The following is a 230,686-nucleotide window of genomic DNA, read 5'->3' as shown; positions in this document are numbered from 1 at the left end:
GTTCATGTCCGGAAGCCCAAGTGCCGGTATGAAAAAGACAGGGCTGCATTACTTTTCTTTAAATTACAGGCGCAGTCACGGCGTCCTGGCATTCGGCCGCCACAAAGGCAGATATTTATCCCAGGCTACGGAAGAATTCATACGGATCGCACGGGAGAACATATAGACACTATTTAACTGTGGATTGACAAAAGGGCTGAAATCCTTTATTATTAAATAGTAACAGTTACTAATATAATTATTATTTTAGAAAAGGAGCGGCCATGAAAACATTAAAGTATAGCCGTCAACGGGAATCCATTAAAGCCTGTCTAATGTCAAGGCACGACCATCCCACTGCCGATGCCCTATACACATTGATTCGCGAAGAATATCCCAATATCAGCCTTGGTACTGTATACCGCAACTTAAACCTTCTGGTTGAGCTGGGGGAAATCCAAAAGCTGACTTGCGGAGATGGTGCGGACCGCTTTGATGCGGACACATCGCCCCATTATCATTTCGTATGTAAAAAATGCGGAAAGGTCAGTGACCTGCCGCTGGACCCCATGGAGAATATCAACCATCTGGCTCAGGAGCATGCGAACGGAATGGTGGAGAGTCATACGATTTTTTTCTATGGAACCTGCCGGGATTGTATTGAAAATAATTATCGATAACACTTGACATAAGGATAAAGTTATGGTAAATTAATATCAGTAATCATTACTATTATTGATTGCCATAAAATAATAATAAAAAACAGAAAATAAAAAGGAGACATGAGATCATGAAGAAATGGGTTTGTACTGTATGCGGTTATGTTCACGAAGGGGAGACAGCTCCGGAATTCTGTCCAGTATGCAAGGCTGGTTCTGAAAAGTTCAAGTTACAGGATGAAGATATGTCCTGGGCCTGCGAGCATGAAATCGGTGTTGCACAGGGTTCTCCGGAAGACATCATGATGGATTTAAGAGCTAACTTCGAAGGCGAATGCACGGAAGTTGGTATGTATCTTGCAATGTCAAGAGCTGCTCACAGAGAGGGCTATCCTGAGATCGGCTTATACTATGAGAAAGCTGCTTTCGAGGAGGCTGAACATGCTTCTAAATTTGCAGAATTATTAGGCGAGTGCGTAACCTCCAGCACAAAGAAGAACCTGGAATTAAGGGTTGCTGCTGAGAATGGTGCAACTGCCGGCAAATTTGATCTTGCAAAACGTGCAAAAGCATTAAACTTAGATGCAATCCATGACACTGTTCATGAAATGGCAAAGGATGAGGCTCGTCACGGCAAAGCATTCAAGGGCTTATTAGAAAGATACTTCGGTTAATACATCTTCAGGGAGCGGCAGATCAGACTACCGCTCCCCTGTTTGCAAAGTAAAAATCATTTAAAATTCAAAATCAGGAGGGTTTATACGATGTCCAAATACGCAGGAACAAAAACAGAACAGAACTTAAAAGACGCTTTTGCAGGTGAGTCCATGGCAAGAAACAAATATACATATTACGCTTCTGCTGCCAAAAAGGCCGGCTATGAGCAAATGGCTTCCCTGTACTTAGAAACTGCAGACCAGGAAAAAGAGCATGCTAAGATGTGGTTCAAGGAATTGCATGGCATTGGTACCTTGGAAGAAAACTTAGCAGATGCCGCTGCAGGTGAAAATTACGAGTGGACCGATATGTATAAGAAAATGGCTGAGGACGCCAGGGCGGAAGGCTTTAAAGAACTGGCACTGAAATTTGAATTTGTAGGAAAAGTAGAAGCTGCTCATGAAAAACGTTACTTAAAGCTCCTTGACAGCTTAAAGAACGATAAGACCTTTAAGGGAGATGCTCCTCTTGGCTGGAAGTGCCGCAACTGCGGTTACATCCATGAAGGACCGGATGCTCCGGAAGTCTGTCCAACCTGTGCTCATCCAAAGGCTTATTTTGAAAGAAAAGCAGAAAATTATTAATTATTAATGCAGTCTGTTACGGCTGCCGCATAATGATTTTGAACTTGCAAAACAGGAGAATGCACCTTGAAGCGGCTTATCAAAGCCCATCAAGGTGCATTTCTTTATGACTGGAACCGGTTCATTTATTTCTCTTAAAAATGAGATAATATGACTTCAAAGGCGATCCTGTAGCCGTACTTTAAGCTTTCTGTTTCAATCCACTCCTGTCTCGTATGAGCCAAACCTCCCCTTACAGCTCCAAAACATACGCTTGGGATTCCCATGGATAAGGGTATATTGCAGTCTGTAGAGCCGGGTCCTCTCTTCGGCCTGTTCCCCGTGTGTTTATAAATGACCTCAGAAACATGTTCAGCCTTTTCACATGTACAGCCTTTTCACCTCCTTTATTTCCCAAAAACCTGCTCCTGCAAAATACCTTGGATTTTATTGATGCTCATGCTATACTTTTATAGTAGAAAATGAATGACCGGTTTGAGGACAAAGATATGATTAAAATCGCTATTGTAGAAGATGAAATGGAATATGTGGAAACACTGAAAAGCTACCTTGCCCGGTATGAAAAAGACCATTCCGTCAGTTTTGAGATTCAGGCCTTTACCGACGGCCTTGATATTGTATCGGACTATACTGCCAGCTATGATATCATATTGCTGGACATTCAGATGAAATATTTAAACGGCATGAAAACGGCGCAAAAGATCAGAGAGCTGGATGAGGATGTGATATTCATTTTTATTACCTCCTCCTCCCAGTTTGCTGTAGAGGGATACACGGTAGACGCCCTGGGCTATATATTAAAGCCAGTGCCCTATCTTTCCTTTTCACAAATACTAAATAAAGCTGTGGGCAGAATCTTAAAACGGCAGGCAATACACTATATCAATATTGACATGCCCGAAGGTACCATGCGGCTGAGCACTGACGCTGTCTATTACATCGAAAGTCAGCTGCACCATGTCCTCATCCATACGGACAGAGGAAATTTTGTGGCTTCCGGCCCCATGAAACGGTTGGAAGAGACTTTAAAGACCTTTGGATTTGCCAAGTGCCACAATGCCTATCTGGTTAATTTAAAACACGTGACCGGCTGCCTGCCTGGCGATGTGCTGCTGTTTTCAGGCGAACAGCTTCCCGTTAGCCGGAGCCGGAAAAAATCATTTATGGAATGCCTGGCCGAATATATGGGAGGTTAAACCGATGAACTTTGGCGAAATCATGAATACGCCCCGCCCCTTTACCGCTCTGGCCGAATGGTGTGCCTGCATCAGCTACATCCTCATGCTCCGAAGAAGGCTTAAGGGACCGGGACTTGCCGCTTCTTTCGCGGGCATGCTTGGCTTGTTTTTTCTTCTCCACTTAATCGCCGGCATTCTTCCGCTGTACCTATGGTTTCCAGGGATGATCACCGCCATCCTGCTGATGTATTTCTCTATCTATGCCTCCTGCCGGATCTCCCCTTATGACGCAGGATTCCTTTGTGTCCGCGCCTTTGTTCTGGCGGAATTTACTGCCTCTTTCCAGTGGCAGCTGTATGTATGGTGGGCGCTCAGCTCCGGACGGGTGAGCAGGACCCTTTCCGTTTTGATCATGGTGATTTCCTATGGATGCATTTATACGGGATATTATTTTCTGGAAAAAGAACACATTCCAAAGGATGAGGGAATGGAAGTGGAGCGGAAGGAACTTCTTGGCGCTGTTTTTATTGCACTGGGCGCCTTTCTGATCAGCAATATCAGCTTTGTCATGCCCAATACCCCCTTTTCCAGTGCCACCAGTTCTCTGCTCTATGTAAGAACCCTGGTGGATTTCGGAGGGCTCCTGATGCTTTTCGCCCAGCAGAACAGGAGAAAAGAACTGCAGGTCCGCAGCGAAAACCATGCAATGAACAGGGTCTTACAGCGCCAGTACGACCAGTACCGCATGGCCATTGACAACATGGAACTGTTAAGACGGGAATTCCATGATTTAAAGCATTACATGATCGCCATACGGGCGGAAAAAGATCCGGAAAAGCGGGAACAATACCTATCGGAAATGGAGAAAGCCATTCTCACCCAAGAAGCTATGGCCAATACGGGGAACCAGGTATTAGATGTGGTACTGACCACCAAAAGTGCCTACTGCGCCCAGAATAAGATCACCTTAACCTGCATGGCCGATGGAAAACTGATTTCCTTTCTCCATGTAAAAGACATCTGTTCCATCTTTGGAAATGCTCTGGATAATGCCATCGAATGTGTTTCCCAGTTTGAAGATCCGGAAAAAAGACTGATCAATCTCTCCATATTCAAACGAAACCACTTTTTAATGATCCAATGTGAAAATTATCTGGAAAACCAGCTGTCCATGGAGACCGGCTGCCTTCCTCCCACCACAAAAAGTAATAAGCTGTATCATGGGTACGGTTTAAAGAGCATTCAGGCCGCATCGGAAAAATACGGCGGTTCAATGACCATTTCTTCCAGTGATAACTGGTTCCGCCTTCAGATTCTCATACCGATCCAGAAGGAAACACTGGCCGCCAATGAAAGGGCGTAAAACGGTCCTAAACATAAAAAATCAGGCAATCCATAGAAACTTTGTTCCTTTGGATTGCCTGATTTTTTATTGCCTTTAAATTTTTCTATTGCTTTCGCCTATTTTTCATCGCTCTTAAAAATGACCTTAAAAATGGGGAAGAACACCCAGAAGGAAATCGCAGAATTGATCAGCATGGTAATTACATCTGCAATGGTCTCTCCCCCTCCTCCCAGGTTTAAACTGTTCATGAACAGATGATAGACCGGGGCCTTATAAAGGCCCTGAAGAGCGGCTGCACCAATGGTGATGATGATATAGGCAATCACGTACCACATCGCAGCCTTCGCTGCGCTGTTATTGGCTTTAAAGGTAACATTCCTTTGAAGAAAAAAGTTGATGACCTGGGCGATTCCCATGGTAATTTCCACTGCCAGAAAATACGCAAGCCCTCCGCCTCCGCCGGCGGAAAGCGCGCCCGCTCCATAATTGAATATGTAATAGGGCGTGCCATCCAGATTGGAGCTCACATGCCATATCTGGAAATTCGTATCCACCAGGGAAGTCATTCCGAAAATGTTCCGGAAAACCGGCATCAAAATCATCTGCAATACCGTAACTCCGTTGGACACCAGGAAAAACAGTAAAAATTGTGCTAAGGTCGGATGGTTACCTGCAAAGGTTTTCCATCCGGCATTTATTCGTGACAGCATGTGCTCCCTCCCTTCTATTTTCCGGAGAGCTTTTTTTCATAAGCTCTGTTTGCTATTGCATTGGCAAAAAAACCGCCGATGATCCGTTTCATCCCACGAAAGAAATGGCCGTTCACTGCCAAAACCATCCCCTCCGCCATTTCCATACTGACTGCTCCGCCGGTCATCTTAGCGATCCCACGGAACGGCATGTTATAAATGAATAAGAGATTCAGATCCGGCTTTCCCTTTTCTTCGCTCTTGTTTTTTAAGCCTGTAAGAATCCGCCAGACCAGTCTGGCCAACGGACTTTTGGCATAATACATCTGGCAGAGCGCATCATTTAAATTCAAATCTCCAGACCATTTTCCCTCAGGAATTGGATGCCCTAAAAGAGTCTCAAATTCTTTCTCAGACACCTGTCTGATCCTTCCGGTATAGTAAGATTCAAGGGTTTCCGCCTTATAAGGCCAATCTTTCGTGGTTCCTTCCCGGGTCACGGTCTGAAGCAGCCTGATATCCGCTACATTTGCACCGATGAAGATGGAATAAACGCCGCCCTCCACCTCAAAGCGGTTTGTCAGCCTGTTCCAGTACCGGAATGTCTTATCATCAAAGGGGATGGTGATTTCTTTACTTTCCCCTGCCTTTAAGAATACTTTTTTAAAGCCCTTCAGCTCTTTTTCAGGACGGAATATCCTGCCCTTAGGTCCTCCCACATAAAGCTGGACAACTTCCTTTCCATCAACCGCTCCTGTGTTCGTCAGGGTAAAACGGACTTCATTTTCCAAGACCTCTAGGCTGTTATAAGAAAATGTGGTATAGGACAGCCCATAGCCAAAGGGATACTGCACCTTAACCCTCCCGGTATCATAATATCGGTAACCTACATAAATTCCCTCCCTGTACTGGGAGCAGCGCTCTGCTCCAGGAAAGTACCGGTAAGCCGGAGTGTCCTCATACCGCAGCGGATAAGTCTCGCTCAGCCGGCCGGAAGGGTTCACTTCTCCGGTTATTACCCGAAGCATGGCGGACGGACCGGCTTCACCGCCTAAATAACCGTGGAGGAGGGATTTACAGCATTCATGCCACGGCATTTCTATGGCTGAACCCGCACTTAAGATTCCTACTATATTGGGGTTTGCCTCTGCCAGCGCAGTGAGCAGATTGATCTGGTTCCGGGGGATTCCCATATGGCTCCGGTCCATCCCCTCTGATTCACTGATTTCATCCAGACCAAAGCAGTAAAGCACCACATCGGCTTGGGCGGCAAGCTTTAAGGCCTCCTCTCTTAAGGTGAAATCATCCTTCCCACCACGGGAATAGCCTCTGGCACAACCGGCCACACTTAAAGGATAAGTCCTTATTATTCCATCCATATTTTCCACGCGGATAGGGTTGACCAGGGAAGATCCCGCCCCCTGATAGCGTGGGGCGAAGGCAAAGTCACCGATCAGCGCCACCTTGCAGCCAGGATTTAACGGAAGAAGTCCATCCTCATTCTTTAACAGCACGATGCTCTCCTCTTCCGCCTTTTCCGCCAGCTTGTGATGACCTTCCTGATCAAAGGATTCCCGCTTGTTTTCCCGGTTCCCGGTAAGGGCAAACACCGCCTCCAGCAAATCGTCGACGCAGGAATCCAGCGCTTCCATGGAAAGGCTGCCGTTCTCCACTGCAGCGATCAGCTCTCTGGCAGAATGAAGGCCTGGGGAAGGCATTTCAAGGTTAGATCCTGCCGCCACCCCCTTCACATGGTCATTGGAACCGCCCCAGTCGGTGATAACGATGCCGTCAAATCCCCATTCCCCCCGAAGGATATCCCTTAGAAGGTGCTCATTTTCATTGGCATAGACACCGTTGACCTCATTGTAACTGGTCATAATGGATCTTGCTCCGCCCTCTTTCACCGCAATTTCAAAGCCTTCCAGATAAATTTCTCTTAAGGTCCTTTCATCCACCACGGAATTCATGGCCATGCGGCGCAGTTCCTGGCTGTTGACTGCAAAATGCTTGGGACATGCATACACTCCCTGGCTCTGAATGCCTTTTATGTAGGCTGCCGCCAGTTTCCCGGACAAATAAGGATCTTCGGAGAAATATTCAAAATTCCTTCCGCAAAGGGGGCTTCTCTTTATATTAAGACCAGGCCCCAATAGGACGTTCACGTCCAGGGCCGAGGCTTCCTCTCCCAGAGCTTCCCCGATCTCCCTGCAAAGGTCCATATCCCAGCTGTTGGAGATGGACGCTGCCGTAGGAAAACAGGTGGACGGAAGGGAAGCGTTTAATCCCAGATGATCCCCTTCCCTTGCCTGCTTCCGGATTCCATGAGGGCCATCAGCGCAGAATATGGAAGGGATCCCCAGCCGGTCAATGTTCCGGGACTGCCATACATTCTTACCGCTTAAAATGGCTGCCTTTTCTTCTATTGTCATCTTTTCAATGATATCAGTATGTTTCATGTCATTTTCCTCCGGACCTTAGATGAATGTTCTCCCCCTCTGCAACTGCTGCCTATGATTCCCGTTTCTTTTTATAGACATTGATGATTCTTACCTCCAAAGCCATAAATCCTGCTGCCAGAATCACATCGGCCACAATGGCTGCGATCTGCCATGGAAGCAGTCCGCCCTTTGCGTTATTTCCTTCGTAGGCACGGCTGTTTACCACCGTGTACATAATGTTTTTACTTGCCTTACGCATGGCCAGAAGGCTTGTAGCGCTGGAAGTGTCCTTTACATGGTTGGTTTCGGTATCATAGGCTACCAGCATGGCATCGTTACCGTTTCGGATCTCCTGATCTGCATTCTGGTACCCGTATCCTCCGAAATAGTCTGTGAGCACAAAGCCGTTGAAGCCCCATTCATCCCGAAGCACCTTGTTAAGCAGTGCATCGGAAGCCCCTGCATATTCGGTTCCAATGTAGTTAAATGCGGACATTACTGCCTTTGCTCCACCTTCTTTTACTGCAATTTCAAATGGTCTTAAATAAATTTCACGGATGGCCTGTTCACCGGTCCAGGTACAGAGCATGTTAGTCCGGTTGGTTTCCTGGTCATTAAGGGCAAAATGTTTCATATAGGCATACACTCCATGGCGTTCTGCACCCATGATGGCACTGGCCGCCATTTTGCCTGCCAGGATTCCGTCTTCGGAATAATACTCAAAGTTTCTGCCTGCAAAGGCGGAGCGGTGAGTGTTCATAGCCGGTGCATACCAGCCGGACACCTTCATCTCGTCTGCCATCTTACCGATGCTTTCCCCGAATTCCTCTGCAATATCACGGTTCCAGGTACTTGCGACCAACACTGCGGAAGGAAAGCCGATAGAGCCGGTTCCTGTAAAGTTGTTGTTAATGGAAGCCGGTCCGTCACAATCCACGGTGCCTACCTTATCCACACTCTTAGCTGCAGACGTCTGATAACCTCCAATGGCGACCATGGTATCCATTTCTCCCACGGTCAGCTGGTCAAGAAGCTTCTCCCACTGCGGATCGTCATAATCCAGCCCCCGCATGGAGGCAAGGCTCAGTCCATTCTTTGCGCCGGTCACCGGCTTCATATCCTCAGCGCTGTTATGAGCTGCCGCATCGTAATTGCTGTTGTTCATAAAAGTATCCTTATATTTGTCCGGCATAGTCAGGGTTGCAGGCTTTGCCGTAGCCTCTTTATAATTTGCAAATCCGTCTGCACGGGATAAATAAGTCGGTTCTCCCTTGGCATCGGCAAACCTATTTTCCGCAGCCGCCTTATCAGAAGAACGGGGATTGGTTTCATTATATACGGTTTTCGAAGCTGCAGAGTAAATCTGTTCTTTGATTACATTGTGGGAATCGGACCGGATAGAAATTTTATAATCCCCTGCTTCCAGTACATAAACTCCCTTCCCGGCTGCATCGTAGGATGCCATGTCTTCCGCCTGGAAAGAGACTGCAATGGTCTGGGACTGTCCCGGCTCCAGGAGATCTGTCTTATCAAATGCAATCAGGTTTGCAGAAGCCTTTTCAATTCCTCCGTTGGTATAGGGCGGATTGTAATAAACCTCCACTACATCCTTTCCTGCTTTGTCTCCGGTATTGGTAACGGTCACATCAAAAGAGATCGAGCCGTCTGCTTCTGTAAGGTTCCCCATCTCCTGTGAGAAAGAGGTATAGGACATGCCGTATCCAAAGGGATAAAGCACTGTTTTACTGTAATCTATCAGTCCCTCTTCTGCAGCAGTTTCATAGAAACGGTAACCAACATAAATGCCTTCAACGTAATTGATAAAGCTGGGATAGGTGGCCTCTCCCTTAAATGCCTTACCCGCGAATTCGTTCATGTTATCGTAAATAAAGCTTCCGAAGTTATTATAGTGAGGGGTTGCAGTTAAGTCCGCCGCAAAGGTGTCACTTGTTTTTCCTGAGGGGTTGACCGAACCGCTTACGATTTCACCCAGCGCCTCAAAGCCGGACTGGCCGGTTCCCGGGCACCAGATGGCACTCCTTATCTGGCTGTAATCATTGACAAAGCCAAGCTCCATGGCGTTTGCGCCATTGTAAACTAAAACGACATTATCGAAATTGGAACACACCAGATCAACCATGTCCTTTTCCGTACTGCTTAATTGCAGATAATGCTCGCCAGCCTCAAAATCTTTATATTCCGTCGAATTATCCGTATAGGTAACTGCGCTGACATCCGTAGGAAGATCGGCTCCTTCCCCTCCTACACGGGTAATTACGATCAGTGCCGTATCGGAAAATGCCTTTGCATCTGCCATCAGTTCACTGGTGTAGGATTCCTTGACAGGCTCCGGAAGTGTCCAGTCCTGTTCCCACATCCCCACATTGGGACGGTCGCCCCGGTATGCGGCATAGAAATCAGTAAGCCCGGTATTCAGTTTAAATCCTGCGTCTTCAAGCCCCTGAAGCAGAGATACTGTTTCATATGCGTCAGAGAGAGAGCCTGAACCGGTACCGCCATAGCATGGATTTGTGGAAGCCCAGCCAAATACGTTTAAATTGGAATCAGCCTTTAAGGGAAGTAAGTTCGCCTCATTTTTTAAAAGAACGATCCCCTCTTCCGCAATTCTGGTACAAAGCTCTGTTGCTTTGTCTGAGGTTTCTTTTGAAATCGTTCCGCTGCCGGTTGCAAGGGATATCAGGCTGGACATAGGCCCCCAGCATATCATATTTACTACGATAACCACTGAAAGCACAATGGCCATAAGTCCCTGACGCCGGATTAAATACCTGGTTGCAGCTTTCTTGTTCCTGCATACCACCATTACCGCCACTGCGGCTACAACAACAATGGCCAATCCAATGAGGTACGGCACACAAAGGTTGACGATCTTTAATACATCATCCATGTTGATTTGTAACATTTTTTTCATCCTCCTCCATAAAAATCACCACAAGCCGTGTGGTATGTACTTCACTTTAGCATATTATGGATTCTCAGGGCGGCTTTTTGCATAACCGGTAGTATTTTCTGCATAAATAGCAGTCGGCATGTCCTGTCCGGCTGTGAATATTCCGCCGGCTTTATGGGGGAGTGAAAGAGATAGTTGCAAAAAGAAAATATTTAGTATATGCAGAATCCGGAAAAAAATCTTATTTTCAGATTTTCTTCCGGATTTTTGTAAGAGAAGTATGGTAAGACGACAAGCGATTTTAATCCTTGAGCCAATTTTAGCCTTTTCCTTTGAAGGAAACTGCTTTACCGCCCCGCTTCTGTAAAAATATCAGGACAAGGATTAAGGTAGATAACTTATATTTCAAAATCTCTCATCCGCAAATTAACCTGATTCAATCGTTTTTCAATGTCACGTCCGTTAAACTTTTTCAAAAAAAGTTCGGATTGAATAGCGCCGTCTTTCATAAATAACACCCGGTCAGCTCTGGAAGCTACTTTTGCGTCATGGGTCACAAGAAAAACAGCCGTGCCATTTTTGTTGATATTTGAAAACAGCTCCATAATTTCTTCCGATGATTTTGAGTTAAGTGCGCCGGTAGGTTCGTCAGCAAATAAAATTTCCGGCTCGTTCATAAGGGCACGGCAGATACAGGCGCGTTGGAGCTGCCCGCCGGAAACCTCGGTAATGTCTCTTTCTTCCAGCCCGGTTATGCCGGTTTTTTCTAACAATGTCTTCGCTTTTTTTATAATGCCGGCGGTATTTTTTCTGTTTTCCAGTAAGCTGGAAAGAATGATATTATCCAAAATATTCAGATTTTTCAGCATGGCAGGCTGCTGGAATACAAATCCCATCTTTGTTCTGCGAATATCTGCCAGTGCGTTTTCATTTAGCCGGCTCAGTTCCTTACCGTCAAATTGGATCGAACCGCTGTTGATGGTATCTGTACCGCTTAACACAAAGAGCAGCGTAGACTTTCCGCAGCCGGACGGCCCCATCACTGCAACGAACTCTCCGGTTAATAGTTCTATATTCACTCCATTGAGTGCATTGGGCCCTTCCCGTCCTATGCTATAGGTTTTTATAATATTTTTTCCGCTTAGAATTTTCTTCATAGGCTACTCCTTTATATATTCCGATATCTTCAGGCCGGAAATATCCGAAATGCCAAACCGTGTTGCCAGATAGACACAAACCGCCATTAAAGCGGGAGAAAACAGGTAGGCAAACAACGGGTTTATATCAAAGCGGAACGTGGATGCGCCGAAAGATGAAATCAAGCCCACACCCACCAGTTCCCCCAAGGTGTTTGCCAAGACAGTGCCTATTAAAATGCCTGCTGCCAGCACAGCGGCAGACCTCACCATATATTGCCTGCCAATATCTTCTTTTTTGAAGCCGAGGGATTTTAAAACGGCAATAGGATATCTATCCTTTATCACCAGCATTTTAATAAAAAGAAGTGTGACCAGCACAGTGAGCATGGCGGCAGCGGCGATGGCGGCGTAAGAAGCCTTTTTAACAGCGGCAGTAATCCCGCCAAAGGTCTGGCCGATATATTCATCTATATCTGATACCTTGGCATAGGAAAACTGTTCCTTGTATCCGGTTATCTTTTCATCTGTGACAGCATCAGCCTGTAATTTAACCGGAATAATACTCCATAGGATACTGTCCTGACTGGTTTTAAAAACAGCCTTTGCCGTCTTGCCGCCATTGGTGATATCAGAATATATCCCGCTTATGGCAAGCTGCTTTTCCTGACCGTCAATAGTGAGCATGATAATATCATTAAGCCCTTTCTCAAGATCGCCCGCAACTAATGATGAAATAGCAATTTCCGATTCACTCTGTGGGGCTCTGCCGGCCGAATACTCAATAGGGAACACTGATTGGTCGCCAAGTTCAACCTTGAGCTTTTCAGTGATACTGTCCTCCATTTGCATATCAAACATATAACTGGTCAGCACCGTGTATTTTTTAATATCTGTGTCCCGCGCCATCACGGCGGCTATCTCCGCTGTTTTTCCCGCAATATCGTCCGTCTGCTGGATATCGATTCGCATATCACATTCGCCAATGCCCATATAGGTCATAAAGTTTCTTTGGGAAATGGTATTATAAATATTCTGAGGCACAATCATCAGAAACGAGGAAATAACAAGCACCAAAAACATGGTGCTGTAAAGTTTTTTTCGGGAAAGCACATCCTTTATGCCAAGAAAAATATTCGGTGAGAATCCCCTGCTGCCGGATAGCCGAAAGCTTTTCGCAGCTTTGACGCCACTCTGGGGTGCTCCAAAGCGTATGGCCTCTGCCGCTGATACTTTTTTGAAGCGGCACAAAACGCCGTTCACATAAAGCACCACCACGAAAAAGATAATCCCTGCGCCTATCATTCCAAATGCCGTGCCGAGGCCGGAACTGCTGCTCTCGCCCATATACAGGCGAATATTCTCCATCAAAGGCTCTTTTGCGAACAGGGACAAGATGAATCCAGCTATGCAGGCAAATCCAGCGAGAGCGCCATACTTCGCCAGATAGAGCTTTTTGATGATTCCAACCCGCAGGCCGATGGCTTTTAATACGCCAATTTCCCGGTAATCCTCTTCTATCTTAGCAATCAGGGTAAAACGTATGCACAGGAAATTAATCACGATCACAAGGACGCTGATAAGGATAAGCATCGCTATCATCATGCCGTCATCAAGGGCATTTACCAGCTTAAACAGGGAATGGGTGATGGCGGGAGGCCCGTTTGCCGGAAGTCCTGCGGCTATATAGCCGGATTCAAAAGCGGAAACAGAGGAACTGTCGCTAAAGCGGAACTCTATTAAATATTCCAGCTTTCCAAATTCCCTGACTTTTTCAAAATCTTCTTCATTAATAAGAAACCGCTTGGAGGAAATCATGGAAGCGTTCATTTGAGAATCCCGCAGGAATCCGGCTATCGTAAAGGAAACGCCATGAATGGATATGCTGTCGCCAATACTTGCCAGCCTCTGCTTCATGTAGTAAATGGGAACATAGATTTCTCCTTTGGCCGGGTAAATAATATTGCCATCCAGGCCCAGCAAAAAATCAAAGCGTTTGCTCTGCACCGAAAGGCCGTTATCCTGCACGGAACCGGCGAGGGAGTTTTCACCAATGACAATCTCTGCGCCCTCAATGTTGAGAAAGGAAAGCACCTGAAAATCTTCTACATTATTATCCGTATCTGCAAAAGCAGAAAGCCGTTTCATATCAATATCACCGGAGTGCATCTGCATAAAGTGCGGCGTTTGAGCTTTTAACATCATACTGTTAATTGCAGAGAACAAATTCACCGATAATATCGCGGCAAGGGAGGTAAGCATTGCCGCCAGAAGAATAAATGCGGTAATGGTGATTGTAATCAGTTTGCTTTTCTTTACATCGTTTATTATTATTTTTCTGTACACAGTTCACCTCCCCGCTCCAGCCCCCTGACGGACTTAATATTGTATAAAAGAATGGCCGTTACAGATAACAACAGACCTGCTATCATAATCAATAATCCAACGCCTCTGCCGCTTCCCACGCCGATTACCTTTCCCATGCTATTTGCCAGCGCGCCATCCTCTACCAGCAAAGGGATAAATACGTAGTCGGCAAGCGGACCTAAAATGCTGTAAGCAATCACATAGCCAAGCTGGGAGATAATACCGATCAGTCCCCAAACCCTGCCTTGAACATCGTTGCTGATATTGGTACGGATCAGATAATCAATGCTTGTGTTGGCAAATGGAAGCATTGAAAAAAAGAGAAAACCAAAAATGCAGATTAAAATAATGTTTTCTCTAAACCCGTAGCCTGCCATAAAGATACCCGCCAAAAAGAGGGAGGCGAAAAGCATTTGTGTAAAGCCCTTTTTTATAGGAACCGTGCCAAGAATAAGGCTGCTTACCAGCATACCCATGGCGGAAATCGTAGTGGAAACACCCAGCACCGAACTGTCGGTAAATCCAAGTATCATTGGCGTATAAAGAGACTGGATGCAGCCTAAAAAGAAAGAGATGCCGATTCCTGATAAAACCAGTGTGAAAACGCCACGGTTTTGGGTGAGCGCAGTCAGTCCGGTTCTAAACTCATGGAAGAAAGATTCTTTATATTCGGCAGCTTTAGCAACAAGCCCCTTTCGTACCACAAACGTCACCATCACGGTCAGAAAGATTGTGCATATGTCTATCACAAGCAGCAGCTTTATATCTGAAACCTGTAGAAGAAACCCCGCAACGAGTGGCGAGATCAAAAACTTTGCGGAACCGGATAGTTGTACCAGTCCGCTTGCTTTTGAGTATTCTTCTTCCGTTAGCAGGTCAGTAATTGTAGCTTTGAACGCCGGTTCTATGAGTGAAGAAAAAACCGAACTGATGGTAACGCCTATTCCGATCTGCCAAAGCAGCGCTGAGCCGTTCAGCATACAAATCAGGATATAGATAAGCCCCAAAGCGGAAAGCCCGTCGCCGAGTATCATTAAAAGCCTGCGGTCATATTTATCCGCAAGCACCCCCGCAAACGGAGTGAGCAGGAGTCCCGGTAAAAAAGCCAACAAGATAATCAGTGTACTGGAGGACGCAAGCCCTGTCTGCTCAAATACATATACACCAAGCCCGAAAGATGTAATACCGCTGCCTATGGCGGCAACAAAGCTGCCGAAGCACAGCATGACAAATTTTATAAATGGTTTTCCCATATTCTTATTCATAGGCGATTACTCCATCCATTTGAAATAGTTCTATCACCCTGTCAAATCCTCCCGGCTCTGCACCAAACAATCTTTCCAGATTAAATATAAACGCCTTAACCCTCCCCAAAAGTTCTTCACCTGTAAGTTTCTCTGTGTAATCATCAAAAACCGCATTGACATGAGCCACAATCATTTCCAAACTCTCATAGGGATAAGGGGTGTTGAATAAGCCCTCACTGATACCGTCCTCAATAATTTCCATAAGAATAGGCGGGATGCCTTCCATCATTGCCTGATGGGTTTTCTGGTGCATCAAAGCATTCTGCGGCTTGTGCATCTGCCGGGTGAGTTCCGATTTGCCATCTTTATCACCATTCATAGCCATAAAAGTTCTGAGCAGCCGTTCCAGCACAGGAGTACTTTTATCCGCAGCAATCTGTTTGGCCGCAGTCAAAAGCTCCGTGTTGCGCCGCTGGATAAGGGCATCCAAAATATCTTCCTTTGATTTGAAATGATAGTATATCGTCCCCCGCGCTATTCCGGCCTTCTCTATAATGGCGCTGATGGTCGTTCCATCAAAGCCATCACTGTTAAAAAGGTCTGCGGCGGCATCTAATATTTCATTCTTACGCACATCAGAGTCTTTAATAATTCTCATAACATCGCTCCTCTATAATTAACTAGACTGACGTTCAGTCTAGTTAATTATAGAATACGCCATCGCGTGTGTCAATATGAAACTTTAATATTTTGCGATACATAGCCCCATGGCATCTAAACAATTTGCGGTTTGCAGACCTACATTTTTTAGCACAGAAGGTATCCTATCTATAGAGATTCCCTCAGCAGGAGGTTCAATCTTACTGTGGCATAAAAAATGCTGCCCAATGAATGAGCAGCATTCCTATATTATCTTACACAACCTTATTCTTAATGGCCCCGATCCCCTCGATCAGGCATTCCACTTCATCTCCTGCCGCTAAAAACTTCGGCGGTTCAAACCCCATTCCAACCCCCTTAGGTGTTCCGGTGGAAATGATGGTTCCTGCCCGAAGGGTCATCCCCTTAGACAATTCGCTGACAATATGGTCTATATTAAATATCATAAGACGGGTATTGCTGTCTTGTCTCAGCTCTCCATTAACCTTTGACTGAATGTCAAGCTCCGGCGGATAAGAAATGGAGCCTGTTGTCAGAATACAGGGGCCCATAGGGGTGAACCCGTCAAGACTTTTTCCAAAATACCACTGCTTATGGGCATTCTGCACGTTGCGGGCGCTGACGTCATTAATGATGGTATATCCGAAAATATAATCCTTTACCTGTTCCGGAGCCACATTCTTTGCATCCTTTCCAATGATAACCCCTAATTCTGCCTCATAATCCAGGCTGTCCACCATATCGCTGTGGCTTAAGATCTCCCCGTATGGATTCACCGCCTCATTCACTCTCTTGGAAAAATAAACGGCATTGGGACGCGTTCCGTCAAAATCTTCTTTTTTAAAGCGGGCAGACTCCTCGGCATGTTCCATGTAATTAAGCCCCAGACAGATGATGTCCTGCTCCGGTGTCCGGATGGGCGCCAAAAGCATGACCTCTTTCATCATAGCAGCTCCAACGATGTTGCTCTTGTAAGGATCCAGACCGGAGGCATGTTCCAGTAAGTCTAGCTCAGACTGGGTGAGACCCTTAATGACCTCCAGCATCTCCTTATACTCCATACCAAATGCCCTGAGAGGAAAGATCCACATCTCGTCCTTACTCACTACCCCGATATCTTTTCTCCGGTCAACCTCGTATGTAACTAATTTCATAACATCCTCCTTTTACATGAACCATAACTCTTCCTTTGTGGTGGAAATTGCATCCGCACCTGCGGAAAAAGCCGCCATAATATCTTTTTTGTCTGATATCAGCCCGCCTGCAATAATAGGAATATCCGTATAGGCCCGGATCTCTTTGAGTACCTTGGGCATGACCCCGGGCATAATTTCAACCAGATCCGGATGAAAAGTGTCAATCTGCTTTTTTGTCGTACTCATGGCAAGGGAATCTATGATAAAGGTTCTCTGTACCCCAACCAAGCCCAACTCAACCGCCCGTTTTACAAGAAGAGGCTTTGTGCTGATAATCCCATCTGCATAAGTATTCTGCTTAATAAAATCTACAGCGATCTCCCTGGAGCTTAAGCCCTGTGCCAGATCCGCATGAACGATGGCATGTTTCCCATGCTCCTTTATCTGCTTCACAATGCTGCTGATATTGCAGATATTTCCATACAGAATAAATACCACCTGGCATTCCGAATCAAAGCATCTCTTTAATCCACCATCATCCTTAACCGCCGCAATCACCGGAGATGCCTCCAGTAGTTCTATCGCTTTCATCAATATTCCTCCACACCCACAAAATATGGATCTCGTTCTACTTTATCAATCCTTTCCCCCACCGTCAAGGCAATTTTTACCCTTTATTGCTTTTTCAAGGAAAGAAAAGAATATTTTAACGTTTTTTCATACAAGTTAGCAGGAGCTGCGGTCTCTGGAAACCAGACGCCTCACCCCTGCTACTATTATCTAGAGTTCTTTGCTCTGGACCCACCGCTTGCAGACCTCCGGAAAGTTGCTGATGACCCCGTCACAACCCCATTCAAAGACCTGCTCCAGCAAGGACATGTCGTTGACCGTCCAGACATTCACCTGGATTCCGTATTTCTTACAGTTTTCCACAGCCTCTTTTGTTAATCCATTTACCCCCGGGTGGTAGCATTCGAAATGATATCGGTCACAATAGTATCCTGCATTTCCCAGTCCCGGATGGTCAAGTAAAGCGCCGCACCGGATCCCGGGAGCCAGTTCCTTCAAGCAGATTATGGAAGTATGGTTAAAGGAAGAAAAGATAACCTTTTCTTCAAGCCCGTATTTGCGCACCAGATCCAGGGTTTTCTCTTCAAGACCCTCATAATAATATACGCCTGTCTTGATTTCGATATTTGTGATAAGCTCCTGATCCTTCACCCATCTGCAGTATTCTTCAAAGGTCGGAACAGGCTCGAATCCATGGATTCCTCCACAGACAGCATCCGCATTGAATTGTTTCAGTTCTTCATAAGTGAAATCCTTCACAAAGCCGGTACCATCTGTGGTCCGGTCAACGCTCTCGTCATGGATCACCACCACCGTTCCATCCTTTGTAAGCTGTACATCCAGTTCGATCCCGTCACAGCCTGTCTCTGCTGCCTTCCGAAACGCCAGCATGGTATTTTCCGGATATCTTCCACTGTAACCCCTGTGTGCAAATACCTTCATATCAACCCCTCTTTCCTTATATTTCTGCAAGCAATGAGCCAGGCACAGGAATGTTTGCATTCCTGCATCCGGCGAATGCTGCAAGGCATTTTACTCTTTCTCTAACATCTTTTACCAGTATATCATTTCCAGTATAAATTTTCCACAGATTCCATTGTTTTTATGCAAAACAGCCTCGTGAATCCGCAGGCTGCCAAAATGGATCAGGGCAGCTTACGGCAAATACGAGGCCATTTTCAGGAAATTACATTATACTTTTTCAACGTTCCTTGTAGCAACGATGGAGACGCCGGTTCCTGCACAGTCAGGAATGATCACATCTCCAATGGAAACAGGTGCGGAAACCTCCATCTTCCGGATTTCCTCCATGCAGGCAAAAATCTTATCCTTAGGAATGTCCTCCTTTGTCTTTACCGGTACCATTTCCAGATCACCGCCCATGACGCGGACCGAGGAAGTCACCACTCTGGTAGGGCTTAAAACCTCTTTTTTTCCGTATTCTTCCCCACGGCTGCAGGAATTCCCTGTCACTTCCACCTGGTCCCCTTCCATGCGTACCGTCAAAGGGCAGCCCAAAGGACAGCGGATACAGATCATTTCTCTTACCTCCATATCATTCCACCTCCGTACAGACAACGATTCTCTTAAGCTCCGGATATTCCTTAAAGCTGTCTTTCCTTAATACAACCTGCTCCATCTCACCCGGAGCCAGAACCTTTTTCTTTTTATGGGAGACCCTTGTATCATCATAATAAACACTGATAAAGCGGTCCTTGTATACGTCAGCCACGCGGAAACGGACCGTGACCTTATCCTCCATGTTCTCCACGTCAATCATCTGAGGCACCGTATAGCGGACTCCGTTCTCAGCTGCCAGCTCCAGGTTGTGAGCAGCCTTTTTTTCTCCATCCGCTTTTACGTAAGCGGCAGCGCTCGTTCCGGCCAAAGCGGCTTCCTCCGATACATAATCAACCAGATCATGAACATGAAGCACATTCCCACAGGCAAAGATACCTTCCGAGCTGGTTTCCAGCTGGTCGCCTACTACAGGACCAAACGTCACCTGGCTCATCCGGACACCGGCTCCCCTTGAAAGTTCATTTTCCGGAATCAGACCTACGGAAAGAAGGAGAGTATCGCAGCTATAATATTCCTCTGTTCCTGGAATAGGCTTCCGGTTTTCATCGACCTGGGCAAGGGTAACGCCTGTGACCCTATCCTTGCCCTCAATGTTTATTACCGTATGGCTGAGCTTTAAGGGAATTCCATAGTCGTCCAGACACTGGACTATATTTCTCTTTAAGCCGCCGGAATATGGCATAAGCTCTGCCACCACCTTTACCTTCGCGCCCTCCAGGGTCATACGTCTGGCCATGATGAGTCCGATATCTCCGGAACCTAAAATCACCACCTCTTTCCCCACGCTGAAGCCTTCGATATTCATTAATCTCTGGGCAGTGCCTGCGGAATAGATTCCTGCCGGACGGTAGCCCGGTATGTTAAGGGCTCCTCTGGGGCGCTCCCTGCATCCCATTGCCAGGATTATGGCTTTGGCTTTTATAGTTGACAGTCCATCTTCCCTGTTGATGACTGTCACTTCTTTGTCCTTGCTGATATCAAGGACCATGGTATTTAATTTATAGGGTATGTTTTCCGTCTCTGCCATCTCAATATAACGGGCTGCATATTCCGGGCCAGTTAATTCTTCTTTAAAGGTATGCAGGCCAAAGCCATTATGAATGCACTGGTTTAAGATGCCGCCAAGACAGGCTTCTCTTTCCAGGATCAATATATCCGTAATGCCCGCCTTTTTTGCCGCTACCGCCGCTGCAAGACCTGCCGGACCGCCTCCGATTATCACTATATCATGCTCTGTCATGTTGCTGTCCTCCTTATTTATGACCGGTCACTATATTGGAGCCGGGCCTGTTTTTGCAGATATCCTCCATCTTCCTGTCTGTTTCCCTTGCCAGGATTTCCATGGTCTTAGGGGCACAGAAGCCTGACTGGCACCGTCCCATGCCGGCACGGACACGGCGTTTGATCCCGTCTAAGGAAACTGCTCCCAGGGTCCGGGTAATGGCATCCACAATCTCTCCCTCACTGACCCCTTCGCAACGGCAGATAATGGTGCCGTACTGGGCATTCTTCTTAATAAGCGCCGCCCGTTCTTCAAAAGACAGCTTCTGCGGATCCAGGATTCCCCTCCGGGTGGCCTTATAATTCTCCTTCCGGGAAGCCTTTGCCTTTTCTGCAACCAGACCGGCTATATAAACGCCGATGGCAGGAGCGCTTGTAAGCCCCGGTGATTCTATGCCTGCCGCATCAAAGAAGCCGGCGGCATCAGTAACCTCACCCAGGATAAAGTCATCCCCATCCTCATGGGCACGAAGGCCGGAAAAGGAGGTGATGATCTGGCGGAACGGTATGTTCTTTACTCCCCAGGCGGCTTTCTCTATAATATCCGACAGCTCCTTTGCGGTTGTGCTGACGCCTTCTTTATCCTCCACATCGGCTGCCGTGGGCCCGATCAGTAAGTTGCCGTGAACCGTAGGGGTTACCAGCACACCCTTTCCCATCTTGCCCGGAAGCTGGAAGATGGTATGGGACACATGGGTTCCTGCCTCCTTATCCAGCAGGCAGTAATCCCCTTTTCTTGCTGTGATGTGTATCTTCTCTCCGCTTACCATGTTATGGAATACGTCGGAATAAACACCGGCAGCGTTGATCACATAAGTGGCATGGATGATCCCCTCTCCGGTTTTTAAGTCATAGCCTTTTTCCGTCTTTTCAATAACTTTTACTTCAGTATTAAATAAAAAATCCACGCCGTTGTCACAGGCGTTCTCCGCCAATGCTATCGTTAAACCAAAGGGGCATACGATCCCCCCTGTAGGCGCATAAAGGGCTGCCACAACCGTCTCTGTCACATTGGGTTCCATGGCTCTCACCTCATTGCCGGAAAGGATGGATAAACCGGGGACTCCGTTTTTTATGCCTTTCTCATAAAGCTCCTTAAGAGCGGGTATATCTTCCTCAGAAAAACAAAGCACCAGAGAGCCATTCCGGGTCATTGGGAAATCAAGCTCCTCTGAAAGCTCTCCCATCATCCGGTTGCCCTCTACATTGAATCTCGCCTTTAAGGAACCGGGCACCGCATCATATCCTCCGTGTACAATGGCGCTGTTGGCCTTTGACGTGCCGGAACAGACATCCTCCTCTCGCTCAATGACACAGATGCTAAGGTCATAGCGCGCCAGTTCTCTCGCAATTGCACAGCCGATTACGCCGCCGCCAATGATCGCTGCATCGTAATTCATTTCCATCATGTTCTTCTCCTCCATATCCGTAATGGTCACCCTTTTAAGTGAAAATCATATAAAAAAGAGTAAGGAAAATAAACGGATTCCTCCGTTCTATTCCCTTACTCTTTCATCTCAAAGGTTTTTTATTTTATTATCTTAATGCTAGCATAATCCTGACCGGATTGTCAAGATTTTTCTGCCTGGGCCTCCCCTTCTCTTATTCGCTGACTGCCATGACTGTATTCTCCTCTGCCAGCTTGGAAAGAAGGGCTCCCTTGTCAAAGCCCGGCGGATAAATGACTTCAAATACCAGTTTGATCTCATCCTTTTTATTCTTGTTGATTTTCACAGAAGCGATCTCGACCTTTTCTCTCTCCAGAAACTCTTCCATGTTTTTTACTGCTCCGGATTTTTGCGCTATGGTCATCCGTAAGCAGCCGCAGGAAGCCACCTGGGCAAAATAGCTGATCCGGTGGGTCAGAGTCTGCATGACAATAATGAGTACCGCAGACAATATGCCCACAATGTACTGGCCCGCCCCAAGAGCCAGCCCTACCCCGGCGGTAGCCCATATTCCGGCTGCCGTCGTTAAGCCATTTACCAGATTGTTCCGTACAAATATAACCCCTGCACCTAAAAATCCCACTCCGCTGACCACCTGGGCCGCGAGCCTTGCCCCATCGCTGTTGGGAATGTCAGGAAACCCATATTTGGAAACCACCATCATGAGAGCTGAACCGATTGCCACAATAGCGTGGGTCCGGATTCCAGCCGATTTGTTCCTGTTTTTTCTCTCATTACCGATCAAAAACCCCAAAAGGCCAGCCATTATAATGCGCAGCATATACTCCAGCTGGATCATGACGTATGATAAGGTAATTCCCCCAAACAATAAATATGTACCCTCCAAGTCCTACCCCTCCACGTTCTACTCCTCTTCTTGTGACCAGTAGAGCGCGCATTTTACCGCTCTCTTCCAGCCTTTTACCAGCTTAGTCCTGCTTTTCTCCTCCATCTGACTGTCAAAGGCCCTGGATACCTTCCAGTTTGCCTTGATTTCTTCACGGCTCTTCCAATAGCCAACCGCAAGCCCGGCCAGGTACGCGGCTCCAAGAGCAGTCGTCTCAATGCACTCCGGCCTTACAATCTCTGTGTTTAAAAGATCCGACTGAAACTGCATAAGAAAATTGTTGGCGCAGGCGCCCCCGTCCACCTTTAGCTGCTTTAAATGGATATCCGAATCCTGTTCCATTGCTTCAATGAGATCATAGACCTGATAGGCCATGGATTCCACCGTAGCCCGGATAAACTGCTCCTTGCTGGTCCCTCTGGTCACTCCCACAATGGTCCCTCTTGCGTACTGGTCCCAATAAGGTGCCCCAAGCCCTGCGAAAGCCGGTACCATGAAAACGCCCCCTGTATCCTCCACTGCCCTGCAGTATTCCTCTGTCTGGGAGGCAGAACGGACCATCCGCATCTCATCCCTTAACCACTGCACGGCAGCACCTGCCACGAACACGCTTCCTTCCAGGGCATACTGGATACCCCCCTGGTCGCTGGCAGCTATGGTGGTCAAAAGCCCATGCCCGGACTTCACCGCCTTTTCTCCTGTATTCATCAGGAGGAAGCAGCCGGTTCCATAGGTGTTCTTCACTTCCCCTGCTTCAAAGCAGCACTGGCCGAACAATGCGGCCTGCTGGTCGCCTGCCGCTCCGGCAATGGGGATCTTTCCTCCCATGACATCCGAAGAGGTGTAGCCGTACACACAGCTTGAAGGCTTCACCTCTGGCAGCATGCATCTGGGAATGTGGAAATAATTAAGAATCTCTTCATCCCAGCACTTCCTGTGTATATCAAAAAGCATGGTTCTGGATGCATTGGTATAATCCGTTACATGGATGCAGCCCTTGGTCAGGTTCCAGATCAGCCAGGTATCCACGGTTCCAAACAGCAGTTCCCCACGTTCAGCCCGTTCTCTCGCCCCCTCTACATGATCCAGGATCCACTCGATCTTGCTTCCTGAAAAATATGCGTCAGGAATCAGTCCGGTCCTTTCAATGATAAGCTCCTCCAGGCCGTCATGCTTCAGCTTCTCGATCCTGTCCGCGGTCCTTCGGCACTGCCATACAATCGCATGATAGACCGGTTCCCCTGTCTCCTTATCCCAGACCACCGTAGTCTCCCTCTGGTTCGTGATCCCGATTGCAGCAATATCGCTGTAATGGGCCCCAATCTTTCCCATGGCCTCCATGGTCACGGAGAGCTGTGAAGACCAGATCTCCATGGGGTCATGCTCCACCCAGCCCGGCTCCGGAAAAATCTGTGTAAACTCTTTTTGTGCTGCACTGCAGATGTTCCCCTGCTCATCGAACAGAATACATCTGGAACTTGTCGTGCCCTGATCTAAGGCAATGACATATCTTCCCATAGTACCTTCCCCTTCCAGTAATCGCCCCCGATTTTATTCCTTGTTAATTTTTTCTCAAGGAATAAAGAAAGAGCCTTGGAAATGAACGGTTACCCGCACTCATCACCTGGCTCTGTCATCTCTTAGGCTATCTATTTATGTATACTTAATACTACCATGGAGCAAAAATTATGTCAAGATTTCAGGCTATTATTTTCTCAATGAAGGCTCTCTCTTATGGTCTTAAATGCCTGGATCACAAGCGTAGGAATAAATGCAAATATAAAAATGGTAATAAACTGCCTTGCGTTTAAATCTGCCACATAAAAAAAGGTATGAAGTCTTGGTATAAACAGCACGGCTGCCAAAAGAACGGCTCCTGCCTCAAAGGCCATAATGCTCCACAAATTGCTTTTAAGCCCGATCTTCAGTATGGAATGACCGCTTCTGCAGTTAAAGCCGTGGAACAGCCTTGCCAGGGTCAGGGTGGAAAATGCCATGGTGCTGGCGGCCGCCTCGCTTCCGGTTACCATGCCAGTGTGGTAGGAGGTCATGGTACAGGCCGCTATGAGGGCCCCCTGTAGCAGAACCTGAAGGACAAAACGTTTTGTTAAGATTCCTTCTTTGGGATTCCTGGGCTTTTGGGCCAAAAGATCTGCCTCCGCCTTTTCCATGCCAATGGCAATGGCTGGAAGAGAGTCTGTCAGAAGATTGATAAACAGTAAGTGAACCGGCGCAAAGGGAGGCGGAAGCGCCCGGAAGGATGTATACAATACACATAGTATCCCGGCCATATTTCCTGATAAAAGAAATTTAATGGCATTCCGGATGTTCCGGTAAACATTACGGCCATTGGCAACCGCCTTAATAATGGTTGCAAAGTTATCATCCGTTAGGATCATGGCAGAGGCATCCTTTGACACTTCTGTCCCCATTTTTCCCATGGCAACCCCGATGTCGGCCTGTTTTAAGGCCGGAGCGTCATTGACCCCGTCTCCTGTCATAGCTACGATGTGGCCTTTTTTCTGCCAGGAGCGGACGATCCGTATTTTATGCTCCGGCGAAACCCTGGAATAGACGCTGATGTGCTCCAGCTTTCGGCTCAATTCCTCCTCCGGCATATCATCAAGCTCCGGTCCGCTGATTGCCATATCTTCGTCTCCCAGAATGCCTATTTTCTCCGCTATGGCAGATGCAGTGATCTTATGGTCTCCTGTAATCATAACCGTACGGATGCCTGCTCTTTTGGCGTTTAACACCGCATTCCTTGTTTCCGGACGGGGCGGATCCATCATCGCGACCATTCCAAGAAAGGTATAGCCGGCCTCTGATTTTTCCGTCAGCCTTTCATCTTCATTCATTTCCCGGCAGGCAAAGGTCAAAACCCTGAGCCCCTGTTTGGAAAATTCTATATTCTGCTCCATTAGGTTCTGCCGGTCCCCCTCCCTCATGAGGCGGATCCCTTCCCCAGTCCATATATGGCTGATCCTGGGAAGCAGCACATCCACCGCTCCCTTTGTGAACAGGACCCTTTTTCCTTCGATCCTGTGCATGGTGCTCATAAGCTTTCTCCGGGAATCAAAGGGGATCTCCCCTGCTCTGGGGTAATAGGATTTCATGGCTTCCTCGTTCATTCCCGCCCTTTCGGCCATCTGTACCAGTGCGGCTTCCGTCGGGTCCCCCAACAGCTTTCCTTCTATGTAAGCGGAATCATTATTTAAAACAGCATCATACAACAGATATTTATGTACTGGAACCTCTTTGCTTAAGAGCTCCGGAGGATAAAGACGGCTGTTTACGTAGATTTGCTGTACGGTCATGCGGTTTTGGGTCAGGGTTCCCGTCTTATCGGAGCAGATGACCGAAACACAGCCAAGGCTTTCCACTGCCTTTAAATCCTTTATGATGGCATTCTCTCCTGCCATTTTCTGTGTGCCCATTGCCTGAACGATGGTGACAATGGAACTTAACGCTTCCGGAATCGCTGCAACCGCCAGGGCTACGGCAAACATCAGGGAATCCAGGACCGGCATCCTCCGGTAGATGCTTAAGCCGAAGATCACCGCACAGATAAACAGGATACCTGCCGCCAGCCTGCTTCCGAACTGGTCTAAGCTTACCTGAAGAGGTGTCTTTTTTTCTCCGGTGTCATTCATGAGGGAAGCGATCCTGCCGATTTCCGTATCCATTCCGGTACCTGTGATCAGTACCTTTGCCCTGCCTGCTGCCACCAGGGAACCGGAAAACACCATATTCGTCTGCTCAGCCAAAGGTACCTTTTTTTCCCGGATCCTTCCCGTCCGTTTCTCCACATTAATGGATTCTCCGGTCAGGGAGCTTTCATTGACCAAAAGGGAATAATTTTCCAGGATCCGGCCGTCTGCCGCTACCATATCCCCTGCTTCCAAGAGCAGGATGTCCCCAGGAACGATCTCCCTGGATAGAATTTCCTGCTTTTTCCCCTCTCTTATCACCTTTGCTACCGGTGACGACAGGGCCATAAGACTGTCTAAGGACTTTTCTGCCTTCTGGTGTTCTACGGTCCCCAGCACCGCATTCAGCAGAAGCACTGCAAAAATCACTCCTGTGCTTTCCACGTCACCGGATATCATAGAAATTACTGCTGCTATAATCAGGATGATGACCAACAGGTCTTTAAACTGGTCCAGAAATACCTGGAAAGCGCTTTTGCGTTCCGCTTTCTTTAGTGTATTTGGACCATATAACTGCCTGCGCTTCAGGACCTCCCTGGAATCCAGGCCGTTCCTGCCTGCGCCGAGCTTAGCAAGGGCCTCATCCTCTGATAAACGAAACCATTCTTCCATTCTGACGCTCCTTCCTGTTTCTCATACTATGGTATGAGACAGGTAGTGAATTTCATGAATGATTTTAGCTTGCTATCGACATGAGCCGGACAGCAAGGTATAACAGGCGGCTTAATATGGGTTTTATCTCGGTGGATATCCATTGTATAATGGAAAGAGATCAACGGTCAATCTACCTGCTCCACCTCCAGTTCAATCAGTTTATGTTCAAGTACATCCACCAACCCCTTATCAGTCAACCCAAGATCCGGAACCGTCGGAAGGGAAATAAAACTCAGGGACATGAACGGAGCCTCCATCTCACAGCCCAGTATTTTTGCATCCCCATTAAGAATATCCAGCTGCGCCATCACTTCTTCAGCTGTTTTTTCACTCATCAGGCCTCCAATCGGCAGCTCCATGCTGTTTAATATCCCACCGTCACAGGCTACTGCCAACCCTCCATTCAGTCTGGCGACTTCATTCACTGCCGCCGCCATATCTTCATCATTCGTCCCTACTGCCACGATATTATGGTGGTCATGGGACATGGAATATGCCAGCGCCCCTTTCTTCAGTTGGAATCCACGGACAAATCCAACGCCAACGTTGCCATTTTTTCCATACCTCTCCACGACTGCAAGTTTAAGAATATCCTGTTCCACATCCGTTATAATAACACCATTCTTTACCTTCATCTCTTTTATGATACGATGGTTAATTATCTGCCTTGGAATCATATCAATTACATGAATATCCGTTGTTCCATCTGTATTCTTTGATGCTGCCCGGAAAGAATCTGAAGTAATCTTATTTTTCAGGATTACTGTATTTTTAATCCATTGGGGATAATTACTCACCCTGCATTCTTCCAGAAGTTCACCGTCTGCCGCAACAACTTTTCCCTCAAATATCACCATGGTAGGCTTTACAATGCGCCAGTCTTCCACAAGCAGGATGTCCGCCAACCGTCCGGGAGTTATGCTTCCGATTTCATCTTCCATGCGAAAATGCTTTGCCGTGTTCACCGTTGCTATCTGAATCGCTTTTATCGGGTCCAGTCCCAGTTCCACAGCTCTTGACACATTATAGTTAATATGTCCTTCCACCTGTATCTCCCGGGCATGCTTATCATCGGTGCAGAACATGATATTTGAAGTATCCAGCTGGTTGTCCACAATTCCCTTTACCAGTTCGTCCACGTTACGCTCACTGCTTCCTTCCCGGATAAACACCTTCATTCCCACTTTCAGGCGTTCCAGCATTTCATTAGTATTTACACATTCATGGTCGTCGGAAATTCCTGAAGAAGCATATACATTCAGTTCCTGCCCCAGACGTCCTATGGCATGTCCGTTTACCAGTTTCCTCCGTGAAAGCGTATCCGCTATCTTATGGAGATATTCATCCTTTACAAAGAGAATCTTTGATGGGTCCAGTTCACCCAGGCTGACGCTTTCATCCCAATCCATGATATCTGCCACTTCCTTGGCCCCCAGAACTGCTCCCGTCGTCTCAAGTCCAGGTGCAGTCGGAACCCGGGAAGAGACCTCAATCAGCATTCTGTAAGGAAGACGGTTCATAGACTGGAGCATTGCCCTTAGCCCCTGCTCTCCTGCCACATTTGCAATTTCCATCAAATCTGCACACAGTGTGGTCGTTCCCTGGGGAACCACTACGGAAGCCAGCGCTTCCGGAGAAAGCATAGTGGATTCAAAGTGCATATGGGCGTCAATCAGCCCCGGCAGCGCATACTGCCCTTTACAATCCAGTACACGTTCCGCTTCCAGGACTGCGTCAGGGTCGATGGACACAATTCTCTTGTTTTTAATATATATATTGGTGGGATACACTTCACCGGAAAATACATTTACTAGTTTTACACGTTCCAGCTTTAAATCACAGGGATGCTTCCCCAGACCTGTCTCAATTGTATTCTTTATTTCCTCAAATGTTCTCATATTTATTTCTCTCCTATAAAATAATCTCCAGTATCAGATATGCAATAAAGATAACCGTTAACACCCACACAGTCTTTGTCATTTCCTTTGCCTTGCCCGAAGCAACCTGTCCGATGGTATATCCAATTAATCCAAACAGGATTCCATATGCAATATTATAGGAAAATGGCATGAGGGCCACTGTGAGAAATACCGGAAGCGCGATGGAAACATCATCAAGCGGCAGCTTTCTTAATGGTTCTATCATAAAGATCCCTACCATAACCAGGGCCGGTGCAGTAGCAATCGATGGAATCATAAGAAACAACGGTGATAAAAACAGTGTGAACAAGAACAGTACTCCCGTCACACAGGCAGTAAGACCGGTTCTTCCGCCTTCGTTAATCCCGGTTGCACTTTCTGCTCCATAAATCGTCACCGTATTCGTTCCCAGCAGTGCTCCAACAGCCGCTCCGCCGGCACTTACAAACAACGCCTTACCGGCGCACGGAATATTCCCCTTCTCATCCATCAGGCCAGCCTTCGATGAAACACCCAAAAGAACACCGATACTGTCAAACAGATCCACAAACAGGAAACTGACAATAGCGAAAATTACTCCCAGCACCATTTCCGGTGTTCCTGAAAACAGCCCCTTTAACGTCAGCTTACCAAACGTAGGCGCCATGGCAGCCACCGGATTATCAAAAGAAATGATGCGGTCCGGAATCACTGTATATGCTATTCCTGTCATTGGATCTTTTACCAAAATACCAAGCGCAGTCACAACCAGAATCCCAATCAGAATCGCGCCTCTGACCTTCTTGATCACCAGGACTGCCGTAAGGAAAACCCCAAAGAGTGCAAGCAGGGCTCCTGGATTGGCTAAATCCCCCAGCGTCAGCAGTGTATCCGGAGAAGATGTAACGATTCCCGCTTGCATGAGCCCCGTAAATGCAATAAAGAATCCAATCCCCGAACCCACGGAATGTTTGATGCAGTCCGGCATGGCATCCACAATTTTCTGCTGTACCTTAAATATGCTTAACAACATAAACGTAATTCCGGATATCGCCACACAAGCTAAGGCATTCTGCCATGGAAGCCCAAGTGTGTTGCACACATAATATGTAAAATAAGCATTCAGTCCCATGGCAGGTGCAAGGGCAAATGGCAGATTCGCCCAGATTCCAATCCAGATACAGGCAATGGCCGATGCCACAGCCGTTGCCCAGAAGACTGCTTTTGTGTCCATTCCTGCCGCCGATAAGATTCCCGGATTTACTGCCACAATGTAGACACAGGTTAAAAATGTTGTGGTCCCCGCCAATATCTCTGTTTTAATATTCGTCCCTCTCTCAGAAAGATGAAAAAACTGATTCAGTTTGTCTCTCATAATAGTATATTCCCCTTATTTGTTATTATGATAATATGGTATTACCTTATTGTTCTTTAAAAAATAAAGCACTTTACAGCACTCTATTCTTTTACTAAATCTAATCTTCATATACATTCTTTACTCTTAGAAGGCTGAATTTTATGTACTTTGTATCATAAAATTCAGTATCATAAATAACCGGTCTATTATCTTGATTGTAATTTATCCCATGAAATACTAAAACACTGTCGCACTCCATCTTCCGCCCACAAACGGTTTCTTGCTCCATCTCCCTGCGGTTCATGGTTTCTATCCGGATTTTATCTCTGACAATAAAGCATCCGCCAAACTTTCTTAAGATATCAAAGGTGGACTTCCCTTCCACAGCCTCTCGTTTCAAATCATCTCCTGCCAAACTACATGCAAAACGGTCGATGCTGATTATGGCTGGATGTCCATCTGCCAAATAAATCTTTTCAACTTCAAAGATTTCTTCCCCTTCTTCCAGTTGAAGAATCCTTATAACCTCATCGTCAGCTTTCAACTTCCTGACATCCGCAACTTCGAAGGAGGCCTTATAACCACAGGATTCAATCAGCCTTGAAAATTCTTCTCCCGGCATAAGATTCACTTGAATATTTAAAGCTTCCGGATTAACAAATGTTCCTCTTCCATGAATTCTTAGGACTATCCCCTCCTTCTCCAGTTCATCCAATGCCCGGCGCACTGTTACCCTGCTGACTCCAAGATTCGAAGACAGTTCATTCTCTGGCGGCAGCTTCGTATTTCCCCCCAAATCCAGACTTCGAATATATTTATAAAGATAATTCTTAACTGAGCTGCTTAAATTGGGTTTTAACATTGGGTGAAGTTCCATATTCTCTCTCGCTTTCATAAGGTATTACCATATTATCATTTTATCAGCACGAAGAATTTCTGTCAATACAGAAAATAATCCAGATAAATCCAGACATTTTTTGTCTATTTACCACAACATTCGATAAGAAAACAAACATCATTTGCCATTGGCAAATTCAGTTTTGGAGATGAGCCGTTTATATTTGTTTCCTATTGCAGGGGACCGTTTTTTTTATTATAATTTGATCATGGGATGAGCAACCCGCAAACCGTAAGCAACCATGATAAGAAAGGACATGATAAATATGGAAAAAATAACAAGTTTTACCATCGACCATTTGAAACTTCTTCCAGGCATCTATGTCTCCCGCAGGGATCAGGCCGGGGACTCTGTCATTACTACCTTTGATATCCGCATGACCCGCCCTAACTTTGAGCCAGTTATGAATACGGCGGAAATCCACACCATTGAGCATCTGGGAGCCACTTTCCTGCGCAACCACGAATTCTTTTCTTCCCGTATTTTGTACTTTGGACCCATGGGCTGCCGCACCGGCTTTTACCTTCTGCTGTCCGGTGATTACAAGTCCGGGGACATTGTCCCATTGATCACGGAAATGTATGAATTTATCCGGGATTTTGAAGGCGAGGTGCCAGGCGCGGCAGCAAGAGACTGCGGCAATTACCTGGACATGAATCTTGGCATGGCAAAATACCTGGCCGGAAAATTCCTTGATTCTGTACTATATGGAATCGATGACGACCAGCTTATTTATCCTGAGGACTAAAAGCCAGGTTATGAAACTGATTATTTGTTAAAAGCCGGCAAAGAGGACATATCATGGCCCTCTCTGCCGGCTCTTTTCTTTTACCCTTCATCCAATTCCTCCACCATCCGGTATCCAACGCCCATTTCCGTAAGAATATACTGGGGAGCTCCGGGATTTGCCTCTATCTTTCTCCTTATATTCGCCATGTTGACACGAAGGGTATGGCTTTCATCGGTATATACCCCCCATATTTCCCGTATGATAAAATCATGGGTAAGCACCTTGCCCGCATTTTTAGACAGTAAAACCAACAGCTTATATTCAATCGGAGTTAAATGGATTCTTTCTCCGGCTTTGTATACGACCCGTTTGTTATAATCGATTTCCAGCTTCCCGATGGTGACCTTTTCTTCTCCCAGGGTTTCCGCTGCGGCTGATTGAGGGCTGTGCCGCATTGCCGTCCGTATCCGGGCAAGAAGTTCCGAGGTCCCGAATGGCTTTACGATGTAATCATCAGCTCCAAAATCAAGGGCAGCCACCTTTTCACGCTCATGCCCGCGGGCGGAGACCACGATCACAGGGGTCTTCGACCATTGACGTATATTCTTAAGTATCTCTAATCCGTCAATGTCCGGCAGACCCAAGTCCAGAAGAATGATATCGGGAACATGAGAGGTAAACATGGAAAGCCCTTCCTTCCCTGTTTTGGCCTTAACCACCTGATAACCGTTTGAGGTCAGAATGGCAGATATAAAATTGCATATCGCATCTTCATCTTCAATGATCAGCACCGTTGGTTTTATATCCATATTTATTCACTTCCTTTCAAAGGCAGAGTGAAGCGGAATACCGTTCCTCCATCCTTTCTGTTTTCAGCCTCTAAGTTTCCCTGATGAGCATTGACAATGGTTTTGCAGATGGACAGGCCGATCCCCATTCCTCTGGAGGAATCGGCACTCCTGCTTTCGCAGGGCTTATAGCCTGAAAACAGATAGGGAAGATCCTCATTGGGAATCCCTCTCCCCCTGTCCAGCACCTCAAACCTGGCCCATGTTCCATCTCTCTCCAAACGGACCTCAATGGAGGAATCGTCTGAAGAATATTTTATGGCATTCTCAAGAAGATTGATCAGCACCTGTACGATTAAGGTTCCATCCATTGGGACCTCTAAGAATTCCTCCGGAACTTGAACAAAGATTTTGCTCTGGGGGAATCTTCTCTTAATACGGCTGACGGCCTCCCCGACAACCTCCTCCGCTGCCTCCGGGCTTTTCTTAAGATTGGAGGCAGACTCATTGATCCGCGTCACGGAAAGCAGATTTTCCACCATGCGTATGAGCCACTGTGATTCCTCCTGTATGTTGGCGACCAGGCTGTTCCGTGTATTTTCATCAAGCATTTCCCCATTTTCACGGATCACAGAGCTAGCTCCCAGGATGCCCGCAAGAGGCGTGCGCAGATCATGGGAGATTGCCCGCAAAAGGGTGCTCCGCATCTTTTCCTTTTCCGATTCCACCATAATGTTCCGCTGCTCATCGGAAAGATGCTGCCGCTCCAGGGCCATTGCCACCTGGGAAGCGATCATGCGCAAAAACAGACGGGCATTATGGTCAAGATTTTCTTTTCCGCAGGAAATTCCCCAGACGGCAATAACCTTTCCCTGAGAGATCACAGGCATATAAAATGCCGCCGCTCCCATCAGAGTATCGGTCCCCGCTCCCGCCCGTTTCTGGTTTAAGAACACCCAGTGGGCAACCGCCTTTTCATCGGCGGAGTTTAAGACAGAGGAACCGATGTCATCGTCCGCCTGCCCCACTTCACCATCCTCCCCATGTTCCGGGTCAGTGGTGAAAAAGATTATGGACCGTCCAAACAGCTTCACCACGTAGTCATTTGTAAGGGCTACGATCCGGTCAAGGCCCCTTGTGGCAAGGAGCTTTTTATTGATTTCATACAGGATCTCCGTACGGTGTTCCCTCTTTACGGCCAGCCTCGCTTCCGCCTTCATGCGCACGGTCAAAGCGCTGGTAATCAAAGCTACCAGAAGCATGATGGCAAAAGTAAGTGGGTAGCCGGCTTGAATTGCGTTTAAGGTGAAATAAGGCTCTGTAAAGAAGAAATTAAAGGTCAATACGCCGACTGCGGAAGCAAAGATCCCGTATCCATACCCTTCCGTCATACGGGAAACCAGCAAGACGGAGAAAATATAAACCATAATAATATTCTGGTCCATGACGTCAAACTGGTGAAGCCAAAGGGACAGCAGGGTGGCAGCCGCCAATATAGAAAGAGTCTTTACGGTATCCCCCCAGGTAAAGCGGAAATTCTCATGCCTCACATTCCTCGGCTTCCTATAGCTGCGCCTGGTAATGATTCCTGGTATGATGTGAATTTCTATGTTAGGCAAAAGAGAGATGAGCTTGTCTTCAAAAGCCATGTCAAACAGATTTTTAAGGGTTTTCTTATTTCTGCTTTTACCCACTACGATATTGGTGATACCGGAAAGCTTGGCATATTCCGATACGGTAACGGCAATATCATGTCCGGTCAGGTTGACGATCTCTGCCCCCAGCTTATCTGCCAGATCCAGATTCGCCCGGATCGTTTTCTGCTGTTCAGCGGTAAAACCTTCACTATCTATATCTTCCACGTATAATGCGACCCAGCTTGCGTGAAACGCCTCCGCCGCCCGCGCTGTCCACCGGATGCATTTTGCCGATGAGGGTGACGGGCCGATGCAGACAAGCAGCTTGGTATTGGCCATTTTATCAGATAAGCTCCGCTCGCTCTGATTCTCTGAGCTGATCTTATCCGCAGCGCTGCGCAGGGCGATCTCCCGCAAAAGCCGTAAGTTCTCCTGTGTGAAAAAATTCTGCATGGCCGTTTCCGCCCGGTCAGAACGGTATATCTTTCCTACTTCAAGGCGTCGCAGCAGTTCATCCGGTTCAATATCCACCAGTTCAATTTTCTCAGCCCGGTCAAAGATATAATCCGGCACAGTTTCCCGGACCCTTACCTTAGTGATGTTGTCGATAACGTCATTTAAGCTCTCCATGTGCTGGACATTGACTGTTGTATAAACATCAATCCCGGCTTCCAGAAGCTCTTCAATGTCCTGATATCGTTTTTTGTTCCTCCCGCCCTCTGCATTAGTATGGGCCAGCTCATCCACAAGAATTAATTCCGGCTTAAACTCCAGGGCCTTATCCAAGTCGAATTCCTTTAGCTCCATATTGCGGTATGATACGTCTTTAGGCGGAAGCACCGTCAGACCATGCAGCTTCTGCATGGTCTCAGGACGGGTATGAGGTTCGATATAGCCGACTAAAACGTCTATCCCGCTTTTCGCGCGTTCCTGGGCGTCGTCAAGCATTGCATAAGTTTTTCCCACGCCGGCGGCATATCCAAAATATATTTTCAGCCTGCCCGGCCTTTGATCCCGCTGGGTCTGAATATCCTCTAAAATCAAATCAGGGTCAGGTCTGTGATCAAATGATTCCATCTATATTCCACCACCTTACTATATAGATATCATACCACTTTTTTTGCCTGCAGCAAACCATCAAGAGTCAAATTCACCTCTAAAACATTGACGGCCGGTTCGCCGATAAACCCAAGAAAGCGTTCCTTCGTACAGGTCTTTATAATGCTTCTCACTTCTTCCTCTGTCATGTCCCTTGCTGCCGCGATTCTTGCCACCTGGTATTCCGCCGCCTCAGGAGAAATATGAGGGTCAACGCCGCTTCCTGAGGCCGTAACCAGATCCATGGGAATATCCGCCTGATTGTCTGGATCAAGGGAATGCCACCAGCTTATGCGGTCCAGAACAAGCTTTTGCTGCTCTTCGCTGACAGGGGAGAGGTTTGATACGCCTGAGGGCCTTCCAATCAGGTACCCGGGCTTTGTAAATTCCTGAGCCAGCCACTGGGACCCGTATTCCTTTTGTGTTCCGTCCTTTTGAGCCACAACTATCATGCTGCCGCCCGCCTGGTCCGGAAACAAAAGCTGGGCGGCGCCCGTGACAGCAGCCGTATAAACGGCGCCGCACAATACGGTCATTATGCCAAAACATACGACGGCGGCTCTAAATAATTTCATGGTTTTCATTGTATCCATTCACCTCACGTAAGACCGCATGCGGTCAGAATCATATCAATCAGCTTAATTGCGAGAAAAGGCGCACAGATCCCGCCAAGACCATAGACCAGTAAGTTCCTTGCTAACAGCTTTTCAGCAGGCAGCTCCCGGTATTTTACCCCTTTAAGTGCCAGGGGAATCAGTGCGATAATAATCAGCGCGTTATAAATGATCGCTGAAAGCATGGCACTTGTGGCACTGGTCAGCCTCATGAAATTCAAGGCTTCAAGCTGGGGATAGATGCCGAAAAACAATACGGGAATGATGGCAAAATACTTTGCCACATCGTTTGCCACACTAAAGGTCGTCAAGGAACCTCTTGTCATTAAAAGCTGCTTGCCGATCCGCACAATATCGATGAGCTTGGTGGGACTGGAGTCTAAATCCACCATGTTTCCTGCCTCTTTGGCAGCCTGTGTGCCTGAATTCATGGCCACCGCAACATCTGCCTGGGCCAGGGCAGGAGCATCGTTTGTACCGTCTCCTGTCATGGCGACCAGATGACCTTTGGCCTGGTAATCACGGATGAGGGCCAGCTTTGCTTCCGGCGTGGCTTCCGCAAGGAAATCATCAACGCCCGCTTCTGCAGCGATAGCAGCAGCTGTCATAGGATTGTCGCCGGTGATCATAATGGTTTTGATGCCCATTTTACGCAGATCTTCAAAGCGTTCCTTTACGCCGTTTTTCACAATGTCCTTTAAATAGACCACACCCATTACCTGGTTGTTCTTTGCCACCACAAGGGGGGTGCCTCCTGCCTCAGCCACGCGTCTTACCAGGTTCTCACATTCCTCCGGGTATTTGCCGCTCTTTTCCATCACATATGCTTTGATGGTATCGGCAGCACCCTTCCGGATCTCATTCCCCTGATAGTCGATGCCGCTCATCCTAGTCTTTGCCGTAAATTCCACAAAACTTGCCCCCAGGGTCGAAAGCTCCCTGCCCCGTATCTCAAACCGTTCCTTTGCCAGTACCACAATGCTTCTTCCTTCCGCTGTCTGGTCAGCAAGAGAGGACAACTGCGCCGCATCGGCAAGCTCCTGCTCTGTGACCCCAGCCACCGGCATAAATTCGCTGGCCTGACGGTTTCCCAGGGTAATGGTCCCGGTCTTATCAAGCAGCAGCACATCCACATCACCGGCAGCTTCAATGGCCCGCCCGCTCATTGCCAGAACATTGGCCTGATTTAAGCGGCTCATGCCCGCTATGCCGATAGAAGAAAGAAGCGCGCCAATGGTAGTAGGGGCAAGGCATACCAGAAGGGCAATGACATTGGTGATGGAAATGGCGGAACCAGAGCCCGCCTGAAGGCTTGCAAAGCCGGTAAAGGGCCGCAGGGCTGCCGTAACCACAAGAAAGATGATGGTAAGGGTTATAAGCAAAATCTGCAAAGCCACTTCATTGGGCGTTTTCTTTCTGGCTGCGCCTTCCACCATGGATATCATTTTATCAAGGAAGCTTTCTCCTGCTTCCGCTGTTACTTCAATGATCAGCCAGTCAGACACCAGGGTGGTTCCTCCTGTGACAGCGCTTCGGTCGCCGCCTGATTCCCGGATGACCGGAGCTGATTCCCCGGTAATGGCGCTTTCGTCCACAGAGGCTGCCCCATCGATCACTTCCCCATCCATCGGAATCTGCTCCCCTGCCCTGACATATACGACATCACCCTTTTTCAGGGTATTGGAAAGGACCTCAGTATAATCGTCAATATTAGAAGGGGATTTCAGTTTTCTTGCCTTAACGTCCTTTTTGGCACTGCGCAGACTGTCTGCCTGTGCCCGTCCACGACCCTCTGCAATGGCTTCTGCAAAGTTGGCAAACAGAACAGTAAACCATAAAATCAGGGATATGGTTAAGGTATAACCCGAATTTTCATCCTTAAGACCTGCAAAGGAAAGAAAATACAAAACACCGGTCAGGACCGCTCCTATATAAACTACCAGCATGACAGGATTTTTCACCTGCACCCTGGGAGACAGCTTGATAAAGGACTGCCTCAGCGCATCATAAAAGATGCTTTTGTCAACACTCTTTTTTTCCATTTTAATCACCTTCTATCACTTCATTGTAAAGAAATCGGCAATCGGACCAAGTGCCAGCGCCGGTAAAAAGCTCAGCGCGCCTATGATGAGGATAACTCCGATCAAAAGTCCAACAAATATTCCATTGCTGGTGGATAATGTGCCCTCGCTGACGGCAACAGCCTTTTTCTTTGCCATATTGCCGGCAAGGAAAATGACGGCTGTCATGGGAATGAACCGGACCATCAGCATAATGATCCCACCTAAGATATTTGTAAACGGGGTGTTCCCATAAAATCCTCCAAAGGAACTGCCGTTGTTATTAGCCATGGAAGAAAAGGCATATAAAATCTCCGAAAATCCATGGGCTCCTGAATTGGTCAGCCATGACCGGGCACCAGGCATGGAGACGGCGGCAGAAGTTCCTATAAGCGTTAGAAGCGGGGGGACGAGAACGATTAAACAAACCATTTTCATATCAAAAGGCTCTACCTTTTTCCCCAGATACTCCGGAGTCCGGCCAACCATTAAGCCTGCTATAAATACTGTAAGGAGCACAAATGCAAGCATTCCATAAAGTCCGCTTCCCACGCCGCCGAATACAATTTCTCCAAGCTGCATGAGGAACATGGAAACCATTCCCCCAAAGGGAGTAAGGCTGTCGTGCATGGCGTTCACAGAACCGTTGGACGCCGCCGTGGTCACCACTGCCCATAATGAGGAAGCACCGACGCCGTGAACCACTTCCTTGCCCTCCATGCTGCCGGAGGCTGCTGCGTGTTCAAACACAGGCGCCGCAAACTGTTCGCTTATGGTTGCTGCAGCAAGAGCGGCTATAAAGAAAATCATCATGGCAATGTAGATTGACCGCCCCTGCCTGCTGTCTTTTACTGCCCTTCCAAAGCTTACGCAAAGAGCCGCAGGAATCAGCAGAATGGACAAGGCCTGTATAAAGTTGGAGAAGGCAGTTGGATTCTCAAGAGGAAACGCAGAGTTCATCCCAAAGAAGCCGCCCCCGTTTGTTCCAAGCTGCTTGATCGCAATCTGGCTTGCCGCAGGGCCTAAGGGAATTGTCTGTAAGGCCCCATTTTCCAGCATGGCAACTTCTTTATAGGAACCAAATGTCTGTACAACCCCTTGTGAAACAAGCAGCAAAGCCACGAGAAAGGAAATCGGGATCAGGATGTAAAGCGTGGACTTAACCAGGTCCGCCCAAAAATTCCCAATTGTTTTTTTCTGTTTCAGGACAAAGCCTCTGATCAGTGCAAAGAGGACGGCGATTCCCGTTGCGGCTGACACGAAGTTCTGGACCGCAAGACCCGAAAACTGGGTGAAATAGGACAGGGTGGATTCGCCTGAATATGATTGCCAGTTGGTATTGGAAATAAAGCTGGCAGTAGTGTTAAAAGCCAAATGCCAGCTGGTTCCTTTCATCCCCTCCGGATTAAATGGCAAAAATCCCTGAAGCATCAATAATCCGAAAAGAAAAACAAAGCCTGCTCCGCTGAATAAGAAAACAGAGATCGCATACTTTCCTGCATTCATCTCTTCCTCGGCGGAAATGCCCATCAGCTTATAAATCCCTTTCTCCACAGGAGCAAGGACCGTAGTCAGAAAAACCCTTTGCCCAGACATAACCTTGTATATATAAATACCCAATGGAATGGACAATCCAACTAAAACAGCAATATAAAATATGTCTTGCATAACAATATGGCTCATAACTGGTCACCTCGAAATAAAATATAAAATAAATAAATTAATAACAAAACACCGATAATGCTTACCAGCATCAAAACAGCTCCCATGATATCATCTCCTGATCCTTTTATTTTTCTTCTCCCTATGCTCACAATCATATCAGAGAAATAATCAAGACGGTGTCAAAATGAAAAGGCACCATGTCAAGAAGTTGTCAAGATAATGTCTTCTATGCATCCTTCCCTGAAAAACCGCAAAATAAAACACACCAGGGCCCTCCCTCCATGGTGTGTTTTATTATCATTGATTATAAAAACCGAGTATACGTTTTGCCAGACTTTCTGAATCCAGTTCATGCTCTCTTAGCAGTTCCCTTGCAGAGCCGGATCTTCCATAGACGTCATTAATGCCTATCTTTAAAACAGGGACCGGATAATTTTCAGACAGAGCATCACACACTGCATTTCCTAACCCACCGATAATGGAATGCTCCTCCACGACTGCAATCTTCCCGGTCTTTTTTGCTGACTGAATCACTAAATCCTTATCCAAAGGCTTAATGGTATGGATATTTATTATTTGTGCATGAAGCCCTTTTTCCGCCAATATTTTCTCTGCTTCCAGCACTTCATTTACCAGGATCCCATTTGCAATGACAGTAATATCCCCGCCCTCTTTTAAAACGACCCCTTTCCCAATCTCAAAATGATAGTTCTCCCTCAGATTAATGAACGGAACAGGGACTCTTCCAAATCTTAAATAAACAGGCCCCCTATGTTCGTATGAAGCTTTTACCGCCGCTTTTGTTTCCATGTCATCAGAAGGGCATATGACAACCATTCCCGGTATGGTCCTCATGAGAGCAAAATCCTCATTGCATTGATGAGTGGCTCCATCCTCTCCAACTGAGATCCCGCCGTGAGTGGCCCCAATTTTAACATTTAATCCGGGGTATCCGATGGAATTACGTATCTGATCAAAAGCACGGCCCGCCGTAAACATGGCAAAGGAACTGGCAAAGGGAACTTTACCTGTTAAAGACAATCCTGCTGCAACTCCCATCATATTACACTCCGCAATCCCGCAGTCAATATGCCTGTCAGGAAATGCTTTTCTAAAAAAGGCGGTTTTTGTTGCCGAAGCCAAATCTGCGTCCAATACATATAGATCTTCATGGGCATTGCCTAATTCTACTAATGCTTCACCATAGCTGTCCCTGGTTGCTTTCTTTATGATCCCTGACATAATAACATCCTTTCCCTTTCCAATTCATCCATGGCAAGCTGATACTGTTCCTCACTAAGTACGCCGCTATGCCAGGACAGATTATTTTCCATAAATGAAATGCCTTTTCCCTTTATTGTTTTTGTAATGATAACCGTTGGTTTCCCTTTTGTCTGCTTTGCCGCTAAAAATGCCTTTTCCAGTTCCTCAAAGTTATGGCCGTTGACAATCATGGCTTGAAACCCAAACGCTTCGAACTTCTTATCAATGGGATAAGGAGAACAGATTTCTTCCACGGTTCCGTCGATCTGGAGATTGTTATTATCCACAATCACTACCAGATTGTCTAATTTCCTGTGGGCTGCAAACATAGCAGCTTCCCATACCTGCCCTTCCTGTATCTCCCCGTCACCTGCCAGAGTATAGACACGGTAGTTTTCAGAAGAAAGCTTCCCTGACAAAGCCATCCCAGCAGCAACTGAAATACCCTGTCCCAAGGAACCACTGGACATATCCACACCAGGTGTCTTCTTCATATCCGGATGCCCCTGCAACCTGGAACCTATTTTCCGAAAAGTCGATAGTTCATCCACAGGGAAAAATCCCCGCCGGGCCAGAACTGCATAATATCCCGGCGTTATATGACCCTTGGATAAGACAAACCGGTCACGGTCTGCTTTTCCTGCATTTTTTTCATCTATGTTCAACTCTTTGAAAAATAAATATGTCAGTATATCTGCTGCGGACAAAGACCCGCCCGGATGTCCGCAGCCCGCATGGTATACGGCATCAATGATTCCTTTTCGAATATCATTGGCTATTAATTTCAACTCCATATACTCCATTCCAATCCCTCTTTCTACAATATCTTACAGCCAATTTATGTCTTCCGGTGAAAGAAGAGCTGCAATGCCTGAATATACCACCAAGCATTACAGCCTTCTATATGTATTTATTATTTTGTTTCTTTTTTGCCGGATTTTCCAACTGAGACAGCTATCATGACTGCCAGTACCCCAAATACAAATATGGTAGCTGCTATAGGCCCTAATTGCCCGGCTTTTCCGATTAAGAATCCGGAAGCTATAAAATCCAGATCAGAGAAGGTTGTTCCCTGGTAGCCCAAATCTCCTAAAAGAGGCATTAACAAAAGCGGTGCAAAGGTCAGCATTAAACCATTGATAAAAGATCCGAATACAGCTCCTTTTACCCCTCCGTTGGCATTGCCGAAGACTCCCGCCGTGGCGCCGCAGAAGAAATGAGGCACAACTCCCGGCAATATGATGATTCCGCCGGTGAGAATAAGAATCACCATACCTACGATCCCGCCTACAAAGCTGGAAAAGAAGCCAATTAATACGGCATTTGGTGCAAAGGTATACACAATCGGGCAGTCCAGCGCCGGTTTTGCATTGGGAATCAGCCTTTCCGAAATACCCTTGAAAGCCGGCACAATTTCTGCAAGGATCAGACGCACTCCCTGTAAAATAATAAATACCCCTGCCGCAAACTGAATTCCTTTTGTAATGGAAAACATAATATAATTTGTTCCGTCTGACCAGTTGTTTTTTACATAGTCCGGTCCGCAAAAAAGTGCAAGAATCAGATAAAAAATAACCATGGTCAGGGAAATGGAAACGGAACTGTCTCTTAAAAATGCAAGTGATTTGGGGAATTCTATCTCTTCCGTTGACCTTGAATTTTTTCCTACTAATTTACCTATCATTGCAGAAGACCAATATCCGATTGTGCTGAAATGACCGAAAGCCACATCATCGGATTTTGTTATCTTTTTCATTGTCGGCTGTGCCAGGGCAGGGAATAACACCATAACAATTCCAAGTGCGACCGCCCCCACCACGACTGTCATAGCCGTAGACATGCCGATGGTAATTAAGATAACACCAATCATACAAGCCATGTAAAGAGTATGATGTCCAGTGAGAAAAACATATTTAAACCTGGTAATACGGGCAATTATAATATTTGCGAACATACCGAAAAACATGATCAGTGCAGTAACCTGGCCATACTCTTTTAATGCTACCGCAATAATGGCCTCGTTATTTGGCACAACTCCTGCCGTATGAAATGCCTCCTGAAACATTCCTCCTAAAGGAGCCAAAGATGCAACGATCACATCTGCTCCTGCCGATAACACAATAAAACCAAGAAATGACTTTATCGTACCTCTGATAGTATCTGCTGCAGGTTTCTTTTGCAGCAATAAACCGATAAATGCAATTAATGCCACTAATACTGCCGGGGTTGAAAGAATTTCCTGTATTATTTTTAATGCAGCCATTGTCTTCTCCTCTCTTTGCACAATCAGATTACATTCAGTTTCTTTAAGGCCTCTTCCAATTTTTCCTTTAGTTCTTTTTTATCCAGCAGGTTATCCAGTTCCACGACTCCTTTCAGATGAGTCATTGCCATTGCGATATCTCTTCCCGCAATAAAGACATCTGCTGCTCCCGGCGTCGCTCCCCCTAAATCACTGTGATCCACCTCAATACCTGCTGCACCAATCTCCTTTAGCACATTCTTTATATTCATCTCCATCATAAAACTGCTTCCAAGCCCTGAACCGCAAACCGCCAATATCTTCATATGATTTCCTCCTCGCCTTTTTATTCTTCTTCCATATCAAGCAATTTGATGACATCCTCCGCTGAGCTGCAAGCTACTAATTGTTCCCTGGTTTCTTCATTCGTTAAAATATTAGATAGTTGGGCAAGCGCTCTTAAATGAGTGTGATTATCAATGGCCGCCAGGGTAATGAATACCTTGACCGGCTTTTGGGGATTATCCAGCACGCAGACTTCTTCATCCAGCTTTAAAAAACTCATTCCAAGCATATGGACCCCTGTATTATTCTGTGCATGGGGAATTGCCACATAGGGACATATAACGATATAAGGACCAAACCCCTTTACATTGTCTATCATTGCATTGATATAATCTTCTGTTATGGAACCATTCTCCAATAAAGGCTTAGCTCCCAGACAGATTGCTTCCTCCCAACTGTTTGCACTGGAAGCAAATTGTATGGTTTCCTTCGTAAGAAGATCTTTTATCACAGGTAATCCTCCTTTCCCGATGCTTTCTTTTTTATATTGCTTCTGCAAGAGGTTTTTTAAGCCGCCGCTTAATCCCTTCCAATCGTGAATCACTGCGTATTTCTCTACGATTTCCAAAATTGAATGAACTGTTAAATTGGCTTCTGACTTGATTCCAAATACCGAAGAATATACCGCTTCACTGATTATAAACTTTTCTTCTACCGTTAAAATGGGAGAGGATATGAACAAATACTTCTCCGGAGGCACATCAATCCCCTCTGTCGTGGAAAAAACCATATCATAAGTTTCCGGCGGAATTCCTTTGAATTCTTGTGCATTATAAGTATCCGCAAAATGTATTTCAGGAAAAATTTTAATTAATTGGTTTTTCATCATAACAGAACTGGCAAGTCCGTTCTGGCATACGATAACCGCTCTTTTCCTGATCTTATCCTGATCCGGCAAATCCATTACCGTCATAAAATGTAAGGCAATATAGGCAATCTCATCATCTGGTATAAAGCAGTCCAAATAGTCCCCAAAGGGCTCCAGCACTAATCTGCATATGTCAAATACCTCTCCGAACTCTTTTTTTACCTGCATCAATGCCGGATTCACTACCGGTATCCCATATTTCAGCCGGAAATAGGCCAAACGTAAATGCACAAGCATATTTTCTGATATGCCCGCTTTCTTCTTCACCACTGTTCCGGTAATAACTTCAAAACGGTTGATCAGGCTTTGGGACATCTCCTGTAAAAACATGGTCTCCTGATCGTAAAGCTGGAAATACATTTTATCGCCCAAAGTCATGCTTAATAAAAGTACAAATAAATAATCAATCTCTTCTTTTGGCAAATGAAACATCCGTGACTCATAAAAGGTGGTTACAGCTGCATAAAAAGGGAGGTGGTTCCACATAGGTTCATGGATCAGAGGGGGTGAGTATGTAATGGACTGACAGTGATAGGTCAGTAAACTAATAAAATAAATCACCTGGATTAAATATTCCTTCATAATCGGCAGGCTGAATTCCTTAATAAACGACTCGATCTTGTCTTTTGTCTCTTCATATATAACTTCAAAGGAATTATCCGAAACTGCCAGTGAAATTAATTTTTTACATAGAAAATTGTCCTTTAAGTTAATAATTGCAAGCAATACCAGAGAACGGATTTTAATAGGCTCACCTTCAAAGTAATAACCCAATTTTCTGGAGTATTTTAATTCCACCTTATACTGCCGGCCTATCGTTGAAATTTTCCTTAAATCACTTAAGATTGTATTCTTGCTTGATTGCAGGTTGATTATAAAATGATTCAGACCCAAAGGTTCCCTTGTACAAAAAATCTGAATGCAGATAATCCAGATTTTATTTTCCCCATTGACAATGATTTTCTGATGGGGCAGGTTTAGCCTCATTACTTTGCTGATCGTTTCTTTATTGATCAGAAATCTTCCTCTTGATAATCTGATTAATTCAATCCCGTTATCTTTCAGCAGCTCATTGATCTTACTCACATCATATTCAATCTGCCTTTTGGAACATCCTAATAAATCCATGGCTTTGTTAACAGAAAAATTTCTGTCACTCAGCAAATACTGCAATAAATTGAACGCGCGCTTTTCAATAACTTGCATTGCCCCACCTCTTTTATGCAATATATCACTGACTTTCTTTAATTATTATAATTAAGCATTATTTTCTATATTAATTGATACCTAAATTTGTCTTTTAAAAACCAACAAAAATGTGCTCATATAAAACACAAAAAAATGAGGGCGATCGATGGATCGCCCTCAAGAACATCATAACCGTAAATAAACTTTTCAAATACCACGGATCATTTCTTTCCCATAAACACCACAATGGACCTAGGCGGAACCAGAAATCGTTTCCCTTCTGCCGCAGGCTCTTTTCCTTCCGGATACATGCCGTTTCCTTCCCCTTTATCCGTATGAAAAACCACATGCCACTGTTCCTTCTTAGGTAAATTGGGGAGATCAAATTCATGAGGCTCCCAGTGCATGTTATAAGCCACATAAAAGTTGTTATCGACCGTACCATCCGGTTTTCTTCCATATTCCCCACAGTAAAAGATCCCAAGCTGGCGCCGGAAATTATCAAATTCCGGGCACCATGCCTTTACTCCATGATAGGAAACATCCGGAAATCCGCATGCCAGATAATCCATGATCCTTGGCTCCTTCGGCATATGGAACACTGGATGAGCCTTTCGAAAGGCGATCACTGCCTTTACAAACTCCAGGATATCCTGATTGGTCTTAACCAGATTCCAGTTCAGCCATGACACCTCATTATCCTGGCAATATGCATTATTATTGCCTGACTGGGAATTGCCGAATTCATCTCCAGCCATAATAAGGGGCGTTCCCTGGCTCAAAAGCAAAAGAAGGAATGCATTGCGAAGCTGCTTTTTTCGAAGTTCCATCACCTTTTTCCGCTTTGTGGGTCCTTCGACTCCGCAGTTCCAGGAATAATTATAGGGACTGCCGTCAAGGTTTTTCTCCCCGTTTTCCTCATTGTGTTTGGTATCGTAAGACACCATATCCATCATGGGAAATCCATTGGTATTGGCCATATAATTGATGACACCGTACCCTGCCGGATTTCGCCTGGTGCGGGAAGCAAGGTTTTTCATCTGTTCCTCGTCTCCCTTTAATACCCGGCGCATATCCACCAGAAAACCGTCATTATACTCACTTAAGTGCTTAATCTTTCCTTCAAATGCCGGATCCCAGGAAACCGCAAACAGCTTGATCCGGCTTAAAAAGGGATCCCGGCCAAGAAGGTCCAGGGGCAGGGTTCCCACCAGATGGATTCCGTCCACATGGAATTCATCCGCCCAGAACCGGACCGCATCAAGTACAAGAGAAGGCGGTTCCTTTCCGGTAAAGAAAAGCTCCACGATCAATTCCAGACCTTCCTTATGAAGAACCTTTATAAGACTTTTAAGCTCCAGAGCCGGATCCTTTTCAGAGGCGTAGGAAGCCTTTGGAGCAAAGTAATAGCCTGACGTATATCCCCAATAATTCAATTTTCCAACAGGTTTATCCACACCAAAAGGGTCTCCGTACCCACGTTCCTGCATGATGACCTCAGAAAATTCATTTACCGGCATCAGCTCCACCGCAGTAATGCCCAATTCTTTCAAGTAAGGGATTTTCTCCCGTATGGCATCAAAGGTCCCTTTATTCTTTACTTTGGAGGAGGCATGCTTTGTAAACCCCCGGTTATGGAGCCGGTATATGATACTGTCCTCATATGGAACCTGAGGAAGCTTGTCCTCTTCCCAGTCAAAATCAGCAAACTCAATGGGAGTTCTTAAAAGGCTTGAAGCGTGTTCAAGATCCCCCCATACCTCCCGTCCGGTAAAACGCTTTCCATAAGGATCAGAAAACAGCTTACCATCGATTTCAAAGCAGTATTCCAGATTTTCAAAATCCTCTCCAAGAATGGTCATGCTCCATACATCACCTTTTCTAGACTCTGCAGGAAAGGAAAGGGTGTGAACCGGCGTTTCTTCTCCGGCCTTAAAGATAAGGACCCTGCATTCCTCTCCTTCCGCAGCCACACACAGGCGTATTCCACCGGATACCTTTGAAAGCCCCATAGAATCGGTTCCCATCTCATGCTTTGCAATCTTGTACTGTCCCATACCGCTTATCTCCTCCGTCTCTTGGTCCGATCCCGGAATAGTTCCTGCTGACTTTTACCGTGCTTCCTATTGGTTCTCAATCTGTTCTGCCAGGTCGTTTAGATACATCCAACGCTCCATTTTCTCTTCCAGCAGCCTTTCCTGTTCTGTCTTTTCCTCCATCAGCGCATTCAGTCTGCTGTAATCGCGGGCAGCTTCTCCCATCTGACTGTCCAGGGCTTCGATCTTTCCCTCCAGGGCCGCTATATCCTCCTCTATGGTATCCCATTCCTTCTGTTCTTTAAAGGAAAATTTAAGCTTCCGCTCTCCCTTTGGCTTTTCCTTGCTCTTTTTTTCCGTGGCTTCCGAATTTTTTGCAGCTTCCTCATCCTGACCTGGAATACCTTCCGGATATTTCTCCTGAAATGCCGCCTGATAATCGGTAAAGCCTCCCTCATACTGGCTCACCCGGCCCTGGCCTTCAAAGGCAAAGATGCGGTGGACCACCCGGTCCAGAAAATAGCGGTCATGGGAAACCGCGACCACGATCCCCTGAAAGCTGTCAAGATAATCCTCTAAGATCGTTAGCGTCTGGATATCCAGATCATTGGTCGGCTCGTCAAGTAAAAGAACATTCGGCGCTTCCATCAGGATCCGGAGTAGATAAAGCCTTCTTTTCTCCCCGCCGGACAGCTTACTGACAGTGGTATACTGGACGCTTGAGGGAAACAGAAAGCGTTCCAGCATCTGAGAGGCGCTGATGCTTCCATCCTTTGTCTTAACATACTCCGCAACGTTCCGGATGTAGTCAATGACTTTTACGCTGCCATCCATGTCTTCGCTTTCCTGTGAAAAATAACCCATTTTCACGGTCTGTCCTATGGTGACAGTTCCGGCGTCAGGATCCAGCCACCCTGAAATGATCTTCATCAAGGTGGATTTACCGCTTCCGTTAGCCCCAATAATGCCGATTCGGTCATTTTTCAAGAAAACATAAGTGAAGTCCTTCATCAGCACCTTTTCTCCAAAGGCTTTGGTGATTTCATTAAGCTCTACCGTGGTACGCCCCAGGCGGCTTGAAACGGAATCCAGTTCCACCGTCTGATCGATCTTAAGCCCCTCCTGGTCACGAAGGTTCTCATAACGCTGGATATGGGCCTTCTGCTTGGTAGAACGCGCTCTGGCTCCCCGCTGCATCCATTCCAGCTCCACTTTAAGGATGGACTGGCGTTTACGCTCTGTGGCCGCCTCCATGTCCATACGCTCTGCCTTCAGCTTTAAATAGCCTTCATAATTCTCCTGATAGTTGTAAAGCTTTCCCTTATCCAGTTCTACAATCCGGTTGGTAACGCTGTCTAAAAAATACCGGTCATGGGTCACCATCAAAAGCGCCCCTCTAAAGCGCTTTAAATAATCCTCCAGCCAGTCCGCCATACTGCTGTCTAAATGGTTGGTCGGCTCGTCAAGGACCAGTAAGTCGGTATTCCCAAGAAGAACACTGACTAATGCCACCCTTTTTCTCTGTCCTCCTGACAGGATCTCCACCTTTGTATCAAATTCCGAAAATCCCAGCCTGGTCAGCATGGACTTTGCCTGGCTTTCTAAATCCCAGACATGCTCATGCCCTTCATTGTCCCGGACAATGCTCTCTAAAATGGTATCGCCTTCATGAAAAATTGGATTCTGGGACAGAAAACGGATATCTAAATTCCGCCCCTTTCCCACGGTCCCCTGATCCGGCTCCTCAAGCCCTGCCACGATCCGGAGCAATGTGGATTTCCCGGTTCCATTAATGCCGATCAACCCGATCTTTTCTCCTTCATTGATGCTGAAGCTGGTATCATCAAAAAGCAGACGTTCCGTATATGATTTTGTTAAATGTTCAATGGTCAGTAAATTCATTCCTTATCGTTCTCTCCTGTCTGGTACTCTCTAACGGATCACAAGCTCCACAGGGCAGTGGTCGGAGCCTAAGACCTCGGTATGGATGGCTGCGCTTATAAGCCTGTCCTCTAAGCTTTCAGAAACACAGAAATAGTCAATGCGCCAGCCTGCATTTTTCTGTCTGGCACTAAACCGGTAAGACCACCAGGAGTACACGCCTTCCAGCTCTGGATAGAAATAACGGTATGTGTCAATAAAACCATTTTTCAAAAGGAGAGTAAACTTCTCCCTTTCGTCATCGGTAAAGCCTGCATTTTTCCGGTTGGTTTTAGGATTCTTTAAATCGATTTCCTTATGGGCCACATTTAAATCTCCGCAGAAAATCACCGGCTTATTCTCCTCCAGCTTTTTTAAATAGGCAAAGAAAGCCTCCTCCCAGGTCATCCGGTAAGGAAGACGAGCCAGCTCATTCTGGGAATTAGGGGTATAGCAGGTAACCACATAGTATTCCGGATATTCAGCTGCGATCACCCGGCCTTCCCTGTCATGTTCCTCTACGCCGATTCCATAAGTCACTGACAAAGGTATCTCCTTCGTAAATATGGCAGTCCCTGAATAGCCTTTCTTTTCCGCATAATTCCAGTACTGATGGTATCCGGGAAGCTCAAGTTCGATCTGTCCCTCCTGAAGCTTGCTTTCCTGGATACAGAATACATCCGCATCTACTTCGTTAAAATAATCCAAAAAGCCCTTGTCCACGCAGGCGCGAAGGCCGTTTACATTCCAAGAAATCATTTTTTTCATTGTTTTTCACCTCTGATAAAAGATAGAAATAGTATATCATTTTCCCGTGGAATAAGAAAGGGAAGAATTTTAATTCCCGGCCTTTGGCAATTACCGTTGACGAATCCACTTCTTTTGAGATATTCTAATAATAATGGAAGGGAAGGCGTTTCCAATACTTGAATGACCTGGAGATGGCAGCCTGGGAGTTGTGATGAATCACTTAAGTATCAGAAGTTCCATAGTATTAGTTTGACAGAATAAAAAATCATTGGGCTAAGGAGAAATATATGGAATATTGTTTAGGGATAGATATAGGCGGAACATTTATTAAATATGCATTAGCAGATGAAACGTACAATATTGTTGACCGATGGAAAGCTAAAACCAAACGTTTTGACAGCATACATGGATTTTACGATTACATATGTTCTAATATCAAAGACCTCAGCTCAATAAAGCACATAGGAGTAAGCGCTCCAGGGCTTATTGATGAATATTCCAATGTGAAATCTTATGCAGCGGCAAATGTATGCATCATGAAGGAAAGCAATGTTAATTTTGAAATAGGAAAAAGGACAAATAGAAAGGTAGCAACGATCAACGACGCCAAAGCCGCCGGCCTTTGTGAGTTGAAAATGGGAAATGCAAAAGGGAGCAGCTCTTCTGCATTTTTAATAATCGGAACAGGCACCGGTGGATGCTTATGTGATGAGAAAGGTGTTATTTATGGTAAGGATGGCTATGCCGGAGAATTTCACCACTTGCCATTCATGAATTTTAAGACTGGAACCCTTGACAGACAAGGGGATTATTCCGCAATGACAGCTCTAATTAAAATATATAATAGTAAGTCAGCTTCAGAAGATAAGGCTATCTATGGAAACGAAGTATGTGATAAATATTTAAATGGGGACAGAATCGCTACAGAAGCAGTTGATGAATGGATAAATAATATATCCATTCAATTGCTGACCATAACTGTATTTTATAATCCGGAAATCATATGTATCGGTGGAGGAATATCGGAAGAAGCCTGGTTTATTGAAGCTGTCAGAGAAAAGTTTCAGAGCGCATGCAAGAGCTTTTTTAAAGGCGAAGAATTTATAACGACTAAAATTGATAAATGCAGTTATAACAATGATTCAAATCTATTAGGCGCAATTATTAATGTAAATGAAATGCTTAAATAACATTGCAATCAGGAAATTTCAATGCAGAGAGGGTGTCTCAAAGGAGTTTTTCCTCTAAGACACCCTCAATCAGGTTCTTATCCTATCTTATTATTTCCCCTGCCACTTTTTCCGTTCCACGAACTGTCCCATAAAAAAGGCCAGAACGCCTACCCCGATACCGGTCTGGATACAAAAGAGCAGGCTTTCCACTTCTCCTGGAAGCTCCCCGTCGATGAAGGTTTCCATTACCGGTGTAAACCATGGCTCATATTCCGTTCCCTGGATTTCCGATATCATCTGGCTTCCTGCATCATCAGAACCGCCGAATTCGGCTCCCTTTAAGGCAAAGAGGGGAACCGCTGCAATCAGGAAAGCTAAAATCAGGAGAGTTGCTACGATCTTTTTGTTTTTACTGGTCATATTACTGAACCTCCTTTGAAAATCCAATTGCCTTCAGCTCCGGAAGGGCATAAGTTTCAAGGGTGATGATGATCACTGTGGTGAGGATTCCCTCAATAATTGCAAGGGGAAGCTGAGTTGGAGCGAATACTCCTAAAAACTTAACGGCAGAAGCAAATACGCCGCCTGTTTCCGACGGATAGGCCAGCGCAAGCTGAATGCTGGTCACACAATATGTAAACAGGTCACCGATCATCGCTGCCAGGAAAATGCTGACCAGTTTGTTTACCTTCAGCATTTTTAATAATTTATAAATTCCAAAAGACACGAACGGTCCTGCAATTGCCATGGAAAAGGTATTGGCACCCAGCGTAGTAAGGCCTCCGTGAGCCAGTAATATGGCCTGAAAAACCAGCACGATCATTCCCAGGATGCTGACCGCAGACGGCCCGAACAAGATGGCTCCAAGGCCGGTTCCGGTCATATGGGAACAGCTTCCTGTTACGGACGGAATCTTTAAGGATGATATGACAAAAATAAAGGCTCCCGACATGGCCAGTATGGTGATGGTTTTCCTGTTCTCTTTAAGCCTCTTGCTGATGGAGAAAAATCCTGCTGCCAGAAACGGCACGCAAACGGCCCCCCAGGCGATACAGTATCCCACTGGAAGATACCCCTCCATAATGTGCATTCCATAAGCACTTGGAACAATTCCAAAGGCCAAGGCAAATGCGATGACTAGTTTCATGACTCTTTTTTCTTTCTTACTCATTTTCATTCTCCTTCCAATAAAATAAGCACCAAAATCCGATGATTCCCACACATCAGACAGGCGCCCACGGGTTAAATCTTTGTACAACAAAAAGACTTCCCGGCATCCGGTCATCGCTCGTAACCGGATGCGTCGCAGGCATAATTTACTTAATGAAGGCGTAGCCTGAATTTAGTAAATTAGCCGTTCGATGAACCAAAGGCGAATCGAACTTCCTTATGAAAGGCAGGTCTTCTGACTCGTGTCTCATCACAGCAGCTCTTCTTCCCGGTTTCCCAGTGATTTATTGAGCCCTGCTCCCCACTTACAGCGGCGGGACCGTAAGGGATTTGCACCCTTTTCCCTATTATCCTGCGGAGAATTTTCACAGGCACCTTTCACATAATACGATAGTATTGTAGCTGTTTATTACCTTTCTGTCAATTTCTTTGTGTTTGCAAGAGCATTTCCAGCTCTCCGGCATCTCTGGGAGCGCTCCCGCATGCTGCTATAATGCAGTGCCTCACCAGGCTGTTATAAACCTCCAAAAGAATCGGCCTTTTTAAATTGGCCTGATTTAATACTTCCTCATCCTCAAACACTTCTCTTACCGGCCCATCCGCAATGATGCGCCCTCCGGCGAAAATCACCGCCCGGTCTGCAAAACGGTATGCAAAATCCACATCATGGGTGGAAATCAGAAGAGTTTTCCCCATTTTATTCATCTTATCCAGAACACCTTCCAGCATTTCCACATTGACCGGATCCAGGGATGCCGTAGGTTCGTCAAATATGACCACCTCAGATTCCATGGCAATGATATCCGCTATGCTGACCCGCTTCTTCTCTCCTCCGCTTAAATAATGAGGAGGCCGGTCCCTCATCGAACTTAAATTCATGTATTCCAGGGCATCTTCCACCCGTTTCTTCACTTCCTCTCTTGGAAGCTTTAAATTCATAGGGCCAAATGACACCTCTGCAAACACCGTAGAAGCGATGATCTGGTTGTCCGCATCCTGAAAGACGATACCTACATTTTTTCTCAGCTCATTTAAATCCTTTTTTCCCATTTCTTTCCCACGGTAAAGAATCCTTCCGGAATCCGGACGGTATACCCCGTTTAAATTGAGAAAGCAGGTGGACTTTCCCGCACCGTTAGAACCGAGAACAACGATTTTCTCTCCCTTTCTCACAGTGATATTAATTTCCTCTAACACCTGCTTTCCCTGCCCATAAGAATAGCAAAGGTTTTCCGCCTGCAAAAGAATTTCCTCCATCTTCCCTCACCTCCTTCGTCTATTGTCTCCGCCACATAGTTAAACCATCAGACGCACCCATAACAGGACCAGAAAATAACCGGCCGCGGTCCAAAGCTGCCAGCCTTTTACCTCCTTTTCCTCCTCCAGAAACAAAAGCTCTCCGTCGTAGCAGCGGGCTGTCAGTGCATCATAATAGGTATTGGCCTTTTTTAAGGAAACAACAAACAGATTTCCAGCCGTACTTCCAAAGGATCGGCAGGAAGTCTTGAAATCGCAGTAACCAAGCCTTGATTCAGCTGCCTGCTTCATGTAACACTGGGTATCCATCATCACGAAGATAAACCGGTAAATCATGTTCATAAGCTCCAAAATCATCTTTGGAACATGAAGCCTTCGGAATACACAAATGATCTCACTTGCAGGAGTGGAAAGCACCAGCATATACATGGCGCTTAAAGCTGCCACAGCCTTTAAGATCAGTCCCAGGGCCAGCTCTGGCCCGCCTTCCGTCAGATATAAGTAGACTCCATGAACAGCAACAAGCACCCGTCCATGAGGCACCGGCGATATGTCGATGACAATGGCCGCTGTCCCCAAAAGGAGAAATGCAAGAGGGATCTTAAGCAGGGCAATATAGTTTTTCCAGGGAACCCCGCCTGCCAGAATGGTGATTGCAGCCATTGCAAAAAGCACCATTACCGACACCGTCCTGTCATTCGCCCCGATACAAAAGAACAGGGAAGCTACTGCTGTCACCGCCTTAAACTGGGGATTCCAGCCTCTCATATGGGAAGCATAGGCATAATAATCTATGGTATCAATGATTCTCACCTCCTTTCCAAGTCTGATTATACGTCATGAAGAAAAAATGCGCAATAATTCCCGAAAAACCCGCAGACACTGATACTTTCCATACCAGGCAAAAAAAAGACGCCAAAGTTCCGGCCTGGTATTTCTTTTGCCAAAACTGAGGCGTCTGCCTAAATATTTTATTCGTTCTCTTCGACCTGTTCTTCTGTCAAGGTAAATACCTGTCTCTTACGAGCCATTTCATCACTTGCCAGATACTCATCATAGGTGGTAATCTTATCAATCAGCTGTCCATTTACGATCTCAATGATACGGTTAGCTGTTGTTTCAACAATCTGATGGTCACGGGAAGAGAAAATCAGGACTCCCTGGAATTTTACCAGACCATTGTTAAGCGCTGTAATAGACTCCATATCCAGATGGTCCGTAGGCTCGTCAAGCATCAGCACATTGGCTCCGGAAATCATCAGCTTGGAAAGCATGCAGCGCACCTTTTCTCCACCGGACAATACCCGTACCTTTTTTACTCCATCCTCTCCGGCAAACAACATACGGCCAAGGAATCCGCGCACATAGGTGGCTTCCTTTTCCGGAGAATACTGGGTCAGCCAGTCAACGATGGTGTCATTGTTATCAAACTCCGCTGTGTTGTCCTTCGGAAAATAGCACTGGCTGGTGGTAAGGCCCCATTTGTAATCGCCCTCATCAGGCTCCATTTCCCCGGCAAGAATCTTGAACAGAATGGTCTTTGCCATCTCATTGGGTCCCACCAGGGCCACTTTATCCTCACGTGTTAAGGTAAAGGATATATTGTCTAAAATCTTTACTCCGTCAATGGTTTTTGATAAATTATTAACACTTAAAACCTCATTACCGATCTCTCGGGCCGGACGGAAATCAATGTATGGATATTTCCGGCTGGACGGTTTGATGTCATCCAGTTCAATCTTCTCCAGTGCCCGCTTTCTGGAAGTCGCCTGCTTGGATTTGGAAGCATTGGCGGAGAAACGCTGGATAAATTCCTGGAGTTCCTTCATCTTTTCTTCCTTTTTCCGGTTGGCTTCCTTCATCTGCTTTACCATCAGCTGGCTGGACTCATACCAGAAATCATAGTTACCTGCATAAAGCTGGATTTTTCCGTAGTCTATGTCTGCAATATGGGTGCAGACCTTATTTAAGAAGTAACGGTCATGGGAAACCACGATAACCGTATTTTCAAAGTTAATGAGGAATTCCTCAAGCCATGCGATGGCATCCAAATCCAGGTGGTTGGTAGGCTCATCAAGAAGCAGGATGTCCGGGTTCCCGAACAGAGCCTGGGCAAGAAGCACCTTAACCTTTTCCGAACCGTTTAGTTCGCTCATATATTTGTAGTGAAGATCTGTCTCGATTCCAAGGCCGTTTAAGAGGTTTGCCGCATCGGATTCCGCCTCCCAGCCGTTCATGGCAGCGAATTCTCCTTCCAGATCTGCTGCCTTGATGCCGTCTTCATCGGTAAAATCTTCTTTCATGTAGATGGCATCTTTTTCTTTCATAATCTCATAAAGTCTGACATTTCCCATGATAACGGTATCAAGCACCTGGACGCCATCGTATTTAAAGTGGTCCTGTTTTAAAAAGGAAAGTCTCTGTCCCGGTGTTATGACGATATCACCGTTTGTAGGCTCCAATTCACTGGAAAGTATCTTAAGGAAGGTAGATTTTCCAGCGCCGTTGGCGCCGATCATCCCGTAGCAGTTGCCTTCGGTAAACTTAATGTTTACCTCTTCAAACAATGCTTTTTTCCCGAGTCTTAATGTTACGTTATGTGCACTGATCATCTTAAATTCCCTTTCTGCAATCTGGTTATCGTTCGCTATTCCCTCCGGCCGCTTGACCATCCTGTTTCCAGTCCGCCTCCAGATAGCCAAAATCATCAAAATAGGGGTCCATTGGCCCCTTCTTCTGTCATCTCTATTATTGTACATGAAAATCCCGAATTTGCAAGCTCTTTCTGCACTTTACTTGCCTTACTTCAGTAAATTATGCCTGCATATTCGGGATTTTAATCAATTTTACTTTGCGGCTTCCACCCTTAAGGGGAAGTTGGATTTGCTTCCTGCGTCGTAGGTCACGGTCACATAGGTCACCTTTACCATGGCTCCGCTTCCGTTGCTGTCATCAGTGGCGGTTCCAAGCACATCGGTGTCCAGTCCCTCGCAGTTGTCCTTTATAAACCCAATCTCTTCACCGGATTCCGTTTTAATGGTAAAAGTGCTCATGGCCTGGTCTATAACACTTCCGGCCACCTCCTGCACCTTCATGTTCTGCTGCCCGTCCAACACCAGGACAGGCTTGGCATTTGAGGCATCGGAACCGGAAATTTCTCCTTTATAGATAACGGAAACTTCCACCTCTGGCTCCAGCGCATAGGAGGTCTCCACCACAGCGCCGATTAAGTCAAAATTTATTTCCTTGCCGCCGCTCTCCACGGTCATGCCTTCCAAGTTGTCTCCAACCTTTTTGACCTTGCCGATCAGAATCTTAAATTCCTCCCCATTGCCAGGCGCTTCCTGGCTTACCTCCTCTGTATTCTCAGAGCTTGGGGCAGTACTTTCCGCTACCGTATTTGATACGCTTTCCGTATTCTTTGCTGATTTTCCACAGGCCGTAAATAAAACTGCCGCACATACAGCCAACGCCATAATCCATGTCTTTTTCATAAGCATCCTCTTCTTTCTTTCCAAAATCACCTATGATTTCACATTTAGTATACCATCCGATTGTGAAAAATCTTTATCTTTTTTCTTAATTAATTATATAAATTGCCTATTATTGGTAATTTCCCGCATGAATACAAGGTTTTTTAGGCCTCCCACATCCCTAACCATCACTAACCATCACTAACCAAAAGCAGTCAAAACTAAGTATCATGCAGTCAGAAAATGATATAATTCTATAATAGACAGGCCCGGAGTACACACCGGATACCCGCCTATCCTACTCATAATCATACGGATTTCTATAATTCCCTTTCGTCTTCCTTTGGACAATGGCCAAAGCTTCCTCTCTGTTCAAGTACAACCGTCTTTCCCGCAACCGTATCCCTTTGCCTTCTCCTTACTTCACGATATACATGCCTCCATGCAGGAGTGTACAACACCCTCTATGACATGAATGTTACTCTCTATAAAATAGCAGATATCTCCGGGTCAAAACCTGTGCTTCACCTCTCATTGGATATACCTGCATTATACTATCTTTTGATGCAAAGTAAACAAATCAGATATTTTTATATATAAAATTAATTACGCTTAAGCAAAAAAGATCGACGAAAATTGCAAAAATATCTTTTAAATGGAATTTTATTGTATACTATCAATATAAAATAGTTTTAGGAAAAGGGGGTGATTCCAATGGAGAATATGCATCGTTACTGGTTAATAATGTACTGCAGAGAGGAGAAATATAATGAAAAACTATTTATGTAAAGTCATTCATATTTTCAAAAAAGGTATGTCTTTGTTTTTAATTGTCTCGTTATTGGTACAAGCAGGTTGTTTTACCACATTCGCTCAATCAGTAGACTTAACAGAAAAAATAACATATTCAATGGAAGGAACTGATGTAATCGAAAATATGGAGTTTATAGACACAGATGGAGCACGAGTAGTTATGAATCGAGTAATCCATATCAACGGAACAGCTGTGCTTACTATTACTAAAAATGGTAAGTCAACAGTTGAACATTTAAAAAATCATGATTATAATATGTTTTATGCTCTTGTAAATTCGAGTAGTGAAAATGTTGATAAAATTACACATAATAATGAATTGTTAAGAGGCGGAGATATTATCGGTTCACAGTACAAACATGTATATATTTCATCAAATAGTTACACATTTACAAATTCTGCTATTGAACAGATAGCAGTAAGTGGCGTCAGTACCGCTGCCGGTATATTAATGGGCGCTTTAGGACTGCCAGGAGCAACCGCTTTAGCAATTGCCGGTTTCGTATATACCGTTATCACTGCGCTAGCACCTTACAAAGTGGAAATCAATCAAACATTATATGAAGTACTTTTCTCATATGACAATGCGTATTATACACACTGCTATCATGAAATAATTAAATCATATGATACAGGTAATCATCTGATTGATACAAGAACAGAATACCATCAGTCCATTGGTGGATAATCATTAAATCATAGAAATGAGGTTTTTAGTATGAATAAAAAAGATACATTAATCCTAAAGGGTATTCTTCCACCATTCCTCTTTGAATTATTCATATTTCAGAGTTTTCGGTTTGCAGATTGGAGAAGTGAATTAAACTCAATAATTCAGCTTCGGATATTTTGGGGTTCATTGGCAATTGCAATCTTTTTTATTTTATATTACGTTTCTATATTTATTTGGGTAAAAAGATTCTATAATGAAGAGGATAAAAACAAGCAGCTTCTAAGAATCAGTTTATTTACTATATTAGGTTTTTTGACTTTTGCTATCAACTATTATTTATAATAAGATTTGTTATAGGGCTGTCGCATAAATGATGTACAGCCCTTTTCTTGTCTAAAACTCTCTCAGTCCCTGGGCACCCTGTCGATCAGATACATACAAAGCACATTCCAGTTCATGCCCAGCTCTTGGTTCAAAGTAATAATCCTGTCCATCAATCATCTGCCAATCAGTGACTTCGTATCCGTCCGGGTTGAAATAATGGCCGTTTATGATCTGCCAGCAGGATTTATAGTACGTAGTCTTTTTTATTATCCTTATAACCTCTCCCTTTTTGAAGACATCTGTCAGATTCGCTGATGGGTGTTTTCTTTTGCACATTGAAGTGATTTGATAAAGAGAGAGGGAGTTTCCGTTGAAAGTATGGCTGCATGTTCATCTTTACTGCTCAATTTATCACCTCTGATCAATAATGCTTTACTTTAAAGTTTTAAAGTATTATAATTTAATCAACTCTTCTTAGGGCGCTGCTTTCCCCAAAATCCGCGGTGCTCTTTTTTTATTTTGATCTTCAAAGTACTTTATTTCTTACGCCCAATGCTGTATAATTAAATTACCTCGTTTCAAAAGTCCAAGTATTTAAATTCCCCTGCTTGGACTTTCTTTATGTTAATTTATATTCTGAACATCGACCTCCTTTTTATCTTCCGGTTTCATGACCAACCTTCTTTCTCAAAAAAAGTAATAATTTTTTCAATTTTAGCCTATATTGAAAAGGTACCTTCCCTTTATATACGCCCAGGCCCCTCTCCATATCAGCCTGGGCGAATGTGTAAATATCAATTCATTTTTTTTACTTTCATAATGCCATCAATCACCAACCCTTTACATTTTGGACATTTCCTTTCAATTTCGTTCTTTGGTATCACGACATGAACGCCACATCTCACGCAAATTCTTTCCATGTTTTTATTCTCCATCAAATATCGTTTTATGTATTAGTTTATTCCATTTTGAGTATTAAAAAACTACCAACCTAATACTGATAGTTAATAATTTTCTTTGCGTATTCAATTCTGTTGGCTTCGCATTATGCTTATTATCTACACTTTGCTCAAAGTCCTTCTCTGATTGATTCCTGAGGAGTTACTTAATTTGGCTGTTTCTTATTCTAACTGTTATATCTTTTGAAATTCCAGACATGCTATTTAGATATAGCTTGCACTTTTTGTCAAGACTGATAAAAAGCATACTAAATTTAAGATAATACCATCCAAATTACTAACTATCAATATTAAGTTTTCATTGTTCCATAATACGTTAAATATTCGTTTCCTTGCTGAACTATATATGATTTTTCAGATTTATTTCTGTAAAGTATGATATTCTATTTAAGAACTGGCATCATATGTTCATACTTCGGCCGATAAAATCTTACCCAGGTTTTGTCGGCCACTCTCTATTTTTGCTTGTATTCTGGAAAATCTCAGTTTACTTGGGTAAATTACTGCATAAAAAAATCCCATGAGCGTTCCTTTCTGCTCTCTTCGTTTTCCTCAATAACAATAACGCTGAGTAATTCTCTTGGGCTTTCATTAGGCCACAATGTTGAATTGAAGTTGTTTATTAGATTTTCAGCATATACCTTTTCCGATACTGAGTTGTCGATTTCATATGTTTCTTCAATAACGTGCCCGCTCTGAATAATCTTGGTCTGCATCTTAATTTTTTCATATTTACCCTTTCTCCAGGTACTACGGGAAACTTCTAATATTGTTCGCTTTTAATTAGCATTTTTGTTCTTTTTAAGAAACACATTCTTTTCGACATTTCTCGCAAATTGTATATGTTATCATAAATAAAAAACGGAGGATATATTATGTTTAAAAAAATCAAAAGTTTCTTCTTACTGTCTCTGGCCACTATTATGATGCTTTCGTGTACTACTGTAGCATTTGCACAATCAGATCTGATGCCAGGATATAATAATAAGTATGGCAACGAAAGCTATATGTATTTTCCTGATTCTCTTTATGTAAAAGCTGGAAGTAAAGTAGTATTAAAAAGTACACTAACCACCAACGGTAGTTTTTATCAAAAAGGTCTAAAACTTAGTGGCTTTACTGTTGGCCTAGATACTGATAAAATACCTTCTGCTCGTTTCAATCTTGAAGTATTTGCTAAATCTAAAAAAAATGAAACGTTTTCCAGAACTATTAAATTTGACACTCCCGTTGACTCAGCCGCTATTAATACTCTTCCAAACTTTTATGATGACAGCTATGTTACAATTACATTAGTTGCAAGAGACGATTTATATGTTTCAAATTATTGGTTTATCAGTAATTTAAATTAATTCTTAATCTTATGCCAAGTAAATTTACTTGGCATTCTTTTTTGTAAAGAGGTATAGATAATTGCTAATTTTCAATCATGTAAAATCTTCGTTTAATGTGATTGTGATTGTGAATACTGCTTTGATGAATGTTCTTGCGAGATAACACATGAAAAGCCAACCAGAACCGTACTAAGATGCGGATGCCCCGGATTTGTTGCATTTCCCAATTTATCCGCAGTGGGCACAACCGAAACAATTACCACATTAAGTATTGACACATCTGAATTCGAACATCCCTGCGTCCAGCTTTCATTTACTGCCAATATAGGCACAGCCGTAATAGATGGCTTTCGCTTTCAAATCTTTAAACAGTGTCCAGATCAGGCCGCACCTACTCCAGTCAGTGGAATATATGATTATACAGAGCTGTTGCTACAACGGAAACTGATACCATTTATTTTACTGTATGCGATCACGATTTCTGTATGAATGAATGCTGCACTTATCTTGTCATAGTTACTGTTATAGTAACTACTGCTCTAGTATCATATATCAGTAATGCCACGCTCAGCGCTATTATTACTGACAATAGTTGCAGCTGCTCAACTTGCCGCTGAAGAATTTAATAATGTTCCCATACAATAATAATTATGGCGGGCTCATAACACACCAGAGACCCACCTATATTATCCTCATAAAAGCCCCGGGTTCCCTGAGCGAGGAATGAAGCTGTTTTGCTTTTATACCATGTGAAAAGTCATAAAGTAAAAGAAAACACCCATCGACCAAATTTCGACAGGCGCTTAGCATATATCGACCAACAAATTTCGATAAATATTTTTATAAAAAATCGGCTTTCTAGCTGTTATACCCAGCAACAGACCCTTTCAATAAACGGTGTTCCTTATACATAAGCGCAATTTATACATCTGTCTGTCAAAAATGACATGTATCTTAAATTTGTACATATATTATAAAAAATAAACAAAATCCTTTAGAGGCCACAAATGCCCATAAGTAATTTAGGTACAATCATGCAAATTGGACGAATATTGCAGGTTCACAATGCAGTGGTTGATGAAGTTTTTCTCAGTAATAGTACTACCGGATATCTGTACATTATCTACGCCAATCCTGATCCAAATGAAACCATATCCGAATCCTTAAGACTTAATGTAGACATTAACACAGTCATTCTAAATTCATTCGGCAATCACATGTTCTTATCCGACATCGAAAAAGGCATGGTGGTAGATTCCTTATTTTCACAAATTGATGAAACGCTCATTCCGCCGCAGTCTGAAGCATATTTAATCGTTGCAAGAAAATACAACCAACCGCCACTGAACTTTATTATAGATCGAATTGCAAGGGTAGATATCGATAACTCTCTTCTCTATATTGGCGACCCTAATAATACAGATAATCAAATAAAATTTAATATCAGCAATTTAACTACTATTCGCGATAAAGATAGCAACCCGGTTCCTCTTCATTCACTTCACCCTGGTTTATTAGTAGACGTAATCGTAGCTTATGCCAATTTTCAAACTGAGATCCCGCGTGAAGCTGAGGCTCTCCATGTCCAAATATTATAAATATTACTTAATGTCCAGCAGGTCTCAATCAGCCTGCTGGTTTTCTGTTTTATCCATCTCTTCCCGGCATTTTCATAAGAAGTCCAGTATTTAGGTAAAAGATCAAGCAGCATTTATTCTCTTAGTATTTTCTGCATTGTTTTACCTTTAGCTAACTCATCAATTAGTTTATCTAAATAGCGGATTTGTTGCATTAATTCATCTTCTATTTCTTCTACCCGATATCCACATATTACTCCTTTGATGAGTGAAGAATTCGGATTAATATGAGGTGCTTGTTTAAAGAACGTCTCCAGATTCACTTCATTCGTTATTTGTTGTTGTAATGAATGTTCATCATAACCGGTAAGCCAAAAAATGATTTCATTTACTTCTTCCTTTGTTCTTCCTTTTTTCTCTGCTTTTTGTATATAGAGCGGATAAATACTTGAAAAAGGCATTGTAAAAACTCGCGGTTTCTCCATTTTGAAGTTCTCCTTTGCTTTTCATAAAAACAATTGCATATTATATAAATAATCTTCACTATTAGAGTACCATCAAGCTTACCAACTATTCAATATTAAGTTTTCAATTTACCACTTTCTTTCACAAACTCTTCACAGATCTATCATATTCCCGTCACAATTCCCAGGTATATTAATAAATGTAAAGAGGCCAATAACCCTTTTAAATAAAACTTTTTTTCATACAGCCGGCAGGATTCCCCGATCTTGCCGGCTCCTCCCTTTTATGGGGACTCTTTCTGTAACTCTTTCAAATATTCTACCAAGGCGGACCGATTTGTGTTGCATGCATTCTCTTTAAGCGGTTTAATTACGCAATTAGAATACGAACTATTTTCAACAGAAGATCAACATATGCAGCGGATAATTGTGGAGCCGAAAGATGCCGTAAGATGCGAAGACGTACAAGCCGCAATAAAACACAGTAATAAATGGCGCTTCTGCTGTAGGTTATTAACAAACAGCAAAAAACAGACCCTTGAAACATGCATAAGCAAAGTTTTCCAAGGGTTTGGTAAAAATCTTTATATTTTTATATATCAAATTTCTATAGAATTTGTAGAGAGTATCTTTTCGATCAACCTTCCCCATACCTACCAAGAAAGCTCTGGGTCCGCACATTGCTGGAGGAAAATACTTCTTCCGGCGTTCCCTCCTCTACGATCACTCCGTCAGCCATAAAGATGATCCTGTCAGAAATATCCCTGGCAAAAGCCATTTCATGGGTCACAATGACCATGGTAATGTGCATGTCGGCAAGGGATTTAATGACCTTTAGTACCTCTCCCGTAAGCTCCGGATCCAGGGCAGAAGTCGGTTCATCAAAAAACAGGATTCTGGGATTTAAGGCAAGAGCCCTTGCTATGGCCACCCGCTGGCACTGTCCTCCGGAAAGCTGGCAGGGATATGCTTCTGCCTTATCCTCCAGCCCCATCTTCTTAAGAAGCTCCTTTGCCTCGGAAAAAACCTCTTCCTTATCCCGTTTCTGCACGTGGATCGGTGCATCGGTAATATTTTTTATAACCGTCATATGGGGAAATAAATGAAAGTTCTGGAACACCAGGCCGTAATTCTTCTGTATTTCCTTTCGTTTTTCCCCTTTGGCATAAACAGCCATTCCATCGGGCCCATTCCATGCGGCCTTTTCTCCCAGATAGTTAAGTTCTCCCCCATCCATCTGTTCCAGCATAGTAGCGCACCGGAGCAGGGTGGATTTTCCCGAACCGGATGGACCGATGATGGATACGATCTCGCCTTCCTCTACCGACAGGGAAATATCCCGAAGTACGCCCTGGCCATCAAACGCTTTTTTCACATGGTTCATTTCCAGTAAATACATCTTTTCTTCCTCCTATTGATAATAGTTCATCCGCTTTTCTATGTATTCCATCCCTACTGCAACAATAAGGTTAAAAATATAATAGAACAAGCCTGCCGCTACAAAGGGAATAAGGCTGGTCTGGGAAGAGGCCAGGGCCTTGGCAACTGCGAACATCTCTAAAACGCTGATGGTAAAAGCCAGGGAGGTGTCTTTAACCAGGGTAATGACCTCATTGGTCACAGATGGTAGAATCCGCTTCACCACCTGGGGAAATATGATGCGGAAAAAGGTCTGGGTTTTCGTATAGCCTAGAAGCTTTGCAGCCTCATACTGTCCCACCGGCATGGACTGGATCCCGCTCCGGTATATTTCCGCAAAATACGCTGCATAGTTGATGACAAAGCCGATGAATGCGGCCCAGAGGCGGTACCCATTCCCCACCTTCATGCCAAATAAATAGTAGGGGCCGAAATACACCACCATAAGCTGCAGCATCAATGGAGTTCCCCTCATGACTGAAATATAGAATTTAACAATGGCCTGTATGACAGTGTTTTTCGACATCCTTCCAAAGGATACCAACAGTCCCAGGGGCAGAGAAAAGACCAGCGTCACCACAAATATCTGGATGCTGACCCACATTCCCCCTGCCAATTGTGAAAATATCTTCGTTAAAGCCATGATTTCTCCTCCATGTTTTCAAAAATGAGGTCCGGCCCATGAATGCGGGACCGGAACCCATTTTACCTTTATTTATTAACCGTGGTTACATCCTTACCGAACCATTTCTCCGAGATCTTTTTAAGGGTCCCGTCAGCCGCCATAGCGTCTAACTGTTCCTGAACCTGATCCCTTAAAGTGTCATTGCCTTTCTTAAAGCCTACACCATATTCTTCAGCAGCAAGGGCTTCATCCAATATAATAAAATCCGCTTTCCTCTGCTCGATCTGATACCCAGCCACTATCACATCCATTGCAATGGCATCCACCGCTCCCATCTCCAGGTCCATAAACGCGGTGTTGTAATCCGGCGTTGTCTGAAGGGTTCCAAAGGTCCCGGAGAGCTTCTCATCCGCCTGCAGCGCCTTTTCTGCGGAGGAATCCGCCTGAACCTCAACGATCTTTCCTGATAGATCTGCCAACGTCTTGATGCCGGAATCCTTTCCTACCACAAACACCTGGCTGTTTTCCATATAGGGTTTTGTCCAGGTATAGCCTTCCTCACGACCTGTAATGGTAAAGCCATTCCAGATGCAGTCAATATTTCCGGATTCCAGCTCCATGTCCTTGGCATCCCATGCAATGGGCTGGGGAACAAATTTCCTGCCAAGGCGGTTTGCCACCTCCTGCGCCAGCTCTAAATCAAAGCCGGTATATTCTCCGTTATCTCCAACAAAGCCCATGGGCGGAAAATCCTGGTCAAATCCTACGATTAATGCATTGGCAGCCGATTCTGTTTCCTTTCCGGTCTCTTTTGCTGTTGATGCAGCGGTATCGGAAGCCGCAGAAGCCGTAACTCCGCTCTTTTGCCCGGAACAGCCGCCAAGCAGGACTGCTGCTCCTAACACTGCTGCTATTATAATTTCTTTTTTCATAATTGCATCCTCCTCTTATTTCATGTGTTACCATGGTAGCATACTAAAGTATTTCTGTAAAGAAGAAATTTGCAGTTAAAAAAATCAAAATTAAAGAAAGAACAAAAATAAAACCAGGAGGATAATTGCGGCAACAGCTCCCGCCAGGAAAACAGGGCTTGCCGTACTTTCCCTTCCTCTGGGAGACTGCTCCGGTTCCGCAAGCATTCCCCAAGGGCTAAGCTCCATGATTCCTAAGGGAATCCCGCCTAAATCCTCTCTTCCCATAAAAGACAAAAATTCTTTCCAATCCCGTTCTACAATCCGTTTTCCCTCTTTCCAGTCCTCCCTTGAATCCTTTTTCTCCTTTGTAAAAAAAGATCCGGAATCTTCCCTGTCTTCCAGGTATTCTTTTTTCTTTAAGAACTGCTGATAGGCATGTCTTATCCCCTTGTTTACAGTCTCCCGCAGATCCCTGGTGGTCTGATAGAGGTTCATCATATAATAATAAATCTTGTAAGCAGCCCTGGGCTGGAAGGGGGTATTTCTGCCCCCATACCTTTTCATGGCGCCCTCAGACTGCTTAAAGGCCTCCTGTATGTAGAAATCGATCATCCGGTCAACCGCCTCCCTAAGGTCAGAAGTCAGTCCTTTATTGATCCCGGAATAAGCTCCAAAGGTTTGGGATTTAATTGCCATTAATGCGGCCAGAAACCCGTAAAGCTCCTCACTTCCTCCGGAGAGCCCGGAGGCCCTTAATAAATTGCCCCTGTGGTTCATATACCCGGCAAAATCCTCGGCCGATTCAAGATCAGCAGGAGAATAAACCGTATTCTTTCCCATGGAGGAAATGGAGGCCTGGACGCCATGGGCCGTCTTACTCCCTGGGTATCCGTTTCCTTCCAGAACAGACAGGGGGATCTCTCTTCGCATCCGCCAGGTAAACCGGGGATCATTCTTTATCCGTCCCTCTCCGGCTGGCTGATAGATCATTCCCTGTTCTGCTTCATTTCCAGATTCATTTACAAGAGTTCTAATGCTGCCCTGGTTTAATTTAACCGTATCTCTGGCATTTTCCGTCTGATCCTTAAAAACCCTTTCCAGCTCCGCACTGCTTAAAGTATATCCTGTAATGCTGCGGTAAAGGGCAGCCTTTAAGGCAGCCATGGAGCTTTTGGATCCAAAACTTCCAAAGAGGGATTCCAGTTCCCCCATGCGCCCCACCAGCACTTTTATTAGAATATCCGATAAAGCGGCTTCCAGCAAGGCAAGCTGATCCTCCTGCACTCTTGCTGTGGTATTCTCAAGGATTGCCTGCAGCAGCTCCTTATAAATCGCTGCAAGTCCTTCCAGTTCCTCAGGGAAAGGCTTTATGACAGACGGACCCCACGCCAGGATGTCCTCCCATGCCAGTTCGGCTTCTTCTTTTCCCCACATTTTATCAAGATCAGAAAGCTCGTCAGGGCTTAGCTTATAATAGGCGCTTTCATCTGACAGGGCGGCAGTATCCCGGGCCGGTCTGGTTTCCCTCCTGTCCTCACCGCCTTCCTCGCTCCTTTTCTCACGGTTCTCCTCGACGCTTCGGCTCAGCTCTTCCATGAACCGTTCGCCGGCCTCGATCCTTCCCTTTATGTCCGCTTCCACCACAGCACGCTGAATGTCCGCGGCCGCAGGCTCGCTTTTGGGAGCTGCGGCAGACGACGGATCCTGTACCTTTATCTCCATGTTTTCGCCCCCTCTTAGCTCCTTTCACAAAAGGTCTTATTGATAGGTAAAAATCAGTCTTTTTCATCCTGGAAAACGATCCTGCCTCCGCAGATGGTATATTTCACCTTTCCGAATAATTTTTCTCCTGTAAATGGAGAATTGGAAGACTTAGAAGCATATTCTCCTACTGTCCATTCCTCATTGGGGTCAAAAATCACCAGATCCGCATCGCTTCCATCCTTTATGCATCCAAAATCCAGCCGGTACAGCTTCGAAGGATTTAAGCTCATCTTTTCCATCAGCTTCATCATAGTTAAATGTCCGGGCCGGACTAAATTTGTCACTCCCAGTCCCAGTGCGGTTTCAAGTCCGATGATCCCGCTTGGAGCCTCGGTCAGCTGCTTTGACTTTTCCTCGGTACTGTGAGGAGCGTGGTCCGTTGCAATGATATCAATGCTTCCGTCCTTTAATCCCTGGATAATGGCCTTGCGGTCCTCTTCCGTACGAAGGGGTGGATTCATTTTCGCCATGGTTCCATGCTTTAATACCGCTTCCTCTGTCAGGGTGAAATGATGGGGGGTTACCTCCGCATGCACATGGGCACCCAGCTCCTTTGCAAGCTTCACCATCTTAACTGAGGCGGCGGAGCTGATATGCTGGATATCCACCGCCGCACCGGTATGGAGGGCAATCATGCAGTCCCTGGCAACAAGGCAGTCCTCCGCCAATGCCGGGGAACCAAAGATTCCAAGCTGATCGGATACTTTCCCATGGTTGATCCCATTGTTTATGATAAAAGCAGGGTCCTCCTCATGAAAGCTCAATGGAACATTCAGCTTTGCCGCCCGCTCCATGGCCTCCTTTACCAGCTTCTCGTCAAGGAGAGGAATCCCGTCATCGGTAAATCCCACCGCTCCATTGGCCTTTAATTCCTCCATATCCGTCAGTTCTCTTCCACGAAGACCCCTGGATACGGCTGCTGCCTGCAGCACATGAATGCCTGTCTTTTTCCCTTCCCGCATCACATATTGAAGGGTTTCCACGTTGTCCACGGGAGGCTTCGTATTTGCCATACAGACTACTGCGGTAAATCCACCTTTTGCCGCCGCTCTGGCTCCGGTCTGGATATCCTCCTTATAAGTAAGACCAGGATCCCTGAAATGGACATGGACATCAACAAACCCCGGGGCAACGATAAAACCGGAAGCGTCGATTACTACATCCTCCTTTGAAACGGGAAGGGCATCCAGCTTAAGCCGTTCTCCCATACCGGCAATCTTCCCATCTGCAATGCAGATATCCATATTTCCTTCTACCTGGTTCCCAGGGTCCACTACATGAGCATTTTTAATCCATATCATCTTCTATTCCTACCTTTCTCTCTTATCTATCGTCCGCTTCCTCCTGTTTCTTTGCAGCAAATTTAAAAAATTTCTGGGGCAGCTCAAAAACAAATACAATTCCAAGTACAATGGCAACCGCTACCTTACACGCAAGAAAACCGGTCCGGACCGCCAGTGCAAGTTCATCGGTCACAATATAATAAGCCGTCCAGTATATTCCCGCCCCAGGTACCAGGGGAAATATACCGGATATTAAAAATATAGTGACAGGGCAACGTAACCTTACGGCAAAAGTCCTGGAAAGAAAAATCACCACAATGGTGGCCGCCAAAGCGGCGGTTGGAGCCGTCAGGCCATTCATAAGTCCCCCATAGACCAGCCAGCCAGCTCCGCCAATCAACCCGCAATAAGGATAAAACCTGGCGGGAACCCCAAACAAAAGTGAAAAGGCAACCGTTCCCACTACCGCCGCGGCTGCTTGCATAACCACGCTCATAGAAGCACACCTCCCGTCAGCCGGTGGAACAGGCTGAAGACCAGTCCAACACCCATGGCGATACTGAAAAATACCAGCAGTGCATCAAGCATCCGGACAGAGCCGGAGATATAATCCCCGTCAGCAATATCCCGGATGGCATTGGTAAAGGCAACCCCCGGAATCAAAGGCATGATAGAACCGATGATCATGAAATTCAAATTCTCCCCAAAATGAAGCAAATAAAGAACCGTACACAAAAAAGTGACCAGGGCTCCTCCTCCGATGTTTCCTACGATCCTGGAGAGATGGGGAGCGCTTAGAAAGATCACATATACATATAGGAGAATCCCGGCGCCAAAGGCCGATATGCTGTCTCTTAAGGTTCCTCCAAACAGAAAGCAAAAACAGGCGCTTCCAAGGCCGGAAGCGAGGATCTGCATGGTTTTTGGTTTTCCCTGCATAGCACGGATCTGATCCAGCCGGTGTTTCACATCACCAGGGCTTAAGATACCTATCTCAATTTCCCTGGAAAGCTGGTTTACTGCCGCTACCCGGTCCAAATGGGTCCCGCTCACAGGAATATGCTGGACCTTTGCAAATATTTCTTCTATCTCACTTCCTGAGGTCATAAAAATCCCATTGCTGAGAACAAAGAAATTCCCGGACCGGATTCCATAGTGGCAGCAGATGCGTTCCATGGTCTCCTCCACCCGGAAGATCTCCGCCCCATTTTCCAATAGAATATGGCCTGCCTGCATGGCGGCCTCTAATACCTCTCTCTGCTCCTCAGGGGCCAGCTCTCCTGGCTGTTCCTTTTCGTTTTCCATAAAAGCCTGTCTCCTACCCTATTTCAAAGCATTCCCCGTCTTCGCGGATCACCATAATCCGGTCCCGGTAAGGGGTTGAAATATCCATGTCCTTTAACCTGCCGATCACAGAAAAATCCCCCCAGAAGTGCATGGGAAATGCATGGCTTACCCGGGTTTTTCCCATAAATTCGTCAAAGCCCAGAGAAAAGGCCTTCTCCTGCCTGGGATCCAGCGGAAGAAAAGCAGCATCTATGTGCATGCCTGACAGCTTGTCCACTTCTTCGGAATACTGCTTTGCCATTTGGTCATTCCAGCTTTCCGGTTCCCCTTCCCATCTCCAGTTGTTTAAATCTCCGGCATGGTAAATGACCTTTCCTTCCGCTTTTACAAGGAATGCAACACCTTCATCGGTGGAGCGGAGAGTGAGAACCTCTGCATCCGCCTTTTGTTCCTCCGGGACGGGGCCTGTGAGATTCCCTTCTGAAATGGAAAAACCGTTCCTTTCCCCTGGCTTCATAAAGACCACCTCATCGAGAAGCTCTTTGGGCAGCCGTCCTTTTGGGATATCATCCGATAGGATATACCTGGTTTTCTCATGCTCCTTTATAAGCTCCAGGATTTTTTCAGAATAATGATCCCCGTGACGGTGGCTTACAAATACCAGCAGAGGTTTCTTATCATTAATCTTTGGCAGAGTACCCTCTGTGTAATCAAACAGCAGGGTTACTGTCTCAAGCTCCGCCAGAAATGCGCTATGATGGATATAGGTGATTTTCATTGGAAAAGGCCTCCTTTTTTATGGCTATTGGGAAAATTATATCACAACAGCTATCACTCTGCATAGCAGGTGAACGCAAAAAAAGCGGGGACAATTGTCCCCGCTCCGTAAATTTGGCATTTCTGACCTAACCGGTAATCCTGCCTATTAGTTTGCAGCTTTTGTAGATTCTACTTCTGCCTTTGCAGATTCTGTTTCTACTTCATCTGCTGCTGCATCTTCGTTGCTCTCTTCTTCAGAAGACTCTTCTAAAGTAACTTCTTCTGTATCGGACTCTTCTACAACTTCTTTAGACTCGTTATCTGTTGTAACTTCTTCTGTTGTAGCCTCTGTTGTAACAGTAGCCTCTGTTGCTGCTGTTGTCTCAGCAGACTTAGTGCTTCCACATGCAGAGATAGATGCCATTGTTAATACGGCTACGCCTGTAAGTACCAGTTTTTTTGCTGTTAATTTCATAATTATTCTCCTCCTTGCGACTACATAGGTATTATTGTTTCATGTTCTGTCGCGGTTTCATGTTGTCATATGACCCTGAAACTGAGTCCAAGTTTAACACCTTAGGAAAATAAAGTCAATGATTCCAAAACGCTTTTTCCCCCAGGCAAAAACAGGCAAAATCTAAAAATTAATCACAACTGCCGCCGGATGGTCTCATGATAAATTATGAAATTGTACTCTTGTATTTTTATTATTTCACTGGTTTCAATTTTGTCCACTCTGAAAAAATCACAATAATTATCCTTAAATCAATAAATACTTTGTTTAATTTTACTAACCGTTTCCCGGCAAAATTGGAAACTCAGGTGGTCAGATCAAAGCTTTCTCCTATCATCCGCCTGATGTCTTCCTCCGGTACGGATCCGTCAAGAAGGACTGTGTTCCAATATTTTTTATTTAAATGGTATCCTGGAAGCACGCCGGAAAATGCATTTCTCCAAAATTCCACCCACTCCGGATCACATTTTAAATTAATACAGGCAAGCCCATCCCGTTCATAGATCCAGGCAAACACCTTTTTGTTTTTGCTGTGCCGGATAACTGCCCACTGGTGGTCACGAAAGGGATAATCTTCGTAAACATCAGGATAGCTTAAGCAGTAAGTAATCAGTTCCACTTTGGTTTTCATCATAATCTCCCCCTTCCTTCCCCTTGTCCATTGCAGGCAGGACTAATACCTGCTATACTTTTATAATAAGAAAACGGATAAAATACAGACAAAACAGGAGGAATTAATATGTTAAAAGAACTGGTTTCAAAATGCCGTACCTGCCGCCGGTTTTATGAGGATGAAGCGGTTTCCACGAATGACTTAAGGGAGCTGGTGGATTTAGCAAGGCTCACCGCCTCAACAGCCAATTCCCAGGCGCTTAAGTTCCGGCTGTGCAACACTCCGGAAGAAAATACCAAGGTGTTCCATACCCTGAGCTGGGCCGGAGCTCTGCCGGACTGGGACGGCCCTGAAAAGGGGGAACGCCCATCTGCCTACATCATCATTCTGTGCGACTTATCCCTTGGGAAAAATAAGCTGTATGATGATGGGATTACAGCTCAGACCATCATGCTGGGAGCAGTTGAAAAGGGGTATGGCGGATGTATATTGGGGAGTGTGCAAAGAAGCGATCTGGCAGAAGCTCTTTCCATTGATTCTTCCCGGTACTCCATAGACTTAGTCCTTGCCCTTGGGAAACCCAAAGAAAAGGCTGTCATTGTCCCGGTGAAAGAAGACGGAGATATCCGTTATTACCGGGATGAAAATCAGGTACATTATGTTCCAAAAAGAGCCCTTGATGATATCATCATTTAAGCTGAAACAGGAACAGCCCACTCTCTTTCCTCTCTTTAAACTCTTTAGCTAGAGCTTCAGAGAGCATGGAAACTTTTAACTGATCTGAACTTCAGGCTCCTACCGGACAGACGGTGATGCAGCGCATGCAGGAAATGCATGTATCTTCGTCGGTTTGGGACGGAGCCTCGTCACATCCACCTCTTCTGCCTTGGATCCTAGTGCTTCAGCCAGCAGTTCAGAAATCTTTTTGGTTCCACCTCCCTTTCCTCCTTTTTAAAACCTCTGTCCGCATTTAGGGCAGTACTCAAAATCCTCTGTGGTTTCATAGCCGCAGTGGGAACATTGCTTCCGGTTCCAGTCTGAGGTCCTGTGCCCGGACTGTACCAGGGTTAGATCCTGCTCATTAATGTCCACGGTTTCCCCATGTTTAAGTTGTTTCCCCTTTTCCGGGTCCAGTTCGTAAATGGTATTGCAACAGGACATTTGGACGTAATAACGTCTGTCCCATTTTATGATGGGAATGAAAAATATACTGAAATAGCTGTAAGTCATAAATACCTGGTATCTGCCGTAGCCTCCGCACAGACCGCAGATCAATGTCTTGGTGTAATCGAGTACTTTCTTCCCCTGGCTCATACCGCATATAAAGAACATATTATCCTCCTGTAGTTAAATATTGGTTATACCTGTTCACACTATAATCTGAAAGCAGGGTGGCAACGCCGCCACGTAACGCAATGATTGGTTTTATCTGTATGCCATGATACATTACAGTTAGAAAAGGAACAACTGCCCGCAAGGCGGCTGACTGTTATATGTGCAGAAAAACCACCCTATCAACTGCATAGCATCAGGATGGTTTCTATGTACAGCTGCTTACTAAATCAAAAAAAGAATGTAAGCAATAACAAAAGAAGGAGACCAAAGGTCAATAATTTTAACTTTTTTAGCATCACCCTCATCCTTTAAGAATAGAGGCTAATGCACCCCGCAACATGATGTTCCATGATAATATTGTATCACAATTCCAAATGGCTTACAACTCATATATAGCCCATATACTGGTCCCTAAAATGAGCGAAGGCATTGCAGCACGGAATTGATTCACTCATGCTGCAATGCCTTTGTTTAAATCATCTGCTATCCTCTGCGCCTGCTTCTGAACGGCCAAAAAAGGTAAGCAGGTACAACCCGCAAATTCCTACCAGAGCATACACGATTCTTGTAATCCATGTCATGCTGCCGAAAATAAACGACACCAGGTTGAAGTTAAAGAAACCTACCAGCCCCCAGTTTACCGCGCCGATAATGGCTATGGTAAGAGCTGTGTAACTTAATGCTTTATTTCCCATGGTACTACCTCCTTTACTTTCTTTATTATGGAGAAGCTTTCTGGTTTTTATACATTAATTTCCCAAACTATCGATCCTGGCCTTTATTTCATTCTCCCGGTCCTTGAATAAAAGCCGCTCATTATATTGATAATACCGTTCACAATCGTATTCTTTCAAAAATTTAATGCTGTAATATCCGGTATTTAATTCCGTTATAAATACCACCATTTCCTGGCTGTCTCCAAAAGCGGCTTCCATGAAATCAAAGACATGCTCAAGGGCCTTTCCTCCCTCTGCCAAAAGCGTCTCATACCTGGTGTTTTCTTCCTCAAACATCTCCCGTAACCGGCTCCAGGCTGCCTCATTCTCTCCAGTCTCTTCCATTCGGAGGGTTTCTTCATACTTAAGAAGAAGGGCCTCCACATCCCGACGCAAATAATCTTCTCTTCTGTTTAAAAGTCCGGCCTTCCTACTTCTGTCCCAATCTCCATTCCACTGGTCCCTTAAAGCGGCAAGTTGATCTGCCATGGAAGTATCCGGATCGCCGCCTGCTTCCGGGCTTATTTTTTTCAATTCTTCCATTAAGAGGCCGGTTCTGTCTCCCTGATCGGACACAGAGCGGAAGCTCTGACCCAATCTGGACAACAGAAGGCCAATAACATTCAGCTTTTCATCAAAAGGCGCCCGTTTCAACCTGTTGCACAGACTCTCCCTAATGATACCGGACAAGATCTCATCAATCTGGTAGTCATCCCTGTACTTATAGTATAGCTCCAGGTAGTTGGTGAAATCCTTGGCAATCTTAGGAAACTGGATATACTCACCCACCACATCCCGGTCTACCTTTTTGCCCAAACGCTCATAAATTTCAATAAATTTTGATAAGTCTTCCCACCCCCTGGGAGTGGCGAAAAATTTTCCATCAACAGTCGTTTCGATCCGGCAGAAGTATTCGGTTCTGGTATTCAGATAGGAAATGACCGCCAGATGCAGGGCCTGCTCATAAGCATAGGCCTTCCATACCTCAAAATCAGGCTCCACATAGATAAGCTTAATACGGTCTAAGGTCACCACATCAAAATCCCGGACCGACTTGTTATATTCCGGTGGATTTCCAGCCGTCACGATGACCCAGCCTTCGGGAATCCTGTGGTTTCCGAAGGTTTTATACTGGAGAAACTGGAGCATGGTCGGCGCAAGGGTTTCGGACACGCAGTTGATCTCATCAATAAAAAGGATCCCTTCCTTAAGGCCGGTGCTCTCGATCTTATCGTAAATGGAGGCCACGATCTCGCTCATGGTATATTCTGTTACACGGTAGGCATTTCCTCCATATACCTTTTCGTTTATAAAGGGAAGTCCCACTGCACTCTGGCGGGTATGGTGGGTGATGGTATAAGCCACCAGTCCGATCCCGCACTCTCTGGCTACCTGTCCCATGATCTGGGTCTTTCCCACGCCCGGAGGTCCCATGAGTAACACCGGTCTTTGCTGGACCGCGGGTATCTCATAAGCGCCGTATGCATCCTTTAGCAGATAGGCTTCTATGGTATTCTTAATTTCTTCTTTCGCTCGTTTAATATTCATGTTAAAATCTCCTGTCATGTAACTTCCAGATCCTCTTCAGTCAGGATCACCTTCATAGCCCAGCCCGGTACCGAAATGTCCTCATACTGGTCCTTCATAAAGACAAAGGCCGTATCATAGGGCGGCATTTTCACCGGATATATTCCTTTTCCGTCTGTAAAATACAAAAGACCCCGGAGCTTCCTAAAAGCCCCTTTGCTTAAAAGACCGTTCACATATTCGAAAGCCGGCCGGAAATCCGTTCCGCCAAATCCGGATAATGAGAAATGCTCCATATAATCTTCCATCTCTTCCCTGCTTGTGATGGTCACATCAGAGCGGATTTCCTCGTCACACTGGATGATATGGATATTGATCTTTCGAAAATAGCTTTCCGATTCCCCAAGGACGCCATAGGTTTCCTGAAGAAAATGCCGCACCAGATCCCCGGATACGGACATGGATGTATCGATCACGATCACGAAGTCCTCAATTTTATAAACTTCCTTTGTTTCCAGGGGTTCAATAAGGGGCATATTCCGATAAAGAGACATGCCGTAAGTATAAAATACGGGATCAAAGGAATCCGGGTCGATCTCGGCCTCCTCCCTTAACACCGTAAACTTTCTTAAAAACTGCTTGTAATCATATTTTTCCCGGTTTTCTATCCTCACCTGTTCCAGAAGGTTTCTTGACGAATCCTCATTCTTCTCTCCAAAGGACTCCATTTCCGTCTGCATCGTTTCCCGGATGTTCTGCCATTTATTCTGCCGCTCCATCTGAAACCCCGGAGGAGCCTCATCTTCCCAGCGTTCATGGTTGTCCACATAAAATTCTGCCGCCATTCGTCCATATTGCTCCGCGGTCAGATTCATATCCTGAAGCTCTTTATAAATACCTTCAGCCGTAAATACCTTTCTCTTTTCTGCCAGCCTGCCATATACCTCCCTGCGGTAAGGAGTCTGATGCCGGTAAACGGGTTTTACATAAAATCCATCCAATATGGATTCAATGGTGATATCACAGGCCAGGTCCCAGTATTCCTTTTCCCGTTCCCCTTTTCCATTCAAATGGCAGAAAAGGCAGTGGAAAAGCATATGCAGATAGGCCCTGTTCACCAGGGCCCGGCTTCTCTTATATATGGAAAACAAATGCTCCGGCTGATAATAGATCACGAACCCATCTGTCCCAACGCCCTGTCCGGTCCAGTCAGCCTCATACCCAAAGCTGCTTAAGGCCACATCCAGATACCGGAAGCTTAAATAAAGCTCGTTGCGGGCATTGGTAAGGATCTCATGGCCCAGCTCCACCTCTGCCAGCTCATCAAGCTGCCTTTGCCTCACCGGATCAATCATGTTTCCACCCTCTTTCTGTTTTAATTATGTCAGGGAGAATTTCCGTTTCCCTGCAGTAAAGCGCTGGCGGCGGAAATTCATAAGGACACTTAAAAGCTCGGGCTTGTCTGCACTTCCCGCCATATCCACCATTCCGTCAAAATCCTCCTGATTATGGCCGTACTGCACGGCAAGCCAGAGAAAAAGGGCCGGGTCCTTTTCCTCAATCGCCAGTCTCGACGCTCCCATAAAATGCTCCATTAAGTAAGCCTCGTATACCTTCCTGTCCTTTTCAAGCAGTTCCAAAGGAGTATAAAGTCTCCCCAGAACCAGGGCTGCGGTCACCCGCTCCGGTTCCTGCACCAGGATGTGAGGAAACAGCGCGTCGTATTTATGAAACTGAAACTCCGTCTTGTCAAAGCAGTAACGGTACATATGCCCGCAGCCATGCATTTCCCTGAGGATGATTCTGGCTGGCGTATGTTCCACAGACTCCTCAAACATTTCTGGAAATACCAGTCTTGCATTTCCTTTAATGCTATAATAGTTTACATAAAGCTCCTGCCGCAATTCTGCCAGCAGTTCCTTCATGCAGGAGCGTTCTCCGTCGATCAAATGAATATCCAAAAACCGGATCCCCATGCAGCCAGTAAAAAGTCCTGAGCCCACATCAGAGATGGAGCTGAAGCATTCCACCTTTCTTAACTCATAACAGTTATAGAATGCATAATTTCCTATCTTCTTAATCGTACCCGGCAAATATATATCTTTCAGCCCTTCACAGCTTATCTCCGGTGGAATATCCTTTTCTTCTATTTCAATTGGGCTGCCCTCTTCATCGCACAGAAGTATCTCTTTTCCTGCCAATGAAAGCATCTCTTTTTTCCCCCAGCCATCAGAGAATGCATAGGCAGCCAGCTCCGTCACCGGCAGATCCCCGATTTTCTCAGGAATCCGTATGGAACCGTCATATCCCCGGCACCCCAAAATCCGTACATGGTTATCTGTAATCTGATATAAAAACATCCTGAAATCCTCTCCATTAACCGTTTAACATATCAATATAACAGAAGAATGAAAGAAATGCAACGGATTTTGTTTGCAAGCTTTTGTAAACCTCCATAAATCCGTACTTTACCGCTTAAAATCAAGGTTAATGAGACTTTTAACCTCATCAACTACTACCGCTTAAAAACAGTCAAAACCAGGTGTCAACTCGTAAAAATTTCAGATTTACTTTTTAAAAAATTTATACTTTTATTACCTTCATTTTATAATACTTTGTTATCATACTTGTAATAATGGAGGCTAACATATGAAAACTAAATTAACAAATTCGATAGTTAAGGGACACGAAGGCTACGGATCTGGCTCAGGCATTACCGAACTCTATGAATATGAGTGCCCATGCGGAAAAGGCAAAATCTTAGAAGAACACGATAATATTCCTGGTTTCGAAGAGCATGTTGTTAATATTTATTGTAACGATTGCCGCAACAAGTATGAACTTAACACAGACCTTGGTGTCCGCAGTTGGAATTTGAGTGAAAAAGGTTACACTTTTAGATAAATTTTTATTCCTTGACCGAAGCTCAATCTTCGTTCAATATCAGTTTGAATCTACTAATCTCAAGATACAATAACCATCTTTTAGCCCATACCGAGGGCAGTTCTTTAGCACATATTTAACAGACTTCCTTATCACCTGCTATTAACACTGCCTTTCTGCACTTTGCAGTCTTTTGATGATTTTCTCAATCCATTACTCCTCTTTTCATATAAAAACAAATTATCCCACTCTGGATTAGCTATTGGTATGAGCTTAGGCTTGATATATGGATTACTATTTGATAATCTTGCCCTTGGCCTATCATTGGGCTTGTTGTTTGGCTATGCGGGTGATCAGAAGATACTGAAAAAGAAATAAATTCAAATTTTCCCACTTAAAGCGTTTCATCTCACTGTTTCTTTTCTTCCAAAGGCTTAAAGGGCAGTAAAAAACTACCATCTTAATATTGATTGTTGGCAGTTTCATAATTCATTATTTAATTTTTCCACTTACAACGGCATCTGCCTTTTCATAATCCACCTTTCTGACAAAGATAATATATTGATATTCCAACTTCAAATTTTCCCCAAACGTCCCTGTTCTTGCTCTGGAACCTGCATCAAATGGCGATGGACTTTTTCTATTGATCACATTGATAGAATAAGGAATTTTAAATTGGCTCAATAAATCACGAACATCTGCCTGCTTTTTCATGTCGTAAGTACTAATCAACTCTTTACGATTGAATATAGTAATCATCTTATTCCTTCTTTCACTTTTAATACCATATTACTTTTAATGCCATATTACTTTTAATACCATATTACTCTCAAGACTGCTAACTATCAACATTAAGTTTTCAATGAACAATAATTCATTATAACTCTTCCTGATGATATTACCGCGCACACGTTCAGACACACTTATGCCAGCGGTCTAAACAAGGCAGGAGTAGATATTGAGCGAGCACAATACCTTTTAGGGCATGATGATATCTAAGCTGCATTAGATACTTACACCCATTTCGGATATACAGATATAACAATTGATAAGTTGGAAGCTTATAATGATGCAGTCAAAATGCAGCCAGAAAGCAAAGTAATACCCATGAAACACGTATAAACAATGGGTTTCATGGGTATTATCGACATTAGCAAAAGTGCAGCTTACTTTTTTCCGGAAACAGGTAAAATCAGTCTCCAATCTTTTTAATAATAAACATCTGCTCCAGTAACAGCCAGTTTGCCCTGAAAAACTGCATGAGCTGCCAATACCCGGCCCCGGTCAGGTCGAACTCCTTGATTAAGTCAAACTTGGCCTTATAGCTTCTTACATCCTCAAACCAAACCTCATGCTGGATTCCATACTGCCAATAGCGGAAATACGGGGACATGGCAACCTCGTCAAACTGGATCTCCACGCCATGATCAATGGCAATCTGAATCGCTTCTAGGTTATTTATGGTCCTTGCCCTTGTCACCCCTCTCTCAAAAGGCAGCGGCCAGTCATATCCGTAATTGGGGATTCCCAGGCTGATTTTCTCCGTGGGGATCGCTGTCACTGCGTATTCCACCACTCTTCTTACCATGTTGATGGGGGCAACGGCCATTGGGGGACCGAATGTATAACCCCACTCATAAGTCATCAGAAAAACCCGGTTAGCCGCTTCGCCCAAAAGCGCGTAATCAACCCCCTCATACAAAAGTCCTGCCTGTGTGGCCGATGTCTTGGGGGCTAAAGCAACCGTGACTTGATAGCCGAACTGGTTCATGATCAGTGTGGTTCGCCTCACAAGGTCCGCATAGGCCTCGCGGTCAGCCGCCATGATGTATTCAAAATCAAAATCCAGGCCTCCAAAACCCTTTTCTATCATCGTTAGGCCCAGATTCCAGATCAGCCGCTGCTGCACCTCCATATTATGTACAGCTGTAGAGACCAGATTGTTGTTAAAATGCCCGTCAGGACCAAGAGGAGTAAGGGTCAAAATCGGGCGCACTCCAAGCTGCCAGGCTCTTTCAATCATCCAGTCATCCGAACTTATGGGCGGAACCAGATCTCCCTCCATGGTAAATCCATAAGAAAAAACATAAAGATCGGTCAGAAATGGAAGAGTGTTTTCCAGATTATCCGGACTGATGATCGGATATGCATAACCGAACACATAAAGAGGAATCCTTTCTTCCGAAGGGCTTTCATCCCGAATATAAAGTGCCTGGCCTACAGCCAGGCGGTATGGATAACCAATTTGGTTATCAAATATGAGGCTTTGTACCGGAATGCCCTGGGATTCGGCAATGGTGTCCACGCTGTCTCCCCGCTTTACCACATATATTTTCATAGCAGCATCCTTTTACCAGAATTGGTAAAGCATATGATGAAAAAATCCGAAACATGACAGAAACAGACATCATTTCAGGTTTCTTTAGAAAAATGTAATGTGCTTTTTTTATTAGGAAATGAGCAAATGCTTTAAAACCGGGATTTTCCGCTTAAAATCGAGATTCTTGGGACTTTTTATATTACCTGCTACAACCACCTAAATGCAGTCAAAACCGGGTGTCCTGCAGTCAAAATGCAGTCAGAAAATGATATAATTCTATGAATGGGCGGGCCCGAAATTTCGGATACCCGCAGCAATTTGTTGATGAAAGTATTCTGTACTTGTAATATTTTAACAGTAGGTATAATATAATAAAAAAGGCAATCGCCACAGGGTGGTTGGCTAATTAGAAAAGCAAAAACCTTCCCAACCGGCCAAAGTACAGGGAAGGCTTTTTGTATTTAGCGACACGTCAATAAGACGAATGTCAGCAGTGCCAGAAAGAACATGCCAAAAGACATTAAGTCCTTAAAGTCAAAATACTTCATGAGCAACACCTCCACTCTATGTAGAATCGAGGCCTACCATCCTATACACGATTGCCAGCAGTTAGTACCTGCCAGTATAATTATATGTTCCAACTTAAGGGTATACTATTAATAATATCTTACGAATTCCTTTGGGACCCTATTCCGCCAATCCCGGATACTGCAACGCTCCATCCTGATCCGGAGTGAGCGTCACCGGCTCCGTGGTCATTTTGCCTTCACCGTCCAGACAGTAAACCTTTCCGGATTCCGCGATCAGTGTACCTTTGAGCATAACACCATCTGCGTTGAGGTAATACCAGCCGCCCTTATACTTATACCATGTGTTTGTGATCATTATTCCGGTGCCAATAAACCAGTACCACTTGCCCTGATACTGAAACCAATCATTCCGAATCGGCAGGCTGGTATCTCCATTGTAATATCGCCAGCCCCCGTCCTCCTGTTTCCACCCGGATTTCTTTTCCTGTGTAGCCGCAAGGGCCGCCTTAAAGCCGTACCAGGTATGCTTGGTGTGGTTTAATACATAAGGATTTGGACAGATTTTCCCCGTTACATCATGATGACGGATCACCCAGTCCGCATGTATATTATATTTCGCCATCAGCTCCTTGGTCAGCTCTATAGCCTTCTGTACAGTAGCCTCCTCAAAATACCAGTCCCGGCTTGTGTCTGCCAGATTTCCGCTGCTATTTCTTACACACATTTCAATTCCCAGGCTATTTGCATTCCGACATAAGCCGCAACGTTAACATTAGTTAACATTCTACTTGCGGCTGCTTTGGCCGTTTCATCTTTCTTGACATTGATATGCTACCTTGTAAGCCCTAGTGGCGTTAAGATCAATCAGGTACTCATCTGCAAATACTTTCTGTTTGGCCGTTAATGCCATTCACTCTCACTCCTTTCGTCGTTTTGGGTATAGAAAAAGAGACAGCTAAAGCTATCTCTCAATATAATCAAATCTATCCTTTAATTTTTCATAATTCCATATGCATTAAAATTATAAGTTACCCCATCTATCCGGCGTTCTCCTGTTACCATGACTCCTGTATCATTAGTATAGTACCAGTTGTTTCCTACTTGAATCCAACCAATTTTCATATATCCGTTTTCATCAAAAAAATAACGTTTTCCGTCAATTCTAACCCAGCCATTTTTATAATAACTTCCATTTTCCAACTGATACCATTTTCCAATATCATTACTCATCCAGCTTCCCGGCTTTGCTTTTGGATAAGTGTCTTCATAGTAACAATCCGTATTCTCATCATATTCTATAGATGGCTGATTATCTAAATAATTCTGTTCTGCCAGATCTGCATTAATATTTTGTATATCTTCTTCTGTCAATGGTCCAACTTGAGATTCTGGATTATAACGATTTGCAAATGATGTTATGGTAAAACTAGTTGATAGTATCGTTGTCATATAAAATATTCTTTTTATTTGTTTCATACAATCCCCTCCATATTTAACACAAATATTTTAATCATTAATCTACCTTACCTAAGCCTTCTATTGCATTATACACTACCTCATAAAGCCAGGTAATTGTTCTTTACTGGAATATAATATATTGAGTCACACCAAGTATCAATTTAGCTGCATACTATTTCCACTATTAATTCTTTATCTGTTTTTCCCATTGTTATTACTCCTCCCATTTTCTTCCATCATACCACCAGTTCTGATAAAAGAAAAGCCTCCATCTTCCGACAAGTGCTCATGCCAAGCCTCACCACCTCACTTGTGTTTGTTTTTATGTATTAAAAAAGAGACGGGAATAACCGTCTCTCAATCGCATTTATAATAAAAACATCTTTACATTAAATCTTTTAGCAGCAGCACAAACATTATCGTATACCATTATTTGATTCTCTTCTTGTTTCGTAGTATCACCTCCATTTTTAGTTCTGAAAAAATCGCCAAAATATATTGACTTACTTCTGAAAATATTCTATAATTAGGCTGTTAATCAAAATTACTAAAAATTTCCAGACATTTTTCATCGCTATTATTATGCGATTATTTCAGGATGTCAAGGATTTTTTTTGCGGTTTTTAAAGGAGCGCAAAATGGACTTAAAAGAGCGTATCAAAGAATTATGCAAGAAAAATAATATTTCAATGAACCAGCTTGAACAAGAACTTGACTTTGGCAAGGGATATATCAGCAAACTTGGAAAAAGCACGCCTAATGCTACGAAAATACAACAATTAGCTAACCGTTTAGGGGTCACAGTAGATTATCTTATGAATGGAACCGTAGATAGAGATAATAAAGAGCATTACTATGCTAACGAAGAAACCCGTGAAATAGCCCAGGAAATTTTTGAGAATCCTGATCTGCGGTCATTATTCCATGCAGCAAGAGACTTGTCACCCGAAAGACTAAAAGCACACATAGACTTTATGCAGTCTCTGAAACAGCAGGAAGAAAAACATAATGATGAAGGGTGTTGATGTGAATGAACAATCCTTTGCTTACTGAAGCGATAGGGGTATATTTTTTAGATATGAATAGTGGAGTTGAAGAACAAGTGATCTCTAATTGTGATGGTAGCTTTACTATTGTATTAAATTCAAGACTGAACCAGGAGCGGCAAATGCTCGCATACCAGCACGCTCTCTTACATATCGCTAACGATGACTTTAATAAGAAAGACGCTAATTCTGTAGAATTGGCTATGTAACAAGCTTTGTCTAGATATTAAAGAATTAAAATAGCCTATGGCGTTTTAATAAATCAAACTATAGAAAAGGGGAAAAGAGTATGGGAAAAGAAAAACCAACAACAAAAATTTGCAAACACTGCAAGACAGAAATTCCTTATGGAGCTAAAGTCTGCCCGCAATGCCGAAAAAATCAGAAAGGAAAAGGTTGCTTAATTACTGTTGCAGCAGTTATTGTAATTGGCATAATCGGTGCAGCTGCAGGAGGCGGTTCTGGTAATAAGACCATGGAAGTCGCAACAGAAACCACAACAACGAAAACTACAAACGGAATTGCCGAAACAACCGCGGCAGTAGCAAGCATAGAAAATACGTCCATACCTACCGAATACAAATCCGCACTTAAAAAAGCTAAGACTTACGGCGATGCTATGCACATGTCTAAAGCTGGAATTTATAATCAATTAGTATCAGAATACGGTGAAAGATTTTCTCCAGAAGCCGCTCAGTACGCAATTGATAGCGTTGAAATGGATTGGAACGTAAACGCACTGAATAAAGCAAAATCATACAGCGATACAATGCACATGTCGAAAGCGGGAATATACGATCAATTGATATCAGAACACGGAGAAGGGTTTACACCGGAAGAGGCACAATATGCTATTGATCACGTTGAAGCTGATTGGAATGCAAATGCATTAGAAAAGGCCAAGGACTACCAGGGAAGTATGAGTATGTCACCTGCAGCCATTCATGACCAGCTCACTTCTGTGCATGGAGAAAAATTCACACAAGAAGAAGCGGACTACGCTATCGCAAATCTCAATTAATTAGTACACACTAAATAATATAGCAAAAACCGCCCAGCACTCGCAATGCTGAACGGTTTTACATAGATTTTCTCTTACCGGTCATTCCGGAAAGATATTCTCTACCTCATCAGTAGAATTATATCATTTTCGAAACGTCCTGGCAAGGGGCGTATTTTTGTACCAAAAAACAAGTTGTGGCATCACAACTCACGAAAGGAGATGATATTATGGCTTGAGTACACAAAGACAATGGCGGGAAAACGGTATATCCCTATACCGAGCCTTCTACTTCCTGTCTTACTTGAGTATACGTCTAGGCAATCCGGGATTCTATTCAAGTCAAAAACTGGCGGCTATATCGGCCTAGGCTCCTTTAATGGACGATGGAATCAAATCCTTCAGAAACTGCAAGCCGTATCAAAAACACCGTTGCCAAGTGATATCACCGCGCACATCTTCCGGCATACCTACGCAAGCGATCTTTACAAAGCTGGAGTGGATATTAAGCAGGCACAATATCTCTTAGGACACGATGATATAAAAACCACCCTGGACACTTACACTCATTTTGGATACACGGATGTAAAAGTGGATAAACTGGAGTCATACTATAATACAGTCAAAATGCAGTCATATGAAAAGATAGCAGCCTTTAAACACGCATAAATAAAGGGATTCCGAGGTTCATAAAAATGTAATGTGCTTTTTTACAGCCTTCGTTGTATAATATTGAAAAAGGAGGTTTTCGTATGCAAAATATTTTAGTATGTGATGATGACAAACAAATCGTAGAAGCAATTGATATATATTTAACAGGAGAAGGGTTTCATGTGATTAAGGCCTATGACGGCTACGATGCCCTAAAGCTTTTGGAAGAACATGAAATAGATTTAATGATTCTGGATGTGATGATGCCGGGTCTTGACGGGATCCGGACTACTTTAAAGGTCCGTGAGACAAGCAGTATCCCCATCATCATCCTTTCCGCCAAATCCGAAGACACGGATAAGATCCTGGGACTAAACATCGGGGCAGACGATTATATCACCAAGCCATTTAATCCGCTGGAACTGGTTGCAAGGGTAAAATCACAGATGCGCCGCTATACCCAGCTTGGCAATATGAACCAGCAGCCGGCCGGACAGGTGTATAAATGCGGAGGTCTGGCCATTAATGACGACAATAAGGAGGTTTTTGTAGAAGGGGAACTGATTAAACTGACCCCCATTGAATACAACATCCTTCTGCTTCTGGTTAAGAATGAGGGAAAGGTATTTTCCATTGACGAGATCTACGAGCAGATCTGGAATGAAGAAGCCATCGGCGCCGATAACACCGTGGCTGTACACATCCGGCACATCCGGGAAAAGATCGAAATTAACCCAAGAGAACCACGCTATTTAAAAGTGGTATGGGGCGTTGGCTATAAGATTGAGAAACAATAGGAGCGTTTATGAAAAAAAGAAAAGATTTTGCTGCCCTAATGCACATGCTCTTCTCCCTTCTTGTCGTCGTCGGCGTTTCCATCATGTACAGCAATTCCCACTACGGAGAGGGAATCCGCTGGATCAACCATGAAACCTATGAGGACACGCCCGAATTCACCCGTCAGATTAAATCTGATATCGATGATATTTTTAATTATGTAAAATATAAGGAAGTATTTGAGACCAACGGAAAGCTTGACTATTCAAAGCCCATTGTCCGGGTCTTGGAAGGACCGGGAACTACAAAGGAATACACGGTGGATGAGATGATACGAAGGGCTAAATCCCTGGGCTATTATCTGAATGAGCAGTTTAAGGTAAGCGGAGGGCAGCCGTCTGCGGAAGACACTGATTCGTATGTACGGGTGGATTACAGGGCCTATGAACCGGATTTTAAGATAACGGAGCCTGGAGAAGCATTTCTCACCATGGACCAGCTGGCCTATGAGGTGCTGACCCACCTGGGCAACTACTATTCTTTTTATTACCGTTATATCCAGAACCCCAGTAATTTAAAGTTTGAAATTCTCTATCAGAATACTGAGGAGGATTATAAGCTATACAGCAACGTTTCCGGCAAAACCATCAATGACTTTAAGACCATGGGAAGATACCTTTACGTAACAGGAGAGGCACTTTACGTGGATTCCAACTTAACCACAGTTCCCAAGAATGTTTCTTCCCTGCTGGAAAAGATGAATCCTTATAACAACGGCAATTATCATATGACAGTAGCCGTGGATACTTCTTACCCCTATAGGGATGCTTACGCCCTGGCTTCCGCTTCTTATGATCGCATGCGCCTGTTATTTATCACCGGAATGATCAGCCTGTGTCTGGGAATTCTGGGCTGCATGGCTACCCTGTACGCTCTGGTAAGCCTGACCGGCCTGCCTGACAAGGAACAAGGCCGCGGCCCTCTGAGACGGGTCGACCGGCTCCCTGCAGAAAGCTGTCTGCTCCTGTATTTCGGGGCTTCCATCCTTGCCCTGTTACTTGCTAACAAGCTGGCATATAAGATTATCCACCTCTTCTTTGCCGTTGACCAATGGGATTACGCAGAGCTGGCCCTTCGGGTCCTCATTTATTACGCAGCAGGACTGTCCGCTGCTTTAAGCCTTTTAAAACGGTATAAAGCAGGTAATCTCTGGTCCGGAAGCCTTATTTACCGGGGACTTAAAAACTTGTCCCTGTATTTTAAAAACCACCGCTTTACCACACGGATCATGCTTTCATATGCACTGTTCCTGGTCTTTAACATTGCCATGACAATGGCCTTTGCCTTCCTTTTATTTACCTATAAAAGCTTAGAGTCCCGGATCCTTATGGGGGTGGTTGCTTTGCTGCTTTTCAGCCTGGATTTCTGGATCTTCCATCAGATGTACAAAAATGCATGGGAAACGGATCAGATCAATGAGGCCCTTTTTAATATTTCCAGAGGGGACACCACTTATAAGATCGATACCCTGACATTTAACGGAAAAGAACGGGAACTGGCTGAAAACATCAATCACATCAGCACCGGACTGGAAACCGCACTCCAGGAAAAGGTACGGAGCGAGCGCTTAAAGGCGGACTTAATCACCAATGTGTCCCACGATATTAAGACTCCTCTTACATCCATCATAAACTATGTGGATCTTATAAAAAGGGAAAAGATTCAGGATCCAAAGATTCAGGGATACTTAGAAGTTCTGGAACAGAAGTCCCAGCGGTTAAAGACTTTGACAGAAGATCTGGTGGAAGCCTCAAAGGCAAGCTCCGGAAATTTAAAGCTGGAGATTACCAGCATTGATTTTGTAGAGCTCATCCACCAGACCAACGGAGAATTTGAAGAAAAATTTGCCCTCCGCAACCTGGAGCTGGTTTCCACCCTTCCGGATGAGTCCATCCTGATCGAGGCGGACGGCCGGTATCTGTGGCGGGTGCTTGAGAATCTTTATAACAATGCGTTCAAGTATGCCATGGAACACAGCCGGGTATACGTAGATATTACCGTAGAAGAGAACATGGCGGTTTTCACCATGAAGAATATATCCCAAAGCCCGTTAAACATCAACGCGAACGAGCTGACCGAGCGCTTTGTCAGGGGGGATGTTGCCCGGACCACGGAAGGAAGCGGATTGGGGATCTCCATCGCTAAAAGCCTGGCCGAACTTCAGGACGGGGAATTAAGGCTTTACATTGACGGAGATCTATTTAAAGCAGGTTTGGCCTTCCCTATCAAGAAATAAGCCGTATCCTCTCCCACTTTCCCGTTAAATACCGGATGAATGATATAATATAATTGGCTGTCCAGCCCATTGGAACCGCAAACCAAACGGCCTGGACGCCAATAATGGGAGCGAACACAGCCGCTACCGACACCCGGATCGCCAGATTTACCAGATTGGCGACAGTAAATACCATCACATCTCCTGCACCGCGCAAAAGCCCGTCTGTGGTCGCCTTGAAGCCAATGCAGATATAGAAGAATGAAATGAACCGGATATAATCCATGCCTGTCTGAAATGCAGTCTCTGCACTGCCTTCATTTAAAAAGCTTCGTATAAACCAATCTCCCCAAGTCTCCATGATAACACATATGATAACTGCAAAAATCCCTACCATAAGATAGCAGTAACGGTAGCCTGTTTTTACCCGTTCTGTCTTTCCTGCACCTATGTTCTGTGCGGTGTAGGTGGACATGGCATTACCCAGGGCAAGCATGGGAACAATACAGATGGATTCAATCCTGGTTCCTGCCGCAAAGCCCGCCATGACCGCAGAACCAAATACATTGACAACGGACTGGACGAGAAGCATTCCGATATGGACAATGGACTGCTGAAGGGTGGAGGGAATGGCGACCTGCATCATACGGAGCATCATATTCCAGTCATAAAGCCGAAACGGCTCTGTTGTCTCATACCCTTTTAACCGCTTCATCAAAACGAGAAAGGACATGACCGCTGAAAGCCCCTGGGCTATCAAAGTGGCGATCGCCACACCGGCTACCCCCATGAAAAACTGGGTCACGAACAGAAGATCCAGCACTACGTTTAATAGAGAGGAAAAGACCAGCAGATATAAGGGAGTCTTTGAATCTCCCAGGGCCTGAAAAACAGAAGCCTGCACATTATACATGAATAAGAAGGGCAATCCTATAAAATAAATGCCCAGATACACCGAGGCATCATAAAATACATTCTCCGGGGTGTTCATGAAGCTTAAAATCCGGTGATTAAAAAGAAGCCCCAGACCGCCCAGTATCACTCCTATGGACAAAAAATTGATAAGAGTGGTGGATATGGCGGTTTTCATGTTTCCGGTCTGTTTTGCCCCTAAAAACTGGGACACTACCACGGAACTGCCGATACCGCCTCCTACTGCGATGGCAATAAACACGTTTGTGATGGAATAGGAGGCACCTACCGATGCCAGAGCCTCTTCCCCCACAAACCGTCCGACCACCACAGAGTCTATGATGTTATAAAACTGCTGAAATAAATTTCCAAGAATCATGGGAAGGGCAAAGAGCAAAAGGGCCCTTCCCGGTGAATCAGTTACCATATTAATTGCTTTTTTCTGTGTTTTCATACTCATTATTCTGAACCATTCCTATCCAAATATACGCCAGCCGCAGATAAAGTTGTTCTTCCACCAGGAGCTTAAAGAACGTTCTACTACACGTCCGTTACTGGAAGAAGCATCGATGACACTTCCGCCTCCGGCTACGATTCCCACGTGGCCGCTTACTACAATGATATCGCCTGCCTTCAGGTTTCCAAAGCTGGTGATCTTCGTATATTTTCCTACATTTCTCCAACCGGAAGAGGTTAGATAGCTCTGTCTGACGCCGGCCTGGTTGAGAGACCAGTAAACAAATCCTGAGCAGTCGAAGGACTCCGACCCCTTGGCTCCCCAAACATAGGGGCGGCCCAGCTTGGATCTGGCAATGGAAAGCAGACCGCTTACCCCAGAACCTCCCTTAACGGTACTGCCCTTGGAGGAACCGCCTGATGATCCGGAAGAGCCTGCGGATTTTATGCCGCTTCCTGTAAGCTTACTCATGGTAAGCTGTCCCACTGAACCATCCGCTTTCAGTCCATTGTTGTTCTGGAATGCCTTAACCGCCGTTTCCGTCAACTCACCGTAATATCCTGTCACATTGGCGGAAGCCAGGTACCCGTATTTTTGTAACAGCTGCTGGATCCTGGTAACTGATTCTCCCTGCTCGCCAAGGGTCAAACCATTTGGCTGCGCCTCTGCACTCATTAAAGTGATCCGGGTAGAAGGTCCTAAATACCCATCCACAACTAAGTCATTCCGGGACTGGAACTGCTTCACCGCTATCACCGTATCATTTCCATAAGCTCCATCCGGAGTAGTTGTTAAATACCCCAGCTCCTTTAGACGCTGCTGGCTGGTTAATACCACATCACTTTTTTCTCCATAAGCCAGGAAGTTGGGCCTGATCTCCTCACTGTAGAGCAGATTTATAGTCTGACGTCCTACTTTTCCGTCTATGTTTAGGCCGTTTACCTCCTGAAGCTTCATGACCGCAGCTTCCGTTTCATCCCCAAAAGAGCCAGATACCTGGCTCGCATTGGCAAGGTACCCTAATTCATAAAGGCGGTTCTGGATCCGTGATATATCTTCACCCTCCACACCTTTTGACACGGCGTAATATTTAGCGTCCGGCGACATGATGGCAGTCAGCGTCTCAGGCCCTACAATTCCATCCTGAGCCAGGCTGTTCTGACGCTGGAAGGTCTTAACAGCCGCCTCAGTCACGTTTCCAAAGTACTGGGTGGGCTCGTCGTTATCCATAAAGCCCAAATTCATCAGACGCTCCTGAAGGCTGGCCACCACCGGATGCTCCACCCCGTTCCGCAAATAATCAGGGATAGGACTTTCCTTTTGTTCCGGTACCTTAAGAAGCCTTGGCATCAGAACGCCCCCAGGGGTAAGCGCATCAATAGGCTGCAGTTCTTCTTTTACTTCTGACGATATGGCAATGGATGGCGTGGCATCCTTTCCAAGTCCCGTGGCTGTTTCTGTTTTATTGCATCCTGCTAACAAAGAAGCCGCTGTTGCTGCCAGAAACAAAGAATAGGCAGTACGCCTTTTCCATCTTATTTTTATATTCATAAACCAGATTCCTTTCCTATTCGTTGCCCATGCTCTTTGGGTATAAAACGATACCCGAAGGGTGTTTTCTATTTGTTTCCCATGCTCTTTTGCGTAAAGAATACCCGAAGGGTATTTATATGTAAAATCAGGTCTATTTTAGCATAAATCTGTCGGAAATGGAAAGGGAATTTATCTCATTGCGTCCAAACAGAGGTTATGATATAGTTAAAGCAGTGAAAATACAGTCAGAACCGCTGACTTTAAACAGTAAAGGAGGGCCTATTATGACACCTGTTTTGTGGGCTGCCGGCGGCACCGGGTTTACATTTCTTATGACTACTCTGGGGGCTTCGGTCGTATTCTTTTTCCGGAAGGATGTAAACCAGTCTGTCCAGAGAATCTTCCTCGGCTTTGCTGCCGGTGTAATGATTGCGGCTTCCGTATGGTCGCTTCTCATTCCGGCCATCGAAGAAGCCGAAGCAAGCGGGACTCCGGGCTGGATACCCGCTGCCGGAGGATTTGTCCTGGGAGTACTATTTCTTATATTGTTGGATACCCTTCTTCCTCACCTTCATCCCGACATGAATGGCCGCGGAGCCAATGAGGCGGAAGGACTCTCTTCCACCTGGAAACGGACTACCCTGTTAGTTATGGCTGTAACGCTCCATAACATTCCGGAAGGTATGGCCGTTGGACTGGCTTTTGCCCTGGCTGCCCAGCACGGAAGCGATCCGTCTCTTTATACCGCTGCCATGGCCCTTGCTATCGGCATCGGCATTCAGAACTTCCCGGAAGGCGCTGCCATTTCCCTGCCCTTAAGGCAGGAAGGTCTTTCTACCGGAAAAGCATTTTTACGTGGCAGCATGTCCGGGATCGTCGAGCCTATATTCGGGATCCTTACCGTAATCGTGGCAGGCAGCATCCAACCGCTCATGCCATGGCTTCTGTCCTTTGCGGCCGGCGCCATGATGTACGTAGTGGTGGAAGAGCTGATTCCTGAGGCTCATTTAGGAGAACATTCCAATGTGGGAACTCTTGGCGTTATGTTCGGATTTTTGATTATGATGATTTTAGACGTGGCATTGGGTTAAGAAAAAAGGATATCCGGAGGCAGATTTCTTCCCCCGGATATCCTTCTTTTTTTCTATCATCATTTCCTGTCAAAGCTCATGTTTGTGTTTTGTACGCAGCCTGACCAGAGATCTGGCTAAAGAAGCCTCAAAATGAGAATGCTCCTGAAGGCTTTTACTCTGTCTTAACTGCTCGGCTGCTCTTTCCCTGGCTTCCTCTGCTCGTCGCTCGTCGATATCCTCCGGATGCTCGGCAGTGTCAACAAGAAGTGTCACACGGTTGTTGACGATCTGGATGAAGCCATTTCCAACAGCAGCATGAACCCATTGGCCATTTTCATCCAACAGACGCATTTCCCCTATGGATACCGCTATGACCATGTCCTCATGATGGGGAAGAATTGCCTTCTCTCCGTCTGTAAGAGGAATGATAAGCGTCTGGCAAGCACCTCTGTAAAACACCTTATCACTGGCAAGAACCTGAAGGAAAAATGTTTTTTTACTCACAGGCAGCACCTCCAAGCTAAGCCTCTAATGTCCTGGCCTTTTCAATTACCTCATCAATGGTTCCCACATTAAAGAATGCAGTTTCCGGATACTGATCCATATCTCCGCTTACAATTGCCTTAAAGCCCCGGACTGTTTCCTTAAGGGGAACGTATTTACCTGCAACACCGGTAAAGTTTTCAGCTACCGAGAATGGCTGGGATAAGAATTTCTGGATCTTTCTTGCACGGTAAACCGTAGTCTTATCGTCATCTCCCAGCTCTTCCATACCTAAGATAGCGATAATATCCTGAAGCTCTTTATATTTCTGAAGTAATTCCTGTACCTTACGGGCTACCTCATAATGCTCTTCCCCTACCACATCTGGTTCCAGGATCCGGGAATTTGACGCAAGAGGATCAACCGCCGGATAAATACCCTGTTCTACGATCTTTCTGGATAAAACAGTGGTGGCATCCAAGTGGGCAAAGGTAGTTGCAGGAGCCGGATCCGTCAAGTCATCAGCCGGTACATAAACCGCCTGTACAGAAGTAACGGAACCATTTTTCGTGGAAGTGATTCTCTCCTGAAGCTCGCCCATTTCCGTAGCCAGGGTAGGCTGGTAACCTACCGCAGAGGGCATACGTCCAAGAAGTGCGGAAACCTCAGAACCCGCCTGGGTGAATCGGAAAATATTATCAATAAATAAAAGTACATTCTTATGCTCTTCGTCACGGAAATATTCCGCCATGGTAAGTCCTGTTTCAGCCACACGCATACGTGCACCCGGCGGCTCATTCATCTGACCGAATACCAGGGCAGTTTTTGATATAACGCCGGACTCTCCCATTTCGGTCCAAAGGTCATTTCCCTCACGGGAACGCTCTCCAACACCGGTAAAAATAGAATATCCGCCATGCTCCGTGGCAATGTTATGGATCAGCTCCTGGATCAGAACCGTCTTACCAACACCGGCGCCGCCGAACAGACCGATCTTTCCGCCTTTTGCATAGGGAGCCAGAAGATCAATGACTTTGATTCCCGTTTCCAGAATCTCTGCCACAGGGCTTTGCTCCTCAAAGGCCGGCGGATCTCTGTGAATGACCCACTCCGGACCGCCATCTAAGGTACCGCCGTTATCAATGGTCTCTCCAAGCACGTTAAAAAGGCGTCCCAAAGTCTGCTCGCCTACCGGAACCTTAATACCTTCTCCAGTAGCGGTTACCTCCATGCCTTTATACAGCCCTTCGCTGGAAGCCAGCATGATGCAGCGGACTGTGCTGTTTCCCATATGCTGTGCGACTTCCATTACGCAGCGTTTCCCTTCATTATTCACCTCAAGGGCGTCCTTAATGCGGGGAAGGTCACTGCTCTCAAAAAACTCAACATCTACTACAGGTCCAAGGACCTGAACGATCTTTCCTATATTCATATTCTGTTACTCACAGTCGTGAGGACTCCTCCTCTCTAAAGTTAACCGAAACATCCGATGATACTATGCTTTCTTCCTTTTTTTCTTTTGGGCCTTTGCACCGCTGATTACCTCGGTGATTTCCTGGGTAATGGCCGCCTGGCGGACTCTGTTATAGGTAATCGCCAGTTCGTCAAGCATCTCCTGAGCACTCTTTGTTGCGGCCTGCATCGCCATCATCCTGGAATTCTGCTCGCTGGAATAAGATTCCACCAAACCTCCGTAGATAAAGCCTGCAATGTAATTGGGCACGATGGCATCGATCACTGCCTGTGGAGATGGCTTCATGGTGATCTCTTCCAAATGCACATTAATTGGTACGCTCTGGCTTAACCGGTGCTTAGGAATGGGAAGAAGCTGTTCGATCTCAGCCTCCATTTTCATGGCATTCACCATTCTGGTGTAGATCATATATACCTCATCCAGCTTTCCTGACAGGAAGTAATCCACGATCTTTTCCTCAATGATTCTGGCCCGGCTCATATTTGGCTTTTGAACGGTATACCGGAAATCCTGTTCCACCGATATTCCCTTTTTCGTAAAATACTGCTGCCCAAGATCACCTACTACGAACAACATGGGATTTCCGCCCTTGTCAATCTGCTCCTGAGCCAGTTTAAAAATGTTATGATTATAAGAACCAGCCAGCCCCTTGTCAGCCGTTACCACAATGTATCCGATCTTACGGTCTTCTTTCTTAATATGCGGCCTGGTATCCAGATACGGGTCGTCAATTTCGGGCGTATGCCTTATGATTCTGTCAATGGTCCTTTGCAGCGCATAAAAGTAAGGCTCCGTATCAGTCAGGGCTTTCCTTGCCCTTTTCAGCTTTGACGAGGAAATGGTATACATCGCATTGGTTATCTTCATGGTACTTTTGATGCTGTTCATCCTGCTTTGTATCTCTCTCGCATTTGCCATATCCTACACCCGTTTCTGTTTAAATTCGGCTGTCACATCAATAATCTTCTGCTTCAGCTCGTCAGACAGCGCCCTGCTCTCTTCAATTTCCTTTCCGATTTCCGGATAGCGCTCATCAAAGAATGCCAGCAATTCTCTCTGAAATTCTTTTATCTTTGTAACTTCCACATCCAAAAGCAGACGGTTATTAGCTACAATCAGGCTGATCACCTGGGCATGAAGGCTCAAAGGATGGCATAAAGGCTGTTTTAACAGCTCCGTAAGCCCCTTACCATATTGGATCTGCTCCTTGGTAGCCGGATCCAGATCCGAGCTGAACTGGGTAAACACCTCCATCTCCCGGCACTGTGCCAGGTCGATACGGATGCTTCCCGCAGCCTTTTTCATAGCCTTGGCCTGAGCCGCTCCACCTACTCGGGATACGGAAAGGCCTACGTTGACTGCCGGTCTCATACCGGAGAAGAAGAGGTCACTTTCTAAGAATATCTGACCGTCTGTAATGGAAATGACATTGGTCGGAATGTAAGCCGATACATCACCGGCCTGGGTTTCGATGATGGGCAGTGCGGTAATGGAACCGCCTCCTGCTTCCTCATTCAACCGGCTGGAACGCTCCAAAAGCCTGGAGTGAAGATAAAATACGTCGCCTGGGTAAGCCTCACGACCAGGAGAACGCTCCAAAAGCAGAGACAGGGAACGATATGCCACCGCATGCTTTGACAGATCATCATAAACGATCAGCACATCTTTTCCCTGGTACATAAAATACTCTGCAAGAGAAGTACCGGAATAAGGTGCGATATACTGTAAGGGTGCCGGTTCGCTGGCCGAAGAAGATACCACAATGGTATATTCCATAGCGCCGTAATGTGACAGGGTATTCACCAGCTTTGCAACGGTAGATGCTTTCTGTCCAACCGCTACATAAACGCAGATCACGCCTTTTCCCTTCTGGTTTAAGATAGCATCAATGGCGATGGAAGTCTTACCGGTCTGACGGTCGCCGATGATCAGCTCTCTTTGTCCCCGTCCGATGGGGAACATGGAGTCAATGGCAAGAATACCTGTTTCCATTGGAACAGACACGCTCTTACGGTCAATAATGCCTGGTGCTTCATGTTCAATGGGACGGTAATCGTCAGAGATGATCTCTCCCTTCCCGTCAATGGGAGCACCAAGAGCATTGACCACTCTTCCCACAAACTTCTCGCCTACCGGAATTCCGGCACGCTTTTTCGTTCTTGTTACCTTGGAACCTTCCCTAACGTCCCGGTCGGAACCGAACAGGATGCATCCGATATCTTCTTTTCTGATGTCCTGTACCATTCCCTTGATTCCACTATCAAAAATAACGATTTCGCCGTACATCGCACGGTCAATTCCATAAACCGTTGCAATGCCGTCGCCGACGCTTATAACAGTTCCAACTTCCTGGTCCCTGGCATGAGCGTCATAATCTTCAATCTCACTTCTCAATATAGAAATTATTTCATCTGAATTGATGGAAGCCACGTTTTTCACCTCCGCATTATTTTTTGTTCCAATTCTCTAAGGCGTCCCTTTAAGCTCCAGTCAGTCTCCACATCTCCTACGCGGATGACGAATCCACCGATCAAACCGGGGTCCTGAGTCAGGCGAAGCCTTACATCACGTTTTTCATATTTTTTACACAGCATTGCTTTGATCTCACGAAGCTGTTCTTCCTCCGGTTCTGTCACGTAGAAAAGGGAAGCCTCCAGGATTCCTTCCTGTCTGCAAACACAGGCACGCCATGCATTAAAAATATCATCTGCAAGATCTACATCCCGGCGATCTACCAAAACCTTTAAAAAGGTTCTGATCTCAGCAGGAAATACGCGGTCAATAATCCGGTGCTTGCTGCTCCTTGCAACCACAGGGCTGTTAAGAGCGCGCTTAAGCTCCGGCACAGTCTTTAGTGCCAGAGCCGTTTCCTCAATGGCTGTTTCTGGAACAGAGAGCTCATAAAGCACCTGCCCGTAATTAATTGCTGCCTGCATCATGAAAATCACCTGCTTCTGCTATAAATGAATCGTAAAGCGCCTGATTTGCCCTGGCGCTCACCTCCTGATTAACCACCTTGGCCGCTGCTGCGATAACTATGCCCGCAAGCTGCGCCTTGGCCTCACGCAAAGCCTTTTCCTGATCAGCCTCAGCTTGTTTCCTGGCTTCGACCATCAGACGGCCTGCATCTTCCTCCGCATCCTTTAAGATCCGGTCATACTGGGCCTTTGCCTGGTTTCTCGCTTCTTCAATAAGCTTTGATCCCTCATCCGAGGAGGCAGCCAGCTTTTCTTCATACTGCTTTTTAAGATCCGCTGCTAAAACCTCCTTATTCCTGGCATCTGAAATACTCTGCTCAATCATTCCCCGCCGCTTATTCATCACATTCATAACCGGCCCTATGAGGAAATGCCTAAGCAAAAGATACAGGACGATGAGATTCACGATAGTCCATACAAAGTTCATATCCAGTCTAAGCATCTGTACCGCCTGCCTTTCTTTTCAATTTTTCCATTTTAATCCTGACCTTGTTAATTATTTAAGGAATAAAATGATGAGAAGGGCTATAACGAAACCATAGATGGCAGTTGCCTCTGCAAGCGCACAGCCTAACAGCAGGGCCTTGCTGATCTTGCTTTCCGCCTCCGGCTGTCTTGCAATGGAATCCACTGCTTTAGAGGTTGCTATTCCAATACCGATTCCTGCTCCAATACCTGTGAATACTGCGATTCCTGCTCCAATTGCTATTAACATAATAATCTCTCCTTTTAATATACTATTGTTTACTCTACCGATTCCTTAATGAAAAGGGCAGTCAAAAATACAAATACATACGCCTGAATCAATCCGTCAAAAATATCAAAATAAAAACTGAACGGAATTGGTACAAGGAGTGCTGCAAACTGCTTAAGCAATTCCATAACTACAAATGACGCCAGGATATTACCAAAAAGCCGCATACACAAAGAAAGCGGTTTAATAAATAATTCCAGGATGTTAATAGGGGCTATGATAGGTGACGGCTCTGCAAAGCCTTTTATAAAACCTTTTACCCCTTTTTTGTGAAGGCCTGAATATTCTATCAGAAGTATGCTCATGACAGCAAGCGCTGCAGTGGTATTTAAATCCTTGGTAGGCGGCTTGAAACCTGCCAGACCAATCAAATTAGCCACTCCGAGATAAATACCCACTGATATGAGATAAGGAATATATCTCTTCCCTTCTTCCCCCACTAAGTCTTCAAAGAAATTGTAAATTCCGCCGATTGTCATTTCAAGCGCCAGCTGCTTCTTTCCAGGATTCTCAACCTTAAGATTTCTCACCAGAATGATGGAAAGGAGTGTCAGTGCAGCCATGATAATCCATGTCACCACTACTGATTCAGCAATGGGAATGCCTCCGAATATCGGAATGGTAAAAACCGTTTCGCAGTTCAGTTCCTCTAATAACTTCTCTGCCAAATCCTCCGTAATGCTCACTTCCTTTCTTAAACTGTCTTCCCCTTTATATATTATACCAGATTTACAGATTGTACTCTTAAATATACAATATTGCAGAGGTCTACCGTGTATCATACTTTCATCTGCGATAATTGTCAACTTTTTGCAAATTTCATAACATCTTATTAATGCAGTTAATTGTTTGAACATTTGAGACAATTTTTCGCCTGAAATTCTAAAATTATTATTAATTTTTTAACCCAAAATATGTTCTAATCCTAAAGATTTTAATTTATAGCGAATTTTTCTAGGTTTTATGTCTAAATTTTTTCTAATAATTTGTGTAATTTGACTATGTTTTTTTTGCATTTTTTCAATTCACCGTCATTAGTACCTAACACAATTATAATTAGATAAGAATAGCTAGGGAAAAAAGATATGCTCCCGGCCATTCTTTCCTGTAAAGCTATCAAATCCCACAAATAACCTGCGAATTTTTTTTCCTGCTTTTCATGGCTTTCTTCCTATTAAAATAGAAATAATTCTGGTATAATAAGGGAAATGTTAACACAAACGTTTCAAAGGAGGTATTTTTATGGGAGAAATGATTTCTTCATTTGACGGAACCAAGCTGTTTTTAAACAGGGAGGTTCCAGAGGGCGTCCGGGGGGCAGCTGTTATTGTGCATGGATTATGTGAGCATCAGGGAAGGTATGATTATGTTGCTGAGCTGTTTCACAAAGCCGGAATCGCAACCTACCGCTTTGATCATAGGGGACACGGACGTTCTGAGGGGGAGCGGACCCACTATGAAGACTTCCATGAGCTGCTTGACGATACCAATGTGGTGGTGGACATGGCAATCATGGAAAATCCGGATATCCCGGTGTTTTTAATCGGTCACAGCATGGGGGGCTTCACCGTTTCCTTATACGGCGCAAAATACCCGGACAAGAAGCTTCGCGGCATCATTACCAGCGGAGCATTGACAAAGGATAATATGGGGCTCATAAGCAGTGTTCCGAAAGGCCTGGATCCCCACACAAAGCTTCCCAACGAACTGGGGGCAGGCGTGTGCTCCGTAGCCGAGGTCGTTGAATGGTACGGCAAGGATCCCCATAATTCAAAAACTTTTACTACCGGCTTATGCTACGCCCTCTGCCAGGGAATTGCCTGGTTTGAAGAGGCAGTGGGAGCATTTAAGTACCCCATCCTCATGCTTCATGGAGAAAAGGATGGGTTGGTAAGCGTTCAGGACACCTATCAGTTTTTTGCATCTGCCCCGTCAAAAGATAAGCAGATGAAGATCTACGGAGGATTGTTCCACGAGATCTTTAATGAATACTGCAGGAATGAGGTCATCAATGATGTGATTCACTGGATTGAGGCGAGGATTTCCCTTTAAGAAACGTATACCATCATTTTTACATAGGCGATTGCAAAAAGCAGCGTTTTTCCTATTCGGATAAACGCTGCTTTTTCTTATATCTATCGCTTACAGGTTGTCTACCAGTGAAGTACCGTGCCACCAACCTTCTGCTTTTCTGTATCAAACACAATCACCGTTCCAAGTCCCCTCACTCCCCCTGCTGTAAGCAGGTCACAGGAATCCCCGATATCACGGTGTGCCAAAATAACCACATAGTTCTTTCCCTTCCAGCCAATAGATACTGCCTCCGCATCAGAAGGATCTAAGGGAACCGCTGGGTCCGCGCCGAATACGGGGAGAAGAGAAAGCTCCGGGGATTTGTATTCCTTCTTCTTCCCTCCTGAGACAACAGAAATGACGGAAGAAAAGCCGTCTGCTTCTTTACCGGCCAAAAGCTGCTTTCCAGTCTCCATCTGGTTATAATTTCTGGAAATCCGGCCATCTGACAACTTCATCTCACATCCTTCTGTCAGAACCGTCAGTTCACCGTCTGAACCGCTCCCATTATAGCGAACAGTGCGTCCGGAGCGGGAAACCTTTCCCTGGTTGTTAAAATGGAAAAGCTGCTGGTATGTGTGCTTTTCTCTGGAGAAGAACTCATCAGCGATCAGATAAAGGTCCGTATCAATTGCCAGCACTTTTCTGGTGATCCACACGTTTCCCTCTTCTCCGTTTAAATATCCACCGTGGCTTCCCTGGATATAGCGGTATCCGTCCTTTTTCTTATAGCCGCCAAAATACGCTGCGGACATCTTATCCACGCCCCATGCATCCCGGCACTTTAAATAGTCACGGCCGTCTACCAGGGGAACATTGTGGCCAAGGGCGCTTTTAAACCAGGTTCTTGCTTCACCGGGCACATAATGGTAACGCCCTGTATCCATGAGGATATCCTCCCCGTTGATCACAAGATCCACGTGCAGTTTATCAGAATGGCCATGGCCTCCCCCCAGGAATCCACAGCGGAAGTGGAAATAATCCGCGTTTTCATCCCAGCCGGACCGGACAAAAAGATTTCCGGTTCTTTCCATAACTCTGTCTAAGAAATCCGGTTCTTTTGCATCAAGTTTCCCGTAGCCCTCAATCCCTTCTTTTAAGAAGTCCCAGGCTCCGTCATAATCCATTTTGTCATAAGCACAGAATTTCAGTACCGGGTCTGCAAACAACCAGGCACTTTGAGCCAATAAATCCCTGAGATCGGTTTCATCACTGTCTCCCTGCATGGGCTGGCAATGGTTCGGCTTTTTCCATGCAATATTTGCATAGGCCATTTGCCGGACTTTTTCCGTCTTTTTCTTTGAAAGCTTAATGCCGTATCGCCTTGCCAGCCGCATCACTTCCAGATAACAGTGGAACACCTCATTATGATACATGGGGGATTGCTCCCAGTGTACTCCATCATCAGCGATCTGCACATCCATCTCTTCACTGAGGCGCGTAAGCGCCGCATCTAAGTATTCCTTTGTCCGGTCGCAGATAGGAAGTGCAAGCGCAATCTCCATTAGGCCACGGTTCTCAATGACTCCCCAGTTGCTCTTGATCTGGAAATGTTTGTAGGTTGTCATCAGGTATTCCGCGTGTACAGTGAGACAATCCATATATGCCTTTACAAGTCCGTCATCCACAGAAGGGCTGCCCTTAAAATAGCCCATGGCCTTTACCCAGGTTTCAGCCCGTATCCCGGCCTCAATGCTCCTCCATGTGGTTTGCTTGGTTTCTTCAGTCAGAGGGTTATTCTTTATCCAGGAATCCAAAAGCTCTGCAAAAGCCTTTGCATATTTTTCATCACCGGTTATGGCATATGCCTGTCCCAGGCATATGAAGAATTGGTGGCGGTTGAACTGAAAAATAAATTCCGGGTCATCTCCCGGCATGTAGTGCCAATCCACTTCCTGGTCAAAATGCACCGGTACATAGGTTCGTTCCATATCCCACCGCAGATCAAACAAAAATATATGCTCCACTGCATCATCTGCAATGCGGAGGATATGGCTCACTTCCTCCGGCCAGTTCCTTTGACAGTAATCTGTGACCCACGCCTTATCCTCGCAGGTAATATAATTGTTCCTGTTTTCAAAATACTGTTCCTTTGACATCTCGTTCCCCCTCTTCCGTAATAGATTATTTTGTTTGTTACTATTATTATAAAGGAAGAACCGTATAAATGAAATAAACGATTTTCAGATTCATATTCTTTTTTTAGATTTACAAATTATAGATTTGAAAAAAGGGTTCCTAAAACTCATATCCTGATACTACTTATGATGTACAGACTTTGAGCCTCACCTTCTATAAAAATACGCATTGATGAGGATTAAAAACCCTTTTCAATGCGTATTTGTAATTTTATAACAATCTTTTTCATGGAGTCCAGATAATATTCCAGGGAATAATGGACGTATTGAACGCTCATCACCCCGATTTGATCCATGGTAATCTTCGATATTTCCGTCTGCCTCCCGTTATTAATAGTCAAACTGGCGGTAGTAACGGCGGATCACCATGGGATGACGGAACTCCTCCTCCATATGGGCATCCACACGGTTGTTTACCGCATGCATCACCAGGTGTGAAACAGAGCCTCTGAATTCCCGGCTGATTCCCTTTAGTTCATAATCCTTCGTATCTATGACAGTGTAGTTCTTGCAGACCTTGGGCAGGAAACCTTTCACGCGCTCTGCCAGGGGACGCTGCTCGTCCTCTCCGATGAACAAAGTGACAGGAGTCTCCGCGTCTATAACTTCCAGCATACCATGGAAAAATTCAGCGCTGGTAATGGATTTGGTGCGGATCCACAGCTGCTCCTCCCAGTAGCACATCGCATAGGAGTAAGTGGCTCCCCACTGGTTACCGCCGCCCACAAAATAGTGGGGCATATCCGGGCGTGCCTTGAAATACTCATATTTATCTCTGGCGAATCCGGCCGCCCACTGGTCTGCTTCCTTCTCAACCTCCACCAGGGCCCGGGCCAGATGGGCCTCCATCTCTGCGTTGTACTGGTCGTACTCAGGGAACTCCCCGTTGTTGAACATCAAACGGTTGGCTACCATATAGAACTTCAGCTGCTCATTCATAGGGTAGGAAATGCACCAGTCGCATAGCTTCACCATGGGGGCATCCGGCTTGTCAACGAAACCAAACACCTTGGCACCGGCTTCCCGTACCTTCTCAATGGCCTTTACCATCTCCTCGGTGCTTCCCGTCACAGATGAGAAGATTACGATGGATTCCTTGGTGAAACGCTTGTTGCCGGTGGTAATGAACTCCGCGCCGTTCTCCACATATATCGGAATGGAACTTCTTCCCCTCATATAGACCTCCGCCTGCATGCCGGAAGCCCAGGTTCCACCGATTCCGATGAAATAAATTCCGTCAAAACCTCTCTGCTGGATTTCGTCCACAACTTTCTCAATCTCCGGCCGCAGCGCCAGAACGCCATTTACACTGTCAATCTGCTTCTGTTCGTCAAATTTTAACATAATTGCTCCTTCCTTCTACTTATGGAAATGCACATTGAAGTTGCACTTGTCTCCACGGGTATAAGATTTCGAATATTCTATTACACGGTCATCCTCGTCATAGGTGGTGCAGGAGAACAGGAATACCGTCTGGTCTTTGTTTATATTAATCAGCCTGGCATCGGACTGGGTCAGCTGAACCAGATCCAGGGTCTGCCATGCCCTCATAGGGTTAATCCCATAGAATTTATAGATTTCAAACATGCTGAACACTGTCAGGTCGATCCCTTCCATCTTGGGTACCAGATTATAGGGAATATAGATTTCCTGAATGGCAATAGGGTCTTCATCTGCATAGTCCAGACGCTTGATATAATACAGCATATCTTCTTCGTTGATTCCAAAGATTGCCGCGTATTTCTCTCCGGCCTTCCGCTGGCCTTTCAGCAGGATCTTGCGCTTATTCTGCACATGCTTTTCATCCATGGTCTGGGTAAATCCTCCCAGCACCTCTAGGTCCCTCTCGATCTGGGCCACAACGTACACGCCCTTGCCCTGGATACGCTTTAACAGACCCTCATTCACCAGCGCGTCAATGGCGCTGCGGACGGTCAGACGGTTGATTCCGTAGGTACCTGCCAGAACATTTTCCGATGGGATGGCCGTACCTGGAGCATACTCACCATCCTCGATTTTAGAACGTACTACTTCCCGAAGCTGAAGATAAATAGGTGAATTGTAAGCTACCTCTGCTGTTTTAGCCAACTTTTTTCCTCCTCGTTATGAGCACTTAGCGGTCGTCCTTTTACCGCTTATGTGCGATATTACCAGGCGCCGTTGTACTCCAATGTCACACTGGAATTGGCAGCACCCAATCTCATGCACTCTTTCAATTCTCTGCCTTCCAGAATACCCTTTAAGAATCCTGCGATAAAGCTGTCCCCGGCACCCATGGTATCCACCACGTTACAGTGCACAATTCCAAATGTGGTAAACCCGGTTCCGTCATAGGCAACGCTGCCCTTTTCGCCCATTGTGGCGATCACCAGCCCAGGGCCTTTTTCCTTAAGCTCCTTCATGGTCTCCCTAAGTTCCCCGGTATCTCCATCGTCGGTGGCAAAAAACAGGTAATCCACAGAGGGAATCGCCGCGACAGCCGCCGGATCCCCCGGCCTTGTGGCTGCATCGAACGCAATCCTGATTCCTCGCGCCTTTAGCTGCGCCAGATCGTTGTGTATGTTCCCCCATAGTCCTGTCACGATCATATCATGTTCACAAATAAAATCCTTTTCCTCATCGGTCAGCTTGAAGCCGGCCAGCACGCCCTCCTCGTAATCTCCGAAAATGCGCTCACCGCCCATCAGCTCCACATGGGTGATGGCCGTGTTCCCCTCCATGAAACGGATATGGGATACATCCACACCTTTTTCTGCGATCTTCTCCTTCATCAGCGCACCGTACTTATCTGTGCCCACCACACCGGTATAGGAAGCCTGGCCTCCCAACCGCACAAAATATACAGCCACGTTTACAGGATTGCCGCCCGGGTAAGCGTTCCCGGTATTGTCATAGACATCCATACAGTTATCGCCAACTGCAGCAAGTTTCATATTTTATTCCTCCATTTGCCAGAAAGGAACTCACCTTCTCGTAAGCTCGCTTGCAAAGCAAACGTATTCTGATCGGGTGATCTCCTTAAAATATTCAAACACCACGTCCTGCTGGTCCATCGTCACACCTGACTGATAAATCACAGGAGCACCTTCTTCGATCTCCAGATAACCCGCTTCCTCCTCATCGCAGTAGGCGATGCTCAGCTTCTCCATACCGCCAGAAACCTCCACACCATACTGTTCCTTCAAAACAGCATAGAGAGAAACCTTGTCCAAATCGATCTGTTCCAGCCCGGCAAAACGCTGGGCGTCCAGATAGATGGTGGAAATCAGCACCGGTATCCCATCCATATAGCGCAGGCGCACAAGCCGCATCAGCTTGTGCCCCAGCGGCAGTTTCATTTTGCGTCCTATATTCTTGGGAGTCTCACAGAAATCCACGAGGAGCACCTTTGTATCGACCTCCCGCCCCGCAATCTGTGCTGTCTGGTAAAACCCATAGACATCCTGAAGGTTGCGGACCAATTTTTCCCTGGCCACATAGGTTCCCGAACCATTCTTGTTATAGATTTTGCCTTCCAGAATCAGCTGTTTGATCGCACTTCTGAGGGTGGACCGGTTAAAATCCCACATCTCGCACAAGCTCCGCTCGGAAGGAAGCTTTTCATCCGGTTTTAAATGATTTTTTATAATATAATTTTCAATTTTTTCCATTGCCTCATCACGGGGCTTTTGGCGATCTAAACTCATGGCAGACATTCCTTTTATTTTCATACTTAAAACACAAATATTGTTTCATTATCTTCAATCTTAGAACATCTGCCTCAAAGTGTCAATCTCTCTAGTTGGAGAAATCCGCTATTTCCTGGCTGCTGCCTTCTTATTCCGGCTCTCCCAGAAGTAATATACCGGAAGTCCTGTAGCCACGGCAATCAGTGCACAGGCAATACCTGCTATAGGTGCCCAGATAAAGGTTGACCAGATCAGGGTTCCTGTGATCAGCATAGCCACACCCACCATCAGAGGCCTTGCAGGCATCCTGTATGCAGGTTTGTAGTGTGCCTTGTTTCTCAGCACAATGATAGTGCCAAAGGTAAGGAAGTTCTTTAGCAGAGCTACCAGAGTGAAGTAACCAAGCAGGTCAGAAAGCGAGGTGGCGAAAATCAAGACAATCGCAACTGCACACTGAACCAGTATGGAGAAGTAAGGGGTCTCATACTTGGGATGAACCTTGCCAAAATCCTTGAAAAACAAGCCATCCTTTGCCATGGCGTACTCAATACGCGGCTGGAACATGATACAGCTGGACAGAGATCCGATTACCACGATCACTGCCATCACCGCCACGACGGTTCCCGCATATCCGCCGATAACCGGGATCTTGGAAGCCAGCAGTGCGATAGGAGCCTCGGAGGCAGCCAGCTCATCAACAGACAGCAGACCGGAAGCAATCAGGGTCAAGCCAACATACAGGGCAAGTACGATAAATGCAGTGAGGATCAGTCCTCTGGGCAGATTCTTCTTGGGTTCTTTGATCTCGCCGGACATATAACAAGCCGCCGCCATACCATCAAAGGACCAAGTTGTGGCGGAGATACCGGCCAGAAGAGCGGTAAAACCGGTTGCGGTCACTCCTGCCAGCGGCACGGAAGACAGGAATAAGTCTCCTTTAATGAAGAAGATACCGATGCCGACAATCAACACAAAGGGAATAACCTTCAAAGCAGTGATGATGGTCTGGAATTTACCGCCGCCTTCCACTGAGCGCAGATGCAACATCATGAAAATCAACACGAAACCAACCGCCACCAGGCGGAGAATCAAACCGTGCACCGGAATGAAGAACGCCAGGTAGTTAGCAATGGCCAGGGCCATGATGGAGATGGATGGCGGGTCGGTAGCCCAGAAGCTGATCCAGCCACAGAGGAATGCCAGAGGACGTGATCCCGCTTCCTTAAAGTAAACATACTGTCCGCCATCCTCAGGGAAGGCGCTGGCCAGCTCCGCATAGCAGAAGTTGGCCGGGATCTGCAACATTCCGCCAATCAGGAAAGACAGTACCAAAAACAGACTGCTTCCCGCGGCTCCCGCCACCTCACCCAGTGATGAGAAGATTCCGGATCCTACTGTTGTGCCGACTCCGAGAGCGATTACGGCGCCAAGACCAAGCTTCCGCTTTAATTCGTTGGCACTTTGTTCCGGTGTTTTAACGTTTGACATACTCTTTCTCCTTTTTATTTGTATTTTTTAATAAGCTCCCCATAACCGTATATGACTACACGTCCCCGCGGACGTGCATCTGTTGCTTGAAACCGTTACTCGCCCATCACCTGGATGAGTATCGTTCTCTGGGCCGGTCCGTCAAATTCACAAAAGTAAACCTCCTGAGCCCCGCCCTTTTGGATGCAGCCTCCGCTTACCAGCAGATGGCAGTGGTTTCCTGTGAGAAGTGATTTTAAGTGACCTGTGGGATTGCCGGCCGTAGAACCGTAGTCGCGGAGCATTCTGGCGTGGGCGTATGGCCAGTCCTCAGGGGCCATCCTGGCCAGGAACTCCGATATATCACTTTCCAGGCATTCCAGGGACTCATTCACCGTAATTCCGGTGGTTGTGTGTCTGCTGATTACGTTGACAATTCCGTTCTGAATTCCGCTTTCCTTCACGGCCTTTTCGATTTCACCGGTGATCCGGATCATCTGGTTGTATTCCGTTGTCAGGAGTGTAATTGAACTCGTGTTTACCAATGGTGTACCTCCTTACCTTTCCCCGGTAACACCGCCGGTGAAAGTATCTTCTAGTCCGCCCAGGAATTCGATGGCATTGCCGCCTTTGATCAGTTCCAGGGTACTCTCTCTGAAGCCCAGACGCGAAATTGCGTCCGCCATGCGGATCTGCTCGAAACGCGGATTGTTGCTTCCGAACATTACCTGATGCCTCAGACTGCGGTCAATCCAAGTGACGGGAATGTCATGGTTAAATACCCTCTTGTAAAACTCCAAAGCATTGTCAAAATACAGAATTCCTGTATCCGCATAAACATTAGGATATTTCAGCATCAGCATGGCTGTCTCCTGCACCCAGGGCCAGCCGAAGTGGGCCAGGCAGATCTTAAGGCCTGGCCTGGCGGCTGCCAGCTCCTCGAACTCAATGGGCCTGGAGAATTTCGCCAGGGTATTGGGTTCCCAGGACAGTCCGCTGTGAAAGATTATAGGCCTGTGATACTTCTCGCAGATGTCATAAATCGGATTTATCCGCTCATCCGACGGATAAAAATGCTGCCTGGATGGATGAAGCTTCAATCCCCTGAGTTTTAAATCTCCAAACGCGTGCTCCAGCTTATCCGCTGCTCCTTCAGCCAGAGGATCCACCCCTGCGAAACCAATAAAGCGGTCCGGCGCTAAATCCACCAGCCTTTTGATCTCCTCATTTGTTACCAGCGGCCTGCCATACTCTGTAGAGTAGTCCTCCGGCAGCAGGCACAGACGGTCAAGTCCCGCGCAGCGCATCTGGTTGAATATGTGCTGCAGAGGCGCCGTCCCGTTTAAGTGGATGTCCAGGGCGTCATGCCTTAACTCCTCCACCTTGGCGTCCTCATTGATCGGTTCATAAAACGCCGGATGTACATGAATGTCAATAAACATGATAAGTCTCCCTTCCCGTCCGTCTGTCAGAAGCCAGCTTTCTTCATATAGGCGCGGGCGTTATCGATGGCTCTCCTGGCATACAGCCTGGGTTCGTTGATATATCCTGTCACCAGCTCCAATGTGGCTGTCTTCTCATATCCGGCATCCTTCAGCTCCTTAAACAGCTCCGGAAGCGGTATGGAGCCCTCGCCAGGAACAATGTGGCTGTCTGTCCCCTGATCCCCGTCAATAATGTGCATGTGATACATTTTTTCGCCCAGCTTATCAATGTAAGCCATGATGCTTTCATGCTGGACAAAAGGCGGCACCACATCGCACATGCCCACAATATAGGGGGAATCGATGCGTTTAAACAGTTCGATCAGGTCATTTGCGCTCTTGAACGCGTTGCTTTCATAGGGCGTCAGTGTCTCCACCACCAACTTTACACCAGCCTTCTCAGCGTGGCCGGTCAGTTCTCTCAAGGTGTCCACCATGCGGGACCAGATCTCCTCATAGGTTGCCAGGTATCCGGCATGGGCCGGGGACACCAGCATATAGTCAGAGCCCATCTCCTTTGCCATATCCAGACACAGCTTTAAGTAATCCACCGCATCTCTCCGCTGCAGCTCGCTTCCAATCATAAAATTGTAAGGATAGGCGTTGTGCTCTGGCGTGAATCCCAAAACCGGCATCTGATATTTGTCGATCAGGCGCTTCACGTCCTCGATTTCCCCTGCCTTTAAATCCGGTGCAAAGGCGTGAGGCCTGCCACCCCACAGCTCAATAAAATCATAGCCGAAACGCTTTGCGTCCTGAAAGCAGTGTTCCAGCGGATTGCGCTGGTAGCCAGAAGTAAACATTCCAAGTTTCATAATTAATTACCTCCTTTGTTCGTGTTCTTTAATGATCGCTGCAATTACTTCTCCCAAGGATTGAAGGTGCTGACTACTTTGGCAGCTATCTTCGCGCCTGTGTCCAGGCACGTCTCAATATCCGACCCATTCAGAACAGCATAGAGGAATCCAGCGATAAAGCTGTCACCCGCTCCCACAGTATTCACCACCTGTGCAGGATAAATGCCTCCCTCATAAAACCGGTTGCCGTCATAGGCCAGGCTTCCCTTATCGCCAAAAGTGGCCACCGCAACCTTCATGCCTCTGTTCGCCTTATCCTTTAAGTAGGATTCAATAAATGCATCCCGCTCCTTGTGGTAGGAATAAAATCCATAGTCCACATATGGCAGGGTTTTCTCAACCAGTTCATGGTCCAACCGGTCTGCATAGTCAAAGCTGATCTGCGCGCCGGAAAGCTGACGGATCTTCGGCAGGGCATCCTCCGCCTTTCCCCACAGCGCGGTATGCACCAGGTCATGGGCTGCGGCAAAGCGGATATCCTCATCGTCAAACACAATATGTTCTAGCACCCCCTCCACATAATCACCATGCACACGGTCCAGCCCGTCCATGTCCATGTAAGTGATGGCAGTCGGCCCGTCTCCCACTTTGAAGTGACTCAAATCCAGCCCTTCTCTGGACAGTGTCTTCACCATCCATTTTCCGTTTTCATCGGAACCGGTTGTACTGATAATGGATACAGGAATTCCAAGTTTCTGAATATTGACTCCCGTGTCCACCACATTGCCGGTAGGGTATTTCTTTTTAATCCGCTCATACACGTCAATGCAGTTGTCTCCGATAGCAGCAACCTTCATTTTTCTCTCCTCCGAGCTATATATGTTCATTGTTTTTTTATACCACTTGAAGTATAGCAGATCCATATATTAGTGTCAATTTATTATTTTTCACATAATTAAGTCCATATTTTAGTGCATATTATACATAAATCGTTTGAGTTTAAGTCAATTATTTTAAATATTCCATTTGATAATCAGATGAGTACAAAGCATTTCTATATCAAAAAGGCCATCACTCGCCGGCTGCTGTTGTGTACAGCCCGGCGGGCAATGGCTTCTCTGCCTCCAACCCAATCTTATTAATTAGTCTTAACGCACAGGCCTTCCGCCCGTTCCAACACCAACTGATTACTGGCTACCCGGATCGCACCGGTATGCTTTTGCCACTTCCATAAATTCCTTCACGCGGACTGCATCCACGCGTGCGAAGAAATCCCCGTTTTCCTTAAACGTAGTCCCCACCACCGCAGCATCCGCTGTAGCCAGCTTCTGTTCTATGGTATCCCTGCGGCACCCTGTATTGCACAGAACCACCACCTCCGGAGCTGCCGCCTTCACCTGTGCGATCAACTCATTGTCCACATCCTGCCCGGCGGCTGAGGCGGAGATGCATAACCCGTCCGGATTAGCCTTGAAAATCGTGGACTTGGCTATATCCTTCAGAGGTCTGGTATCCAGATTTCGGTCAGATTCAGGGTTGATGAAATAGAGCATCTTAAGCTTTTCAAGAGGCAGGGCAGCCCTGCGCCTTAAGAGCTTTGAAAAGTCATTATTGTACAACCCACCGTCTCCCACATAGACGCCGCAGAAGGTTCCCCTCACAAAATCAGCACCCACGGCAGCGGCCAGCTCCAGTGTAGCCAGACCGTCTGAGATGCAATCCACTCCAAAAGGCACTCTGATCTCGCTCATCAGCTCTCCGATAACCCGCGCCATGCTGGCAGGCGTAACGAAACTCATATTCCGTTCATAGGGAAGGCTGAATTCGTTGGAAAATAAAATCCCGTCCACACCGCCTTCCTGCAGTGCCTTAAGATCCGCCCTGGCGTGTGCCACAGTTGTCTTCATATCATTATCCGGAGAATACATGGGATCTCCCGGTAGGGCATCCAGATGCAGCATGGCGATAATCGGTTTTCTCGTGTGAAACATTTCTTCAGTCCAAAGCATATGTGTTATTTCCTCCAATTTTAATATATATGTTCTCTATATTTTAATACCACTTTTACCATATCAAACGAAACGCCCAATGTCAACATCATTCCTATTTTTTCACCCACTTAATTTTATAAATTGTGCAATATGTACATTTTAAAACATATTTTTTTACTTTTATTACAAACATTCTCTTAAAACTCTTTTTTTGATTGAATCCATTTTCCTGCTGTGTTATGATGGCCCCAGATTTGGTATGAAATTATAGGCAACTTATCAATGTTACTATCTTTATCAAAGGAGGCTGTATTATGCAGAAAGCTGACATTCTATTACGTTCCAATGCTGTCTTCTCAGGCCTTGCTTCCGTTTCTGAAGCAGGCTTCGTCGCCATATCAGGAAACCGCATCCTGGCCGCAGGTCCCTCGGACGGAGCTGAGTACACCGGACCGGATACCCAGGTGCTGGATTTGGGAGAGCGGCTCATCTGCCCGGGCTTTACAGACGTGCACTGTTTTTTCAACGGATATCTGCTGACCATCGCGGGGACCGATTTAAGTGCATGCCAAAACGCGGACCAGTCGGTGGCAGATGCTAAGGCTTATCAGAAAACCCTGGTCCCCGGCGCAACAGTGCTTGCAAGAGGAGTGCACCCCGGCTTCACGGAGCTGAACAGTGACCGACTGGACCAGGAGTTCGGGGACGTGCCTGTCATTCTTTTTATGGAGGGAGGAGAAAGCTGCTATATGAACAGCGCTGCCCGCAGGGAATACCATTTCACCCCGGACACCTGCTGGTCAGAGAGCTACTGGCGCCTTCTGAAGTACATTCTGGGACAGAAGGAATTTTCCGTACCGGAATTCAGGAAATATCTGTCCATGATGAATTCAAGGGGAATTACTTCTATCAAGGAAATGGGCTTTGACGACTTCTACGGTTTTACAAAAGAACTTAAGAAATTAGAACAAGAGAATGCCCTGACAGCCAGAGTGCATTTCATGAGCCAGCCTGTAGGCTTTCCCATGAATTTAGAATACGGAAAGGAGATGCGTGATTCCTTCCACGGCAGTTTCGTACATTTCTCAGGCTATAACCAGATGACTGACGGATCCATCAGCCAGCTGGAAGGTGAAATGAAGTCTCCCTACCTCTGCGCGGATACCTGCTGCGTCAAAGATATTGACTGGGAAGGATTAAGAAAGGATACCCTGGCAGCCGACAGGGAGAATTTCCGCTTTTCTCTCCATGCACAGGGTGATGGAGCCATCTGCAGGACCATGGATATCTTTGACCAGTGCCAAAGAGGACCAGACGGCAGGATAAAAAACCGTCATGCAATCACAGATCTGGAGTGCTCGGATCCTGTTGATCTGGAGCGCATGGGAGCTCTCGGCATAGTTGCGGAGATTTATCCCCAGATCATGTCTATCGCAGACCAGAACGGCAAGCTGGCAATGATTCAGGAGAAAATCGGCCTGGAACGTGGCAAAAACTACTGGAACCGCCGGAAAATGGCCGACAGCGGTGTGACGATTTCCTGCGGCACGGACCTGCCGCTGCTCTACGACGATATTCCTGAGTCCATCTACCACACGGTAGGCGCCATGTTCCCTGAAGGAGGTGCGCCCTTCAACGAGGAGAACGCCCTAACCGTATCTGAGTTATTAAAAGCCTGGACCTATGGCGGGCAGTACAACCTGGGCTGCGAATCTCAGGTGGGCACCCTTAAAGCCGGCAATCTGGCTGACATCGCAGTGCTGGATGGGAATGTGTTTAAGACTCCCATGGACCAGGTGCGCGGCATCAAAGTGTGCCTGACACTGGTGGACGGCAAAATTGTCCATCGTACTATCTAAGGAAACCTATGAATTAAAAGGAGGCCGGAATTTGGGAATCACATTACGCCAGGTGGCTATCACTAAACCATGATTCCCGCCTGTTGCATCGTGTTTGTAATTGCAGCATTTTAAGCTTATACAAACAATTTACGGAATCGATTCCAAAAGCAAGCGTCCCACAGACCTGCGGGCACAGTTGAATAACACTTTCTTATGGAGGTAAACATGATCGGTAAAAAATATTTTATGGGTATTGACACGGGCACCAACTCCAGCAAAGGCGTACTGATCGACCAGAACTGCAACATCATTGCCACCGGAACTACTGAACACGCCATGACTAATCCCAAGCCCGGCCATTATGAGCATGATGCAGATATGGATTGGTGGGGGGATTTTTGTACCATCAGCCGGCAGTTGATCGCAGACAGCCAGGTGGACCCTGCAGACATTCTGGCTGTTGGGGCCAGCGCACTGGGCGCGGACTGCCTGCCTGTGGACGAACAGTGCCGCCCACTGCGAAAAGCTATCCTCTATGGCATCGACTCCAGGGCCACCAGGGAGATGGCACAACTGACAGAGCTTTACAGTGAAAAACAGATCAAGAAATGGTACGGACGGCCTCTCTGTTCCTCGGATGTGATGCCCAAGATTCTCTGGATCAAGAACAATGAGCCCTTGGTTTATGAGAAAACGCACAAATTCATCACAGCTTCCACCTTCATCACTGCCAGGCTGACCGGAAATTATGTGGTAGACCGGTTCCTGGGGCTGTCCAGCTTCAATCCTCTGTACGACCGGGACGGAACGCCCAACACCAGACTGTGCGCTCCCATCTGCCGCCCCGACCAGCTGGCAGAGATCAAAGAGTCTAACGAGATCGCAGGCAGAGTTACCGCCCGGGCAGCAGCAGAAACCGGCTTGAAAGAGGGTACTCCGGTCATCACGGGAACCGATGATTCCGGCGCGGAGGCCATCAGCATAGGAGTGGTAGCTCCCGGTAAGATGATGATTCAGTTCGGTTCTTCTATCTACATGATTCTGGGAACAAAGGAGCTAGTGGACGATGACCGCCTGTGGCGGGAAGAATTTATCGTTCCGGGCCTATGTGACATTTCCGCAGGGACTAACGCAGCCGGTTCCCTGACCAAATGGTACCGTGACACATTGTTCCTGGATGCCCTTGCAATCGAGCGGGATGGCGGCCTGGACGCCTATCAGACAATGATGGAAGGTGTTGATCAAATTGCACCGGGAAGCGACGGGCTGATCACACTGCCCTATTTCGCCGGTGAGCGGACTCCCATCAATGATCCCCTGGCCAGAGGCTGCCTGCTGGGACTGACCCTGGCCCACACCAGAGCCCATATGTACCGCAGCGCCCTGGAATCCGTGGCATTCTCCGTCAACCAGCAACTAAATCTTATGGAAGCCCACGACAACGTAATAATCGACCAGATATTCGCCGTGGGAGGCGGCGTGCAGAATCCATTATGGATGCAGATTGTGGCGGATGTGACTGGCAAGGAGATCAACACACCACTTGTGACCATCGGAGCCAGCTTTGGGGATGCCATGATGGCAGCCACTGCTGTAAAGTATCCCGGATTTGAGAATTTCGCTGCCCTGACCAAGTTTATCAAGCCCGGAAAAACCTACCGGCCCGACGTGAAAAATCATGAGACCTACAAGGTATACCAGGATATTTATGACAGGCTTTATCCAGCTACAGCTGAACTCATGCATGTGCTGGCGCAGCAGTAACGGCGGCGATAAAGCGTGTCTGAACGTTCATTGTGCCCGGCGGGTCGCTGTAAGGCGCTCCGCCAGACACAGTATTTTTTCAATACACTTTGCAGGACTCAGCCTTCTGCTTTTGGATCTCCGAGGGTTCAAAGAAACCGATCACGGACCAAAACAAAAAAGCGGACACCATCCAGGCATCCGCTTCCCCATCTATTCAATTAAAACAATCAAAACCTTGTAAATATGCATAAATCAAGACAAAATAAAAGCCCCAACCCCGCAGCTCTCTGTCTGCAAAACCGGAACTTTTTAGTGCGCCTTCGGGGGCTCGAACCCCGGACAAATAGATTAAGAGTCTACTGCTCTACCAACTGAGCTAAAGGCGCTTGTCTTTTGTTATTCTTTCTCTGTGCTCTTGTCTCAAGCACGTGTGTAATTATATAACCGTATCCAACAAAAGTCAACACCTTTTTTACAAATAATTTACAACTTTTTCGAATTTATTTATTATTCTTATTTTTTTGTGCATTTCCGCCCAGCGTTTTGTTCACTTCTACAAAAGATTTGTTCCAAGTCAGCATTTTCTTATTTAATTCGGTCTTATCACTGGTAGCCTGAAGAAGCTTGCTTGTAACCTTGTCTTTCATTCCCATAACTGCTGCTCCCGCATCTGCTTTTTCTTTATTATATGCAAAACCGGCATCGCGGTTATTGAAACCAAATGCCGGTTTTAAAAAATATCACGTTCTTCCTGCGATCAATTTATAAATAGGGTTCCCCTTGGAGGAAAACTTCTCTTCATACTCTGTCATCACGTTTCCCTCTCCTATCTCACTGTGGTGTAGGTCATAGGTGAATTCCTTAACCTGCCATCCGGCTCCGGGGATCGCTTCCAGAGAATAATCAAACAGGCCCCTGTTATCGGTTTTAAATTCCACAGTTCCGTCAGGTTTTAAAATCTGATCATAAACCGCCATAAAATCCTCTGATGTGAGCCTGCGCTTTGCATGGCGGTCCTTTGGCCATGGATCGGAAAAGTTTAAGTAAACCTTCTGAACTTCTCCCGGTGCAAATATATCTGCCAGGTTTTTTGCATCTACGCACATAAAGAATATATTATCAAGTTCCATCTGAGACCTTTTCTGCAGACCTCTCAAAAGAACGCTGGGATACCTCTCAATACCAACATAATTGATTTCCGGATGAATAGCAGCCAGTTCCATGATAAAACGGCCTTTTCCCATGCCAACTTCTATCTCTATGGGATTTTCATTGCCAAACACTTCCTTCCAGCAGCCCCTTTTTTCGATAGGGTTCTGGACAACATGTGGACTGCCCGCGATTTCCTCTTCCGAGCCTGGTATATGACGTAACCTCATATTAAAATTCCTCCAAATAAATTCATTCATCTTAATGAAAACATGCATCGCCTGATCGATTGTATCATACATGGTGCAGGGAACGCAAGAGAAGGCGGGCCAGAAATACTAGCGCCCGCCTTCTCTTCTTACACTGCCATACTCGGATACTGCAGCGCTCCGTTTTCATCCGGGGTCAGCTTTACCGGTTCTGTTGCCATCCTGCCATCCTGATCCAGATAATACCATTTGCAATCAATATTCTGGAAGCCCTTGACCATGGCTCCGTCCGCTTCCAGATAGTACCAGTCACCCTTGTACTGGTACCAGGTGCTTGAAACCATAAGACCGGCTGCGTTGAACCAGTACCATTTTCCATCCGTATCCTGATACCAGGAATCTCTTACCGATTCTCCCGAATTTCCAAGGTAAAAGCGCCATCCGTCAGCTTCCCGCTTCCAGCCTGATAATTTGACAGCCTCCTCTTCTGTCTCACCATCGTCCTGAATGTATCTCCGGACACACACAAGACCTTCCCGCCAGCCCCCAGGAGCCCAGGAATTGTACCGGCTGGTGCAGTAGCCTTTGAGATCCTTAAAAGACGGCGTGCCGCTGCTATGACCGCATAAGATATTATTTCCATAGTACATTTCCACGTGGCCGATATTGAGTGGCCTCTCGGCATCCGTGCCGGCGAATTCCAGCATGTCGCCCTTTCGCAGTTTGGGGATATCCGGAATGCCATTTGTTATATCCGCATCTACCACGGTAAGGGTGCCTGACTGATATATTCCGGCCGTAGTCAGAATACCAAAGCCATAACCTGCCTCTTTATAGGAATAACAAATGGAACTACTGCAGTCGCTATAATATTTGTTATTAATATATTTTTTAAAACAGTAATCCCGTAAATCATGGCTATAAATGTTGCGGCCAATTATAGTTGCATACTTATCACATACCGCCTGTCTTTTTTCCTGAGATGTCATATACTCACCTTTCTTTTTTTCCTACAAGGCATGAAAGAATTACTGCCTTCAGCCTTAAGATTGTGAATCTACTGGATATGCAGCATATCCACATGATTCACTAGTATAAAAATATGAATAAAAATCCAGGATTGTCCCTGAGCGAAAAAAGACACGGCCCCTTTCACAATTTGTTCACATCTTCCACAACTTTTCTACACAACAGACCTTTATATTAATACTTGTTACTGGTAATATCCTTATAGATATACTTTTTTCATATAGCCGGCAGGATTCCTCCAATCTTGCCGGCTCCTCTCCTTTATGGGGATATTCTCCTTTTCTTCTCTGCTATCTCAGTTATTGGTTGCTACCCATAGCCCCCGATTCTTGCGGCCCTAAACCTTAGGCAGTATTAACCATATCCCAGGAAAAGAAAAAAGACAGCCAAAGCTATCTCTTTCTTATAATTTATAGAATATTTATCTTCCTTTACCCACGTACCGTCTTAATCTTTTCCCTTTAGATTCTTTGTCTCTTCCTTATAGTACTCATTTTCATAATAGGCCACACCACCATAACTGGCACTTGCTGATTTTACCGTCAAAAACTCACCTGACAACTCAAGCTCTATGGTAATCCGCTCATCCTCTGCTTCATCAGCAGCGTCAAATTTGGTATAATACGAGGCTTAATATAAATCTAACGCTTCATTATAAATACCAGTTTCTAGCAGTTCATGAATAATCCTCAACTTCATTCTTTAGCAAATGTTCTTATAAAGTACCTTTTGCTTCCTTCCAATCAACAAGTAGATTATAACGATCTGTCTGAAAGCGCAAAACGCAGTAGTTTGGATCTTCCGGTCCGTCGAAATTATCTTCAAGTCCCTTGTACCACATTTCTTTCTTTATATCCGGATCGGTTAATATCTCTATTGTACCCACCAGTGTGATATTGTGGTCTAATGCATCAAAACAAACACTCGCGAGATTACACTTTTTAATGCGATCGGCTTTATTGCTACTAAGTCCAGTACAGAATGTGATCCAGTTGATACTGTCTGCCTTTGAGGCGGATATTGTAGAGGCGGTTGGATAACCGTCTTTGTCAATCAACGCTAATACGCAATACCCCTCATTTCCTCCGCCGGTCTTTTTTGCAACAATTTCACCGGCTCTAGCAATAATTTCTTCATTCATTATATTTACCTCCTGCTTTTTTATTTGAAACAAATATACCACATGAATCATGACAGCAGTATGTCATATTCATGGGAAGGCGTAAACTTTAATCAGATTATTCATCATACCATATTCCTACTTTTTAATACCATATTGTTAAAAACTATCAACTATCATTATTCCTTTATCATTGTATTGTTTCTCCCTTTACAAACTGTTCACATCTTCCACATTCTTTCTACATAACTGCTCGGTATAATTATACTTGTAACAGATAATATCCTTTTAATAAGAACTTTTTTTCATACTCAGCCGGCAGGATTCCCCCAATCTTGCCGGCCCTCCCTTTTATAAGGACTTTTCATAAAGCACAGCCTCTCTCCCGAAGTAAGGGACCAGATAGCTGTGATGCTCTGGCATATTTTATAAGGTCCATAGTACGTTCCGCTTCCTGCTACAGGGATAATGTATTAATGAATTCCCTTTGTCATTTCCTCTCTCTTTCTGGTAATAAAAAAACTACCAATTATACTGATAGTTAGTAGTTTTTTGATATCCAAATTTACTGACTTTCCATTACGCTCAAAGAATTCGTTAATTAAGTGATTCATGCTATACGGTTATATACCAATATACACCGTATTTATCGACTACTTCAGCGCAGCAAATACTCCATGGAAGAGAACATACCCAGCTTCATTTGATCCGCTCCTCTCCTACAAACCTTATTGTATCAAAGCGATCATTCCGCTCAGTATAACTGCAATCGCAATTAATCCGGTTGTTATTCTTACACCTTTCTCTCCCCACTTAAAATTAATCCATTCATATACCAATTTTTTATTTCGGAATTTTGATATGAGATCCCACCTAAATACATCGAGATACAAAACAATGCATGCACAGATCAATATAACAAATCCAGTCAGGTCCATACTTTATCTCCTCCAATTCCTTTCAGTATACCCCCAAATTAATAAAAAGGAAACGCCCATCGACCCAAAACCGATAAGCGTTTCCAAAAAGGAGAATAAATATATTGAATGTTATATTGATAGTAGGTAGTTCAGCCTAAATTAGTAATTATTAAAAAAATAACCACCAAAATGGAAATCTCGAGTCGAAATCTTGTCTCCTGTCGAATTCTTCTCTTCTGTCAGATTCTTGTCTTCTGTCAAATTCCATTCTTCTATCGAATTCATCGCGCATATCTCTTCTATCGAAACCTCTTCCTCCTGAACCTCTTCCACCAAATCCCATTCTGGGGTCACCTTGAGAATAATCCATATAAATATTCCTATTTATAATTTTATATAATATATGCAAAGTTATATTGCTTTGACATTCAATATTGAGTTTTCCATGTACTAAAATCAGTCAGATACTAATTTAAGACATAAAATAGTGACTCATTCATATATATAACAGAGGTGGTGATATGAGTTATTGTTGCGATGTACTATTTATTTCTGCACTAGCTTGTCAAATAGCAGATTGTTTAGATGATGATGAATTATCAATATTAGCTGCAGACACGCTATTATTGAGTGATTCATTAAATGCAATTGCAGTTCGCCGGTCAATCTCTAATTCAAGTGCAAACGATAAAACTCCATCGAATACTACGTGCCCCGATCAAGTTAATGAAACATGCTTAAAATTCTAATTCACCGGATTCATCTGTTCCGCTGGCTCAAAGTTCATCCATAATGTTACCTCTCTTCTCCGAATGTTCTGTGCTCTGGCATGTCTCCGGTTATCCGCGGAGCGATTCATTTTTTGCGAATAATGACATCAATTCTACTTCCTACCTTCCCTCTTGATTATGGACCAAGCCCCTTTTTATTAATCTCAACAAATTAAGAGGGTCATAGGTCGATGTATTTTAAGTGGCACCTTAATTATTTTTCATACAGACGGCAGGATCCCCGCAATCTTACTGGCTCCTCCCCTTTTAAAGAACATTTATAACTTAATGAGCACAGCGAAGTTGCAAACAAATGATAGGATTCCGTATTAAAATAGCATCTCAGGCAACTTCAAAATACGGGGAAATCTTTATTTATAGGGATTCCCCGTATATTTTTTACTTTTCTCTTACAAATCAAAAAACGACAAAATAACAGGTGCACAATTTGCAATAATCTAGTATAATATCTGTATATTGGAATACAACCGTTTTGCAAAGGAGGAAATATATGGGAACTACAAACAACAGTTTCTTGCTAAGAATCCAGCAGGGTCAAAGGGAAACGGAAAAGCTCATGAGCCAGAAGCAGTATAACATGGCTATGATCAAAGCCCGGCAGACCTTGGAATATATGGTAAACTATCTCGGGGAAAGGGCACTGATTGTGGAAGGCGATCTGGCGGACAGCATAGACCAGCTATTTGAAGGGCGCTTTATATCTCAGGCTGCCAAAGACCACTATCACAGGATCCGCGTGCTGGGAAACAAAGCAGTCCACGAAGGAGATGACAGCCCCTACGATGCCAATGAAGCCTTCCAGCTTCTGTCCCAGGAAATCAATGCCTTTGCAAACTCTCATAATAGAGGAAGCCAGGGCGGAGCCCCTGTCAATAAACGTCCAACAGACGTTAGGACCATATCTTCCTCTCCCCGGAATAATCCCCCGCGAAGCAACGCTCCAAGAAATGAATCCCAGGGAACTGGAACTTTAAGAAGCAGCGGCGCAAGGACTGCGCCTTTAAGAACTCAGGAACATACCGGCGGTACCGGGCGCACTGGAACAAGACCGGATGGCGCAAAAACCGGGCAGAGGCCGGTCCAGAGAAATGTCTCCAGAAGCGGCCAAAGGCCCTCTTCACAAAGAAGAAGCAGACGGCGCTCCAAAAAGAAAAGCTTTGATGCCTATGGATTGCTGAAACCAGCGCTCATTTTCCTGGTTCTTCTTGTGCTTGTCCTGATCATCGTAAAGCTGATCCCCGGGAAAAATGAAAAAAAAGAACCGACAACACCCGCAACAACTGCTGAGGTCACTACCGAAGCCATGACAAGCGCAGAAATACCAACAGAGCCTTCGGAACCAGAAACAGAAGCGCCTAAGATTTATACCACCAAGAGCAAGCTTAATGTCCGCTCCGAACCTTCCACCGACGGTGCAAAGCTAGGAAACCTTGCTTCCGGTACAGTGGTGGAATATGTCAAGACCTATGACGACAAATGGACAGTCATTATGTTTGAAGGAACAGAGGCTTATATTGCCACCGAATTCCTGACCGTATCGGAAGACGGGACAGGAACGGGCGCAGGGGAATCTACCTCTGCCGCGGAGAATTCAACAGCTTCCACCCCGTAAAGAAAGTGTTAAAAAAAGCGAAGAATCCAGGGAATATACTTCCCTGATCTTCGCTTTTTTTATTGTCCATGCATAGCTACAGCCCCTTCGTCGTAATCTATATTTAAGTTAAAACTTTATTAATATTGGGGTTTTTTACTAACATCCTATGGTATTTTTTTTAAATTGTAGTATCATTATAAATCAAGCACTATATTTTTAAAGAATTATTACGATAAGGAGGGCACGGTATGGATACTGTGATCGAGAGAATATCTGAGATTGAATCGGCTGCTGCTTCCATTATGAATGATGCTAATGAGCGCAAAAAGGCATTTGCTAAAGATATGGAAGAACAGACCGCTGCATTTGATTTGCAACTGGAAGCGGAAACCAGTAAAAAGATTAAAGAGCTGCAGGCCGGCATGGAAATCAGTATGAACAACCGCTTAAAAAAACAGCGGAGCGATTCCGAAAAGGTTCTTGAAGCCGTGGAACAGCGTTATGAAGACCATCATACTCAATATGTGGAGGAACTATTCAATACTATGATAAAGGAGTGATCCTATGGAAGACTTATTATCCTACAGCGGCATTACAACCAAGGTAAGAGCCATGGAGAGCCATCTGATCACCGACAGCCAATTTCTTGAAATGGCAGCCCTTGAAACCGTTTCTGATGCAGAGGAATATTTAAGGCGTCTTCCGGCCTATGAAGGGCTGTTTGCAAACCTGGAAGGTGTAGTGCTTCACCGGGGAGCCATTGAACAGCGGCTGATCCTTTCTCTGTACCAGGATTATGCAAAGCTCTACCGATTCGCCAATTTAACCCAACGTAAGTTCCTGGACCTGTATTTTATGCACTTTGAAATCGATATCCTGAAGAAATGCTTCCGCAATGCCATGGGTAGGAACCGGTTGGATATCGATCTTTCTGTATTCCAGGACTTTTTTGAGAAGCATTCCCGGCTGGATTTAATTAAGCTGTCATCCTCCATGGACTTACACGAGTTTATAGCCAACTTAGAAGGTTCGGTCTATTATGACCTGCTGTCCCACTTAGACGACAGGGAACAGCCTACCTTGTTTGATTATGAGGTCCACTTAGATCTTCTTTACTTTAAGACCATTTGGAAGGTCATGGGTAAATATCTCACAAGGAAGGAACAGGACCTTCTCAAACACTGCTTTGGCAGTAAGCTGGATTTACTTAATGTCCAGTGGATTTACCGATCAAAAAGATATTATCATCTTCAGCCTGCCGATATTTATACCCTTCTAATCCCCTTCAATTACCATTTGAATAAGGAGCAGATTGGAAAATTGGCAGAGACAGCTACACTGGAAGAGTTCTATTCCATACTAAAGAACACCTTTTATGGACGGAAGTCAGATCTGGAAACCGCAGACATGCCGGACTTGGAACACTTAACACAGGAAGTACTGGATAAAATATACAATTCCTCCAGCCGGCAGAACCCGTATTCCATTGCCACACTGAATTCCTATCTTTATTTTAAGGAGGAAGAAATTCAAAAGATTATCACCCTCATAGAGAGCATCCGATACCGTTTAAGTCCGGATGAAATCATCTCCTATGTAGTAAAAAAGTAAAGGGGGTTGTTTTTTCGTGATAGAAAAAATGAAATTCTTAAGTATCACCGGACCTAAGGAAGATATTGACCGGGTCATTGACACTTATTTATCCAAATATGAAATTCATTTGGAAAATGCCCTGTCGGAATTAAAAACAGTGAAAGACTTAAGACCTTATATTGAAACAAATCCATACAAAGACGATTACCAGCGTGCCATGGAGCTGGCAGAATTACTCCCGCCGGCCGATCAGGCAGGCATCCTGAAAAAGATTCCAATCCGGAAGGCCGCCAGAATTGTCACAGAGATCGGGGAACAGGTAAAGGAGCTTACGGCAAAGGAAGAGGCACTTGTATCCGAACAAAATTCCTACCGCCAATCCCTGGAACGTATCCTTCCATTTACCGGACTTAACTATGACTTAAGCTCCATCCTTCAATTTAAGTACATTAAATTCCGTTTTGGGCGCATTTCTCATGAATATTTCAACAAATTTGTGAGTTATGTATATGATACCATTGATACTGTACTCTATAAATGCCGGGAGGATGACGAATATGTCTGGCTGGTTTATTTTGTACCAGAAACCATCTCAAACCAGATTGACGCTATTTATGCCTCCATGCGTTTTGAACGTTACTTTTTACCAGATGAGTACGAAGGTACGCCTTTAGATGCTATTCATTTACTGGAAGATAAGTTAAGCGCTTTCCAGTCTGATATCGACGGCATCCGAAACCAGATGTCCGGACTGCTGGCTTCAAGGCAGGAGGAGTTATTGGCGGCACTAAGCAGTCTGGAAACTTTTTCCACCAATTTTAACGTGAGAAAACTGGCCGCATGCACCAAGCAGAAAGTAAATACCTTTTACATCCTCTGCGGCTGGATGAGCAACCGGGATGCAGCTGCCTTTCAGAAAGAAATCTCTAACGATGAAAAAACTTTCTGTATCATAGAGGATGACCATAACAATATTATGAGCAAGCCCCCCACCAAGCTGCAAAACCCCAGGCTTTTTAAACCCTTTGAGATGTTCATTCACATGTACGGCCTGCCGGCATACAACGAGATCGATCCCACCATATTGATCGGCCTCACCTATTCCTTCCTGTTTGGTTTTATGTTCGGAGATGTGGGACAGGGAATATGCCTTCTGTTTGGAGGATTCCTCCTCTACCGGCTGAAAAAAATAAATCTGGCGGCCATTATATCCTGCTGCGGCTTTTTTTCAACCATATTCGGAATCCTGTTTGGCAGCGTTTTCGGATTTGAAAATATCATTCAGGCCGTCTGGCTCCGCCCCATGGAGCACATGACCAACCTGCCCTTTATCGGGAAACTGAATACCGTATTTATCGTTGCGGTTTCCATTGGTATGGGAATTATTCTGTTGACCATGGTTCTTAACATCATAAACAGCATCCGCTTTCATGATCCGGAAAAGACCCTTTTTGACACGAACGGTGCGGCAGGACTTGTCTTTTACGCAAGCCTTGTGCTCACCATCGTCCTTTACATGACAAATAACCCCATTCCGGCTGCCATACTTCTCGTCATCATGTTTGGCATCCCGCTGCTGGTCATGTTCTTTAAGGAGCCGCTCACTAATCTGGTGGAAAAGAAAGCGCAGATCATGCCAAAGGAAAAGGGCATGTTTGTGGTCCAGGGCTTCTTTGAACTGTTTGAAGTGCTTTTAAGCTACTTTTCCAACACCCTTTCCTTTGTCCGTGTAGGGGCCTTTGCTGTCAGCCATGCGGCCATGATGGAGGTGGTGCTCATGCTGTCCGGTGCGGAAGCAGGAGCCCCCAACTGGCTGGTTGTAATTCTTGGCAACTTATTCGTCTGCGGCATGGAAGGTCTGATCGTTGGGATCCAGGTACTGCGTTTGGAATATTACGAATTATTCAGCCGATTCTATCGGGGAACCGGCCGTGCATTTAAACCATACGGAAAGAAAATTTAAAAACCAAAACGGAGGTAATATTATGTCAACCTTAGTAAAAATAACATTAGCTATCGCATTAACCATAAGCATCGCCCTTCCTTTCGGAGCTTTTGCCATGGGCGCAAAAACAAAGGGCCGCTATAAAACCGCCCTTTGCATCAACACCCTTTTATTTTTTGGGACCCTTATCATTTCCAGTGTATTAATGTTTAACGGCCAGGCTGCCGCTGCGGAAAGCACAGCTGCAGGCGCAGGAAACATCGCAGGAATGGGATACTTGGCTGCAGCACTTTCCACAGGACTTGCCTGCATCGGCGGCGGCATTGCCGTATCCGCAGCTGCCAGCGCCGCTCTCGGCGCCATCAGCGAGGACGGTTCCATACTTGGTAAATCACTGATCTTCGTAGGGCTTGCCGAAGGCGTTTGTTTGTATGGTCTGATCATTTCTTTCATGATCTTAGGTAAGCTGTAATTCATGAAAATGTATTTGATCAGCGACAACGTGGATACCTGGACCGGCATGAAATTAGCCGGGGTAGAAGGCGCTGTCGTTCATGAAAAGGCAGAACTGAAACGTGAACTGGATAAAGTCCTGGCCGATAAGGAGATCGGGATCATTCTCCTGACGGAAAAATTCGGAAAAGAGTTTCCGGACATCATCAATGATGTAAAGCTGAACCGTAAGCTTCCATTGATTGTAGAAATCCCTGACCGCCATGGTACCGGCCGCAAGCCGAACTTTATCACGGATTATGTTAATGAAGCCATCGGATTAAAACTATAAGAAAGAGGTGGTCATCTTGACGACTGAGGAAAAATTACAGCATTTCCTGAATTTTTGCATGGAAGATGCCAGAACCCGCAGTGCAAAGATGCTTGATGAATATACAGCTGCCTTGGAGCAGACCTTTTCAGAGCATCAGGAGGATGCAAAGCGAAGGGCTGCACATCAGGTGGTTTTGGAAAGCGAACGGATCGAACGGGAAATCAACAAAAAGCTTTCCCTGGAACAGATCGGCATGAAGCGGGATTTTGGAAAAAAACAGGATGAGCTGAAAGATAAGCTGTTTTCGGAGCTTCGGGATAAACTGGCCACATTCATGGAGTCGACCGAATATACAAAGCTATTGGAAAAACAGATACAGGAAGCCAAAGCCCTGGCAGGAAAAGAATTCATCACCATTTATATCGATCCTGCAGATGAAGAAAAGATCAATGAACTGGCGATATCAGGCAGCTCTGACATCCAGGTGAGCGAATACTCCTTTCTGGGAGGAACCCGGGCTGTCATCCCTTCCAGGCATATTTTAATTGACAATTCATTTCAAACAAAGCTGGCAGAGGCAAAACGCGACTTCCGCTTTGATGTAAAGGATCTGATGGGAGGTACGGCTAATGACTAATACAGGCACCATTTCCGGAATTAACGGCCCTGTCATTTATTTAAAGGGTGATTCCGGATTCCGAATGAATGAAATGGTCTATGTGGGCAAAGACCACTTAGTCGGTGAGGTCATCGGCCTTACAGACCGCCGCACCATTGTCCAGGTATATGAGGAAACCAGCGGCTTAAAGCCGGGAGAAACAGTCACCTCCTCCGGCTTCCCCGTATCCGTCACACTGGCCCCAGGTATTTTAAATAATATCTTTGACGGAATCGAGCGCCCTTTAAGCGAGATAGCAAAGACCGGAGGCGCATACATTGACCGGGGCATTCATGTGGACTCCCTTGACGGCGGGAAGCTCTGGAAGACCCACATAACAGTAAAAAAGGGGGATCATCTGTTACCAGGAACCATCATTGCTGAGGTTCCTGAAACCCCGGCCATTGTCCATAAGGTTATGATACCCCCTGATATGGAAGGCTATGTCCTTGACGTGGTTGAGGATGGTTCCTATACCATTTCCGATCCCCTGCTGACCCTCCAGCTTTTAGACGGGTCCGAAAAGAAAGTTACCATGACCCAAAAGTGGCCTATCCGCATACCAAGGCCCATATTAAAGAGATATCCGGCCGGAAAGCCTCTTATCACAGGGCAGAGGATCATTGATACCCTATTTCCTCTTGCTAAGGGAGGCACCGCTTGTATCCCCGGCGGTTTTGGCACAGGAAAAACCATGACCCAGCACCAGATTGCCAAGTGGTCTGATGCGGATATTATCATTTATATCGGCTGCGGGGAACGTGGCAACGAGATGACCCAGGTGCTTGAGGAGTTCTCTGAGCTCGTTGACCCCCGGTCCGGAAATCCTCTGATGGACCGGACCACACTGATTGCCAATACTTCAAACATGCCCGTAGCCGCCCGTGAAGCCAGCCTCTACTCCGGTCTCACCCTGGCGGAATACTACCGGGATATGGGATACCATGTGGCGATCATGGCGGACTCCACCTCCCGCTGGGCCGAGGCCTTAAGAGAGTTGTCCGGGCGTCTGGAAGAGATGCCTGCAGAAGAAGGTTTCCCCGCTTATTTGGCCTCCCGCCTATCGGCTTTCTATGAAAGGGCTGGGATGATCCAGAACATGAACGGAACCGAAGGTTCCGTCACCATCATCGGTGCCGTATCCCCTCAGGGAGGCGACTTCTCCGAGCCGGTAACCCAGAACACCAAGCGTTTTGTCCGCTGCTTCTGGGGCCTGGACCGGAACCTGGCAAATGAACGCCATTTCCCGGCCATCCACTGGCTCAGCAGCTATTCTGAGTATCTGACCGATCTGGCTCCCTGGTACGTGGAAAATGTGGATAAGAAATTCGTGGACTACAGAAACCGCCTGGTATTTCTGCTGACCCAGGAAAGCAGCCTGATGGAGATCGTAAAACTGATCGGCGGAGACATGCTTCCCGATGACCAGAAGCTCATACTGGAAATTTCCAAGGTGATCAGGATCGGATTTTTACAGCAGAATGCATTCCATAAGGAAGATACCTGCGTCCCAATGGAAAAGCAGTTTAAGATGATGGATTTAATTCTTTATTTATACAAGAAATCCCGTTCCCTGGTTTCCATGGGAATGCCTATGTCCGTATTAAAAGAGGATCCGATCTTTGATAAGATCATTTCCATTAAATATGATGTACCTAATGACAGACTTGATATGTTTGATGACTACAAAAAGCAGGTAGACGCCTTCTATGATTCCGTCATCGAGCGCAACGCATAGGGAGGAGGCAGACTATGGCTATCGAATATTTAGGACTAAGTGCAATCAACGGTCCCCTGGTCGTTTTAGAAGGCGTCCAGAATGCTGCTTTCGACGAAATCGTGGAAATGACCGTAGAAAAAAAGACAAAGAAACTGGGGCGTATCATTGAGGTTTACGAGGATAAGGCGATCATCCAGGTATTTGAAGGAACCGATGGGTTAGCCTTAAGAAATGTCCACACCCGCCTCACTGGACACCCTATGGAGCTTGCCGTGTCCGAAGACATGCTGGGACGTACTTTTAACGGAATCGGTGAGCCCATAGACGGGCTTGGAGACATCAACTCCCAAATCCGTCTGGACATTAACGGAAAACCCTTAAATCCTGTTACCAGGGAATACCCAAGAGATTATATCCGCACGGGAATCTCAGCCATTGACGGGCTGATGACCCTGATCCGGGGCCAGAAACTTCCCATCTTCTCCGGAAATGGCCTTCCTCATGACGAACTGGCAGCCCAGATCGTACAGCAGGCCTCCTTAGGAGATGACGCCCTATCCAGTGAAAAGTTTGCCGTGGTATTTGCTGCCATGGGCGTGAAATACGATGTGGCCGACTTCTTCCGCCGTACCTTTGAGGAAAGCGGCGTTTCCGACCACGTGGCCATGTTCATCAACCTGGCAAACGATCCTGTGGTGGAACGTCTGATCACGCCAAAGGTGGCACTTACCCTGGCGGAATACCTGGCTTTTGAAAAGGGAATGCACATACTGGTCATCTTGACCGATATGACAGCCTATGCGGAGGCTCTCCGTGAGGTTTCCTCCTCAAAGGGCGAGATCCCTTCCAGAAAGGGCTATCCCGGATATTTATACAGTGAGCTGGCTTCCCTTTATGAGCGGGCCGGCATCGTAAAGGGCCGGCATGGTTCCGTGACCCAGATTCCCATACTGACCATGCCAAACGACGACATCACCCACCCCATTCCAGACCTTACGGGATATATCACGGAAGGGCAGATCGTCCTGGACCGCAGCTTGTACGGCCAGTCGGTTTATCCGCCTATTAACGTTCTTCCTTCCTTAAGCCGTCTGATGAAGGACGGTATTGGAGAAGGCTTTACAAGGGCCGACCATCAAGGTCTGGCAAACCAGCTATTCTCCTGTTATGCCAAGGTAGGAGACGCCAGAGCCCTGGCATCGGTCATCGGCGAAGATGAACTCTCCCCGATTGATAAAAAATATCTGGTGTTTGGCAAGGAATTTGAAAACCGGTTTGTTGGACAGGGAAATCATGCCAACCGGAACATCATCGAAACCCTGACCATCGGCTGGGAGCTTTTAGGGCTTCTTCCAAGGGCCGAACTGGACCGCGTCGACACCAAGGTCTTAGACCAGTATTACAAGCCAACCACCCTTGAAGGATCGGAAGAATAGGAGGGATATTCATGAATCCCAATACATTTCCCACCAAGGGGAATTTAATCCTTGCGAAAAGCTCTCTGGCTTTAGCCAGACAGGGCTATGAACTGATGGATAAAAAACGGAACATCCTCATCAAGGAACTGATGAGCCTGATTGATGAAGCAAAAGGCATTCAGTCGGAAATTGATGTCACCTTCACTTCCGCTTACAAGTCCCTGCAAAAGGCCAACATAGAGCTGGGAATCAACTATGTGCAGGATATTGCCATGGCAGTCCCTGTGGACAATTCGGTGCGAATCAAGACCAGGAGCATCATGGGAACAGAGATTCCCCTGGTCGAGCATGATGAAATGCCTTTAAACCTGACTTATGCCTATTACAGCACCAGGGAATCCTTAGACGAGGCCCGTTACCAGTTTGAAAAGGTAAAAAAACTGACGGTAAAGCTCTCCATGGTTGAAAACTCCGCCTACCGTCTGGCAAACAGTATTAAAAGGACCCAGAAACGGGCCAACGCCTTAAAGAATATTACGATTCCCAGGTATGAGACGCTGACTAAGAATATTACCAATTCACTGGAAGAAAAGGACAGGGAAGAGTTCACCAGGCTTAAGGTAATTAAAAGAAATAAAAATGGAATTTAGCGGCCTCTGAAATCAAAAGCCTAGGCCATAAGGATCGGAGACGGGAACAACAGCGGTTGGTTTCCCGTATCCGGTCTTTTATTTTTATATATTTTAAATAAAAACTATAAAAAATGAACCAAATGGTACTTAGGTGACTCTTATTATCAGATGCATCTAAAAAAGGAAAGGAAACAGGTTATGATAGAAGAAAAAGGGGCTTTGGTAGAAAGCATGATAAATGGCAGCGAAGCAGCATTTGACGAACTATACCGTTCCTATTCCGGAAAGCTATACCGTATGGCGTATTTTATTACTGGTAACCGAAGTGACAGTGAGGACATTTTACAGGAGACATTTGTTAAATGCTATCTTTACAAGTCAAAACTGAAACAAACGGAACGCTTTGAACCGTGGCTGTATCAGATTCTGGTCAGGACAGCCTGGCGGCTCGAACGAAAGAAAAAAGGAAGAGCTGAGATCTCCTATGAAGGTATTTTAGAAAACGAGGAGGAAAAAAAGAGTGCGGAGCACATCCGGGAAGATAAGAAAGCGGACGAACCACTGGAATCTGTTTTAGAGGCAGAGACAGCAAAAGAAATCCAGGCAGCACTCAGACATCTGGATATAAAATACCGTACCGTGATTCTTCTGTATTATTATAATGAATTGAGCACCAGAGAGATTGCCCATATTACAGGAGCCATGGAAGGGACGGTAAAATCCCGTCTGCATAAAGCAAGAAAACTGCTGAAGGATTTATTGAAAGCTGACGGCACTGAAAAAACAGAAATGGAAAGGGGTTTTTGCCATGGATAAGTTTGAGGATGACAGATTAAAACATATCATAAAGTCCGGGCTGGATCAGATAAAGCCGGATGCGCAGGCAGAGAATCGTTGTCTTGGAGAAATTCATAAAAAAATAGAAATGAGGAGTGGAATTATGAAATTTAGTAAAAAGAGAATGGTGGCCGCTTTGGCCGCAATGTGTGCAATAACGGTAATGGGAACTGTTACGGCAATAGCAGGCGGTAAAATTACAGGCCTGTTGAGTTCTACCTCCCGGGACGAAATGGTTCATTCAAAAGCTGAGCTGATCCAACTGGCTGAACGCCAGATGGGAACCGTTCCAAAGTTAGTGGATGCCTTTTCAAATGGACTTTCCTTTAACGAAGGCTCTATTACAAAGGTAGAAGGAAGGGATGAGAACCAGAATCCTTTGATTACCTACCCGGAGCTTAATGCCAGCTATGGGGAAAATTATCGTGCATCACTTAACATCCATGAGCATCAGGACATGATTCCTCAGGGATCTTCCGCTGTGAAAAAACAGGACGTTTATCAGGATATCACTTTAAAAGCCTGCGAAGATAATTATCTGTTTTTACCGCCAGATGCAAAACCATCTGCGGAAGATTCAAATCTTGAGGAAGAAGGCAAGCTGATGATCAGCTACGGAAGCGACAAAGAAGAGCGTAAGGTATACCGTTATGTAAGCTGGAGTGAGAATGGTATGGATTATTTGCTCAGCTCCTTTGATGATTTGAGCTGTGATGATTTAATTGGTATGGCGAAGGAAGTCATTGATGCAAAGTAAAGAGGCTGTGGATATAGAAGCAACAGATTAGGACGGCTGCTGATCTGAAACGCTTTATAAAATAAAGTACTTAGAGGCTTGAGACATGCCTCTAAGTACTTTATTTTTTATAAATGAACCCTTCAGGAGTACTTATTCCAGCCCTTTTAGGTACAATGCAATCCATCAAGACCCTCCTTTGGATTCATTATACACTGACATCTATGTTCCTAAATTTTTGCTGCATCATATAAAAATTTAACACCCGTATGAAAATAATGATAAAACCGGAATTCCGTCTCCAAAATATAAATTCCTTTAAACTTATCAAAAAAGGGCAGCACTGATCCCCAGGGTATCTCCCCCCAGGCAGGCGGCAGATGTAAATCTCCTATTCCCTTTGAAAAATTATCCATGTAATTTTTCATCTCGCCATGCTTTCCGAAATTATCATGTACATGAAGGTGCACGGCCAAAGGAGCCATCTTGCGGATATCTGACACATAATCCCGGTTATAGTTTATAGCCGACAGATAGGCATGGCCGAAATCTAACGTAATCCCGCAATTATTACAGCCTATTCTCTTGACATGCAATGCTAAATCTTCCGGATTTACTCCCAGCATCATACGAAATTTTTCAACATCTCCTGAGTAGTACGGGTTTTCTATCCCAATCCGGATATCTCCGGCATACTGTGCTATTTCTTTATAATAGGCAATGTCCATTAAAAGGCCGTCTTCATCCTCCACTGATATGGGACTGGCATGGGCGGTGATATTTTGGGCACCAATTTGTTTTGCAAAGTCAATGCATGACTTAAAAAACGCCAAACGTTCCATCTCTCCCATGGCATGAGGATGAAAGCTATAGGGCATATGAATGGAGTAAGTAAAATCATATTCCATTAAAATTTTCTTCACAGCCGAAACCCGTGGCTCCAAAAGTCTGCCATTTAAGAGTACATCCATAGAATGCATAATCAGTTCACAGCAATTCCCGCCCGATTTCCGGGCCAACTCCAGACAATACCGCAATTTACTGTCATCACCGTCTATCCAGTCAGCATTCAGGCCAATACCAATCTGCTTATTCACGTTCTCATCTCCTATATAAAATATATAAGCCTCAAGCAAGTTTTAAAGGGTTCAAGGGATATTCCAGCAACTACTATTACAAGGAATAAATCAATAAATTCTCCCCCATACGTTCTTATCACGATCATCGTTATTTAAAATAAGAATACTTTTGAATGCTTACCCATAGCTTTTCACCGGATTCAAATTCCTCATCCGCATTAATGGTCAATTCCAGACCCGGTTCCACCTCTGCCACACAGTTTACGCAGTTGCCCCGGTAAGCCGCACTTTTCACTGTAACCGGGAAGGCCCCTTCTTTTTGTGCGCGGCCAAGTTGTGCATGCTCCGGACGGAAGCAAAGCTTCACGCTTCCCACTCCCTGAATACCGGTGCTAAGCGGTATGGGCTTTCCTGAATGAGTGATGATACCCCCATCTGATATATTTCCCTCTATAAAATTACTGGTGCCCACAAACTGTGCTACAAACGGATTTGCCGGGTTTTTATAAATCTCCTGAGGCCTTCCGATTTGCTGTACAACTCCCTTTTCGAATACTGCAATCCTATCCGAAATCTCCAGCGCTTCCTCCTGGTCATGAGTCACATATACAACCGTGATGCCTACCTGTCGCTGTAAATCCTTTATGTCCTTACGCATTTTAATACGCAGCTTTACATCCAGATTGGAAAGTGGCTCATCCAGTAAAAGAGCTTTAGGCTGAATAACCAATGCCCGGACAATTGCCACTCGCTGCTGCTGCCCGCCTGAAAGCTGGCCGGGATGCCGTTTTTCCATCCCTTCCAGGCCGCCCACCGACAGGGCCCATCTCACACGTTCATCAATGACATTTTGCGGAAGTTTCCTCATCCGCAGTCCATAAGCAATGTTTTCATAAATAGTCATATGGGGCCAAAGCGCATAGTTTTGGAACACAAAGCCCACATTTCGTTCCCACGGATTTAAAGAGGAAATATCCTTTCCATCGAAAGAAATATGTCCGCCGGTTATCTCCTCAAAGCCTGCGATCAAACGCAGCAGAGTTGTTTTTCCACAGCCGGAAGACCCTAATAAAGTAAAAAATTCCCCCGGCTGAATATTAATATCAATTCCCTTTAATACTTCTACTTTACCAAATTTTTTTACGACATGATCAATTTTTATTGATGCCGGTTTCAGCGATATGTTATCGTTCATAATTCCACCCCTTAACCTTTCTCCTGAAACTTAACATTTTCCCGTCCCATTCTGCTTAAAAGATACATGGGCACAAATACGAAAATCATCAGCAGTACAGCCATAGAGGATGCAATGCCAAAATCGGTGTTGGCCGACATAGCCTTTTGAAAGATAACCACAACCATGTTTTCCCACGGCGGCCTGTACAGCATGATATTGGTACTGAACTCAGTCATGATCTGTGTGAAGGCCAGGGCACTGCCGCTTAAGACCCCGCCCATCATGAGTTTTAGTGTAACATCGATGAACACCCTGCCGGGCTTCGCCCCTACCATTAACGCCGCTTCCTCCAGAGAGGGATGCACCTGATACAGGGCAGCTTCTGCGTTTTTAACGGAAAACTGCAGCTTCCGGATAAAATAAGACAATACTAAAATCATCCATGTGCCGGTCAGTACAATAGGTGGTTTATTAAACACAACAATATAGCCGATGGCCATGGTCATCCCCGGCACCACATAAGGAATAATAACCGAAAAGTTCAAAAAAGTGGAAAACAGTTTATACCGCTTGCGTACAATGATAAATGCAATGCCCACACCTACCACAATGTTTAAAACAGTGGCCAGACCACACATGAAGAAGGTCATTAAGATCGGGCGGTAGTAATGGGAAAACAGATTATAATAGTTTTCCAATGTAAGCCTGATTATGGGCAGTCCATTTGCTGCAAAGTCAATAATAGGCTTTCCGTTCTTAAAACGGAACAGGGAATAGACCAGCAGCGTAATGTGCGGCATAAATGAAATTATAACGTAAAGAAATATAATAAAGGTAATTGCAAAACCAAGCAGCCTGCCCGGTGTTTTTTCAACATATCGTTTCGACGAAATAGAGGAATAAGCCTTTCCAGCCAGAATAATCCGTTGCAATGACAAAAATGCACCGGCAATAAACAACATAATGATACCTGCTGTAGCTGCTTTGGATAAGTTGCCTCCCATCTCGCTTACAAATTCATTGTAAATAATAACCGGCATAACCGGAAACTCACCACCCAGCATATAAGGCGCACCAAAGTCGGAGAAAGCACCAAGACCCGCCATCAGCAGCCCTGTAAGAATTCCCGGCAGAGCCAGGGGCAATTCAATTTTAAACAACGTGTTGGTTTTATTGCCGCCCAGACTTAAAGAAGCTTCCTTATGGGCAGGGTCCTGTGCGATAAAAGCTTCATAGCAGGTAAGGAATACCAGGGCGGAAAGGGGCCATATATTTACCCATACAATTCCGGGAATGCCCTTTAAGCTGAAAGGTACATCAATACCAGTTACCAGTTGAATCAGCCAGTTAAAAAACCCAAATCGTTTTAGTAAAATTACCCAGGCCTGTGCCCCTAAAAAGGGAGGGGCACAGGAAGCCATGGTAATCAATGTAATAATCAGGTTTTTATTCCTGATTTTATACCGCGCCATAAAGTACGCGATGGGAACGCCAATCAGAGCGGTGACAGGGGTGATAATTGCAGTCAGTATCAAACTGTTTTTAAAGGCGCTCTTCGTGGTTCGCTCGGTAAAGAATTTAACAAAGTTTATGAGGGATATACCGCCTTCTTTAGGCATCACAGCGGAAGCAAAGATCCAAAACATGGGAATAATAATTGCAACAATGCTGAGGATAACAAAAAGGGACGTAAGGTATATCCAAGGGTCTTTCAAACGTTTCATACAACCTGTCACCTCTTACTTTTTATTTTCTGGCAGCATCCAGTGCTTTTGTAAAGTTATCCAGTACTTCATCCTTGGAATTAAATTTCGATTCAATCAGCTTATAAGAGCTTAAATCACCTAAACCTTCCGGCGGAGCCATATCGGTACGTGCAGAACGTCTTTTTACAACATCCTGTAAAACTTTATGTACATCCCTGCTTAAAATAAAGTCCAGAAACAGCTTGGCATTATCCATGTTTTTGGCACCCTTGATGATCCCGGTCGCTTCCACGTTATATGTAACCCCATCTTCCGGATAAATGATCTTAACAGGCTCACCGCTCATTTCCCATTTGTAGCCTAAGTCCTCATTGATAAAGCCTACCGGATTCGTCGCATCCTTTACAGCAGCAAACATAGCATCGGAGCTGGGGTACACCTCCGTGTTTATAAGCAGCTGCTGCATATAATCCCAATCATATAAAGAAGCCATGCCTTTTACAAGAGACAAACCGGTACCTGATTTGGAGGGATCTGCCAAGGCGATCTTAGCCTTTTTCCACTTTGGATCTGTTAATTCCTTTAAGGTCTTCGGATAGTCGGCTTCTGATTTTATAAGCTTCGTATTTACCAGTATCGTCTGAGGCATAATTACGTAGGAATGCCATTTGTGGTCCGGGTCCCGGGTAATCATATCTGCATCTTCTTTGGAGTCATAGGCTTCGAATAAATCCGGATTGGACAGATACAAAAATGTATCACCACCCCAAAGAACATCACCGCCGGGATTATCCTTTTCCGCACTGATTCTGGCCAGCAATTCGCCGGTTCCGCTCTTTACCTCCTCAATTTCAATGTCAGGATACTTTTCCTTCCACAACGCATAAATCGGTTCTGTAATCTCCGGGCCACTGCCGGTGTAGATAACAACCTTTCCAGATGGACCTGCTGCCGGTTCCGGTGCCTTAGATGAGTCCGCTGTTGTTGTTTGATCGGCTGCAGCTGCTGTTGAAGCTGCTGTGGTGGCTGCAGTCTTCCCTGAACCACATCCGGTTAAAGTTGAGACCCCCATGATAGCTGCCAATGCATAACCCCAAATTCTTTTCATGATAATTTCCTCCTTTTAATAATTCCATTCTCCTAAATAAGTTTTATGTGCGCTTAATATATCTTCCACCAGCTCTTTAGCAAGTGGATAATCGCCGATTAAAGGATGTGCCATCAAAGCAGCCTGGGCAGTTTGAACTGACTTTGTGTTAATTGCTTCTACCGTCAGATTCTCATATGCCTTTACACTCTGAATCATCGCCTGGGCGGCCGGAGAAAGTTCCCCTCTTTCCTCCACCACGATGCCGTCTTTTGTAATCCTGCTAGTAATTTCCATAACATCACCGGCTTTCAGCCCAAAGTGCCCAACCGAATCCGGAATGGATAAAACCATCTCCCGCTCTTCTCCGGTAGCCATGGTCAAAAGATAATTCATCATAACCCCCGCATAGCCTTCCGCATTGGGTATCTGACCGTCAAAAGGCTTATGAACCAATGCCTGTTTGGTCTCATTAACCATATAGGTAGACTCCCTGTTGTACATAAACCGTAAATAAGTTTGCAGCATTTCCTCGATCTGAGTCTCCGGGGTCATCTGCGAAAGGGCTTTAAACATCTCAATATTGTTTTCCATTACGGCCCGTCCCCGTGCCTTTTGGCTGCCTTGGACGTTTTGGTTTGCTTTGTTCCGGTAAAAGAAATAGTACAGATATTCATTGGGCAGATGTCCCATGGTGCGGATCACATCTGGTTCAAACATGGAAAACTCTTTTACTTTCCTTAAAAATTCATCATCTTTTAATAACTCCGGCAATAACTCTTTCCCGTTATGTAAAACACTTGTTACAAAGGACAGATGGTTCAGTCCTGCAAACTGTACCCTCAATTCGCCGGCCGGAATCCCCAGTGCTTCCGCCATATTGATCTTTGTGCCGCTGGGCGCATCACAGATCCCCAGTACCCGGTCATAGCCGGCGTCTCGAAGGGCCTGGGTTACCAGACCGGAAGGGTTGGTGAAGTTAAATATCCATGCCTTTGGTGCCAGTTCCTTTATAATCCTGCAATATTCTTTCATCACAGGAATGGTCCTGAGAGCCATGGAAAATCCGCCGATTCCGGTGGTTTCCTGCCCCAGCACACCATGCTTCATGGCAATGTCTTCATCGATCACACGGCCTTCGTCATATCCCACACGGATGGTGGTCACTACATAATCCGCTCCGGAAACAGCTTCACGTATATCCAAAGTTGTACTTACTGCCAGCGCCGGATTTGCCTTTTGCGCCGCATACTTGGATAATGCTCCCATAATAGCCAGCTTTTTTTCATCCGTATCAAAAAGAACCAGCTCGGTAATGCCCATTAGATCCGCCTTTTGGGCCACGCCATTGGTAAAAAACACAGTTCTTACACCTGCTCCGCCCAGAATTACTAATTTCATTTTAACTCCTCCTTTAATTGTTTTAGATTTGGAACTTTTTCATATCCGCCATATCCCTGTACCGAGGAGGCTCCGCAAAAGTTGGCAGCCTTCAGGCATTCTTCAGGAGATAAACCGTTTAAGAATCCATACAAATACCCTGCATTAAATGAATCGCCGGCACCGGTGGTATCAAGAGAGATTACGCTGTAAGCTTTACCATGGATAACCTCGCCGCCTGTCAGCAGCCGGGATCCCCGGGCCCCCATCTTTATGGCGGCATGTGAGCAAAAACCGCTCAGTTTTTCAATCCCCGCATCGAAACCGGCCGCACGGGTGTATTCCATTAATTCCTTATCATTGATAAAGAAAACATCCAATTTCTTTGTTATTTCGAATATACATTCATCCCATCGTCCCGTATCATCCCAGCCTACATCCATGGAAACCGTAGCTCCAGCTCTATGTGCATCTTCAATAAATTGCAGATATTCTTCCAGGTCTATGCGTCCCCTGTAATTTGTCAGGTGGGTATGCCGCGTTTTTTCCAGCAGACCCTTAGGTATATCCTTTGGCATAACCTCATTTACACAGCCGTCATATGTGATAAACCGCCTGTCTTTGTCTACATCCAGCGCGATTGAAAGACCGGTGCTTTTTTCAGATAGCCTGGTTTCGAAATTTACCCCGTATTTCCGCATTTCCTGTAAGATAAATTCACCAAATAAATCATTATGTACCGCACCATAGATCATGGTCTTCATTCCAAGCTTGCTGAGCCCTATGGCTGTAATGGCCACGCCGCCGCCGCACTGCACATACATATTGTCCACCCGTATTTCCTCTCCCGGGCCCGGCAGCTCATCGTATGGCGGTACAATCAGATCAATATTAGGGGTACCTGCTATGAGGACATCTATTTCTTTCATGGTTTTTTGCTCCCTTGTAACAGTATATTTTTATATGTAAAGCTTTACACATCAGGCAAAAATTTCTCCTTTTAAGGAAAAATTTTTATGCAGCTATCCCTCTCAATAATCTTATGAGGTAGTATCAGGTTTGAATATTGCCGTTCATCCCTTTCAATTAAGTCAATTAGCGTGCTCACCGAAAAATATCCGATTTCTTCTATGGGCTGATGAACCGTAGAGATGGCCGGACGCATGCTGGCTGAAATTTCACTGTTATCAAAACCCAGTATAGAAAAATCCTCCGGAACACGGTATCCGAAATCAAATGCACAGTTCATGATGCCTACTGCCACATCATCGCTTCCCGCAAATATGGCGGTAGGCAGATCATCCTTACAGGTTTTAATCAGGTTTTTCATCATCTTATAGCCATGCTCTATCTTTAAGCCGGAAAGCCAGACATATTGCTCCTTCATGGGACAGCCTTTATCAGCCAGTGAGTCCCTTACCCCTTCATAGCGCTGGCTGCCTACCGTAAAATCGTGAAGTTCTGCACCGATATAAGCTATTTTTCTATGCCCAAGCCTGTGCAGATAAGCAACGGCATCATACGCCGCCTTATAATCATCAATATTAACACTGGCACATGAAATTCCATTGATATGGCAGCTGCAGGCAATCATGGGAATATCGGACATGGTGGCCAACTGGCTCAGCAATTCCTCATCCGTCTGTTCATTGGTCAGAATAATGCCGTCTACACACATGCGTTTAAATACGCTTAAATACTTTTTTTCTTTTTCTAAATCTTCTTCAATATTGCAAATCATAATACTATAGTTTTTTTCTGAGGCACAGTTTTCAATGCTTTTTAATATTTTTGAAAAGAAGCTGGTGCCAATATCAGAAACCACTACGCCGATGATGTTGGTTTTTTGCTTCAGCAAACTTTGGGCCAGATAATTAGGCTCATAGTTTAACCGTTTTGCGGCCTCCACCACTTTCTTATAGGCACTTTCACTTACATAGCCTTCATTATTTAACGCTCTTGAGACCGTTGCTATGGATACTCCCGCCTCTTTTGCAACTTCTTTAATACCAATACTCATTCTTTTATACCTCTGCCTTTTCCCCGAAATGAAAGCGAGGGGGGTATTTATGGTGAAAATATATATGTGAAAACCTTTACATATATTTTATAAAAAAAAGCTAAGTAAATTAGCACAATGAGATTGTAACATTTCTATGTTTTTTTGTCAATAATTAAATTCTATGCGTAACACAAAAAGTTTAATGGCTGCGCTTATAACCGAAAAGAATCGGAGGCGGGGACAACAGCTGCTGTGTTCCCATTTCCGATTCTTTCTTTCCATATTCCTTTAAAAAATTTCAATACCGGACGAACACTTCCCTCATCGTGCCAGCAAGGTAAACACCCTGGCTTCATTGTCCGCCTTGATCACCGGCATAGGCAGTCCCGCGTACATCAGTGCTGCCCCGGAAAGCTTTATGCCAAGCTCCTGAATTTCATACACAGTCTGCTCCTCAAGCCCCCGCAGCTTTAAGTAAATAATTCCCTTATTCGCTCCGGAAACCCGCTGCACATATCCTACGACAGCCTCCTTTTTATCTTGGGAGACAGACATAAACGCCCCATATTCCCGCTCACTTTCCGGGTTGGTCAGCCGGTAATAGTCTCCATGAGCGGACACAAGTCCATGTTCCTGATAATATTTTACCTGCCTGCGGACCGCTTCCTGTTCTTCCTCTGATATTTCATTTAAATCCAGCTCATACCCAAAGGTTCCGAAATAGGCAAGAGCCGCTCTTGTATCAATGGAAACCGTTCTTCCCGTCTGCTGGTTGGGACACTCCGAAACATGGGATCCCATGACAAAAGGCGGATAGATCATGGAAGTTCCGTACTGAATGTGAATCCTTTCTACCGCATCCGTATCATCGGAGCACCAGATCTGGGGCATGTAGTAAAGAACTCCCATATCAAACCTTCCTCCGCCTCCGCTGCAGCCTTCAAACCGCACGTTTGGAAAAGCCTTTGTCATCTTATCCATCAGCTTATAAAGTCCCAGCACATACCTGTGGCAAACCTCTCCCTGCCTGTGGGCCGGAAGAGCTCCTGAGAAACGGTCCGTCATACTCCGGTTCATATCCCACTTGATGTAATCAATCTGTGCATCCTTAAATTCCTCATAAAGCTGTTGAAAGATAGCCTCCACCACTTCATCCCTGCCAAAATCCAGGATCAGCTGATATCTCTGGCGGGTTGGTTTTCTTCCCGGAATCTTGATACACCAGTCAGGATGCTCTTCATAAAGCCTGGAATCCTCATTGACCATTTCCGGTTCGATCCAAATACCGAACTTTAACCCCATATTGTGAATTCTTGCAGAAAATCCAGGTATTCCGCTTGGCAGCTTACTTAAATTACACTGCCAGTCCCCAAGGCCCCTGTATTCATCGGTCCTTCTTCCAAACCAGCCATCATCCATGACAAACATCTCAACACCCAGCTCCTTTGCCTTTTCAGCAATGTTCACCAGCATTTCTTCATCAAAATCAATCATGGTTGCCTCCCAGTTGTTGACGAGAACCGGACACCTCTCATTGATAAACTGGCTGGGAATCAGGTGATGCTTCACTGCCCGGTGGAAATTATGGCTCATTTTGGATAGGCCCTGGGAGCTATAGGTCATGACTGCTTCCGGCGTTTCAAATACACTGCCTTTTGATAGCTCCCAGTAAAAAGTTTCCGGGTTGATGCCTGCCACCAGTCTTGTCTGTTTAAAATCGTTGACCTCTGTGGTGATTGCAAAGTTTCCGCTGTAAACCAGGGCAACTCCGTAGCAATCTCCCCCATCCTCTGTTGCGTCAGGGCTGCAGAGGATGGCCGAAGGGTTCTGATAATGGCTGGAGATACCTCTGGCGCTGTCCACTGTGATTTTCCCGTGTCTCACGGAAGTTCTCTCCGCACACCGCTCATGGCCCCAGCTTCCGTAGAAGCTGATCATATCCATCTGATCCGTAGGGAAAGAAATACAGGTGGAATGAGCTGTATTGGCAAACACGGTCTTTTCTCCTGCATTCTGAATCCTGGCGCATCTGGTGATGATGTCATACTCTTCCAGAACACCGTAAACAAGAGTCACCTCCACCTGGGTATAAGGATCCCCCATCAGAACCTCCAGAGTCTGCCAAGTGCCGCCATTATCCCGTAAAGATGGCATTTCATGTAAGCGGTATTTTCCGTCTGATACCTTATGTGACACATACCTTAAATCAATGCAGTTGGAGCCATCCCCATTAATCACGCTGACTGCAGAAACCCGGAAGTCCGAAACTCCAAACCCTGGATATTCCTGTTCCAGCACATCCAGGCAGATGGTTCTGTCCTTTTCCGACTCATAGGGATTGGCTTCAAACCCATGGCGGATTCTCACAGGAAGATAATCTGCTGCATCGGATATCTTTTTTCCATAGTACAGGTGTTCCAAAAATCCATACTCCGCCACCCGGAACTGGTAGCTTGTATTCTTCGTATTTAACAGGAACACCTTTTTGTCCTCAATATATTGTACACTCATAATGAACCTCAATCTTTCAAAAAATTTTAAAAAGAAAGCGGAAGTCTCATCCGATTCCCGCTTATCTTTTCTGAATCCTATTTAATTATTCGTCAATTACTTGATCGCGCTGTCCACCATGCCCTGGATAAAGTATTTCTGTAAAAACAGGAATACCACAACCATGGGAAGAATTCCAATAAAGGCCGCTGCCGCCGCTCCATTGACATTGGCCGAGTCTGCGGAAAAGAAGCCTGCAATGGCCAGTGTAATGGTCTTAATCCTGGGGGACTGGAGTAAGTATAAGGCAAACTGGTAATTATTCCAGCAGTTCACACCGGTAATGATGATAACAGAAGCTGTTACCGGCTTTAGCTGAGGCATAATGATCCTGAAAAATGTCTGGAACGGTCCGCAGCCGTCAATTGCCGCCGCTTCCTCAAGGGCAACCGGTATGCTGGCTATAAAGCTTGAAAACAAAAAGATGCTGGTGGGAAGCTGGAAGGTAATCAAAGTCACGATCATGCCCCAGTAGGAATTGATTCCCTGAATTTTTGCCATAAAGGAATATAAGGGAACCAGAATGCTTAAGGGCGGGATCATCATGACGCCCATAATGAACCCTTTCACCAGAATGTTAAGCCTGCTCTTATTTCTCGCGAGAGGATAAGCCGCCATGGCTCCGATGACCACAATAAACAGAATTGCCAGGCCGCTTATGATCACAGTATTTTTAAGGGCCAGAAGCATTCCTCCCCGCTCCAGTGCGGTGTAAATATTTTTTAAGTAAAGGTATCCCGGAAAGGCCCACCTGGAGGAATGGTCATAAGGGGATTTGAACGCAATGGCAACCACCATATAAATGGGCACAAAGTGGACTGCAATGATAATGAGAGCCAGGACATATTTCCAGGCATTGGAAAACCTTGATCCTTTCACTACACATCCACCTCCTTTTTGTCAAAATACCCCATGACCACATTACTGATGATCATAATCAGCAGGAATGAGAAAATTCCAATTGCAGAAGCATAACCTGCGGACTGGGCCGAAAAATACTGGTTTGTAACCAGAGTGGACAGGGAATGGGTGCTGAATCCAGGTCCGCCGCTTGTAAGCGCCATAACCAGATCAAAAAGCTTTAATCCTCCGATCAGGTTTAAGATGGTAGAGGAGGAAATGGCCGGCATCAGCAGCGGAATGGTAATGTGCTTAAACCGCTCCCAGAAGGTAGCTCCGTCAATCATGGCTGCTTCATAATACATAGTCGGCACATTCTGGAGTCCTGCCAGGTAAATGACCATGGCCACGCCCACAAACTGCAGGGAGTTTACCATAACAATGATCCGGATGGCGGTCCTTGAATGGACCAGTAAATCCACCGGCTCCATATGGAGGGCGGTCAAAATATCATTGACCGCGCCTCCGTCATACTGAAAGAAGAAATACATGATGTAACCCATAATCAGCGGAGCAATCATAACCGGCATGTAGATAATCGTTCTGACAATGGAACGTCCCTTAAACTTTGTATTTAAAAATAACGCGTAGCCAAGACCTAAGATGTTCTGGATCACGGTACTCATAACACCATAAATAAGGGTATTGACCAGTGCTGTCTTTACATTTGCATCCTGAAACAATCTGGTATAATTCTTAATCCCAACAAACTTCATAGTCTGGGAATATCCATTCCAGTTGGTAAAGGACAGCCGGATACCCTGGATAAATGGATAAATCACAAAAACAAGAAACAATATCACTGCCGGAATATAAAACAGATTGATTACTGATTTTTTCTGAATCTTCATGTTTACTCCTGTGCTTTCTTTTCCTCATAGCTTGTCTTCATCTGATCCACTGCAACGGTAAGGGAATCTGCCTGTCCTGAAACAATGGCTGCTCCTGTTACGCATAAATCGTTCCACATACCGCTTGGCAGATACTTTCTGTCAAAATACGGAATATTTAAAATGGAACTGTCATTTGCATATTTATCATAGTAAGGAGCCAGTCTTCCCGTATCACTTACCACATTGTCAAGTCCGGAAGGCATACCGCATTTGGTTGCAAGGTAAGAGCTGATGTCTTCACGGGCAAGGAATTCCATAAACTGTTTTACTTCCTCCGGATGCTTTGTGGTCTTTGACATGCCCACCGCAAAGTGCTCACCTGTCATCAGGGACTGTTTTAACCCTTCTTCTCTTGCAGGAAGAGGCATAAAGCCCATTTTAGTATCCGGGTTCTGAACGTATGTTTCTGTGATTCCGCTGGCTGCGGTAAACATGAAAGCTGCCTTATCGGCTGCAAGAGCCTTAATACCGGTCATGAAATCTGCTGTAACGGCATCTGTATTGAAATATCCCTTCTGTCTCCAGGAATCAATCTGATTTACAACCGTATTCCATTTGCTCCAGTCAAAGCTTCCATCTAAAAGGGCTGCCTGATTGGCCTCATCCTCATTTGTTATCAGGGTTGGAGCCACGAAATCCATCATATTTCCCATGGTGTAGCTGTCTTTCCCGCCAAGCTGGATGGGGGTCAGTCCTGCTGCCTTGATCTTCTCGCAGGCTGCCTCAAAATCAGCCCAGGTTTTGATGTCATCTACATTCACACCTGCTTCTTCCAGCACATTTTCGTTGTAGATCATTCCGGTTAAATCCATGTCAATAGGAAGGGTGTATAAGTTTCCTTCCCCATCTGTGATCTGTTCCTTAATGCTTGGGGATATATGAGACGCAAACTTAAAATCATTTAATGGAGATAAATATTCCGCATATCTTGCTACTGCCCAGCCATGGGTTGTCCACGCATCCGGAAGCTGATTGGAAGCCATTCTGGTCTTCAAAATATCGGAAAAATTGCTTCCCGGCATGACCGCTTCCACACCGATTCCTGTTTCCTCTGTAAACTGTTTGCAGACATCCTGAATGGCATCGCTGACAGACTCGCCGTTTAAGTTATATAAAAATTCAATGGTCACGCCTGTGGAGGCTGCTGCATTCCCTTTGGTTTCTGTCTCTTTTACCGCTTCTGTCGCTGTAGTTGTCTCCACAGGTTCCTGGGGTGCCTTGGAACAGCCTATAACGCTGATTGCAATGAGACCTGCCAGTGAGGCAAGTGCTAACTTCTTCATAATAATTCTCCCTTACATTTATATTAGTTTTTAGCCGGCTATTTTGTATCTTTAGTCTATCACAGTCCTCTGGGTTCCGTAAGATACCCAAATCTACACTTTCAGGCTCTTTTCTATCATTTTCCTTATTGGGGATTGAAAAACGTATATAATATGTATACAATATAGGCCCAGGAGGTGACCCCATATGAAAAAACGTCAAAGCTTTCAAAACCGGTTTTTGGCCCTGTTTCTCGTAAGTATTGTTTTGCCCATTATCATCATGGCCACCATACTTGCCTTTTACTTCCAAAAAAGGATTTACAGGGACAATGAAAAATACTTTTCAACCTCCCTTTACTCCATTTCAACCAATTTAAGCACCTATGTGTCTGACTTAAAAAGGCTGGCACTGACTCCTTATATTTACGATGATATTCTGAACTTTTTTGCAGCCGTTGAGAATGGGAAATACACAAAAAACGGTTCTTTGGACTACCGGATCGAGCTTCACCGGCAAAACTATACCACTTCCATACAGCGTATTTTAAACACCGCAAGGGAAGATATCCTGGCAGTCTCTTTCATGCCTGTAAACCCGGACAACCACATCATCGTTACTGCAACAAAAACCAGCGACCTCATCAACACCACAGACTACCCTTACCAGCGGGAGGCCTGGTATCAGCAGGCTTTGAATACAACTGATCCATATCACTTTATGGTTTCAGAGGCTCCCCCTTATATCCGTTCTGAGGCAACGGTCATCTCTGCCCTTCATACAGTCCGTAACGTGTATACCAAACGGAAGCTGGGCGTCATCCGGATCGATGCCTCCGACAAAATCATCAAGGATATTTTCAGCAGCGTAAACTTAAGTAAAAATTCAGGTTTTGTCATCGCGGGTCAGGATGGAACCCCTGTTTACCAGGTGGGAAAGGTGGAGGAAGACGTCCTTAAAAGGCTTTCTTCTACGAAAAATATTATACGTACGGACTCAGATACTTACCGCCTGTATAAAAGCGATATTTCAGGAATGCCCTGGCAGCTTATTTTTGTATCCTCCCAAAAGGATATTTTCAAGGAGGTATCCATTGTCTGGAGCCTGGCTGCTATTTTAAGCCTTTCCTCCATTCTGGCTGCATTCTCAATCTTCCGTTCCAATTCAAAGAAGACTGCACTTGCTTTAAATTCTATATTAAATACCATGAAAAAGGTGGCAAGGGGGGACTTGAAGGCTTCCGTTCCTGAAACAGACCTATTGCAGAACGACTCCTTTAACACAGAAGAATTGTCCCTGATTGCGGAGAATCTAAACGAGATGGTCCAAAAGCTGCAGCTTTATATTGACCAGTCCTATAAATATGAGATTGACCGGCAAGAGGCAGAATACCGTGCCCTTCAAAGCCAGATTAACCCCCATTTTCTCTACAATACCTTAAACTGCTTCCTGTCCATGAACCGGATCGGGATGAAAAAAGAGCTGGAGGACAGCATTATCCAGCTGACCAGAATATTCCGCTATACCTGCAGCAATGCAAAGCTGACTACCGTACAGGAAGAGTTTGAATTCTGCATCCAATACTGCAATCTCCTTAAAATACGCTATGATGAGCGCCTGACCTTTCTAAGCTCCATGGAGGAAGAGGCAAAGAATATTTCCATACCAAGACTTCTCATCCAGCCTCTTGTGGAGAATGCCCTTAAGCATGGAATGGAGGTTGACGGCACTTCCATCACCATCTCCATTTCCGCCTCCATTGTGGATCAAACCCTGATCCTGAAGGTAAAAAACAACGGAATTCCCATTGATATCCAGGAGGTATATTCCGATGGAAAGGTCGGCATAAGAAATGTGGAAAACCGTATAAAAATCTTTCATCCCCATGCTTCCCTTGAAATAAAACTGACTGGAGATATTACCTCCATGACAATTAAGATACCCTTAGAAGGAGGAACCTCTGCATGAAAATTCTTTTAGCTGATGATGAACGCCTTATCCGGCTTGGATTAAAAAGCATGATTGAGGAACTTTACCCCAATATGCACCAGTTTTTTGAAGTGGAGAACGGAGAAAAACTTTTAAAACAACTGGAAACGGAAATCCCGGACCTGATTTTTCTGGATATCCACATGCCGATGCTCACCGGTCTGCAGGCATTTTCCCAATTTCATATGCGTAAGATTCCGGTGGTCATGCTGACCGGATACGCGGAATTTTCCTATGCCCAGGAAGCCTTAAAGCTGGGTGCCCTTGACTATCTCTTAAAGCCGGCCAGCCTCGAGGAAGTCAAAGCTACCATGGAAAAAGCAGCTTCCCTGTCTGGAGAGCGGGAGCTTTTGCTGAAAAAGGATTATGAACTGGAGTTTGAAAAGATTCTTGACCTCCATACCTCCATCCGTTTTTTACAGAGTCCCAAATATGTTCTTCCCCCTTACACGGCTGTTCTTTTTTATGTTGATCATTATCATAAGGAAACATTTAAAAACGATTTAGATGAATTAAATGCCATGCTCTCTTCCACCTCCTCCCGCTACGGCGCCCGGTTTACATTCACCTTTTTGCCTACAGGTGAAATCTGTTATCTTACCAGTACCGTGATCCCTCCCGAGGAGTTCCAAGGGATACTGGTCCAGTTTCATCAGACCAGCGGATGTATAGCAACCGGATTCCATGTTTCTGCCGGAGATCTCCCGGAACTGTTTGCACAGTTTGAGTCCGTTCAAAGGGTGGAAAGCCTGCGCCTTTGCGTCCGCCTTGGATCGGTTATATCAGAGAAAGAGCGGCTGACGTACTCCCAGCTTCTTCCTTTTTCGGACTTGCTGGAAAAGCTTTTGATGGCAAATCAGGCAGATGATGTTATGGGCTTTCAAAATCTTCTTCATGCACTCTCCCAATTTCCCCATGAAAAAGAGATCTTTGAACTTTGTGATGATTCCTTAAACCGCATTCTAACAATGGAATCCGGAACAGCCGCCGGCATTCTCTCCGTTCCCCAGCTTGTGGAATTCTTAAAGCAGATGACTTCCCAGAACCAGAGCATCGATTTGATAGATAAAATCAACGCTTATATCGAGGAACATTATATGGACCAGATCGGAATCAATACCATTGCAGATATGATTGATATTTCACCGAATTACTTAAGCAAAATCTATAAGATGAAAACCGGAGTAAAATTTGTTGACCACTTAACCGGCGTCCGCATAAAAAAGGCAATGGAACTCATGTCAGAAGGACATACTGCCACGGTCCGGGACACTGCTGAGCGGGTGGGATATTTCAGCACCAGGTATTTTACCAAGGTTTTCTTAAAAAGTACGGGGATCTCACCTTCCGAATATATGAAGGGCCATTTGTTAAGCGAAGGGAAACCTACCCCTCTGTAAGAAGAAAAGACCGTTTTTTGTAATAAAGCTCTGATATAAATGCGGGCATAAAATACACAATCTAATATAAAAAATTTATTTTGACCGAATCGGTTTATGGTGTTATAATCATGTCATAAACCGATTCGGTCAATTATATTATCAGAAGGTGAAGACATGGAAAAATTTAAAGAACTTATAGAAGAAAAGCAGCTTCCCATCATTGAAGCGGCATTAAAATGTTTTGGAAAGCATGGATACAAAAAGGCCTCCATGAGCGACATCGCCCAAAACAGCGGAGTATCCAAACCAATGCTGTTCCATTATTTCGGAACGAAAAGGGATCTGTACCTGTACCTGTCGGAATATGTGAGAAGTGTTATGATTGAAGCTTATAAGCGCAATGAAATCAATGCATATGACGATTTATTTGAACGCATTATTGTGGCCTCCAGAATGAAAATGGGCATACTGGAAAAGCATCCTCATATATTGAAATTTATTATCAGTATGTTCGAGGAAACCGACGATGCGGTCACGGATATCACTAAAAAGATCATGCCCGAGGCCCAGCGTTTTTCCTATGACCTGGTGCTAAGAAAAGAAGATGTGGATAAATTTAAAGAAGGCGTGGAGATTGATGTGGTTATGCGCATGATGTTCCTCATGGCGGAAGGCTACGCTCATGAAATGACCGATGAGCGGTGCGATTTTGGCAAAATAACCGAAGAATTGGAAAAAACCATCCACATGTTGAAAAGCAATCTCTATAAGGAGGAATACCTGTGATGTATATACTGAAAATTCACAATAAAGAAGCCGCCTCCCTCCAAATATCAGGGGGCAAGGGCGCAAGCCTTGCAAGGCTGTCCCAGCGCTTTCCTGACAGCGTGCCAGGCGGCTTTATCATCACAACAGAATTTTTCAAAAAATATATCCTTCCTGCCGTAAAGGAAGCCGGAAGCGATGGGAAGTCCGCCGTCGCCGGACTGATTTTACCCTCCGAAGCGGCGGAGCTGATTCAATCCGCTTATGAGGATTTAGGAAGCCGGGTTTCCGTTGCCGTCCGCTCCTCCGCTACGGCGGAAGATTTACCTGACGCGTCCTTTGCAGGTCAGCAGGATACCTATTTAAACATTTCCGGATCTGAAGCGGTAATAAAAGCAGTGATCAGCTGCTTTGCGTCCTTATATAACCATCGGGCGATTTCTTACCGGGCCAAAAATAAGTTTGATGAAAACGAAATTCAAATGGCCGTAGTTGTACAAAAAATGGTGGATGCAAAGGCGGCCGGAGTCATGTTTACCGCCGATCCCATAACCTCCGACCGTTTTACAATAGCGATTGAAGCGGTGGAGGGCTTAGGAGAGGAACTGGTATCGGGACGCAAAACCCCTGTTACCTGGACGGTCAAAGATGGCATAAAGCAAAGAAGCGGCAAAAAGCCCTGTCTCACCAAAGAACAGGTAATTGCCCTTGCCGCCCTTGGGAAAAAGATCGAGAAGGAATTTGGCATCCCCCAGGATATTGAATGGTGTTTTGACGGTATGAAATTCTATATTGTCCAGTCCCGGGGGATTACCACCCTTTACCCTTATCCGTCTACCATGGACGGATTTAAGCGCTGTTTTATTTCCGTCGGCCATCTTCAGATGATGACAGACACCATGCTGCCCCTTGGAATGTCCCTTTGGGAATTGATGTCTAAAACCGTGAAGGTTACGGAAATCGGCGGGCGGCCCTATATGGAGATCACCCATAACTTAAACAGTCCCGTGGGAAGAGCTCTGGTGCGTCAAAAGCTGTCCAATTCAGATGAACTGATGAACAGCGCATTCAATAAAGTCCTGGCAAGAAAGGATTATATCAAATCCATTCCCAAAGGACAGAAAAGCGACTTCGCCATACCAAAGGATGTGGGAAAATGCATCACCGCCGGATTTAAGATCTACCGGAAAAACGATCCTACCATCATTGATGGCTACAACCGCCGTATGGAAGCAGCAATCCAAAAGACAAGAAAGGGACTTGCAAAACTGTCCGGTAAGGCGGTGATCGATTTTATTGTGAGCGACACTGATGACCTGATGAAAGGCCTGTTTGATCCGGAAGGCCTGGGGCCGCTCCTGGTGACATTCTTCCTCACAAAGCCTATTGATAAAGCAGGAAAGCTCCTCCTTGGACAGGACAATATAAGTGTTGAAGTGTCAAAATCCATAAAGGGCAACATTTCCTCGGAAATGGGATTTTACGTAAGCCGTATCGCAGATGCTGCCCGGGATTTCCCGGAGGTAGTCAAATACCTTGAAACAGCAGGGGATTCCTTTTGCATTGACGAATTAAGGAAACAGAAAGGCGGTGAAGAAGCTGCAAAAGCCTTTGAAGAATTTTTCCTGCGGTATGGAATGCGCTGCCCCGGGGAAATTGACATCGCAAAACCCCGGTTTGCCGAAGAGCCAGGAAAGATCCTCCCCACCGTGCTGGCAGATATAAAGCTTCCCAAGGACCACGCTGAGCAAAGGCTCCTTCAGGGAAAAAAAGAAAGCAATGATGCAGTAAAATCGATGGTCTCCGCCGCCAAAAAGAAATGGGGAGCCGGAAGAGCCAGGAAGCTGGCAAAACAGTTATCCTTTTACCGAAACTTTTTAGGGCTGCGGGAATCCCCAAAATATTACTGGATGAAACGGTATTGGGAATACAAACAGGCCATCCTTAAAGAATCCGAAAAGCTTGTCCGCCAAGGCAGGCTAAGAAGCGTGGAAGACGTTTTCTATCTTCGCCTTCCGGAACTTGCAAGCCTGTTTGCCGGAGAATATGAACCAGATTATAAAAAGATTGATGCTTTACGGGCGGATTATGAAAAGTACGCTTCTCTTACCCCACCCCGCCTCATGTTCTCCGACGGAGAAGTGGTGGAAGGAGAATATAACCGCCAGGTTCCGGAAGGGGCACTGCCCGGGCTTGCGGTTTCAGGCGGTGTGGCGGTGGGCCGGGCAAGGGTCGTCCTGGATATAAAAGAGGCATGGAAAATAGAAAAAGGCGATATCCTGGTGACAAGGTTTACAGACCCCAGCTGGACGCCGGCCTTTATCTCTGTGGGCGGACTTGTTACAGAAGTAGGCGGAATGGCAACCCACGGGGCTGTGATCACCCGGGAATACGGCCTGCCCGCTGTAGTCGGCGTGACCGATGCAACAAAACACATCAAGGACGGAGACCAGATCCGCGTAGACGGAAACTTGGGATATGTTGAGTTTTTGAAATAAGAAAGGAGGATCACCGGTGAATGCAATTCAGATTAATAACCTGTCCAAAAGCTATGGGGAGCACAGGGGCATTGAAAACATCAGCTTCTCCGTGGAGGAGGGCGAGATTTTTGGATTTATCGGACCCAACGGGGCAGGGAAATCCACTACCATCCGTACTCTTTTGGCATTGATCCGGCCCACCTCCGGCAGCGCAGAGATCTTTGGAAAGGACTGCATGAAACAGGCTGCAGAAATCGCAAAAGATGTGGGCTATCTGCCCGGAGAATCCGCCTATTACGATAACATGACGGTACGGGAGCTGGTGCAGTACGCGGCGGATTTGTACGGCGTAAAGGGAGATGACAAAATAAAAGAGCTTTCCAGGCGCTTAAGTCTTGACTTATCCCGTAAAATTTCCGACTTATCCCTGGGAAATAAAAAGAAAGCCGGAATCTTATGCGCCCTGCTGCACTCGCCCAAACTCATTATATTAGACGAACCAACCAGCGGTTTAGACCCGCTGATCCAGCAGGAGTTTTTCACTATATTAAAGGAGGAAAACAAACGGGGAGCAACAATCTTCTTTTCATCCCATGTCCTGTCAGAGGTACAGAAAATCTGCGACCGTGTGGGGATTTTAAAAGAGGGAAAAATGATCGGCGTGCAAAAAATCAGCGAGCTGCGGGCGGGCAGCCATAAAAAAATAAGCGTTACCGCTGAGGAAATACCGTCAGGGTATTTTGCTCTCGGAGGCGTTACCAGCTACCGGCAGGAAGGCAATACCGCCACTTTCCTGTTCATGGGGAGTATTGGGGAGGTTCTGGCTAAGCTGTCCGCTTTGCATGTCCGCGATCTTTTCATCGAGGAACCGGCACTGGAAGAAATCTTTATGCACTATTACAGGTGAGGTGAAGGGATGACTGTATTAAAGTATGAACTGAAGCAGTTAAAGAAAAATATCATTATATGGTCACTATCCATGGGCGGACTGATTTTCCTGATGCTGCCGGCTTACCTTGGCTTTATCTCAGGGTCTGATGCTTTGGTGACGGAGGCGATAAAAAACAACCCAATATTTGAGGCTCTGGGAGTCAGCGCCGCTTTTGTAATGACTCCCCTTGGCATGTTCAGCTTTTTAAACAGCTTTGCCATGACAGCGGCGGCAATCCACGGAATGAGCATTGCCTTTTCTTCTCATACAAAGGAATATGCGAACAAATCGGCGGAATTTTTGCTGACAAAGCCCCATTCCCGGAACAAAGTTTTCTGGAGCAAGGTTCTTGCCTGCATGACAGACAGCCTGATCGTAGGAGCCGCCTATATCGCAGGAGCCGGGTTGGCATTTCTGAACGTCAAGGGCGTCCGCATTGATTGGCTGGCGTTCCTGTTTATAGGGATATCCCTTGTGCTGGTTGATCTGATGTTTATGGTCTTCGGAACAGCCGCAGGAACATTCTTCCCAAATGTACGGACACCTGTGCTCATATCGTCCTGTGTTATGTTTGGCCTTTTTTGCATAAGCTCCGTGTCAAAGAAGATCAATCAGCCGTTACTGGGCTATTTCACTCCTTTTGCGTTTTTTGATCCCGTGAGTATCGCTGAAACCGGATTTTACCAGTGGAATTATGTGATGTGGTACTTGGCTCTTGGCGCAGGACTGCTGTTTGTAAGCTGCAGGACATTTCTTAAAAAAGACGTTATATTTGGAGGCTGACATGAAAACGATCTATTTAAAAGAATTGAAACTGACACGGAAAATGCTGATGATATGGCTTGTGTTAATCGTAATGCTTACAGGATTTGCAGCAATAGAATTTATCGTATTAAAAGATGCCATGGGGGAAATTGCTGCTCTGGCAGAAAACTTTCCCAAAATCATATTGATTTTATTTGGATTAAATGGGGTGAGAGTCGACACTCCTCTGGGTGCTTATCAGTGTATGGTGTTCTGGACCAACCTGCTTGCCTTTTTTTATGCGGGATTCTCAGGGGTATTTGCCGTTTCCAGAGAAGAGCGGTTCGGTACAAGCGAATTTTTATTCTCCAAACCCTATAAGCGTTCTTCAATTGTTTGGGCGAAAATAGGGGCAGCCGTAACAAACCTTTTGGTATTTTCCCTTACCGTTGGGATCATGTCATACTTGTGCATCATCCTCCCTCTGGGCGATTTAAGGATTACCGGCGCTCATATCATCACAACCCTTGGAATACTTCTTACCCAGATCGTGCTGTTTTCCATCGGGCTTTTCATCTCAGGCCTTACAAAAAGTTATAAAGCTGCAAGCCTTTATACATGTCTTACGGTAGCGGCGTTTTATGTGATCAGCTTTGCCCTTGATTATACTGGTACAATGGCTTTTTTAAAGGTACTGACACCGGTAGGCTATTTTAACGTGGTTTCGGTTTCGGAAAATGGATTAAGCTCTTTTTATATCCTGCTTTCCTTGTTCATTACTCTGGCCGGTTGTTTCATGGCAGTCAGGCTTTACGAAAGAAAAGATCTGCACGCTTCGTGAAAACGGCGGAATCATTAATAAAGGAACCGGGCTATTTAATAGCCCAGTTCCTCATTAACAAGGATCACTTTAATCCTGTCTTTTATAAATTGGCCTGCAATCAGAACAAAGTCATTGCAGATCCTCTCCCTGTGTCCGCAGTCAATGCAGCGGCCAAGGGTGGTGCAGGGAGTTGACTTGTTAAGCCGCTTTGCATCCAGGGGAGCCGCGATCTGCCTGGTTCTTTTTACGGCTGCCTCCACATCTTCCGTTATCTTGTTCGTCCCTGCAACAACGATGACTTGTTCCGGGCCGTACAGCATGGGAGCCACCCGGCTTCCATTGCCGTCAATATTAAAAATCTTCCCGTCCATGGTGATCGCGTTGGCTCCGGTGATAAACGTGTCTGCCGAAAAATTCTTAAGGTATATCTCCCTTTTTCCTTCCCTGGTAAGGGAGGGTTCATACTTATCCAGAAAATCCACATCCCTTTTCCTTAAATCCTCAAACACTCCCGTCTGTTCAAGGGTGACAGAATCTCCGCAGCCTACGGTCGTTCCATCTGCAATAAGCCTCCTTAAAAGCTCCAGAAGTTCATTTTTATCCTGAACCAGATAACCTGCCATGTTATTCCGCTTTAGTCGTTTTATCAATAAGGGAATGTCCTGTCCGTTTTTTTGTGAATAAAGATCCATTGATTTTTCCTCCAAAGTTAAACATAAGGATCCCAGACAAAATGATTGCACCGCCGGTGAGGGTCGCCTTGTCCGGAACTTCATTTATCATGAGAAAACCGAAAACACTTGTTAAAAAGGGAGTCACAAACATATAATTGCTGACTTGTGACGTCTGTTTTGCCTTCGCAAATGCCTTTGACCATGACACATAGGCAATGGCGCTGGAGCCTATTCCCAGGGTCACAACATAGAATATCTGGATTCCGGGGGCATGGACCGCCTCATTTACAGATGAAGGTAGAAATATGGCAAGAAACAGCGTACCAAAGAAAATACTAAAGGCGCAGGACTGCAGCGCCTGATAGGTTTTCGTCAATTTTCTCTGTAAAAGATTGTAAATGCTGACCAGCAAAGATGCAAGGAACAGCCAGATCAGGCCGGGATTAATGGAAAATACCCCATTCATCAGGGTCAGGACCAACACTCCGATGAACTGGATCCCAATGGCCACCCACTGGAATCCCAGCAGCCTTTCCCTGTAAAAAAACCGGGCCAGAAGCGCGGTAATAACCGGAACCGTGGCGAGCACAACGCTGCCGGTGGAAGCCGTTACCATATTCTGTCCTTTGTTAAAGGCTATCATGTAAAAGAAAAAACCGGCTGCCCCGGAAGCCATGAACCATAAAACATCCCTCTTCCCTGGCAGTTTCATCTTTGTAAAGAGGGCAACCGCAATCAAAGCGAAAGACGCCACCACATACCGAAGAAACCCCAGGGAAAACGGGGAAAAATATCCAAGAGCCAGTTTTGTGAACACATAGGCCAGTGACCAGAAAAATATGGTTGTGGCCGCATAAGGGTGGAAGCTATCTCTCCATTTCATATTTGTACCTGCCTTTTTGCCGTTCATTATGGTTGCCTTTTTACTTCCCTATAATTTACCACGGAAATGCCATAAAGAAAAGAAAGAAATGTAACAAAGGTTATGGAAACAGAAAGCAAAAATACAGCGTAATTGTGAAACCGGCAGATAAAAGGTTCCGGCATTCTAAAGAACCGGGGAAAGGATTGTTTCATACAAACAATCCTTTCCCCGGCTCTATGTACAGGTCATCTTCTTACAGCAGCAAGGAAAATGGGAATACCAGAATCAGGGCCGGAAGAATGCAGCCTGGCTTCCAGCATTTAAAGCCCCGCCAAGTACATGACAGGCATGTTAAGAGTTTTTATCCAGGCTCCAGCCAATAGCCCGCTTTCTTACCTGTAAAAATTCCCGGTACAGGCCGTTTTTCTCCACCAGCTCTTCATGCCTGCCCCGCTCAGCGATCTTTCCTCCACTCAGCACCAATATCTGGTCCGCATGGCGGACCGTGGTAAGGCGGTGGGCAATCATGATGACTGTTTTCCGTTTTGTCAGCTCCTCTATGGCAGTCTGAAGCTGCAGCTCATTCTCAGGGTCCACGCTTGAGGTGGCTTCATCCAGAATGATAATAGGTGAATCCTTTAAAATGGCCCTGGCAATGGATATCCTTTGCTTTTGCCCCCCGGAAAGGCTTCCTCCCCCTTCCCCTACCAGGGTATCATACCCCTGGGGAAACTCCGTAATGAAATCGTGACAGCAGGCTTTTTTTGCTGCCTCCATGATCTGTTCCATGGTGGCTCCCGGCCTCCCGAACCGGATGTTGTCTGCAATGGTTCCCCGGAATAGATAAACGTTCTGGAATACAATGCTTATGTTACTTAACAGGCTGTCTGAGGTGTAGTCCTTCACATTTCTGCCATTTAAAAGAACTTCTCCGGAATCCACATCCCAAAAGCGTGCAATCAGGCTGCACAAGGTGCTTTTTCCTCCTCCTGAAGGCCCTACGATAGCAGCCGTGGTCCTTTCCGGAATCCTTAAGTCAACATGATCCAATATTTTTCTTGTATCATAGGAAAAGCTTACATCCTTAAATTCAATATCAAAATGATCCGGCTGGATATCCGCACCGTTTTCATCTAAAACAGGAGCCTCATATACCGCCTGGATCCGGTTTAAATTGTCATCGATCAATTCCAGGAGCGAAGCGCTTCCTCCCACTCCCTCGATGTAAGAATACATGACAAAGCTGGAGATCACTATGGTCAGGGCGTTAGAAAGAGAAAGTTCCCCTCCGGCAAACAAGCAGCAAGCCGCCATCAGCACTCCGCATGCTGCAGCCTTGAAAATATAGCTGTAAAGGGCCGTAAGCCCGGTAAACAGACGCTCAAATCGAAGATTCTGGCGGCAGCTTTCCCCTATGGCTCCATCTACGGTGCGGTTGGAGGTCTCTCCCAGCCCATAAGCCTTTACAACAGAAATTCCCTGAATATACTCCAGCACCGCAGAAGCCAGAGAGGCCTGAACGTCTTGCTTCTCCGGGGCAATCTCCATGCTCTTTTTCTGTAGAAATCCGTTGACCCAAAGCCCCAGTAAAATGGCTGCAAATGAAATCAGTCCGATCTTCCAATGAAACATGGTAATCACCAGAGTGAGGATGACCGCATGGACAAGGCCAACGACGATGTTGGTGATCGCTGTGCCTGCCATGGCTTCAATTTCATTCATGGTGGTGGTCACTGATGAGGTGATCTCTCCCAGACTGTTGGTATTAAAGAATCCCATAGGCATGCGCTTTAACCGTTCTCCGATGGCGATCCGCTGGTCTGCGCACATGGAGAAACAGGCAGTACTGCTTTCCCTGTTGGCCAGGTAATGAAACAGTATCCGGCCTGCAACGCTGAAAAGCATAATTCCCAGAGTGATCAGGATCACCCTTATGGAAAGGGGGGCTCCGTCCGCCTTGCTTTCTGCAATGGCGGTCAGACTGTATAAGATCCCAGCCACAGGAAGGGCTTCAAAAACGGAATAAAAAATATGATACCAAACCGCACGGACCAGCTGGCCCTTATGCTTTCCCGAAAAACAAAGGATCTTTTTAAGTATTTTGATCATTGTTCCTTCCTCCTCTCTTCCGTATCAATATCTCTGGAGCCTATATGGGCACTCCACATACTGTGGTACATGGTACTGCCGGCAAGAAGCTCCTCATGAGTGCCCTGGCTATCGATCCGTCCGTCATTTACCACGATGATCCTGTCTGCGGAAGATATGGTGGAAAGCCTGTGGGCAATGACAATGAGGGTCTTTCCCCGGACCAGCCTGGAAACCGACTGCTGGATGACCGCTTCATTTTCTGAATCCGTATAGGCTGTCGCCTCATCAAGCAGGATCACCGGACTGTTTTTTAAAATGGCCCTTGCAATGGAAATGCGCTGGCGCTCCCCGCCGGAAAGCTGGCCCCCGCCTTCTCCCACCAGAGTATCGTATCCCTGTTCCAGGGACTGGATGAACTCATGACAGCTGGCCTTTTTAGCAGCTTCCACAATTTCCCCGTCCGATGCCCCGGGTTTTCCGATTCTTATATTATCCCGTATGGATAAGTGAAACAAAAAATTATCCTGTGACACATAGGAAATGATGCTGCTCACCTGCTGAAGAGGCAGGCGCCTTACATCCACTCCTCCCAGGGTGATCCGACCTCCGTTCACATCCCAGAATCCGGCGATCAGTTTTGCAATGGTTGATTTTCCCGAACCCGATGGCCCGACGATTGCAGTCATTTCCTTTGGCTTAGCTTCAAAGGAAATGCCATGAAGGATCTCCTGATCCTGATATCCAAAGGTAACATTTTCAAAAACAATGGGGTAATCCTTTAAATCCTGCCCCATAGACGGCCTTATCATCTCTTCTTCCTTCAAAATCTCCGCCACCTGGTTCATAATGGTTCCCATGGAAGCGATGTTATCTGTGTACTTCATGGCCTGGACCAGGGGACCTGCCAGGCCAAAAGAAAGGATGATACAGGTCAGCATGGCAGATAGCTCCAGGGTGCCCTGAGCGTAAAAATATAAGGCAGAGGGCAATACAAACAAAAGAGTGGAGGGAAGTATGGTCATCAAAGCCGTATACTCCGGCAGGGTAACCACAAAAAACTCCGTGATTGCCTGACAGCTGTTCTTTACCGCCCCTGCATAGCTTTCATAGGAAGAAGCAGACTGGTTGAATGCCTTAATGGCCTCGATCCCGTTTATATACTCCACCGCCTGGGAGCTCATTTCATTTCCTGCTTCCACATTTTTCTTATAATACTTTTTGTATTTTTTCATCAGAGGGATGTAAAACAGCAGTCCCAAAGGGATAGTGACAAGGGATAAAAGAGCAAGCCTCCAGTCTACGTAAAACAGATAGATTAACACAGCGGCAGGAACCAGGAGATTAGCCGTCATTTCCGGAATCAGATGGGCAAATGGTGCTTCCAGCTTTTCCACTGTATCCACCAGAACCGCTTTCAGCCCTCCGGATGGGCGTTCTGTCACATATCCAAGGGGAACCTTTGACAGCTTGGCTGTCAATGCCGTCCGGATGGATACGAGGATCCGGTAAGCCGCCTGGTGGGACAGCTCTGTGGAAATTGCTCCCAAGACCACCTTAGCCGTGTAGCCAAAAAGCGCGGTCAGAACCAGAAGGCCAAGACCCGGAACCGTATACTGGTTTTCAATCATTTTATAGGTTATTTTTGCTGCTGCAAAGTAGGGGATTATGCCTCCTGCAACGCTTAAGACAGCAAACAGCACGGAAGCAGCCAGTTTTCCTCTGCATCCGGCTGCAAATGGTAATATTTTCTTCATTTTTATGTCCATTCCTTTCGCCCAAAGCAAAAACATTTTGGAAATCTCCTGCTTTGAGTGATTTCTTTTTATTGTTGATCAAACGCTTTCCTCCATGCAGGCAAGCAGCCTGTCCTCGTTTCCATACACCGGGAAATCCAGGGAACAGCAGCCCTTTGAAAGCACCACTGCCCGACTGCAGGTGGAAACCGCGAATTCATAATCATGGGTTATAACAAACAGCGTCTTTTCAAGCCTTGACAGCTGCTTTAAATGGTCTGAAATGCGGCGCATATTATTACCGTCCAGTCCGCTGGTGGGCTCATCCAGGATCAGGATATCCGGGTTGATCACATCTCCCACCGCCATCGTAAGGCGTTGCTTTTGGCCGCCGGATAAGGTTGCCGGATGACGCTCCCTGTATTCCCACAGCCCATACCGCTTTAAAATCTTTTGGATCTCATGATCATCCCCATGTCTCTGGTTAAGCATTAATTCTTCCCGGACACTTTCTCCAAACAGCTGGCAGTCCGTATTCTGCATCACATAATAGGCCTTTTTTCTTCGTTTTCTCTTTTCAACCGTTTTCCCTTCATAAAGGATAGTCCCGGAGGATTCCTTTAACAGTCCACAGAGAATCTGCCCCAGGGTGCTTTTCCCCACACCGTTGTATCCGATGAGGGCAATGATTTCCCCGGGAAAAGCTTCAAGGGATAAATCGTTTAAAATCTGGTGTTTTCCATAAGAAAACTCCAGGTGCTTTATTTGTAAAATCGGTTTTTCCCTCGGTTCTTCAGGCTGCTTCTGAACCGTGCAGGCAGAAAGATTTCCGGTACGCACTCCCCATATCTCCCGAGATTCCCGGGTCATATTCTTTACTTCCAGGGGAGAAAACTCCCGGACGATCTGCCCGTCTTCCATGAACAGGAAGCGGTCCGCCACCCCGGTCAGATAATAAAGCCTGTGTTCCGCGGCAACTACCGTGTGCCCCATATCTTTTAGCTGTTTCATCAGATCCTTAAGTTTAAGGACCGATGCCATATCCAGATTTGCCGACGGTTCATCAAATACATAGATGTTCGGAGAGACCGCATAGGCGGAGGCAATGGCAATCTTCTGCTTTTCTCCGCTGGACATTGGATATATTTCACGGCCAAGTAAGTTTTCTCCTCTTATCTTAAAAACCGCCTCCTTGATCCTCTCTTCCATGACCGCACTGTCCATGCCATAATTTTCACAGCCAAAGGCCAGCTCATCCTCTGTTATGCCGGCAAAAAACTGGCTCCTTGGATCCTGAAAGACAGAACCCACCCTGCGGCCGATACACCAGAGAGGAAGGTCTCTTATATCCGTCCCGTGGATCTTCACTTCACCGGACAGCCAGCCTTCATAAAAACCAAGGGCAAGCCCGTTGATCAGTCTTGTTATGGTGGTTTTCCCGCATCCGCTTTTTCCGGTGATTACTACGAATTCACCGTCCTTTATGGCCATGCTTACATTCTCCAGGTCATTGTTTCCCTCCCCAATGTACCCATAAGAAACATCTGCAAATTCAATCATCATATCCCCCTTCTTTCTAACAGCAGCAGACTTACGGCGGTCAACACCCCAAGAGCGCTGAGAATCACATCACGCCTGGCAAATATCACCTCTCTCCGGCAGGTATGGATTCCCGGATTGGCAATTCCCCTTGCTTCTGCAGAAGCTGCTAGCTCATCGGATATGCGGGAAGCCCGCAGCATGACCGGAACGATGATATATTCCAGGGCCTTTAACGGATGCTTTAAAGACAAAAGTCCCCGCAGGTAAAGGGCCGCAAACACCCCTGCAAACTCCTCTTTTACCGTTGGGAGAAAACGAAGCATAAAGGTCACTGGCAGGGCAAACGTATCGGGTGCGTGGATCTTTTTAAAAACCGCTACAGCCTCACCGGGAGGCATTCCCATAAACGGACAGGCCGCCATAAGCATGAGCATAATCCGGGTAATGATGAACAAAAACATATCCGGTATGAAAACCGTAAATCCCTGCCCTGCCGAGAGATATTTCAGTCCTCCGGCAGCCAGTGCAACAGCACCCATCTTTAAGGCAGCCCTTCCAAAGCCCTGAACAATCAAATAAACCGCCAGCAGCCCCAAAAGCATATAAATAGTGATGTTGGCCGTAACAAAGGCTACAAGCACCATGGTGAGGATCAGTATGACAGCTTTAGAACGAAAGTCAAAGTACAGAGGGGCCATCATTTAAGCAGACCGCTCTTTCGGAAATGCTTGTTCATCAGCCGGTTGGCAAGGAGGCAGCCCGCACCTGCCATGACAATCGTTGCCCCACAGCTAAACAGCACCCATGGCGCTGAGGTATAATACCGTGTCTGTGTGGCGACCTGCTCCTGGCTCACCCCGCTGGCAAGATAGGCCTGCTTAAAGAACCAGATCTCCGCCATTCCATGGGTCGCCCGGACCAGTGAAGTGATGGACCAGCTTATGGAGATCCTGAAAATGCTTTTGTAACTGCCTTTCCCGGCCATGGAAAGCTCCGCCAGAAGTCCGCCGATAATAAACCACGGCCCTATAAAAGGCCCCATCATAAGAGTTACCAAAAGAGCGTGGATCAGGTTATAGATCAGAGCCACTCCCGGCCTCTGCACCTTTAAGCACATGTAAACGTAAAACGGTGCCAGTATAAAAGCCACGCACACGGCATTTAAAATCATGTTGAAGAATAACGATGCGCCGGTAATCATAGAAAAAGCAATAAATACCACCAGCATAATGGCACTGAAAATTCCGATGGTGGCGAAATCCTTTACCCGCAGGATGTGATTGACTTCCTGATTCTCTTTTGCGTTCATTGCAAAACCTCCATTTAATATGTATTTAAACGGCTTCTGTACTCATTTGGTTAGTTTTTGCTAACCAGAAAGCAGTAAGGCGCTTCGGTTCCATTATAAAAGAGTCTGATAAGGCGCTCTACCCAAATCAGGAGTTTTTTGGCTCAAAACGGGAGAAATGGAATATCAAAAGTATGCACTGCTTCAATGGCAGGCGTATATTTGTAATATAAGCGGAGAAATCACCGAACTGACCGAGGGATATTTTAATACCGCCTATGGATTTTCCTTTGACAGCGGGTGTGAATGCATACTAAAAAAACTCCCATAGATATTCCCGTCGTCAAAGCAATGGGAATAGCAAATTGACAGACGTTCCTATTATAGAAGTTTTTTCTTTTGACGTCTGAGGTACCATCTGCAGTTCGCCTTATTTATTATGGAATTATTGAAGGGGGAAAGCCTCTCCTCCTTTCTGAAACAGCTTCCTGAAGAAGGAGTGAGGCAGATAAAGACTGATATTGGAAGGCGGAATAAAAAGATCAACGGGAACATTGGCGGCCTTTGAAGAAGTCCGGGGATGGAAATATAAATCCTCTGTCAATCCCGGACATCCCGTAAATACTGCCCGGGATTTGACCCGTACCTTTTGCGGAAGGCCGCCGCAAAATGGCTCACATTTCCATAACCCGCACGTCCGGCTGCATCACTTACGGTCACATCTTCCATATCCAGTATGGTCTTTGCAAGCTCCAGCCTCTTCTGAATCACATAAGAATGCACGGAAACCCCATATACCACCTTAAATCCCTTTTTCAGTTTGTATTCATTCAGCCCTACACACCGCGACAGGAGGGATAAGGATACGTTACGCTCCGGCGCTTCATCAAGAAGCCTTTTTGCCTGGTAGATACAATTTAAATCTGCTTTTGAAAAATCCGGGATAAGAATGGCATTATCCTTCTGAAGCACTGTCTCGCTGAAATAAACGGCTATTAGTTCATAAACCTTACCTTCCATGTAGAGCTGTCGCAGATATCCTTTATAAGGGCAGTCCGACATCTGACGAATCATTGCCTGAACAGACGGGGTAAGACGATATTTTCCCGCGGAAAATTCCTTGAAAGAGGATCTTTCACCCGCCCTGGTATTGTCTATGTTTTCATAAATGTTATGAATATCCGCTAAGGGAACTTTGATTTCAAGTATATGCATATGGGTACCAGGAGAAAACACACTCCTCTTTCTGGTTTCAAAACTGGTACCAATATAGCTTTCCCCCGGACAAATATGAAAGACCTTCCCGCTTTCCGGCAGGTCCCAGCCTGCCTGTTCTCCAAGACAAAACAGAAGGTCCATATGAGGAGTCCCCGAATATCCCGTCATATCAACCGGCTTACTGAAGTTAATATCGTAATTAATGACCCGGATCCTTCTGCCGGAGCAAAAGCCCGTCAGCCTGCCGCTTCCTGCTTGTTCCGGTATCTCATATTCCATTTGGCTGCCGTTCAAATTATAAACCTTATTCCAGGCCTCACAAAGCCCGGATAAGGAACTGCCCGAACTGTTTAACCGGTATTCATATTCTTCTCTCATTTCATTCTGCCTCTTTTATCATGGAATGCTGCTTCATTTTGAGCAGGAAAACAGTTAGTTTAAGCTAACTTTAATCTTACCATTCCTTGACTTCCATGTCAATATCACATCGGATCTTCACGCCCTGACTGCCGGCTGCAAGAGCCGCCTATATACCAGCTAATAAAAAACAGGCCCTACAGTCCGGTTTAATGCCGCTGTAAGCCTGTTTCCATCTCCATTGCTTTATCTATCTTCCAGAGGCTTATAATCCTCTTCCTGCATCACACTGATATAGGCCGGACGGATGATCTTATCCATATTGATAAGCTCTTCGATCCGGTGGGCGCTCCATCCTACAATCCTTGCAATGGCAAAGATCGGGGTGAATAATTCATTGGGGATGTCCAGCATGCTGTAAACAAAACCGCTGTAAAAGTCCACGTTCGCGCTTACGCCTTTATAGATCTTTCTTTCATCTGAAATTACCTGAGGAGCCAGACGCTCGATCATGGAATAGAGGTTAAAATCATCCAGGCGCCCCTTTTCCTCTGATAATTGTTTAACAAAACCTTTGAATATTTCTGCACGGGGATCAGATTTGGAATAGACAGCATGTCCCATGCCATAAATAAGCCCTTTCCGGTCAAACGCTTCCCTATGAAGAAGCTTTCTCAAGTACTTTTCCACTTCCTCCTCATCCTTTAAGTCATGGACTTGTTTCCGCAAATCCTCCATCATTTCCACTACCTTAATGTTGGCGCCGCCATGCTTCGGCCCCTTTAAAGAGGCAAGTGCAGCCGCAACCACACTGTAAGTGTCCGTACCAGAGGAAGTGACTACATGGGTCGTAAAGGTGGAGTTGTTTCCTCCTCCATGCTCCATATGAAGGATCAGGGCCAGGTCAAGAACATGGGCTTCCACCTTGGAATACTTCATGTCCGGCCTTAAAAGCCTTAAGATATTTTCTGCCGTGGAAAGCTTCTCATCCGGCCTGTGGATATACATGCTGTCCCCTCTCTCATAATGGTTGAATGTATGATATCCATAAACTGCCAGCATCGGCATGACGCTGATTAACATCAGGCTCTGGCGCAGCACGTTGGGAACAGATATGTCACTGGCCTTTTCATCATAAGAAGCCAGGGTAAGAATGCTTCTGGCAAGGCAGGACATCATATCTTGGCTTGGAGCCTTCATGACCACATCCCTGACAAAATTGGTAGGCAGAGTCCGGCTGTAGCCCAGGGTCTTGGTAAAACGTTCCAACTGGCCTTTGTCCGGCAGATCTCCAAAAAGAAGGAGGTAGGCAATTTCTTCAAAACCAAAACGACCTTCTCTGACAACGCCGTTTACCAGGTCATGAATATTATATCCCCGGTAAAACAACTGGCCTTCACATGGGACCTTTTCTCCGTCAACGGTCTTGTTTGATAAAATCTTTGATACCTTGGTTAATCCTGCCACAACGCCGTCGCCGCTTTTATCTCTAAGCCCCCGCTTTACCTCAAATCTGTCGTAAGCTTCCAAGTCAATTTTTTCGTCATTCAAACAGATATCAGACCACTCTTCCACATTTTTCATAAATTCTTTCTGGTTCATCATGCACACCTCTTTCTGAAATCAGGTCGTCTAGTTCCACTGCATTCTTCCCATCGGGCTTTCTAAGCCAGCGTCATCCCCTTTCCTTTCCTGCATAATCTTTCAATCGTTTAATTTAGAACTTTTCAATATAATATATAATTTTATATAAAAAAGCAAGTAATATTTAAGCATTGCATTCAGCCCTGTGTTTAAGAAGGCGTGATATATTGACAAATGCGCCTCCAAATCTTATACTTGCCTTAATTTCTCATAGAGGAATGTACCGGAGGTTGTCCATGAAAATTGAATTTTCCCTGTTTTTCTTTATAGAAGTCGTCGGAACCATAGCCTTTGCCTCTTCCGGGGCCATGGTTGCCATTAAAAAACAGCTGGATCTGCTTGGAGTTATTGTTTTAGGTGTTACCACCGCCGTGGGAGGCGGTATGTTAAGGGATATTATCATAGGAAATGTACCTCCTGCCCTTTTTAAAGACCCAATCTATGTATTGCTGGCCTTTATAACGGTTATGCTTTTATTTATCATAGTAAGGCTGAACCAGAAAATCCTGGACGGACGATCCTTGGAAACCTATGAAAAGGTTATGAACATATTTGATGCCATCGGACTTGGAGCTTTTACTGTAGTCGGAATCGATACTGCAGTGCTTTCCGGCTATGGGGATTACCATTTCCTCATCATCTTTTTAGGCGTCATCACCGGAGTCGGCGGCGGCATTCTGCGTGACATTATGGCCGGACAAACTCCCTATGTCCTTAGAAAACATATTTATGCCTGTGCTTCCATAGCAGGCGCCATCCTTTATGCCTGGCTTATGAACTTCATGGATGGCAATATCGCCATGCTGACCGGCGCATGCTCCGTAGTTTTGATCCGCCTTATGGCAACCCGCTATTGCTGGAACCTGCCCACCGCAACCAAACATTAATTCCCTCAAGGAGGAATCCCATGAACCGTTTGCTTCAATATACTGCTGGAATTATATTTTCCCTTTGCCTTATGATCGTGCTTTTATTCACTTCTGTGGAGGCAGCCGTTTACTGGATTCCAGGATACTTTGAAAAAGAATATACCAAATATAATGTAGCCCAGACAGTCTCCATGACAACGGATGATCTCCTTGACGTTACCGGTGAGATGATGTCCTATCTGCGGGGGAAGAGGGATAATCTTCACGTAGAAACCACCATGGGAGGCGTAGAACGGGAGTTTTTTAATGCCCGCGAAATCGCCCATATGGAGGATGTCCGCGGTCTTTTTTTAGGTGCCCTATCCATTCGGAGAGGCTGTCTCATGGTCATGGCCTTATGCCTTGTTGTTCTTCTATTATTAAAGACTGATTTTAAGAGAACCTTTCCCAGGGCTGTGTGTGCGGGAACCGGAATCTTTTTTTTCCTGTCCGCTGTCATAGCGATTATTATTTCCACCGATTTTACCAGGTATTTCATTATGTTCCACCATATATTCTTTAAAAATGATCTATGGATGCTGGATCCTACCACCGATATGCTCATTAACATCGTTCCGGAAGGCTTCTTTCGGGACACGGTCTTTCTCATCGGTTTTATCTACCTTTTCTCCATCCTGCTTATTTTTGCAATCTGCCTTTTTCTTATGGGCAAGATTAAAAGAAAACATCTTGCAGCTTAAGTTTGTAAATCAACGGATATATAAGCATATCCAGTTGATTCATTGATATACAAATGCGGGAAAAATCGCAAATAAACTTTACTTGTTACAGCAAATAACCTATACTGTAGAATGAAGTATTGTCTGAAACCGAATGAAAGCTTATGGAGAGATTACTCAATATGACTCAATTTTCGAAAAAGATTTTTATATTTTTTCTATGCCTGCTATTTTTTGCCTCATCCTTTACCAAGACTTCGATGGGAGCTGCAGACTGGCCATCCGGTCCGTCGGTCCAGGCGCAGGGAGCCATTCTGATGGATGCAGACACCGGAACCGTTCTGTGGGGCCAGAACATACACAGCGAATATTTTCCGGCCAGCATTACAAAGGTCATGACTGCGCTTTTGGTCATTGAAAAATGCAGTCTTGATGAAACTGTAACGTTTTCCCATAATGCCGTATTTAATGTGGAATCCGGAAGCAGCAATGCCGGGATCAATGAGGGGGACAAGTTGTCTGTCAAGGACTGCCTCTATGCCCTGCTGCTTAAATCAGCCAATGAATCAGCCAACGCCCTTGCAGAGCATGTGGCGGGAAGTACCGAAGCATTTGCTGAAATGATGAACGTCCGCGCTAAGGAGCTTGGATGTACCAATACCCATTTTTCCAATCCCAGCGGCTTAAATAACCCGGATCATTATACTTCCCCGTACGACATGGCCCTCATTGCAAGAGCAGCCTTTAATAATCCTGTTTTTGAAGAAATCGACTCCACTACCTATTATAAGCTTCCGCCTAACTCCATCAATAAAGAAGGGCTTTCCATCTATCCCGGACATAAAATGATGCGAAAAAGCACACCTTTCTACTATCCGGGCATCATCGGCGGCAAAACAGGCTATACCACGCTGGCCGGCAATACCCTGATAACCTGTGCGGAAAAAAACGGAATGAAGCTGATTACCATAATCTTAAAGGGATCTACTCCACAGTATTGGGCGGACACTAAAAATCTTCTGAATTTTGGTTTTGAAAATTTTGTTTCCTTAAAAGCTGCAGATTACGAAAAAACCTACAGCTCCGTTACCAGCGACTTAAATTTCAGCGGGTTGTCCATCACCAGGCCGGAAGCTCTGATTTTAGATCCTGACAGCCGGATCATCCTGCCTAAAACGGCAAATTTTTCAGATGCAAAGGCGGAGCTCAGCTATGATATATCATCGGGCGACCCTCAAAATGCCATCGCAAAAATAAACTACCGTTATAATGACCGAGTCGTAGGCAGTACCTTCCTGGAGGTAAATGACGCCTTATTCCAGAATAAAGCAGCAGAAACCAGGATCGCCACCAACCCCCAGGCGGAAACATCTTCCCAGTCCGGCGAGGCTTTGGATCCATCTGCAGCCCAGACTTCCGTAAATCCTTCCGGAAAACATTCGGAAAAAGAAACTGAAGATTACCGGGAAAAGGCTTTAAGGCCCTTTGAGATCCCTCTAACCGCCTGGCTTATATTAGGCAGCGTGGGAGCAATCGCTTTAATAGGAGGCGCAGCAGCTTTTTTCATATACCAGAAACACAAGGATGAGCAGGACTTCCTTATAAGGCGGGAGCAGCGCATGAAACGCCTTCGGGACTCCGGTTTTTCTGCCGATGAATTCAACAGTATTCTTGAACAAAGGCGCAGTTCCTATTCATCAAAGCGGAAAGGACGGCGGGGAGGCCGTTTCAAATGACCTTAGCTAACAAGGGGTATTCCATGAAAAGACAGAAAATTATAACCAAAAAGGATCTGCTTCGTAATTTCATAGTAACCTTTATTTGCCTCCTGTTTGCCACCATCCTTTCCTACATGATGCACATACTGGGAGGATATACTAACAACGTAGGAATCATCTATATGATGGCAGTGGTTTTGATTTCCCGCTATTCCAGCGGTTATATACCGGGAGTTATTGCCTCCATTATCAGCGTGATCTGTGTAAACTTTGTGTTTACTTACCCATATATGGCGTTTAATTTTATAATGGAAGGTTACCCAGTTACCTTCATTGCACTGCTGATCATTTCATCCATTACAAGTGCTACTACGACCCATTTAAAAGAGCAAAGCCGTATCCTGAATGAACGGGAAAAGATGTTAATGGAAGCAGAAAAGGAAGCTTTAAGAGCAAACCTTTTACGGGCTATTTCCCATGATCTTCGGACCCCCCTCACAGGAATCATCGGTGCCAGCAGCATATACCTGGAAAATTCAGACACGATGTCAGAGACAGAAAAAACCAGCCTGGTCTCCAATATCAGGGAAGATGCCAACTGGCTCTTAAATATGGTAGAAAATCTGCTTAGCGTCACCAGGATCCGGGATACCGGAGCTCAGGTTTTAAAACGCCTGGAGCCACTGGAAGAGGTCGCCTCCGAAGCTATTGAACGTTTTCACAAAAGGCTGCCAGGATCCATTGTCCGTGTAACCGTACCGGACGAACTTGTCATGGTTCCGATGGATGCTACCTTAATCGAACAGGTTATTATCAACCTCCTGGAAAATGCCGTCTATCATTCCAATTCAACAGACTCCATCAGACTGTTAATCTTCGTACAGGATGGATATGCATGGTTTCAGGTCCGGGATCATGGCGTGGGAATTTCCCCGGAACGGCTGGAGACTTTATTTGACGGTTATACCTCATCGCCCAACAGCAGCTATGATTCCCATAAGGGAATGGGAATCGGGCTTTCTATCTGCAAAGCCATTGTTACTGCCCACGACGGGAAAATCACAGCCGCCAATGAAGAACATGGCGCAGTTTTTACATTTACATTACCATTAGGGGAGAATGCTTATGAGTAAGTTTACAATCGTCATGATTGAAGACGAAAAGAATATTTGCAACTTTATTGAAAGCGCATTAGAAAGACATGATTATAAGGTAAATACCGCATATAACGGGCGGGATGGACTGGCTCTGATCAATTCCCTTTGCCCTGATGTGATCCTTTTGGACTTAGGGCTTCCGGATCTGGATGGAATCGATATTATTAAAAGCGTCCGAAGCTGGACTTCTATCCCCATTATAGTCATTTCCGCCAGGACCCAGGAGCATGAAAAAGTAGCTGCTCTTGATTTCGGCGCCGATGATTATATAACCAAACCCTTTGGAACCAGTGAGCTTTTAGCCAGGATCCGCACTGCTTTGCGTCATGGAAGGCCTACCGTCAGCACCGTGGATGGCTCTGTCATACCCACTCCATACAGCAGCGACGGCCTGCTCATTGATTTTGCCAAGCGTCTGGTCACACTTGACGGACATAAGATCCATTTGACTCAGATCGAATATAAGCTGGTTTCTCTTCTTGCGGAAAATTCCGGCAAGGTCCTGACCTATGACTATATTATAAGCCATATTTGGGGACCTTACGCAGACAGCAACAACCAGATCCTTCGCGTTAATATGGCACATATCCGCAGAAAAATAGAAAACAATCCAGCAGAGCCCAAATATATCTTCACGGAAATCGGAGTTGGATACCGAATGAAGGAAAGCGAAATTTAGGAAAGGGGGGAATCCCCCTTCTTTTTATTCTGCTTTCGGGTTTTCGTCTTTTCCACCCGTTTTTTTCTGGTTTCTTCTTTTTTTTCAAAAATCTCCCGGACGTCTTCCTCTCCCACCAGCCTCATGGTCTTAACTACGTAAACACGTCCGTCATCGTTCCGCCTCATGCGGATCTTGCCCTTCACATTTCCATGCTCCGGACAGCACCCAAGAGCCGTGTAGAACTTCTGGTTCACGGAAAACCATCTGATCTTTTTTCTCAGCATCCGGTTGCACTTGCAGCAGATTAAATCAGTAACGGTTTTGTCCCCAATGGCATCCTGTTTTGTCTCGAAGGGCCTTGAGATGTATTTGGAATACCCGGGAAATACCAGGTATACCTCTTCCTCTCTATTTTCCGGCAGGCGGTAATAATCCGTTGACCAGTATTCCCGCACCTTTTCAAACTCCATATGATTCATTACACGCCCGGTATAATGAGCATCGTCAAGAGCCCGGTGAAAAGGCCGCTCTTCCATGATCAGCAGCTCTAAAACTGCAATGTCAAGGGACTGCCGGTCTTTACCGTCCCCATAAAGCAGGCTGTAAAGCTTTTGTACATCATAGTAGAGAAAGGGCTTGGGAAATGGGTTTGGAATTCCATAAAAAGCAATATTCCGCTGCAGCTCCGTTAAATCCATGGAGCCCCAGGTGCAGAACACAGCGTCCTCTCCGCACCATATAAGAAACTCCTTTACGGCTTCCTCGAAGTCCCACCCCTCTTCCATCAGAGTCTTTTCATCCATGTGGGTCACTTCCAATATCTTTTCATGAAGCTCCGGATAAATCCGGGGCCTTATAAGCCGTTTAAATTCTTCTATTTCTTCCAGAGCCTCATTAAGCTTTACCGCCCCGATCTCTATGATTTCAAAGGGAAGGTGTTCTACCGTCTCCTCCTTCCCTCCGGCGCTCTGGTTCCATTCCAGATCCAGTACAATATAATTCTTCATTATTCACTCTTTAATCCTTTATTCTGTCAGACCTCTCAGCTTCTCACGTATCTTCTGCCTGCGCCTCTCCGTCTCTTCTTTCTCAAGTGTCCACGTCCCCTCAGCCTCGGTAAGGATATCTCCCTCCCTTACGTTTTCCGGCAGTTCGGAGGCCTGAACCTTAACCATGTCTCCGTTTTCATTCTCACAGATAACGACTTTTTCCCCGATTCTGTCAATGGTATACTTCATAACCTTTCCCATTCCCTTTCTGTGCCAGGCTAAGGGTTGCAGCTTTGGCACGGCTCATATCCCATCTGTATCAGTTCCTCTCTGGAGCCCTTATAAGCCTTCCGGTTCTCTTTCTTCATGGAAGCTGCCGACTTGCAGTCCGGCCTGTGAAACTTTTTAGTGTTGGTATTTATTACATAATCCTGGTCTGCCGCAGTACTTTGCGTCCTGTCTTCACCAGTTCCTTCCGCGATTCCGGGAAAGGTGACCTTTGATCCGTCGCTCACTGCCACAATAGTTCCAAGCTGGTCCGTCCGCAAAACCTTAATGTTCCGCTTTTTTAACATATCCAGGATTTCCTTGTGAGGATGGCCATAATCATTATTTTTTCCGCAGGAAATCACTCCATATTCAGGATCAACCTGATCCATAAAGCCTTCGGATGAAGAGGTGGTGCTTCCATGATGGGAAAGCTTCAGCACATCGGCTTTTAAAGGAAAGCCGTTTGCCACCATATCCTTTTCCGCTTCTTTTTCTGCGTCTCCGCATAAGACAAAGCTGTTATTCCCATAAACCAGGCGGAGACCTATGGACCAGTTATTCAGATCATCCCCATAATCCCTGTTGGGAGCGATGATCTGAAAAGATGCATCTCCTAACGTGTAGTTGTCTCCTGGCTTAGGAAGGGTAATTTTTAAATTTTTATCCGCTATGGCATCAAGCAGGCGTTCATAAACTTTTGTGGTATGTTCCTTTTCCGGTAAAAGGACCTTTTGAACATCGAATTTACGGATAACTGCCTCCAGCCCGCCGATATGGTCTGAATGGGGATGGGTTCCAATCACGTAATCCAGCGTCTTCACTCCCTGTTTCTCCAGATAGGAAGCAACTGCCTCGCCTTGGTCCCGTTCTCCTGCGTCTATCAGCATGAAATGCCCGTCTTTTTCTACTAATGTGCTGTCTCCCTGACCCACATCAATAAAATGCACCCTTAGATCCGTACCCGACTCATTTCCCACTTCTCTCTGGGGCAATGGGGAAGAGCTTGCAGTTGGGCTGCATCCTGCCATACAAAGGGCCAGGAGGACTGCCGCTGCCATCAATATCCGCTTATAAAATTTTCCTGTTTTTTTCAATGTCATTCCTGTCTGCCTCCGCCCTGTTATTATATGATAGAATCTTTAATCCTACAAGTATTTTTAAAAGGGTCCGTCTCCAGGCGGTCAAAAAGGCGGACCGCCAAAAGCAGCCCGCCAATTTTTTAATCCTAAGGAAGTTTCGCTCCATCGGCTCCAACTTTAGCCCCATCAGGGGTTATGGTGTTTGCCAGCATCTGTCCTCCTGCAGGATCGCAGTAATACTGTTTCCCGTTCCATGCAACCCAGCCTGTAGCCATATAGCCCTTCTCATTGAAGTAATACCATTGTCCATTGATATTCTGCCAGATGCCGGTTGAATAGCTTCCGTCGTTGTTTGCATACCACCAGCCGGTTCCATCCTGCTTCCAGCCGCCTCCGCTTGGGGAGGATGTACGGTTTTGTCCTGCGGCCGTCTCATCAACATAATTGGCGGAAGACTCCACCCAGTCACCTTTATTCTCACCATTTTGTTTATTGACAGGGCGCACCTTAAAGGTATAGTTTCCAACTTTTCCCATGGAATCCGCCAGGTCCAGACTCGTTCCAACGGAGGTCTTTACTCCTCCCGTGTGCTTTCCGTCACGGTACACCTTCACTTCATAGCTTCCCGCCCCGGCTGCAGGACTCCAGACAGCCAAGGTTTTAGATCCCCATGCCGCACTTTCTATGGCCTGGGTAAACTCGCCGACCCTGGGAAGATCTATGGTCAGCGTCAGCGTCTGGCTGAAATCTTCCTTTGCCTGCTTAACGTAGGTTCCTCTGTCAATCGCGAAACCGGATTCTGTTACGGAAAAATAATACCCTTCCTGGGCATACAGCTTCACTTCCATTCTTGGTACATCATTCTCATACCACTGAAAGCCGCTGTTGGTAAATTCATACTCTCCCACATCGATCTTGCTGTTTTTAGATGTTACCTCAGCCTGCTGATCAGATATAGAGCCTCCCGGTACAATATTTGCAGTCACGGTTAAGTTCACCGTTGTGATCTTCTTTCTGGATGCTGCCATGGAAGTCATGCAGTTAAGCCCTGCTGCCATAGTTACAGCGAGCACCAGTGACAAGATTTTCTTACCATTCATATACAATCCCCCATCTTTCTTTCATTTCAATTTCAGATTGCTGTGCAATAGGCTTATTATACCCCATCTCCATGCGTTTGTGAATAGCCATTCTGGTTTCGTAAGATTTGCATCGGCGGCTGCTTATTCCTCCCCACTCCCGGACAGGCAGAGCCCGTCATTGTTCATTAAGTATAATTTTAGCCTTGTTTTACTCGACTTTTTTATAAAAATTAATTCATATTTTTACTTGCTTGTTAATAATATATCAAAATATCACTAAATTTGTAGTGAATTTGATCAAATATATATTGCATTATAACAATTAATATGATAAACTAACGTCAATGAAACATTTGCTAGAGAAAAAGAGAAAGCAGACGTTACATTTCCGCCATTATCTCTAAGGTGAAATGTAATGCTGGTTCTCTTTTTCTTTTAGAAAAAGGAGGATAAGTTTTCCATGAAAAAGAAACGATTTTTCCGGGTGATCGAGCCTTATCTCTATTTATTACCGGCCATGTTTTTCTTTACGGCTTTCCTGTTTTGGCCGTTCCTCAAGACCATTTGGCTCAGTTTTGCCATGACAACTCCCCTTGGGGCAGTTTCCTCCCTTGTGGGCCTTGGGAACTATTTAACCATCTTTACCTCCCAGGCCTTTCAAAACAGCCTTCTGGTGTCCTTTCAATACGCAGTCATGACCGTGTTATGTTCCATTGTCATAGGGTTTATCCTGGCAATCATAAGCAATGAAGACATTAAGGGGAAAAACCTGTTTCGAACCATTTATGCCCTGCCCATGGCAATTTCCGCCGCAGCAGCTTCCGTTGTTTTTATGTTCATTTTTCACAGCAGTCTGGGAATTATCAACAAGGTTCTGGGAACCCACATCGGATGGCTGACGGATCCTAAGTATGCACTGAGCGCTGTCACCCTTGTGACCGTATGGATGAACATCGGTTTAAACTTTATTTTCCTTACCGCCGCCTTACAAAGCGTTCCCTTAGACCTGTATGAATGTGCAGCTATTGAAGGAGCCGGATTTTATGCCAAGCACAGGCATATCACCATCCCCTGCATATCTCCTACCCTGTTTTTCCTTTTAATCATCAATGTCATCAATGCCCTTCAGGCTTACGCTCAGGTTAAGATGATGACCCAGGGCGGGCCTTCCGGAAGTACCAACGTCATTGTATACCAAATCTATCAGGAGGCCTTTATAAACAGCCGGTTCGGCATGGCCTGCGCAGAATCCATCGTCTTATTCTTAATCCTGATGATTCTGACCTTGCTACAATTTAAACTGGAAAAGAAGGTGACTTACTGATGAAAAACAAACTGGTTAAATATTTGCTTTATGCTTTAAATATCCTTTTTGCAGTCATCATCATTTCACCTGTTGTCTATTGCTTTAACGTCAGCATGATGACCATGAAGGAGGTATTTTCCGGCGGCTTCTGGCCGAGGCAGCTAATCCCGGACAATTACATAAAAGCCCTGCAGCTGGCCCCGTTTTTTACCTTTATCAAAAACTCCCTGATCGTGTCCGGTACCGTTACTTTTGGACAGATTGTTACCGGAGCTTTGGCGGCCTATGCCTTTTCCATGATGAAATTCCGCGGACGGAACGTTTTGTTTTTGCTGATGCTCGCAACCATGATGATTCCCAGCCAGGCTATCATCATTGCAAACTATTTAATCATCTGTGATCTGGGTCTTAAGAACACATATACAGCCTTGATCCTTCCAAACGTAGCTTCCGCATTTGCAGTGTTTAACATGAGACAGGCTTTTCTCCAGCTTCCGATGGAGATAAAGGAGGCGGCGGATATTGACGGCTGCAGCAACTTCCGTTTCTTCTGCTTCATTGCCCTCCCTCTTGTAAAGCCCTCCATGGGCGCACTGGGGATCTACATATTCCTTCAAAGCTGGAATCACTATTTATGGCCTCTTCTTGTGACGGATTCGGTAAACATGCGGACCGTCCAGATCGGTCTTGGAATGCTTCAGGGTGCGGAATCCACAGATTTCCGTCCGGTCATGGCCGGTTCCATGATCATCCTGGTTCCCTCGATCCTGGCATTCATATTAGGGCAGAAACAGCTGATTTCCGGACTTACTTCAGGCTCCGTAAAAGGATAAGTATTTTATGCGGACCCAAAGGGGCTGTATATAGATAAAACCATATAATTAAAGGAGGATATTTATGAAAAGAAGAAAAAGATTTCTGGCGGCAATTATGGCCGCGGTCATGTCCATGACTCTTGCCGCATGCGGAGGAGGTGCTTCCACTTCCGGGGGAACCACAGCGGCAGGTTCCACAGAAGCCAGTACAACAAAAGCAGCGGCTGACTCAAAAGCGACCGCAGAGGGGGGAAAAACAGTCATCACCCTCTGGCATGCCATGGGCGGCGTAAACGGGGAGGCAACCGAAGCTCTTGTTAAGGCCTTTAACGAATCCCAGAATGAGATTGAATTAAAAAGTGAATATCAGGGAACCTATGACGACCTGATCACCAAGCTGAAAGCAGCAATGCAAAGCGGCAACATGCCGGATGTATGCCAGATGTACGACATCGGTACAAAGTTTATGACCGACAGCGGTTATGCCATACCGGTGCAGGATATGTTTGCTTCCACAAACTTTGATCCTTCTACCGTTATGAACATCATCACCAGCTACTATACGGTAGACGGAAAACAGATGTCCATGCCGTTTAACGTTTCCACTCCAATGCTGTACTACAACAAGGACGTTTTTAAAGCTGCCGGCTTAGACCCTAACACCCCTCCCAAGACATTTGACGAGGTTCTGGAATTCTCCAAGAAAATCGTGGAAAGCAAAGCAGCTCCTGTGGGCTACGCCCAGGCCATTTACGGCTGGTTCTTTGAACAGCAGATTGCAGGACAGGGAAAGTTTTATGCAAACAATGAAAACGGGCGTAAAGCGCCGGCTACCGAAGTGGATTTCTTAAACAACGGAGCAGGACTTAAGATTTTTGAAACCTGGAAAAAGCTCATGGATTCCGGTTATGCGGCTAACTACGGCAGCACCACCGCTGATACCCAGACCGCATTCTTCTCCGGTCAGACTGCCATGATCATTGAATCCACGGCTATTCTTAAAAATGCTACGGCCAGCAGCGATTTTGAAATCGGTACCGGATATCTTCCAAAGATCGATGCAGCAGCTGCCGATGGCGGCGTAATCATCGGAGGCGCCTCCCTGTGGATGATGGACAATAAGGACGAGGCGAGAAAGAACGCTGCCTGGAAGTTCATCGAATTTACCACCGCACCGGAATCCCAGGCCACCTGGAGCATGTCCACCGGATACTTCGCAGTTAACCCGGAGGCTTATGAAACTCCTGCCATGAAGGATTTTATTGCCCAGAATCCCAACTTTACCACAGCCATTAACCAGTTAAAGGCTACCCCTGTCAACGGATACACCGCAGGCGTATTATCCGGAGTAGCAACCGAGTCCAGAAAGCTCTTTAACGAAGCAATGGAAAAGACCTATGACGGCACCTACACTCCGGAGCAGGCGGTTAATTTCCTGGCCGAAAAAGTGAATGCAGCCATCGCAAATTATAATTCATCTACAAAATAAAACCAGAAAGCCTCCGGCACAAAAGCCGGAGGCTTTCTTTCCTTCTATCCTCTTCCGGAATCATTCCTCTTAAACAGATAATACTCCAGGCAGTCTGTACAGTTAAAAAAATAACAGGTGAATTCTTATGATTAGCGGAACATTTCCGATATATAACATAGGACTTAAAGCATTTTACAGCCTGAACACATTCAGATAAAAAAATCGGGAAAGGAACGATAAGATGAAAAAACAGAATACAAATGCCGAAGATTCCGGCAAAGAGAAAGGCTCTCTTATAAAAAACTTATCTATTGGCAAAAAGCTGATTCTAGGTTTTGGCGTAATGCTGCTGATAATCATAGCATCCACCGCCCTATCTGCACGAAACACGAAAAATCTGGGATTCCAGGTGGAACGCTATTACCGCTATACCGTACCAAACACAAACAGTACATGGACCATGAGATCCAGTCTGGCCTCGGCGCAAAAATATCTTTTACAGGCAATTCTAGACGATGATGTACAGGCCGTTCAGGATAGCCTGGCTAAGGCCCAGGAACAGGAAGAAAGCGTTTCCGGCGCATTGGAGGCTTTTGCCGGCAACCAGTCTTCCAGCGCAAGAGATAACGATATCGCACAGATAAGAGATCTGTTATCAAAGACAAAGGCTGCCAGAGAAGAGATTTCAGGGCTGCTTAATGCTTCCTCCAAAGGAAACAGCAGCAAGGCCTACGAATCCTATAAAACCAATTATTCACCTGCCATTGATCAGGCCGGAGAAATTCTGTCAAACTTTTCTGATATCCAGCTTCAGTTTGCTACTTCCCAAAAGCTGGAAGCGCAAGCCTTCACAAAGTCAGCATGGTTCTCCCTTTCCCTATCCTTGCTGATTTCACTTCTGTTTACCCTCTTCATTACCATGATCATCAGAAAATCCATTTTGGATCCTGTGAGGGAAATTGATCTTGTTTACAAAGAAATGTCAAAAGGAAATTTACAGGCCCGGGTTACATATGTAAGCAGGGATGAGCTTGGAAGCATGGCTGAAAATATCAGAAATACAAACGCTGCCATTACTTCCTACATCCGCGACATTACGGAAAAGTTAAACCTTCTTTCCCAGGGAGATATGCGGTTTTCCATGGATCTGGACTATGTCGGAGACTTTGAGGCCATCAAAAAAGCAATTATAAAAACAGTCTCCTCTTTAAACCATACCCTCACCATGATTGATGTCGCCGCACAGCAGGTAAATACAGGAACAGAACAGGTATCTGCCGGAGCACAGCAGCTGGCAGCCGGTTCCACGGAACAGGCCGCTTCCGTAGAAGAGCTGTCCTCCTCCATTGTAAGCATCACAGAACAAGCTGCGGAGAATTCAAAAAATGTTATAAAAGCAACCGAGTATGTAGGCCAGACCAGCCATAACGTTAAAAACGGCGGCGCTCATATGAAGCAGCTTACAAAAGCAATGGACAATATCGGCACCTTTTCCGATCAGATTACCAATATAACTAAGGTCATTGAGGACATTGCGTTCCAGACCAATATCCTCTCTCTCAATGCCGCCATTGAAGCCGCCCGGGCAGGTACTGCAGGAAAGGGTTTCTCCGTGGTAGCTGACGAAGTACGCAATCTTGCCGCCAAATCCGCAGAGGCTGCAAAACAGACCGCAGAGCTGATACAAAATTCCGTACACGCGGTTCAGGAAGGCACTGAGATCACTCAGAAAACCGCGCAGATCCTGGAGGATATTGATAAAACCACCGGCTTTATCAATGATATCGTCAATAAGATCAATCTGTCGGCTTCCGAACAGGCTTCTTCCATTGAGCAGATCCGCATAGGATTGGAACAGGTATCGGCGGTTATACAGGCAAATGCAGCAACTGCTGAGGAAAATTCAGCCTCCAGCGAAGAAATGAGCGCCCAGGCCAATACCCTGCGGGAAGAAGTAGACAAATTCCAACTGGATACAGAGCAACAACCAGAGATACAAAATGCAAAAAAGTATGAATATGAAGCCGGTACAGAGCCGTCCTATGACAAATATTAAGAAAAGGGCAGAACACCAGGCTGCTATATTTGTGTGAAAGAACGATTAAGGGCTGCCGCAAAACAGATGATGATACATCTGTTTTGCGGCAGCCCTCTTTCTAACATGCTCCTGTTCCTCCTGCGAATTCGACAAGAACCTTATTAAATTCATCCTTTTGGTCATAGAAGGTAGCATGACCGCTGAATTCAAAGGATTCCAGCCTGGAGTTTTTAATGAGTTGATTCTGGATCTGACCCAGAGGATAAGGTACAACTTTATCATGGATCCCATGAATGATTAAGGTCGGAACATTGATTGCCTCAAGATCCGAAAATAATACCTCTTCGATCCAGGTATTTGCAATTGCCGCCGTTGCCCATCCTGCTGCCTGCAGGCCCAGCTGGAAGAACCACTGGGAGAACGGCTGGGTAATATGCTGGAAGAAAAATATATCTCCAAAATTATTTAACATGTTAGGACGGTCCGCATAGGTTCCATTAATAATTTGAATCACTGTATCTTTATCAAGTCCATATGGAAAATTCGGGCGTTTAATAAGGCTTGGCGCTGCTGCAGCAAACAAAGCAAGCTTTGAAACCCCATACCCTCTGTGCCTTGCCATGTACCTTATGGCAATTGCTCCTCCGGTGGAATGCCCTGCCAGGGTAATATCCTTTAGATTCAGTGCATCGATAACCGCTCTGACATCATCGGCCAGCCGGTCATAATCATACCCGCTAAACGGCTTATCGGAATCTCCAAATCCTCTTGTATCGATGCCGATACAGCGGAACCCCATCGCAGGAAGCACATCAAACTGGTATTCAAAAAGCTTATGACTTCCCGGCCAGCCATGAAGAAATAAAATTGTATTTTTGCAGTCCGGATTAAGATCCTCCACGTAAATATTTACATTCTTTTCAACGGTTATATAATATCCCATGATCTCGCTCTGCATAATATGTTTAATCTATGATATTCCCTCTTCTTAGCCAACATTCCAGCTATCTCAAATTTACTGCCATTGCACGTTCATAATCACTCATAATTCCCTCCTGTTACAGGCGTTTATCTTCGTTTAACCCTCCTGAAATAGCAAATGGAGGTTACAATGCCTGTGTAATGAATTTAAGCCCTGCATAATAAAGTTCCATGTCTCACGGAAGTCCCCGGGCACTGCAAAATCATCCGATGAAATAAATGCCTGAAAGCCCTTTTGGTCAGAACCATACCTGTCTGCAAAAGCATCTGCATAATTTATCTTTTCATCGTCAGTCAAATCCCCGTTATCATTATGGAGCACATGCTCAAGATTCCGTGAAAAATAATAGATGGAATACGGAACTTTACCAACAGCATCAGCCGTACACAGCCGGTGCAGCACCTGAGACTTTCTTGTATTCCGGTCAACGACCCCTTCAGGGTCTGCAGATTCGATCCGGTCATCAAAATATTGGATTGCCCCTTTCGTGCCGGAAATGACCTTGTCCGCCGGAATAAAAGCCCCGTCAATGTCAACAAGATGGATCACCTTAAGAATGTCCTTTTTCTCAATGCCATACCGCTTTCTTTCCACCTCTATATGCTCATATACCGTTTTAACGGCATTGTTGCCTGATACCGACCAGTTGCTTGTCATATCGCCGTGAACCACATGGAAGCGGACATCTTCCCTCTGAAATGTTTTTTTAAGAGCAGGACTTAATGTCTCCTCGTCAGTGGGACCTTCCACGATAAAAAGAATTACTTTCTTAGTCTTGGCCGCCATCCCTTACCGCCTTTCCGGCACGTCTGAATGCACGGCCAATCTCCACACTGTCGGTTTCCGCATAAATCCCTTCTTTTTGACCGCCCAATACGATGCTCCGCAAATACATATCCCTCAAATTATGATTACTCTTTATGTTCTGCAAACGGATATACCGGTTGGAGGGATTTGTGGTGGAAAAAACAATGCTGCTTTTATGAATCATTTCCAATGCCCTCAAATTATGCGATGTGAAAATCAGCTGTCCCCTTGCCCCCTTTTCAAAGACAGAAAGCAGTTCCCCTAAAAGATATTCATAAACGCCGGCATCCAGCTCATCAATAATCAAACACATGGATGGATTGTTATAAACACACATGAGGGCATTTAGAACGGAAATGATCTTAATGATCCCTTCTGACTCATATTTCAGGGGAATTGTGATATCACCACGTTTTGAGATTAATTCGACCCTGTGCCCTGTTTCCCCCCGTTCAAGAAGCTGTTCGCCAAAGTCATAAATTCCGATGGAAAGACCGGGGATCATGGCATCAAGAACGATATTCATCTCATGAAGGATCTGCCCTGCTATTTTAAAATGCTCCTGACTGATCACCGACGGCTCATCAAGCCTTATGAGAAGATCGCCCTTTGCGATCTTCTCGCCAAGATCCACGCGGAAAGCAAACGGGATCATGAAATTCATACTGATTGCTCCTGCATGGGCATTGGAAATTACAAACAGGTTCATGCCTGCATATTGATAAATAGATTGGATAATATAAGCATAATCCTCAAACGCATCATCGGCCGCGGATAAAAATACTCCCCTGCCTTCCGGGCCGAAAATAAAAGAAACCAGATCTTTCCGAGCAAGTTTTTTTGCAACGCTTAAATTAACTTTATTTTCAATATTCTCCCGTATTAAATCTTCCAATCGATATTTAGGAGTAAATATTGGGCCTTCCGAATGCAGCCCATAATCAATCACGGTTTTTTTGCTTTCAAATTTATCTCCGGTCCAGGCAGAGGAACAGAGGGTTTCGTGAATAATTTCAAAGTCGCTTTTGGAAATCCTTTTAAACTGGACAGAATATTCTGCCATGGCTTTTTTACAGTCTGTCTGGATAATAAATTTAACTGTAATTGTACAGGTTTCCGCGTCTTTGGAAATATAGTGAACCACTTCCTTAGACAGGGGCCGCCCCGTAAGCAGGGTCTGAACAACCCCCATCGCTTCAATCACTGCCGTTTTTCCCGAACCATTCTGGCCATAAATGCCGAGAATGTCCGCAGTTTTTGAGAAAAAATCCTTACTGCCGGCAGACGGCATCATAATTCGTCCGTATTTGGTATTTTTAAATTCTTTTAATTCAATTTCACTTATACGAACCATTGTCTGAATCACTCCCATACCAACTCCTTTCCTGATCCACAGGATAAATCAGTCCTAAAAAAGTAAATATTTTTACATAACGGTACTTTTTATTCCGATATTGGTTATGATTCTCCACAAACAGATGATATATTCGGATTACTAATCTTCTCCTTCAATTGTCACCACCACCCGGTTGGGCAGGCAGACAATCAGTTCACCGCTTCTATGGATCTTGCCGGTGCGGACGCATACCTTATCAGGGCAGGAAGCTTCTGTAATACTGGCATAGCCGTCTTTGATGATCAGATGATCCGTGCCGCCATACCCATCGATGACCATGTCAGTATTCTTATGAAGATCCAGGGTCGCCACAATCTTGCCGTCTACAGTGACCACCACTTCTTCTGCCGGTTTTCTGTTTCTGACATAAAATATCCCGGAGAGCAGTCCTGATATCACCAGGATGGCCACAACCAGGATCAGCTCTCTTTTTTGTATTACCGTTAATTCTTTTAAAGATTTCATCTGTTACCTCATATTTCTCTTAAATGTAAATGTCCTGAACCTTTATTATAGCATAACTATCCTGTTTATAAAATAAAAAAAAGCCCAAAATCATTATAGAAGCCATTAGAATGCAAGCTTTATTCCCACCGATCATGAAAATCCGGATGAGGATTACCGGCTCCTTTTTGGCAGGAAAATTTAAGAATAAGGAAAAAGTTTCAAGTAGTGGTAAAAATTATCGATTTGCGATAAAATTATGGTAAAAATCGTTCCCATATGTTATAATAATATCAAAGTGGCGTTTTGCGAGCCGCTATCATACAAGGAGGGGAAGACTTGAAGAAAATAGTAGTATTAGGTGCCGGTTATGCCGGTATTTTAACTGCCAAAAAACTCGAAAAAAAATTCCGCAAGATGAAGATTGACAACGAGGTAAGCATCTCCATCATTGACAGGCATCCGTTCCATACCATGCTCACAGAACTGCATGAGGTGGCCGCTGGAAGAGTAGAGGAAGACAGCATCCGCATCAGTCTTAAGAAAGCATTTGCTGGACGGAATGTGGAAATTATCACAGACACCATCAGCCAGATTTCCATTGAAGAGAAGAAACTGACGGGAAGCCTGGGTGAATACGAATACGACTATTTAGTCCTGGCCGCAGGCTCTAAGCCAACCTATTTCGGTGTGGAAGGTGCAGATGAGTATTCTTATAAGCTCTGGTCTTATGAAGATGCTGTGTTATTAAAGGAACAGATTCACCATGTGTTCCGCAAAGCGGCCTGTGAGCCAGACGAGGCGGAAAAGCGCCGTCTTTTGACTTTCTATGTAGTAGGAGCCGGTTTTACCGGTGTAGAAATGGCCGGAGAATTAGCGGAATATGTGCCCTTCTTATGTGAAGAGTATGAAATAGATCCGTCTCTTGTCTCCATGCATAACGTAGATGTTTTAAAGAGATCGGTGCCCATCCTTCCGGAGAAGCTGTCCGGCAAGGTAGAAAAGCGCCTGGAAAAAATGGGCGTAAAGGTAATGATGGAAACCGGTGTGACCGCCATCGGCGAAGATTTCATCGAATTGAATCAGGATGGCAGGAAAAACCGTTATCCTGCTGGGACCGTAATCTGGACAGCCGGTATTGAAAGCGCCGATATTACCGGAGAAGCAGCCAAGACGCTGGAATCCGTAGGGCGCGGAAGGATCCAGGTAGATTCTTTCCTCAGAGCCAAAGACCATGAAGAAGTCTATGTGGTAGGCGATAACATGATGTTTGTACCTCAGGGAGAAGAGGCGCCTGTACCCCAGATGGTGGAAAACTGTGAGCAGAGCGCTCATACCGCCGCCCACAACCTGATATGTGCCATTACCGGCACCGGTGCCATGGAGGAGTATAAACCGTCCTTCCACGGCGTTATGGTTTCTGTAGGCGGCCGCTATGGAGTGGCGCGGGTAGGACTTCCCAACCATATGTTTAACTTATGTTCCTTCTTTGCCATGCTTTCCAAGCATTTTATCAATGTGATTTATTTTATCCAGGTATTGGGCTGGAATAAAGTTTGGAGCTACGTGTGTCACGAATTCTTTACCATTCGCAACCGCAGAAGCTTCCTGGGAGGACATTTCTCCAACAGAACCCCAAGCTTCCTGCTGATGCCGCTGCGCGTCTGGCTGGGTGCCGTATGGGTATTTGAAGGCGTTATGAAGATTGTAGAAGGATGGATGGGGAAACCCATGCTGAGCGGATTCTTTGGAGGAGCCAATCAATTCTTCAACAACATTCTGGCTCCCTACGGAATCACAGGAATCGGTGGAGCAGCTCCTTCAGCGGATGCAGTTTCCAGCGCTACAGGTGCAGCGGCAGACGCGGTAGCAAGCGCTACAGGTGCTGCAGCAGATGCAGTAGCCAGCGCCACAGGAGCTGCAACAGATGTAGTTTCCAGCGGTGTTGCGGTTTTCTCCTATCATATTTTAGGATTAATCGACGCTACCCTTGTCAGTTCCAAAGGCTTATCCCATTCGACTCTGGCTGATTATGCCTTTAAACTGGATTTTGCTCCAATGAACTGGTTTGTGAACAATGTAATACTGCCTAACGGCGGACTGCAGCTGTTCATGCAGCGCGGTATCGTGATCGCGGAGATCCTGATCGGTCTGGCTTTGATGGCTGGCTTGTTCAACTTCCTTTCCTCTGCTGCGTCCCTGGTGCTTCAGTTTATGTTCGTTTGTACCACCGGCCTTTACTTAAACACGTTCTGGATGATTTTCGCCGGCATAGCAGTCTTAATCGGCGGTGGCAGAACCCTTGGCCTTGATTATTATTTCATGCCCTGGCTTAAGAAAAAATGGAGAAAACTTCCCTTTATAAGGAAGTGGTATTTATACAATGACTAATAGAGAATTATTGGAGGATGCCGACAGCCTGCGTTATGGTTTTGAAGAGGCTTTCAATTTGATGGCATCGACTGTAGATAAGCATTTATCTTCAGCGCCTCCTGTCATAAGGACTTACACAGCCCATCTGGCAAAATCCACTGGTAAATTCATCCGTGCTTATGGGCTGATGGCCTGTTCCATGGATGAAGAGGATAAAGTCCCGGCGGAAGCCGTTACTCTGGCATCTGCGGTAGAATTGCTGCATCTGGCCACCCTGGTCCATGATGACGTAATCGATGATGCTGATACAAGGCGTGGAATCGAAACACTTCAAAAGAGATTTGGAAAAAAGGCAGCGGTCATTTGCGGAGATTATCTTTTATCCCTGGCCCTTAAACTGGCGACTTCCATTCCTCAGAGAGACGAATACAAAGCCTTGGATATGTCCAATTACCTGTGCAGGATCTGCATGGGAGAATTGCGTCAGGAAATCAACAATGGAAATCTGGATTTATCAGTTTACCGTTATTTAAGCATCATCAAAGGAAAGACGGCAGCACTTTTTGAAGCATCCTTTCTCGGCGGCGCTACGCTGTCCACAAAGGATGAGAAAAAGCTTCGCATGTACCGGAAGACCGGCAACGATGTAGGCATGATTTTCCAGCTTATGGATGACTGCATTGATTATGAGATGGATGAAAGTGATGCAAAGAAAAACGTCCGGTCTGATTATGAAGAAGGAGTTGTCACCCTTCCTCTCATCCATACCATGAAGCAGGATGAGAACTTTGTAAAACAAGTTAAAAACGGTTTGGTTACCGCAAAAGAACTCTATGACAGGGTTTTAGAAGCTGGCGGAACCGCTTATACAAAAGCAATAGCCGGCAGATACTATGCAAAAGCTGTAAACACCATCGGGACTCTTAATTTATCCGAAGCCAAGAAGGCCAGGATCATGACCGTGGTGGATAAATCTTATTACGGTATTAAAAAATAATACAATATAAAGCAACATAAGGAGGAGTAATATCTATGAAAAAACGTGTTTTAGCTTTAGGCTGTGGTCTTATGGCGGCAGCATCTATTCTTGCAGGATGTTCATCCAATTTACAGCAGGCCCCAACTACTGCTGCACCGACAGAGGCAGCAACAACTGCCGCACCTACCACACAGGCAGAGACCACCACAGAAGCTGCAAAGAATGAAGCAGCAGGCGGCGCCCTCTCTACCGGTTATGCAGTAATTTCTTCCATCGGCAAATCCACGGATGCCGGCGATAAAGATGGTCTAGCAGAAGTAGATACCATGTTCGCAGCCGTATTAGTAGATGGCAGCGGCAAAATTGTAGACTGTAAAATCGATTCCGTTCAGACCAAAGTGAATTTCTCCAAAGAAGGTAAACTACTTACAGATCTTGGTACCGTTGTGGATTCCAAGAATGAGCTGGGAGAAAAATATGGCATGAAAAAAGCTTCCGCGATCAGCAAAGAGTGGAACGAGCAGGCTGCAGGCTTTGCCCAGTATGTAGTCGGAAAAACAGCTGATGAAGTAAAGGGAATTGCTGTTTCTGCTGATGGTGTTGCAGATGATGCAGACTTAAAGGCTACTATTACCGTTCATATCGGAGACTTTATCAATGTAGTTGAGCAGGCTGTTGCAAATGCTAAGAGCACAGGCGCTTTAGCTGGCGATAAGCTGGGCTATGGCATCGTTACAGGTATCAGCAAGTCCAAAGATGCAGCCGCAGATGCTGACGGTGTAGCACAGGCATATTCTACCTACACAATTGCAAGCTTTGGTACAGACGGCAAGATCACAAGCTGTGTACTTGACGCTTCCCAGGTTAACGTAAACTTCAACGCTGCCGGTAAGATCACCAGCGATTTAAAAGCTGCTGATTTCAAGACCAAGGATCAGTTAGGTGAAGCTTATGGCATGAAAAAGGCTTCCGGTATTGGCAAAGAGTGGAATGAGCAGGCAGCTAGTTTCGCAGAATATGCAGTTGGCAAGACAGCCAGTGAGATCACCGGTCTTGCAATTGATGAAAAAGAAGGTGCACCTACTGATGCCGACTTAAAGGCCAGCGTAACCGTTGGTATCGGTGACTTCCAGAAGGGCATCTCCAAGGCAGAAGCAAATGCTAAATAAAAAAGCATTAACATTTATTATAATTGCCGGAACTCTGGCAGCGCTTACTATGGCGGCGGTTAATACCGCCGCCATAGGAGCTAAAAAGGAACAAAGATTTCATGCTGAATTCTTAAATCTCTTCGATACCGTCACCGAGATTGTCGGATATTCCAAAAACAAAGAGGAATTTACCCAAATCGCCACAGATGTTCACGATGAGCTGGAAATATACCACCAGTTATACGATATTTACAATGACTATGACGGCATCGCCAATATTAAGACCATCAATGATAATGCCGGTGAAAGTCCCGTAAAGGTGGATCAGAAGATCATTGATATGCTGAAGCTGGCCGGGGTCGCTTATGAAAAAACAGACGGCAAGATAAATGTAGCCATGGGAAGCGTTCTGACCATCTGGCATGACTATCGTACAAAGGGCATAGAAAACCTGGAAACCGCCGAGGTTCCGCCTATGGATAAACTGAAAGAAGCAGCCCTTCATACAGATTTTTCAAAGGTACTTATCGATGAAGAAGCCTCAACCGTATATCTGGAAGATCCTGATATGCGTCTGGACGTGGGAGCCATTGCAAAAGGTTACGCCACAGAGCAGGTAGCAAGATCTCTGGAAGCCAAGGGGATCGATCATGTCCTTCTCAGCGTGGGGGGCAATATCCGTGCCATCGGTATAAGGGCAGACGGAAAACCGTGGAAGCTGGATATCCAAAACCCGGATCTTGACAGCGAAAAAAAGGCAATTGATACTTTGAATTTAGACGGATTTTCTCTCGTCAGCAGCGGCGATTATGAAAGATATTACATAGTGGATGGGGTGAGATATCATCACATTATCGACCCTGATACATTGATGCCTGCAGCATACTTCCGAGCGGTCTCCATTGTTTGCAGAGATTCCGGCTGGGCAGATGCGCTGTCTACCGCCGTATTCAACTTGCCCTATGAAAAAGGACTGGCCCTGGTTGAGAGCATGGATGATGCAGAGGCAATGTGGGTACTTCCCGATAGCAGTATCAAAACCAGCAGCGGCTACGAAGCTTACCGCAACCTTGACCGTTAGGAGGCTATATGTCATATCGAGGACTACAGGATTTTATTCATATATTGGAAGAGAGAGGGGAACTGATCCGGGTGACGGAGAAAGTATCCCCTCTCCTGGAAATAACGGAGATCACAGACAGGGTTTGTAAGGCGGAAATTTCCGGCAACAAAGCGCTTCTGTTTGAACATGTGGAGGGTTCTCCCTATCCGGTGCTGATGAACGCCTTTGGTACAGACAGGCGGATGGCTCTTTCTCTTGGGGCGGATAACTTAGACGATATCGCAGCAGAGATTGGAGCCTATCTGGATTTTGGAAATTACTCATCATTTTTAAAGCTGTTCTCCTTTGCTCCAAAACTTCTGCGCCTGTTGTGCTGCTTTCCTTTCCGGAGCCGGTTTCATATAAGAAAGCCCAGCTGCCAGCAGGTGATAGAGAGAGAACCCGACCTGGGGCAGCTGCCGGTTCTGCATTGCTGGCCTCTTGACGGAGGTCCTTTCTTTACACTTCCCCTTGTCTTTACAAAATATCCTGATACAAAGCTACAGAACATAGGTATGTACCGGATGCAGGTGCTGGATTCTAAGACAACGGCCATGCACTGGCAGAAACACAAGGATGGAGCCGGTATTTATGAAGCATACCGGAAAAAGGGCTGTCCAATGCCCGTATCCGTAGCACTTGGATGCGACCCGGCGGTGACCTATGCATCTACAGCACCCCTTCCGCCGAAGCTGGATGAGATGATGCTGGCCGGATTCTTAAGAAAAAGGCCGGTAAAAATGGTGAAATGCATCACCAACGATCTCTACGTGCCGGAGGATGCGGAATTTGTACTGGAGGGCTATGTGGATCCTCAGGAGGAGCTGGTCTGGGAAGGGCCTTTCGGAGACCATACCGGATATTATTCCCTTGCGGACTGGTATCCTAAATTTCATGTCACAACCATTACCCGCAAAAGGCATCCTGTCTATCCTGCCACAGTGGTGGGAAAGCCTCCCATGGAAGACTGCTATATGGCAAAGGCCACGGAGCGTATCTTCCTTCCCATATTAAAAATGGCGATTCCTGAGATGCGGGAAATTCATCTGCCCTTTGAGGGAGTTTTCCATAACTGCGCCGTGGTATCGGTGAAGTCGTCCTATCCGGGAGCTGCCAGAACCGTCATGAACGCGATCTGGGGCATGGGACAGATGAGAACGGCCAAGATGATCGTTGCGGTCGATGAAACCATAGATCCAAGTGATGCGAAAGCTGTCTGGCAGGAAGTCCTGCACTATGCCCGTCCGGAGGAAGATCTTGTGGTCAGCAAAGGGCCGTTAGATGCTCTGGATCACTCTTCTGATTATCCTTTGTTTGGCGGGCGGCTTGGTATCGATGCCACCAGCAGAGGGAAGGAAGCCTTTACCGAAGGAGCGCTTGAGATCGTGCCTGTCCGCAAAGAACAGCCATGGGATGGCAGGCGGAAAGCCCTTACCATGCTGGAAGAAAAAAAGGCTTCTCTTATTCTAGTTGTGGACGAGGATGTGGACCCGACGGATCATTCCACAGTCATGTGGCGGGTATTCAATAATATTGACGTCACCAGAGATATGTTTACGGATGGCAGGCGGGCAGCATTCGATGCCACAAGAAAGCGCCTGGAAGAAGGGCTTTCCCGTCCCTGGCCGGAGGATATCGTGATGACAGATGAAATCAAAAAAAAGGTATCAGCGAAATGGAGTGCTTATGGGATCGATCACTGGAAAAATAGTAAATAAATTAAATGAATACGGGAAGCTGGTCATGTTCAGCCATACCATCTTTTCCCTGGCCTTTGCCGCAGTAGCTCTGCTGGCAGTTTCCGGCGGCCGGCCCGATCCAAAGGTGGTATTCTGGGCTGCTCTTGCCTTTTTAAGCGCCAGAACAGGCGCCAACGCCTTAAACCGGGTGGTGGATGCCAGAATCGACGCAAAAAACCCCAGAACAGCAAGCCGCCAGATTCCCCAGGGACAGATCGGAAAAAAAGAAACCCTGGTCCTGGTGGCTGCCTGTTTTCTGGTTATGGTGTTCAGTGCCTCCCGTTTAAACCTGTTATGTCTCATCCTGTCCCCCATGGCTCTGTTTTTGATGACAATCTACTCTTACACAAAAAGATTCACCTGGACGTGCCATCTGATTCTGGGTATCACATGCGCCTGTGCTCCCGTTGGAGCATGGCTGGCGGTAACGGGGAAGTTTTCCCTGATACCGCTTTTCTTTGGCGCTGCCAACTGCCTCTGGACTGCAGGATTTGATATTATCTACGGCTCTCAGGATTATGAATTTGATAAGGCAAACGGCCTCCACTCCATTCCGGTGCAATTTGGCGTGAAAGGCGGATTATGGATCAGCACTCTGTTCCATTGTGCTGCTCTGCTTTGCCTGTGTATTGCCGGAGTGCTGCTCTATCCCCAGTTTGGTGTACTTTACGGAACCGGTCTGGGAATCATCGCGGTCCTTATGGTAATTCAGCATCGGCTGGTATCACCGGATCATCTGGAAAATGTCAATATCTCGTCATATAGCATCAGCCAGATCACCAGCATCGTTCTTCTGGTCTTCGGAACTCTGGATGTATACTTATAATGAAATGGAAAGGGAAAAAGCAGACTATGAAACAATATGTAGTTGGAATTACAGGCGCAAGCGGCAGTATTTACGGTCTTCGGACAGTAGAAGCCCTGCTTGAAGGCGGAGCCAGGGTACGGCTCATACTGACGGGTACAGGGGAAAAGGTCGTGGCCTACGAGACCGGACGGGAGGCAGGAGAATGGACTGATGATTTTAAGAAACGTTTTACAGGTCAGTTTATCCTGGAAGATAATAATGATCTGTTTTCCGCGGCTGCCAGCGGTTCCCATCTGACGGACGGAATGATCATCGCACCATGTTCCATGTCAAAGCTGGCCCACATTGCGGCAGGAATTACACCGGATTTAATGACTCGGGCTGCTGATGTGGCGTTAAAGCAGCGGCGCCCTCTGGTGCTGATGCCCAGGGAAACACCCTTATCCCAGATTCATTTGAAAAATATGCTGACTCTGGCAGAGTGCGGAGCATTTATCGTTCCCGCCATGCCGGCCTTCTACCAAAAGCCAAAATGCCTTGATGACATGGCGGATTTTATGGCCGGCCGGGTATTGGATTGCCTGGAAGTTGAAAATCGCCGGTACGCCAGATGGAAAGAAGAAGAATAAGTAATAAAGCGAATATAAAACAAAAGGAGAATATATGAAAAAATCAGGTAAAAATACTAAGAAACATCATTTATTAGGCCGCACAGGAATTCTTATGGCATTGCTGGGCTGTGCAGCGGCGGTTATCCTGGGAGGATGCGCCGGCAAGGCAAAGACTCCGGTTGATACCACCGTTCATTTGGGCGTCATGTATTCTTCCGATATCGTACCTCTTACTATCATAACAGAACAGGGGCTTGACAAAAAATACGGATTTCAGTTGGATATGCAGGTATTCTCTTCTGCAAAGGATCGTGATGCGGCTCTCCAGGCAGGGAAATTAGACGGGGTATTTACTGATTTCATCGGCCTGTGCATGTATCAGAATGCCGGATTGGACGTAAAGGCCACCGGATGCACGGACGGGGATTATGTCCTGCTGGCAGGAAAGGATACGGGAATCACTTCCTTGGAAAATGCAGCGGGAAAAAGCATTGCAATCTCGGAAAACACCCTGATCGAGTATTCCCTTGATTATATTTTAAATAATGCCGGTTTGGTTGATACATATTTGGACAAGCAGGTGGTTCCGCGGATTCCTGACAGGCTTGAAATGCTGCGAAACAGCAAGATCGATCTGGTCCTTCTGCCGGAGCCCTTCTCCACTCTTGCGATTAAAGATGGCGCGGTAGTTCTGGGAAGCGCCAACACCGACGGACTGTATCCTGCTGTATCTGCATTTACAAAGAAATCCATTGACGAAAAGTCTGATACGATAAAAAAGATGTATCAGGCATACGATGAAGCAGTTGATTATCTTAACACTACGCCGCTGAATGAATATGAAGCCACGGTCATCAAGGCTGCTGGCTATCCTGAGGAACTCACCGGAAGTATTAAGCTGCCTGTATACCGGAAAAATGAACTGCCAAAGACGACTGACTTACAGGCGGCTGTGGAATGGGCAGCAAAGAAGGGATTATGCAGCCCGGATTTAAAGCCTGATCAGCTGATCGGAGAATTGAAATAAAAACCCAAGAAGAACGGAGGGAGCCAGATGCTGGAAGTAAAAGATATCTCTGTCACATATGGGAAAGGCGGGACACATAGGGTAATTGACCAGATCTCCTGGCAGTTGGAGACCGGAACGGTTCTGGCTGTCGCAGGTCCCTCCGGCTGCGGAAAATCCACCTTGGTTCATGCCCTGGCAGGCATTCTGCCTTATGCGGGTTCCATCACCCTGGACGGAACCGGACTTGACCCCAAAACGTGCTCTATCGGGCTGATCCCGCAGAACTACGGACTTCTGCCCTGGAAGACAGTTAAGGAAAACTGCCTGTTTACGGCCAAGATCCGGGATAATACCAGTAACATGGAAGTACAGCTTACCAGCCTGTGCAAAGAACTGGGGATTGACGGGCTTTTAGATCGTTATCCAGGCACGTTAAGCGGCGGTCAGGCGCAGCGTGTGGCTCTCGCAAGGGCGTTTCTGATGAATCCGGAACTCCTTTTGATGGATGAGCCTTTCGCTGCTCTGGATATTGCGGCAGCCTTGGCGGCAAGGGAGCTGTTTTTGCGGATCTGGAAGGAAAAAGAGCCCACCACAATCATTGTCACTCACCGGGTGGAAGACGCCCTTTACCTTGCCCATAAAATCGCAGTTATGAAACGAGGCGGTCTCTTCGATTTTTTCAGTGATAACCCATGGCAAGGCGTAAAGAGTCCCTCAGAAGCAGCCTATCGGTTACTGGAACAGCAGATCACGGAGAATATCATAAAGGCGGATGAAATATGAGAAAAAAAATGTGGGTCTTTATAAAAGGTTTTCTGCTTGTAAATCTGTTCTGGTTCCTTCTGGCTGCCTTTTTGTCCACTCCGGTGCTTCCAGGGCCTCTAACGGTGTACGGTAAATACAGCCAGGTGGTAAACGGAAGGCTTTGGCTTCATATAGGAGCCAGCTTAGGCCGTGTGGCGGCAGGCTTGTCCATTGCCCTTCTCATCGGCATTCCTGTAGGAATTGTCATGGCCTCCTCTGCCATTGCAAACCGCATCCTTCACCCTCTGGTGTACTTTTCCTACCCGGTTCCCAAAACAGCGCTGCTTCCGGTCTGTATGCTGCTTTTAGGACTTGGCAATGGCTCTAAAATACTCATCATTGTCCTGACCACGGTATTCCAGATCATTGTCGCTGTCCGCGATGCGGCGGAGCATATTGATCAGGGAATTTATTATGTGGCAAAAAGCGCAGGCGCCCATAAAAGAAGTATCTTAAAGGATATTACCCTGCCTGCGGTACTGCCGGAGCTGTTCACCAGCATACGGATCGGGACAGGAACATCCTTAGCTATCCTTTTAATTGTAGAAGCCTATGGAACCCGCTGGGGAATGGGCTACTACATTCTGGATGCATGGTCCAGGATTAACTATATTCAGATGTACGGCGGCATTGTCATCATGTCGGTGGTAGGAGCAGCATTGTTCTGGATATTGGATGGAATTCAGGGGGCTTTGTGCAGGGGTACAAGGTAACCTCCTAAACGATATTATCAGCTTCTGAGATTTGCCGCAGGATATGTTCCATTTCCTGCGGCTTTTTTCTTGCCCTGCTCCCAGCCGCTGACAGGCTCTTCAATTCGGTTCAGAAAATAATACCAATAAATAAAATCCGTTCTGTTGGTTTCCAGTCAGCAGGACGGATTTCTTTTGGTTATAAATTCATTTTCTTTAAGGTAAACTGATTTGCCAGACCGCTGAGTACCTTCGCCTGTGCGGACAGCTCTTCGCTTGCAGCAGCGCTCTCCTGGGCGGTTGCTGAGTTGGACTGAACCACAGCGGAAATCTTGTCCACACTGTCGGTGATGTGGGAAACAGAAAGGCTCTGCTCTTGAGAGGCCGACTGGATCTCCCCGATGCCTGCTGCAATCTCCCTGGCATCCATTAAAACAGTGTTTAGTATCCTGGCCATGGAATCCGTCAAGTCTTTGCCTGATTCAACCGATCTGACAGAAACGTCAATGAGTTCCGAAGTGTTTTTTGCTGCCAGCGCACTCTTTGCCGCCAGATTCCTGACTTCATCTGCCACTACGGCAAAACCCTTACCGGCGTCACCTGCTCTCGCTGCTTCTACAGCCGCATTTAATGCCAAAATATTGGTTTGGAATGCTATGTCCTCAATTGTTTTATTAATTTTTATGATTTCCTCTGAATTTCTCTGGATAGCCTCCATTGCCTGAAGCAGGAGCCGCATCTGCTGCTCGCTCTCATCAAGGCTCACGCCCATTGTTTGGGCTTTGCTGTTAAAAATACTGGCGTTTTCCGTTGTATAGTCTATTTTCGTTACAATCGTTTCCACCGCATGAGACAGATTATCAATTGCGCCGTTCTGCTCAGCCGCTCCCATCGCCAGAAGCTGAGAACTTGACGCAACATGCTCTGCACCTGAAGATACCTGTTCAGAGGTCTGGTGCAGCTGACCCAGGGTTTCTGATATCTGTGCCGAAAACTTTTCAATGGAATGCCCGATATTGGTAAAATCTCCAATATACTGCTGGGAGGGCAGGTCAAAATTCCCCTGTTCCATCTGCTTCATGGAATTTCCAATGCGGGAAATATAATCGGACAAATTATTAATAGACGTCCTCATGCTGTTTGCCAGCATCCCCAGCTCATTCGTTGACGTATAATCGATCTCGCCCTGTAAATCTCCCTGTGACAGGCGCTCCATTCCATTTTCCAGGGTTTTTACCGGAATCAGGATCTTTCTGCGGATAATCATCAGAATAAAGTAAATGGAGATCAGATTGATTACCAATGTGATGGCGCTTATAGCCTTAAGCTTTGTAATTCCCTGGGCAGAGTACTTTTCAGCCTGGGAAACAGCGGCATTGCTTTTGTTAAAAAGCTCCTCACTGTTTTCCAACAGCTTTTCATTCTGTCCATCGTTTAAAAGAGGCATAACCTGATCTTTCCAATATGTACGGATCTCCTGCATCTGTGTAACCAGTTCTTTGTCTCTTGGCACTGGAAGCCCAAGCTCTTTGTCGCCTGCAATGATTCCATCCATTGTCTTCTCTACCTTAGCGATCTGCTCTTCCACTGGCTGATCAAGCAAATGGAGCTTCATAATGCGCTGTGTTGCACCTCTGACAACACCGCAATAATTTACAATCTTTCCGTTGCTTTGGTTTTGATCCAAAAACAGAAACATCAGGCCAGTACTTAAAATGCTTAGAAGAGCGAGGCAGGCCATAGTGTTGTAGATAAGTTTCTTAATGCTCACGTTTTTATCTCCTTTAAGAATTAGTGAAAGCGATATTTACCAGACAATAACATAACAATCTTTTGGGCCTTAAAAAATATGTTACATTTTGTCAATGATGGAGATATCTTACTTTAAAAAACAGAGCTAGTCAATCAATTCCGTCAGATATTTCCGGATTAATTGAGACTTTACAGCAATCAACTATGGCAAAGATATCTCCTCCGGGAAACCGTCTCATTTATTTGACCGTTACTGGTACTTCTATCTCTTTTTTAAGGCCGCTGAATTGGATTGACCCACTGCTCCTTAGAGGCTGAATGTAGCCAACAATCATACATATGTTGTGTATTTTACACCTTTGTGTGATATTGTCGGATTTACATTTCCAGCCCCCACAGCTAAAATGTAACTATCAGATAAACCAGTGAAACACCCATAGGGAGGAGAGAATCACATGAAAAAAACAGTAAAAATTTCAGCAGTCTTATTAGCCATGGCACTGGCAGCCACCGGCTGCAGCTCAGGGAAACAGGCAGATAATAACACAACGGCAGATACCGGTAAAACCGAAGCCGCCGCTCAGACACCAGGGGAGGAAGATCCGGTTTTGGTCGTTTATACTGCCCGCGGTGAATCCTTAAACAATGCCGTGATTCCGGAATTTGAAAAAGACACCGGCATTAAAGTCGAGGTGGTAGTCGCCGGCACCGGAGAGCTTTTAAAGAGAGCACAGTCAGAAAAAGCCAATCCTCTTGGCGATATCTTCTGGGTTGCTGACCAGACCATGTTATCCGCATCCAAAGACCTGTTCATGGAATACGTATCATCTGAAGATGGCAATATGATCGATGCCTTCAAAAATACCACCGGTTACTTTACCCCTGCATTTGCAGATCCTACCGTTATGATCGTAAACAAAGACTTAAAAGGCGATATGAAGATCGATGGATTCGAAGATTTATTAAATCCGGAATTAAAAGGAAAAATCGCATTTGGCGATCCCGTAAACTCCAGTTCCGCATTCCAGTCATTGCTGGCTATGCTTTACGGAATGGGCAAAGACGGCGATCCCCTTTCAGACGAAGCGTGGGCTTATGTAGACAAGTTCATCGCCAACTTAGACGGTAAGATGAGCAACAGCTCCAGCCAGGTATATAAAGGCGTGGCTGAGGGCGAATATGTGGTTGGCTTAACCTGGGAAGATCCTGCTGCTAACTATGTCAAGGAAGGTGCCGCAGTAGAAGTTGTATTCCCGGTAGAAGGAGCCATCTTCCCCGGTGAATCCGTACAGATTCTAAAAGACTGCAAACATCCGGAAAATGCAAAGAAATTTGTAGATTACATGCTGTCTGAGAAGATCCAGAATGCAGTCGGTTCTACACTGACCGTAAGACCTTTAAGAAAAAATGCTACTCTGGCTGATTATATGACACCTCAAAGTGAGATTAAATTATTTGATAACTATGATGAGGGATGGGTAGCTGAGAACAAATTAGAAATCACCAATCGGTTTAGTGAGCACATGGAAACCTCCATGGATTAATAAACTGCATCAATCAAAACAAAAGACTGCCTGGGACTCAGTCAGGGGCAGTCTTTTTGTACCAAAAAATATGGAATATGCTAGGAGAAATGAACTATGGGAGTAGCAATCAGTATAGAAAATGCAGTAAAACGGTTTGGAAAAGATACCATTATCAATGGATTATCACTGGATATTAAACCAGGGGAATTCTTCACCCTGCTGGGACCATCCGGCTGCGGAAAGACAACCCTGCTTCGAATGATCATCGGCTTTAACAGCATCGAGGGCGGTGAAATCAAGGTGGACCAGAAAGTAATCAACAACATCCCTACCAACAAACGAAACATGGGTATGGTCTTCCAGAACTATGCCATTTTCCCACACATGACAGTCAAGGATAATGTGGCCTTTGGACTGAAAAACAGAAAAATACCTGCATCACAAATCGATGCCCAGGTGGATGAAATCTTAAAAATTGTCAAAATCGACCATTTAAAAAATCGTATGCCTGCCAAACTGTCAGGCGGTCAGCAGCAGCGTGTCGCCTTAGCACGGGCAATCGTCATCCATCCCGAAGTTCTCCTGATGGATGAGCCACTTTCAAACCTGGATGCGAAACTTCGTGTAGAAATGAGAAATGCCATTAAGCGGATCCAGCAGCAGATAGACATCACCACCGTTTATGTAACTCATGACCAGGAGGAGGCTCTGGCCGTATCAGACCGGATCGCTGTCATGAACGGCGGTGTTATCCAACAGATTGATACACCTAAGAACATCTATCAGCGTCCCGCAAACCTGTTTGTATCCACCTTTATCGGCTTATCCAATATCCTGTCCGGTATAGCATTGGTTAAAAACGGTGAGACTTTCATTCAGATTCAGGATTATACCGTACCCATGGATCAGTTAAGCCAGGAAGTGAAAGACGGTCAGAATATCAAGGTATCCATTCGCCCCGAAGAATTTATTATCAGCCAGGCAGACGGCGCAGGCATCCCTGCGACAGTAAAAAGCAGTGTATTCCTTGGCATTACCACCCATTATTTTGTTACCTTGGCAAATGGTCAGGAAATCGAAGTCATCCAAAATTCCGATATCTGGGATATCATCCCGGATGGCTCTAAAATCCGTCTTGCTGTACAGCCTCAAAAGATCAACATTTATACCGAAGACGGAAATAGAAATCTTGTGGTTAGGAGGGATCAGGTATGAGATATGCCGGCGAAAAGAAGTTCAATATCTGGGTAGCTATGGCACTGGGGATTCTCGGCCTTTTTCTTATCTTCGTAGTCTACCCCTTAATTCTGATATTATATAAGAGTGTGCTATCCGAGGATGGTTCCTTCAGTCTAGCATATTTCGGTAAATTTTTCGCCAGAAAATATTACTGGAACACCCTTGTAAACAGTTTTAAAGTCACCATTGTTTCCACCCTGCTTGCGGCTGTTCTTGGTCTGGTTATGGCATATGTTTTGCGAAGTGTACGAATCAGAGGAAGTAAGTATTTAAATATCCTGATCGTCATGTCCTATCTTTCTCCTCCATTTATCGGAGCCTATGCCTGGATCCAGTTACTGGGGCGCAATGGCTTTATCACCAAGATCTTAAACAATCTGTTTCATGTGAAGTTAAACGGCATTTATGGATTTGCGGGAATAGTTCTGGTCTTCTCTCTGCAATCCTTTCCACTGGTTTATATGTATATCTCAGGTGCTCTAAAAAACCTGGATAACTCCTTAAATGAAGCCGCTGAAAGCCTTGGATGCAGTGCCATGCAGAGAGTGCTCCACGTGATCGTGCCGCTGGTCATGCCCACCATGCTTGCCAGCTCCTTACTGGTCTTTATGAGAGTGTTCTCCGACTTTGGTACCCCTATGCTGATCGGTGAAGGTTATAAGACATTTCCGGTTTTGATGTACAGCCAGTTTATGGGCGAGGTCAGTACCGATGACCATTTTGCTGCTGCACTCTGTGTCATTATCATCGGCATCACCCTGCTGTTATTCTTCTTCCAGCGCTATCTTGGAAACCGCTATACCTATTCCATGACCGCATTGAAACCTATGGAAGCAGAAAATTGCACTGGTCTTAAAAATGTATTATCCCACTTATTTGTATACCTGGTTGTCCTCATCGCCATCCTTCCGCAGCTTACCGTTATCTTCACTTCCTTCCTGGCTACCGGAGGCGGAAGCGTATACACCGGTGGTTTCTCACTTGATAACTACCGAAACACACTGTTTTCGAAGAATAACAACGGCGCCATATTCAACACCTATTTATTCGGGCTGTGTGCCATCGCTATCGTCGTGGTGCTGGGAATTTTGATCTCATACCTGACTGTACGAAAAAAATCATTTTTGACTAATATCCTTGATACGGTCACCATGTTCCCATACATCATACCAGGCTCTGTACTGGGTATCTCATTTTTATATGCATTTAACACAAAACCATTTCTCCTCAGTGGCACCGCCCTCATTATCGTCATCTCACTGTCCATACGGCGTATGCCCTACACCATACGTTCCAGTACTGCCATAATTGGACAGATCAGCCCCAGTGTGGAGGAAGCTGCCATCAGTCTGGGCTGTTCAGAGACGAAATCATTTGCAAAAATTACAGTTCCTATGATGATGTCCGGTGTATTATCCGGCGCCATTATGAGCTGGATCACTTTAATCAGTGAGCTGAGCTCTTCTATTATACTCTATACCAGCAAGACCCAGACACTGACCGTAGCTATTTACGCAGAGGTCATTAGAAGCAACTTCGGCAATGCTGCTGCTTACTCTACCATCTTAACTCTGACCAGTATCCTATCGCTGCTTTTGTTCTTCAAACTAACAGGCAGCAATGATATCAGCATTTAGAGAAAGCAATGAGCAGTGCGAAATAAGTCATGAAAAGATTTCCGTTGTGCTTGCACATAAGAAAATCTTTTCATGACTTATTTCATAGGGCGAATGCCCGTTAGCTCATAAAACCGCAGGTTTTATGAGCTGCACTGCGGACTTATGGTATAATAAACGCAAGCGGCTATTAGCCGTACATCAGTACCAGTGGAGGCTCCCCTATGAAAAGTAATCAGTACAAGGACTATATTAAAAGATCCTTTCTCAAATATGCACTTTCCATCATCTCACTATTATTTGTGCTGGTGCTTTTATTCCTACTAATCAATGTACAGTGGATTATCTCCGGTCCAAATAAAAGAAATCATATTCAGTTATCCGGTATCCTGGATCAACAGCTCCTGCTCTATCATCAGGGACTGACCGATCTTTCCCAAAATCCGGATCTGCTGACCGCACTGAGCAGCACAGACTCTGCCGCCATCACTGCAAATAACCGGCTCCTTTATGACTTTACCAATGCCCAGACAATCCGCTCATCTTTTGTACTCTTAGACCAGAATGGACGCATTGTCAGCAGCAATCTATTTGCCGGCAATCAGGAGATTTTCCATGACAGTGATATCTTTCGCCGTATGACCAGTCAGATGCAGGAACAGCCCGAAAAGATCTTCACACTGCCAAGCCGGTTAAACTATGCCCATGGACAGGCAGGAGATTTAATTCTTGGCAAAGCGGTGGTAAAGAACGGCACCCTTACCGGCTATCTGTTTTTTGACTTACTGGATTCCTATCTTTATGAGATCATCCGAGAATATCCTCTGGATGATGTTATCATCACGGACCGATATGATAATCTTATCTTTTCTATCAGCCGCCAGCAGACCGACCCCATAGACAAATACCCTTCCGGAAAATATCGGATGGACTGGCAGGAAGGAAGTGTGGTAAAGGTCAATGGAAAACATTATCACATTCAAAAAAGCTCACTTCCCGGGAGTTCTCTGATCTTATATACACTGGTTTCCACTGAATATCAGAAAGATTTGCTGTTTTACGGCTTTGTATTCATGCTTATCGTAGGCATCCTTCTGGTCATTATTTCATTGCCTGTAACCGAACACATTACCCAGAAAAACCTGCTGGCCATCAATGAACTTCAGAAATCCATCGAACAGATGGGAAAGGGCAATATGGACTATCAGCTCCGTTCTAAAGTATTTGATGAATTCCAGAAGCTGGATGATGCTTACCGTCACATGGTAATGCAGCGGGAAGAGCTGCTGACTTATAACAGTGAACTGTCCGAACGAAAGCGGACCATGGAAATCAAGCAATTAGAAGAACAATTTAACCCTCATTTTATTTTCAATGTTATGGAGACCCTCCGGTATGAAATTATGATCGATGCAGCAAAAGCTTCTGATATGGTTCAGTCCTTCGCCAGACTCATGCGCTACAGCATCTATTATGGCAGCACCATCGTCTCCCTAAGAACAGATATTGAATATATCAATGATTATCTCCTATTACAAAAAATGCGCTATAACCGACGCTTGAAATATCATATTGACATTCCCGAGGAACTGCTGGAATACCGGATTCCCAAGCTGCTGCTTCAGCCTGTTGTAGAAAATTCCCTGGTTCACGGCATGAAAAATACCCACTCCATTTCCATCACGATCACCGGACGAGTGCATGAAGATCTCCTGGAGCTGTGTGTGGAGGATGACGGAAGCGGAATTGATGGAGAACGCCTTGCCAGTCTGCGGACCGGACTGGAATCAGAGGACGGATATAAGGAGCATATTGGCCTCTATAACTCCCACCGCGTTGTCCGGCTGTTATATGGTCCCGGATATGGCGTGACAATCGAAAGCCAGCCAGGTTCCGGCACACGGGTCACAGTTACCATGCCGGCAGATATGGAGGATTATTATGTATAAGGTTCTACTTGTAGAAGACGAAGATATCATCAGAAAAGGCCTGATGTTCATGGTGAATTGGCAGGAGATCAACTGCGTGGTCGTAGGCGAAGCCATAGACGGAGTCGATGGAATTCAAAAGATCAAAGACAATGAACCAGACATCGTAATTGTAGATATCAACATGCCCATCATGAACGGTCTGCAGATGTTGGAAGAAAGCATTAAAGAATACAGCTATGAAGCCATTATTGTATCCGGATACAGTGAATTTGAATTTGCCAAAAAGGCGATTCGCCTTGGCGTCACGGAATATCTATTAAAACCTGTGGATTTTACAGAACTTTATGATGCGATTCTTAAGATAACCGAGAAGCTGGAAGCGAATACACGGATGAAGGGATATATCCGGCAAATCGATATGGAGAAGAAAAAGCTGGGCATATTAGAAACAGATATATCTGAAACCGTCACCTTCAAAAATAAATATGTGAGCTCCATGGTAAAGTATATAGAAGAGCATTACTCTTCCCGCCTTTCCTTAACCGATTTAAGTGAAGAATATAATCTATCCTGTACCTACTTGAATACGAAATTCAAAAGCGAGACCGGCTACACCTTCAATGATTTTTTAAACCGTTACCGGATGCAGAAGGCTGTGGAGCTTCTTAAATCAGATGAGTATAGGATTTATGAAATAGCCGAGATGGTGGGGTTTTCTGAATATAAGTATTTTATTAAGGTGTTTAAGAAGTATATTGGCTGCTCTCCTGCTAAATTTATGGAGGTGGGGGATGGGAAGTTATAGTTCCTCTCTCCTGCCGCCGTTACTATAGAAAAACGGACCATAGAAAATTCTTCCGTGGTCCGTTTTTTTAATATTAACCGGTAATGATTAAGATTCGTATTACCTACGATGCCTGAGCTCCATGCAGACGGGCAAAAATTCCTCCCTTCGCAATCAGCTCGTCATGAGTGCCCATCTCTGCAATACCTGTCCCCTCAAGCACTACAATCAAATCAGCCTCACGGGTAGTAGAAAGCCTGTGTGCGATCATTATGGTCGTGCGCTCCTTTGAAATCTCATTCAAGGCCGCCTGTATTTCCTTTTCTGTTTTTGTATCCAAAGCAGAAGTTGCCTCATCCAGGATCAAGATCGGAGAGTCTCTTAAAATCGCACGGGCAATAGCGATTCTCTGCCTTTGTCCTCCGGACAGTAAAACGCCTCGTTCTCCGATAAACGTATCATATCCGTTTTCCATCTTTTCAATGAAATCGTGGGCATTTGCTGCTTTTGCCGCCGCAATGACATCTTCTCTTTGAGCATCTTTCCATCCGTATACGATATTCTCATACACGGTTCCATTAAAAAGGAATGTATCCTGTAACACCATGGAGATATTATCCCTTAAGCTGGAAAGCGTCACATCCCGGATATCAACTCCGTCGATGAAAACAGCTCCTTCCTGAGGGTCATAAAACCGATTGATCAGGTTTGCTATGGTGCTTTTGCCTACACCTGTTGTACCAACCAATGCCACCGTCTGCCCTTTCTTAATGGTCAGGTTTACGTTTTTCATTACCGGAATATCTTCCTGATAAGAAAAAGAGAGATCTTTCAGTACAATTTCACCTTGTACCCGATTAAGGGTTTTTGCATTTTTCTTTTCCTTTACTTCCGGGATTTCATCAAAAACATCAAATACCCGTTTGCACCCGGCTCCGGCTTCTCCTGCCCTTTCCGCAAGAGCGGAAAAACTTTTTACAGGACCATAAAACATGGACAGATACATGACAAAACCAACAATGTCTGCAATCTCCACTTCTCCAATTCCCACCAGATACCCGCCATAAACGACGACAATCACCGTTCCCAGTGCAGTGACAAAGGCAAGTAAGGGATACGTTGTTTCAAAAAAGAAACTTGCACGAAGATACGCTAAACTGTGGCGAAGAGAAAGATTTGCAACCTTATATTCCTCATGGCTTTGCTGATTAAAAATCTGGATTTCCTTAATGCCGGAAAGATTGTCCTGCACCTTTCCTGCAAGTTCTCCTCTTACCCGGGAATTCTCTTTCCACGTAGGGGATACATGACGGCTCTGCCACATGGTAATTCCCAGAAGAAAAGGTATGGTGACCAGACTCATTATGGCAAGCTTTCCATTGATCATAAACAGCAAAGCTCCTACTCCTATAAAGGTAAGAACATTGACTGCAAAATCCGGAATCACATGTGCCAAAAGTACCTCCGCATCCAGTGCATCATTTACTACACGGCTGGTGAGATCGCCTGTCCTGCTTTTGTGAAAATAGCTTAAGCTCATATGCTGCAGTTTCCCGTAAAGCCGCTTACGTAAGTCTGCCACATAATGAAGAGCCGCATAATGATTTAAATATCCTGCAGCAGAAGTTCCTGCAGCCTGGATTGTGGCTGCGCCCAGAAGAAAGATTCCGATACGCATGGCCTGAGCCTGAAAATTACTGATTCCTTCTGTAGCAAGAGCCGTTAATTCTCTTAAGGCCCATGGCGTATAAAATCCGGCTGCCGTAGATACCACGAGGGCAATAAGTGCAAATATCAGATGAATCCTGTACCTTTTTGCCTCCCGGAATATCCGCAGTGCAGTTCTCATACAGAAATCGCCTCCTTTTGGGACAAACGTTCCTGATGTAAAAGAGCATACGTCAGGCACACAGGCCGTCCTGTTCTTGGTTCCTTGACAATTTCAGCATCTATGGAAAATGTCTCCTTTAATACATGAGGTACCATTACTTCTTCCGGGCTGCCGTGCTGAATAACTTTCCCTTCGCGGACCGCAATCATATAGTCAGAAAAACGTGCCGCCAAATTCAAATCATGAAGAACCATGGCAATGGTGCAGCCCTGGCTGCGGTTCAGTCCGTATAAAAGCTCCAATACTTCAAGCTGATGAGCCAGATCCAGATAAGTAGTGGGTTCATCAAGTAAAATCAGGTCTGTCTGCTGGGCAAGTGCCATGGCAATCCAGACTCTTTGCCGCTGCCCCCCGGATAATGTATTTACTTCCCGATGTTCTAAATCCATTAGCTTGGTTGCTGAGATTGCCCACCGCACAATATTTTTATCCTCAGGAGTCAGTTTTCCAAACCCACTTTGGTGAGGAAACCGCCCATATGCCACCAGCTCACTTACGGTCAGCCCGCTGGGTGCGGAAGGTGATTGAGGAAGAATCGCCATTTTCTTTGCAATTTCCTTAGTGGGAAGTATTGAGATATCACTGCCATTTAAATAAACCATTCCGTTTTTGGGTTTTAAAATGCGTCCGATGGCTTTTAGCACTGTGGATTTCCCGCATCCGTTGGGGCCTATGATCGAAGTGATTTTTTTGTGAGGAATTACCATATCTAAATTCTCCACAATCATGGCGTTGTCATAGGCAATATCTAATTTTTTTGTTGCGATACTATTCATACCGTCCTCCTTAATTTGCTTTCGCCAATAGATATAAAAAGTACGGTGTACTAAGCGCCGTAATTACAATACCCGTAGGCACATCTGTCCCCAGGCTGATGGTTCTTGTTATGGTATCTGCAAGCAGTACAATGATCGCACCGCAAAGCCCGGAGGCAGGAAGGAACAATTTATGGTTCGGCCCCATTAATTTTCTTGCCATATGAGGGGAAATCATTCCTACGAAAAAGAAGTTTCCACCCAGGGATACACTTCCTGAAGAAAGTGCTACCGCTGCTACGGTCAATCCGATAAATTCGGGCTTTACTGCAGCACCAAGACTTAAAGCAGTTTCATTTCCAAGGTTAAGAATGTTAAGAATATGGGCTTTATAAAATACATAACCGCATAAAATCAATGTCCATGGAATCAGTACGGCAAGGTAACGCCATTCATCTCCCCATAAACTGCCGGCGCTCCATCGCTGTATAAAATCCATCTGGTTCTGATCCAGCTTAAGAGTCAGCAGTGTAGTTAACGCTCCATAACCGCTTCCCAGTGCAACGCCTGTTAAAATCAACCCTGTAGGAGAGATGTCTTTCCCTCTTCTATAAGAAAGCAGAAAAATCAATCCTGCGGCAGTCATTCCTCCGAAAAAAGAAAGCAGTGGCATTAAAATCGCAGATGACACCGTCTTTGCAGAAAACAATACTACAAAAATCAGTACAAACAACCCTGAACCGGAGCTGATTCCTAAAGTACCTGGACTTGCCATATCGTTTCGCAGAAGGCTCTGCATGATACAGCCGGAAATGCCCATTCCCACTCCCACAAGGATTGACAGGACAATGCGGGGAAGGCGGAATTCTAAAATAATTAAGTTTTGCTGCGGCGTACCTCTTCCTATGATCACATTTAAAACTTCTCCTGGAGTGAGATTCATCTTTCCGGAATTCATGCTGATCACGGCTATTACTGCCATCAAGATCACCATAATCAGAAAAAGAAACCTTCCCCGTTCTGCTGAATACTCCTGTTTTTTCATTCAAATTCCCTCCTTTGCTTTCTTGCAAGATAAAGGAAATAAGGAACACCGATCACAGCAAATATGATACCGATTGGTGTCTCATAAGGTTTATTGATTAACCGCCCTATTAAATCGGCAAAAACCGTAAGTAAAGCTCCATAAAGACCTGAAGCAGGAATGATATACCGGTAATCCACCCCTACCATATACCGGACAATATGAGGGGTAATGAGTCCAACAAAGCCAACCGGTCCTACGATAATGACAGAAAGTCCGGTAAGGAGCAGCACGATCAGCGTAGAAATTCCTTTGACCAATCTGGTCTTTAACCCCAGTCCGGCTGCAACGTCCTCACCTAAACTCAGCACAGTGACCGAAGGGGACAGCCAAAACGCTGCCAGCACTCCTGCTGCAAAAAGAGGGAGGATCATCATGAGCTCACTCCATTTCGCTCCTGCGGTTCCTCCTGCTGTCCAATAAGCAAGGGCATAGCCAAGATGGTATTTAATGGAGAGGAACTGGCTGAATGCTCCAAACAGCATGGAAATAGAAATTCCTGCCAATACAAGACGCTGGGGCGTCATTCCTCCTTTTCCAAGAGAAGCAATAAAATAGGTCATTGCTGTTGCAGCTGCGGCTCCCGTACATGCAAACAAAATGGTCTGGCCATAGGTGCGTCCCGGCAGGAATGCCATACAAAATGCCATGGCAAAGGTGGCCCCGGAACTGATTCCCATAAGCCCGGAGTCAGCAAGGGGATTCCGCGTTGTTCCCTGCATGATTGCTCCGCAAATTGCCAGACTGCATCCCACCATTAAATCTGCCACGGTACGTGGAAGCCGAAGTGTCTGAATAATCTGATGTTCTGTCGAATTTGGATTAAATCGGAAGATTGCCTCCCATGCAGTGGCAAGGCGCATGTCGGCAGCACCAAAAGAAATGGATGCAGCCGACATGAAAAGCAAAAGTCCAAACCCAAGAATCATATAAATAGCAAAGCCTGCGGAGCCTTTCCGCCGCCGCTTTATTGATGTAATTTTCATTTCAGCCTGTTCCTTCCCGTAAAGACTATCAAGTTACTCAGGCATATTTAACATCGCATCTAATAGATAATCCAACTGTACACTGGATGAATAGATGTCGATATCATAAAACAGAGTAAAATCAATGGGAACCGTTCTTCCGTTTTTTACAGCAGGGAGAGATTCCCAGATGGTGTTTCCATTCAGATCATCAATATCTCCGGACAGGATTAAATAGTCTCCTGCATAATCCTGGATCACTTCCATGGAGATATCCCGGTACTGGTCTTTTGCGATGATCTCATCTTGAACAATATCCGGTGCCTTAAACCCTAAGTGGCTGTAAATCAAGTCACCCCCGCGGCCCCATTTATCACCAAATACCCAAATACTACCATTTGCATCTATCCCGAAAATGCTGACTGTTTTGTCCATAATTTGTTTTTCTGAAAGTGCTGCCTTTGCTTCTTTCAATTTTTGTTCAAAATTTTCCAAAGCCTTTTCCGCCTCATCCCGGCGATTCAGTACATCCCCTAAGAAACGGACCCGTTCCTCTAAGGACAGTTCTGTAAAAGGAAGCAATACCGTTGGTGCAATTTTAGAAGCTATATCATACTGCTCCTGATTCACTACTAAAATCAAATCCGGATCATAAGATAAAATTTCTTCTGCTTCAAATTTGTCCCAGACCGGTATATCTGCCACTTCTTTTTCATATGCCGTTCCCGCAGCGTCATAAGTTGCCGAGGGCTTTACTCCAAGGGCCAATACGTCTCCCAAACAATACGTGACAATTACTCTCTGGGGATCCACCGGCACCTCAACTTCTCCATGAACGGTCTTAATAACTCTTGTTTCGCCGCCGGTTGTCTGCGTTTTTAAACTGCAGGCAGAAAGCAGCGTTCCAACCGCAAGCGCCAGGAAAAGCGCCGCCTTATATCTTTTTAACCTCCACATGCAAACTGCTCCTTTACTCTTATTCTGACATTCCCTGAATTGCGGAAATCGTATAATCCAACTGAGCAGTTAAGCTTGCTAAATCAGAATAGTAGAACAATCCCTGATATTTTCCCGGAATTTCTGCAATCCGGCCTTCTGCAACAGCAGGAATGCTTTTCCAAATATCTGTCTTTGCATATTCTGATTCTTTTCCTTCCTGCTGGAACCATAAAATATAATCTCCGAAATATTCATGAGCAACCTCATAGCTTAAGGTCCCTCTGTTGTTACTGGATTCTTCGATCAGTTTCTCCAGCTTCTCCGGTTTTTTAAGATCAAGATAGTTGTAAACCAATGTTCCTCCTCTGGAACCAGTTTCATAGGCCACACCGTTCCAATCACCGGATGGCCCCCAGTCTTCCATAATGCTGAATGTTTTCCCCTGGTATTTTTTGCTTTGCAGCTCCTCCTTTGCCGCTGCAAGCTTTTCTTCAAAGACCGCGATCAAGGCTTCTGCTTCTTTTGCTTTTCCTGTAGCCTCTCCAATGATACGAAGACGATCAACAGAGCTTACGCTTTCTTCCGGAATGACCATTACAGGAGCTATTTTTCCAAACTTTTCAAAATCCTCTGTCTGATATGTAATAATCAAATCCGGCTCTGCAGCCATAATATCTTCCGCTGCCCAGCTTTCCAGCTTAGTATCTGAAGAAAACTTGTCATAAAATGGCATGGTTTCCTGTTCCCATGCATAGTATCCAACCACATTCAAATCTAAAGAAAGCACATCTCCTATGTACCAATTCACGACTACACGCTGTGGCTCTTTTGGCACTTCTATATCTCCCATTACTGTATTGATTGTGTGCGTGTCCAAAGCTTCAGAGTTTACCCGGCTAACACGGCTGCATCCTGTCAGCGCAAATAAAAACGCAAACATGAAGCAAAATATAGATCCTATTTTCTTCATATCAATCTCCTTCAAGTTGTGATAATTTTCTTTTTACAGCGTAAGAGCTTACTTTCTTTTGCCTTATGTTAGTTGCGACTAACTAACCAGAATACTAACACAATAAAAAATATACGTCAATATGGCCTGCACCCATTACGAGGAAGCTTCTTTTTCATTCAACTGATCAAACACACTGTTTTCCGCTGATTCCTAATGTTTTTTTGATTTTATGCTCAGCAATATGGAGTATAAATAAACCAAATTGGATCATCATTCCATTGTCTTTTTTTCTTCTTTCATGTATAATTTGGTGGTATAAAAGTTAGAAAGTGAGCCATCTTGCAATGAATGAATACCAAGCCGCTTCATGGGGAGCCATGGCGAAAAAATATAACCTGGATCAGCGGACCTACGGACCGGGAATCGGATATTACTTCCCGCCCCACTGGTCCAATGGATGGATTGTTGAAACATGTCCTGCAAAAGGCCTGTTTGTTTCCAGCGCATGGTTTACTCCAGATAAAAAGATTGTCCACACCATAGACGTGAAAAGACCATGTTTGTGGATTTTTTGTATTGACTGCGGCAATATGATATATTCCCAGCAAGGCAAGATATCAACTACGTTTACACCTATGACTCACGTTCTGGTTAATCCTCAGCAGCCATTTCATTTGACCTTCCCAAAGGGAATCCATACCTGCTTTACCAGTGTTCTTGTTTTCGATGACTTTTTACAACCCTTTTTGCAAACAAGAAGCAATCCCCCGAAAATCAGCATTGTAGATGCAAAAGAATGGGAAACAGAACATTATAACACACCAAATATCATGATGATATTAGAACAGATCCGCTGGGCAGTACGCAATGCGGATATGCCCATCCTTGCCTTTGAAGGAATGGTGCTTCATCTGCTATGCTCAATCGCCAGAAATTATCCTGTAACTCCAGATCGGAGGAGCAATCGAAGAAACTATGTAACATGGGAAAACGAGAAAAAAGTTTACTCTGTAAAACTGAAAATAGACGAAAACATTCTCCAGGTTCCGCCAATGGAAGAATTGACAAAAATAGCAGACATGAGCGAGAGCAAATTACGCCTCAGCTTTAAAAACATTTATCAGATTCCCCTTTATGATTATATCCGCAGAGAAAAAATGAAGCGTGCCATGCAGCTTTTATCTGCAGACCATCTAAGCATCCGGGATATTTCGGAGTTATGCGGCTATAAAAATGCGTCCAAATTTGCTGCCGCCTTTCAGGATGTCCATGGGGTTACACCAAGCGAATTTAGAAAGGCTTTTAATTTATAAGAACTTTAAAAAATCACTTAAAAGTGGTCAGACTACTCAGTGTTATGAAAAAAGGGCAGAACCAACCGATTCATCGGAAAGTTCTGCCCTGTATTTGTTTATAATTTACTTGCCGGCTGCTTAAAACTGAAGCCTTTCTTTTACTGGTTCTCCCTCTTCTTCCTGCCGCTTAATGCCGCATAAGCTGCCAGCAGGATTCCTGACAATAATGCTACAAGTCCCTGAACATGCATTTTGTCGCCTGTCTTTGGCAGACCTGCTAATGGGATATTTCCGTCATCAATCGTCAGAAGGCTGGTTTCTATGCCACTCTCAACCGGTAAATTTGATAATGGTACCGCATCAGGAGTGATTGTCACAAGGTTATCACCAGGGCCGCCCGGTACAAAGGGACGATTCGTATTCGGAGAGGATCCTCCGCTGTTTCCGCCTCCTCCACTGTTTTCGCCGCCTCCACTGCTCACATAGGTCACTGTCAGTCTGCCTGCAACGTAGGTGATCTCATAGTTAGCCGTTACATCCCAGTCTCCGGATGTGATCACCGCATCGCTGGCAATATTGTCACTGCTGCCAACTGACTGCTGAGCTCCTGTCACAAGAACGCTCTTCATTTTCTGGTCATCTGCCAGCTGTCCATTGGTGATTTTAGCGGTATTGGCACTTAGAGCAGTTCCATCATACCTCTTCTGCGCACTGTCCGCAGTAATGGTGACCGGCCTCCTGTTTATTATCACGGTGCCCTTCACTACATCTGTTTCTGCGTAGTTTGGATTTTTGGCTTTTACATATACAAAGTAAGTTCCTGCATCTGTAAAAGTCGGCTTTGTTTCGCTGAATGTTACCTGATCCAGAGAGTATAATAAGGTGGACCCAGCCTTTAACGCTGCTGCATCTTTTAAGCTGTATGCGTGGCCATCATAGGTCACGGTCTGCCCGGCAACACTTACTCCGTTGTTATTAGCAGCATAGATCTTCAATTCCCCATTTATAACAGTAACCTTGTAGTTTTCATTTGCGTTATAAGATACTGTTAATGTTATCTGGTCGGAGGCATCTTCTTTCTTTTGGTCTGCCTCAAGCCTGTGATATTGAATGGTTCCTAAGTCCCTTTCCGCAACCAGACCGCCAGCCTGGCCGGTAAACTCCGGATCTGCCGCACCGTATTCCTTGCTCTTGCTGTCTACTCGGATGGTTATATCCTTTGCTGCCACCCTGATGATTACAGCGTTCGCCTCCAGATCTACGTATCCAGGTCTTGTTGCCTTTATCTGGACCGTTACGAATCCTTCTGATACATTGGTTACGCTTGGCGGGGTTTCCGTCCACTCGCCCTCTCCTGTCTTGTAGAATACAGTGTAACCAGGTGCATTCTCAAGCGTTGACCCCGCTGCATGAGGAGCTCCGTCATATTCCCAGGTACCGCCATTTCCTGTTACGGAAGCATTATTAAGCGATGCTGTCCTGATCTCAAAGTCTCCATTCTTTTCAGTAACAATATAATTGCTATTCTCTGTATACGCCGGCACAATGACATTCGGATAGCTTCCTACCGCCTCAGCTTCATTGCTTCTTATGTAAGTAATATTCCCCAGATCCTTCTGGCTGATCAGGCCATCCACCGTTCCATTGAATTCAGGATCTACATCATCATAGTACTTAAATGCATGATGTGCTGTGATAAATGCCTCTCTTGCATTTATTTTCAGTGTCACATCATCTGCGTTCATATCCTCGTAACCGGTTCTTGCTGCTTTTACAGATACTGTCACCGTTCCATCTGATACATTGGTTACACTTGGCGGCGTGGTACTCCATTCACCGTCACCGGTCTTGTAATAAATGGTATAGCCATCTGCCTGATTTAATAAGCCCTTTGCTTCATGGGCAGCTCCGTCATAAGTCCATTCACCGCCTTCCGCTGTAAGGCCTGCGCCTTCCATAGTTGCCGTCTTGATCTCAAAATTGCCCTTCACAACGGTTACGGTATAGTTCTTATTTTCAGTAAATTCAGCATCCAGAACTCCCGTGTATACAGCCACATCGTTATCCGTGTTTGTTCTGATATAACTGATTGATCCCAGATCTCCTTCATTTACAAGGGGGTCTACGGTTCCTGAAAAGACTGGATCCGGCTGATCATAAAACCTGGAGCTGCTGTCCACATGAATGGCAATTGTCTTGGGTATGATCTGAAGTGTTACATCATCTGCGTTTAAATCCTCATAACCGGTTCTTATTGCTTTTACAGATACTGTCATTGGTCCTTCTGGTACATTGGCCACGCTTGGTGGTGTGATGCTCCAGTCACCGTCACCTACTTTGTAATAAATGGTATAGCCATCTGCATGATCCAATAATCCTTTTGCCTCATGGGCCCCCCCGTCATAAGTCCACTTGCCGCCTTCTGCTGTCAGTTTAGCACCTTCCATGGTTGCCGTCCTGATCTCAAAGGTTCCCTTGGAAACACGAACCGAATAATTGGGATTCTCCTCGTACCTGGCATCTAAAACTTCCTCATACTTCCCTACATCTTCCGCATGATTTGTTCTCACATAGCTGATAGTCCCCAAATCTCCTGCATTTACCAGTTCCGGGTCGGGTCCGCCAAAGGCCGGATCATTGCTGCCATAATATTTCCAGGCATCTGCTATGGTAATAGTCACAGCCTTGGGAATAATCTTTATTTCTACCGGCTCTGCAGTCAGAGTCTCATATCCGGGCTTTACCGCCTTCACAGATACAGTTACGGTTCCTTCCTGAACGTTGGTTAAGCTTGGAGGTGTTGTCGTCCACCCTTCATTTCCTGCCTGGTAGTAGATTACGTAGCCGTCCCCATTCTCTATGCCAGCGGTTATTGCATGTAGATTTCCGTCGTAGGGCCATTCACCGCCTACAATACTTACTTTCGCACCTTCCATGGAAGCTGTTTTAATTTCAAAGGTTCCCGGGATAACGGTCACTTCATAGTTGGAGTTCTCTGTGTACTTTGCATCCAGAACTCCCGGATATACATCGACTCCTTCTGCGTCATTGGTTCTCACATAGCTGATTGTTCCTAAGTCACCCTCTGTCACAAGACCACTTAAATTTCCTATGAACGCCGGATCCGGCTGTTCAAACGGTTTGGAAGCATCTTTTACGGTAATGGTGACTGCTTTTGGAGTGATGTTCAAGGTTACTTCATTTGATATTAAGTCTTCATATCCAGTCCTTGTTCCTCTGGCAATCACTGTCAGGGTTCCATCATCTACATTTTCTACACTTGGAACATCCTCGGACCAGTTCTCACCTTTGTCTATACTGTATTCGATCTTGTATTTCTGCAGTTTCATCAGGATTCCATCGAATACATCCAGTGATGCCTTGTGAGCCTTTCCATCATAGGGCCAGCTTCCGCCTTTGATTTTTAAAGTCACATCCGGATCCTTGGCTAACCGGATCTCGAAATCGCCTTTTGAAATGGTTACGTTGTAGTTACTATTTGAAGTGTATTGAGCACTTAAAACCCCTTGATACTTACCTACTCCCTCGTCATCATTGGTTCTGATATAACTGACTGTACCCAAATCTGTGTTGTTTACAAGACCGCTTACCCTACCGTCAAAGACCGGATCCGCCAAATCAAAGTATTTCCAGTTGTTATCTACCTTTATGGATGCTTCCTTCGGCGTTACCCTGATAATGACTGGTTCTGCTTCCAGAGTCACATATCCCGTTCTGACTGCCTTTACATAAACGGTTAATGGACCATCGGATACATTGGCTACGCGTGGTGCTGTTTCTGTCCACTTACCATCTCCCAGCTTATAGAAAACAGTATAGTCAGGCGCATTCTTAAGCTCTGCTCCTGCTGCATGAGAGGATCCGTCATACACCCACTCTCCTCCGACTCCTTCTACGGAAGCGTTGGGAATTGATGCTGTCTTGATTTCAAAGTTCCCATACCTCTCAGTTACAATGTAATTGTCATTTGCAGTATAAGCCGGTACAATTACATTCCCATAAAATGCTACGCTTTCTTCCCCCTCATTACTTCTTATGTAAATGACTTTTCCAAGATCATTCTGGTTTATCAAACCATCTACCATTCCGGTGAATACAGGATCCTTTTCACCATAGTTCTTGGAGGAATTATCTGCCGTGATGGTTACTGGCTTTGCATTAATATTAAGAGTTATATCCTTTGATGTCAGGGGCTCATAACCGGTTCTTTCCGCTTTCACGGATACGGTTACCAGTCCATCGGATACATTGGTCACGCTTGGTGGTGTGGTACTCCAGCCACCATTTCCAACCTTGTAATTTACGGTATAGCCATCTGCATTGTTAAGCTTTGCTTCAGCCGCATGAGCGGCTCCGTCATACACCCAATCGCCGCCGACTCCTTCTACGGAAGCGTTGGGAATCGATGCTGTTTTAATTTCAAAATCTCCCTTTGTAACGGTCACGGTATAGTTGGAATTCTCTGTAAATGCTGCATCCAGAACTCCCGGAAATTTCTTTACATCTTCTCCATTATCGGTTCTCACGTATTTGATTTCTCCAAGATCTCCGGCATTTATAAGGCCGTCTGGTGTTCCGGTGAATGCAGGATCTGTCTCTCCATAGAATTTCCAGATACTATCTACCTTAATGGAAGCTTCCTTGGGATTTATCTTAAGAGTCACGTCATCTGCAGTCAGATCTACATAGCCTCTCTTTACTGACTTAATAGATACGGTTACCATTCCTTCGGACACGTTGGTCACGCTTGAAGGTATCATGCTCCAGTCGCTGTCTGCGGTTTTGTAGTATATGGTATAACCGTCCGCATTCTTTAATAATCCCTTTGCTTCATGCGCAGTACCGTCATAGATCCACTCGCCGCCTTCTGCCGTCAGTTTAGCACCTTCCATGGTTGCCGTCCTGATCTCAAAGCTTCCCTTAGAAACAGTAACCGAATAATTGGGATTCTCCTGGTACCTGGCATCTATAACCTCCTCATACTTCCCTACATCTTCCGCATGATTTATTCTCACATAGCTGATTGTCCCCAAATCTCCTGCATTTACCAGTTCCGGTCCGGTTCCGCCAAAGGCCGGGTCATCGCTGCCATAATACTTCCAGGCACCTTCTACGGTAATGGTCACAGCCTTGGGAATAATCTTTATTTCAACCGGCTCTGCGGTAAGAGTCTCATATCCGGGCTTTACAGACTTCACAGATACGATTACGGTTCCTTCCTGAACGTTTATTATGCTCGGTGGTGTTGTCGTCCACGTTTCATTTCCTGTCTGGTAGTAGATTACGTAGCCGTCCGCATTCTCTATGTCAGCGGTTATTGTATGTAAATTTCCGTCATAGGGCCATTCACCGCCTACGGCACTTACTTTCGCACCTTCCATGGAAGCTGTTTTTATTTCAAAAGTTCCCGGGATTACGGTTACTTCATAGTTGGAGTTCTCTGTGTACTTTGCATCCAGAACTCCTGGATATACATCAACTCCTTCTGCGTCATTGGTTCTCACATAGCTGATTGTTCCTAAGTCACCCTGTGTCACAAGACCACTTAAATTTCCTGTGAACGCCGGATCCGGCTGGTCAAACGGTTTGGAAGCATCTTCTACGATAATGGTGACTGCTTTTGGAGTGATGCTTAAGGTTACTTCATTTGATACCAAGTCCTCATATCCAGTCCTTGTTCCTCTGGCAATTACTGTCAGGGTTCCATCATCTACATTTTTTACACTTGGAACATCTTCGGACCAGTTCTCACCTTTGTCTATACTGTATTCAATTTTGTATTTCTGCAGTTTCGCAAAGATCCCATCGAATACATCCAGCGATACCTTGTGAGCCTTTCCATCATAGGGCCAGCTTCCGCCCTTAATCTTTAAGTCCACATCCGGATCCTTAGCTAACTTAATCTCAAAATCTCCTTTCATGACAGTTACAGTGTAATTATCATTTGGGGTATAGTTCGCATTTAAAACCGCCTGGTACTTACCCACACCCTCTTCAGAATTGGTTCTGGAATATGTGACTGTACCTAAGTCTGCGTCATTAATAAGGCCGCTAACCTTTCCTTTAAATTCTGGATCCGGCTGATCAAATTGCTTGTAGCTATTTTTTACCTTTATGGAAGCTTCCTTCGGAGTTATCTTAATCGTTATATCACTTGCATACAGGTCCACATATCCCGTCCTTGTCGCTTTTACCTGAACGGTTTTGGCTCCCTCTGATACATTGGTAACACTTGGAGAAGTCGTGGTCCAAGGTCCATTTCCTTCCTGATAGAAAATAGTATAACCAGGTGCATTCTTAAGTGCTGCCCCTGCCGCATGAGGAGCTCCGTCATATTCCCAGGTACCGCCTTTTCCTGTTACGGAAGCATTTTCAAGGGATGCTGTCCTGATCTCAAAGTTTCCATTTTTCACTGTAACGGTATAATTTCTATTTTCTGTATACGCCGGTACAATGACATTCGGATAGCTTCCTACCGCCTCAATCCCTGAATTACTTCTCGCATATAATATGCTGCCAAGATCATTCTGGTCAATCAGACCGTTTACTGTTCCGTTGAATGTCGGATCTGGGGCTCCATAGGGCTTGGAGGCATCGTTTACTTTAATGGTTGCTGCCTTCGGTTCAATCGTCAGTTTGCCTGAAACCGTAATAAACTTGAACTGATTTGTTACATTACTTCCACTATCATCCAGGATTTGGGGACTACCGATAAGGATAATGGGATAACCGCCGTCCTTTACATCCGTTCCCGAACCGACTGCCGTAATACCAGTCAATGTATAATTTACTGGAAGGCCACTTGTTGTGAAAGAAGATCCATCAACTGACTGTAGCTGACCATTGTAAGTTTTAATCACTTGATCCGCAGTAAAAACCACTGTGGTTTTCGTCTTCCACTGTGCATAAACAGTCTTATTCTCAGATACGATTGTTTTTTCTGTAAAAGCGGTTCCTTTTCCATCAGGAGATGTATTCCATCCCATGAAAATATAGTCATCATCCCTTGTCGCCTTTGCAAGTTTATCTCCTAGTGCTGTATCTTTCGGAATTGTAACTGTACTGACAGAAGGAGTTCCTCCATTTCCGTCAAATGTTACAGTGACATCAGAAATCAGCTGATAGCCAAAATATAGATTAACAGCCTTATTCTGGGCGTTTAAGCTGACAGCAGACGGATTTGGTGAACCATTCTTACCGGTACCTGCACTGGCGGCAACGTACTGATATTTGCTGTCATCATATTGAATCACTGCCGGTGCAGGAACAGCGTAGGTTCCAAATGGCAGTGAATCACTTTCGTATAAATCTGTTCCTAATACGACACGTTTGCTAAATTCAACGATCTGACCTGTTGTTTCGGTGGAGCTTATAGGATATCCATCTTTATTTACCAGATAGTAGTTCCTTGTGATATTTCCTACATTCCCCACAGGTAAACGCGGGTTGGGTATGTCTTTCGTTTTTATCACATAATTGGGATCCTTATAAGTTACATCAGCATTCTTATTCGTATACGGTGATGTGCCGCCCAGTACGTTTTTTTTCACTCTGATGTAAATCGTCAAGGTTTCCTTATTTTCTGAAATATTTCCGAAATTCCATGTAACTGTACGACCGTCCGCCGATTTCGTTGCAGTACCTGTAGATGCATCATACCATGGATCTCCATTGTAATCTGAGACAATTTCAAATGCATCTGTATTGATTACATCTGTAATCACAGCACTTGTACCTGCAATTTTTATGGAGCTTGCAATATTGTTATATACCTCTGGCAGCTGGTTGATATCCTTAATATTTTTAGCATAAGTGTCCTTGGGTTCGCTGGCTAATGGCTTTATAAAGCGGTTAAATGCTGTATTTCCTATATCAAGTCCCAGGGAATAGATCATAACACCATCGTTTCTCAGCCTTTCGGCTCCTGCTGCTCCCGTACGGTAAGGGCTCCACTCATTATCCCTTGGCTCCCCATCACTCATAAATACAATATACGCAGGCCTTGATGAATCCCTGCGCCCATTAATTGCCTCTTCTGCTTTAGCAAAGGCTACATCATAATTTGTACCACCTAGCGCAGACATTTTCGAAGCCAAGACATGATCCGTAAAATATTTGGCTGCTGTATACGCCGATTGATTGACCCTGATTGTATCGTCTGCCTTTATGAAAGATTCCCCTGATCCTGATGGATATCTTGCCGCACTGGAATCAAAATCAACAATAGCCAAGCGGTTATCTGAGTCTACACCGTCTTGTGATTTATACAAGTTAGTAATAAATGCTCTGGCTGCATTTACGGCTAACGTCCATTTCTTACCTGCCATACTCCCGGAACTGTCTATTACTAATACAACATCACTGCCCTGACGAATCGGATTTCCAAATATGGAAAATTCTATTTTGGCTATTCCATTGTTTTCATCTACCCATTGAGCCGTTTTTGTTGGAAATACCATTCCGGGTGTTGTACTGTCTTCGCTAAGTAGGCTGAAAGCGGATCTGGCTTTTAAAGCAGTGTAAGATTTGGGTTGAACCACCACATCTTCCTCATCCTTATCGGGAACAATCTCTTCATAATAAAGATCAAGCTTGTTCTCTTCCTGTTCCCCGATTATGATATGATCCTGAGAACTTCCCAAATACTCTAACGTATCTTTACTCCAGCTATAATCTCCGGCAAAAACCTCTTCTCCCGCATCAAAACCTGTTAAGGTCTCAGTTTCCACTTTCTCCTCATCATTATAATAAGCATGATGAGAAACGATAAGTGTAAGGCCGTCTTTCTCAGAAGCCATTAAGTCCTTTAAGGTTACAACATAAGCCTTAGCATAATAAGACCCATCCACGATAACCGGTCTGTACTCTTCTCCCTTAGTTGCTTTTTTTGAGGTGTTTTGAGAGTCAGATACGTTTTTCTCCTCATCCTCCACTGTTTCGACCGCATTACCCGGTGTAGCAGTTTCGTCAGAAACAGTATCTCCTATAGGGGCTGTCAATACATGCACCAAATGACGCGACATGGAGATCTGCCCTGTTTCGGAAGCCTTATTTTCCACAGCAGATTCCTTAAGCTCACTGGCCTCTGAGCCGTGGTCAGAATTCTGTTCCTTGCTCTCCGACGTTTTTTCTTCTGGTGCAGCGGACGCTTCCGTATTCTTTTTACTTTCATCCGGAGCTATCGTTTCATCCGGTTTTTCATCCGGTGTTTCATCCGATGTTTCTTCTGGAGCCTCAGTTGCTTTTTCTGGTACAACGGCAGACTCTGTGTCCCCTTCGCTTTCACTCGGCGCAATTGTTGTATCCGGTATTACATCCGGAGTTTCTTCCGGAGCTGTCGTTACTTCTTCCACAACATCTTTTCCGGGAACCTGATTTTCTCCCCTCACATTCCCGCCAGGTACCGCTATTTCCTTTTCCAGTAAAAAAGTATTTCCCTTTACGGAAACTTTTTCTGTTAAATGTCCGTCAATATCAGTACGGAATTTTATAGTTCCTTCTGAATCATTGATATACAGAAAAATTATTTTTTCATTTCCAGTAAGCTGATATCCTTCCTGGCGATCCTTCACACGGATAAACATCCTCAAAAACGCGCCATCAGCATTTTCTTCCTCATATGTATCATAAGAAGGCATGAATTCATATACAGAACCACCTTCAAATAATTTCTTATATTCCTTTGATGTGCCTTCTTCCGAAGTAATACCCAGATCATCAAAATCCAGTATCTTTCCTTCATCAACCGCTGCCTGGGCAGAATCCTTTAGATCCTCACCGGACATTATAAAAGTAGCACTTTGGGTATCTAACGCATTTCCAACATCCGCCCACGACACAGTATTAAATGATGTGGCCGTTACACAGAAAGCAAGGAAACCTGCCAGGCTACGCCTGAATTTACTTCTCAATTTTTTCATAAAAGAGTTCCCCTCCCTCGCTAATATTTATTTATCTATCTTATCCTGACCTATAAAACCAGGGTTGTCATATTAAGAACTCCATACTAATTTTATTATCACCGCTGCTGCCATGAATACGACGGTAAATCCTACCCTGTAAGTTGGAGTTTGCCTATACAGGATTTATTCAGCGAATAAGTTTTACAAAACATGGTTCCAATCCGGGCTTTGATTCTGATTGGTATGTTTTTTCCATTATAAATCCCGCCGGTTACAGAGTGGTTACTTATCCTATTTTACTTATCATCTCATTCAAATATTTTACATTTTTTATAGGGATTATTTTTTTTAATCCTATAGACATTTTTCTATCAGACTATTCAGGGTTTTCATTGTACGCAACAGGCTATTCTAAGGAAACAGCCAAATTACCGATTCAATTCCTTTCCGTAAAGCAGCAGCGGCTAACCCGCCAGAAACGAACCGACAGCTTTTGTATGTAAAAATGTATGCTTGACATACAATTGTATTTATTGTATGCTTAGCATACAATAAGGTTAGTTAAAGCTAACTATAAAAGGGAGTTGAAAATTTGCAGTCAGAAATTACACCTGATAGTTACTATCAGGTACTCAGACAATATCAGTCGGCACAGTTGCTATTTGAAGCAATTAAATCAGATGTCTTTTCTTATTTAGATGGCCCAGCTTCGGCAAAGGAAATTGCCGAAAAGACTGGTTATTGTGAAAAAAATATTGAATTGCTTTTACTTGCACTTTTTTCATGTGGTTATATAGAAAAGCAAGATAATTATTACTACAATACGAAAGAAGGCACAGCGTATTTATCTAAGTCAAGTCCCTATTATCTTGGGAAAACGATTTTGTTTCGTGAAGAAATGACAACTCTGTACAATCTTGCAGACAAAGTAAAGTGTGACTTAAACAATACCTATACCTCCGGCTCTTGCTATGATTTTTCCTCATTAGCAGAGGTGACAGTACCTGAAATGTATGCCACTGGAAGGGTAAAAAGTTTTATTGATGAAGTAAAAAATGTCTTTACAAATTCATCAGCACAATTAAAAATGCTAGATTTAGGGGGTGGTTCTGGAGTATTTGCCATGGAGTTTGCAAAGCACTACCCAAATAGTAAAGCTTATGTATTTGAACACCCAAGCGTAGCAAATACAACAAGTAGAATAATTTCTAATCATAAAATGGAAAATCGTGTTTCGGTTTTAACTGGCGATTTTAATACAGATGATATAGGTGAATCTTATAATTTGATTGTTGCTTCCGGAATATTGGATTTTACAACAGAAAACTTAAATAATTTTATGAAAAAGATTGCAGTTGCACTTTTAGATGACAGCTATTTTCTATTGGTTGGGCGCTATTCAGATACCGAAAGCTATCCGAAAGAGAATATATTAAGTTGGCTTTCTGGATATATGAATGGAATTAAACCACCACCCACTAAAAAACAAGTGGATTTTGCGTTGAATAATTCCAATCTGAAAGAAGTTCATGCAATTCAATCTGGACAGTTTCTAGGCTGTCTATATAAAAAGGTGGTGTAGTTATGGGAACGTTAGAAACAGAGGTTATCAATACATTTATTACTCTTACTGAAAACATTTCTAACAGCAGGACAAATGTTTTAGATTTTGGTAGTGAGGATATGACTTTTTACCGCGGCGAAATACACATTATCAAAATGATCGGTGATCACCCCGGTATATTTAGTTCCGATATCGCACGCCGCTTTGGAATCACTCGTGCTGTTGTGCATAAGACATTGCTCAAATTGGAAGATAGAGGATTTGTTAACAGAGAACCGTACAATGATGATAAAAAGAGGCAAAAACTATTTCTGTCTGAAAAGGGCCAGTTGGCTTATCGTTATCACGAAGAGTATCATAATAAATATGACAAGGTATTGTTTGATTATGTAGCCGAATTACCAAATAGCCAATTAGAAGCGATTAAAGGTTTTCTGGAACACGCCAATAACCTTATTAAAAACCATGCATAAAAACTTGAGAACAAAATGAAAAAAGCACTTATTTCTTTATTGTTAACAGTAATAATGTTATTCTCATTAGTCGGTTGTGCTGATAAGGTACAATCAGCCAATTTGTTTTGGAGATTCACGGCGAAAAATAAAGAAAGCCGAAAACCTAGTAAAATTAAGGTTTTCGGCGTATTTGACTGGTGTTCCCGAGCGGATTTGAACCGCTGGCCTTCCGCTTAGGAGGCGGACGCTCTATCCTGCTGAGCTACGGAAACAGTTATGAAATTTACAATCCGTTTACTATTATATTCACAATCCCACGTTTCGTCAAGTCAATTTTATACTTATTCCACCGGCTCAGAAAAATTCACGATTCCCTGCATCCATATTTGTCCCTTAAACCTGCGCCCGATTTCCGGGGTTCCAACCAGATCTTTTTTGGCAATCCCTACATGGAAAACAAGGTCACTGCACTCCAAAGTAAAATCATAAACCTCTTCTTTGGTAATCTGGTTTTTCTTCTCATCTATCTTTATGATCTCTCCGATAATGGAGTACTGGTCACATTCCACACCACAGGGCATAAAACAGGAATCAATGATGGAATACAGATCCTCTTTCATAACCCTTCTGGAAGCCTGGGAATATAAATCAATATCTTCAATGGTCAGGGTTTCCATAGCGTCTTCATCACCGTTCTTTGCCGCCTCTAAAAGCGTATTACGGTCTTTTGCCGCCACTCTGGCCTCTTCTTTCTGAATCTCTGTTTTCTGAATGGGAAGAAGGACTTTTCCGCTTACCGCAAGGCCGGAAAGACAGACATCCTTGGTATCCATCGGATGATGATCAATGATCCGTTCCCTGCACTCAAAGGAATTGTCTATATAGAATATGAGGGAAATCCCTACCTTATATTCATCCAAAAGGCCGGCGTAAGTTTCACGCTCCGTGTGGCGCTGTACGGAACAGGCTACTTCTGATGTCATATCAAGACTTTTCAAATATGGATAATAATAGCTTCTTAGAAATTTTCCTTCCCGGTCCATTTCTCCAAAGACAGCAATCCCCATACCTGGAGCCACTTCCCTGCGAAGCTCACAGAGATTGGATTCCTCATCAATCTGAATCCGTTTCAGACCGGTCAAATCTTCACAGAGCGTATCCAATAAATTTTCTATTTCCCTGTCTTTTTGATAAAGGCTGAAACCAATGGTTCTTAAGAATTTATGCATAGGATCATCACCTGCTTTCTAATAAAATTAAGGAAGTTCGATTCGCTTTGGCTCATCAAACGGCTAATTTACGAAACTCAGGCTGTGCTATGCTTGCCTTCATTAAATAAATTATGCCAAGAAAACAATAAGGCGAAGATTACTCCGCCTCAAGCCTTATCGTTTATTATATACCATAAATCATGATAATGCCAGCATAATTTTCTTATTTTAAAAATTGGGGCCAGTTCCCTTATCAGGAAACAACGGCCCCTAATTATCTTATACGACTCCCTGAGCCGTCATAGCTTCAACAACTTTTTCAAATCCGGCGATGTTTGCACCGGCAACATAATTTCCCTTTACGCCGTAACGCTCTGCTGCAGAAGCTGTTTTTGCGTAAATATTAACCATAATGCTGTGAAGCTTTTCATCTACCTCATCAAAGGTCCAGGAAAGCCTCTGGCTGTTCTGGCTCATCTCCAGAGCGGAAGTTGCAACTCCGCCTGCGTTGGCTGCCTTGCCTGGCATGAAGAACATTCCGTTTGCTAAGAAGAAATCCGTTGCTTCTCTGGTAGATGGCATGTTGGCGCCCTCTGCAACCGCAAAGCATCCGTTTGCTTTCAGCATTTTTGCATCATCTAAGTTTAATTCATTCTGTGTTGCGCATGGAAGAGCAATGTCACATGGGATGCTCCAGATGCCTTTTCCTTCGGTATAAACAGCCGTTGGATGTGCATCCACATATTCTTTGATCCGACCGCGGCGTACTTCCTTGATTTCCTTAACCAGATTAAGATCAATGCCGTCCTTGTCATAAATATAACCGTTGGAATCGCTTAAAGCAATAACATTGCCGCCCAGCTGCTGTACCTTCTCCGTGGCATAGATTGCTACGTTTCCGGAACCGGAAATAACCACATTCTTACCGGCCAGCTCCTTGCCGTTATGCTTTAACATCTCATCCAGGATATATACCAGACCATATCCTGTTGCCTGGGTACGTGCAAGAGAACCGCCATAAGTCAGGCCCTTACCTGTAAGAACTCCCTCATATAAGCCGGTCAGCCTCTTATACTGGCCATATAAAAATCCGATTTCTCTTGCTCCCACTCCGATGTCACCGGCAGGAACATCCTGATCTGCCCCGATGTATTTGGACAGTTCGGTCATAAAGCTCTGGCAGAATGCCATAACTTCTCTATCAGATTTTCCTTTTGGATCAAAGTTGGAACCTCCCTTGCCGCCTCCAATAGGAAGGCCAGTCAGGGAATTTTTGAAAACCTGCTCAAATCCCAGGAATTTTAAGATTCCCTGGTTGACGGAAGGATGGAGACGAAGACCTCCTTTGTAAGGTCCGATTGCACTGTTAAACTGGACACGGTATCCTTTATTCACCTGTACCTGCCCATTGTCGTCCACCCACGGTACGCGGAAGGAAATGATTCTCTCCGGTTCAACAAGACGCTCTAAAAGACCCATCTTACGGTATTTTTCTTCATTGGCATCAATGACAAGCTTTAAGGAATCAAGCACTTCATTAACCGCCTGATGAAATTCAGCTTCCCCTGGGTTCTGGTTCACTACTCTGTCATAGACTTCATCCACATATGACATATTTTTTTCCTCCTTAGATTAGTTTAAACATACTTCCCTTATACGAAGAATTACTTAAAAATGGCAAAAAGAGGCCAGAACTTTTTTAAGTTCCGGCCCCTTTGCCTCGTCATAACTTCTAAAAAATTATAACAAGTTCATTTAATAAAGTCAATAAACAGATTTTCTTTATTTTATTAATTTTCTTTTTTCTTTTTGTTAAGTGCCGCATAAAGAGCCAACATAAATCCGGACAGGGCTACCATCATCTTTCCGGCAGCATTTTGCCGGTCACCTGTCTTAGGCAGATTGGCAAGGGGTACATTTCCGTCGTCAACAGTTATGAGATCCACGGATCCTTCGCCTGGTAAGTTCGCAAGAGGCACTGGATCCGGCACGATTGTCACCGAAGCGCCCGGACCTCCTGGATTATCTTTTCCGGAAGGACCTCCCGATGAACCTCCGCCGCCCTTTATTTTTTCATCCTGAATGGTAATCGTAAAGCTGTTGACTCCATCCAATGTCACAGGCGGTATATTGCTGTTGATATGATATCCGGCGGGAGCTTTTGTCTCAAGGAATGTGTAGGTGTCCTTTGGCAGCCTCTTTATTACAAACTGCCCGTCGTTGTCGGTTACAAACCGTCCTGCTGCTGCCCTGTCATCCGTATATCCGGCAAAGGACCCATTATCCAGCTTCACATATCTTCCGTCAGAAGCCTTTAAGATAAACTCGGCACCTGTTAACTTTACGTCCGCGTAGACCGCATTGGTTTTTACCACTGTGATCTTTGACGGCATATTCCCGATCGCTCCATTGGTTTTTTCAAACAGCCCTGGTGTGGTATACCGAATCTCCTTATTGGCGTCATTGATGGTAAATTCTGCTGTCCATGGAGTTGTTCCCAGAAGGTATCCATCCGGTGCTTTTTTCTCAGTCAGGCGGTAGGTGCCGTATGGCAGGTTTGTGATAACCCCTTTTCCGTTCAGCACAAAGGTAATGGTATTTCCCACCACCTGTTCAGCCGTCCAGGAAGCGCCCTCTGACGCCGCCTGATGGCGGTAGCTGTCCCAGGCACCTGGAACCAGGGTAGAAAGGTTCGAAAGCACAAATTCTGCTCCATCAAGCCTCTTTCCGGTGTTTTCACCGTCTACCTTTTCCATTTCCAGATTTCCGGTGCTGATCGTATTGGTCACAGCAATGGTCACAAGAGCGTCATTTGAAACAACCACCGCCTTGCTGTTATCCTTTAAGATGCTTACTTTGCCTTCCTCGTCGATCCTGATATAGAACGGTTCAATGGAATCGTACCGGTCCGTAGAAATTTCCCTGATCCGGTAATCGCCATGCTTAAGTCCCAGGTGAATGATCCCATCTTCTCCAGTAGTAAATAATCCGGTGTCAGAGTCCGCGCCAGTCTTAAACCGGTTCGCTCCAAAAATTGATAAGACTCCATTTTCTTCATACCGTCCCGGTCCTAAAATCTCAAACTTGATTCCGCTTATGGTGTTTCCAAGATTATCCGCTTTCTTAAGCTGGAGCTCAAACTGTGCCCGCTCATTGACTACCGCATTGCCGTTCCCAAGGTCAGCTTCCCTTTGGTCCTCCGTAATGGTAAAATCAAACTCCGCCTTTCCATTAAGGCTCAAATAGCCCTTTGGCGCTTTTTCTTCTTTAAGAGTATACGTTCCGTATGGGATTCCCTTCATGTCAACATGACCGTTTACCGCCGTAAAGCGGATTTTGCCGTCTTCTGTCTCAACTCCGTTGATTCCCATTGCCACCAGCTCATCCTGGCTCTTATTTCTTAAGACTTCTGCAAAATGTTCAAATGCTCCGTCTACCTTCGTTTCCTTCCTGGTCAGGGAGAACCGGGCAGATGCAAGGGCTTCTCCTGTTAAGCTGTCAACCTTATCAAATACCAGAGATCCGGTTCCATAATCGTCAGTAACGAAATCATTTCCGTCTGCCTGGACCGTATAAGCTTCTCTTTCACTGGTTAATGTCACTTCATATACTCTGTCGCTTAATTCATAGCCGGCAGGGGCTTTTTGCTCCTTCACATAATAAGTGCCCAAAGGAAGCATTACCGATTCCCCAATTCCGCCGTTTTCAGTTGTCATGGTGCCTGCAAGTGCTGTTAAGCCACTGTCGGAGTAAATCTCAAATACCGCTCCGCCAA

Annotated in this window: 202 protein-coding genes, 2 tRNA genes, 1 pseudogene and 1 riboswitch (2 of these 206 only partly in view); of the genes and pseudogenes, 75 read left to right on the top strand and 130 right to left on the bottom strand. The window is 45.3% G+C overall.

The genetic code is table 11. The features are described from left to right. The 6 genes from AC27IJ_RS22795 to AC27IJ_RS22770 form a co-directional block, all read left to right on the top strand. A protein-coding gene (locus tag AC27IJ_RS22795; RefSeq protein WP_312502377.1) for a LysR family transcriptional regulator crosses the window boundary here: on the top strand, positions 1–166 show its 3' portion. The gene continues 764 nt to the left of window position 1, outside the view; only the last 166 of its 930 coding nucleotides appear in the window; the start codon falls outside the window, past its left edge; its stop codon occupies positions 164–166. Positions 167–263: 97 nt separating this feature from the next. Beyond that, positions 264–659 (top strand): Fur family transcriptional regulator, encoded by a 396-nt coding sequence (locus tag AC27IJ_RS22790; RefSeq protein ID WP_312440989.1) that lies wholly within the window; start codon positions 264–266, stop codon positions 657–659. 110 nt (positions 660–769) lie between these two features. Beyond that, positions 770–1,312 (top strand): NADH peroxidase, encoded by a 543-nt coding sequence (locus AC27IJ_RS22785; RefSeq protein ID WP_312440988.1) that lies wholly within the window; start codon positions 770–772, stop codon positions 1,310–1,312. A 90-nt stretch (positions 1,313–1,402) separates the two neighbouring features. Continuing rightward, positions 1,403–1,939, top strand: a complete 537-nt coding sequence (gene rbr / locus AC27IJ_RS22780; protein ID WP_312440987.1) for a rubrerythrin — start codon at positions 1,403–1,405, stop codon at positions 1,937–1,939. A gap of 488 nt (positions 1,940–2,427) precedes the next feature. Next, positions 2,428–3,135: a LytR/AlgR family response regulator transcription factor gene (locus tag AC27IJ_RS22775; protein WP_312440986.1), complete on the top strand. Its 708-nt coding sequence runs from the start codon at positions 2,428–2,430 to the stop codon at positions 3,133–3,135. A gap of 4 nt (positions 3,136–3,139) precedes the next feature. Next, entirely contained in the window at positions 3,140–4,480 is a 1,341-nt protein-coding gene (locus AC27IJ_RS22770; RefSeq protein WP_313257806.1) for an ATP-binding protein, read from the top strand. Positions 4,481–4,578: 98 nt separating this feature from the next. On the opposite strand, the gene AC27IJ_RS22765 is transcribed toward AC27IJ_RS22770, so the two are convergent. The 19 genes from AC27IJ_RS22765 to AC27IJ_RS22675 form a co-directional block, all read right to left on the bottom strand. After that, positions 4,579–5,172 (bottom strand): hypothetical protein, encoded by a 594-nt coding sequence (locus AC27IJ_RS22765; RefSeq protein ID WP_312502380.1) that lies wholly within the window; start codon positions 5,170–5,172, stop codon positions 4,579–4,581. A 14-nt stretch (positions 5,173–5,186) separates the two neighbouring features. Then, on the bottom strand, positions 5,187–7,610 hold the full coding sequence (locus AC27IJ_RS22760; protein ID WP_487150926.1) for a glycoside hydrolase family 3 C-terminal domain-containing protein: 2,424 nt from the start codon (positions 7,608–7,610) through the stop codon (positions 5,187–5,189). A 52-nt stretch (positions 7,611–7,662) separates the two neighbouring features. Further along, the gene (locus AC27IJ_RS22755) at positions 7,663–10,515 is read right to left on the bottom strand and encodes a glycoside hydrolase family 3 N-terminal domain-containing protein (protein WP_487150924.1); all 2,853 of its coding nucleotides are present in this window, start codon (positions 10,513–10,515) and stop codon (positions 7,663–7,665) included. 386 nt (positions 10,516–10,901) lie between these two features. Then, a complete protein-coding gene (locus AC27IJ_RS22750) occupies positions 10,902–11,660 on the bottom strand; it encodes an ABC transporter ATP-binding protein (protein ID WP_487150922.1) in 759 nt (252 codons plus the stop codon). Positions 11,661–11,663: 3 nt separating this feature from the next. After that, positions 11,664–13,985, bottom strand: a complete 2,322-nt coding sequence (locus AC27IJ_RS22745; RefSeq protein WP_487150920.1) for an FtsX-like permease family protein — start codon at positions 13,983–13,985, stop codon at positions 11,664–11,666. After that, the gene (locus AC27IJ_RS22740; protein WP_487150918.1) at positions 13,970–15,271 is read right to left on the bottom strand and encodes an MFS transporter; all 1,302 of its coding nucleotides are present in this window, start codon (positions 15,269–15,271) and stop codon (positions 13,970–13,972) included. Before AC27IJ_RS22740 ends, AC27IJ_RS22745 begins: the two co-directional genes overlap by 16 nt. Beyond that, positions 15,264–15,911: a TetR/AcrR family transcriptional regulator gene (locus tag AC27IJ_RS22735; protein WP_487150916.1), complete on the bottom strand. Its 648-nt coding sequence runs from the start codon at positions 15,909–15,911 to the stop codon at positions 15,264–15,266. Before AC27IJ_RS22735 ends, AC27IJ_RS22740 begins: the two co-directional genes overlap by 8 nt. A 256-nt stretch (positions 15,912–16,167) precedes the next feature. Further along, positions 16,168–17,067: a fumarylacetoacetate hydrolase family protein gene (locus tag AC27IJ_RS22730; RefSeq protein WP_312440974.1), complete on the bottom strand. Its 900-nt coding sequence runs from the start codon at positions 17,065–17,067 to the stop codon at positions 16,168–16,170. Positions 17,068–17,079: 12 nt separating this feature from the next. After that, a complete protein-coding gene (locus AC27IJ_RS22725; protein ID WP_312440973.1) occupies positions 17,080–17,640 on the bottom strand; it encodes a glycerol-3-phosphate responsive antiterminator in 561 nt (186 codons plus the stop codon). Positions 17,641–17,829: 189 nt separating this feature from the next. After that, the gene (locus tag AC27IJ_RS22720; protein ID WP_312440972.1) at positions 17,830–18,561 is read right to left on the bottom strand and encodes a glycerophosphodiester phosphodiesterase; all 732 of its coding nucleotides are present in this window, start codon (positions 18,559–18,561) and stop codon (positions 17,830–17,832) included. Between the two features lie 249 nt (positions 18,562–18,810). Continuing rightward, positions 18,811–19,173, bottom strand: coding sequence for a DUF1667 domain-containing protein (locus AC27IJ_RS22715; RefSeq protein ID WP_312440971.1), 363 nt, complete (start codon positions 19,171–19,173; stop codon positions 18,811–18,813). A 1-nt stretch (position 19,174) separates the two neighbouring features. Further along, positions 19,175–20,440, bottom strand: a complete 1,266-nt coding sequence (locus tag AC27IJ_RS22710; RefSeq protein ID WP_312502387.1) for an NAD(P)/FAD-dependent oxidoreductase — start codon at positions 20,438–20,440, stop codon at positions 19,175–19,177. 13 nt (positions 20,441–20,453) lie between these two features. Then, positions 20,454–21,890 (bottom strand): NAD(P)/FAD-dependent oxidoreductase, encoded by a 1,437-nt coding sequence (locus AC27IJ_RS22705; RefSeq protein WP_312502388.1) that lies wholly within the window; start codon positions 21,888–21,890, stop codon positions 20,454–20,456. 193 nt (positions 21,891–22,083) lie between these two features. Continuing rightward, positions 22,084–22,776 carry an MgtC/SapB family protein gene (locus AC27IJ_RS22700; protein ID WP_312440968.1) on the bottom strand — a complete coding sequence of 231 codons (693 nt, stop codon included), beginning with the start codon at positions 22,774–22,776 and terminating at the stop codon, positions 22,084–22,086. A gap of 18 nt (positions 22,777–22,794) precedes the next feature. After that, positions 22,795–24,294 carry a glycerol kinase GlpK gene (gene glpK / locus AC27IJ_RS22695; protein WP_312440967.1) on the bottom strand — a complete coding sequence of 500 codons (1,500 nt, stop codon included), beginning with the start codon at positions 24,292–24,294 and terminating at the stop codon, positions 22,795–22,797. A 197-nt stretch (positions 24,295–24,491) separates the two neighbouring features. Beyond that, complete coding sequence (locus tag AC27IJ_RS22690; protein ID WP_312502389.1) at positions 24,492–27,098, bottom strand: cation-translocating P-type ATPase; 2,607 nt, start codon at positions 27,096–27,098, stop codon at positions 24,492–24,494. A gap of 167 nt (positions 27,099–27,265) precedes the next feature. Beyond that, on the bottom strand, positions 27,266–29,038 hold the full coding sequence (gene ade / locus AC27IJ_RS22685) for an adenine deaminase (protein WP_487150912.1): 1,773 nt from the start codon (positions 29,036–29,038) through the stop codon (positions 27,266–27,268). Positions 29,039–29,051: 13 nt separating this feature from the next. Further along, positions 29,052–30,413, bottom strand: coding sequence for an NCS2 family permease (locus tag AC27IJ_RS22680; RefSeq protein ID WP_312440964.1), 1,362 nt, complete (start codon positions 30,411–30,413; stop codon positions 29,052–29,054). A 100-nt stretch (positions 30,414–30,513) separates the two neighbouring features. Next, positions 30,514–31,290 carry a GntR family transcriptional regulator gene (locus AC27IJ_RS22675; RefSeq protein WP_312440963.1) on the bottom strand — a complete coding sequence of 259 codons (777 nt, stop codon included), beginning with the start codon at positions 31,288–31,290 and terminating at the stop codon, positions 30,514–30,516. Between the two features lie 268 nt (positions 31,291–31,558). On the opposite strand from AC27IJ_RS22675, the gene AC27IJ_RS22670 reads away from it, so the two are divergent. Next, positions 31,559–32,041, top strand: coding sequence for an S-ribosylhomocysteine lyase (locus AC27IJ_RS22670; protein ID WP_312440962.1), 483 nt, complete (start codon positions 31,559–31,561; stop codon positions 32,039–32,041). Between the two features lie 80 nt (positions 32,042–32,121). On the opposite strand, the gene AC27IJ_RS22665 is transcribed toward AC27IJ_RS22670, so the two are convergent. The 13 genes from AC27IJ_RS22665 to AC27IJ_RS22605 form a co-directional block, all read right to left on the bottom strand. Then, positions 32,122–32,832: a response regulator gene (locus AC27IJ_RS22665; protein ID WP_312440961.1), complete on the bottom strand. Its 711-nt coding sequence runs from the start codon at positions 32,830–32,832 to the stop codon at positions 32,122–32,124. Between the two features lie 2 nt (positions 32,833–32,834). Continuing rightward, complete coding sequence (locus AC27IJ_RS22660) at positions 32,835–35,525, bottom strand: sensor histidine kinase KdpD (RefSeq protein WP_312440960.1); 2,691 nt, start codon at positions 35,523–35,525, stop codon at positions 32,835–32,837. 29 nt (positions 35,526–35,554) lie between these two features. After that, positions 35,555–36,130, bottom strand: a complete 576-nt coding sequence (locus AC27IJ_RS22655) for a potassium-transporting ATPase subunit C (protein ID WP_312502394.1) — start codon at positions 36,128–36,130, stop codon at positions 35,555–35,557. A 14-nt stretch (positions 36,131–36,144) separates the two neighbouring features. Further along, positions 36,145–38,202, bottom strand: coding sequence for a potassium-transporting ATPase subunit KdpB (gene kdpB / locus AC27IJ_RS22650; protein WP_312440958.1), 2,058 nt, complete (start codon positions 38,200–38,202; stop codon positions 36,145–36,147). 15 nt (positions 38,203–38,217) lie between these two features. Next, positions 38,218–39,903, bottom strand: coding sequence for a potassium-transporting ATPase subunit KdpA (gene kdpA / locus AC27IJ_RS22645; protein ID WP_312440956.1), 1,686 nt, complete (start codon positions 39,901–39,903; stop codon positions 38,218–38,220). Between the two features lie 279 nt (positions 39,904–40,182). Next, entirely contained in the window at positions 40,183–41,127 is a 945-nt protein-coding gene (locus AC27IJ_RS22640; RefSeq protein ID WP_487150907.1) for a transketolase family protein, read from the bottom strand. Then, positions 41,112–41,951: a transketolase gene (locus tag AC27IJ_RS22635; protein ID WP_487150905.1), complete on the bottom strand. Its 840-nt coding sequence runs from the start codon at positions 41,949–41,951 to the stop codon at positions 41,112–41,114. Before AC27IJ_RS22635 ends, AC27IJ_RS22640 begins: the two co-directional genes overlap by 16 nt. A gap of 110 nt (positions 41,952–42,061) precedes the next feature. Then, entirely contained in the window at positions 42,062–43,411 is a 1,350-nt protein-coding gene (ulaA, locus tag AC27IJ_RS22630) for a PTS ascorbate transporter subunit IIC (RefSeq protein WP_312440953.1), read from the bottom strand. A 23-nt stretch (positions 43,412–43,434) separates the two neighbouring features. Further along, positions 43,435–43,716, bottom strand: a complete 282-nt coding sequence (locus tag AC27IJ_RS22625) for a PTS sugar transporter subunit IIB (protein WP_312440952.1) — start codon at positions 43,714–43,716, stop codon at positions 43,435–43,437. A gap of 20 nt (positions 43,717–43,736) precedes the next feature. Further along, positions 43,737–45,809 (bottom strand): BglG family transcription antiterminator, encoded by a 2,073-nt coding sequence (locus AC27IJ_RS22620; protein ID WP_312502397.1) that lies wholly within the window; start codon positions 45,807–45,809, stop codon positions 43,737–43,739. Between the two features lie 203 nt (positions 45,810–46,012). Then, positions 46,013–47,848, bottom strand: coding sequence for an alpha-amylase (locus AC27IJ_RS22615; protein WP_487150902.1), 1,836 nt, complete (start codon positions 47,846–47,848; stop codon positions 46,013–46,015). Positions 47,849–47,914: 66 nt separating this feature from the next. After that, positions 47,915–49,729, bottom strand: a complete 1,815-nt coding sequence (locus AC27IJ_RS22610) for an ABC-F family ATP-binding cassette domain-containing protein (RefSeq protein ID WP_312502400.1) — start codon at positions 49,727–49,729, stop codon at positions 47,915–47,917. Positions 49,730–49,759: 30 nt separating this feature from the next. Then, positions 49,760–50,515, bottom strand: a complete 756-nt coding sequence (locus AC27IJ_RS22605) for an exodeoxyribonuclease III (RefSeq protein ID WP_487150900.1) — start codon at positions 50,513–50,515, stop codon at positions 49,760–49,762. 269 nt (positions 50,516–50,784) lie between these two features. Between AC27IJ_RS22605 and AC27IJ_RS22600 the strand changes: the two genes are divergently transcribed. Further along, a complete protein-coding gene (locus tag AC27IJ_RS22600; protein WP_312440947.1) occupies positions 50,785–51,687 on the top strand; it encodes an ROK family protein in 903 nt (300 codons plus the stop codon). Between the two features lie 90 nt (positions 51,688–51,777). Here the strand turns inward: AC27IJ_RS22600 and AC27IJ_RS22595 are convergent, their stop codons facing one another. The 6 genes from AC27IJ_RS22595 to AC27IJ_RS22570 form a co-directional block, all read right to left on the bottom strand. Beyond that, positions 51,778–52,089 (bottom strand): energy-coupling factor ABC transporter substrate-binding protein, encoded by a 312-nt coding sequence (locus AC27IJ_RS22595; protein WP_312440946.1) that lies wholly within the window; start codon positions 52,087–52,089, stop codon positions 51,778–51,780. 1 nt (position 52,090) lies between these two features. After that, on the bottom strand, positions 52,091–52,840 hold the full coding sequence (locus AC27IJ_RS22590) for an energy-coupling factor ABC transporter permease (RefSeq protein ID WP_312440945.1): 750 nt from the start codon (positions 52,838–52,840) through the stop codon (positions 52,091–52,093). Between the two features lie 207 nt (positions 52,841–53,047). Next, positions 53,048–53,233, bottom strand: a riboswitch (cobalamin riboswitch). A gap of 26 nt (positions 53,234–53,259) precedes the next feature. After that, positions 53,260–54,096: an energy-coupling factor ABC transporter ATP-binding protein gene (locus AC27IJ_RS22585; RefSeq protein ID WP_487150897.1), complete on the bottom strand. Its 837-nt coding sequence runs from the start codon at positions 54,094–54,096 to the stop codon at positions 53,260–53,262. 39 nt (positions 54,097–54,135) lie between these two features. Continuing rightward, the gene (cbiQ, locus tag AC27IJ_RS22580) at positions 54,136–54,909 is read right to left on the bottom strand and encodes a cobalt ECF transporter T component CbiQ (RefSeq protein ID WP_487150895.1); all 774 of its coding nucleotides are present in this window, start codon (positions 54,907–54,909) and stop codon (positions 54,136–54,138) included. Between the two features lie 158 nt (positions 54,910–55,067). Then, on the bottom strand, positions 55,068–56,708 hold the full coding sequence (locus AC27IJ_RS22575) for an ABC-F family ATP-binding cassette domain-containing protein (protein WP_312441414.1): 1,641 nt from the start codon (positions 56,706–56,708) through the stop codon (positions 55,068–55,070). 234 nt (positions 56,709–56,942) lie between these two features. Next, positions 56,943–57,590 (bottom strand): hypothetical protein, encoded by a 648-nt coding sequence (locus AC27IJ_RS22570; RefSeq protein WP_313258181.1) that lies wholly within the window; start codon positions 57,588–57,590, stop codon positions 56,943–56,945. Between the two features lie 748 nt (positions 57,591–58,338). Here AC27IJ_RS22570 and AC27IJ_RS22565 point away from each other — a divergent pair. Both AC27IJ_RS22565 and AC27IJ_RS22560 read left to right on the top strand, forming a co-directional pair. Further along, entirely contained in the window at positions 58,339–59,070 is a 732-nt protein-coding gene (locus AC27IJ_RS22565; RefSeq protein ID WP_312440941.1) for a Tat pathway signal sequence, read from the top strand. 30 nt (positions 59,071–59,100) lie between these two features. Then, positions 59,101–59,397 (top strand): hypothetical protein, encoded by a 297-nt coding sequence (locus AC27IJ_RS22560; RefSeq protein WP_312440940.1) that lies wholly within the window; start codon positions 59,101–59,103, stop codon positions 59,395–59,397. Positions 59,398–59,448: 51 nt separating this feature from the next. On the opposite strand, the gene AC27IJ_RS22555 is transcribed toward AC27IJ_RS22560, so the two are convergent. Together AC27IJ_RS22555 and AC27IJ_RS22550 are read right to left on the bottom strand one after the other, a co-directional pair. Then, entirely contained in the window at positions 59,449–59,715 is a 267-nt protein-coding gene (locus tag AC27IJ_RS22555) for a hypothetical protein (protein WP_312440939.1), read from the bottom strand. A gap of 1,123 nt (positions 59,716–60,838) precedes the next feature. Then, the gene (locus AC27IJ_RS22550) at positions 60,839–61,054 is read right to left on the bottom strand and encodes a hypothetical protein (RefSeq protein WP_312502403.1); all 216 of its coding nucleotides are present in this window, start codon (positions 61,052–61,054) and stop codon (positions 60,839–60,841) included. A 159-nt stretch (positions 61,055–61,213) separates the two neighbouring features. Here AC27IJ_RS22550 and AC27IJ_RS22545 point away from each other — a divergent pair, with 159 nt between their 5' ends. The 4 genes and pseudogenes from AC27IJ_RS22545 to AC27IJ_RS22530 all read left to right on the top strand — a co-directional run bounded on the left by AC27IJ_RS22545 (position 61,214) and on the right by AC27IJ_RS22530 (position 63,270). Beyond that, the gene (locus tag AC27IJ_RS22545; RefSeq protein WP_312502405.1) at positions 61,214–61,690 is read left to right on the top strand and encodes a hypothetical protein; all 477 of its coding nucleotides are present in this window, start codon (positions 61,214–61,216) and stop codon (positions 61,688–61,690) included. A gap of 141 nt (positions 61,691–61,831) precedes the next feature. Beyond that, on the top strand, positions 61,832–62,161 hold the full coding sequence (locus tag AC27IJ_RS22540; protein ID WP_442913802.1) for a DUF4489 domain-containing protein: 330 nt from the start codon (positions 61,832–61,834) through the stop codon (positions 62,159–62,161). Continuing rightward, positions 62,119–62,289: pseudogene (locus AC27IJ_RS22535) on the top strand (DUF4489 domain-containing protein); the annotation flags it as partial. The gene AC27IJ_RS22540 and the pseudogene AC27IJ_RS22535, both read left to right, overlap by 43 nt. A gap of 390 nt (positions 62,290–62,679) precedes the next feature. Next, complete coding sequence (locus tag AC27IJ_RS22530) at positions 62,680–63,270, top strand: hypothetical protein (protein WP_312440937.1); 591 nt, start codon at positions 62,680–62,682, stop codon at positions 63,268–63,270. 113 nt (positions 63,271–63,383) lie between these two features. Here the strand turns inward: AC27IJ_RS22530 and AC27IJ_RS22525 are convergent, their stop codons facing one another. From AC27IJ_RS22525 to AC27IJ_RS22475, 11 genes are all read right to left on the bottom strand, one after another. Continuing rightward, on the bottom strand, positions 63,384–63,734 hold the full coding sequence (locus AC27IJ_RS22525) for a DUF2200 domain-containing protein (protein ID WP_312440936.1): 351 nt from the start codon (positions 63,732–63,734) through the stop codon (positions 63,384–63,386). Between the two features lie 616 nt (positions 63,735–64,350). Further along, positions 64,351–65,112, bottom strand: a complete 762-nt coding sequence (locus AC27IJ_RS22520; protein WP_312440935.1) for an amino acid ABC transporter ATP-binding protein — start codon at positions 65,110–65,112, stop codon at positions 64,351–64,353. 12 nt (positions 65,113–65,124) lie between these two features. Further along, complete coding sequence (locus AC27IJ_RS22515; RefSeq protein WP_312440934.1) at positions 65,125–65,775, bottom strand: amino acid ABC transporter permease; 651 nt, start codon at positions 65,773–65,775, stop codon at positions 65,125–65,127. Between the two features lie 68 nt (positions 65,776–65,843). Next, positions 65,844–66,689: an amino acid ABC transporter substrate-binding protein gene (locus tag AC27IJ_RS22510; protein WP_312440933.1), complete on the bottom strand. Its 846-nt coding sequence runs from the start codon at positions 66,687–66,689 to the stop codon at positions 65,844–65,846. A gap of 90 nt (positions 66,690–66,779) precedes the next feature. Further along, positions 66,780–68,393 carry a hypothetical protein gene (locus tag AC27IJ_RS22505; protein WP_487150890.1) on the bottom strand — a complete coding sequence of 538 codons (1,614 nt, stop codon included), beginning with the start codon at positions 68,391–68,393 and terminating at the stop codon, positions 66,780–66,782. Between the two features lie 53 nt (positions 68,394–68,446). Continuing rightward, positions 68,447–69,736 (bottom strand): dihydroorotase, encoded by a 1,290-nt coding sequence (locus tag AC27IJ_RS22500; RefSeq protein WP_487150888.1) that lies wholly within the window; start codon positions 69,734–69,736, stop codon positions 68,447–68,449. 22 nt (positions 69,737–69,758) lie between these two features. Continuing rightward, positions 69,759–70,214: a threonine/serine exporter family protein gene (locus tag AC27IJ_RS22495; RefSeq protein ID WP_312440929.1), complete on the bottom strand. Its 456-nt coding sequence runs from the start codon at positions 70,212–70,214 to the stop codon at positions 69,759–69,761. Then, the gene (locus AC27IJ_RS22490) at positions 70,211–71,023 is read right to left on the bottom strand and encodes a threonine/serine exporter family protein (RefSeq protein WP_312440928.1); all 813 of its coding nucleotides are present in this window, start codon (positions 71,021–71,023) and stop codon (positions 70,211–70,213) included. Before AC27IJ_RS22490 ends, AC27IJ_RS22495 begins: the two co-directional genes overlap by 4 nt. Before the next feature lie 13 nt (positions 71,024–71,036). Then, positions 71,037–71,783: an MBL fold metallo-hydrolase gene (locus tag AC27IJ_RS22485; protein ID WP_312440927.1), complete on the bottom strand. Its 747-nt coding sequence runs from the start codon at positions 71,781–71,783 to the stop codon at positions 71,037–71,039. Positions 71,784–71,930: 147 nt separating this feature from the next. Beyond that, a complete protein-coding gene (locus AC27IJ_RS22480) occupies positions 71,931–72,239 on the bottom strand; it encodes a hypothetical protein (protein WP_312440926.1) in 309 nt (102 codons plus the stop codon). Between the two features lie 343 nt (positions 72,240–72,582). Next, positions 72,583–72,909, bottom strand: coding sequence for an MmcQ/YjbR family DNA-binding protein (locus AC27IJ_RS22475; protein ID WP_312441412.1), 327 nt, complete (start codon positions 72,907–72,909; stop codon positions 72,583–72,585). Between the two features lie 108 nt (positions 72,910–73,017). Between AC27IJ_RS22475 and AC27IJ_RS22470 the strand changes: the two genes are divergently transcribed. After that, positions 73,018–73,587, top strand: coding sequence for a nitroreductase family protein (locus AC27IJ_RS22470; RefSeq protein ID WP_312502409.1), 570 nt, complete (start codon positions 73,018–73,020; stop codon positions 73,585–73,587). A 91-nt stretch (positions 73,588–73,678) separates the two neighbouring features. On the opposite strand, the gene AC27IJ_RS22465 is transcribed toward AC27IJ_RS22470, so the two are convergent. The 6 genes from AC27IJ_RS22465 to AC27IJ_RS22440 form a co-directional block, all read right to left on the bottom strand. Further along, the gene (locus AC27IJ_RS22465; protein WP_442913803.1) at positions 73,679–73,783 is read right to left on the bottom strand and encodes a 4Fe-4S binding protein; all 105 of its coding nucleotides are present in this window, start codon (positions 73,781–73,783) and stop codon (positions 73,679–73,681) included. Between the two features lie 59 nt (positions 73,784–73,842). Further along, the gene (locus tag AC27IJ_RS22460) at positions 73,843–74,223 is read right to left on the bottom strand and encodes a zinc ribbon domain-containing protein (RefSeq protein ID WP_312440924.1); all 381 of its coding nucleotides are present in this window, start codon (positions 74,221–74,223) and stop codon (positions 73,843–73,845) included. Between the two features lie 479 nt (positions 74,224–74,702). After that, positions 74,703–74,921: a DUF378 domain-containing protein gene (locus AC27IJ_RS22455; RefSeq protein ID WP_312440923.1), complete on the bottom strand. Its 219-nt coding sequence runs from the start codon at positions 74,919–74,921 to the stop codon at positions 74,703–74,705. Between the two features lie 54 nt (positions 74,922–74,975). After that, a complete protein-coding gene (locus tag AC27IJ_RS22450; RefSeq protein WP_313258205.1) occupies positions 74,976–76,490 on the bottom strand; it encodes an ATP-binding protein in 1,515 nt (504 codons plus the stop codon). 14 nt (positions 76,491–76,504) lie between these two features. Then, positions 76,505–77,824 carry a vWA domain-containing protein gene (locus AC27IJ_RS22445; RefSeq protein ID WP_312440921.1) on the bottom strand — a complete coding sequence of 440 codons (1,320 nt, stop codon included), beginning with the start codon at positions 77,822–77,824 and terminating at the stop codon, positions 76,505–76,507. A 24-nt stretch (positions 77,825–77,848) separates the two neighbouring features. Further along, a complete protein-coding gene (locus AC27IJ_RS22440) occupies positions 77,849–78,829 on the bottom strand; it encodes a leucine-rich repeat protein (protein WP_487150883.1) in 981 nt (326 codons plus the stop codon). Positions 78,830–79,118: 289 nt separating this feature from the next. Between AC27IJ_RS22440 and AC27IJ_RS22435 the strand changes: the two genes are divergently transcribed. Both AC27IJ_RS22435 and AC27IJ_RS22430 read left to right on the top strand, forming a co-directional pair. After that, positions 79,119–79,373, top strand: coding sequence for a hypothetical protein (locus AC27IJ_RS22435; protein ID WP_312440919.1), 255 nt, complete (start codon positions 79,119–79,121; stop codon positions 79,371–79,373). Between the two features lie 162 nt (positions 79,374–79,535). Further along, a complete protein-coding gene (locus tag AC27IJ_RS22430; RefSeq protein ID WP_487150880.1) occupies positions 79,536–79,730 on the top strand; it encodes a glycine zipper domain-containing protein in 195 nt (64 codons plus the stop codon). Between the two features lie 114 nt (positions 79,731–79,844). Here AC27IJ_RS22430 and AC27IJ_RS22425 read toward each other — a convergent pair whose 3' ends face one another. Beyond that, the gene (locus AC27IJ_RS22425) at positions 79,845–80,111 is read right to left on the bottom strand and encodes a hypothetical protein (protein WP_487150878.1); all 267 of its coding nucleotides are present in this window, start codon (positions 80,109–80,111) and stop codon (positions 79,845–79,847) included. A gap of 117 nt (positions 80,112–80,228) precedes the next feature. On the opposite strand from AC27IJ_RS22425, the gene AC27IJ_RS22420 reads away from it, so the two are divergent. Then, positions 80,229–80,351 carry a tyrosine-type recombinase/integrase gene (locus tag AC27IJ_RS22420; protein ID WP_487151290.1) on the top strand — a complete coding sequence of 41 codons (123 nt, stop codon included), beginning with the start codon at positions 80,229–80,231 and terminating at the stop codon, positions 80,349–80,351. Positions 80,352–80,544: 193 nt separating this feature from the next. Here AC27IJ_RS22420 and AC27IJ_RS22415 read toward each other — a convergent pair whose 3' ends face one another. From AC27IJ_RS22415 to AC27IJ_RS22400, 4 genes are all read right to left on the bottom strand, one after another. Next, positions 80,545–81,690 (bottom strand): glycosyl hydrolase family 18 protein, encoded by a 1,146-nt coding sequence (locus AC27IJ_RS22415; protein ID WP_312440916.1) that lies wholly within the window; start codon positions 81,688–81,690, stop codon positions 80,545–80,547. A 669-nt stretch (positions 81,691–82,359) separates the two neighbouring features. Beyond that, positions 82,360–82,926: a hypothetical protein gene (locus AC27IJ_RS22410; protein WP_487150876.1), complete on the bottom strand. Its 567-nt coding sequence runs from the start codon at positions 82,924–82,926 to the stop codon at positions 82,360–82,362. 84 nt (positions 82,927–83,010) lie between these two features. Next, positions 83,011–83,112: a terminase small subunit gene (locus AC27IJ_RS22405; RefSeq protein ID WP_331655612.1), complete on the bottom strand. Its 102-nt coding sequence runs from the start codon at positions 83,110–83,112 to the stop codon at positions 83,011–83,013. Positions 83,113–83,192: 80 nt separating this feature from the next. Beyond that, positions 83,193–83,678 (bottom strand): hypothetical protein, encoded by a 486-nt coding sequence (locus AC27IJ_RS22400; RefSeq protein ID WP_487150873.1) that lies wholly within the window; start codon positions 83,676–83,678, stop codon positions 83,193–83,195. A 620-nt stretch (positions 83,679–84,298) separates the two neighbouring features. Between AC27IJ_RS22400 and AC27IJ_RS22395 the strand changes: the two genes are divergently transcribed. From AC27IJ_RS22395 to AC27IJ_RS22370, 6 genes are all read left to right on the top strand, one after another. Continuing rightward, positions 84,299–84,685 carry a helix-turn-helix domain-containing protein gene (locus tag AC27IJ_RS22395; RefSeq protein ID WP_312440913.1) on the top strand — a complete coding sequence of 129 codons (387 nt, stop codon included), beginning with the start codon at positions 84,299–84,301 and terminating at the stop codon, positions 84,683–84,685. Between the two features lie 5 nt (positions 84,686–84,690). After that, positions 84,691–84,915 (top strand): hypothetical protein, encoded by a 225-nt coding sequence (locus tag AC27IJ_RS22390; protein WP_312440912.1) that lies wholly within the window; start codon positions 84,691–84,693, stop codon positions 84,913–84,915. Positions 84,916–84,995: 80 nt separating this feature from the next. Then, positions 84,996–85,727, top strand: a complete 732-nt coding sequence (locus tag AC27IJ_RS22385) for an Ltp family lipoprotein (protein WP_312440911.1) — start codon at positions 84,996–84,998, stop codon at positions 85,725–85,727. A gap of 201 nt (positions 85,728–85,928) precedes the next feature. Next, the gene (locus tag AC27IJ_RS22380; protein ID WP_313256734.1) at positions 85,929–86,375 is read left to right on the top strand and encodes a tyrosine-type recombinase/integrase; all 447 of its coding nucleotides are present in this window, start codon (positions 85,929–85,931) and stop codon (positions 86,373–86,375) included. Positions 86,376–86,458: 83 nt separating this feature from the next. Then, a complete protein-coding gene (locus AC27IJ_RS22375) occupies positions 86,459–87,154 on the top strand; it encodes a response regulator transcription factor (protein ID WP_312440910.1) in 696 nt (231 codons plus the stop codon). 8 nt (positions 87,155–87,162) lie between these two features. Next, positions 87,163–89,430, top strand: a complete 2,268-nt coding sequence (locus AC27IJ_RS22370; RefSeq protein WP_487150870.1) for a sensor histidine kinase — start codon at positions 87,163–87,165, stop codon at positions 89,428–89,430. On the opposite strand, the gene AC27IJ_RS22365 is transcribed toward AC27IJ_RS22370, so the two are convergent. After that, positions 89,420–90,781: an MATE family efflux transporter gene (locus tag AC27IJ_RS22365; RefSeq protein ID WP_312440908.1), complete on the bottom strand. Its 1,362-nt coding sequence runs from the start codon at positions 90,779–90,781 to the stop codon at positions 89,420–89,422. The genes AC27IJ_RS22370 and AC27IJ_RS22365 overlap by 11 nt on opposite strands. A gap of 15 nt (positions 90,782–90,796) precedes the next feature. Continuing rightward, the gene (locus AC27IJ_RS22360; protein ID WP_313256732.1) at positions 90,797–92,329 is read right to left on the bottom strand and encodes a C40 family peptidase; all 1,533 of its coding nucleotides are present in this window, start codon (positions 92,327–92,329) and stop codon (positions 90,797–90,799) included. Positions 92,330–92,595: 266 nt separating this feature from the next. Between AC27IJ_RS22360 and AC27IJ_RS22355 the strand changes: the two genes are divergently transcribed. Further along, entirely contained in the window at positions 92,596–93,402 is an 807-nt protein-coding gene (locus AC27IJ_RS22355; RefSeq protein ID WP_312440906.1) for a ZIP family metal transporter, read from the top strand. A 69-nt stretch (positions 93,403–93,471) separates the two neighbouring features. Here AC27IJ_RS22355 and atpC read toward each other — a convergent pair whose 3' ends face one another. From atpC to AC27IJ_RS22315, 8 genes are all read right to left on the bottom strand, one after another. Further along, positions 93,472–93,888 (bottom strand): ATP synthase F1 subunit epsilon, encoded by a 417-nt coding sequence (atpC, locus tag AC27IJ_RS22350; protein ID WP_312440905.1) that lies wholly within the window; start codon positions 93,886–93,888, stop codon positions 93,472–93,474. A 16-nt stretch (positions 93,889–93,904) separates the two neighbouring features. Beyond that, on the bottom strand, positions 93,905–95,299 hold the full coding sequence (gene atpD, locus AC27IJ_RS22345; protein ID WP_312440904.1) for a F0F1 ATP synthase subunit beta: 1,395 nt from the start codon (positions 95,297–95,299) through the stop codon (positions 93,905–93,907). A 63-nt stretch (positions 95,300–95,362) separates the two neighbouring features. After that, entirely contained in the window at positions 95,363–96,259 is an 897-nt protein-coding gene (gene atpG / locus AC27IJ_RS22340) for an ATP synthase F1 subunit gamma (RefSeq protein WP_487150866.1), read from the bottom strand. 3 nt (positions 96,260–96,262) lie between these two features. Then, on the bottom strand, positions 96,263–97,771 hold the full coding sequence (atpA, locus tag AC27IJ_RS22335) for a F0F1 ATP synthase subunit alpha (protein WP_312502420.1): 1,509 nt from the start codon (positions 97,769–97,771) through the stop codon (positions 96,263–96,265). Positions 97,772–97,776: 5 nt separating this feature from the next. Beyond that, the gene (gene atpH / locus AC27IJ_RS22330) at positions 97,777–98,280 is read right to left on the bottom strand and encodes an ATP synthase F1 subunit delta (RefSeq protein ID WP_312440901.1); all 504 of its coding nucleotides are present in this window, start codon (positions 98,278–98,280) and stop codon (positions 97,777–97,779) included. Next, positions 98,261–98,761: a F0F1 ATP synthase subunit B gene (gene atpF / locus AC27IJ_RS22325; protein ID WP_312440900.1), complete on the bottom strand. Its 501-nt coding sequence runs from the start codon at positions 98,759–98,761 to the stop codon at positions 98,261–98,263. Before atpF ends, atpH begins: the two co-directional genes overlap by 20 nt. A gap of 54 nt (positions 98,762–98,815) precedes the next feature. Further along, positions 98,816–99,034, bottom strand: coding sequence for an ATP synthase F0 subunit C (gene atpE / locus AC27IJ_RS22320; RefSeq protein ID WP_025230540.1), 219 nt, complete (start codon positions 99,032–99,034; stop codon positions 98,816–98,818). A 29-nt stretch (positions 99,035–99,063) separates the two neighbouring features. Then, the gene (locus tag AC27IJ_RS22315) at positions 99,064–99,759 is read right to left on the bottom strand and encodes a F0F1 ATP synthase subunit A (RefSeq protein WP_312440899.1); all 696 of its coding nucleotides are present in this window, start codon (positions 99,757–99,759) and stop codon (positions 99,064–99,066) included. Between the two features lie 556 nt (positions 99,760–100,315). On the opposite strand from AC27IJ_RS22315, the gene AC27IJ_RS22310 reads away from it, so the two are divergent. After that, positions 100,316–101,125 (top strand): lysophospholipase, encoded by an 810-nt coding sequence (locus tag AC27IJ_RS22310; RefSeq protein ID WP_487150862.1) that lies wholly within the window; start codon positions 100,316–100,318, stop codon positions 101,123–101,125. 101 nt (positions 101,126–101,226) lie between these two features. On the opposite strand, the gene AC27IJ_RS22305 is transcribed toward AC27IJ_RS22310, so the two are convergent. The 11 genes from AC27IJ_RS22305 to AC27IJ_RS22255 all read right to left on the bottom strand — a co-directional run bounded on the left by AC27IJ_RS22305 (position 101,227) and on the right by AC27IJ_RS22255 (position 112,709). Next, positions 101,227–103,245: an alginate lyase family protein gene (locus AC27IJ_RS22305; RefSeq protein ID WP_487150860.1), complete on the bottom strand. Its 2,019-nt coding sequence runs from the start codon at positions 103,243–103,245 to the stop codon at positions 101,227–101,229. 369 nt (positions 103,246–103,614) lie between these two features. Further along, positions 103,615–104,628 (bottom strand): SIS domain-containing protein, encoded by a 1,014-nt coding sequence (locus tag AC27IJ_RS22300; RefSeq protein WP_312440896.1) that lies wholly within the window; start codon positions 104,626–104,628, stop codon positions 103,615–103,617. Between the two features lie 15 nt (positions 104,629–104,643). Next, entirely contained in the window at positions 104,644–105,372 is a 729-nt protein-coding gene (locus tag AC27IJ_RS22295; protein WP_312440895.1) for a GntR family transcriptional regulator, read from the bottom strand. Positions 105,373–105,431: 59 nt separating this feature from the next. Continuing rightward, positions 105,432–106,217, bottom strand: coding sequence for a fructoselysine 6-kinase (frlD, locus tag AC27IJ_RS22290; protein WP_487150857.1), 786 nt, complete (start codon positions 106,215–106,217; stop codon positions 105,432–105,434). Between the two features lie 30 nt (positions 106,218–106,247). Then, on the bottom strand, positions 106,248–106,970 hold the full coding sequence (locus AC27IJ_RS22285; protein WP_312440893.1) for a GntR family transcriptional regulator: 723 nt from the start codon (positions 106,968–106,970) through the stop codon (positions 106,248–106,250). A 108-nt stretch (positions 106,971–107,078) separates the two neighbouring features. After that, a complete protein-coding gene (locus AC27IJ_RS22280; RefSeq protein WP_312440892.1) occupies positions 107,079–108,440 on the bottom strand; it encodes an amino acid permease in 1,362 nt (453 codons plus the stop codon). Positions 108,441–108,535: 95 nt separating this feature from the next. After that, positions 108,536–108,964, bottom strand: coding sequence for a secondary thiamine-phosphate synthase enzyme YjbQ (locus AC27IJ_RS22275; RefSeq protein WP_312440891.1), 429 nt, complete (start codon positions 108,962–108,964; stop codon positions 108,536–108,538). A 12-nt stretch (positions 108,965–108,976) separates the two neighbouring features. Then, a complete protein-coding gene (locus tag AC27IJ_RS22270) occupies positions 108,977–109,861 on the bottom strand; it encodes an amidohydrolase family protein (protein WP_487150854.1) in 885 nt (294 codons plus the stop codon). A gap of 26 nt (positions 109,862–109,887) precedes the next feature. Beyond that, positions 109,888–110,718 carry a fructoselysine 3-epimerase gene (frlC, locus tag AC27IJ_RS22265; RefSeq protein ID WP_312440889.1) on the bottom strand — a complete coding sequence of 277 codons (831 nt, stop codon included), beginning with the start codon at positions 110,716–110,718 and terminating at the stop codon, positions 109,888–109,890. A gap of 44 nt (positions 110,719–110,762) precedes the next feature. After that, a complete protein-coding gene (frlD, locus tag AC27IJ_RS22260) occupies positions 110,763–111,557 on the bottom strand; it encodes a fructoselysine 6-kinase (protein WP_487150852.1) in 795 nt (264 codons plus the stop codon). Between the two features lie 330 nt (positions 111,558–111,887). Then, complete coding sequence (locus tag AC27IJ_RS22255) at positions 111,888–112,709, bottom strand: BtpA/SgcQ family protein (protein ID WP_312502430.1); 822 nt, start codon at positions 112,707–112,709, stop codon at positions 111,888–111,890. Between the two features lie 296 nt (positions 112,710–113,005). Here AC27IJ_RS22255 and AC27IJ_RS22250 point away from each other — a divergent pair, with 296 nt between their 5' ends. After that, complete coding sequence (locus tag AC27IJ_RS22250) at positions 113,006–114,550, top strand: amidohydrolase (protein ID WP_312502431.1); 1,545 nt, start codon at positions 113,006–113,008, stop codon at positions 114,548–114,550. A 207-nt stretch (positions 114,551–114,757) separates the two neighbouring features. Next, entirely contained in the window at positions 114,758–116,296 is a 1,539-nt protein-coding gene (locus tag AC27IJ_RS22245) for an FGGY-family carbohydrate kinase (protein ID WP_312502433.1), read from the top strand. Positions 116,297–116,591: 295 nt separating this feature from the next. Here the strand turns inward: AC27IJ_RS22245 and AC27IJ_RS22240 are convergent. From AC27IJ_RS22240 to AC27IJ_RS22210, 7 genes are all read right to left on the bottom strand, one after another. After that, positions 116,592–116,664 (bottom strand) — tRNA-Lys (locus tag AC27IJ_RS22240). Positions 116,665–116,778: 114 nt separating this feature from the next. Continuing rightward, complete coding sequence (locus AC27IJ_RS22235) at positions 116,779–116,931, bottom strand: hypothetical protein (protein ID WP_166429754.1); 153 nt, start codon at positions 116,929–116,931, stop codon at positions 116,779–116,781. Between the two features lie 87 nt (positions 116,932–117,018). Next, complete coding sequence (gene trmB, locus AC27IJ_RS22230; protein WP_487150849.1) at positions 117,019–117,657, bottom strand: tRNA (guanosine(46)-N7)-methyltransferase TrmB; 639 nt, start codon at positions 117,655–117,657, stop codon at positions 117,019–117,021. A gap of 128 nt (positions 117,658–117,785) precedes the next feature. Next, positions 117,786–118,625: an NlpC/P60 family protein gene (locus AC27IJ_RS22225; protein ID WP_487150847.1), complete on the bottom strand. Its 840-nt coding sequence runs from the start codon at positions 118,623–118,625 to the stop codon at positions 117,786–117,788. A gap of 755 nt (positions 118,626–119,380) precedes the next feature. Next, entirely contained in the window at positions 119,381–119,806 is a 426-nt protein-coding gene (locus AC27IJ_RS22220) for a pyridoxamine 5'-phosphate oxidase family protein (RefSeq protein ID WP_487150845.1), read from the bottom strand. Between the two features lie 707 nt (positions 119,807–120,513). Then, complete coding sequence (locus tag AC27IJ_RS22215) at positions 120,514–120,723, bottom strand: hypothetical protein (protein WP_312440881.1); 210 nt, start codon at positions 120,721–120,723, stop codon at positions 120,514–120,516. A 151-nt stretch (positions 120,724–120,874) separates the two neighbouring features. Next, positions 120,875–121,048: a hypothetical protein gene (locus AC27IJ_RS22210; RefSeq protein WP_312440880.1), complete on the bottom strand. Its 174-nt coding sequence runs from the start codon at positions 121,046–121,048 to the stop codon at positions 120,875–120,877. A gap of 178 nt (positions 121,049–121,226) precedes the next feature. Between AC27IJ_RS22210 and AC27IJ_RS22205 the strand changes: the two genes are divergently transcribed. The 13 genes from AC27IJ_RS22205 to AC27IJ_RS22145 all read left to right on the top strand — a co-directional run bounded on the left by AC27IJ_RS22205 (position 121,227) and on the right by AC27IJ_RS22145 (position 133,416). Next, the gene (locus AC27IJ_RS22205) at positions 121,227–121,454 is read left to right on the top strand and encodes a DUF6774 domain-containing protein (RefSeq protein ID WP_442913609.1); all 228 of its coding nucleotides are present in this window, start codon (positions 121,227–121,229) and stop codon (positions 121,452–121,454) included. A 532-nt stretch (positions 121,455–121,986) separates the two neighbouring features. Then, the gene (locus AC27IJ_RS22200) at positions 121,987–123,108 is read left to right on the top strand and encodes an SH3 domain-containing protein (RefSeq protein WP_487150842.1); all 1,122 of its coding nucleotides are present in this window, start codon (positions 121,987–121,989) and stop codon (positions 123,106–123,108) included. Between the two features lie 230 nt (positions 123,109–123,338). Beyond that, entirely contained in the window at positions 123,339–123,650 is a 312-nt protein-coding gene (locus AC27IJ_RS22195; RefSeq protein ID WP_312440878.1) for an ATPase, read from the top strand. Between the two features lie 4 nt (positions 123,651–123,654). Then, complete coding sequence (locus tag AC27IJ_RS22190; RefSeq protein ID WP_312440877.1) at positions 123,655–124,701, top strand: V0D/AC39 family V-type ATPase subunit; 1,047 nt, start codon at positions 123,655–123,657, stop codon at positions 124,699–124,701. A 16-nt stretch (positions 124,702–124,717) separates the two neighbouring features. Further along, complete coding sequence (locus AC27IJ_RS22185; RefSeq protein ID WP_487150840.1) at positions 124,718–126,646, top strand: V-type ATP synthase subunit I; 1,929 nt, start codon at positions 124,718–124,720, stop codon at positions 126,644–126,646. Between the two features lie 22 nt (positions 126,647–126,668). Next, on the top strand, positions 126,669–127,100 hold the full coding sequence (locus AC27IJ_RS22180; protein ID WP_312440875.1) for an ATP synthase subunit C: 432 nt from the start codon (positions 126,669–126,671) through the stop codon (positions 127,098–127,100). 3 nt (positions 127,101–127,103) lie between these two features. Further along, entirely contained in the window at positions 127,104–127,412 is a 309-nt protein-coding gene (locus tag AC27IJ_RS22175; protein ID WP_312440874.1) for a V-type ATP synthase subunit F, read from the top strand. Between the two features lie 16 nt (positions 127,413–127,428). Beyond that, the gene (locus AC27IJ_RS22170) at positions 127,429–128,031 is read left to right on the top strand and encodes a V-type ATP synthase subunit E (RefSeq protein WP_312440873.1); all 603 of its coding nucleotides are present in this window, start codon (positions 127,429–127,431) and stop codon (positions 128,029–128,031) included. Next, positions 128,024–129,790 carry a V-type ATP synthase subunit A gene (locus AC27IJ_RS22165; protein ID WP_312440872.1) on the top strand — a complete coding sequence of 589 codons (1,767 nt, stop codon included), beginning with the start codon at positions 128,024–128,026 and terminating at the stop codon, positions 129,788–129,790. Before AC27IJ_RS22170 ends, AC27IJ_RS22165 begins: the two co-directional genes overlap by 8 nt. A 14-nt stretch (positions 129,791–129,804) precedes the next feature. Then, positions 129,805–131,208 (top strand): V-type ATP synthase subunit B, encoded by a 1,404-nt coding sequence (locus tag AC27IJ_RS22160; RefSeq protein ID WP_312440870.1) that lies wholly within the window; start codon positions 129,805–129,807, stop codon positions 131,206–131,208. Positions 131,209–131,219: 11 nt separating this feature from the next. Next, a complete protein-coding gene (locus AC27IJ_RS22155; protein WP_312440869.1) occupies positions 131,220–131,840 on the top strand; it encodes a V-type ATP synthase subunit D in 621 nt (206 codons plus the stop codon). A gap of 180 nt (positions 131,841–132,020) precedes the next feature. Next, entirely contained in the window at positions 132,021–132,638 is a 618-nt protein-coding gene (locus AC27IJ_RS22150) for an RNA polymerase sigma factor (protein WP_312440868.1), read from the top strand. After that, a complete protein-coding gene (locus tag AC27IJ_RS22145; RefSeq protein ID WP_312440867.1) occupies positions 132,631–133,416 on the top strand; it encodes a hypothetical protein in 786 nt (261 codons plus the stop codon). The genes AC27IJ_RS22150 and AC27IJ_RS22145 overlap by 8 nt, the downstream gene beginning before the upstream one ends. A 209-nt stretch (positions 133,417–133,625) precedes the next feature. Here the strand turns inward: AC27IJ_RS22145 and AC27IJ_RS22140 are convergent, their stop codons facing one another. From AC27IJ_RS22140 to AC27IJ_RS22090, 11 genes are all read right to left on the bottom strand, one after another. Next, positions 133,626–134,492 (bottom strand): sugar phosphate isomerase/epimerase family protein, encoded by an 867-nt coding sequence (locus AC27IJ_RS22140; RefSeq protein ID WP_312440866.1) that lies wholly within the window; start codon positions 134,490–134,492, stop codon positions 133,626–133,628. Positions 134,493–134,622: 130 nt separating this feature from the next. Further along, positions 134,623–135,669 carry an ABC transporter ATP-binding protein gene (locus AC27IJ_RS22135; RefSeq protein WP_312440865.1) on the bottom strand — a complete coding sequence of 349 codons (1,047 nt, stop codon included), beginning with the start codon at positions 135,667–135,669 and terminating at the stop codon, positions 134,623–134,625. Positions 135,670–135,680: 11 nt separating this feature from the next. After that, entirely contained in the window at positions 135,681–137,375 is a 1,695-nt protein-coding gene (locus AC27IJ_RS22130) for an ABC transporter permease (protein ID WP_312440864.1), read from the bottom strand. A gap of 22 nt (positions 137,376–137,397) precedes the next feature. Then, the gene (locus tag AC27IJ_RS22125) at positions 137,398–138,465 is read right to left on the bottom strand and encodes an ABC transporter substrate-binding protein (RefSeq protein WP_312440863.1); all 1,068 of its coding nucleotides are present in this window, start codon (positions 138,463–138,465) and stop codon (positions 137,398–137,400) included. Positions 138,466–138,480: 15 nt separating this feature from the next. Beyond that, positions 138,481–139,845 (bottom strand): family 4 glycosyl hydrolase, encoded by a 1,365-nt coding sequence (locus AC27IJ_RS22120; protein WP_312502440.1) that lies wholly within the window; start codon positions 139,843–139,845, stop codon positions 138,481–138,483. Continuing rightward, positions 139,842–140,753: a carbohydrate kinase family protein gene (locus AC27IJ_RS22115; protein ID WP_487150833.1), complete on the bottom strand. Its 912-nt coding sequence runs from the start codon at positions 140,751–140,753 to the stop codon at positions 139,842–139,844. The genes AC27IJ_RS22120 and AC27IJ_RS22115 overlap by 4 nt, the downstream gene beginning before the upstream one ends. A 71-nt stretch (positions 140,754–140,824) precedes the next feature. After that, the gene (locus tag AC27IJ_RS22110) at positions 140,825–141,844 is read right to left on the bottom strand and encodes a LacI family DNA-binding transcriptional regulator (RefSeq protein WP_312440860.1); all 1,020 of its coding nucleotides are present in this window, start codon (positions 141,842–141,844) and stop codon (positions 140,825–140,827) included. A 303-nt stretch (positions 141,845–142,147) separates the two neighbouring features. Beyond that, complete coding sequence (locus tag AC27IJ_RS22105; protein ID WP_487150831.1) at positions 142,148–144,337, bottom strand: alpha-galactosidase; 2,190 nt, start codon at positions 144,335–144,337, stop codon at positions 142,148–142,150. Between the two features lie 96 nt (positions 144,338–144,433). Next, complete coding sequence (locus tag AC27IJ_RS22100) at positions 144,434–145,255, bottom strand: carbohydrate ABC transporter permease (protein WP_312440858.1); 822 nt, start codon at positions 145,253–145,255, stop codon at positions 144,434–144,436. Further along, positions 145,255–146,127, bottom strand: a complete 873-nt coding sequence (locus AC27IJ_RS22095) for a carbohydrate ABC transporter permease (RefSeq protein ID WP_487150829.1) — start codon at positions 146,125–146,127, stop codon at positions 145,255–145,257. The genes AC27IJ_RS22100 and AC27IJ_RS22095 overlap by 1 nt, the downstream gene beginning before the upstream one ends. A gap of 2 nt (positions 146,128–146,129) precedes the next feature. Then, complete coding sequence (locus AC27IJ_RS22090; protein WP_312502446.1) at positions 146,130–147,452, bottom strand: ABC transporter substrate-binding protein; 1,323 nt, start codon at positions 147,450–147,452, stop codon at positions 146,130–146,132. A gap of 187 nt (positions 147,453–147,639) precedes the next feature. Between AC27IJ_RS22090 and AC27IJ_RS22085 the strand changes: the two genes are divergently transcribed. The 7 genes from AC27IJ_RS22085 to AC27IJ_RS22055 all read left to right on the top strand — a co-directional run bounded on the left by AC27IJ_RS22085 (position 147,640) and on the right by AC27IJ_RS22055 (position 156,564). Next, complete coding sequence (locus AC27IJ_RS22085) at positions 147,640–149,400, top strand: sensor histidine kinase (RefSeq protein ID WP_487150827.1); 1,761 nt, start codon at positions 147,640–147,642, stop codon at positions 149,398–149,400. Next, positions 149,397–150,821: a response regulator transcription factor gene (locus tag AC27IJ_RS22080; RefSeq protein ID WP_312502449.1), complete on the top strand. Its 1,425-nt coding sequence runs from the start codon at positions 149,397–149,399 to the stop codon at positions 150,819–150,821. Before AC27IJ_RS22085 ends, AC27IJ_RS22080 begins: the two co-directional genes overlap by 4 nt. Positions 150,822–150,977: 156 nt before the next feature. Beyond that, entirely contained in the window at positions 150,978–151,589 is a 612-nt protein-coding gene (locus AC27IJ_RS22075) for a TetR/AcrR family transcriptional regulator (protein ID WP_312440853.1), read from the top strand. Continuing rightward, positions 151,589–154,066, top strand: coding sequence for a phosphoenolpyruvate synthase (locus AC27IJ_RS22070; protein WP_312502451.1), 2,478 nt, complete (start codon positions 151,589–151,591; stop codon positions 154,064–154,066). Before AC27IJ_RS22075 ends, AC27IJ_RS22070 begins: the two co-directional genes overlap by 1 nt. 16 nt (positions 154,067–154,082) lie before the next feature. Beyond that, positions 154,083–154,955: an ABC transporter ATP-binding protein gene (locus AC27IJ_RS22065; protein WP_312502453.1), complete on the top strand. Its 873-nt coding sequence runs from the start codon at positions 154,083–154,085 to the stop codon at positions 154,953–154,955. Positions 154,956–154,964: 9 nt separating this feature from the next. After that, positions 154,965–155,762: an ABC transporter permease subunit gene (locus AC27IJ_RS22060; protein WP_313256712.1), complete on the top strand. Its 798-nt coding sequence runs from the start codon at positions 154,965–154,967 to the stop codon at positions 155,760–155,762. A 1-nt stretch (position 155,763) separates the two neighbouring features. Then, entirely contained in the window at positions 155,764–156,564 is an 801-nt protein-coding gene (locus AC27IJ_RS22055) for an ABC transporter permease (RefSeq protein ID WP_313256711.1), read from the top strand. 35 nt (positions 156,565–156,599) lie between these two features. Here the strand turns inward: AC27IJ_RS22055 and AC27IJ_RS22050 are convergent, their stop codons facing one another. The 9 genes from AC27IJ_RS22050 to AC27IJ_RS22010 form a co-directional block, all read right to left on the bottom strand. Further along, a complete protein-coding gene (locus AC27IJ_RS22050; RefSeq protein WP_487150822.1) occupies positions 156,600–157,169 on the bottom strand; it encodes a lactate utilization protein in 570 nt (189 codons plus the stop codon). A gap of 1 nt (position 157,170) precedes the next feature. Further along, positions 157,171–158,103 (bottom strand): DMT family transporter, encoded by a 933-nt coding sequence (locus tag AC27IJ_RS22045; RefSeq protein ID WP_312440847.1) that lies wholly within the window; start codon positions 158,101–158,103, stop codon positions 157,171–157,173. Positions 158,104–158,436: 333 nt separating this feature from the next. Beyond that, positions 158,437–160,194 (bottom strand): ABC transporter ATP-binding protein, encoded by a 1,758-nt coding sequence (locus AC27IJ_RS22040; protein ID WP_313260570.1) that lies wholly within the window; start codon positions 160,192–160,194, stop codon positions 158,437–158,439. Further along, positions 160,191–161,930 carry an ABC transporter ATP-binding protein gene (locus AC27IJ_RS22035; protein WP_313260568.1) on the bottom strand — a complete coding sequence of 580 codons (1,740 nt, stop codon included), beginning with the start codon at positions 161,928–161,930 and terminating at the stop codon, positions 160,191–160,193. Before AC27IJ_RS22035 ends, AC27IJ_RS22040 begins: the two co-directional genes overlap by 4 nt. Positions 161,931–162,008: 78 nt before the next feature. Further along, complete coding sequence (locus tag AC27IJ_RS22030; protein WP_312502462.1) at positions 162,009–163,472, bottom strand: ABC transporter ATP-binding protein; 1,464 nt, start codon at positions 163,470–163,472, stop codon at positions 162,009–162,011. After that, complete coding sequence (locus tag AC27IJ_RS22025) at positions 163,469–164,152, bottom strand: energy-coupling factor transporter transmembrane component T (protein ID WP_487150819.1); 684 nt, start codon at positions 164,150–164,152, stop codon at positions 163,469–163,471. The genes AC27IJ_RS22030 and AC27IJ_RS22025 overlap by 4 nt, the downstream gene beginning before the upstream one ends. Then, positions 164,149–164,760: an MptD family putative ECF transporter S component gene (locus AC27IJ_RS22020; RefSeq protein ID WP_312440842.1), complete on the bottom strand. Its 612-nt coding sequence runs from the start codon at positions 164,758–164,760 to the stop codon at positions 164,149–164,151. The genes AC27IJ_RS22025 and AC27IJ_RS22020 overlap by 4 nt, the downstream gene beginning before the upstream one ends. A 579-nt stretch (positions 164,761–165,339) precedes the next feature. After that, complete coding sequence (locus tag AC27IJ_RS22015; protein ID WP_487150817.1) at positions 165,340–166,335, bottom strand: helix-turn-helix domain-containing protein; 996 nt, start codon at positions 166,333–166,335, stop codon at positions 165,340–165,342. 225 nt (positions 166,336–166,560) lie between these two features. After that, entirely contained in the window at positions 166,561–167,919 is a 1,359-nt protein-coding gene (locus AC27IJ_RS22010) for a citrate/2-methylcitrate synthase (RefSeq protein WP_312440840.1), read from the bottom strand. 275 nt (positions 167,920–168,194) lie between these two features. Here AC27IJ_RS22010 and AC27IJ_RS22005 point away from each other — a divergent pair, with 275 nt between their 5' ends. The 5 genes from AC27IJ_RS22005 (at position 168,195) to AC27IJ_RS21985 (ending at position 173,100) form a co-directional block, all read left to right on the top strand. Further along, a complete protein-coding gene (locus AC27IJ_RS22005; protein WP_312440839.1) occupies positions 168,195–168,845 on the top strand; it encodes a trimeric intracellular cation channel family protein in 651 nt (216 codons plus the stop codon). Between the two features lie 20 nt (positions 168,846–168,865). Next, positions 168,866–169,567, top strand: coding sequence for a TIGR01906 family membrane protein (locus AC27IJ_RS22000; RefSeq protein WP_312440838.1), 702 nt, complete (start codon positions 168,866–168,868; stop codon positions 169,565–169,567). A gap of 161 nt (positions 169,568–169,728) precedes the next feature. Beyond that, positions 169,729–171,282: a D-alanyl-D-alanine carboxypeptidase family protein gene (locus tag AC27IJ_RS21995; protein ID WP_487150814.1), complete on the top strand. Its 1,554-nt coding sequence runs from the start codon at positions 169,729–169,731 to the stop codon at positions 171,280–171,282. Beyond that, positions 171,279–172,397 carry a sensor histidine kinase gene (locus AC27IJ_RS21990; RefSeq protein WP_487150812.1) on the top strand — a complete coding sequence of 373 codons (1,119 nt, stop codon included), beginning with the start codon at positions 171,279–171,281 and terminating at the stop codon, positions 172,395–172,397. Before AC27IJ_RS21995 ends, AC27IJ_RS21990 begins: the two co-directional genes overlap by 4 nt. Next, complete coding sequence (locus tag AC27IJ_RS21985; protein ID WP_312440835.1) at positions 172,390–173,100, top strand: response regulator; 711 nt, start codon at positions 172,390–172,392, stop codon at positions 173,098–173,100. Before AC27IJ_RS21990 ends, AC27IJ_RS21985 begins: the two co-directional genes overlap by 8 nt. Here the strand turns inward: AC27IJ_RS21985 and AC27IJ_RS21980 are convergent. The 4 genes from AC27IJ_RS21980 to AC27IJ_RS21965 form a co-directional block, all read right to left on the bottom strand. Beyond that, positions 173,097–174,089: a 3'-5' exonuclease gene (locus AC27IJ_RS21980; RefSeq protein ID WP_312502471.1), complete on the bottom strand. Its 993-nt coding sequence runs from the start codon at positions 174,087–174,089 to the stop codon at positions 173,097–173,099. The two genes, AC27IJ_RS21985 and AC27IJ_RS21980, sit on opposite strands and share 4 nt — an antisense overlap. An 18-nt stretch (positions 174,090–174,107) precedes the next feature. Continuing rightward, a complete protein-coding gene (locus AC27IJ_RS21975) occupies positions 174,108–174,320 on the bottom strand; it encodes a DUF3006 domain-containing protein (protein ID WP_487150809.1) in 213 nt (70 codons plus the stop codon). Between the two features lie 29 nt (positions 174,321–174,349). Beyond that, positions 174,350–175,441: a ComEC/Rec2 family competence protein gene (locus AC27IJ_RS21970; RefSeq protein ID WP_487150807.1), complete on the bottom strand. Its 1,092-nt coding sequence runs from the start codon at positions 175,439–175,441 to the stop codon at positions 174,350–174,352. A gap of 125 nt (positions 175,442–175,566) precedes the next feature. Then, entirely contained in the window at positions 175,567–176,520 is a 954-nt protein-coding gene (locus tag AC27IJ_RS21965; RefSeq protein WP_312440831.1) for a cell wall-binding protein, read from the bottom strand. 442 nt (positions 176,521–176,962) lie between these two features. Here AC27IJ_RS21965 and AC27IJ_RS21960 point away from each other — a divergent pair, with 442 nt between their 5' ends. The 4 genes from AC27IJ_RS21960 to AC27IJ_RS21945 all read left to right on the top strand — a co-directional run bounded on the left by AC27IJ_RS21960 (position 176,963) and on the right by AC27IJ_RS21945 (position 182,150). Further along, the gene (locus AC27IJ_RS21960) at positions 176,963–177,826 is read left to right on the top strand and encodes a carbohydrate ABC transporter permease (RefSeq protein ID WP_312502477.1); all 864 of its coding nucleotides are present in this window, start codon (positions 176,963–176,965) and stop codon (positions 177,824–177,826) included. Further along, complete coding sequence (locus AC27IJ_RS21955) at positions 177,826–178,641, top strand: carbohydrate ABC transporter permease (protein WP_312440829.1); 816 nt, start codon at positions 177,826–177,828, stop codon at positions 178,639–178,641. The genes AC27IJ_RS21960 and AC27IJ_RS21955 overlap by 1 nt, the downstream gene beginning before the upstream one ends. 64 nt (positions 178,642–178,705) lie before the next feature. Next, positions 178,706–180,112, top strand: a complete 1,407-nt coding sequence (locus AC27IJ_RS21950) for an ABC transporter substrate-binding protein (protein WP_312440828.1) — start codon at positions 178,706–178,708, stop codon at positions 180,110–180,112. A gap of 223 nt (positions 180,113–180,335) precedes the next feature. Beyond that, the gene (locus tag AC27IJ_RS21945) at positions 180,336–182,150 is read left to right on the top strand and encodes a methyl-accepting chemotaxis protein (protein ID WP_312440827.1); all 1,815 of its coding nucleotides are present in this window, start codon (positions 180,336–180,338) and stop codon (positions 182,148–182,150) included. Between the two features lie 100 nt (positions 182,151–182,250). On the opposite strand, the gene AC27IJ_RS21940 is transcribed toward AC27IJ_RS21945, so the two are convergent. From AC27IJ_RS21940 to AC27IJ_RS21925, 4 genes are all read right to left on the bottom strand, one after another. Next, a complete protein-coding gene (locus tag AC27IJ_RS21940; protein ID WP_313257220.1) occupies positions 182,251–183,075 on the bottom strand; it encodes an alpha/beta fold hydrolase in 825 nt (274 codons plus the stop codon). A gap of 135 nt (positions 183,076–183,210) precedes the next feature. After that, positions 183,211–183,900 carry a hypothetical protein gene (locus tag AC27IJ_RS21935; protein ID WP_313257185.1) on the bottom strand — a complete coding sequence of 230 codons (690 nt, stop codon included), beginning with the start codon at positions 183,898–183,900 and terminating at the stop codon, positions 183,211–183,213. Beyond that, positions 183,884–185,293 carry an AAA family ATPase gene (locus AC27IJ_RS21930; RefSeq protein WP_312440824.1) on the bottom strand — a complete coding sequence of 470 codons (1,410 nt, stop codon included), beginning with the start codon at positions 185,291–185,293 and terminating at the stop codon, positions 183,884–183,886. Before AC27IJ_RS21930 ends, AC27IJ_RS21935 begins: the two co-directional genes overlap by 17 nt. A 123-nt stretch (positions 185,294–185,416) precedes the next feature. Beyond that, positions 185,417–185,782: a NusG domain II-containing protein gene (locus AC27IJ_RS21925; RefSeq protein WP_312440823.1), complete on the bottom strand. Its 366-nt coding sequence runs from the start codon at positions 185,780–185,782 to the stop codon at positions 185,417–185,419. 318 nt (positions 185,783–186,100) lie between these two features. On the opposite strand from AC27IJ_RS21925, the gene AC27IJ_RS21920 reads away from it, so the two are divergent. Genes AC27IJ_RS21920 through AC27IJ_RS21875 form a run of 10 tightly spaced genes read left to right on the top strand, consistent with a single transcriptional unit; the run spans position 186,101 to position 197,050 of the window. Then, on the top strand, positions 186,101–188,152 hold the full coding sequence (locus tag AC27IJ_RS21920) for an NAD(P)/FAD-dependent oxidoreductase (protein WP_312440822.1): 2,052 nt from the start codon (positions 186,101–186,103) through the stop codon (positions 188,150–188,152). Continuing rightward, complete coding sequence (locus tag AC27IJ_RS21915) at positions 188,145–189,131, top strand: polyprenyl synthetase family protein (RefSeq protein ID WP_487150801.1); 987 nt, start codon at positions 188,145–188,147, stop codon at positions 189,129–189,131. Before AC27IJ_RS21920 ends, AC27IJ_RS21915 begins: the two co-directional genes overlap by 8 nt. Before the next feature lie 35 nt (positions 189,132–189,166). Then, positions 189,167–190,282, top strand: a complete 1,116-nt coding sequence (locus tag AC27IJ_RS21910; RefSeq protein WP_312502484.1) for a hypothetical protein — start codon at positions 189,167–189,169, stop codon at positions 190,280–190,282. Next, complete coding sequence (locus AC27IJ_RS21905; RefSeq protein ID WP_487150799.1) at positions 190,272–191,345, top strand: FAD:protein FMN transferase; 1,074 nt, start codon at positions 190,272–190,274, stop codon at positions 191,343–191,345. Before AC27IJ_RS21910 ends, AC27IJ_RS21905 begins: the two co-directional genes overlap by 11 nt. A gap of 8 nt (positions 191,346–191,353) precedes the next feature. Continuing rightward, positions 191,354–193,084, top strand: coding sequence for a menaquinone biosynthesis decarboxylase (locus AC27IJ_RS21900; protein WP_312502487.1), 1,731 nt, complete (start codon positions 191,354–191,356; stop codon positions 193,082–193,084). Then, positions 193,053–193,931: a UbiA-like polyprenyltransferase gene (locus tag AC27IJ_RS21895; RefSeq protein ID WP_313257191.1), complete on the top strand. Its 879-nt coding sequence runs from the start codon at positions 193,053–193,055 to the stop codon at positions 193,929–193,931. Before AC27IJ_RS21900 ends, AC27IJ_RS21895 begins: the two co-directional genes overlap by 32 nt. A 26-nt stretch (positions 193,932–193,957) precedes the next feature. Further along, positions 193,958–194,542, top strand: coding sequence for a UbiX family flavin prenyltransferase (locus AC27IJ_RS21890; RefSeq protein ID WP_312502489.1), 585 nt, complete (start codon positions 193,958–193,960; stop codon positions 194,540–194,542). A gap of 34 nt (positions 194,543–194,576) precedes the next feature. Continuing rightward, a complete protein-coding gene (locus AC27IJ_RS21885) occupies positions 194,577–195,551 on the top strand; it encodes an ABC transporter substrate-binding protein (protein ID WP_487150796.1) in 975 nt (324 codons plus the stop codon). A gap of 27 nt (positions 195,552–195,578) precedes the next feature. Next, entirely contained in the window at positions 195,579–196,316 is a 738-nt protein-coding gene (locus tag AC27IJ_RS21880; RefSeq protein WP_312440814.1) for an ATP-binding cassette domain-containing protein, read from the top strand. Continuing rightward, complete coding sequence (locus tag AC27IJ_RS21875) at positions 196,313–197,050, top strand: ABC transporter permease (RefSeq protein WP_312440813.1); 738 nt, start codon at positions 196,313–196,315, stop codon at positions 197,048–197,050. Before AC27IJ_RS21880 ends, AC27IJ_RS21875 begins: the two co-directional genes overlap by 4 nt. A 178-nt stretch (positions 197,051–197,228) precedes the next feature. On the opposite strand, the gene AC27IJ_RS21870 is transcribed toward AC27IJ_RS21875, so the two are convergent. Beyond that, the gene (locus AC27IJ_RS21870; RefSeq protein ID WP_487150793.1) at positions 197,229–198,800 is read right to left on the bottom strand and encodes a methyl-accepting chemotaxis protein; all 1,572 of its coding nucleotides are present in this window, start codon (positions 198,798–198,800) and stop codon (positions 197,229–197,231) included. Positions 198,801–199,236: 436 nt separating this feature from the next. On the opposite strand from AC27IJ_RS21870, the gene AC27IJ_RS21865 reads away from it, so the two are divergent. The 5 genes from AC27IJ_RS21865 to AC27IJ_RS21845 all read left to right on the top strand — a co-directional run bounded on the left by AC27IJ_RS21865 (position 199,237) and on the right by AC27IJ_RS21845 (position 205,898). Beyond that, entirely contained in the window at positions 199,237–200,325 is a 1,089-nt protein-coding gene (locus tag AC27IJ_RS21865) for an extracellular solute-binding protein (protein WP_312502492.1), read from the top strand. A gap of 96 nt (positions 200,326–200,421) precedes the next feature. Further along, positions 200,422–201,522 (top strand): ABC transporter ATP-binding protein, encoded by a 1,101-nt coding sequence (locus AC27IJ_RS21860; RefSeq protein WP_312440810.1) that lies wholly within the window; start codon positions 200,422–200,424, stop codon positions 201,520–201,522. After that, the gene (locus AC27IJ_RS21855) at positions 201,519–203,183 is read left to right on the top strand and encodes an ABC transporter permease (RefSeq protein ID WP_312440809.1); all 1,665 of its coding nucleotides are present in this window, start codon (positions 201,519–201,521) and stop codon (positions 203,181–203,183) included. The genes AC27IJ_RS21860 and AC27IJ_RS21855 overlap by 4 nt, the downstream gene beginning before the upstream one ends. A 203-nt stretch (positions 203,184–203,386) precedes the next feature. Next, positions 203,387–205,111: a sensor histidine kinase gene (locus AC27IJ_RS21850; protein WP_312440808.1), complete on the top strand. Its 1,725-nt coding sequence runs from the start codon at positions 203,387–203,389 to the stop codon at positions 205,109–205,111. Beyond that, on the top strand, positions 205,104–205,898 hold the full coding sequence (locus AC27IJ_RS21845; RefSeq protein ID WP_312502495.1) for a response regulator transcription factor: 795 nt from the start codon (positions 205,104–205,106) through the stop codon (positions 205,896–205,898). Before AC27IJ_RS21850 ends, AC27IJ_RS21845 begins: the two co-directional genes overlap by 8 nt. 103 nt (positions 205,899–206,001) lie before the next feature. Here the strand turns inward: AC27IJ_RS21845 and AC27IJ_RS21840 are convergent, their stop codons facing one another. Genes AC27IJ_RS21840 through AC27IJ_RS21815 form a run of 6 tightly spaced genes read right to left on the bottom strand, consistent with a single transcriptional unit; the run spans position 206,002 to position 212,481 of the window. After that, positions 206,002–207,726, bottom strand: a complete 1,725-nt coding sequence (locus AC27IJ_RS21840; RefSeq protein ID WP_312440806.1) for an ABC transporter ATP-binding protein — start codon at positions 207,724–207,726, stop codon at positions 206,002–206,004. After that, positions 207,723–208,544 (bottom strand): ABC transporter ATP-binding protein, encoded by an 822-nt coding sequence (locus tag AC27IJ_RS21835; protein ID WP_312440805.1) that lies wholly within the window; start codon positions 208,542–208,544, stop codon positions 207,723–207,725. Before AC27IJ_RS21835 ends, AC27IJ_RS21840 begins: the two co-directional genes overlap by 4 nt. A 10-nt stretch (positions 208,545–208,554) precedes the next feature. After that, positions 208,555–209,568, bottom strand: a complete 1,014-nt coding sequence (locus tag AC27IJ_RS21830) for a FecCD family ABC transporter permease (RefSeq protein WP_312502497.1) — start codon at positions 209,566–209,568, stop codon at positions 208,555–208,557. Further along, the gene (locus tag AC27IJ_RS21825) at positions 209,565–210,593 is read right to left on the bottom strand and encodes a FecCD family ABC transporter permease (protein ID WP_312440803.1); all 1,029 of its coding nucleotides are present in this window, start codon (positions 210,591–210,593) and stop codon (positions 209,565–209,567) included. The genes AC27IJ_RS21830 and AC27IJ_RS21825 overlap by 4 nt, the downstream gene beginning before the upstream one ends. A 33-nt stretch (positions 210,594–210,626) precedes the next feature. Beyond that, positions 210,627–211,529, bottom strand: coding sequence for an ABC transporter substrate-binding protein (locus tag AC27IJ_RS21820; RefSeq protein ID WP_312440802.1), 903 nt, complete (start codon positions 211,527–211,529; stop codon positions 210,627–210,629). Between the two features lie 19 nt (positions 211,530–211,548). Beyond that, a complete protein-coding gene (locus AC27IJ_RS21815; protein ID WP_312502499.1) occupies positions 211,549–212,481 on the bottom strand; it encodes an ABC transporter substrate-binding protein in 933 nt (310 codons plus the stop codon). 326 nt (positions 212,482–212,807) lie between these two features. Here AC27IJ_RS21815 and AC27IJ_RS21810 point away from each other — a divergent pair, with 326 nt between their 5' ends. Continuing rightward, complete coding sequence (locus tag AC27IJ_RS21810; protein ID WP_487150788.1) at positions 212,808–213,776, top strand: helix-turn-helix transcriptional regulator; 969 nt, start codon at positions 212,808–212,810, stop codon at positions 213,774–213,776. A gap of 140 nt (positions 213,777–213,916) precedes the next feature. Here AC27IJ_RS21810 and AC27IJ_RS21805 read toward each other — a convergent pair whose 3' ends face one another. After that, the gene (locus tag AC27IJ_RS21805) at positions 213,917–223,699 is read right to left on the bottom strand and encodes a doubled motif LPXTG anchor domain-containing protein (RefSeq protein WP_487150786.1); all 9,783 of its coding nucleotides are present in this window, start codon (positions 223,697–223,699) and stop codon (positions 213,917–213,919) included. Positions 223,700–224,273: 574 nt separating this feature from the next. Here AC27IJ_RS21805 and AC27IJ_RS21800 point away from each other — a divergent pair. Beyond that, positions 224,274–225,263, top strand: coding sequence for a methyltransferase (locus tag AC27IJ_RS21800; RefSeq protein ID WP_312440798.1), 990 nt, complete (start codon positions 224,274–224,276; stop codon positions 225,261–225,263). A gap of 2 nt (positions 225,264–225,265) precedes the next feature. Then, entirely contained in the window at positions 225,266–225,718 is a 453-nt protein-coding gene (locus AC27IJ_RS21795) for a MarR family winged helix-turn-helix transcriptional regulator (protein ID WP_312440797.1), read from the top strand. A 177-nt stretch (positions 225,719–225,895) separates the two neighbouring features. Here AC27IJ_RS21795 and AC27IJ_RS21790 read toward each other — a convergent pair. The 4 genes from AC27IJ_RS21790 to AC27IJ_RS21775 all read right to left on the bottom strand — a co-directional run. Beyond that, positions 225,896–225,972, bottom strand: a tRNA-Arg gene (locus AC27IJ_RS21790). A 69-nt stretch (positions 225,973–226,041) separates the two neighbouring features. Beyond that, positions 226,042–226,929 (bottom strand): DUF3881 family protein, encoded by an 888-nt coding sequence (locus tag AC27IJ_RS21785; RefSeq protein ID WP_487150783.1) that lies wholly within the window; start codon positions 226,927–226,929, stop codon positions 226,042–226,044. 261 nt (positions 226,930–227,190) lie between these two features. Beyond that, entirely contained in the window at positions 227,191–228,525 is a 1,335-nt protein-coding gene (gene gdhA, locus AC27IJ_RS21780; RefSeq protein ID WP_312502508.1) for an NADP-specific glutamate dehydrogenase, read from the bottom strand. 176 nt (positions 228,526–228,701) lie between these two features. Next, positions 228,702–230,686, bottom strand: partial view of a doubled motif LPXTG anchor domain-containing protein gene (locus AC27IJ_RS21775; protein ID WP_487150781.1) — the final stretch only. It continues 13,348 nt past the right edge of the window; 1,985 of the gene's 15,333 nt are visible here — the last part of the coding sequence; the start codon falls outside the window, past its right edge; it ends in the stop codon at positions 228,702–228,704.

It is taken from the genome of Lacrimispora sp. YZC11, assembly GCF_057543815.1.
The sequence above is the reverse complement of the archived record's forward strand: the minus strand, read 5'-3'. Positions and strand labels throughout refer to the sequence as shown.

Coding starts and splice junctions, on each gene's coding strand:
- AC27IJ_RS22790 (WP_312440989.1), top strand. CDS start 264: ATGAAAACATTAAAGTATAGCCGTCAACGGGAATCCATTAAAGCCTGT.
- AC27IJ_RS22785 (WP_312440988.1), top strand. CDS start 770: ATGAAGAAATGGGTTTGTACTGTATGCGGTTATGTTCACGAAGGGGAG.
- rbr (WP_312440987.1), top strand. CDS start 1,403: ATGTCCAAATACGCAGGAACAAAAACAGAACAGAACTTAAAAGACGCT.
- AC27IJ_RS22775 (WP_312440986.1), top strand. CDS start 2,428: ATGATTAAAATCGCTATTGTAGAAGATGAAATGGAATATGTGGAAACA.
- AC27IJ_RS22770 (WP_313257806.1), top strand. CDS start 3,140: ATGAACTTTGGCGAAATCATGAATACGCCCCGCCCCTTTACCGCTCTG.
- AC27IJ_RS22765 (WP_312502380.1), bottom strand. CDS start 5,172: ATGCTGTCACGAATAAATGCCGGATGGAAAACCTTTGCAGGTAACCAT.
- AC27IJ_RS22760 (WP_487150926.1), bottom strand. CDS start 7,610: ATGAAACATACTGATATCATTGAAAAGATGACAATAGAAGAAAAGGCA.
- AC27IJ_RS22755 (WP_487150924.1), bottom strand. CDS start 10,515: ATGTTACAAATCAACATGGATGATGTATTAAAGATCGTCAACCTTTGT.
- AC27IJ_RS22750 (WP_487150922.1), bottom strand. CDS start 11,660: ATGAAGAAAATTCTAAGCGGAAAAAATATTATAAAAACCTATAGCATA.
- AC27IJ_RS22740 (WP_487150918.1), bottom strand. CDS start 15,271: ATGAATAAGAATATGGGAAAACCATTTATAAAATTTGTCATGCTGTGC.
- AC27IJ_RS22735 (WP_487150916.1), bottom strand. CDS start 15,911: ATGAGAATTATTAAAGACTCTGATGTGCGTAAGAATGAAATATTAGAT.
- AC27IJ_RS22730 (WP_312440974.1), bottom strand. CDS start 17,067: ATGAAATTAGTTACATACGAGGTTGACCGGAGAAAAGATATCGGGGTA.
- AC27IJ_RS22725 (WP_312440973.1), bottom strand. CDS start 17,640: ATGAAAGCGATAGAACTACTGGAGGCATCTCCGGTGATTGCGGCGGTT.
- AC27IJ_RS22720 (WP_312440972.1), bottom strand. CDS start 18,561: ATGAAGGTATTTGCACACAGGGGTTACAGTGGAAGATATCCGGAAAAT.
- AC27IJ_RS22715 (WP_312440971.1), bottom strand. CDS start 19,173: ATGGAGGTAAGAGAAATGATCTGTATCCGCTGTCCTTTGGGCTGCCCT.
- AC27IJ_RS22710 (WP_312502387.1), bottom strand. CDS start 20,440: ATGACAGAGCATGATATAGTGATAATCGGAGGCGGTCCGGCAGGTCTT.
- AC27IJ_RS22705 (WP_312502388.1), bottom strand. CDS start 21,890: ATGATGGAAATGAATTACGATGCAGCGATCATTGGCGGCGGCGTAATC.
- glpK (WP_312440967.1), bottom strand. CDS start 24,294: ATGGGAAGATATGTCATTGCCTTAGATCAGGGCACGACAAGTTCCAGA.
- AC27IJ_RS22690 (WP_312502389.1), bottom strand. CDS start 27,098: ATGGAAGAATGGTTTCGTTTATCAGAGGATGAGGCCCTTGCTAAGCTC.
- ade (WP_487150912.1), bottom strand. CDS start 29,038: ATGAGAACATTTGAGGAAATAAAGAATACAATTGAGACAGGTCTGGGG.
- AC27IJ_RS22680 (WP_312440964.1), bottom strand. CDS start 30,413: ATGAGAGACAAACTGAATCAGTTTTTTCATCTTTCTGAGAGAGGGACG.
- AC27IJ_RS22675 (WP_312440963.1), bottom strand. CDS start 31,290: ATGAAAGCGAGAGAGAATATGGAACTTCACCCAATGTTAAAACCCAAT.
- AC27IJ_RS22670 (WP_312440962.1), top strand. CDS start 31,559: ATGGAAAAAATAACAAGTTTTACCATCGACCATTTGAAACTTCTTCCA.
- AC27IJ_RS22665 (WP_312440961.1), bottom strand. CDS start 32,832: ATGGATATAAAACCAACGGTGCTGATCATTGAAGATGAAGATGCGATA.
- AC27IJ_RS22660 (WP_312440960.1), bottom strand. CDS start 35,525: ATGGAATCATTTGATCACAGACCTGACCCTGATTTGATTTTAGAGGAT.
- AC27IJ_RS22655 (WP_312502394.1), bottom strand. CDS start 36,130: ATGAAAACCATGAAATTATTTAGAGCCGCCGTCGTATGTTTTGGCATA.
- kdpB (WP_312440958.1), bottom strand. CDS start 38,202: ATGGAAAAAAAGAGTGTTGACAAAAGCATCTTTTATGATGCGCTGAGG.
- kdpA (WP_312440956.1), bottom strand. CDS start 39,903: ATGAGCCATATTGTTATGCAAGACATATTTTATATTGCTGTTTTAGTT.
- AC27IJ_RS22640 (WP_487150907.1), bottom strand. CDS start 41,127: ATGTCAGGGATCATAAAGAAAGCAACCAGGGACAGCTATGGTGAAGCA.
- AC27IJ_RS22635 (WP_487150905.1), bottom strand. CDS start 41,951: ATGGAGTATATGGAGTTGAAATTAATAGCCAATGATATTCGAAAAGGA.
- ulaA (WP_312440953.1), bottom strand. CDS start 43,411: ATGGCTGCATTAAAAATAATACAGGAAATTCTTTCAACCCCGGCAGTA.
- AC27IJ_RS22625 (WP_312440952.1), bottom strand. CDS start 43,716: ATGAAGATATTGGCGGTTTGCGGTTCAGGGCTTGGAAGCAGTTTTATG.
- AC27IJ_RS22620 (WP_312502397.1), bottom strand. CDS start 45,809: ATGCAAGTTATTGAAAAGCGCGCGTTCAATTTATTGCAGTATTTGCTG.
- AC27IJ_RS22615 (WP_487150902.1), bottom strand. CDS start 47,848: ATGGGACAGTACAAGATTGCAAAGCATGAGATGGGAACCGATTCTATG.
- AC27IJ_RS22610 (WP_312502400.1), bottom strand. CDS start 49,729: ATGAATTTACTGACCATTGAACATTTAACAAAATCATATACGGAACGT.
- AC27IJ_RS22605 (WP_487150900.1), bottom strand. CDS start 50,515: ATGAAAAAAATGATTTCTTGGAATGTAAACGGCCTTCGCGCCTGCGTG.
- AC27IJ_RS22600 (WP_312440947.1), top strand. CDS start 50,785: ATGGAATATTGTTTAGGGATAGATATAGGCGGAACATTTATTAAATAT.
- AC27IJ_RS22595 (WP_312440946.1), bottom strand. CDS start 52,089: ATGACCAGTAAAAACAAAAAGATCGTAGCAACTCTCCTGATTTTAGCT.
- AC27IJ_RS22590 (WP_312440945.1), bottom strand. CDS start 52,840: ATGAGTAAGAAAGAAAAAAGAGTCATGAAACTAGTCATCGCATTTGCC.
- AC27IJ_RS22585 (WP_487150897.1), bottom strand. CDS start 54,096: ATGGAGGAAATTCTTTTGCAGGCGGAAAACCTTTGCTATTCTTATGGG.
- AC27IJ_RS22575 (WP_312441414.1), bottom strand. CDS start 56,708: ATGATCAGTGCACATAACGTAACATTAAGACTCGGGAAAAAAGCATTG.
- AC27IJ_RS22570 (WP_313258181.1), bottom strand. CDS start 57,590: ATGAAAAAGACATGGATTATGGCGTTGGCTGTATGTGCGGCAGTTTTA.
- AC27IJ_RS22565 (WP_312440941.1), top strand. CDS start 58,339: ATGAAAAACTATTTATGTAAAGTCATTCATATTTTCAAAAAAGGTATG.
- AC27IJ_RS22560 (WP_312440940.1), top strand. CDS start 59,101: ATGAATAAAAAAGATACATTAATCCTAAAGGGTATTCTTCCACCATTC.
- AC27IJ_RS22555 (WP_312440939.1), bottom strand. CDS start 59,715: ATGTGCAAAAGAAAACACCCATCAGCGAATCTGACAGATGTCTTCAAA.
- AC27IJ_RS22550 (WP_312502403.1), bottom strand. CDS start 61,054: ATGCAGACCAAGATTATTCAGAGCGGGCACGTTATTGAAGAAACATAT.
- AC27IJ_RS22545 (WP_312502405.1), top strand. CDS start 61,214: ATGTTTAAAAAAATCAAAAGTTTCTTCTTACTGTCTCTGGCCACTATT.
- AC27IJ_RS22530 (WP_312440937.1), top strand. CDS start 62,680: ATGCCCATAAGTAATTTAGGTACAATCATGCAAATTGGACGAATATTG.
- AC27IJ_RS22525 (WP_312440936.1), bottom strand. CDS start 63,734: ATGGAGAAACCGCGAGTTTTTACAATGCCTTTTTCAAGTATTTATCCG.
- AC27IJ_RS22520 (WP_312440935.1), bottom strand. CDS start 65,112: ATGTATTTACTGGAAATGAACCATGTGAAAAAAGCGTTTGATGGCCAG.
- AC27IJ_RS22515 (WP_312440934.1), bottom strand. CDS start 65,775: ATGGCTTTAACGAAGATATTTTCACAATTGGCAGGGGGAATGTGGGTC.
- AC27IJ_RS22510 (WP_312440933.1), bottom strand. CDS start 66,689: ATGAAAAAAGAAATTATAATAGCAGCAGTGTTAGGAGCAGCAGTCCTG.
- AC27IJ_RS22505 (WP_487150890.1), bottom strand. CDS start 68,393: ATGGAGATAAAGGTACAGGATCCGTCGTCTGCCGCAGCTCCCAAAAGC.
- AC27IJ_RS22500 (WP_487150888.1), bottom strand. CDS start 69,736: ATGATATGGATTAAAAATGCTCATGTAGTGGACCCTGGGAACCAGGTA.
- AC27IJ_RS22495 (WP_312440929.1), bottom strand. CDS start 70,214: ATGAGCGTGGTTATGCAAGCAGCCGCGGCGGTAGTGGGAACGGTTGCC.
- AC27IJ_RS22490 (WP_312440928.1), bottom strand. CDS start 71,023: ATGGAAAACGAAAAGGAACAGCCAGGAGAGCTGGCCCCTGAGGAGCAG.
- AC27IJ_RS22485 (WP_312440927.1), bottom strand. CDS start 71,783: ATGAAAATCACCTATATCCATCATAGCGCATTTCTGGCGGAGCTTGAG.
- AC27IJ_RS22480 (WP_312440926.1), bottom strand. CDS start 72,239: ATGAAATTAACAGCAAAAAAACTGGTACTTACAGGCGTAGCCGTATTA.
- AC27IJ_RS22475 (WP_312441412.1), bottom strand. CDS start 72,909: ATGAAAACCAAAGTGGAACTGATTACTTACTGCTTAAGCTATCCTGAT.
- AC27IJ_RS22470 (WP_312502409.1), top strand. CDS start 73,018: ATGTTAAAAGAACTGGTTTCAAAATGCCGTACCTGCCGCCGGTTTTAT.
- AC27IJ_RS22460 (WP_312440924.1), bottom strand. CDS start 74,223: ATGTTCTTTATATGCGGTATGAGCCAGGGGAAGAAAGTACTCGATTAC.
- AC27IJ_RS22455 (WP_312440923.1), bottom strand. CDS start 74,921: ATGGGAAATAAAGCATTAAGTTACACAGCTCTTACCATAGCCATTATC.
- AC27IJ_RS22450 (WP_313258205.1), bottom strand. CDS start 76,490: ATGAATATTAAACGAGCGAAAGAAGAAATTAAGAATACCATAGAAGCC.
- AC27IJ_RS22445 (WP_312440921.1), bottom strand. CDS start 77,824: ATGATTGATCCGGTGAGGCAAAGGCAGCTTGATGAGCTGGCAGAGGTG.
- AC27IJ_RS22440 (WP_487150883.1), bottom strand. CDS start 78,829: ATGTTTTTATATCAGATTACAGATAACCATGTACGGATTTTGGGGTGC.
- AC27IJ_RS22435 (WP_312440919.1), top strand. CDS start 79,119: ATGAAAACTAAATTAACAAATTCGATAGTTAAGGGACACGAAGGCTAC.
- AC27IJ_RS22425 (WP_487150878.1), bottom strand. CDS start 80,111: ATGATTACTATATTCAATCGTAAAGAGTTGATTAGTACTTACGACATG.
- AC27IJ_RS22415 (WP_312440916.1), bottom strand. CDS start 81,690: ATGAAAATATATGTGGTAAAGCGGGGAGACAGCGTGGACACCATTGCC.
- AC27IJ_RS22410 (WP_487150876.1), bottom strand. CDS start 82,926: ATGTGTGTAAGAAATAGCAGCGGAAATCTGGCAGACACAAGCCGGGAC.
- AC27IJ_RS22405 (WP_331655612.1), bottom strand. CDS start 83,112: ATGGCATTAACGGCCAAACAGAAAGTATTTGCAGATGAGTACCTGATT.
- AC27IJ_RS22400 (WP_487150873.1), bottom strand. CDS start 83,678: ATGAAACAAATAAAAAGAATATTTTATATGACAACGATACTATCAACT.
- AC27IJ_RS22395 (WP_312440913.1), top strand. CDS start 84,299: ATGGACTTAAAAGAGCGTATCAAAGAATTATGCAAGAAAAATAATATT.
- AC27IJ_RS22390 (WP_312440912.1), top strand. CDS start 84,691: ATGAACAATCCTTTGCTTACTGAAGCGATAGGGGTATATTTTTTAGAT.
- AC27IJ_RS22385 (WP_312440911.1), top strand. CDS start 84,996: ATGGGAAAAGAAAAACCAACAACAAAAATTTGCAAACACTGCAAGACA.
- AC27IJ_RS22380 (WP_313256734.1), top strand. CDS start 85,929: ATGATATTATGGCTTGAGTACACAAAGACAATGGCGGGAAAACGGTAT.
- AC27IJ_RS22375 (WP_312440910.1), top strand. CDS start 86,459: ATGCAAAATATTTTAGTATGTGATGATGACAAACAAATCGTAGAAGCA.
- AC27IJ_RS22370 (WP_487150870.1), top strand. CDS start 87,163: ATGAAAAAAAGAAAAGATTTTGCTGCCCTAATGCACATGCTCTTCTCC.
- AC27IJ_RS22365 (WP_312440908.1), bottom strand. CDS start 90,781: ATGAGTATGAAAACACAGAAAAAAGCAATTAATATGGTAACTGATTCA.
- AC27IJ_RS22360 (WP_313256732.1), bottom strand. CDS start 92,329: ATGAATATAAAAATAAGATGGAAAAGGCGTACTGCCTATTCTTTGTTT.
- AC27IJ_RS22355 (WP_312440906.1), top strand. CDS start 92,596: ATGACACCTGTTTTGTGGGCTGCCGGCGGCACCGGGTTTACATTTCTT.
- atpD (WP_312440904.1), bottom strand. CDS start 95,299: ATGAATATAGGAAAGATCGTTCAGGTCCTTGGACCTGTAGTAGATGTT.
- atpG (WP_487150866.1), bottom strand. CDS start 96,259: ATGGCAAATGCGAGAGAGATACAAAGCAGGATGAACAGCATCAAAAGT.
- atpH (WP_312440901.1), bottom strand. CDS start 98,280: ATGATGCAGGCAGCAATTAATTACGGGCAGGTGCTTTATGAGCTCTCT.
- atpF (WP_312440900.1), bottom strand. CDS start 98,761: ATGCTTAGACTGGATATGAACTTTGTATGGACTATCGTGAATCTCATC.
- atpE (WP_025230540.1), bottom strand. CDS start 99,034: ATGTTAATAGCAATTGGAGCAGGAATCGCAGTATTCACAGGTATTGGA.
- AC27IJ_RS22310 (WP_487150862.1), top strand. CDS start 100,316: ATGGGAGAAATGATTTCTTCATTTGACGGAACCAAGCTGTTTTTAAAC.
- AC27IJ_RS22305 (WP_487150860.1), bottom strand. CDS start 103,245: ATGTCAAAGGAACAGTATTTTGAAAACAGGAACAATTATATTACCTGC.
- AC27IJ_RS22300 (WP_312440896.1), bottom strand. CDS start 104,628: ATGTTAAAATTTGACGAACAGAAGCAGATTGACAGTGTAAATGGCGTT.
- frlD (WP_487150857.1), bottom strand. CDS start 106,217: ATGAAACTTGCTGCAGTTGGCGATAACTGTATGGATGTCTATGACAAT.
- AC27IJ_RS22285 (WP_312440893.1), bottom strand. CDS start 106,970: ATGAGTTTAGATCGCCAAAAGCCCCGTGATGAGGCAATGGAAAAAATT.
- AC27IJ_RS22280 (WP_312440892.1), bottom strand. CDS start 108,440: ATGTCAAACGTTAAAACACCGGAACAAAGTGCCAACGAATTAAAGCGG.
- AC27IJ_RS22270 (WP_487150854.1), bottom strand. CDS start 109,861: ATGTTTATTGACATTCATGTACATCCGGCGTTTTATGAACCGATCAAT.
- frlC (WP_312440889.1), bottom strand. CDS start 110,718: ATGAAACTTGGAATGTTTACTTCTGGCTACCAGCGCAATCCGCTGGAA.
- frlD (WP_487150852.1), bottom strand. CDS start 111,557: ATGAAGGTTGCTGCTATCGGAGACAACTGCATTGACGTGTATGAGCGG.
- AC27IJ_RS22255 (WP_312502430.1), bottom strand. CDS start 112,709: ATGCTTTGGACTGAAGAAATGTTTCACACGAGAAAACCGATTATCGCC.
- AC27IJ_RS22250 (WP_312502431.1), top strand. CDS start 113,006: ATGCAGAAAGCTGACATTCTATTACGTTCCAATGCTGTCTTCTCAGGC.
- AC27IJ_RS22245 (WP_312502433.1), top strand. CDS start 114,758: ATGATCGGTAAAAAATATTTTATGGGTATTGACACGGGCACCAACTCC.
- AC27IJ_RS22235 (WP_166429754.1), bottom strand. CDS start 116,931: ATGGGAATGAAAGACAAGGTTACAAGCAAGCTTCTTCAGGCTACCAGT.
- trmB (WP_487150849.1), bottom strand. CDS start 117,657: ATGAGGTTACGTCATATACCAGGCTCGGAAGAGGAAATCGCGGGCAGT.
- AC27IJ_RS22225 (WP_487150847.1), bottom strand. CDS start 118,625: ATGACATCTCAGGAAAAAAGACAGGCGGTATGTGATAAGTATGCAACT.
- AC27IJ_RS22220 (WP_487150845.1), bottom strand. CDS start 119,806: ATGAATGAAGAAATTATTGCTAGAGCCGGTGAAATTGTTGCAAAAAAG.
- AC27IJ_RS22215 (WP_312440881.1), bottom strand. CDS start 120,723: ATGGACCTGACTGGATTTGTTATATTGATCTGTGCATGCATTGTTTTG.
- AC27IJ_RS22210 (WP_312440880.1), bottom strand. CDS start 121,048: ATGGGATTTGGTGGAAGAGGTTCAGGAGGAAGAGGTTTCGATAGAAGA.
- AC27IJ_RS22205 (WP_442913609.1), top strand. CDS start 121,227: ATGAGTTATTGTTGCGATGTACTATTTATTTCTGCACTAGCTTGTCAA.
- AC27IJ_RS22200 (WP_487150842.1), top strand. CDS start 121,987: ATGGGAACTACAAACAACAGTTTCTTGCTAAGAATCCAGCAGGGTCAA.
- AC27IJ_RS22195 (WP_312440878.1), top strand. CDS start 123,339: ATGGATACTGTGATCGAGAGAATATCTGAGATTGAATCGGCTGCTGCT.
- AC27IJ_RS22190 (WP_312440877.1), top strand. CDS start 123,655: ATGGAAGACTTATTATCCTACAGCGGCATTACAACCAAGGTAAGAGCC.
- AC27IJ_RS22180 (WP_312440875.1), top strand. CDS start 126,669: ATGTCAACCTTAGTAAAAATAACATTAGCTATCGCATTAACCATAAGC.
- AC27IJ_RS22175 (WP_312440874.1), top strand. CDS start 127,104: ATGAAAATGTATTTGATCAGCGACAACGTGGATACCTGGACCGGCATG.
- AC27IJ_RS22165 (WP_312440872.1), top strand. CDS start 128,024: ATGACTAATACAGGCACCATTTCCGGAATTAACGGCCCTGTCATTTAT.
- AC27IJ_RS22160 (WP_312440870.1), top strand. CDS start 129,805: ATGGCTATCGAATATTTAGGACTAAGTGCAATCAACGGTCCCCTGGTC.
- AC27IJ_RS22155 (WP_312440869.1), top strand. CDS start 131,220: ATGAATCCCAATACATTTCCCACCAAGGGGAATTTAATCCTTGCGAAA.
- AC27IJ_RS22150 (WP_312440868.1), top strand. CDS start 132,021: ATGATAGAAGAAAAAGGGGCTTTGGTAGAAAGCATGATAAATGGCAGC.
- AC27IJ_RS22145 (WP_312440867.1), top strand. CDS start 132,631: ATGGATAAGTTTGAGGATGACAGATTAAAACATATCATAAAGTCCGGG.
- AC27IJ_RS22135 (WP_312440865.1), bottom strand. CDS start 135,669: ATGAACGATAACATATCGCTGAAACCGGCATCAATAAAAATTGATCAT.
- AC27IJ_RS22130 (WP_312440864.1), bottom strand. CDS start 137,375: ATGAAACGTTTGAAAGACCCTTGGATATACCTTACGTCCCTTTTTGTT.
- AC27IJ_RS22125 (WP_312440863.1), bottom strand. CDS start 138,465: ATGAAAAGAATTTGGGGTTATGCATTGGCAGCTATCATGGGGGTCTCA.
- AC27IJ_RS22120 (WP_312502440.1), bottom strand. CDS start 139,845: ATGAAATTAGTAATTCTGGGCGGAGCAGGTGTAAGAACTGTGTTTTTT.
- AC27IJ_RS22115 (WP_487150833.1), bottom strand. CDS start 140,753: ATGAAAGAAATAGATGTCCTCATAGCAGGTACCCCTAATATTGATCTG.
- AC27IJ_RS22110 (WP_312440860.1), bottom strand. CDS start 141,844: ATGAGTATTGGTATTAAAGAAGTTGCAAAAGAGGCGGGAGTATCCATA.
- AC27IJ_RS22105 (WP_487150831.1), bottom strand. CDS start 144,337: ATGAGTGTACAATATATTGAGGACAAAAAGGTGTTCCTGTTAAATACG.
- AC27IJ_RS22095 (WP_487150829.1), bottom strand. CDS start 146,127: ATGAAGATTCAGAAAAAATCAGTAATCAATCTGTTTTATATTCCGGCA.
- AC27IJ_RS22090 (WP_312502446.1), bottom strand. CDS start 147,452: ATGAAGAAGTTAGCACTTGCCTCACTGGCAGGTCTCATTGCAATCAGC.
- AC27IJ_RS22085 (WP_487150827.1), top strand. CDS start 147,640: ATGAAAAAACGTCAAAGCTTTCAAAACCGGTTTTTGGCCCTGTTTCTC.
- AC27IJ_RS22080 (WP_312502449.1), top strand. CDS start 149,397: ATGAAAATTCTTTTAGCTGATGATGAACGCCTTATCCGGCTTGGATTA.
- AC27IJ_RS22075 (WP_312440853.1), top strand. CDS start 150,978: ATGGAAAAATTTAAAGAACTTATAGAAGAAAAGCAGCTTCCCATCATT.
- AC27IJ_RS22070 (WP_312502451.1), top strand. CDS start 151,589: ATGTATATACTGAAAATTCACAATAAAGAAGCCGCCTCCCTCCAAATA.
- AC27IJ_RS22060 (WP_313256712.1), top strand. CDS start 154,965: ATGACTGTATTAAAGTATGAACTGAAGCAGTTAAAGAAAAATATCATT.
- AC27IJ_RS22055 (WP_313256711.1), top strand. CDS start 155,764: ATGAAAACGATCTATTTAAAAGAATTGAAACTGACACGGAAAATGCTG.
- AC27IJ_RS22050 (WP_487150822.1), bottom strand. CDS start 157,169: ATGGCAGGTTATCTGGTTCAGGATAAAAATGAACTTCTGGAGCTTTTA.
- AC27IJ_RS22045 (WP_312440847.1), bottom strand. CDS start 158,103: ATGAAATGGAGAGATAGCTTCCACCCTTATGCGGCCACAACCATATTT.
- AC27IJ_RS22040 (WP_313260570.1), bottom strand. CDS start 160,194: ATGATCAAAATACTTAAAAAGATCCTTTGTTTTTCGGGAAAGCATAAG.
- AC27IJ_RS22035 (WP_313260568.1), bottom strand. CDS start 161,930: ATGAAGAAAATATTACCATTTGCAGCCGGATGCAGAGGAAAACTGGCT.
- AC27IJ_RS22030 (WP_312502462.1), bottom strand. CDS start 163,472: ATGATGATTGAATTTGCAGATGTTTCTTATGGGTACATTGGGGAGGGA.
- AC27IJ_RS22025 (WP_487150819.1), bottom strand. CDS start 164,152: ATGATGGCCCCTCTGTACTTTGACTTTCGTTCTAAAGCTGTCATACTG.
- AC27IJ_RS22020 (WP_312440842.1), bottom strand. CDS start 164,760: ATGAACGCAAAAGAGAATCAGGAAGTCAATCACATCCTGCGGGTAAAG.
- AC27IJ_RS22015 (WP_487150817.1), bottom strand. CDS start 166,335: ATGAGAGAAGAATATGAATACCGGTTAAACAGTTCGGGCAGTTCCTTA.
- AC27IJ_RS22010 (WP_312440840.1), bottom strand. CDS start 167,919: ATGATGAACCAGAAAGAATTTATGAAAAATGTGGAAGAGTGGTCTGAT.
- AC27IJ_RS22005 (WP_312440839.1), top strand. CDS start 168,195: ATGAAAATTGAATTTTCCCTGTTTTTCTTTATAGAAGTCGTCGGAACC.
- AC27IJ_RS22000 (WP_312440838.1), top strand. CDS start 168,866: ATGAACCGTTTGCTTCAATATACTGCTGGAATTATATTTTCCCTTTGC.
- AC27IJ_RS21995 (WP_487150814.1), top strand. CDS start 169,729: ATGACTCAATTTTCGAAAAAGATTTTTATATTTTTTCTATGCCTGCTA.
- AC27IJ_RS21990 (WP_487150812.1), top strand. CDS start 171,279: ATGACCTTAGCTAACAAGGGGTATTCCATGAAAAGACAGAAAATTATA.
- AC27IJ_RS21985 (WP_312440835.1), top strand. CDS start 172,390: ATGAGTAAGTTTACAATCGTCATGATTGAAGACGAAAAGAATATTTGC.
- AC27IJ_RS21980 (WP_312502471.1), bottom strand. CDS start 174,089: ATGAAGAATTATATTGTACTGGATCTGGAATGGAACCAGAGCGCCGGA.
- AC27IJ_RS21975 (WP_487150809.1), bottom strand. CDS start 174,320: ATGAAGTATACCATTGACAGAATCGGGGAAAAAGTCGTTATCTGTGAG.
- AC27IJ_RS21970 (WP_487150807.1), bottom strand. CDS start 175,441: ATGACATTGAAAAAAACAGGAAAATTTTATAAGCGGATATTGATGGCA.
- AC27IJ_RS21965 (WP_312440831.1), bottom strand. CDS start 176,520: ATGAATGGTAAGAAAATCTTGTCACTGGTGCTCGCTGTAACTATGGCA.
- AC27IJ_RS21960 (WP_312502477.1), top strand. CDS start 176,963: ATGAAAAAGAAACGATTTTTCCGGGTGATCGAGCCTTATCTCTATTTA.
- AC27IJ_RS21955 (WP_312440829.1), top strand. CDS start 177,826: ATGAAAAACAAACTGGTTAAATATTTGCTTTATGCTTTAAATATCCTT.
- AC27IJ_RS21950 (WP_312440828.1), top strand. CDS start 178,706: ATGAAAAGAAGAAAAAGATTTCTGGCGGCAATTATGGCCGCGGTCATG.
- AC27IJ_RS21945 (WP_312440827.1), top strand. CDS start 180,336: ATGAAAAAACAGAATACAAATGCCGAAGATTCCGGCAAAGAGAAAGGC.
- AC27IJ_RS21940 (WP_313257220.1), bottom strand. CDS start 183,075: ATGGGATATTATATAACCGTTGAAAAGAATGTAAATATTTACGTGGAG.
- AC27IJ_RS21935 (WP_313257185.1), bottom strand. CDS start 183,900: ATGGCGGCCAAGACTAAGAAAGTAATTCTTTTTATCGTGGAAGGTCCC.
- AC27IJ_RS21930 (WP_312440824.1), bottom strand. CDS start 185,293: ATGGGAGTGATTCAGACAATGGTTCGTATAAGTGAAATTGAATTAAAA.
- AC27IJ_RS21925 (WP_312440823.1), bottom strand. CDS start 185,782: ATGAAATCTTTAAAAGAATTAACGGTAATACAAAAAAGAGAGCTGATC.
- AC27IJ_RS21915 (WP_487150801.1), top strand. CDS start 188,145: ATGACTAATAGAGAATTATTGGAGGATGCCGACAGCCTGCGTTATGGT.
- AC27IJ_RS21910 (WP_312502484.1), top strand. CDS start 189,167: ATGAAAAAACGTGTTTTAGCTTTAGGCTGTGGTCTTATGGCGGCAGCA.
- AC27IJ_RS21905 (WP_487150799.1), top strand. CDS start 190,272: ATGCTAAATAAAAAAGCATTAACATTTATTATAATTGCCGGAACTCTG.
- AC27IJ_RS21900 (WP_312502487.1), top strand. CDS start 191,354: ATGTCATATCGAGGACTACAGGATTTTATTCATATATTGGAAGAGAGA.
- AC27IJ_RS21895 (WP_313257191.1), top strand. CDS start 193,053: ATGGGATCGATCACTGGAAAAATAGTAAATAAATTAAATGAATACGGG.
- AC27IJ_RS21890 (WP_312502489.1), top strand. CDS start 193,958: ATGAAACAATATGTAGTTGGAATTACAGGCGCAAGCGGCAGTATTTAC.
- AC27IJ_RS21885 (WP_487150796.1), top strand. CDS start 194,577: ATGAAAAAATCAGGTAAAAATACTAAGAAACATCATTTATTAGGCCGC.
- AC27IJ_RS21880 (WP_312440814.1), top strand. CDS start 195,579: ATGCTGGAAGTAAAAGATATCTCTGTCACATATGGGAAAGGCGGGACA.
- AC27IJ_RS21875 (WP_312440813.1), top strand. CDS start 196,313: ATGAGAAAAAAAATGTGGGTCTTTATAAAAGGTTTTCTGCTTGTAAAT.
- AC27IJ_RS21865 (WP_312502492.1), top strand. CDS start 199,237: ATGAAAAAAACAGTAAAAATTTCAGCAGTCTTATTAGCCATGGCACTG.
- AC27IJ_RS21860 (WP_312440810.1), top strand. CDS start 200,422: ATGGGAGTAGCAATCAGTATAGAAAATGCAGTAAAACGGTTTGGAAAA.
- AC27IJ_RS21855 (WP_312440809.1), top strand. CDS start 201,519: ATGAGATATGCCGGCGAAAAGAAGTTCAATATCTGGGTAGCTATGGCA.
- AC27IJ_RS21850 (WP_312440808.1), top strand. CDS start 203,387: ATGAAAAGTAATCAGTACAAGGACTATATTAAAAGATCCTTTCTCAAA.
- AC27IJ_RS21845 (WP_312502495.1), top strand. CDS start 205,104: ATGTATAAGGTTCTACTTGTAGAAGACGAAGATATCATCAGAAAAGGC.
- AC27IJ_RS21840 (WP_312440806.1), bottom strand. CDS start 207,726: ATGAGAACTGCACTGCGGATATTCCGGGAGGCAAAAAGGTACAGGATT.
- AC27IJ_RS21835 (WP_312440805.1), bottom strand. CDS start 208,544: ATGAATAGTATCGCAACAAAAAAATTAGATATTGCCTATGACAACGCC.
- AC27IJ_RS21830 (WP_312502497.1), bottom strand. CDS start 209,568: ATGAAAAAACAGGAGTATTCAGCAGAACGGGGAAGGTTTCTTTTTCTG.
- AC27IJ_RS21825 (WP_312440803.1), bottom strand. CDS start 210,593: ATGAAAATTACATCAATAAAGCGGCGGCGGAAAGGCTCCGCAGGCTTT.
- AC27IJ_RS21820 (WP_312440802.1), bottom strand. CDS start 211,529: ATGTGGAGGTTAAAAAGATATAAGGCGGCGCTTTTCCTGGCGCTTGCG.
- AC27IJ_RS21815 (WP_312502499.1), bottom strand. CDS start 212,481: ATGAAGAAAATAGGATCTATATTTTGCTTCATGTTTGCGTTTTTATTT.
- AC27IJ_RS21810 (WP_487150788.1), top strand. CDS start 212,808: ATGAATGAATACCAAGCCGCTTCATGGGGAGCCATGGCGAAAAAATAT.
- AC27IJ_RS21805 (WP_487150786.1), bottom strand. CDS start 223,699: ATGAAAAAATTGAGAAGTAAATTCAGGCGTAGCCTGGCAGGTTTCCTT.
- AC27IJ_RS21795 (WP_312440797.1), top strand. CDS start 225,266: ATGGGAACGTTAGAAACAGAGGTTATCAATACATTTATTACTCTTACT.
- AC27IJ_RS21785 (WP_487150783.1), bottom strand. CDS start 226,929: ATGCATAAATTCTTAAGAACCATTGGTTTCAGCCTTTATCAAAAAGAC.
- gdhA (WP_312502508.1), bottom strand. CDS start 228,525: ATGTCATATGTGGATGAAGTCTATGACAGAGTAGTGAACCAGAACCCA.